The 223,193-nt window shown below is 64.1% G+C and carries 211 protein-coding genes, 2 tRNA genes and 2 pseudogenes (2 of these 215 running past the window's edge); 148 read left to right on the plus strand and 67 right to left on the minus strand.

What is annotated here, in order from left to right; all coding sequences use genetic code 11:
- Positions 1–1,361, minus strand: the 5' portion of a protein-coding gene (locus AC1MGT_RS12785; protein ID WP_499500462.1) for a TonB-dependent receptor plug domain-containing protein. 1,063 nt of this gene lie to the left of the window's left edge; 1,361 of the gene's 2,424 nt are visible here — the first part of the coding sequence; its start codon is at positions 1,359–1,361; the stop codon falls past the left edge of the window.
- Positions 1,362–1,780: 419 nt separating this feature from the next.
- Between AC1MGT_RS12785 and AC1MGT_RS12790 the strand changes: the two genes are divergently transcribed.
- Both AC1MGT_RS12790 and AC1MGT_RS12795 read left to right on the plus strand, forming a co-directional pair.
- Positions 1,781–1,978, plus strand: coding sequence for a hypothetical protein (locus AC1MGT_RS12790; protein WP_482896984.1), 198 nt, complete (start codon positions 1,781–1,783; stop codon positions 1,976–1,978).
- A 1-nt stretch (position 1,979) separates the two neighbouring features.
- Positions 1,980–2,480, plus strand: coding sequence for a hypothetical protein (locus AC1MGT_RS12795; RefSeq protein ID WP_499500463.1), 501 nt, complete (start codon positions 1,980–1,982; stop codon positions 2,478–2,480).
- Here AC1MGT_RS12795 and AC1MGT_RS12800 read toward each other — a convergent pair.
- Together AC1MGT_RS12800 and AC1MGT_RS12805 are read right to left on the minus strand one after the other, a co-directional pair.
- Positions 2,449–3,231 carry a spermine/spermidine synthase domain-containing protein gene (locus AC1MGT_RS12800; RefSeq protein WP_499500464.1) on the minus strand — a complete coding sequence of 261 codons (783 nt, stop codon included), beginning with the start codon at positions 3,229–3,231 and terminating at the stop codon, positions 2,449–2,451. The two genes, AC1MGT_RS12795 and AC1MGT_RS12800, sit on opposite strands and share 32 nt — an antisense overlap.
- Before the next feature lie 55 nt (positions 3,232–3,286).
- Positions 3,287–4,096: a TonB-dependent receptor plug domain-containing protein gene (locus AC1MGT_RS12805; RefSeq protein ID WP_499500465.1), complete on the minus strand. Its 810-nt coding sequence runs from the start codon at positions 4,094–4,096 to the stop codon at positions 3,287–3,289.
- Positions 4,097–4,387: 291 nt separating this feature from the next.
- Between AC1MGT_RS12805 and AC1MGT_RS12810 the strand changes: the two genes are divergently transcribed.
- The 12 genes from AC1MGT_RS12810 (at position 4,388) to AC1MGT_RS12865 (ending at position 15,798) form a co-directional block, all read left to right on the plus strand.
- Positions 4,388–5,257: a GGDEF domain-containing protein gene (locus AC1MGT_RS12810; protein ID WP_499500466.1), complete on the plus strand. Its 870-nt coding sequence runs from the start codon at positions 4,388–4,390 to the stop codon at positions 5,255–5,257.
- Complete coding sequence (locus AC1MGT_RS12815) at positions 5,254–6,288, plus strand: AraC family transcriptional regulator (protein ID WP_499500467.1); 1,035 nt, start codon at positions 5,254–5,256, stop codon at positions 6,286–6,288. The genes AC1MGT_RS12810 and AC1MGT_RS12815 overlap by 4 nt, the downstream gene beginning before the upstream one ends.
- A 62-nt stretch (positions 6,289–6,350) precedes the next feature.
- Positions 6,351–6,845, plus strand: coding sequence for a hypothetical protein (locus AC1MGT_RS12820; protein ID WP_499500468.1), 495 nt, complete (start codon positions 6,351–6,353; stop codon positions 6,843–6,845).
- Between the two features lie 31 nt (positions 6,846–6,876).
- Positions 6,877–7,851, plus strand: coding sequence for an alpha/beta hydrolase (locus tag AC1MGT_RS12825; protein ID WP_499500469.1), 975 nt, complete (start codon positions 6,877–6,879; stop codon positions 7,849–7,851).
- A 51-nt stretch (positions 7,852–7,902) separates the two neighbouring features.
- Positions 7,903–8,790, plus strand: coding sequence for a LysR family transcriptional regulator (locus tag AC1MGT_RS12830; RefSeq protein WP_499456431.1), 888 nt, complete (start codon positions 7,903–7,905; stop codon positions 8,788–8,790).
- A gap of 272 nt (positions 8,791–9,062) precedes the next feature.
- Positions 9,063–9,446 (plus strand): 30S ribosomal protein S12, encoded by a 384-nt coding sequence (gene rpsL / locus AC1MGT_RS12835; protein WP_005663517.1) that lies wholly within the window; start codon positions 9,063–9,065, stop codon positions 9,444–9,446.
- 134 nt (positions 9,447–9,580) lie between these two features.
- Positions 9,581–10,051 carry a 30S ribosomal protein S7 gene (rpsG, locus tag AC1MGT_RS12840; RefSeq protein WP_183554302.1) on the plus strand — a complete coding sequence of 157 codons (471 nt, stop codon included), beginning with the start codon at positions 9,581–9,583 and terminating at the stop codon, positions 10,049–10,051.
- 130 nt (positions 10,052–10,181) lie between these two features.
- Positions 10,182–12,287 (plus strand): elongation factor G, encoded by a 2,106-nt coding sequence (fusA, locus tag AC1MGT_RS12845; RefSeq protein ID WP_258837164.1) that lies wholly within the window; start codon positions 10,182–10,184, stop codon positions 12,285–12,287.
- 84 nt (positions 12,288–12,371) lie between these two features.
- The gene (gene tuf, locus AC1MGT_RS12850) at positions 12,372–13,565 is read left to right on the plus strand and encodes an elongation factor Tu (protein WP_183554297.1); all 1,194 of its coding nucleotides are present in this window, start codon (positions 12,372–12,374) and stop codon (positions 13,563–13,565) included.
- A gap of 189 nt (positions 13,566–13,754) precedes the next feature.
- On the plus strand, positions 13,755–14,069 hold the full coding sequence (rpsJ, locus tag AC1MGT_RS12855) for a 30S ribosomal protein S10 (protein WP_183554295.1): 315 nt from the start codon (positions 13,755–13,757) through the stop codon (positions 14,067–14,069).
- A 239-nt stretch (positions 14,070–14,308) separates the two neighbouring features.
- Positions 14,309–15,190 carry a hypothetical protein gene (locus tag AC1MGT_RS12860; protein ID WP_499500470.1) on the plus strand — a complete coding sequence of 294 codons (882 nt, stop codon included), beginning with the start codon at positions 14,309–14,311 and terminating at the stop codon, positions 15,188–15,190.
- The gene (locus tag AC1MGT_RS12865; protein ID WP_499500471.1) at positions 15,184–15,798 is read left to right on the plus strand and encodes a hypothetical protein; all 615 of its coding nucleotides are present in this window, start codon (positions 15,184–15,186) and stop codon (positions 15,796–15,798) included. The genes AC1MGT_RS12860 and AC1MGT_RS12865 overlap by 7 nt, the downstream gene beginning before the upstream one ends.
- Before the next feature lie 171 nt (positions 15,799–15,969).
- Here AC1MGT_RS12865 and AC1MGT_RS12870 read toward each other — a convergent pair whose 3' ends face one another.
- From AC1MGT_RS12870 to AC1MGT_RS12905, 8 genes are all read right to left on the minus strand, one after another.
- On the minus strand, positions 15,970–17,310 hold the full coding sequence (locus tag AC1MGT_RS12870; protein WP_499500472.1) for a TerD family protein: 1,341 nt from the start codon (positions 17,308–17,310) through the stop codon (positions 15,970–15,972).
- Positions 17,307–18,224 (minus strand): HpcH/HpaI aldolase/citrate lyase family protein, encoded by a 918-nt coding sequence (locus AC1MGT_RS12875; protein WP_499500473.1) that lies wholly within the window; start codon positions 18,222–18,224, stop codon positions 17,307–17,309. The genes AC1MGT_RS12870 and AC1MGT_RS12875 overlap by 4 nt, the downstream gene beginning before the upstream one ends.
- A complete protein-coding gene (locus AC1MGT_RS12880) occupies positions 18,217–19,308 on the minus strand; it encodes a cysteine protease StiP family protein (protein WP_499500474.1) in 1,092 nt (363 codons plus the stop codon). The genes AC1MGT_RS12875 and AC1MGT_RS12880 overlap by 8 nt, the downstream gene beginning before the upstream one ends.
- Positions 19,305–20,069, minus strand: coding sequence for an HAD family hydrolase (locus AC1MGT_RS12885; RefSeq protein WP_499500475.1), 765 nt, complete (start codon positions 20,067–20,069; stop codon positions 19,305–19,307). Before AC1MGT_RS12885 ends, AC1MGT_RS12880 begins: the two co-directional genes overlap by 4 nt.
- On the minus strand, positions 20,047–21,225 hold the full coding sequence (locus AC1MGT_RS12890; protein WP_499500476.1) for a phosphoribosyltransferase domain-containing protein: 1,179 nt from the start codon (positions 21,223–21,225) through the stop codon (positions 20,047–20,049). Before AC1MGT_RS12890 ends, AC1MGT_RS12885 begins: the two co-directional genes overlap by 23 nt.
- A complete protein-coding gene (locus tag AC1MGT_RS12895; protein ID WP_499500477.1) occupies positions 21,222–22,241 on the minus strand; it encodes an ATP-grasp domain-containing protein in 1,020 nt (339 codons plus the stop codon). Before AC1MGT_RS12895 ends, AC1MGT_RS12890 begins: the two co-directional genes overlap by 4 nt.
- A gap of 85 nt (positions 22,242–22,326) precedes the next feature.
- Positions 22,327–22,902, minus strand: a complete 576-nt coding sequence (locus AC1MGT_RS12900) for a TerD family protein (RefSeq protein ID WP_332530672.1) — start codon at positions 22,900–22,902, stop codon at positions 22,327–22,329.
- Between the two features lie 167 nt (positions 22,903–23,069).
- Positions 23,070–24,203, minus strand: a complete 1,134-nt coding sequence (locus tag AC1MGT_RS12905) for an epoxide hydrolase family protein (protein ID WP_499500478.1) — start codon at positions 24,201–24,203, stop codon at positions 23,070–23,072.
- Between the two features lie 158 nt (positions 24,204–24,361).
- Between AC1MGT_RS12905 and AC1MGT_RS12910 the strand changes: the two genes are divergently transcribed.
- Entirely contained in the window at positions 24,362–25,117 is a 756-nt protein-coding gene (locus tag AC1MGT_RS12910) for an SDR family NAD(P)-dependent oxidoreductase (RefSeq protein WP_499500479.1), read from the plus strand.
- A gap of 12 nt (positions 25,118–25,129) precedes the next feature.
- Here the strand turns inward: AC1MGT_RS12910 and AC1MGT_RS12915 are convergent, their stop codons facing one another.
- Genes AC1MGT_RS12915 through ggpS form a run of 3 tightly spaced genes read right to left on the minus strand, consistent with a single transcriptional unit; the run spans position 25,130 to position 29,484 of the window.
- On the minus strand, positions 25,130–26,020 hold the full coding sequence (locus AC1MGT_RS12915; protein ID WP_499500480.1) for an AraC family transcriptional regulator: 891 nt from the start codon (positions 26,018–26,020) through the stop codon (positions 25,130–25,132).
- A gap of 28 nt (positions 26,021–26,048) precedes the next feature.
- A complete protein-coding gene (locus AC1MGT_RS12920) occupies positions 26,049–27,164 on the minus strand; it encodes a mechanosensitive ion channel family protein (RefSeq protein WP_499500482.1) in 1,116 nt (371 codons plus the stop codon).
- Between the two features lies 1 nt (position 27,165).
- Positions 27,166–29,484, minus strand: coding sequence for a glucosylglycerol-phosphate synthase (ggpS, locus tag AC1MGT_RS12925; protein WP_499500484.1), 2,319 nt, complete (start codon positions 29,482–29,484; stop codon positions 27,166–27,168).
- A 398-nt stretch (positions 29,485–29,882) separates the two neighbouring features.
- On the opposite strand from ggpS, the gene AC1MGT_RS12930 reads away from it, so the two are divergent.
- The 30 genes and pseudogenes from AC1MGT_RS12930 (at position 29,883) to dsbD (ending at position 46,528) form a co-directional block, all read left to right on the plus strand.
- A tRNA-Val gene (locus AC1MGT_RS12930) sits at positions 29,883–29,959 on the plus strand.
- A 276-nt stretch (positions 29,960–30,235) separates the two neighbouring features.
- Positions 30,236–30,892, plus strand: coding sequence for a 50S ribosomal protein L3 (gene rplC / locus AC1MGT_RS12935; protein ID WP_183554268.1), 657 nt, complete (start codon positions 30,236–30,238; stop codon positions 30,890–30,892).
- Between the two features lie 3 nt (positions 30,893–30,895).
- Positions 30,896–31,516 (plus strand): 50S ribosomal protein L4, encoded by a 621-nt coding sequence (rplD, locus tag AC1MGT_RS12940; protein ID WP_183554266.1) that lies wholly within the window; start codon positions 30,896–30,898, stop codon positions 31,514–31,516.
- Positions 31,513–31,830, plus strand: coding sequence for a 50S ribosomal protein L23 (gene rplW, locus AC1MGT_RS12945; protein ID WP_183554264.1), 318 nt, complete (start codon positions 31,513–31,515; stop codon positions 31,828–31,830). Before rplD ends, rplW begins: the two co-directional genes overlap by 4 nt.
- Positions 31,830–32,657, plus strand: a complete 828-nt coding sequence (gene rplB / locus AC1MGT_RS12950) for a 50S ribosomal protein L2 (protein ID WP_183554262.1) — start codon at positions 31,830–31,832, stop codon at positions 32,655–32,657. The genes rplW and rplB overlap by 1 nt, the downstream gene beginning before the upstream one ends.
- Before the next feature lie 9 nt (positions 32,658–32,666).
- Positions 32,667–32,942 (plus strand): 30S ribosomal protein S19, encoded by a 276-nt coding sequence (gene rpsS, locus AC1MGT_RS12955; RefSeq protein WP_119811777.1) that lies wholly within the window; start codon positions 32,667–32,669, stop codon positions 32,940–32,942.
- The gene (gene rplV, locus AC1MGT_RS12960; protein ID WP_183555278.1) at positions 32,939–33,271 is read left to right on the plus strand and encodes a 50S ribosomal protein L22; all 333 of its coding nucleotides are present in this window, start codon (positions 32,939–32,941) and stop codon (positions 33,269–33,271) included. The genes rpsS and rplV overlap by 4 nt, the downstream gene beginning before the upstream one ends.
- A gap of 11 nt (positions 33,272–33,282) precedes the next feature.
- Complete coding sequence (gene rpsC / locus AC1MGT_RS12965) at positions 33,283–34,122, plus strand: 30S ribosomal protein S3 (RefSeq protein WP_332530667.1); 840 nt, start codon at positions 33,283–33,285, stop codon at positions 34,120–34,122.
- A 2-nt stretch (positions 34,123–34,124) separates the two neighbouring features.
- Positions 34,125–34,544, plus strand: coding sequence for a 50S ribosomal protein L16 (gene rplP, locus AC1MGT_RS12970; protein ID WP_145653055.1), 420 nt, complete (start codon positions 34,125–34,127; stop codon positions 34,542–34,544).
- Positions 34,545–34,556: 12 nt separating this feature from the next.
- Positions 34,557–34,748 carry a 50S ribosomal protein L29 gene (rpmC, locus tag AC1MGT_RS12975; protein WP_499500486.1) on the plus strand — a complete coding sequence of 64 codons (192 nt, stop codon included), beginning with the start codon at positions 34,557–34,559 and terminating at the stop codon, positions 34,746–34,748.
- Complete coding sequence (gene rpsQ, locus AC1MGT_RS12980) at positions 34,745–35,017, plus strand: 30S ribosomal protein S17 (RefSeq protein ID WP_183554240.1); 273 nt, start codon at positions 34,745–34,747, stop codon at positions 35,015–35,017. The genes rpmC and rpsQ overlap by 4 nt, the downstream gene beginning before the upstream one ends.
- A gap of 232 nt (positions 35,018–35,249) precedes the next feature.
- Positions 35,250–35,618, plus strand: coding sequence for a 50S ribosomal protein L14 (rplN, locus tag AC1MGT_RS12985; RefSeq protein ID WP_183554239.1), 369 nt, complete (start codon positions 35,250–35,252; stop codon positions 35,616–35,618).
- Positions 35,619–35,627: 9 nt separating this feature from the next.
- On the plus strand, positions 35,628–35,942 hold the full coding sequence (rplX, locus tag AC1MGT_RS12990; protein ID WP_171085179.1) for a 50S ribosomal protein L24: 315 nt from the start codon (positions 35,628–35,630) through the stop codon (positions 35,940–35,942).
- 6 nt (positions 35,943–35,948) lie between these two features.
- Positions 35,949–36,488 carry a 50S ribosomal protein L5 gene (rplE, locus tag AC1MGT_RS12995; protein ID WP_123069942.1) on the plus strand — a complete coding sequence of 180 codons (540 nt, stop codon included), beginning with the start codon at positions 35,949–35,951 and terminating at the stop codon, positions 36,486–36,488.
- Positions 36,489–36,493: 5 nt separating this feature from the next.
- Entirely contained in the window at positions 36,494–36,799 is a 306-nt protein-coding gene (gene rpsN, locus AC1MGT_RS13000) for a 30S ribosomal protein S14 (RefSeq protein ID WP_332530666.1), read from the plus strand.
- Between the two features lie 14 nt (positions 36,800–36,813).
- On the plus strand, positions 36,814–37,209 hold the full coding sequence (gene rpsH, locus AC1MGT_RS13005) for a 30S ribosomal protein S8 (RefSeq protein ID WP_183554237.1): 396 nt from the start codon (positions 36,814–36,816) through the stop codon (positions 37,207–37,209).
- A gap of 10 nt (positions 37,210–37,219) precedes the next feature.
- Entirely contained in the window at positions 37,220–37,753 is a 534-nt protein-coding gene (gene rplF / locus AC1MGT_RS13010) for a 50S ribosomal protein L6 (RefSeq protein WP_183554236.1), read from the plus strand.
- Positions 37,754–37,764: 11 nt separating this feature from the next.
- Positions 37,765–38,127, plus strand: coding sequence for a 50S ribosomal protein L18 (gene rplR / locus AC1MGT_RS13015; RefSeq protein WP_183554234.1), 363 nt, complete (start codon positions 37,765–37,767; stop codon positions 38,125–38,127).
- A 12-nt stretch (positions 38,128–38,139) separates the two neighbouring features.
- Positions 38,140–38,658, plus strand: coding sequence for a 30S ribosomal protein S5 (gene rpsE / locus AC1MGT_RS13020; protein ID WP_183554232.1), 519 nt, complete (start codon positions 38,140–38,142; stop codon positions 38,656–38,658).
- An 11-nt stretch (positions 38,659–38,669) separates the two neighbouring features.
- Positions 38,670–38,849: a 50S ribosomal protein L30 gene (rpmD, locus tag AC1MGT_RS13025; RefSeq protein ID WP_123069947.1), complete on the plus strand. Its 180-nt coding sequence runs from the start codon at positions 38,670–38,672 to the stop codon at positions 38,847–38,849.
- A 28-nt stretch (positions 38,850–38,877) separates the two neighbouring features.
- Positions 38,878–39,309 (plus strand): 50S ribosomal protein L15, encoded by a 432-nt coding sequence (gene rplO / locus AC1MGT_RS13030; RefSeq protein WP_183554230.1) that lies wholly within the window; start codon positions 38,878–38,880, stop codon positions 39,307–39,309.
- A gap of 28 nt (positions 39,310–39,337) precedes the next feature.
- Positions 39,338–40,672: a preprotein translocase subunit SecY gene (secY, locus tag AC1MGT_RS13035; protein ID WP_183554228.1), complete on the plus strand. Its 1,335-nt coding sequence runs from the start codon at positions 39,338–39,340 to the stop codon at positions 40,670–40,672.
- A 21-nt stretch (positions 40,673–40,693) separates the two neighbouring features.
- Positions 40,694–40,902 (plus strand): annotated as a pseudogene (locus AC1MGT_RS13040) (S1 domain-containing protein).
- Positions 40,903–40,941: 39 nt separating this feature from the next.
- Positions 40,942–41,055 carry a 50S ribosomal protein L36 gene (gene rpmJ / locus AC1MGT_RS13045; protein ID WP_005663407.1) on the plus strand — a complete coding sequence of 38 codons (114 nt, stop codon included), beginning with the start codon at positions 40,942–40,944 and terminating at the stop codon, positions 41,053–41,055.
- 16 nt (positions 41,056–41,071) lie between these two features.
- A complete protein-coding gene (rpsM, locus tag AC1MGT_RS13050; RefSeq protein ID WP_183554226.1) occupies positions 41,072–41,437 on the plus strand; it encodes a 30S ribosomal protein S13 in 366 nt (121 codons plus the stop codon).
- A 14-nt stretch (positions 41,438–41,451) separates the two neighbouring features.
- Positions 41,452–41,856: a 30S ribosomal protein S11 gene (gene rpsK, locus AC1MGT_RS13055; RefSeq protein WP_005663404.1), complete on the plus strand. Its 405-nt coding sequence runs from the start codon at positions 41,452–41,454 to the stop codon at positions 41,854–41,856.
- Between the two features lie 249 nt (positions 41,857–42,105).
- On the plus strand, positions 42,106–42,729 hold the full coding sequence (rpsD, locus tag AC1MGT_RS13060; RefSeq protein ID WP_183554224.1) for a 30S ribosomal protein S4: 624 nt from the start codon (positions 42,106–42,108) through the stop codon (positions 42,727–42,729).
- A 302-nt stretch (positions 42,730–43,031) separates the two neighbouring features.
- Positions 43,032–44,009, plus strand: a complete 978-nt coding sequence (locus tag AC1MGT_RS13065; RefSeq protein WP_159627930.1) for a DNA-directed RNA polymerase subunit alpha — start codon at positions 43,032–43,034, stop codon at positions 44,007–44,009.
- Between the two features lie 135 nt (positions 44,010–44,144).
- Positions 44,145–44,540 carry a 50S ribosomal protein L17 gene (rplQ, locus tag AC1MGT_RS13070; protein ID WP_183554222.1) on the plus strand — a complete coding sequence of 132 codons (396 nt, stop codon included), beginning with the start codon at positions 44,145–44,147 and terminating at the stop codon, positions 44,538–44,540.
- A 125-nt stretch (positions 44,541–44,665) separates the two neighbouring features.
- A complete protein-coding gene (dsbD, locus tag AC1MGT_RS13075) occupies positions 44,666–46,528 on the plus strand; it encodes a protein-disulfide reductase DsbD (RefSeq protein ID WP_499500488.1) in 1,863 nt (620 codons plus the stop codon).
- Positions 46,529–46,570: 42 nt separating this feature from the next.
- Here dsbD and AC1MGT_RS13080 read toward each other — a convergent pair whose 3' ends face one another.
- Complete coding sequence (locus AC1MGT_RS13080; RefSeq protein ID WP_499500490.1) at positions 46,571–47,104, minus strand: Spy/CpxP family protein refolding chaperone; 534 nt, start codon at positions 47,102–47,104, stop codon at positions 46,571–46,573.
- A gap of 196 nt (positions 47,105–47,300) precedes the next feature.
- Between AC1MGT_RS13080 and AC1MGT_RS13085 the strand changes: the two genes are divergently transcribed.
- The 5 genes from AC1MGT_RS13085 (at position 47,301) to AC1MGT_RS13105 (ending at position 54,858) form a co-directional block, all read left to right on the plus strand.
- Positions 47,301–48,029 carry a response regulator gene (locus AC1MGT_RS13085; protein WP_183554216.1) on the plus strand — a complete coding sequence of 243 codons (729 nt, stop codon included), beginning with the start codon at positions 47,301–47,303 and terminating at the stop codon, positions 48,027–48,029.
- A complete protein-coding gene (locus AC1MGT_RS13090) occupies positions 48,026–49,381 on the plus strand; it encodes an ATP-binding protein (protein ID WP_499500492.1) in 1,356 nt (451 codons plus the stop codon). The genes AC1MGT_RS13085 and AC1MGT_RS13090 overlap by 4 nt, the downstream gene beginning before the upstream one ends.
- Positions 49,382–49,517: 136 nt before the next feature.
- The gene (locus AC1MGT_RS13095) at positions 49,518–50,687 is read left to right on the plus strand and encodes an efflux RND transporter periplasmic adaptor subunit (protein ID WP_499500493.1); all 1,170 of its coding nucleotides are present in this window, start codon (positions 49,518–49,520) and stop codon (positions 50,685–50,687) included.
- Positions 50,684–53,791: an efflux RND transporter permease subunit gene (locus AC1MGT_RS13100; RefSeq protein ID WP_499500494.1), complete on the plus strand. Its 3,108-nt coding sequence runs from the start codon at positions 50,684–50,686 to the stop codon at positions 53,789–53,791. The genes AC1MGT_RS13095 and AC1MGT_RS13100 overlap by 4 nt, the downstream gene beginning before the upstream one ends.
- A gap of 140 nt (positions 53,792–53,931) precedes the next feature.
- On the plus strand, positions 53,932–54,858 hold the full coding sequence (locus tag AC1MGT_RS13105; protein WP_499500495.1) for a hypothetical protein: 927 nt from the start codon (positions 53,932–53,934) through the stop codon (positions 54,856–54,858).
- Positions 54,859–55,199: 341 nt separating this feature from the next.
- Here AC1MGT_RS13105 and hemB read toward each other — a convergent pair whose 3' ends face one another.
- Positions 55,200–56,207: a porphobilinogen synthase gene (gene hemB, locus AC1MGT_RS13110; protein ID WP_183554206.1), complete on the minus strand. Its 1,008-nt coding sequence runs from the start codon at positions 56,205–56,207 to the stop codon at positions 55,200–55,202.
- A gap of 19 nt (positions 56,208–56,226) precedes the next feature.
- Positions 56,227–56,976 (minus strand): ribosome biogenesis GTP-binding protein YihA/YsxC, encoded by a 750-nt coding sequence (yihA, locus tag AC1MGT_RS13115; RefSeq protein WP_499500496.1) that lies wholly within the window; start codon positions 56,974–56,976, stop codon positions 56,227–56,229.
- 152 nt (positions 56,977–57,128) lie between these two features.
- Here yihA and AC1MGT_RS13120 point away from each other — a divergent pair, with 152 nt between their 5' ends.
- The 5 genes from AC1MGT_RS13120 (at position 57,129) to msrQ (ending at position 62,908) form a co-directional block, all read left to right on the plus strand.
- The gene (locus tag AC1MGT_RS13120; protein ID WP_499500497.1) at positions 57,129–57,800 is read left to right on the plus strand and encodes a c-type cytochrome; all 672 of its coding nucleotides are present in this window, start codon (positions 57,129–57,131) and stop codon (positions 57,798–57,800) included.
- A gap of 111 nt (positions 57,801–57,911) precedes the next feature.
- Complete coding sequence (locus tag AC1MGT_RS13125) at positions 57,912–60,011, plus strand: cytochrome c biogenesis protein ResB (protein WP_499500498.1); 2,100 nt, start codon at positions 57,912–57,914, stop codon at positions 60,009–60,011.
- 23 nt (positions 60,012–60,034) lie between these two features.
- Positions 60,035–61,213 (plus strand): c-type cytochrome biogenesis protein CcsB, encoded by a 1,179-nt coding sequence (gene ccsB / locus AC1MGT_RS13130; RefSeq protein ID WP_332530653.1) that lies wholly within the window; start codon positions 60,035–60,037, stop codon positions 61,211–61,213.
- Between the two features lie 97 nt (positions 61,214–61,310).
- Positions 61,311–62,288, plus strand: coding sequence for a protein-methionine-sulfoxide reductase catalytic subunit MsrP (msrP, locus tag AC1MGT_RS13135; RefSeq protein WP_499500499.1), 978 nt, complete (start codon positions 61,311–61,313; stop codon positions 62,286–62,288).
- Positions 62,288–62,908 carry a protein-methionine-sulfoxide reductase heme-binding subunit MsrQ gene (gene msrQ / locus AC1MGT_RS13140; protein ID WP_499500500.1) on the plus strand — a complete coding sequence of 207 codons (621 nt, stop codon included), beginning with the start codon at positions 62,288–62,290 and terminating at the stop codon, positions 62,906–62,908. The genes msrP and msrQ overlap by 1 nt, the downstream gene beginning before the upstream one ends.
- Positions 62,909–63,069: 161 nt before the next feature.
- Here msrQ and lysA read toward each other — a convergent pair whose 3' ends face one another.
- Both lysA and lptM read right to left on the minus strand, forming a co-directional pair.
- The gene (gene lysA, locus AC1MGT_RS13145) at positions 63,070–64,347 is read right to left on the minus strand and encodes a diaminopimelate decarboxylase (protein ID WP_499500501.1); all 1,278 of its coding nucleotides are present in this window, start codon (positions 64,345–64,347) and stop codon (positions 63,070–63,072) included.
- A gap of 29 nt (positions 64,348–64,376) precedes the next feature.
- The gene (gene lptM / locus AC1MGT_RS13150) at positions 64,377–64,559 is read right to left on the minus strand and encodes an LPS translocon maturation chaperone LptM (protein ID WP_499500502.1); all 183 of its coding nucleotides are present in this window, start codon (positions 64,557–64,559) and stop codon (positions 64,377–64,379) included.
- A 40-nt stretch (positions 64,560–64,599) separates the two neighbouring features.
- On the opposite strand from lptM, the gene cyaY reads away from it, so the two are divergent.
- Positions 64,600–64,929 carry an iron donor protein CyaY gene (gene cyaY, locus AC1MGT_RS13155; protein WP_258837190.1) on the plus strand — a complete coding sequence of 110 codons (330 nt, stop codon included), beginning with the start codon at positions 64,600–64,602 and terminating at the stop codon, positions 64,927–64,929.
- Between the two features lie 63 nt (positions 64,930–64,992).
- Here cyaY and AC1MGT_RS13160 read toward each other — a convergent pair whose 3' ends face one another.
- The gene (locus AC1MGT_RS13160; RefSeq protein WP_499500503.1) at positions 64,993–67,326 is read right to left on the minus strand and encodes a penicillin-binding protein 1A; all 2,334 of its coding nucleotides are present in this window, start codon (positions 67,324–67,326) and stop codon (positions 64,993–64,995) included.
- A gap of 361 nt (positions 67,327–67,687) precedes the next feature.
- On the opposite strand from AC1MGT_RS13160, the gene AC1MGT_RS13165 reads away from it, so the two are divergent.
- From AC1MGT_RS13165 to AC1MGT_RS13200, 8 genes are all read left to right on the plus strand, one after another.
- Positions 67,688–68,710 carry a pilus assembly protein PilM gene (locus AC1MGT_RS13165; protein ID WP_499500504.1) on the plus strand — a complete coding sequence of 341 codons (1,023 nt, stop codon included), beginning with the start codon at positions 67,688–67,690 and terminating at the stop codon, positions 68,708–68,710.
- The gene (locus AC1MGT_RS13170) at positions 68,710–69,327 is read left to right on the plus strand and encodes a PilN domain-containing protein (protein WP_499500505.1); all 618 of its coding nucleotides are present in this window, start codon (positions 68,710–68,712) and stop codon (positions 69,325–69,327) included. The genes AC1MGT_RS13165 and AC1MGT_RS13170 overlap by 1 nt, the downstream gene beginning before the upstream one ends.
- Entirely contained in the window at positions 69,324–70,013 is a 690-nt protein-coding gene (locus tag AC1MGT_RS13175) for a type IV pilus inner membrane component PilO (RefSeq protein ID WP_499500506.1), read from the plus strand. Before AC1MGT_RS13170 ends, AC1MGT_RS13175 begins: the two co-directional genes overlap by 4 nt.
- 14 nt (positions 70,014–70,027) lie before the next feature.
- The gene (locus AC1MGT_RS13180; RefSeq protein ID WP_499500507.1) at positions 70,028–70,555 is read left to right on the plus strand and encodes a pilus assembly protein PilP; all 528 of its coding nucleotides are present in this window, start codon (positions 70,028–70,030) and stop codon (positions 70,553–70,555) included.
- Positions 70,552–72,768, plus strand: a complete 2,217-nt coding sequence (locus tag AC1MGT_RS13185; protein WP_499500508.1) for a type IV pilus secretin PilQ — start codon at positions 70,552–70,554, stop codon at positions 72,766–72,768. The genes AC1MGT_RS13180 and AC1MGT_RS13185 overlap by 4 nt, the downstream gene beginning before the upstream one ends.
- 42 nt (positions 72,769–72,810) lie before the next feature.
- Entirely contained in the window at positions 72,811–74,721 is a 1,911-nt protein-coding gene (locus tag AC1MGT_RS13190; protein WP_499500509.1) for an Ig-like domain-containing protein, read from the plus strand.
- A 106-nt stretch (positions 74,722–74,827) separates the two neighbouring features.
- Entirely contained in the window at positions 74,828–76,438 is a 1,611-nt protein-coding gene (gene aroKB, locus AC1MGT_RS13195; protein ID WP_499504286.1) for a bifunctional shikimate kinase/3-dehydroquinate synthase AroKB, read from the plus strand.
- On the plus strand, positions 76,435–77,583 hold the full coding sequence (locus AC1MGT_RS13200) for a deoxyguanosinetriphosphate triphosphohydrolase (RefSeq protein ID WP_499456466.1): 1,149 nt from the start codon (positions 76,435–76,437) through the stop codon (positions 77,581–77,583). Before aroKB ends, AC1MGT_RS13200 begins: the two co-directional genes overlap by 4 nt.
- Positions 77,584–77,675: 92 nt before the next feature.
- On the opposite strand, the gene mutY is transcribed toward AC1MGT_RS13200, so the two are convergent.
- From mutY to mutM, 3 genes are read right to left on the minus strand one after another with little or no spacing between them, the layout of a single operon-like run.
- Positions 77,676–78,791, minus strand: a complete 1,116-nt coding sequence (gene mutY / locus AC1MGT_RS13205; RefSeq protein WP_499500510.1) for an A/G-specific adenine glycosylase — start codon at positions 78,789–78,791, stop codon at positions 77,676–77,678.
- Positions 78,788–80,740, minus strand: coding sequence for a dynamin family protein (locus tag AC1MGT_RS13210; protein WP_499500511.1), 1,953 nt, complete (start codon positions 80,738–80,740; stop codon positions 78,788–78,790). Before AC1MGT_RS13210 ends, mutY begins: the two co-directional genes overlap by 4 nt.
- Before the next feature lie 21 nt (positions 80,741–80,761).
- Positions 80,762–81,595 (minus strand): bifunctional DNA-formamidopyrimidine glycosylase/DNA-(apurinic or apyrimidinic site) lyase, encoded by an 834-nt coding sequence (mutM, locus tag AC1MGT_RS13215; protein ID WP_499500512.1) that lies wholly within the window; start codon positions 81,593–81,595, stop codon positions 80,762–80,764.
- 60 nt (positions 81,596–81,655) lie between these two features.
- Here mutM and AC1MGT_RS13220 point away from each other — a divergent pair, with 60 nt between their 5' ends.
- From AC1MGT_RS13220 to pth, 7 genes are all read left to right on the plus strand, one after another.
- Positions 81,656–83,497, plus strand: coding sequence for a tetratricopeptide repeat protein (locus tag AC1MGT_RS13220; RefSeq protein ID WP_499500514.1), 1,842 nt, complete (start codon positions 81,656–81,658; stop codon positions 83,495–83,497).
- A 48-nt stretch (positions 83,498–83,545) separates the two neighbouring features.
- On the plus strand, positions 83,546–84,175 hold the full coding sequence (gene lolB, locus AC1MGT_RS13225) for a lipoprotein insertase outer membrane protein LolB (protein ID WP_499500515.1): 630 nt from the start codon (positions 83,546–83,548) through the stop codon (positions 84,173–84,175).
- An 11-nt stretch (positions 84,176–84,186) separates the two neighbouring features.
- Entirely contained in the window at positions 84,187–85,080 is an 894-nt protein-coding gene (gene ispE / locus AC1MGT_RS13230; RefSeq protein WP_499504287.1) for a 4-(cytidine 5'-diphospho)-2-C-methyl-D-erythritol kinase, read from the plus strand.
- An 83-nt stretch (positions 85,081–85,163) separates the two neighbouring features.
- Positions 85,164–85,240, plus strand: a tRNA-Gln gene (locus AC1MGT_RS13235).
- 145 nt (positions 85,241–85,385) lie between these two features.
- Positions 85,386–86,336 (plus strand): ribose-phosphate pyrophosphokinase, encoded by a 951-nt coding sequence (locus tag AC1MGT_RS13240; protein ID WP_183554159.1) that lies wholly within the window; start codon positions 85,386–85,388, stop codon positions 86,334–86,336.
- A gap of 257 nt (positions 86,337–86,593) precedes the next feature.
- Complete coding sequence (locus AC1MGT_RS13245; protein WP_499500517.1) at positions 86,594–87,187, plus strand: 50S ribosomal protein L25/general stress protein Ctc; 594 nt, start codon at positions 86,594–86,596, stop codon at positions 87,185–87,187.
- 125 nt (positions 87,188–87,312) lie between these two features.
- Positions 87,313–87,897: an aminoacyl-tRNA hydrolase gene (pth, locus tag AC1MGT_RS13250; RefSeq protein WP_258837205.1), complete on the plus strand. Its 585-nt coding sequence runs from the start codon at positions 87,313–87,315 to the stop codon at positions 87,895–87,897.
- Positions 87,898–87,935: 38 nt separating this feature from the next.
- Here the strand turns inward: pth and AC1MGT_RS13255 are convergent, their stop codons facing one another.
- Positions 87,936–89,684, minus strand: a complete 1,749-nt coding sequence (locus AC1MGT_RS13255) for a DUF3857 domain-containing transglutaminase family protein (protein ID WP_499500519.1) — start codon at positions 89,682–89,684, stop codon at positions 87,936–87,938.
- 106 nt (positions 89,685–89,790) lie between these two features.
- Here AC1MGT_RS13255 and AC1MGT_RS13260 point away from each other — a divergent pair, with 106 nt between their 5' ends.
- The 4 genes from AC1MGT_RS13260 (at position 89,791) to AC1MGT_RS13275 (ending at position 94,383) form a co-directional block, all read left to right on the plus strand.
- Positions 89,791–90,888, plus strand: a complete 1,098-nt coding sequence (locus AC1MGT_RS13260; protein WP_499500521.1) for a patatin-like phospholipase family protein — start codon at positions 89,791–89,793, stop codon at positions 90,886–90,888.
- 142 nt (positions 90,889–91,030) lie between these two features.
- Entirely contained in the window at positions 91,031–92,122 is a 1,092-nt protein-coding gene (gene ychF / locus AC1MGT_RS13265) for a redox-regulated ATPase YchF (protein WP_258837208.1), read from the plus strand.
- Between the two features lie 181 nt (positions 92,123–92,303).
- On the plus strand, positions 92,304–93,149 hold the full coding sequence (locus tag AC1MGT_RS13270) for an MOSC domain-containing protein (RefSeq protein WP_499500523.1): 846 nt from the start codon (positions 92,304–92,306) through the stop codon (positions 93,147–93,149).
- A 115-nt stretch (positions 93,150–93,264) separates the two neighbouring features.
- The gene (locus AC1MGT_RS13275; RefSeq protein ID WP_499500525.1) at positions 93,265–94,383 is read left to right on the plus strand and encodes a GGDEF domain-containing protein; all 1,119 of its coding nucleotides are present in this window, start codon (positions 93,265–93,267) and stop codon (positions 94,381–94,383) included.
- A gap of 3 nt (positions 94,384–94,386) precedes the next feature.
- On the opposite strand, the gene AC1MGT_RS13280 is transcribed toward AC1MGT_RS13275, so the two are convergent.
- Positions 94,387–96,366 (minus strand): monovalent cation:proton antiporter family protein, encoded by a 1,980-nt coding sequence (locus AC1MGT_RS13280; RefSeq protein ID WP_499500527.1) that lies wholly within the window; start codon positions 96,364–96,366, stop codon positions 94,387–94,389.
- Positions 96,367–96,475: 109 nt separating this feature from the next.
- Between AC1MGT_RS13280 and AC1MGT_RS13285 the strand changes: the two genes are divergently transcribed.
- The 9 genes from AC1MGT_RS13285 (at position 96,476) to AC1MGT_RS13325 (ending at position 104,251) form a co-directional block, all read left to right on the plus strand.
- Complete coding sequence (locus tag AC1MGT_RS13285) at positions 96,476–97,498, plus strand: KpsF/GutQ family sugar-phosphate isomerase (protein ID WP_499500529.1); 1,023 nt, start codon at positions 96,476–96,478, stop codon at positions 97,496–97,498.
- The gene (locus tag AC1MGT_RS13290; RefSeq protein WP_183554139.1) at positions 97,498–98,034 is read left to right on the plus strand and encodes a KdsC family phosphatase; all 537 of its coding nucleotides are present in this window, start codon (positions 97,498–97,500) and stop codon (positions 98,032–98,034) included. Before AC1MGT_RS13285 ends, AC1MGT_RS13290 begins: the two co-directional genes overlap by 1 nt.
- Before the next feature lie 5 nt (positions 98,035–98,039).
- Positions 98,040–98,645: an LPS export ABC transporter periplasmic protein LptC gene (gene lptC, locus AC1MGT_RS13295; RefSeq protein WP_183554137.1), complete on the plus strand. Its 606-nt coding sequence runs from the start codon at positions 98,040–98,042 to the stop codon at positions 98,643–98,645.
- Positions 98,646–98,690: 45 nt separating this feature from the next.
- Complete coding sequence (gene lptA, locus AC1MGT_RS13300; RefSeq protein WP_343026501.1) at positions 98,691–99,239, plus strand: lipopolysaccharide transport periplasmic protein LptA; 549 nt, start codon at positions 98,691–98,693, stop codon at positions 99,237–99,239.
- On the plus strand, positions 99,236–99,991 hold the full coding sequence (gene lptB, locus AC1MGT_RS13305) for an LPS export ABC transporter ATP-binding protein (RefSeq protein WP_183554134.1): 756 nt from the start codon (positions 99,236–99,238) through the stop codon (positions 99,989–99,991). The genes lptA and lptB overlap by 4 nt, the downstream gene beginning before the upstream one ends.
- A 14-nt stretch (positions 99,992–100,005) precedes the next feature.
- Positions 100,006–101,490, plus strand: a complete 1,485-nt coding sequence (locus AC1MGT_RS13310) for an RNA polymerase factor sigma-54 (RefSeq protein ID WP_499500532.1) — start codon at positions 100,006–100,008, stop codon at positions 101,488–101,490.
- A gap of 74 nt (positions 101,491–101,564) precedes the next feature.
- Entirely contained in the window at positions 101,565–101,921 is a 357-nt protein-coding gene (gene hpf, locus AC1MGT_RS13315; RefSeq protein WP_183554132.1) for a ribosome hibernation-promoting factor, HPF/YfiA family, read from the plus strand.
- A 98-nt stretch (positions 101,922–102,019) separates the two neighbouring features.
- A complete protein-coding gene (locus AC1MGT_RS13320) occupies positions 102,020–103,096 on the plus strand; it encodes an enoyl-CoA hydratase/isomerase family protein (protein WP_499500534.1) in 1,077 nt (358 codons plus the stop codon).
- Positions 103,097–103,180: 84 nt separating this feature from the next.
- Complete coding sequence (locus tag AC1MGT_RS13325) at positions 103,181–104,251, plus strand: DUF5694 domain-containing protein (RefSeq protein WP_499500535.1); 1,071 nt, start codon at positions 103,181–103,183, stop codon at positions 104,249–104,251.
- A gap of 48 nt (positions 104,252–104,299) precedes the next feature.
- Here the strand turns inward: AC1MGT_RS13325 and AC1MGT_RS13330 are convergent, their stop codons facing one another.
- The 8 genes from AC1MGT_RS13330 to ilvA all read right to left on the minus strand — a co-directional run bounded on the left by AC1MGT_RS13330 (position 104,300) and on the right by ilvA (position 110,140).
- The gene (locus tag AC1MGT_RS13330; RefSeq protein WP_499500537.1) at positions 104,300–104,683 is read right to left on the minus strand and encodes a VapC toxin family PIN domain ribonuclease; all 384 of its coding nucleotides are present in this window, start codon (positions 104,681–104,683) and stop codon (positions 104,300–104,302) included.
- Positions 104,680–104,883 carry a type II toxin-antitoxin system VapB family antitoxin gene (locus tag AC1MGT_RS13335; RefSeq protein WP_499504288.1) on the minus strand — a complete coding sequence of 68 codons (204 nt, stop codon included), beginning with the start codon at positions 104,881–104,883 and terminating at the stop codon, positions 104,680–104,682. The genes AC1MGT_RS13330 and AC1MGT_RS13335 overlap by 4 nt, the downstream gene beginning before the upstream one ends.
- A 69-nt stretch (positions 104,884–104,952) precedes the next feature.
- Entirely contained in the window at positions 104,953–105,831 is an 879-nt protein-coding gene (gene rapZ / locus AC1MGT_RS13340; protein ID WP_499500538.1) for an RNase adapter RapZ, read from the minus strand.
- Positions 105,832–105,890: 59 nt separating this feature from the next.
- The gene (gene hprK, locus AC1MGT_RS13345) at positions 105,891–106,826 is read right to left on the minus strand and encodes an HPr(Ser) kinase/phosphatase (RefSeq protein ID WP_183554122.1); all 936 of its coding nucleotides are present in this window, start codon (positions 106,824–106,826) and stop codon (positions 105,891–105,893) included.
- Positions 106,827–106,892: 66 nt separating this feature from the next.
- The gene (locus tag AC1MGT_RS13350) at positions 106,893–107,375 is read right to left on the minus strand and encodes a PTS sugar transporter subunit IIA (RefSeq protein WP_332530620.1); all 483 of its coding nucleotides are present in this window, start codon (positions 107,373–107,375) and stop codon (positions 106,893–106,895) included.
- A gap of 99 nt (positions 107,376–107,474) precedes the next feature.
- The gene (locus AC1MGT_RS13355) at positions 107,475–107,810 is read right to left on the minus strand and encodes a hypothetical protein (protein WP_499504362.1); all 336 of its coding nucleotides are present in this window, start codon (positions 107,808–107,810) and stop codon (positions 107,475–107,477) included.
- Complete coding sequence (gene queF, locus AC1MGT_RS13360) at positions 107,753–108,589, minus strand: NADPH-dependent 7-cyano-7-deazaguanine reductase QueF (RefSeq protein WP_499500540.1); 837 nt, start codon at positions 108,587–108,589, stop codon at positions 107,753–107,755. Before queF ends, AC1MGT_RS13355 begins: the two co-directional genes overlap by 58 nt.
- Before the next feature lie 12 nt (positions 108,590–108,601).
- Positions 108,602–110,140 (minus strand): threonine ammonia-lyase, biosynthetic, encoded by a 1,539-nt coding sequence (gene ilvA / locus AC1MGT_RS13365; RefSeq protein WP_499500542.1) that lies wholly within the window; start codon positions 110,138–110,140, stop codon positions 108,602–108,604.
- A gap of 183 nt (positions 110,141–110,323) precedes the next feature.
- On the opposite strand from ilvA, the gene AC1MGT_RS13370 reads away from it, so the two are divergent.
- The 6 genes from AC1MGT_RS13370 (at position 110,324) to AC1MGT_RS13395 (ending at position 116,877) form a co-directional block, all read left to right on the plus strand.
- The gene (locus AC1MGT_RS13370; protein WP_258837230.1) at positions 110,324–110,827 is read left to right on the plus strand and encodes a YqaA family protein; all 504 of its coding nucleotides are present in this window, start codon (positions 110,324–110,326) and stop codon (positions 110,825–110,827) included.
- Positions 110,828–110,843: 16 nt separating this feature from the next.
- Positions 110,844–111,152, plus strand: a complete 309-nt coding sequence (locus AC1MGT_RS13375) for a DUF1272 domain-containing protein (RefSeq protein WP_499500543.1) — start codon at positions 110,844–110,846, stop codon at positions 111,150–111,152.
- Positions 111,153–111,183: 31 nt separating this feature from the next.
- Positions 111,184–111,756, plus strand: coding sequence for a flavin reductase family protein (locus AC1MGT_RS13380; protein WP_499500545.1), 573 nt, complete (start codon positions 111,184–111,186; stop codon positions 111,754–111,756).
- 219 nt (positions 111,757–111,975) lie between these two features.
- Positions 111,976–115,989, plus strand: a complete 4,014-nt coding sequence (locus AC1MGT_RS13385) for a DUF3683 domain-containing protein (protein ID WP_499500547.1) — start codon at positions 111,976–111,978, stop codon at positions 115,987–115,989.
- Positions 115,986–116,417 (plus strand): HIT family protein, encoded by a 432-nt coding sequence (locus tag AC1MGT_RS13390; protein WP_499500548.1) that lies wholly within the window; start codon positions 115,986–115,988, stop codon positions 116,415–116,417. The genes AC1MGT_RS13385 and AC1MGT_RS13390 overlap by 4 nt, the downstream gene beginning before the upstream one ends.
- A gap of 13 nt (positions 116,418–116,430) precedes the next feature.
- Positions 116,431–116,877 carry a gamma-butyrobetaine hydroxylase family protein gene (locus AC1MGT_RS13395; protein ID WP_499500550.1) on the plus strand — a complete coding sequence of 149 codons (447 nt, stop codon included), beginning with the start codon at positions 116,431–116,433 and terminating at the stop codon, positions 116,875–116,877.
- A gap of 14 nt (positions 116,878–116,891) precedes the next feature.
- Here AC1MGT_RS13395 and AC1MGT_RS13400 read toward each other — a convergent pair whose 3' ends face one another.
- From AC1MGT_RS13400 to AC1MGT_RS13435, 8 genes are all read right to left on the minus strand, one after another.
- Positions 116,892–116,987: a PAAR domain-containing protein gene (locus AC1MGT_RS13400; RefSeq protein WP_499500551.1), complete on the minus strand. Its 96-nt coding sequence runs from the start codon at positions 116,985–116,987 to the stop codon at positions 116,892–116,894.
- A 538-nt stretch (positions 116,988–117,525) separates the two neighbouring features.
- Positions 117,526–117,732 carry a cold-shock protein gene (locus tag AC1MGT_RS13405; protein WP_183554103.1) on the minus strand — a complete coding sequence of 69 codons (207 nt, stop codon included), beginning with the start codon at positions 117,730–117,732 and terminating at the stop codon, positions 117,526–117,528.
- 193 nt (positions 117,733–117,925) lie between these two features.
- A complete protein-coding gene (locus AC1MGT_RS13410) occupies positions 117,926–119,332 on the minus strand; it encodes a hypothetical protein (RefSeq protein ID WP_499500553.1) in 1,407 nt (468 codons plus the stop codon).
- A 38-nt stretch (positions 119,333–119,370) separates the two neighbouring features.
- Positions 119,371–119,898, minus strand: coding sequence for a hypothetical protein (locus AC1MGT_RS13415; protein ID WP_499500555.1), 528 nt, complete (start codon positions 119,896–119,898; stop codon positions 119,371–119,373).
- 12 nt (positions 119,899–119,910) lie between these two features.
- Positions 119,911–120,573 (minus strand): C39 family peptidase, encoded by a 663-nt coding sequence (locus AC1MGT_RS13420; protein WP_499500557.1) that lies wholly within the window; start codon positions 120,571–120,573, stop codon positions 119,911–119,913.
- Between the two features lie 23 nt (positions 120,574–120,596).
- Positions 120,597–120,998 (minus strand): hypothetical protein, encoded by a 402-nt coding sequence (locus AC1MGT_RS13425; RefSeq protein ID WP_499500558.1) that lies wholly within the window; start codon positions 120,996–120,998, stop codon positions 120,597–120,599.
- Between the two features lie 100 nt (positions 120,999–121,098).
- Positions 121,099–123,396 carry a hypothetical protein gene (locus tag AC1MGT_RS13430; protein ID WP_499500560.1) on the minus strand — a complete coding sequence of 766 codons (2,298 nt, stop codon included), beginning with the start codon at positions 123,394–123,396 and terminating at the stop codon, positions 121,099–121,101.
- Positions 123,397–123,772: 376 nt separating this feature from the next.
- On the minus strand, positions 123,773–125,107 hold the full coding sequence (locus AC1MGT_RS13435; RefSeq protein WP_499500561.1) for a sigma-54 dependent transcriptional regulator: 1,335 nt from the start codon (positions 125,105–125,107) through the stop codon (positions 123,773–123,775).
- Positions 125,108–125,599: 492 nt separating this feature from the next.
- On the opposite strand from AC1MGT_RS13435, the gene ubiE reads away from it, so the two are divergent.
- The 12 genes from ubiE to AC1MGT_RS13495 all read left to right on the plus strand — a co-directional run bounded on the left by ubiE (position 125,600) and on the right by AC1MGT_RS13495 (position 136,549).
- On the plus strand, positions 125,600–126,334 hold the full coding sequence (ubiE, locus tag AC1MGT_RS13440; protein WP_499500562.1) for a bifunctional demethylmenaquinone methyltransferase/2-methoxy-6-polyprenyl-1,4-benzoquinol methylase UbiE: 735 nt from the start codon (positions 125,600–125,602) through the stop codon (positions 126,332–126,334).
- Positions 126,335–126,367: 33 nt separating this feature from the next.
- Entirely contained in the window at positions 126,368–127,360 is a 993-nt protein-coding gene (locus AC1MGT_RS13445) for a Tim44 domain-containing protein (protein ID WP_258837242.1), read from the plus strand.
- Positions 127,361–127,491: 131 nt separating this feature from the next.
- A complete protein-coding gene (locus tag AC1MGT_RS13450) occupies positions 127,492–128,181 on the plus strand; it encodes a ubiquinone biosynthesis accessory factor UbiJ (RefSeq protein ID WP_499500563.1) in 690 nt (229 codons plus the stop codon).
- Positions 128,178–129,734 carry a ubiquinone biosynthesis regulatory protein kinase UbiB gene (gene ubiB, locus AC1MGT_RS13455; RefSeq protein ID WP_499500565.1) on the plus strand — a complete coding sequence of 519 codons (1,557 nt, stop codon included), beginning with the start codon at positions 128,178–128,180 and terminating at the stop codon, positions 129,732–129,734. The genes AC1MGT_RS13450 and ubiB overlap by 4 nt, the downstream gene beginning before the upstream one ends.
- 333 nt (positions 129,735–130,067) lie before the next feature.
- Positions 130,068–130,427: an FmdB family zinc ribbon protein gene (locus tag AC1MGT_RS13460; RefSeq protein WP_499500566.1), complete on the plus strand. Its 360-nt coding sequence runs from the start codon at positions 130,068–130,070 to the stop codon at positions 130,425–130,427.
- A 47-nt stretch (positions 130,428–130,474) separates the two neighbouring features.
- Positions 130,475–131,101 (plus strand): DUF502 domain-containing protein, encoded by a 627-nt coding sequence (locus AC1MGT_RS13465; RefSeq protein WP_499500567.1) that lies wholly within the window; start codon positions 130,475–130,477, stop codon positions 131,099–131,101.
- A 67-nt stretch (positions 131,102–131,168) separates the two neighbouring features.
- Positions 131,169–132,971, plus strand: a complete 1,803-nt coding sequence (gene aspS, locus AC1MGT_RS13470; protein ID WP_258837246.1) for an aspartate--tRNA ligase — start codon at positions 131,169–131,171, stop codon at positions 132,969–132,971.
- Between the two features lie 47 nt (positions 132,972–133,018).
- Positions 133,019–133,489 (plus strand): dihydroneopterin triphosphate diphosphatase, encoded by a 471-nt coding sequence (gene nudB, locus AC1MGT_RS13475; protein WP_499500568.1) that lies wholly within the window; start codon positions 133,019–133,021, stop codon positions 133,487–133,489.
- Between the two features lie 338 nt (positions 133,490–133,827).
- Positions 133,828–134,037 carry a hypothetical protein gene (locus AC1MGT_RS13480; protein WP_499500569.1) on the plus strand — a complete coding sequence of 70 codons (210 nt, stop codon included), beginning with the start codon at positions 133,828–133,830 and terminating at the stop codon, positions 134,035–134,037.
- 133 nt (positions 134,038–134,170) lie between these two features.
- Positions 134,171–134,983, plus strand: coding sequence for an endonuclease/exonuclease/phosphatase family protein (locus tag AC1MGT_RS13485; RefSeq protein WP_332530599.1), 813 nt, complete (start codon positions 134,171–134,173; stop codon positions 134,981–134,983).
- Positions 134,984–134,987: 4 nt separating this feature from the next.
- The gene (gene clsB, locus AC1MGT_RS13490; protein ID WP_499500570.1) at positions 134,988–136,148 is read left to right on the plus strand and encodes a cardiolipin synthase ClsB; all 1,161 of its coding nucleotides are present in this window, start codon (positions 134,988–134,990) and stop codon (positions 136,146–136,148) included.
- A gap of 14 nt (positions 136,149–136,162) precedes the next feature.
- Entirely contained in the window at positions 136,163–136,549 is a 387-nt protein-coding gene (locus tag AC1MGT_RS13495; protein WP_183554073.1) for an RNA-binding S4 domain-containing protein, read from the plus strand.
- Positions 136,550–136,561: 12 nt separating this feature from the next.
- Here AC1MGT_RS13495 and AC1MGT_RS13500 read toward each other — a convergent pair whose 3' ends face one another.
- Entirely contained in the window at positions 136,562–136,972 is a 411-nt protein-coding gene (locus AC1MGT_RS13500; protein WP_499500571.1) for a hypothetical protein, read from the minus strand.
- 327 nt (positions 136,973–137,299) lie between these two features.
- On the opposite strand from AC1MGT_RS13500, the gene AC1MGT_RS13505 reads away from it, so the two are divergent.
- From AC1MGT_RS13505 to AC1MGT_RS13540, 8 genes and pseudogenes are all read left to right on the plus strand, one after another.
- Positions 137,300–137,917 carry a TetR/AcrR family transcriptional regulator gene (locus tag AC1MGT_RS13505; RefSeq protein WP_258837252.1) on the plus strand — a complete coding sequence of 206 codons (618 nt, stop codon included), beginning with the start codon at positions 137,300–137,302 and terminating at the stop codon, positions 137,915–137,917.
- A 48-nt stretch (positions 137,918–137,965) separates the two neighbouring features.
- The gene (locus AC1MGT_RS13510) at positions 137,966–139,756 is read left to right on the plus strand and encodes an acyl-CoA dehydrogenase C-terminal domain-containing protein (RefSeq protein ID WP_499500572.1); all 1,791 of its coding nucleotides are present in this window, start codon (positions 137,966–137,968) and stop codon (positions 139,754–139,756) included.
- 137 nt (positions 139,757–139,893) lie between these two features.
- A complete protein-coding gene (locus tag AC1MGT_RS13515; RefSeq protein ID WP_499500573.1) occupies positions 139,894–142,290 on the plus strand; it encodes a 3-hydroxyacyl-CoA dehydrogenase/enoyl-CoA hydratase family protein in 2,397 nt (798 codons plus the stop codon).
- 24 nt (positions 142,291–142,314) lie between these two features.
- The gene (locus AC1MGT_RS13520) at positions 142,315–143,511 is read left to right on the plus strand and encodes an acetyl-CoA C-acyltransferase (RefSeq protein ID WP_258837255.1); all 1,197 of its coding nucleotides are present in this window, start codon (positions 142,315–142,317) and stop codon (positions 143,509–143,511) included.
- Positions 143,512–143,633: 122 nt separating this feature from the next.
- On the plus strand, positions 143,634–144,407 hold the full coding sequence (locus tag AC1MGT_RS13525; RefSeq protein WP_499500574.1) for an enoyl-CoA hydratase: 774 nt from the start codon (positions 143,634–143,636) through the stop codon (positions 144,405–144,407).
- Positions 144,408–144,450: 43 nt separating this feature from the next.
- Positions 144,451–144,688: pseudogene (locus AC1MGT_RS13530) on the plus strand (IS3-like element ISKpn18 family transposase); the annotation flags it as partial.
- 389 nt (positions 144,689–145,077) lie between these two features.
- Positions 145,078–146,001, plus strand: coding sequence for a phytanoyl-CoA dioxygenase family protein (locus AC1MGT_RS13535; protein WP_499500575.1), 924 nt, complete (start codon positions 145,078–145,080; stop codon positions 145,999–146,001).
- 341 nt (positions 146,002–146,342) lie between these two features.
- The gene (locus tag AC1MGT_RS13540) at positions 146,343–146,825 is read left to right on the plus strand and encodes a hypothetical protein (RefSeq protein WP_499500576.1); all 483 of its coding nucleotides are present in this window, start codon (positions 146,343–146,345) and stop codon (positions 146,823–146,825) included.
- 33 nt (positions 146,826–146,858) lie between these two features.
- Here AC1MGT_RS13540 and AC1MGT_RS13545 read toward each other — a convergent pair whose 3' ends face one another.
- From AC1MGT_RS13545 to AC1MGT_RS13560, 4 genes are all read right to left on the minus strand, one after another.
- Complete coding sequence (locus AC1MGT_RS13545; RefSeq protein WP_499500577.1) at positions 146,859–147,305, minus strand: type 2 periplasmic-binding domain-containing protein; 447 nt, start codon at positions 147,303–147,305, stop codon at positions 146,859–146,861.
- A 2-nt stretch (positions 147,306–147,307) separates the two neighbouring features.
- Positions 147,308–148,561 (minus strand): hypothetical protein, encoded by a 1,254-nt coding sequence (locus AC1MGT_RS13550; protein ID WP_499500578.1) that lies wholly within the window; start codon positions 148,559–148,561, stop codon positions 147,308–147,310.
- Positions 148,562–148,582: 21 nt separating this feature from the next.
- Positions 148,583–150,022, minus strand: coding sequence for a methyl-accepting chemotaxis protein (locus tag AC1MGT_RS13555; protein WP_499500579.1), 1,440 nt, complete (start codon positions 150,020–150,022; stop codon positions 148,583–148,585).
- A 291-nt stretch (positions 150,023–150,313) separates the two neighbouring features.
- Positions 150,314–151,423: a PEP-CTERM sorting domain-containing protein gene (locus tag AC1MGT_RS13560; protein WP_499500580.1), complete on the minus strand. Its 1,110-nt coding sequence runs from the start codon at positions 151,421–151,423 to the stop codon at positions 150,314–150,316.
- A gap of 501 nt (positions 151,424–151,924) precedes the next feature.
- On the opposite strand from AC1MGT_RS13560, the gene AC1MGT_RS13565 reads away from it, so the two are divergent.
- The 8 genes from AC1MGT_RS13565 (at position 151,925) to AC1MGT_RS13600 (ending at position 165,278) form a co-directional block, all read left to right on the plus strand.
- Positions 151,925–153,280 (plus strand): sugar MFS transporter, encoded by a 1,356-nt coding sequence (locus AC1MGT_RS13565; protein ID WP_499500581.1) that lies wholly within the window; start codon positions 151,925–151,927, stop codon positions 153,278–153,280.
- 77 nt (positions 153,281–153,357) lie between these two features.
- Complete coding sequence (locus AC1MGT_RS13570) at positions 153,358–156,012, plus strand: TonB-dependent receptor (RefSeq protein ID WP_499500582.1); 2,655 nt, start codon at positions 153,358–153,360, stop codon at positions 156,010–156,012.
- Positions 156,013–156,085: 73 nt separating this feature from the next.
- Complete coding sequence (locus tag AC1MGT_RS13575; protein WP_499500583.1) at positions 156,086–157,795, plus strand: hypothetical protein; 1,710 nt, start codon at positions 156,086–156,088, stop codon at positions 157,793–157,795.
- A gap of 13 nt (positions 157,796–157,808) precedes the next feature.
- A complete protein-coding gene (locus AC1MGT_RS13580) occupies positions 157,809–159,053 on the plus strand; it encodes an ABC transporter substrate-binding protein (protein ID WP_499500584.1) in 1,245 nt (414 codons plus the stop codon).
- Positions 159,054–159,089: 36 nt separating this feature from the next.
- Positions 159,090–161,657 carry a family 20 glycosylhydrolase gene (locus AC1MGT_RS13585; protein WP_499500585.1) on the plus strand — a complete coding sequence of 856 codons (2,568 nt, stop codon included), beginning with the start codon at positions 159,090–159,092 and terminating at the stop codon, positions 161,655–161,657.
- A 70-nt stretch (positions 161,658–161,727) separates the two neighbouring features.
- Positions 161,728–163,116, plus strand: coding sequence for an ABC transporter substrate-binding protein (locus AC1MGT_RS13590; protein WP_499500586.1), 1,389 nt, complete (start codon positions 161,728–161,730; stop codon positions 163,114–163,116).
- On the plus strand, positions 163,088–163,795 hold the full coding sequence (locus tag AC1MGT_RS13595) for a response regulator (protein ID WP_499500587.1): 708 nt from the start codon (positions 163,088–163,090) through the stop codon (positions 163,793–163,795). Before AC1MGT_RS13590 ends, AC1MGT_RS13595 begins: the two co-directional genes overlap by 29 nt.
- Positions 163,758–165,278, plus strand: a complete 1,521-nt coding sequence (locus AC1MGT_RS13600) for an ATP-binding protein (RefSeq protein ID WP_499500588.1) — start codon at positions 163,758–163,760, stop codon at positions 165,276–165,278. The genes AC1MGT_RS13595 and AC1MGT_RS13600 overlap by 38 nt, the downstream gene beginning before the upstream one ends.
- A 39-nt stretch (positions 165,279–165,317) precedes the next feature.
- Here the strand turns inward: AC1MGT_RS13600 and AC1MGT_RS13605 are convergent, their stop codons facing one another.
- The 4 genes from AC1MGT_RS13605 to AC1MGT_RS13620 all read right to left on the minus strand — a co-directional run bounded on the left by AC1MGT_RS13605 (position 165,318) and on the right by AC1MGT_RS13620 (position 170,590).
- Entirely contained in the window at positions 165,318–166,601 is a 1,284-nt protein-coding gene (locus AC1MGT_RS13605; RefSeq protein WP_499500589.1) for a ComEC/Rec2 family competence protein, read from the minus strand.
- Complete coding sequence (locus AC1MGT_RS13610; RefSeq protein WP_499500590.1) at positions 166,601–168,955, minus strand: TonB-dependent receptor; 2,355 nt, start codon at positions 168,953–168,955, stop codon at positions 166,601–166,603. The genes AC1MGT_RS13605 and AC1MGT_RS13610 overlap by 1 nt, the downstream gene beginning before the upstream one ends.
- 113 nt (positions 168,956–169,068) lie before the next feature.
- Positions 169,069–170,010 carry a FecR family protein gene (locus AC1MGT_RS13615; RefSeq protein WP_499500591.1) on the minus strand — a complete coding sequence of 314 codons (942 nt, stop codon included), beginning with the start codon at positions 170,008–170,010 and terminating at the stop codon, positions 169,069–169,071.
- Between the two features lie 22 nt (positions 170,011–170,032).
- The gene (locus AC1MGT_RS13620; protein WP_499500592.1) at positions 170,033–170,590 is read right to left on the minus strand and encodes an RNA polymerase sigma factor; all 558 of its coding nucleotides are present in this window, start codon (positions 170,588–170,590) and stop codon (positions 170,033–170,035) included.
- 151 nt (positions 170,591–170,741) lie between these two features.
- Here AC1MGT_RS13620 and AC1MGT_RS13625 point away from each other — a divergent pair, with 151 nt between their 5' ends.
- The gene (locus tag AC1MGT_RS13625) at positions 170,742–171,773 is read left to right on the plus strand and encodes an alpha/beta hydrolase (protein WP_499500594.1); all 1,032 of its coding nucleotides are present in this window, start codon (positions 170,742–170,744) and stop codon (positions 171,771–171,773) included.
- Here the strand turns inward: AC1MGT_RS13625 and AC1MGT_RS13630 are convergent.
- A complete protein-coding gene (locus tag AC1MGT_RS13630) occupies positions 171,712–172,284 on the minus strand; it encodes a hypothetical protein (protein ID WP_499500595.1) in 573 nt (190 codons plus the stop codon). The two genes, AC1MGT_RS13625 and AC1MGT_RS13630, sit on opposite strands and share 62 nt — an antisense overlap.
- A gap of 81 nt (positions 172,285–172,365) precedes the next feature.
- On the minus strand, positions 172,366–172,938 hold the full coding sequence (locus AC1MGT_RS13635) for a GbsR/MarR family transcriptional regulator (protein ID WP_499500596.1): 573 nt from the start codon (positions 172,936–172,938) through the stop codon (positions 172,366–172,368).
- Positions 172,939–173,226: 288 nt separating this feature from the next.
- Here AC1MGT_RS13635 and cydD point away from each other — a divergent pair, with 288 nt between their 5' ends.
- The 7 genes from cydD to AC1MGT_RS13670 all read left to right on the plus strand — a co-directional run bounded on the left by cydD (position 173,227) and on the right by AC1MGT_RS13670 (position 180,525).
- Entirely contained in the window at positions 173,227–174,912 is a 1,686-nt protein-coding gene (cydD, locus tag AC1MGT_RS13640) for a thiol reductant ABC exporter subunit CydD (RefSeq protein ID WP_499500597.1), read from the plus strand.
- Positions 174,909–176,699, plus strand: coding sequence for an amino acid ABC transporter ATP-binding/permease protein (locus AC1MGT_RS13645; RefSeq protein WP_499500598.1), 1,791 nt, complete (start codon positions 174,909–174,911; stop codon positions 176,697–176,699). Before cydD ends, AC1MGT_RS13645 begins: the two co-directional genes overlap by 4 nt.
- 42 nt (positions 176,700–176,741) lie before the next feature.
- Positions 176,742–178,352: a cytochrome ubiquinol oxidase subunit I gene (locus tag AC1MGT_RS13650; protein WP_499500599.1), complete on the plus strand. Its 1,611-nt coding sequence runs from the start codon at positions 176,742–176,744 to the stop codon at positions 178,350–178,352.
- 6 nt (positions 178,353–178,358) lie between these two features.
- Positions 178,359–179,516, plus strand: a complete 1,158-nt coding sequence (gene cydB / locus AC1MGT_RS13655; RefSeq protein WP_499456531.1) for a cytochrome d ubiquinol oxidase subunit II — start codon at positions 178,359–178,361, stop codon at positions 179,514–179,516.
- Between the two features lie 58 nt (positions 179,517–179,574).
- Positions 179,575–179,682 (plus strand): cytochrome bd-I oxidase subunit CydX, encoded by a 108-nt coding sequence (cydX, locus tag AC1MGT_RS13660; RefSeq protein WP_183554018.1) that lies wholly within the window; start codon positions 179,575–179,577, stop codon positions 179,680–179,682.
- A gap of 138 nt (positions 179,683–179,820) precedes the next feature.
- On the plus strand, positions 179,821–180,141 hold the full coding sequence (locus tag AC1MGT_RS13665) for an ArsR/SmtB family transcription factor (RefSeq protein WP_183554016.1): 321 nt from the start codon (positions 179,821–179,823) through the stop codon (positions 180,139–180,141).
- Between the two features lie 45 nt (positions 180,142–180,186).
- Positions 180,187–180,525, plus strand: coding sequence for a DUF4326 domain-containing protein (locus AC1MGT_RS13670; protein ID WP_499500600.1), 339 nt, complete (start codon positions 180,187–180,189; stop codon positions 180,523–180,525).
- Between the two features lie 3 nt (positions 180,526–180,528).
- Here AC1MGT_RS13670 and AC1MGT_RS13675 read toward each other — a convergent pair whose 3' ends face one another.
- Together AC1MGT_RS13675 and AC1MGT_RS13680 are read right to left on the minus strand one after the other, a co-directional pair.
- Positions 180,529–181,158 (minus strand): head GIN domain-containing protein, encoded by a 630-nt coding sequence (locus tag AC1MGT_RS13675; RefSeq protein WP_499500602.1) that lies wholly within the window; start codon positions 181,156–181,158, stop codon positions 180,529–180,531.
- 110 nt (positions 181,159–181,268) lie between these two features.
- Positions 181,269–181,853 carry an O-methyltransferase gene (locus tag AC1MGT_RS13680; RefSeq protein ID WP_499500603.1) on the minus strand — a complete coding sequence of 195 codons (585 nt, stop codon included), beginning with the start codon at positions 181,851–181,853 and terminating at the stop codon, positions 181,269–181,271.
- 106 nt (positions 181,854–181,959) lie between these two features.
- Between AC1MGT_RS13680 and AC1MGT_RS13685 the strand changes: the two genes are divergently transcribed.
- The 3 genes from AC1MGT_RS13685 to AC1MGT_RS13695 all read left to right on the plus strand — a co-directional run bounded on the left by AC1MGT_RS13685 (position 181,960) and on the right by AC1MGT_RS13695 (position 185,195).
- Complete coding sequence (locus AC1MGT_RS13685; protein ID WP_499500604.1) at positions 181,960–182,430, plus strand: GyrI-like domain-containing protein; 471 nt, start codon at positions 181,960–181,962, stop codon at positions 182,428–182,430.
- Positions 182,431–182,701: 271 nt separating this feature from the next.
- Entirely contained in the window at positions 182,702–184,372 is a 1,671-nt protein-coding gene (locus AC1MGT_RS13690; protein ID WP_499500605.1) for an acid phosphatase, read from the plus strand.
- Positions 184,373–184,565: 193 nt separating this feature from the next.
- A complete protein-coding gene (locus AC1MGT_RS13695) occupies positions 184,566–185,195 on the plus strand; it encodes a DUF4142 domain-containing protein (RefSeq protein ID WP_499500606.1) in 630 nt (209 codons plus the stop codon).
- Here AC1MGT_RS13695 and AC1MGT_RS13700 read toward each other — a convergent pair.
- Positions 185,192–185,761 (minus strand): FMN-binding negative transcriptional regulator, encoded by a 570-nt coding sequence (locus AC1MGT_RS13700; protein ID WP_499500607.1) that lies wholly within the window; start codon positions 185,759–185,761, stop codon positions 185,192–185,194. The genes AC1MGT_RS13695 and AC1MGT_RS13700 overlap by 4 nt on opposite strands.
- A 102-nt stretch (positions 185,762–185,863) precedes the next feature.
- Here AC1MGT_RS13700 and pdxR point away from each other — a divergent pair, with 102 nt between their 5' ends.
- From pdxR to AC1MGT_RS13735, 7 genes are all read left to right on the plus strand, one after another.
- Positions 185,864–187,387 (plus strand): MocR-like pyridoxine biosynthesis transcription factor PdxR, encoded by a 1,524-nt coding sequence (gene pdxR / locus AC1MGT_RS13705; RefSeq protein ID WP_499500608.1) that lies wholly within the window; start codon positions 185,864–185,866, stop codon positions 187,385–187,387.
- Positions 187,388–187,415: 28 nt separating this feature from the next.
- Positions 187,416–187,679: an antitoxin Xre/MbcA/ParS toxin-binding domain-containing protein gene (locus AC1MGT_RS13710; protein ID WP_499500609.1), complete on the plus strand. Its 264-nt coding sequence runs from the start codon at positions 187,416–187,418 to the stop codon at positions 187,677–187,679.
- Positions 187,679–188,182, plus strand: coding sequence for a GNAT family N-acetyltransferase (locus AC1MGT_RS13715; RefSeq protein WP_499500610.1), 504 nt, complete (start codon positions 187,679–187,681; stop codon positions 188,180–188,182). Before AC1MGT_RS13710 ends, AC1MGT_RS13715 begins: the two co-directional genes overlap by 1 nt.
- 14 nt (positions 188,183–188,196) lie before the next feature.
- Positions 188,197–188,790: a DNA-3-methyladenine glycosylase I gene (locus AC1MGT_RS13720; RefSeq protein WP_499500611.1), complete on the plus strand. Its 594-nt coding sequence runs from the start codon at positions 188,197–188,199 to the stop codon at positions 188,788–188,790.
- A 1-nt stretch (position 188,791) separates the two neighbouring features.
- A complete protein-coding gene (gene mnmC1, locus AC1MGT_RS13725; protein ID WP_499500612.1) occupies positions 188,792–190,450 on the plus strand; it encodes an FAD-dependent 5-carboxymethylaminomethyl-2-thiouridine(34) oxidoreductase MnmC1 in 1,659 nt (552 codons plus the stop codon).
- 116 nt (positions 190,451–190,566) lie between these two features.
- The gene (locus AC1MGT_RS13730; RefSeq protein WP_499500613.1) at positions 190,567–191,268 is read left to right on the plus strand and encodes a sensor histidine kinase; all 702 of its coding nucleotides are present in this window, start codon (positions 190,567–190,569) and stop codon (positions 191,266–191,268) included.
- Positions 191,265–193,106, plus strand: a complete 1,842-nt coding sequence (locus tag AC1MGT_RS13735; RefSeq protein WP_499500615.1) for a tetratricopeptide repeat protein — start codon at positions 191,265–191,267, stop codon at positions 193,104–193,106. Before AC1MGT_RS13730 ends, AC1MGT_RS13735 begins: the two co-directional genes overlap by 4 nt.
- Here the strand turns inward: AC1MGT_RS13735 and AC1MGT_RS13740 are convergent.
- The 6 genes from AC1MGT_RS13740 to AC1MGT_RS13765 all read right to left on the minus strand — a co-directional run bounded on the left by AC1MGT_RS13740 (position 193,103) and on the right by AC1MGT_RS13765 (position 200,368).
- Positions 193,103–196,249, minus strand: coding sequence for a patatin-like phospholipase family protein (locus tag AC1MGT_RS13740; protein WP_499500617.1), 3,147 nt, complete (start codon positions 196,247–196,249; stop codon positions 193,103–193,105). The genes AC1MGT_RS13735 and AC1MGT_RS13740 overlap by 4 nt on opposite strands.
- Before the next feature lie 133 nt (positions 196,250–196,382).
- Complete coding sequence (locus tag AC1MGT_RS13745; RefSeq protein WP_499500619.1) at positions 196,383–197,042, minus strand: PhaM family polyhydroxyalkanoate granule multifunctional regulatory protein; 660 nt, start codon at positions 197,040–197,042, stop codon at positions 196,383–196,385.
- Between the two features lie 76 nt (positions 197,043–197,118).
- A complete protein-coding gene (locus AC1MGT_RS13750) occupies positions 197,119–198,117 on the minus strand; it encodes a Bug family tripartite tricarboxylate transporter substrate binding protein (protein WP_499500621.1) in 999 nt (332 codons plus the stop codon).
- A gap of 85 nt (positions 198,118–198,202) precedes the next feature.
- Complete coding sequence (locus AC1MGT_RS13755; protein ID WP_499500623.1) at positions 198,203–198,931, minus strand: SDR family NAD(P)-dependent oxidoreductase; 729 nt, start codon at positions 198,929–198,931, stop codon at positions 198,203–198,205.
- An 88-nt stretch (positions 198,932–199,019) separates the two neighbouring features.
- Positions 199,020–199,703 (minus strand): 3-oxoacid CoA-transferase subunit B, encoded by a 684-nt coding sequence (locus AC1MGT_RS13760; RefSeq protein WP_499500624.1) that lies wholly within the window; start codon positions 199,701–199,703, stop codon positions 199,020–199,022.
- Positions 199,691–200,368 carry a 3-oxoacid CoA-transferase subunit A gene (locus AC1MGT_RS13765; protein WP_499500626.1) on the minus strand — a complete coding sequence of 226 codons (678 nt, stop codon included), beginning with the start codon at positions 200,366–200,368 and terminating at the stop codon, positions 199,691–199,693. The genes AC1MGT_RS13760 and AC1MGT_RS13765 overlap by 13 nt, the downstream gene beginning before the upstream one ends.
- A gap of 173 nt (positions 200,369–200,541) precedes the next feature.
- Here AC1MGT_RS13765 and AC1MGT_RS13770 point away from each other — a divergent pair, with 173 nt between their 5' ends.
- The 6 genes from AC1MGT_RS13770 to AC1MGT_RS13795 all read left to right on the plus strand — a co-directional run bounded on the left by AC1MGT_RS13770 (position 200,542) and on the right by AC1MGT_RS13795 (position 208,374).
- Positions 200,542–201,339, plus strand: coding sequence for an IclR family transcriptional regulator domain-containing protein (locus AC1MGT_RS13770; protein ID WP_499500628.1), 798 nt, complete (start codon positions 200,542–200,544; stop codon positions 201,337–201,339).
- Positions 201,340–201,384: 45 nt separating this feature from the next.
- A complete protein-coding gene (locus AC1MGT_RS13775) occupies positions 201,385–202,518 on the plus strand; it encodes a DUF3108 domain-containing protein (protein ID WP_499500630.1) in 1,134 nt (377 codons plus the stop codon).
- Positions 202,519–202,525: 7 nt separating this feature from the next.
- Positions 202,526–203,272, plus strand: a complete 747-nt coding sequence (locus tag AC1MGT_RS13780; protein WP_332530552.1) for a DUF3108 domain-containing protein — start codon at positions 202,526–202,528, stop codon at positions 203,270–203,272.
- Between the two features lie 169 nt (positions 203,273–203,441).
- A complete protein-coding gene (locus tag AC1MGT_RS13785; RefSeq protein WP_332530551.1) occupies positions 203,442–204,821 on the plus strand; it encodes a hypothetical protein in 1,380 nt (459 codons plus the stop codon).
- Positions 204,818–205,543 carry a hypothetical protein gene (locus tag AC1MGT_RS13790; RefSeq protein ID WP_183553974.1) on the plus strand — a complete coding sequence of 242 codons (726 nt, stop codon included), beginning with the start codon at positions 204,818–204,820 and terminating at the stop codon, positions 205,541–205,543. Before AC1MGT_RS13785 ends, AC1MGT_RS13790 begins: the two co-directional genes overlap by 4 nt.
- 8 nt (positions 205,544–205,551) lie before the next feature.
- Positions 205,552–208,374, plus strand: coding sequence for an ATP-binding protein (locus tag AC1MGT_RS13795; protein WP_499500632.1), 2,823 nt, complete (start codon positions 205,552–205,554; stop codon positions 208,372–208,374).
- A 33-nt stretch (positions 208,375–208,407) separates the two neighbouring features.
- On the opposite strand, the gene AC1MGT_RS13800 is transcribed toward AC1MGT_RS13795, so the two are convergent.
- Positions 208,408–208,926, minus strand: coding sequence for a CcdC protein domain-containing protein (locus tag AC1MGT_RS13800; RefSeq protein WP_499500634.1), 519 nt, complete (start codon positions 208,924–208,926; stop codon positions 208,408–208,410).
- A 118-nt stretch (positions 208,927–209,044) separates the two neighbouring features.
- On the opposite strand from AC1MGT_RS13800, the gene AC1MGT_RS13805 reads away from it, so the two are divergent.
- Positions 209,045–209,230, plus strand: coding sequence for a hypothetical protein (locus AC1MGT_RS13805; protein ID WP_183553968.1), 186 nt, complete (start codon positions 209,045–209,047; stop codon positions 209,228–209,230).
- Positions 209,231–209,285: 55 nt separating this feature from the next.
- Entirely contained in the window at positions 209,286–209,987 is a 702-nt protein-coding gene (locus tag AC1MGT_RS13810) for a YjjG family noncanonical pyrimidine nucleotidase (protein WP_499500636.1), read from the plus strand.
- On the opposite strand, the gene AC1MGT_RS13815 is transcribed toward AC1MGT_RS13810, so the two are convergent.
- The gene (locus AC1MGT_RS13815) at positions 209,961–211,568 is read right to left on the minus strand and encodes a GGDEF domain-containing protein (RefSeq protein WP_499500638.1); all 1,608 of its coding nucleotides are present in this window, start codon (positions 211,566–211,568) and stop codon (positions 209,961–209,963) included. The genes AC1MGT_RS13810 and AC1MGT_RS13815 overlap by 27 nt on opposite strands.
- 299 nt (positions 211,569–211,867) lie before the next feature.
- On the opposite strand from AC1MGT_RS13815, the gene AC1MGT_RS13820 reads away from it, so the two are divergent.
- The gene (locus tag AC1MGT_RS13820) at positions 211,868–212,917 is read left to right on the plus strand and encodes an NAD(P)-dependent alcohol dehydrogenase (protein ID WP_499500640.1); all 1,050 of its coding nucleotides are present in this window, start codon (positions 211,868–211,870) and stop codon (positions 212,915–212,917) included.
- 89 nt (positions 212,918–213,006) lie between these two features.
- Positions 213,007–214,209 (plus strand): MFS transporter, encoded by a 1,203-nt coding sequence (locus AC1MGT_RS13825; protein WP_499500641.1) that lies wholly within the window; start codon positions 213,007–213,009, stop codon positions 214,207–214,209.
- Here AC1MGT_RS13825 and AC1MGT_RS13830 read toward each other — a convergent pair.
- Together AC1MGT_RS13830 and AC1MGT_RS13835 are read right to left on the minus strand one after the other, a co-directional pair.
- Positions 214,197–215,090, minus strand: a complete 894-nt coding sequence (locus AC1MGT_RS13830; protein ID WP_499500643.1) for a LysR family transcriptional regulator — start codon at positions 215,088–215,090, stop codon at positions 214,197–214,199. The two genes, AC1MGT_RS13825 and AC1MGT_RS13830, sit on opposite strands and share 13 nt — an antisense overlap.
- 6 nt (positions 215,091–215,096) lie before the next feature.
- A complete protein-coding gene (locus AC1MGT_RS13835) occupies positions 215,097–215,417 on the minus strand; it encodes a hypothetical protein (protein ID WP_183553958.1) in 321 nt (106 codons plus the stop codon).
- Here AC1MGT_RS13835 and AC1MGT_RS13840 point away from each other — a divergent pair.
- On the plus strand, positions 215,416–216,081 hold the full coding sequence (locus AC1MGT_RS13840) for a DUF6622 family protein (RefSeq protein WP_499500644.1): 666 nt from the start codon (positions 215,416–215,418) through the stop codon (positions 216,079–216,081). The two genes, AC1MGT_RS13835 and AC1MGT_RS13840, sit on opposite strands and share 2 nt — an antisense overlap.
- Positions 216,082–216,087: 6 nt before the next feature.
- Here the strand turns inward: AC1MGT_RS13840 and AC1MGT_RS13845 are convergent, their stop codons facing one another.
- The gene (locus AC1MGT_RS13845; RefSeq protein WP_499500646.1) at positions 216,088–220,539 is read right to left on the minus strand and encodes a translocation/assembly module TamB domain-containing protein; all 4,452 of its coding nucleotides are present in this window, start codon (positions 220,537–220,539) and stop codon (positions 216,088–216,090) included.
- Positions 220,539–222,416: an autotransporter assembly complex protein TamA gene (locus AC1MGT_RS13850; RefSeq protein ID WP_499500648.1), complete on the minus strand. Its 1,878-nt coding sequence runs from the start codon at positions 222,414–222,416 to the stop codon at positions 220,539–220,541. The genes AC1MGT_RS13845 and AC1MGT_RS13850 overlap by 1 nt, the downstream gene beginning before the upstream one ends.
- A gap of 173 nt (positions 222,417–222,589) precedes the next feature.
- Here AC1MGT_RS13850 and queC point away from each other — a divergent pair, with 173 nt between their 5' ends.
- A protein-coding gene (queC, locus tag AC1MGT_RS13855) for a 7-cyano-7-deazaguanine synthase QueC (RefSeq protein WP_499500650.1) crosses the window boundary here: on the plus strand, positions 222,590–223,193 show its 5' portion. 104 nt of this gene lie beyond the right edge of the window; only the first 604 of its 708 coding nucleotides appear in the window; it begins with the start codon at positions 222,590–222,592; its stop codon lies beyond the right edge, outside the window.

The following is a 223,193-nucleotide window of genomic DNA, read 5'->3' on the forward strand; positions in this document are numbered from 1 at the left end:
TGGCGGCCCTGGTCAACCGCCGTCGATGGCGTATAGCCCGGGAAGCCCTGGATGCCCGAGGCCGCGATGCCGCCGTTCTGGTCGCGGATGATGATCGCGGGGTTGTTGGTGCGGCCGTACTGGTACGAGACCGGGTCGCCCGCCTCGATCTCGTAATTGTCGCGACGCCATTCGAAGCCCGCGGCGACGAACAGTTCACCGCCCAGCAGATTGACCGGGCCCTTGAAGTCGAGGTTGAACGTGGTCTGCTCGAACTTGAGCGTGCCGGTGTCGGCTTCGCGCGGCGATTCGCCGTTCTCGTACCAGTAGCTGACGTTGATCGAGTTCCGTTCATGGAACTGGAGCTGGCTGCGGCCGTGGTTGACGCTCGCGTCCATCGTCCAGTCGTGGCTCAGGTCGTGGCGGTAGCCGACGGCGAGCGACGCATCCTGCACGGTGGTGACGATGTTTGGCAGGAAGCCTTCCGGGTACACCGCCGGCACGTTGCGCCCATCTTCTTTCGGGCGGAAGAAGCCGCCCGAATCGCCCTTGCGTTTCGACGCGCCGCCGAACGCATACAGCTCGCCGCCACCCATCGGCAGGGCGGAATTCATCCACAGGTAGTAATCCTTGGCGTTGCTGTCGCCCAGGCGCTGTGTGACGCGCGGCGGATTCACGCGCGCCGTGTCCAGGCCGGCGCGGTTGGTTTCGTCGCGCTTGCGCGCTTCGACCGACAGGTTCAGGTAGCCGCCGTCGCTGCCCAGCGCGAAGCCGCGGCTGGCGCTGGCCGAGTAGGTGTCGCCATCGCCTTCGTCGGTCGTGCCGGCGCTGGCACTGACGATGCCGTTGCCGACACCTTTCTTGAGGATGATGTTGATGACGCCCGCGATCGCGTCCGACCCGTACTGGGCGGCGGCGCCGTCGCGCAGCACTTCGATCGACTGGATCGCCGACAGCGGGATTGCGTTGATGTCGGTGCCGGCCGAGCCGCGGCCGATCGTTTGCTGCACATTGACCAGTGCCTGCTGGTGGCGGCGTTTGCCGTTGATCAGCACGAGCAGCTGGTCGGGGCCGAGGCCGCGCAGCGTGGCGGGGCGGATGATGTCGGTGCCGTCGCTGACAAAGGTCGACGTGAAGTTGAACGACGGGTCGAGGTCCTGCAGCACCTTGCCCAGTTCGAGCGTACCGGCCGACTGGATGTCTTTCGTGCTGATCAGGCCCACGGGCACGGCGGTATCGAGCGCCGTCTTGGCCTGGGTGCGCGAGCCGAGCACCACGACTTGCGACATATTGCTGTCGGCTTCCTGTGCGCTGGCTGGTGCGAGCGCCGCCAACAGGGCCGACGCCAGCAGGGCGCGTCGTGGCAGTGTTTGTTTCATCATCCTCTGTCCCCTTTTCATCGATTTTTATGTCGCCCTGTTACCAGAGCATTATTTAATCTTAGCAACGGGGTTGGGGTGACGACGATAAAGCATGTGAAATAAGTAAATACGAACGTGTCTCTACAGCAAATGCGTCGTACAAAAGAGACAGGTTTGCTCGTTAAACAATACTTTCATGAGTAGCGAGTAATGCTTTGAGTATTAAGCACTTTTCTAAAAGAAATAATGTTTGAAAAGTATTGTTTTATTGTTACGTTATTTAACAAGTTTTTCAAATGTGCGCGGGTCCCGACAAGCTACGATAGCCATTAACCATGCCAAACAGGCACGGCGGCAGGCGGTTCATTCCGCCGACTGGATTTCACCATGCCCGCGCGCCGTGCGGGCGAAATCCGCCGACCACCTCAGGCAGCCACACCATGATCCAGCGACGAACCGACGAGCGAACCGCGCTTGCCACCGAATATGCGTTATTCCTGGCCGAGACGCGTGGCGTCAACGCAGGGCTGGTGTACCTCGAAAGCTGCAACGTCTCACGAGAGATCCTGCTGCGCGCCATGCAGGATCCCGCCGCCCGGCGTGTCCGGGAACGGCGCCAACGGCAACGGAACGATTAGCATGAATATCACCCAGCTTTGCAAACGCTATGGCCTCGAGCATTACGGCAGTCTCGAAAGCGCCTGGGACGCCCACAGCGCCACCGGCATCGTCCTGATGCAGCTCTGGCACGCGCCCAACCAGAAGATCAACGACCACCCACTCCCGGGCGCGCAGTTGCGCGTGCGCTGTCTCGACGCGTCGGATATTCCGGTGCCGCTGGACGATGCGCGGGCAGCGCGCGGGCGCAGCATCGAAGCAGTGGAGGGCGGCGCGCGTGGCTATGCCGCGATGTCGATTCCACCGACGCAGTCGCGCGGCGCGGGCGCCTGGGCCAAGTATGCCAACCTGGAACGCGTGTTCCCCGTGCTGGCGCTCGAGCGCGAGTCATGCGGCACCGTGTTCGCGGTGCTGGGTGCACCGGTGCCGGCGTCCGAACTGGGCGTGGCGTCGCCCGAGTCGGGGCCTCGGGCGGGCACGGCGCGCCATGTCAGCCTTGATGGTCGCGCATCCATTCCTTGAGGCCGTTCACCCAGTTTTTGGCCGGCAGGTTCAGGCGCCGCTTGATCTCGCCGGCGCGCTCGTAGAGCACTGAAAAGTCCAGCTGCGGCGCGTCCCTGAACGCCACCACTACCACATTGGCATCGTGCACCTCCGGTAGCCAGACGACCGCGTCGAACACCTGCTCCATGTTCAGGAAATTCTTGTCGTAGTTGCTGAAGTCGCCGAACACATTGGCGGTCATGACGCCGCCCGGCGCCAGGCAATCCAGGCAGCCCTGGTAGAACGCTTCCGAATCGAGCACCGGGCCGCGCGCGTCCTGGTCGTACAAGTCCACCTGCAGCACGTCGGCCTTGCCGTGGTTGGCCGGATCGAGCACGAAATCCATCGCGTCCTGCTCGCGCACGTCCAGGCGCGCATCGTTTTCCGGCAGGCCGAACATGGCGCGGCAGATCGCGATCACGTTGGGATTGAGTTCGACGGCCGTCACGCGCGCATCGGGAAAGCGGGCATACGTGAACTTGGTCAGCGCGGCGCTGCCCAGGCCAAGCTGCACGATGTGGCGCGGCGTGCTCTGGAACAGCGTCCACATCATCATCATCTGCACGTATTCGAGCTCGATCGTGTCCGGCTTGGCCAGCCGCATCGCACCCTGTACCCACGAAGTGCCAAGGTGCAGGAAGCGCACGCCCTCGAATTCGTCGATGGTGGCGGGAGGATGGCCGGGCTGGGCGAAGCGCGGATCGATGACGGTGGGTGACTTGGCGGACATGGCACGAAGCGGTGGAGGGCAAAGCCGATGTTACCAGAGCCGCCGCTGCAGGCTCTCAGGTGGCCGCCAGCGCCGGCAGGAACAGTGTCACGGCCAGGCCGCCGCCGTCGCGATTGGCCAGCAGGATGAGATTGATGGCGCCGGCGCGGCGTTCGCGCGTGGGCAGGTAATCGCGCAGCTCGAAGCCGGCCAGGCGCTTGCCATTCCAGTCGCCGCCCGTTTCCACGTTGTCCGAACCGAACTTGCGCTTTTCGCCCGAGATGCCGGCGGCCACGCCCAGTTTGCCGTCCATGAAGCGCTGGGCCCACAGCAGGTTGGCGCTCGGGCTGTTCTGGCTCGTGTTGGTGTCGTGGCCGACCGCCGCGCCGACGTTCAGCAATTTGCCAGGCAGATCGAACGCGGACAAGGTCTTGACCTCGACGCTGCCGCCAAGCGAATTGGCATCCTGGTCCGGGGTGGCCGACTTGGTCACCTCGAGCGAGCGGATCATCCCGGCCGGCAGCACGTCCAGCGCCACCGCGCGGCGCGTCGCTTCCGGCGACGGCACCAGCGCGCCGTTGATGGTCACGCTGTTGTAGTCCGCATCCAGCCCGCGCACCACCACATAGCGGCCTTCGCCCTGGTCACGCTGGACCGACACGCCCGGCATGCGCGCCAGCGCTTCGGCCGCGTTCTTGTCCGGCAGGTGGCCGATATCATCGCTGCTGACGACGCTGACGATATTGTCGGCCTGCTCCTGGGCGGCGATGGCGCGCGCCAGGCTGGCGCGCTGGCCGGTGACGATCACGCTGGCCGGTTCGGCGGCGTGCACGCCGGCAGCAGCCAGCAGGCCTGCGGTAAGAGCGGGGAGGGCAAAGTGGCGCATGGGGGAGAATCCAATGGTTGGGATGCGGCGGATTCTGGTGCCTGAATGTGACCTATCGGTGACCACGATCGGTCGCTATCCGGTATCTGGCGCGGTGCACGGTGTGCCTGAGCCGAATTGACCCTGCCGGTTTTGACAACACCACCGGGTGGGCAGTGAGTCGGGATGCTCTGCGCGGTTTTATGTGAGCTGTTTTGACCCTGTGCCATGACGCCACAGTTTTGCCATCCTGTCATCCTGCGGTCATCTGGTTGCGCTATGTTCCGGCGATCTTCCCTGACCGCGCCGCCCATGTCTCCCCTGATTCGCCAAGCTCTGTTGATCGCCGGCCTGCTCGGCGCCGTTGTGTTTCTGTTTGCCGGTGTCGGTCCGGCCATCCCGTTCGCGGCATGGGATCTGGTGGACATCGCCAGCGAGGGCGGCACGGCCCTGCTGGCGGCGCTGTGGTGCGGATTGGTGCTGGCCAGCCGGCCGGACGGCGTCGTCACGCGGCTGCTTGCCGGCGGCCTGGCCTGCATCATGCTGGGGTCGTGGGCAGACTGCCTCGATGAAGTGTTCGATGTCGAGAAGTCCGCGCTGTGGGACAACGTGCTGGAGGCGCTGCTGCCGCTGGGGATGCTGGTCCTGACTGCCGGCATGGTGTATTGGCGGCGCGAGCAGGCCACGTTGTCGGACCACATGCGCAAGCGTGAACGGCTGTTTCGCAACCACCGGCCATTTGACCGCATCACCCAGCTGGCCGACGCAGCCTACCTGCGCGCGCAACTGCACATCGAGAGCAAACGGACGGACGGCGTCGGCTCGCTGGTGCTGTTCGATATCGACGCCTTCCACCGGATCAACCGCGAACATGGCCAGCCCGAGGGCGACCGCGCGCTGCAGGCCGTCGCCCACATGCTGCTGCTCAACCTGCGCAACGACGACCTGCTGTGCCGCTATGCGGGCGACCGCTTCGCCGTGCTGATGCCGGGCCTGGCCGAACCCGAGGCGCGCGCCGCGGCCGACCACCTGTGCCGCATGGTGTCGTCGATGCACCACCACGCACCGGGCGGCCGGGTGCACATCACGCTGCGCCATGGCTGCGCGCCGGCACGCGGCGCGCCCGATGCGCTGCTGGCTACCCTGTGCCGCCAGATGGATCGCCAGATGGACCCCGCATGATTGCCTGGCAGGCCGCCACGGCAGCCTCGCCCGCGGCGCGCCGGCACAGCGCGCTGGCGCTGGAATACGGCCGCTCGCGCGATGCGCGTGACGCGGACCTGCTGCGCGGATGCGATCCGGGCGCGGACAGCGCAACGACCCCTGGCCAGTACCTGCAGCAGCTGGCGAACACCCTGCGCCTGCTGGACAGCCCGGACACCAGCTTCATGCTGGGCCAGCAACTGCTGCCAGGGCACGACGGTGCGGCCAGCCATGCGCTGGCGCAGGCGCCCAACCTGCGCACGCTGCTGCAGACGCTGTGCCGTTTCCACGCAGGCCTGACGCCGCTGCTGCGCCCGCGCTTCGAGACCTGGGACGACGTGGCGCTGCTGTACTGGGTCGATGCGTATGGCGCGCCGAGCCTGCGGCCGGCGCTGGTCGAGATGCACATGACGGCCGTGGTGGCGCTGTGCCGCTGGCTGGGCGGCGAGCGCCTGCCGTGGCGCTTCTGCTTCAATCGCGGCGCGCCGCGCCACATCGAGCAGCATCACGTGCATCTTGGCACCGAACTGCGCTTCGGCTGCCAGCTCGACGCGATGCTGCTGCCATCCGGCTGGCTCGACCGTCCATGGCCGCGCGCCAGCGAGATGGCGGCGCGCCTGGCGCACCAGGCGGCCGAACTGGAACCCCGCGAGGCGCCCGGCCTGCTGGCGGCGCTCTACGATTACCTGCTGGCGCGCGTGCGCGACGCGCCCACGCTCGAGCGCACGGCGGGCGACTTCGGCGTCAGCCCGGCCACCTTCAAACGCCAGCTGCTGCGGCACCACACCCATTTCCAGGGGGAGCTCGACGGGGTGCGCACGCATGTGGCGCTGTGGCTGTTCCAGGCCGAGGGGGCCGACAATGACGCGGTGGCGCGCCACCTGGGGTTTCACGACGTGGCCAACTTCCGGCGTTCGTTCAAGCGCTGGACGGGCCTCACCCCGGGGCCGATCCGCGCTGCGCTGGCCGGGGAACTGGGCTGGTTCGCGGGGCGCCTGCAGCACGCCTGATTTCGCTGCACTGCCGCGAAAATGGTATCGTGCGCGGTCATTGTCGCCGCCGAAGAAGAGGAATGCGTCCCAGTCCCACCCTGCATATCGTTTGTCCCACCCAGAAACGGGGCTTCCCGGCGTTCATGTCGGTGGTCTTCGTCTGGGTCGTGGCGTCCGGCCTGGGCAATGGCTGGGAGCATGACGGGTCGTTCGGATTCATGCTGCTGACGGTCGGCGCGCTGGTCATCATGGTCCTGGCGGCGTGGGCGCTGTATCGCAATTTCGTGTTCCGGGATGCGCTCTACATCGCGCGCGACGGCACCTTGCCGTCGTCGGTGCCGCTGGCGCTCATGGTCCACGAGATACGCGCCGTGCGCCTGTTGCCCAAACATGAGGCATGGACGCCGGAGGGCAAATGGGATGCGCTGGGGTTTGGTCAGGGGCGCATCGAGATCGATACTGCCACCCATCGCTACCACTTCGGCATCGGCCTGGAAGAGCACGAGGCCGAGGCCGCGCTGCAGCGCATCATCGAATTTTGCCGTGAGCAGGGCATTGTTGCCGCCGCGGCCTGAAAGCGCAGTCCAACCACGCATGAAGGAAGCCATGTCTGCCAACTTTGCCGTTCGTCTTTGCAGCCTGCTGCTGTTCATCGGTGGTATCGCTTCACAGACCCATGCCGCCGAGACACCGATCAAGCTCGACACGCCCACTGGGCAGCTGGCCGGTACGCTCGAACTGCCGGCGGGCGCCGACAAGCCGCGCGTGGCCTTGCTGATTGCCGGTTCGGGTCCGACGGACCGTGACGGCAACAGCTCGATGATCCCGGGCCGCAACGACAGTCTCAAGCTGCTGGCCGCCGGGCTGGCCGAGGCCGGCATCGCGACGGTCCGCTACGACAAGCGCGGCATCGGTGGCAGCCATGCGGCCGGTTCTGCCGAATCGGCGCTGCGCTTCGAGATGTTCGTCGACGATGCGGCGGCCTGGATCGCCCGACTCAAGGCCGATCCACGCTTCGCGTCGGTGGCCGTGATCGGGCACAGCGAAGGCTCGCTGATCGGGATGCTGGCGGCGCGGCAGGCCGATGCGGCGGCGTTCGTGTCGATTGCCGGCATTGCCGATGGCGCGTCCACGCTGATGCGCAAGCAGCTCGAAGGCAAGCTGCCACCAGAGCTGGAGAAGGAAAGCGAGCGCATTCTGGTGTCGCTGGAAAGCGGCGTGGTCGTCGATCCGGTGCCGCCGGCGCTGGCGACGCTGTTCCGGCCGAGCGTGCAGCCGTATCTGATTTCATGGTTCAAGTATGTGCCGGCGCAGCGTATCGCGGAACTGACGATGCCGGTGCTGGTCGTGCAGGGCAACACCGATATCCAGGTGGACGTGGTGCAGGCCAACCGGCTGCACGGCGCCCGCCCGGGGGCGAAGCTGGAAATCATTCCGGGCATGAACCACGTGTTCAAGCACGTGCGCGCGGTGCCGGAACTGCAGGTGGCCAGCTACGGCGATCCGAGCCTGCCGGTGTCGCCGCTGCTGGTGAAGTCGATCGCCGACTTTTTGCAGCAGGGCGGCGCTATTGTCCCTTGATGGCTTGCCCGGCCACCTCGATACGCCCATCCATCCATTCTGCGCCTGCCCATGATCGAACGCATTCACCTGTCCATCATCCGCGAGGTTGATCGCCGCGGTTCACTGACCGCCGCTGCCGACGTGCTGTGCCTGACCCAGTCGGCGCTGAGCCACGCAGTCAAGAAGCTCGAAGTGGGGCTGGGCACGCCGGTGTGGACGCGCGAGGGCCGCTCGCTGCGCCTGACCCAGGCTGGCCACGCGCTGCTGGCGCTGGCCGAGCGGGTGCTCCCGCAGCTTGAACACGCTGAAGGCCAGATGCTTGCCTACGCGCGTGGCGAGCGCGGGTCGCTGCGCATCGGCATGGAGTGCCATCCGTGCTACCAGTGGCTGCTGAAAGTGGTCGAACCCTACCTGGCGGCGTGGCCCGAGGTGGATGTCGACGTCAAGCAGCGCTTCCAGTTTGGCGGTTTGAAGGCGCTGCTCGGCTACGAGATCGACTTGCTCGTCACGCCCGATCCGCTGTTCAAGCCCGGGCTGCGTTTCGTGCCGGTGTTCGACTTCGAGCAGGTGCTGGTGGTGCACAGCGGTCATCGGCTGGCCGGGCGCGCGCATGCTACGCCGCGCGACCTGTCCGATGAGGTCCTGATCACGTATCCGGTCGATATCGAGCGGCTCGACATCTACAACCAGTTCTTCGTGCCGGCCGGCTGCGCGCCGCGCGAGCGCAAGGCGATCGAGACCACCGACATCATGCTGCAGATGGTGGCCAGCGGCCGCGGCGTGGCGGCGCTGCCGCGCTGGCTGGTGGAAGAGTACGCGGGCCGCATGCCGGTGGCGCCCGTGCGGCTGGGGGAGGCGGGCGTGTTCAAGCAGATTTTCCTGGGCACGCGCGAGGTCGACGCCGGCACCACCTACCTGGATGCGTTTGTCGAGATTGCCCGCCATGCCGAGTTGTAGCAGTGATGCCACATCGACCACGGTCTGCGTCAAGACGGTGAACTACTGCCTGCTAAATCAGCAAACTGGTTGACCCATCATCACAATGCGTCTATACTCGCAGGTTCTCGATTTATTCTGCACATCGTATACGCATTCGCAGCCGCTCCATTTTACCGAGTGGCTTTCGTCGCCTGTCTTTGTCATTGTCATCGGGACTAGGTTTCAGTCCCCGGATCAGCACGTTGCAGGTTCGGGTCATTAATGAGTAGTACTTTGTTGGATTAGGAACGATGCCAACCATCAATCAACTGATTCGCAAACCGCGTGAAGCTGCGGTTGTGAAGAGCAAGTCGCCGGCACTGGAAAACTGCCCGCAAAAGCGCGGCGTGTGCACCCGTGTGTACACCACCACGCCTAAGAAGCCAAACTCGGCGCTGCGTAAAGTCGCCAAAGTGCGTCTGACCAACGGTTTCGAAGTCATTTCGTACATCGGCGGTGAAGGCCACAACCTGCAAGAACACAGTGTCGTGCTGCTGCGCGGCGGCCGTGTGAAAGACTTGCCGGGTGTGCGTTACCACATGGTTCGCGGTGCACTGGATACCCAGGGCGTCAAAGACCGTAAGCAAGCTCGCTCGAAGTACGGCGCGAAGCGTGCCAAGGCTGCGAAGAAGTAATTCTTCGGCGTGTCATGCACACGTCACATTAATTAGATAAGTTGAGCCGGCCGTAAGGCCGAGTAAGTGAAGGGTCAAGAGGGCCTTTCGCGAGTGTACAGCGTGCACTCAACTGAAGACATGAAGGAATCGAAATGCCACGTCGTCGTGAAGTACCCAAGCGCGAAATCCTGCCGGATCCAAAATTCGGTAACCAGGATGTCGCCAAATTCGTCAACGTTCTGATGCTGTCCGGCAAAAAGTCGGTTGCAGAAAACATCATCTACGGTGCATTCGAACACATTCAATCCAAGTCGGGCAAAGACCCGCTGGAAGTGTTCACGACCGCGATCAACAACGCCAAGCCGCTGGTGGAAGTCAAGTCCCGCCGTGTCGGTGGCGCCAACTACCAGGTGCCAGTGGAAGTTCGTCCGGTTCGTCGTATGGCGCTGTCCATGCGTTGGTTGCGCGAAGCCGCAAACAAGCGCAGCGAAAAATCCATGCCGCAACGTCTGGGTGGTGAACTGCTGGAAGCGGCTGAAGGCCGCGGCGGCGCGATGAAGCGTCGTGACGAAGTGCACCGTATGGCAGAAGCGAACAAGGCGTTCTCGCACTTCCGCTTCTAAGCAAAAGGGCGAAGGTAGGGGGATTATTTCCTTGTGCTAACGTCCCCGTAGTATCTGTTGTTCAGGCCGGGCTCATTTTGATCATCAAGATGATGCTCGGTTTTGTCCATTCAAAGATTTAGGAAAAATTATGGCACGCAAGACCCCCATCGAGCGCTACCGCAACATCGGTATTTCGGCTCACATCGATGCTGGTAAAACCACCACCACCGAGCGCGTCCTGTTCTACACGGGCGTCAACCACAAAATCGGCGAAGTGCACGATGGCGCAGCGACGATGGACTGGATGGAGCAAGAGCAAGAGCGCGGCATTACCATTACCTCGGCAGCGACGACCTGCTTCTGGAGCGGTATGGCCAACAACTTCGCCCCACACCACATCAACATCATCGACACCCCGGGCCACGTTGACTTCACCATTGAAGTCGAACGCTCGATGCGCGTGCTCGACGGCGCCTGCATGGTTTACTGCGCAGTCGGCGGCGTGCAGCCACAGTCGGAAACCGTGTGGCGTCAGGCTAACAAGTACAAAGTTCCACGTCTGGCCTTCGTCAACAAGATGGACCGTACCGGCGCGAACTTCTTCAAGGTCTACGAGCAGATGCGCGCTCGCCTGAAGGCTAACCCGATTCCGCTGCAGATCCCGATCGGCGCCGAAGAGAACTTCCTGGGCGTGGTCGATCTGGTCAAGATGAAGGCCGTGTACTGGGACGACGCGTCGCAGGGCATGAAGTTCGACTACCGCGACATTCCTGCAGAACTGCAGGACGAAGCCAACGAATGGCGTGAAAAGCTCGTCGAGACCGCTGCTGAAGCGACCGAAGAGCTGATGAACAAGTACCTGGAAGAAGGCGACCTCTCGGAAGAAGAGATCAAGGCCGCTCTGCGCCAGCGTACCATCGCGTCGGAAATCGTCCCGATGATGTGCGGTACCGCGTTCAAGAACAAGGGCGTGCAAGCCATGCTCGACGGCGTGATCGAATACCTGCCATCGCCAATCGACATCCCGCCAGTCACGGGTACCGATGAAGATGACCAGCCAGTCACCCGCAAGGCAGAAGACGACGAGAAGTTCTCGGCGCTGGCATTCAAGATCATGACCGACCCGTTCGTTGGTCAGCTGATCTTCTTCCGCGTCTACTCGGGCACGATCAAGTCGGGCGACACCGTCTACAATCCGATCAAGAACAAGAAAGAGCGTCTTGGTCGTATTCTGCAGATGCACGCTAACCAGCGCGAAGAAATCAAGGAAGTCCACGCCGGCGACATCGCCGCTGCGGTCGGCCTGAAAGATGCAACCACGGGCGAAACCCTGTGCGATCCATCGTCGATCATCACGCTGGAAAAGATGGTCTTCCCTGAGCCGGTGATTCAGCAGGCAGTCGAGCCAAAAACCAAGGCCGACCAGGAAAAAATGGGCCTGGCACTGAACCGCCTGGCACAAGAAGATCCGTCGTTCCGCGTGCGTACCGATGAAGAATCGGGCCAGACCATCATCGGTGGTATGGGCGAGCTGCACCTGGAAATTATCGTTGACCGCATGAAGCGCGAATTCAACGTGGAAGCAACCGTCGGCAAGCCACAGGTTGCCTACCGCGAAACGATCCGCAAGGCAGTCACCGACGTCGAAGGCAAGTTCGTCAAGCAGTCGGGCGGTCGTGGTCAGTACGGTCACGCAGTCCTGACGATCGAGCCACAAGAGCCGGGCAAAGGCTTCGAGTTCGTCGACGCGATCAAGGGCGGTGTCATTCCTCGCGAATACATCCCTGCAGTCGAAAAAGGTGTGCGCGAAACCTTGACCTCGGGCGTGCTGGCTGGTTACCCAGTCGTTGACGTCAAGGTCACCGTGACCTTCGGTTCGTACCACGATGTCGACTCGAACGAAAATGCATTCCGCATGGCCGGTTCGATGGCGTTCAAAGACGGCTGCCGCAAGGCCAGCCCGGTCATCCTCGAGCCGATGATGGCCGTGGAAGTCGAAACGCCGGAAGACTACGCCGGTTCGGTGATGGGCGATCTGTCGTCGCGTCGCGGTATGGTGCAGGGCATGGACGAAATTCCAGGCGGCGGCGGCAAGATCATCAAAGCCGAAGTGCCACTGTCGGAAATGTTTGGTTACTCGACCTCGCTGCGTTCGGCGACCCAGGGCCGTGCGACCTACACGATGGAATTCAAGCACTATTCGGAAGCGCCTAAGCACGTGATTGACGCCATCGTCACTGCCAAGTCGAAGTAATCAGCAATACAAGCAATTCAAGGGAGACGGGACGTCCTGTCTCCCTTTAAACAGAACATATCGTTTCTTTAAAGGAATCTGGAAATGGCAAAAGGTAAATTCGAACGGACCAAGCCGCACGTCAACGTCGGCACCATCGGTCACGTTGACCACGGCAAAACCACCCTGACGGCTGCTATCGCAACCGTCCTGTCGAAGAAATTCGGCGGTGAAGCCAAGGCCTACGATCAGATCGATGCGGCACCGGAAGAAAAAGCACGCGGCATCACCATCAACACCGCGCACGTTGAGTACGAGACCGAAAACCGTCACTACGCTCACGTTGACTGCCCAGGCCACGCCGACTACATCAAGAACATGATTACCGGTGCTGCGCAGATGGACGGCGCGATCCTGGTGTGCTCGGCCGCTGACGGCCCAATGCCACAGACCCGCGAGCACATCCTGCTGGCGCGTCAGGTTGGCGTTCCGTACATCATCGTGTTCCTGAACAAGTGCGACCTGGTCGACGACGCAGAACTGCTGGAACTGGTCGAAATGGAAGTTCGCGAGCTTCTGTCGAAGTACGAGTTCCCAGGCGACGACGTCCCAATCATCAAGGGTTCGGCACGTATGGCCCTCGAAGGCAAGCCGGGCGAAATGGGTGAAGAATGCATCACCCGTCTGGCCGAAGCACTGGACACCTACATCCCAACGCCAGAGCGCGCTGTTGATGGCGCGTTCCTGATGCCAGTGGAAGACGTGTTCTCGATCTCGGGTCGCGGTACCGTTGTGACCGGTCGTGTCGAGCGCGGCGTCGTCAAAGTCGGCGAAGAAATCGAAATCGTCGGCATCATCGACACCGTCAAGACCACTTGCACCGGCGTGGAAATGTTCCGCAAGCTGCTGGACCAGGGTCAAGCTGGCGACAACGTCGGCCTGCTGCTGCGCGGTACCAAGCGTGAAGATGTCCAGCGTGGTCAGGTCCTGGCAAAGCCAGGTTCGATCAAGCCGCACAACCACTTCACTGGCGAGATCTACGTTCTGTCGAAAGACGAAGGCGGCCGTCACACCCCGTTCTTCAACAACTATCGTCCACAGTTCTACTTCCGTACGACTGACGTGACCGGTTCGATCGAGCTGCCAGCAGACAAAGAAATGGTCATGCCAGGCGACAACGTGTCGATCACCGTCAAGCTGATCAACCCGATCGCGATGGAAGAAGGTCTGCGCTTCGCAATCCGTGAAGGCGGTCGTACCGTCGGCGCCGGCGTTGTTGCAAAAATCCTGCCTAACTAATCAGGGCAAGATCGTGAATCGGCTCTCTTTCGGGAGAGTCTGATTGACACAACGATGGGGACAGACTTTTCGGTCTGTCCCCATCTGTTTGGGTGGGAACGATGTTATACTCCCGCCTCTTGTGCAGTAACGAAGTATCTCGACCACATTGCCGGCACCAAGCCGGAACGTTCTTTTAAAGGAAATCGCATGTCCGCTAACCAGAAAATCCGTATTCGCCTGAAAGCATTCGACTACAAGCTGATCGACCAGTCGGCCCTGGAAATCGTCGAGACCGCGAAGCGCACCGGCGCCGTCGTCAAAGGCCCAGTCCCACTGCCAACCCGTATCCAGCGTTTCGACGTGCTGCGTTCGCCACACGTGAACAAGACCTCGCGCGACCAGTTCGAAATCCGTACGCACCAGCGTCTGATGGACATCGTGGACCCAACCGACAAGACCGTTGACGCACTGATGAAGCTCGACCTGCCAGCTGGCGTCGATGTCGAAATCAAACTGCAGTAATCGCATTTAAGTGTTGGCGGCATTGGCCGCCGATGCTGCAAGAAGCCAGGTTGACCGCATTGCGGGCAACCTGGCTTTTGTCATTTCTGGACCCAGCTATCATCATGCCGGGTGCATGAACTGCGCTCTGGCAGCCATCAAGCATTGTCGGCCCCGGCAGGGCGTGATGTAATCGACGGGTTTACTTGTTCAATTTCTCGTCCATGCGCCAGATGCACGTTGTTTCCCTTTTGCGCGCCATGACTTGGCGCGAACTCGCCGGCCTGGCGGTCGGTGCGCTGCTGCTTGCTGCCATCGCCAAGAGTCTCGCACCTGACGCGGTCAAGCCGTTGCTGCATCATGCCGGTCTTGCGCTGCCCTTGCTGCTGCTGATGGCAAAGGACATCGCGCATGCCCCGCAAGCGTGGCAACGGCTGCGCAGCGCCCATGCGGCGCGGGCGCCGTGGCATGCACACGTGACGGCGCTGCTGCCGCCTGAATTGCCGGGACTGTTCAAGCTCGATCGCCTGCTGTGGCTCGGTTGCCTGCGCCGCGTGCAGGGCAAGCCGCTACCTGTCACGCTGCCTGAGGGCATCGCACTGACTTACCTCGAACGCGGTGCCTATAACACGGCGCGCGCCGTGGTCTTCGTCGCGCTGCTGTTCGAGCTGCCCGTTCATGCGTTGCTGCTGCACCTGTTCATCAAGGATCCCGACGAGCTGCTGGTGATCCATGTGCTGGGCGCCCTCGCCGTGCTGTACACGCTGGCCTGGGTACTGGGCGACCGTTGGCATATCGGGGCAGGGCGCCATGTGATCACGTCAGAGGCACTGCACCTGCGCGTGGGCGTGCGGATCAAGGGCACGCTGCCGCTGGCGGCGATCGCGCGCATCGAACCGGTCGACCTGCTGCTGCCGACGTGGCGTCATCGGCACGGTGTGGCGCGTAGCGAGACGCTGGTCGTGACGCCTTTCGACAAACCGAACTGCGTGCTGGTGCTGCACCAGGATGCGCAGGTCGACATCCTGCTGCACCAAGTGACAACGCGGCTGCCGCAGTACGTGTTCCTGTATCTCGACCGCCCGGCATTGCTGGCGGCGCACGTCGACCGGATGCGTCCGACTGTCAGCATGTCATGCTGATGCAGGAGCAGGGCGCAAGGAGCCGCGCCGGATCCGTTGCGTTCATCGTGCTGGCGCACGTGCTGTTCGTGCTCGCATTGGTGCACTACGCCAGTCCCCGAACAGACAATGCCAGCACCCCGGTCGATTACATCGCATTTGCCTTCATCGTCGCGCCGGTGAAGCCGACGCCAGTGCCGCAGGTGCGCAGCGCGCCGCCACCACCAGTTTCTGTCCAGGTTGTGCGGCCACCCCGCATCGCCACACAGCGTGCGATGCCGGCGTCCCCTGAGCTGATGACGATCATCGCTGCGCCGGAGGAAACCCCAACGGCCACGCCAGCCGAGACGACGACTGCACCTGCATCGGCGCCAACCGGAAAACTGGACATGGAATCGCTGCGCGGCCTGGCCCGGCAGGTGGAAAAAGAGCGCGTGCCAACGGCACTGGAACGCCTGCGCACCGCGGAGCAACTGCGCGGTGCCGATGACAATAACCTGGCGCGCGCGATCAAGAGGGCGAAGAACCCGGACTGTCAGAAAAAGTATGCCGGCGGCACAGACGCCAACCTGCTGCTGTTGATCCCGCTGGCCATCGATACGATCACTGGCCCCGGCTGCACGTGGTAGCTGCCAAAAACAGCCGGGGTCAGGTCTGACATTCGGACACGATCTCTACCGTACCTTGACCGAGCGTCGGATTAAATGCTTGCTTGCTGGCGAAGTTGCCCTAGTAGCTTCCTAGAACTTTAACTAAAGCTGAGGCCGTGTCCGAATGTCAGACCTGACCCCGGCTTTGTCTTATTTGCTGCCGGTCTTCCAGCGCATGCCGAAGCCGAAGTGGCGGTCCATCAGTTCGTGGGCGCTGGTGGTGCCTTGTTGCTGGAAGTACTCGGCCAGTTTGGTGATCACGAGCTGGCCGCCGCGGTTTTCGATCAGCGCGATCGCGCACATGATCTGGCGGTCGCCGCCATCGAGCTTGACTTCCACCGGCGCCTGGCCTGGTGCGGTGATCGTCACCACGCCGTTGGTCACGCTCCAGTTGGCTGCACCCTCGTAGATGAACGAGAAGATCACGGCGCGCTTGATCTGGTCGAAGCGCTCGCCGTTGATGAACAGGTTCTCGCCATTCGCAGCGGCGCCCGTGCGGTCATCGGCGTCGAGCTTGATGAATGGATCGCGCTCGTAGTCGCCGAACGTGTTGCCCAGTGCTTGCACCAGGCCGCGGCGGCCATCCGTCAGCTCATACATGCAGCCCAGATCGAGGTCGATGCCGGTGCGGCCCTTGCGCGACGCTTGCGCCTTGTTGGCCATCTCGCCCGCCTTGTGCGCGAGGTCGCCGGCCATGCTGGTGAGGCGGTCGAGGAAGCCGCCGCCCCGGGCTGCTGCAGCCGGTGCCGGCGTGGAGGGCGCCGGTGGCGGCGCGATCGCGGCCTGGTTCCAGTTCAGGTTGACGTGGATGCGGCCATAGCCGCCGCCCGCGCGCTTGTCGAGCGAGACCTTGTCGCCACGCTTGTCGAGCGTGATCTTCGACAGCGAGACGCGTGGCGCGGCTGGCGTCGCAACGGGAGCAGGTGCCGGCGTGGACACCGGCGTCGGCGCTGGCGTTGCGGGCTTCGATGACGATCCCGCCTCGGCACCGCCAAAGTGCGCGAGCAGCGCCGACAAGCCGCCACTGAAACCCTGGCCGACTGCGCCGAAGCGCCACTGGCCGTCGCGGCGATACAGTTCCGCCACGATCACGGCTTTCTCTTCGCCGAAGTCGGCGCCCGACCACGGGAAGCGCAGCGCGCTGCCCAGCGTCAGCGAGCTGGCGCCCAGCGTGCGCATGCTGGCTGCGCCGTCGATCGCGGCGACGAACACCAGCTTGGCGATCGATGCCGGCAACTGGTCGAGGTTCACGGCGAAGCTGGCGCGGCCCGGCGACTGGTTCAGGCGCACCGCGCCTTCCGGGCTGGCCAGCTGGTTGTAGAAGACCATGTAGCGGTCGTCGGACAGCTTGTCGTTGGCATCCAGGCCGAAGCAGGAGACATCGACCGAGGCGCCGTTGGCGGCAATCTCGACGTCGACATTGAAGACGTGGCCGCTGCCCAGATCGGCCAGCTTGCCTTTCTGGCCGCGCGAATAGGTGGTCATGTTCATGAGGGTTCCCCTTCCAGGAATGGTTTGTGATCCAGTTCGGCGCCGTGGAAACCGAACAGGCGCGATTGCTCGACCGTGCGTTCGGCCCAGGCGCGGTGGGTGGCAACTTCGCACATGGCGTCGTTCATGCGAAACACGGCCGGTGCCGACTGGTCAAGAATCGCGCGCGCCACCGCCAGGTCTTGCGGCGACACCTTGAAGTGCTGTTCGATCGGCGCGATCTGGGTCGGATGGATGGCGGTCTTGCCGATCATGCCGTGCGCCAGGTCTTCGATGACTTCCTGGTCCAGCAGTTCGGGCAGGTCGAGATACTCGAACACGGGCGCGGTCAGCATGAAACCGTAGGGCCGGAACGTGGTGACCAGGCGCGAGATGACGGGGCCGAGCGGCGTGCGGTACAGCGTCATGCCGCGCGGCCGGCGCAGGCCCAGCAGCGCCAGCAAATCGTTGCCGCCGATGCGCAGCGCCAGGATGCGATGGCGCACGCCCGGCGCTTCGAGCACGGCGCGCAGGCCCTGCATCTCCTGGTCGTCAAAGGCTTCGGCCGTTTCCAGCGTCGGCATCAACACGTGCTCGGTGTGGCGCAGCAGCCGGTAGTAGTTGTCGAAGTTGTGGCGGGTGATCTTGGGCAGCACGAAGCCGGTGAGCTTGTCGGCGCCCGGCATGGCCAGCACGCGCTCCAGCACTTCGGTATTCCGTACTCGCACGAAGCGGTCGGCCGCCACATCCACGCGCATATTGGCCAGCACCACCGACAGGTTGAACAGCGAATAGCTCAGCTCCCGGTCGGCGATGGCGTCCTCCGTGCAGAAGATCAGTGACCGCGCGTGCGGAATCAGGTCACCATTGGCGATCTCCGCCAGGTCCTTGTGATTGGCCGGCACATACAACGACGCGCCCAGTGATTTAGCCATCGGATGCACTCCTGATCAGGGATACTGCGTGGTAGGGCAGGCTCGGGTCGATCTCGACCGGGACCTGTTTTTCTTCTGCCAGCGCGGCCAGGTGCGCCACATCCGGCGCATCTGTAGCGCGCAGTACCAGGAGGCGCGGCACGCGCCGCAGCAGCACGCGCGTGGCTTCGCCGATGCCCGGCTTGACGAAGTTGACGTCGGCCACGCCATAGCGCCCCATCGCGGCGCCGAGATAGGTCTGCGAGCGTGCGCGCGCCGCGTGTGCATCCACTGGCGGCGTCTCGACAGCATCCGCCGCCAGCGCCAGCGCGGTCAAATTATCGGCGAACGCCTGCGAGCGGTCGATGCCGGCAAAGTCCGCATAGAACACACAGCCATGGAAATCGTCCGCGCCCAGATCGTCGGGCATGACGGTGCGGCTGACCAGGCCCGATACCGTCGCGTTCAGGATGCTCGACGGGATCAGGTAATCGTCGCACGAGGCGGCGCAGGCGGCAGCGCCGGCCAGATCCGACAGCACGTACAGGCCCGTGTCGATCGCCATGCCGTGGCGCACGTTGAACGCGTCGACCGAGCCGGCCAGTTCGCGCGCGATGACGCCCTTGCCGGTCCAGCCGTCGACGAACACGAGCGATTCGGGCGCGTGGCCCTGGGCCAGGATGTGGCGCAGCGCGGCCGCGTCGATGCCGCGGTCGCGCACGATCGACACGCAGTAATGCACGGCGTCGCGCCCGAACCGCTCGCGCAGCAGGCGCGCCACGACCACGCCCACCGGCGTGCCGGCACGCGCCAGTGAGACGATCGTGACCTGCTGCGCACGGCGCGCCGCGATCAGGCCAGCCAGGCGCAGGCAGTCCTGCGCCATGCGCAGGTTGTTGGCGGCGCAGGCGGTGTCGAACAAGCGCATGTAGCGCGCGGATGGCGCCGATTCCGGCGACAGCATCTGGCTGTAGTGGCGCCGGCCGCTCTGGATCAGGGCTTCCTTCTCGGCGACATCGACAAAGTCCTGCTGCGGCAGGCGGCGCAGCAGAAAGTCGACCTCGCCGACGCGATAGCTGCCCGGGAAGGGGGCATGCGATATCACAGCGCCCCCACGGTGACGCCGGCCAGCTGCGTGCCGCGCGGGATGATCGCGTAGTCGCAGGCGGCCATGAAGCGCGCATCCGAGCGGCTGTCGCCCATGCCGAACGTGACGATCTCGCCGTGTTCGGCCTCCAGGCGCGCCGTGATGTGCGCCACCGCATGGGCCTTGTCCAGCGCCTTGGGCAGGATCGCCAGGTTGTTGCCGTTGCGGTGGACGACGTAGTCGCGGTTGCCGTCCGCGATCCACGGGCGCACTACCTGTTCTTCGAGCGGCGCCAGGCGCTCGCTCAGCTTGTCCGGGTCTTTCACGACCAGGAAGAACGGCGTGCCGATATCCTCGATCATGCGCGCGCGGCCGGCGTAACCGGTGCGCGCGCCATGGGCGTCGATGTGGGCCGCCAGCTCCAGCAGGCCGGGCAGGGCGGTGTGCATTGCCGTGCGCACGCCTTCCAGAAAGGGCCGGTCGACCGCGCCTCCCGGTTCGAGCACGACGCCGCCGTAGTTGATGACGGCGTAGCTGGCGAACGGCAGGTGCACGCGGCGCAGGCCGTCGAGGTCGCGCGCCGTGGTCGGGATCATCGTCATCCCGTCCTGCAGCAGCGCGAGAAACGAGCGCTGGGCCGGGGTGGTGTATGAACAGATGCTGCCATCCTTGTAGTACGCAGCAGGCTGCAGCGCATCGGGGGCATCCCGGTGCGTGCCGCACTTGCCGAAGGTCTGGAACAGCGTGTCGTCCAGGTCAGCGAACAGGAACTTCTTCAACGTGGTCCTCGGACTGGAAATGGAACAGGCGCGCGCGCAGGGTATCGGCCAGCGCGAACAGCGCGGGGCCAGGGGCGGTTTCAAAGCACAGCAGGACATGGTCGTACTGGCCGGGTGCGACGTTGTACAGGTAGTTGGCGATGCCTTCGCCGTAGTTGTCGGGGAAGGTCAAGGCGTGGCCCACTGCGCCCCAGGTCAGGATCGGCGAGCGGGTCGTTGACTGCACCACCACATCGACGCCGCGCGCTTGCAGGGCCGCGCCGAGCAGCGTGGACGCGTGCATGAATTCACCGGTGCCCAGCACCAGCACTCGGCTGCCGGGTGCAAACTCGCCGGCCAGGCGCGTGGCCAATGCGGTCGGCGCTTGCACGGCGTGGTCGATCCCCAGGCGGCCGAACGTGCTGCTGGCGCCGCGGTCGGCATCGTGCTCGAAGCGCTGGGCCGCGCCCTGGTCCGGTGGCAGCGGGCCTTGCGCAAACGTGAACTGGCCGTCGACCAGCGCGCCGATGGTGGCCGGCAGGCCGAAGCGCGCATCGAGCGCGCCGGGAGCTGCCGGGCCCATGAAATTGGTGATCGTCGACAGGTGCACGCGCTCGATGCCGGGGTTCAGGCGCTGGCAGGCGGCGGCCAGGTTGACGAAGGTGTTGCCGGTGCTGGCTTCATCGTCGACCATCACGACCGTGCGCGCCGCCATGAACAGCGCGTGCAGCGCCGGATCGGTGGGCTCGTGCAGGAACTGGCGCGGCGCATGGCTGTGCGCCTCGGCGAATTCGATCAGCGGTCCGTCGCCCACGCGGTAGCGCGTGGTGTACAAGAACAGCGCCTGCTGCGCCGGATGCGCGCGCAGCCAGGCTTCGAACACGCCCTGGCCCAGGCCAATGGCGGTTTCGGCCATCGCGATGAAGAGCACCGGGCCATCGACCGGCGGCACGGTGGCCGCGAGGCGCTCGTGCACGGCCAGCATCGCGCGGGGCGACGCCGGCCAGTGCTTGCCCAGTACCTTGCTCAAGAAGAGGAAACCACGCTTGGCGTTGGCGCGCGCGGCAAAGCCGAGCAGCTCGTCCACCTCGGCCGCGCCGCTGTCGATGCGCAGTTCGAGCATGCCGGTGGGCAGTTCGATGCGCTGCAGAGTGGAGGAAGGGGCAGCCATGGTCATGCCAGTTCCGTGGCCACGCTGACTTCGGCCACGCGCATGCCGTTGGCCACCGGTGGCACGGTGACGCTGTCGAAACCGTCGGCAAAGCAGCGCAGCGCGATGTACGGCAGGTTGGGACCGGCCAGGCACGCCATGGCGATCCCGCCCGACATGCGCGGGTTGATCTCCAGCAGGCGCGGGCGGCCGCCGCCTTCGCGGAACTGGGCGTTGAACACGCCGTTCAGGCGGTAGTCGGCGCACAGGCGCGTGGTGGCGTCCAGAATATCCTGGCGCATGTCGATCAGCTGGCCGCTGCCGGCCTGCGGCAGTTTGCGGCGCACGACGGCGGTCACCAGGCGGCCATTGTCGCCGACGCAGTCGACGCTGTATTCGGGGCCCTCGAGGAACTCCATCAGGAGCATGGTGCGAAATTCGCCCATCTCGGCCAGGCCGCGGCGCAGGTCGTCGTAGCCGACGTGATACTCGGCGCCGGCCAGCAGGAGCGCGGCGCTGCTGCGCGCTTCGTCGACGATGGCAAAGCCCAGGCCATAGATCGAATGCGACGGCTTGACGCACAGCTTGGCGTGGCGCGGACGCAGTTCGGCCCAGGCGGCGTCGAATTGGGCGATGTTTTCAAAGACGCGAAATTCGGCCACCGGCGCGTCGGGCAGGACGGTCTCGGCGTAGAAGTCGGCCTTGTCATGGATGCGTTTGAGTTCGGCCGGCGGCGCGGCTGACAGCACGCGCGTGCCGATCTCGGCAAAGCGCCCCAGTTCGGACGCCAGCAGCGTGGCTTCACGACCGGGCACGAAGATGTCGATATTTTGCTCGCGACAGAAGGCCAAACACCAGTCGATATACGCCTCGCCTTTCAGGCCGACCGGCTCGATATGGAATTCGTGGGCCAGGCGCGCGGCAGGCGCATGGCGGTTGGCGTTGCTGTGAACGATGGTGAAACGGCCATCGATATCGGCCTCGCGAATCAGCTTGATCGCAGCATTGACGGACGAAAAAGTCCTGTTGTACCAAACGCGCATGCGCTATTTCCTGAAGTTGTTGCAGACAGGGCCCGCATGTGGCGCGGGCCCGGGGGATTACATGGCGAACGGCGAGGCGAACGACTCAGACGTTGACGCCGAACGAGCGGGCCAGAGGACCCAGACCGCCCTTGAAGCCCTGGCCGACGGCGCGGAATTTCCATTCGCTGCCATGACGGTACAGTTCACCGAAGATCATTGCGGTTTCGGTCGAGCTGTCTTCGGACAGGTCGTAGCGCGCGATCTCGGTTTCGCCGGCGGCGTTCAGGCAGCGGATGTACGCCTTGCTGACCTGGCCGAAGCTCTGGCGGCGCGTCTCGGCATCGTGGATGGTGACGCAGAACGAGATCTTGTCGATGTCGGCCGGCACGCGGTTCAGCTCAACGGCGATCTTTTCGTCGTCGCCCTCGCCCTGGCCGGTGGTGTTGTCGCCTGCGTGGACCACAGAACCGTCGGTCGACTTCAGGTTGTTGTAGAAGATGAAGTCGGTATCGCCGCGCACTTTGGCGTCGGTCTTGAGCAGGAAAGCGCTGCCGTCCAGATCGAAAGCAGAACCGTCGGTCGAGCGGGGATCCCAGCCCAGGCCGATGATGACCTTGGTGAGGCCCGGTGCTTCCTTGCTCAGGTTGACGTTGCCGCCTTTTTGCAGACTGATTGCCATACGAACTCCTTGTTCCGTTGAGGGTTGACTGGCCGCCGGTACACTGGCGAACCTCGGGGATGGTGCCGCCAATATAGGCGGTAACCGATCAATTGTACATGGGGCCGCGGCGCGCGGATTTCAACCGTTTTTCATAGGAGGATGTACGTACTTGCGGCCCACAAAAGTCAGGCCCGCGTACGTAGTGGGCGAAAGAACGCGCGGATCTCTTCGGCCAGCATCGCGGGCTGTTCGAGCGCCGCGAAATGCCCGCCCGCCGGCATCGTGTTCCATTGCCGCACGTCGAAGCTGCGCGCGACCCAACTGCGCGGCGGCATCGGCAGCTCGAACGGGAACAGCGCCACGCCCAGCGGCGGCGCAACGCGCGCCGTCAGTGCCATGGGCCGGGCGCGGCCTTCGACATACATGCGAAAGGATGCGCCGATCGATTCCGTAAACCAGTACAGGCTGATATTGGCCAGCAGCGTGTCAAGGCCGATGGGGCCATCGCTCCATGCCTGGAATTTTTCGGCAATCCACGCGGCCAGGCCGGCCGGCGAATCGTGCAGGCCCACCGCCAGCGTGTGCGGCTTGGTGCCCTGCAGCCGCGCGTAGGCGCCTTCGCGATCCAGAAACTCGGCGGCGCGGCGCAGGAAATCCTGCTCGTCGTCCGTCAGCTGTTCGCCAGCGGCCAGCGGTGGCCGGAACGAGCCGGGGATGTAGTTCAGGTGCATGCCGATGACTTGCTCCGGGAAGCGCTGGCCCAGCCAGGCGCTCACGCCGGCGCCGATGTCGCCGCCCTGCGCGCCGAAGCGCGGGTAGCCCAGGCCCGTCATCAGTTCGGCCCACAGGCCCGCGGTTTCGAATGCGCCGATGCCCTTGTGCGTGGGTTGCGACGAATAGCCGAAGCCGGGCAGCGATGGCGCCACCACGTGGAAGCTGTCGCGCGGATCGGCGCCGTGCGCGCCCGGGTCGGCCAGCAGCGGGATGATCGCTTCCATCTCGAGGAACGAGCCGGGCCAGCCATGCGTGAGCACCAGCGGCATCGGATCGGGCCCGGCGCCGCGCTGGTGGACAAAGTGGATGGTGTGGTCCTGCACCCGTGCACGGTACTGCGGCAGGCGATTCAGCCGCGCTTCGACCGCGCGCCAGTCGAAGCCGTCGCGCCAGTGCGCCAGCAACTGCGCCAGGAAAGCGGGATCGATGCCTTCGCTCGATCCCTGGCCGGCGATGGCTGGCGCGAGGCGGGTACGCGCCAGGCGCGCCTGCAGGTCGGCCAGGTCGGCCTCAGGAACGGCGATATGAAACGGTGCGATGTGCATGGCGGCCGCGGGCTGGGAAGGTAGTGCCGATTGTAAGGTGCCATGGAGATGGCGCACGATTTGGAGGATCAGGCAAACACCTGCCAGCTTCCGGCAACGGCGCGGGCGGCGCGGATCACATACTGGTGGCTCTCTCCAACCTACAAGGAATCACCATCATGACCACGATCGCTCTCGTTACCGGCGCCAGCCGCGGCCTGGGACGCAACACCGCACTGCACATCGCCCGCCGCGGCGGCGACGTGATCATCACCTACCAGAGCCGCGAAGCCGAAGCCCAGAAAGTGGTCGACGAAATCCGCGCCTTGGGCCGCCAGGCGCTGGCGCTGCAGCTCGACGTGGGCGACGTTGCCAGCTTCCCCGGGTTTGCCGCCAGCCTGCGCGCGGCGCTGGCAGACACCTGGGGCCGCGAACAGTTCGACCACCTCGTCAACAATGCGGGCCACGGCGCCATGGCGCCCATCGCCGACACCACCGAGGCGCAATTCGACCGCCTGGTGGACGTCCACTTCAAGGGCGTGTTCTTCCTGACCCAGGCGCTGCTGCCGCTGCTGGCCGACGGTGGGCGCATCGTGAACCTGTCGTCCGGCCTGACCCGTTTCGCGCTCCCGGGCTTTGGTGCGTATGCGGCCGTCAAGGGCGCGGTCGAGATCCTGAGCCTCTATCTCGCCAAGGAACTGGGCGGGCGCGGCATCGCGGTCAATACCGTGGCGCCCGGCGCGATCGAGACGGATTTCCTCGGTGGCGCGGTGCGCGACACGCCGGACCTGAATGGGGTGTTTGCCGGCATGACGGCGCTGGGCCGGGTGGGGGTGCCGGACGATATCGGGCCGATGATTGCGAGCCTGCTGGGGCAGGACAATCGCTGGATCAACGGTCAGCGTATCGAAGTCTCGGGCGGGCAGGCGATTTGAGGAGCCTTGATCTCAGGCGGCGTGCAGGCGCTCGTGCGCGGCGCTCACGTCGCGCACCGGCGGCAGCCCGAACATGCGCCCGTACTCGCGCGTGAATTGCTGCACGCTCTCGTAGCCGACCGCATGGGCGGCCGTGCTGGCGTTGACGCCTTCGGCGAGCATCAGGCGGCGCGCCTCGATCAGGCGCAGCTGCTTCTGGAATTGCAGCGGCGTGAGCGAGGTCACCGCGCGAAAGTGCTGGTGGAATGAGGAAGGACTCATGCCTGCAAGGCCGGCCAGCTGCTCCACCGGGAGCCGGCGTGCATAGTCGGTGCGCAGCAGCGCGACGGCGCGCGCCACGCGGCGCACGTGACTGTCGGGCAGGCCAAGGCGCCGCACCGCCGCGCCGTGGCGACCGGCCAGCAGCCAGTAATGGAATTCACGCACCAGCGCGGCCTGCAGCACCGGCAGCGCGGCGGGCCGCTCGATCAACCCCATCAGGCGCAGGGCGGTGTCCGCCAGGTGCGCATCGGTCGGCGCGCTGCGTACCGGCGCGCCAGTGGTTTCTTCGATCGTCGCCATGTCGGTGGCCAGATCGGCAATCACGGCCGGATTCAGGTCGAGCACCAGCGAACAGTAGGGCGTCGCGCTACTGGCCTGCGTGATCTGGCTGACGGTGGGCACGTCGGCCATGATCAGGAGAGAATCGCCCGCATGGAACGTGAGCGTTTGCCCGCCCGTGCTGACCTCTTTGCTGCCTTGCAGGATCAGGCAGGCCAGCGGGCGGGCGATCTGGCTGGTCAAAGCGCTGCGCTCGTTCGCGCGGATCGCGACCAGGCCGGCGATCGGCGTGGGGGCGATGCCGTCGCGGTCGGCCTGAAGGGCGGCGTAGCGCAGGACGCGGGCGAGAAGTGGCGTGTGCATGCGCCAAGTGTAGCGTGAGGATGCCGCGTCAGGCAGCTTTCCCCAGCGATGCATCGGCGTCGTTGCCTGCCTGGGCGCTGTCGTGCGGCCGCGCTTCACGCGTGAGCTGCACGGTCTGCACCGGCAAGGCCAGCGCCACGTCCTGCGCCTGCAGCAGCGCCACGATGCGCAGATAGATCTCCTGCTGAATATCCATGTAGATCGTGTAGTCGGTGTTGTCGACGTAGTACACGACTTCGTAGTTGAAGCTCGGCGCGGCCAGGCCGCTCAGGTGGGCGCGGTCGAAGCGTACCTGCGGCTGGGCGCGCACGATCTCTTCCAGCAGTGTCGGCAGCGCGCGCAGGATCGGTTCCGGCGTGCGGTGCGACACGCCGAACCCGAACACGACGCGGCGTGACGCCATCCGGCGCAGGTTCTGGATACGGCTCTTGAGCAGGTCGTTATTCGAAAACACGATCTGCTCGCCCCCCAGGCTGCGCACGCGGGTGGTCTTCAGGCCGATCTTCTCGACCGTGCCGAGCATCTTGTCGACGATAATGAAGTCGCCCACGACGAACGGTTTGTCGAGCACGATCGAGAGCGACGCGAACAGGTCGCCCAGGATGCTCTGCACCGCCAGCGCGATGGCGATACCGCCGATACCCAGGCTGGCCACGAGCGTGGTGATGTTCACGCCCAGGTTGTCGAGCACCATCAGCGCGACAATGGCCCACAGCGCAACGCGTACCAAAAAGGTGATCGCGGCCGACGAGGTAACACGGTCCGGGTCTTCGCTGCTGCGCTGCGCGCGCGTGACGCGCAGCCAGGTGCGCAGGCCCGTATCGCCCCACAGCGCGACCTGGATCAAGAGCGCGGTGATCGCGAAGCGGCCGATGAACAGGTCCGCTTTCGCGGGCAGGGTCAGCAGGCTGGCGCCGACATACAGGCCGACGAAGCCCAGCACCACCAGCTTGGTCGAGCGCAGCGTGGCGGCGGCGATGTCGTGCAGCAGCGTGTGCGTGCCCGCTTCGGTCCGCGCGCCTCCTGCGCCCAGGCGCCGTGCGACGATCGACTTTAGGGCGTCCAGGCCGATGGTCACGGCCACCATGGCCGCCAGGGCAATCAGCCAGTCGGCGACCGGGTTGGCAAGGATGATGTAGTTCATGTCAGGCCGCGGCGCGTTCTTCGATCGGTTGTTCGTTGCCCGGCGCCGGCAGTGCTGCCAGCGCGGCCAGGAAGTCGTCGCCCCAGCGCGTCACGTCGTGACCGCGCACGATCGCCGCCATGCGCCCGGCGCGGTACGCCACCTCGTCGGCGCCCATCGTCAGCGCGTCGTACAGCGTCGCGCTCATGGCATTCGCGTCGTACGGGTTGACCAGCAGCGCGCCGTGCAGCTCGACGGCGGCGCCGGCGAACTCGGACAGCACCAGCGTGCCGGGCCGGCCCGTCGCATGGCGGGTGGCGACGTATTCCTTGGCCACCAGGTTCAGGCCATCGCGCAGCGGCGTGATCCAGGCGATGTCGCAGGCGGCGTAGTGGGCCACCACCTGCTCGAACGGCAAGCTGCGGTAGAAGTAGCGCACCGGCACCCAGTCCATCGTGGAGAAGCGCCCGTTGATGCGCCCGACGATGCGGTCCAGGTCTTCGCGCAGGCTGTCGTAGATGTCCATGCCGCTGGCGGCCGGCGTGATGATGTTCAGCAGCGTGACCTTGCCCAGCAATTCCGGGTGCTGTTCGAGCATGCGTTCATAGGCCTGCAGCTTTTCCAGCGAGCCTTTCACGTAGTCGAGGCGCTCGATCGAGACGATGCCGGTCTTGCCGTCCAGGTAGGCGTCGATCCCGGCGATCTGCTGCTGCACGGCGTCGGTTTGCACCAGCGCGTCGATCAGGTCCGTGTTGGTGCCGACCGGATGCGCGCCCAGCGCGACCTGGCGGCCATTCACCTCGAGCGCGGTCGTCATGTGATCGACCCCCAGCGCGCAGCCGAAGGTCAGGAAACGCGGCGCGCAGCCCACGCCGTCCACGACCTGCACCGGCGCGCAGGAACGGGCGGCGTCGACGAAGTTCTCGACATAGCGCGGGATGTGAAAGCCCACGTAGTCGCACTGCAGCAGGCTGCCGATGATGTCGCGCCGCCATGGCAGGATGTTGAAGACGTCGCTCGACGGGAATGCCGTGTGGTGGAAGAACGCGATCTTCAGGTCGGGGCGCAGCGGGCGCAGGAAGGCCGGCACCATCCACAGGTTGTAGTCGTGGATCCAGGTGGTGGCGCCGTACGCCGCTTCGCGCGCGGTCTGTTCGGCGAACAGGCGGTTGATCTCGAGGTAGCGTTCCCAGTGGTCCTGGCGGAACACGGCCTTGTCGGGGAACGAAAAGATGATTGGCCAGAACGCCTCTTTCGAGAACTTCTTGTAGAACTGGTCGATGTCGTCCGGCGTAAGTGCGATGCGGGCCGCTTTCAGGTGCGGATAGCGCGCCGCATCGACGGCGACATGCGGGACGAAGCCGGCCGGTGTGCGGCTGTTCTGCTGCGACCAGGCGACCCACGAACCCTTGCGGCCGCCGGCGAAAAAGCTCAGCAGCGTGGGCATGATGCCGTTCGGGCTTTTCGGGCGCCGCGCGTACGTCACGCCGTCCTCGACCACTTCGTCGTAGGGCAGGCGGTGATACACCATCACCAGTTCGGCGTCGCCGCAGACCGGGGCGGCGGGCGGGCTGTCGTCGCCATCGAAGCGCAGGCCATGGCGGCCAAGTGCTTCGAGGATGCCGCCGCAGCCGGCGGCGTCGGCCACCACCACGCGCGGCGACTTGCGCACGGCTTCGACCAGCGCCGGTTCGGCCGCGCCCACGACCACGCCGCGAAAGCCCGCCTCGAACATCGAGAGGTCATTCAGGGTGTCGCCCGCGACCAGGATATGGGCCGGGTCGAACCCGGCCACCTCGGCCAGGCGGCGTACAGCGGCGCCCTTGCCGACGCCGCGCGGCAGCACGTCCAGGTATTGCCCGGCCGAGAACAGCAGGTCGCAGCCGAGGGCGTCGACCGCGGCGCGCAGTTCCGGCGTGATCGCGGACTCGGTCGCGTAGAACGAGCAGCGCCGCTCCTGCGGCACGAGCTGGCGCACCAGTTGCGGGAAGCTGCTCAGCGCGCGCAGCACTTCATGGGTGCCGGGCCAGGTGGCGGCGATCTCGTGCGCGATGGGCTCGACCGGGCGCAGGTCGGCATCGACGATGGTCGCGCCGACGTCGGCGATGATGTAATGGGGACGCGGGACGGTGGGATCGCTCAGTAGCGGAATGACGGTTTCCAGGCCGCGGCCGGTGACGAAGACCAGCTTGGCGCCGGGCAGGGCGCCCGAGAACAGTTCGCGAATGCGGCGCCGCGCTTCGTGGGTGCCGGCCAGCAGCGTGCCGTCGAGGTCGGTCGCCAGGACGAGGCGGGAAGGGTCCAGCAGGCGGGGCCAGCGTTGCGTATCAATGACAGTCATATAAATCCTTGCAGCAATGCGTCCGCCAGCAGACCAGGTGTGGACTGACGGCGCAGGTCGGGGCACGCGGGGTCGCCGGGGAGGCGCGCGGGCCGGGGAAAGGCGGATGGCGCGAAGCGCGCTTTGTTATACGAAGAATTGCGCGTTCGACAGTGGCCGCCGGGCGGAGGAGAGCGGGCAGCGCCGGCATGGATGCCGGAAAATCACGTGTGCCAGGTGCGCACGACAAAGCCCGTCCTCGAAATACATTTGTACAATAACATTTTGTTGCACCTGGCACAACCGGCGATTTGCCTCGGCCGCGGGGTTGGGGTGGTGCCAATGTTCTGCCGAAAAGTTGAAACACCGAAAAAAGCTATTGCAAAAGTTCCAGCATGCCTCGTATAATTCGGCTCCCCGGGCGGTTAGTTCAGTTGGTTAGAATACTTGGTCGACATCCAAGGGGTCGCAGGTTCGAATCCTGCACCGCCCACCAGAAATTCAAGTCGCAGGCTCCCAGCAATGGTTGATGCCTGTAGAGACAAGGCGCACGATGCTGTGCCTGTCTGTGCCGTTCAGCTCGAACGGATTCTTCATTCTCCAGATACTGCGAAAAGCGCAACAGGACCGGTCTCGATGCCGATTTTTCCTGTTGCGCCGTTGCCGTTTGCGCGCTATACTAGCCGGCTTCGGTACGGGTGCGTCTTTTATTGCCCGTATTATTTAGTAGTTCAACTACCCCCGCCCAATCGTAGGTGGGAATGGAGAAAAAATGAGCTTGGGCCTTCTCGGTCGCAAGGTTGGCATGATGCGTATCTTCACGGACGAGGGTGATTCAATCCCTGTCACCGTGCTGGATGTGTCGAACAACCGTGTCGCACAAATCAAAACCCCTGAAACTGATGGCTACACCGCAGTTCAGGTCGTCTACGGTCAACGTCGTGCTTCGCGCGTGACGAAAGCCGCTGCCGGTCACTACGCCAAAGCTGGCGTCGAAGCCGGTACGATGCTGAAAGAATTCCGCATCGATTCCACCAAAGCCGCCGAACTCAAAGCCGGTGACACCATCGATGCTTCGCTGTTCGAAGTGGGCCAGAAAATCGACGTGCAAGGCACCTCGATCGGTAAAGGCTACGCCGGTACCATCAAGCGTCACAACTTCGCATCGGGCCGTGCTACCCACGGTAACTCGCGTTCGCACAATGTTCCTGGCTCGATCGGTATGGCCCAGGATCCAGGCCGCGTGTTCCCAGGCAAGCGCATGACCGGTCACATGGGCGACGTCACCGTCACCACCCAGAACCTGGAAGTGGCTCGCATCGACACCGAACGTCAGCTGCTGCTGATCAAAGGTGCCGTACCTGGCGCGAAGAACGGCCAAGTGGTCGTCAAGCCTGCTGTTAAAACCAAACTCAAGAAAGGAGCGTAAGCCATGGAACTGAAGCTCCTGAATGAGCAAGGTCAAGACGGCGCCAATGTTGCAGCCGCCGATGAAGTGTTCGGTCGTGAATACAACGAAGCCCTGATTCACCAAGTCGTCGTCGCCTACGCTGCTAACGCACGTGGCGGTAACCGCAAGCAGAAAGATCGTGAAGAAGTCCACCACACGACCAAGAAGCCATGGCGCCAAAAAGGTACCGGCCGCGCTCGTGCTGGTATGTCGTCGTCGCCACTGTGGCGCGGCGGTGGTCGTATCTTCCCGAACAGCCCAGAAGAAAACTTCACGCACAAAGTTAACAAGAAGATGTTCCGCGCAGGTATCTGCTCGATCTTCTCGCAACTGGCCCGCGAAGGCCGTCTGAGTGTCGTCGAGAACCTGTCGATCGAAGCACCAAAGACCAAGCTGCTGTCGCAGAAACTGCTGGGCATGGGTCTGGACTCGGTCCTGGTGATCACCGATACCATCGATGAAAACCTCGAGCTGGCATCGCGCAATCTGCCGCACGTTCTGGTCGTTGAGCCTAAGCACGCTGACCCGATGTCGCTGGTGTTCTACAAGAAAATCCTGGTCACGAAAGCTGCTCTGGCCAAGATCGAGGAGATGTACGCATGAGCGCCGCAATCAAATTTAGCGAAGAGCGCCTGATGAAGGTGCTGCTGGCTCCGATCATTTCCGAGAAGGCTACCTTCGTCGCGGAAAAGAACGAGCAGATCGTGTTCAAGGTCATGCCTGACGCGACCAAGCCAGAAATCAAGGCTGCTGTCGAACTGCTGTTCAAAGTCGAGGTCGAATCGGTCCAGACGTTGAACCGTGAAGGCAAGCAGAAGCGTTCGGGCCGTTTCAACGGTCGTCGCAACCACACCAAGCGTGCTTTCGTGTGCCTGAAGCCAGGCCAGGAAATCAATTTTGTCGAGGAGGCTAAATAATGGCACTCGTTAAGATGAAGCCAACCTCCCCAGGCCGTCGCGGCATGGTGAAAGTTGTGACTGAAGGCCTGTACAAAGGTCGTCCATTCGCAGCCCTGGTTGAAAAGAAATCGAAAACTGCCGGCCGTAACAACAACGGTCACATCACCACCCGTCACATGGGCGGCGGTCACAAGCAGCATTACCGTCTGGTCGACTTCAAGCGCCAGAAGGACGGCATCCCTGCCAAGGTCGAGCGTATCGAATACGACCCGAACCGTACCGCGCACATTGCACTGCTGTGCTACGCGGACGGTGAGCGTCAGTATGTCATCGCCACCAAGAACATGGCTGTCGGCGATAGCATCATGAATGGCTCGGAAGCGCCGATCAAGGCCGGTAACTGCCTGCCGATCCGCAACATCCCAGTCGGTACCATCATGAACTGCGTCGAAATGCTGCCAGGTAAGGGTGCCCAGATGGCCCGTACCGCCGGCGCCGGCGTCGTGCTGATGGCACGTGAAGGCACCTACGCTCAGGTCCGCCTGCGCTCGGGTGAAGTCCGTCGCGTGCACATCGAGTGCCGCGCTACCATTGGCGAAGTCGGCAATGCCGAACACAGCCTGCGCAAGATCGGTAAAGCTGGCGCGATGCGCTGGCGTGGTGTTCGTCCAACCGTTCGCGGTGTGGTCATGAACCCTGTCGATCACCCGCACGGTGGTGGTGAAGGTAAAACTGCAGCCGGTCGTCACCCAGTGTCCCCATGGGGCCAGCAGACCAAGGGTAAGAAGACGCGTTCGAACAAGCGTACTTCGTCGATGATCGTTTCGCGCCGCGGCAAGAAATAAGGATAAAAAATGACTCGTTCATTGAAAAAAGGGCCGTTTATTGACGCCCACCTGGTGAAAAAAGTCGAAGCCGCGCAAGCGAACAAAGACAAAAAGCCAGTCAAAACCTGGTCGCGCCGCTCGACGATCTCCCCAGACTTCATCGGTCTGACGATCGCTGTTCACAACGGCAAGCTGCACGTTCCTGTGTATGTGTCGGAGAACATGGTCGGCCACAAGCTCGGCGAGTTCGCGCTGACCCGTACGTTCAAGGGCCACGCCGCTGACAAGAAGGCGAAAAAATAATGGAAACTAAAGCTATCCTCAAAGGCGTGCGCCTGTCGGAACAAAAAGGCCGCCTGGTGGCCGATCTGATCCGCGGCAAGAAAGTTGACGCAGCACTCAACATTCTGCAATTCAGCCCAAAAAAGGGCGCGACGATCATCAAGAAGGTTCTCGAGTCGGCTATCGCCAACGCGGAACACAATGATGGCGCGGACATCGACGAACTGAAAATCGTTCAGATCTATGTCGAAAAGGGCCCGATCCTGAAGCGTTTCACGGCACGTGCAAAAGGCCGCGGCGATCGTATTTCTAAACAATCCTGTCACATTTACGTGACTGTCGGTAACTAAGGAGTCACAGAATGGGTCAGAAAATCCACCCTACCGGCTTCCGCCTGGCGGTCACCCGTAACTGGTCGTCGCGTTGGTATGCTGGTAACGGCAACTTCGCAGCCATGCTGCTGGAAGACCTGGAAGCACGCGCTTTCCTGAAAAAGAAGCTGAAGAACGCTTCGGTCGGTCGCATCGTCATCGAGCGTCCTGCCAAGAACGCGCGTTTCACCATTTACTCGTCGCGTCCTGGTGTCGTGATCGGTAAAAAAGGCGAAGACATCGAAGTGCTGAAGTCGTCGCTGGCGAAGATCATGGGCGTGCCAGTGCACGTCAATATCGAAGAGATCCGCAAGCCTGAGATCGATTCGCAGCTGATCGCCGATTCGATCTCGCAACAGCTCGAAAAGCGCATCATGTTCCGTCGTGCAATGAAGCGCGCGATGCAAAATGCAATGCGTCTGGGCGCTGTCGGCATCAAGATCATGTCGTCGGGTCGTCTGAACGGCATCGAAATCGCACGTACCGAATGGTACCGCGAAGGTCGCGTGCCACTTCACACCCTGCGCGCCGATATCGACTACGGCACCAGCGAAGCATCGACCACGTACGGCATCATCGGCGTCAAGGTCTGGGTCTACAAGGGCGACCGTTCGGTCACCGGCGAAGCACCAGTCATCGACACCCCGCCGGACGACAAGAAGCCACGCGGCCCACGTCGTGACGATGGCAAGCCATCGCGCGGCCCACGCCCAGCAGGCGGCGCACGTCCAGCCGCAGCGCCAGTTGTCCGCGCTCGTCCAGCTGTCAAGCTGGCGACCCCGGCTGCCGCTGCACCTGCTGCTGCCCCAGCTGAGAAAGCAGGAGAATAAGCATGCTGCAACCATCGCGCAGGAAGTATCGTAAAGAGCAGAAAGGCCGTAACACCGGCATTTCGCACACCCGCGGCACCGCGGTCTCGTTCGGTGAATTCGGTCTGAAGGCAGTTGCCCGCGGCCGTATCACTGCACGTCAGATCGAAGCGGCACGTCGTGCCATGACCCGTCACATCAAGCGTGGCGGTCGTATCTGGATCCGTATCTTCCCGGACAAGCCGATTTCGAACAAGCCAGCTGAAGTTCGTATGGGTAACGGTAAAGGTAACCCAGAATACTACGTCGCTGAAATCCAGCCAGGCAAAGTCCTGTATGAGATGGACGGCGTTGATGAAACCCTGGCGCGCGAAGCATTCCGCCTGGCCGCTGCCAAACTGCCACTGGCTACCACGTTCGTGGTTCGCCAGGTCGGTCAATAACAGGAGTTGTATATGAAAGCATCGGAACTCCGCGGCAAGGGCCAGGACGCGCTGCAGAAGGAGCTGAACGAGCTGCTCAAGGCCCAATTCGGTCTGCGCATGCAAGTCGCCACCCAGCAGCTCGGGAATACCTCGCAGCTCAAGAAAGTACGTCGCGATATCGCGCGTGTGAAGACTGTGATGAACACGAAGGAAGCCAAATGAACGACACCACTAAAACGGCGCTGAAGCGTACGCTGGTCGGTAAAGTCGTGTCCGACAAAATGGACAAGACGGTAACCGTACTGATCGAACGTCACGTCAAGCATCCGCTGTACGGCAAGATCATCGTGCGCTCGAACAAGTATCACGCGCACGACGAAGCGAACGAAGCGAAAATTGGCGACACCGTCGAGATCGCAGAAGGTCGCCCGATCTCGAAGACGAAAGCCTGGACGGTCACCCAGGTGCTGTTGGTAGCACCAGTCCTCTAAGCTTTAAAAATTGTCTTGCGTGGCCCGCTGGTATCTGAGATACTAGCGGGCTTCGTTCATGTGTTGCCGCAGTTTGTCCCCCTCGGCAAGTGCGGCCTGTAACGAAAGCGTTATTGGAAAGTCCAATCACCCAATCGTGATGCTCCAGCAGGGGCGTTACGGCGGGACCAAGACTGACCGCAGGCCCACAAATTGTGGGGTTTCTTCGGCTTAAGTTGGGAAAGAAAATACTATGATTCAAACCGAAAGCCGGCTCGAAGTAGCCGACAACACGGGTGCAAAGGAAGTTCTGTGCATCAAGGTGTTGGGCGGCTCGAAGCGCCGTTACGCGAGCATTGGCGACATCATCAAGGTCACCGTTAAAGTCGCAGCCCCACGTGGCCGCGTCAAAAAAGGTGAAATTTACAATGCCGTGGTTGTGCGCACCGCAAAAGGTGTGCGTCGCCCGGATGGTTCCCTGGTCAAGTTCGACGGCAATGCCGCTGTCCTGCTGAACGCCAAGCTGGAGCCAATCGGTACCCGTATCTTCGGACCAGTGACGCGCGAGCTGCGCACTGAAAAGTTCATGAAGATCGTGTCGCTGGCACCTGAAGTTCTGTAAGGATACGACATGGATAAGATTCGTAAAAACGACGAAGTCATCGTTCTGGCCGGGAAAGACAAGGGCAAGCGCGGTGTCGTTCAACAGCGTGTAGACGCTGAACACGTCATCGTCGAAGGCGTCAACGTCGCTAAAAAAGCGACCAAGCCTAACCCGATGACCGGTGTTACTGGTGGTATCGTCGACAAGACAATGCCGATTCACGTGTCGAATGTCGCGCTGTTCAACGCAGCGACCGGCAAGGCAGATCGCGTTGGCTTCAAAGACCAGGACGGCAAAAAAGTCCGCGTCTTCAAGTCGAGCGGCGAAGTAGTGAAGGGGTAAGAATAAATGGCCCGTCTCCAAGCAATTTACAAAGAAAAAGTCGTCGCCGAGCTGACCGAGAAATTCGGTTACAAGTCGGTGATGGAAGTGCCACGTCTGACCAAGATCACCCTGAACATGGGTCTGTCGGAAGCAGTCGCTGACAAGAAGATCATCGAGCACGCCACTGGCGACCTGACGAAGATCGCTGGCCAGAAGCCAGTGATCACCAAGGCACGCAAGGCAATCGCTGGTTTCAAGATCCGCGAAGGCTACCCGATCGGCACGATGGTGACCCTGCGCGGCGCCCGTATGTACGAATTCCTGGACCGTTTCATCACCGTGGCTCTGCCGCGCGTGCGTGACTTCCGCGGTGTCAATGGTAAATCGTTCGATGGTCGCGGCAACTACAACATCGGTGTCAAGGAACAGATCATCTTCCCAGAGATCGACTACGACAAGATCGATGCACTGCGTGGCATGAACATCTCGATCACCACGACTGCTAAGACCGACGAAGAAGCCAAAGCGCTGCTCGCCGCCTTCAAATTCCCGTTCAGGAACTAAGAGCAATGGCAAAACTTTCACTGATTAACCGCGAAAAGAAGCGTGCAGACCTGGTGGAGAAATTCGCCCCGAAGCGTGCCGCTCTTAAAGCGATCATCGACGACCAGTCGAAGACGGAAGAAGAACGCTACGAAGCGCGTCTGAAGCTGCAGGCTCTGCCGCGCAATTCGGCACCGACCCGTCAGCGTAACCGCTGCGCCATCACTGGCCGTCCACGTGGCACTTTCCGTAAATTCGGTCTGGCACGTACTAAACTCCGCGAATTCGCCATGAAGGGCGAAATTCCTGGTATGACCAAAGCAAGCTGGTAATAGGAGAATATGCAATGAGTATGAGCGATCCTATCGCCGATATGCTGACCCGCATTCGCAACGCACAAGTTGTTCAGAAAACCACGGTCGCAATGCCGTCGTCAAAAGTCAAGGTTGCTATTGCCAACGTCCTGAAGGACGAGGGTTACATTGAGGATTTCGCTGTCACCTCCGAAGGTGGTAAAGCGGAACTGAAAATCGGTTTGAAGTATTACACTGGCCGTCCGGTCATCGAGCGCCTTGAGCGTGTTTCCCGTCCTGGCCTGCGTATCTACAAAGGTAAAGACGAGATCCCAACCGTCATGAACGGCCTGGGCGTGGCAATCGTGTCGACCCCGCAAGGCGTCATGACTGATCGCAAAGCGCGCGCTACCGGTGTCGGTGGCGAAGTGATTTGCTACGTGGCTTAAGGAGTAGACGATGTCTCGAGTAGCTAAGATGCCTATCGCCGTCCCCGCCGGTGCCGAAGTCGCGATCAACGCGTCGTCGATCACCGTCAAGGGCCCGCTGGGCTCCCTGACCCAGGCCCTGAACGGCCTGGTCAAAGTGGAAAACAACAATGGCACGCTGACCTTCGACGTAGTCGATGATTCGCGTGAATCGAACGCCATGTCCGGCACCCTGCGTGCTCTGGTCAACAACATGGTAACCGGCGTGACCAAGGGCTTCGAGAAGAAGCTGAACCTGGTCGGCGTGGGCTACAAGGCAGCAGTGCAGGGCAACGCCCTGAACCTGTCGCTGGGCTTCTCGCACCCGGTGCTGCACGCAATGCCGGAAGGCGTTACTGCAGCAACTCCGACCCCGACCGAGATCCTGATCAAGGGTATCGATCGTCAAAAGGTCGGCCAGGTTGCCGCTGAAGTTCGCGCTTACCGCTCGCCTGAGCCTTACAAAGGCAAGGGTGTCCGTTATTCGGACGAAGTGGTGAAGCTTAAAGAAACCAAGAAGAAATAATCGGAGCTGACATGGACAAGAAAGAATCACGTCTGCGTCGTGGACGTCAGACCCGCATCAAGATCTCGCAGCTGGGCGTGAACCGTTTGTCGGTTCACCGCACCAACCTGCATATCTATGCGAACCTGATCAGCCCGGACGCAAAAGTACTGGTGTCGGCTTCGACTCTGGAAGCTGAAGTGCGCGCCGAGCTGGCAGGTCAGACTGGCGCCGGCGGCAACGCTGCAGCAGCCGCTCTGGTCGGCAAGCGCGTCGCAGAAAAAGCACTGAAAGCAGGAATCACCGAAGTCGCGTTCGATCGCTCCGGTTTCCGTTACCACGGTCGGGTGAAGGCGCTGGCGGAAGCCGCGCGTGAAGCCGGTCTGAAGTTCTAAGGAAGAATCGTCATGGCAAAAATGCAAGCGAAAATGGCAAGCGACAAGCCGGATGATGGCATGCGCGAGAAAATGATCGCGATCAACCGCGTGACCAAAGTGGTCAAGGGTGGTCGTATCATGGGTTTTGCAGCGCTGACCGTTGTCGGTGACGGCGATGGCCGCATCGGCATGGGCAAAGGCAAGTCGAAGGAAGTTCCAGTCGGCGTGCAAAAAGCGATGGAAGAAGCCCGCCGCAACCTGATCAAGGTGCCACTCAAGAACGGTACCCTGCATCACACCGTGTCCGGTCGTCACGGCGCCTCGCGCGTCATGATGATGCCAGCTAAGCCTGGTACCGGCGTGATCGCTGGTGGCGCAATGCGCGCTATCTTCGAAGTGATGGGCGTGACGGACGTGGTCGCTAAATCGACCGGCTCGTCGAATCCATACAACCTGGTGCGCGCAACTCTCGACGGTCTGTCGAAAATGAGCACTGCTTCCGACATCGCCGCCAAGCGTGGCAAGTCGGTCGAAGACATCCTGGGTTAAGGGGAAATCACATGGCTAACACCGTTAAAGTTCAGCTCGTCAAGGGCCTGATCGGTACCCGTCAGGATCACCGTGCCACCGTGCGCGGTCTGGGTCTGCGTCGCGTCAACTCGGTCTCCGAGTTGCAAGACACCCCGTCCGTGCGTGGCATGATCAACAAAGTATCGTACCTCGTGAAAGTGGTTTCGTAAGCCCTCGGGCTTGCGAACGGAGAAATCAATGGAACTCAATACCATTCAACCAGCTGACGGCGCCAAGCACTACAAGCGTCGCGTCGGCCGCGGTATCGGCTCCGGCATCGGCAAAACTGCCGGCCGTGGTCACAAGGGTCAAAAGTCGCGTTCGGGCGGCTTCCACAAAGTCGGCTTCGAAGGCGGTCAAATGCCTCTGCAGCGTCGTCTGCCAAAGCGTGGTTTCAAATCGCTGAACGCAACGTTCAAGGCTGAAGTGCGTCTGTCCGATCTGAACAACCTGGCCGTCGGCGAAGTCGACATCCTGGTGCTCAAAGCGGCTGGCGTTCTGTCGGTTCTGGCACGTGACGTGCGCGTCATCCTGTCCGGCGAGATCACCAAAGCGGTGAACCTCAAAGGCCTGAAAGTGAGCGCCGGCGCTAAAGCGGCAATCGAAGCAGCTGGCGGCTCGGTCGCGTAAAGCGATCGCTGCCTGATCGGAGCAAAAATTGGCGACTAATTCACAACTTGGTAAAAGCGCCGCTTCCGGATTCCCATGGGCCCGGCTGTGGTTTTTGCTTGGCGCGTTGGTCGTGTACCGCATCGGTGCTCATATTCCGGTCCCCGGGATTGACCCGGTGCAGCTCGCTGCGCTGTTCAAGCAGAACGAAGGCGGCATCCTGGGCATGTTCAACATGTTCTCGGGTGGCGCCTTGTCCCGCTTTACCGTGTTCGCGCTCGGCATCATGCCTTATATTTCGGCTTCGATCATCATGCAGCTCGCATCGATCGTTTCGCCGCAACTCGAGGCGTTGAAGAAAGAGGGCGAGTCCGGCCGTCGCAAGATTACCCAGTACACCCGTTACTTCACGGTTGCGCTGGCACTCTTCCAGGCGTTCGGTATCGCTGTCGCGCTCGAAGCGCAGCCTGGCCTGGTCATTGACCCTGGTCTCGGCTTCCGTTTCGTCACCATCGTGACCCTCTTGACCGGCACCATGTTCCTGATGTGGCTGGGCGAGCAAATTACCGAGCGTGGTCTTGGCAATGGCATTTCGATCATCATCTTTGCCGGCATCGCAGCAGGTTTGCCGTCGGCGCTGGGTGGCTTGTTCACCCTGGTGTCGAACGGTTCGATCGGCAGCTTCTCGGCCATCCTGATCGTTCTGCTGATCGCTGCGGTGACGTATGCGGTGGTGTTCGTGGAACGCGGACAGCGCAAGATTCTGGTTAATTACGCGAAACGCCAGGTCGGCAACAAGATCTATGGTGGCCAAACCAGCCACCTGCCCTTGAAGCTGAACATGGCAGGCGTGATCCCGCCGATCTTCGCGTCGTCGATCATTCTGTTCCCGGCGACGATTGTCGACTGGTTCACCCGTGGCAAGGATTCCAGCGGCCCGGTGATCGGGTTCCTGAAGGATCTGGCGGCGTCGATGGCGCCGGGCGAACCAATCCACGCGTTGCTGTATGCGGTGGCGATCGTGTTCTTCTGCTTCTTCTATACCGCGCTGGTATTTAACAGCAAGGAAACGGCGGACAACTTGAAGAAAAGTGGCGCGTTTGTACCGGGCATCCGTCCGGGTGATCAGACCGCTCGCTATATCGACAAGATCCTGATGCGCCTGACCCTGGCTGGTGCTGTCTACATCACCCTGGTGTGCCTGGTGCCGGAGTTCATGACCGCCCAGTGGAAGGTTCCCTTCTACTTCGGTGGCACGTCGCTCCTGATCATCGTTGTGGTGACGATGGACTTCATGGCACAAGTACAGAACTACGTCATGTCGCAGCAATATGATTCACTGCTGCGCAAGGCGAACTTCAAGGGTGGCGTCCCGACGCGATAAGTAGTCGGGTGCATGGCGCGAATGGCAGAAGACGATGTCATCCGAATGCAAGGGGAGGGTCGAAAGACTCTCCCAAACGCGACGTTCCGCGTGAAGCTGGAAAACGAAATGTGAGCCTGGGGTCGATCTCGGGTAGAATGCGTGTTCGCTTCTGCCCGCGTGACCCGGTAATGGTGAAGTTGACCCCGTTATCGAGGTCCCGGGCCCGCATCGTATTCGGCACCAAGTAAAAACACATCATCAAGTAAACGAACCGAAGAGAGTGCAAAATGAAAGTTAACGCTTCAGTCAAGCGGATCTGCCGCAACTGCAAGATCATCAAGCGCAAGGGCGTGGTCCGTGTGATCTGCGTCGAGCCGCGTCACAAGCAGCGTCAAGGTTAATTTCGAGGAATAACGAATGGCACGTATTGCAGGGGTTAACATCCCAAATCATCAGCACACTGTTATCGGCCTGACGGCGATCTACGGTGTTGGCCGTCCGCGTTCGCAGAAAATCTGCGACGCAACCGGTATCGCGACCACCAAAAAAGTCAAGGACCTGGACGATAACGAACTCGAGAAGCTGCGTGACGAAGTCGCGAAGTTTGTCGTGGAAGGCGATCTTCGCCGCGAACTGTCCATGAACATCAAGCGTCTGATGGACTTGGGCTGCTACCGCGGCATGCGTCACCGTAAGGGCCTGCCGGTCCGCGGTCAGCGTACCCGCACCAATGCGCGTACCCGTAAGGGCCCGCGTAAGGCAGCTCAATCGCTCAAGAAATAATCTAGGAACCGACTATGGCCAAGCAACAAAGCAGCGCGGCAGCAGCGCGCGTCCGCAAGAAAGTCAAGAAGAACGTTGCCGAGGGCATCGCCCACGTGCACGCGTCCTTCAACAACACGATCATCACGATCACCGATCGTCAGGGCAATGCTCTGTCGTGGGCAACTTCCGGCGGCGCCGGCTTCAAGGGTTCGCGCAAATCGACCCCGTTCGCAGCGCAGGTTGCTGCCGAAGCTGCTGGCAAGGTCGCTCAGGAATCGGGCGTGAAGAATCTGGAAGTGCGTATCAAGGGCCCAGGCCCAGGCCGTGAATCGGCTGTGCGCGCACTGAACAACCTCGGCATCAAGATCACCGAGATCCAGGACGTCACCCCAGTTCCACACAACGGTTGCCGTCCACCAAAGCGTCGCCGTATCTAAGTTGCAGGGGAGGGCGGCTTGCCGCCAGCCCATGTACTTGGTAATCGATGCTCGGGGCGCATAGCCCCGTTGTGTTTTCAAGAAAAGCCGGTGCAGTTGCCCGTAAATGGGATATACTGCCCGGCTCTTGTCGCCTGCTGCTCTAGCGGTGGGTGATGCAAGCCACGTCCGGCCTGACTTTCCAGAGCTGGACTAGCGCCTGGGTGCTTCTGCACTCTGGGGCGTGATCAATTATTAAAGGAATCTAACGTGGCACGTTATATCGGACCAAAAGCAAAACTGTCGCGCCGTGAAGGCACTGACCTGTTCCTCAAGAGCGCACGTCGCTCGCTCGACTCGAAGTGCAAACTGGACATCAAGCCAGGTCAGCACGGTGTCAAGTCGGGTGCCCGCACCTCGGACTACGGCAACCAACTGCGCGAAAAGCAAAAAGTCAAGCGCATGTACGGCATCCTGGAACGCCAGTTCCGCCGCTACTTCGCAGAAGCTTCGCGTCGCAAGGGTAACACCGGCGAAACGCTGCTGAAGCTGCTGGAAGCGCGTCTGGACAACGTGACGTACCGCATGGGTTTCGGTTCGACCCGCGCTGAAGCACGTCAGCTGGTCAGCCACAAAGCCTTCACCGTCAACGGCCAGGTCGTGAACATTGCTTCGTACCAGGTCAAGACCGGCGACGTCGTCGCTGTGCGCGAAAAAGCCAAGAAGCAAGTACGTATCGCTGAAGCCCTGTCGCTGGCTGAGCAAATCGGTTTCCCAAGCTGGGTGTCGGTCGATGCCAAGAAGCTGGAAGGCACCTTCCGTTCGTTCCCAGAGCGTAACGAAATCGCTGCTGACGTCAACGAAGCGCTGATCGTCGAACTGTACTCGCGTTAATCGACCGCGTCAGAGCCGACTTTGTCGGCTCCCAGCGGTCGTCCCCGCGCAGGCGGGGATCCAAGTTTTGCATTCGAAGTCGCAAACTTGGGTTCCCGCCTACGCGGGAACGACGGAGTGGTTGTGCAAGCGCAGCGATCCCGGATCGGCACTTGCAAAGAACAGCGAATTCTCTGGAATCAAAGTTTCCTCTTCACCGTCGTAACCCAATTCGTTTTACCGCCTGCTCCGGCAGGCGTTTTCCATCAAGCCATCAGCCTTATCGGTGTAACGAGCCGAGGGTATTGAAAAGGACTACGTTCATGCAAAATAGTTTGTTGAAGCCACGTATCATCGACGTCGAAGCACTGGGCGCCGGCCACGCGAAAGTCGTGATGGAGCCGTTCGAGCGTGGCTATGGCCACACCCTCGGCAACGCACTGCGTCGCGTGCTGCTGTCGTCGATGGTTGGCTACGCGCCGACCGAAGTGACGATCGCTGGTGTCGTGCATGAATACTCGTCGCTCGATGGCGTTCAGGAAGACGTCGTCGACCTGCTGCTGAACCTGAAGGGCGTGGTCTTCAAAGTCCACAACCGTGACTCGGTCAACCTGACCCTGAAAAAAGAAGGCGAAGGCGCCGTCCTGGCATCGGACATCGACCTGCCGCACGACGTCGAGCTGGTCAACCCGGATCACGTGATCGCTCACCTGACCGCCGGTGGCAAGCTGGACATGCAGATCAAGGTCGAAAAAGGCCGTGGCTATGTGCCAGGTAACGTCCGTCGCCTGTCGGAAGACACCAACAAGACCATCGGCCGCATCATCCTGGACGCTTCGTTCTCGCCAGTGCGCCGCGTGTCGTACGCTGTTGAATCGGCCCGTGTCGAACAGCGTACCGACCTGGACAAGCTGATCATCAACATCGAAACGAACGGCGTCATCACGCCAGAAGAAGCGATCCGCCAGTCGGCCCGCGTTCTGGTTGATCAGCTGAACGTGTTCGCTGCCCTGGAAGGCACCGAAGCCGCTGCGGAAGCGCCATCGCGCGCACCGCTGGTCGATCCGATCCTGCTGCGTCCAGTCGACGACCTGGAACTGACCGTCCGTTCGGCCAACTGCCTGAAAGCAGAAAACATCTACTACATCGGCGACCTGATCCAGCGTTCGGAAAACGAACTGCTCAAGACGCCAAACCTGGGCCGCAAGTCGCTCAACGAAATCAAGGAAGTCCTTGCTTCGCGTGGCTTGACCCTGGGCATGAAGCTCGAGAACTGGCCACCTGCCGGTCTGGAAAAGTAATCCACGTTTTTTGTCGTACCCCGCCCGGACGCGTTGTCCAGGCGGATTTAACCCGAACCGGTCCGCGGACGTGCCTTGTAATCAAGGCACGAACGATCGAAGAACTGGCATTGAAAACACCCGAAAGGAATTACCATGCGTCACCGTCACGGCCTTCGTAAGCTGAATCGTACCTCGTCCCACCGTCTGGCAATGCTGCGCAACATGACTGTTTCGCTGCTGCGTCATGAAGCCATCAAGACCACCGTCCCAAAAGCCAAGGAACTGCGTCGCGTCATCGAACCGATCCTGACCCTGGGCAAGACCGACACCCTGGCAAACAAGCGCCTGGCCTTCGCTCGCCTGCGCGACCGCGAAATGGTCCTGAAGCTGTTCGCTGAGCTGGGTCCACGCTACGCAAACCGCAACGGCGGCTACCTGCGTATCCTGAAGATGGGTTTCCGTGTTGGCGACAATGCACCAATGGCTTACGTTGAACTGCTGGATCGTCCAGAAGTGACTTCGGAAGAAGAAGCACCGACCGCCGAGTAATCGACTGTCGTTGAAAAGACCAGGCTTCGGCCTGGTTTTTTTTCGCCTGTCGATCGAGCCTCCTCTGCGCGCCCTGGACAGCCGGTGTACCATGCCCGTGCCTTATTACAACTGACTTGACCTCCATGCCCCGATTCCCTGCACGGCACTGGCTTGCTGCCTGCCTGACGCTGTTTGCCTTCTTCACGCTGTTCGTCGCCGCGCCAGGCCGCGCCGCCGAGGAATTTCTCGATCCTGCCATCGCCTTCAAGTTCGAAGCACGCATGGCCGATCCGCAGTCGGCCGAGGTCACGTACACGATCGCGCCGAAGTACTACATGTACCGCGAACGCTTCGCCTTCAAGTCGAGCAACCCTGCCGTCAAGCTGGGTGCGCCGGCCATTCCGCCGGGCACCGTGAAGTACGACCAGACGTTCGAGAAGGACGTGGAAACCTACAAGGGAACACTGACGATCCGCATCCCGGTCGAGGGTGACGGTGCCTTCACATTGACGGCCACGGGCCAGGGCTGCGCCGACGCCGGCCTGTGCTACCCGCCGCAGGATCACACCGCCAGCCTGAGCGCAGGGAAGGGCGGCGACGCCGCACCAGCGCTGCCAATCGGCGCCGCAGCCCCGCAGGGCGGCATGTCGACACCGCTGTCGTCCACGCCAATGGCAGAGAGCGCGCCAGCAGCACCTGCTGCGCCGGCAATGCCCGCCACCCCGGTAGCACCACCTGCACAATCCGACCTCTCCAGCATCGCCGGCATCCTCGGCGGCGGCAGCCTGCTTGCCATCGTCCCCGCGTTCATCCTGCTGGGTCTTGGCCTCGCGTTCACGCCATGCGTGCTGCCGATGGTGCCGATCCTGTCGTCGATCATCGTGGGCGAAGGCAAGAACGTCAGCCGTGCGCGCGGCTTCCTGCTGTCGGTGACGTACTCGCTGGGCATGGCCATCGTCTACACATTGCTGGGCGTGGCAGCGGGCCTGGCCGGCGAGGGCCTGGCCGCAGCGCTGCAGAATCCGTGGGTACTCGGCACCTTCGCGCTGCTCATCGTGGCGATGTCGCTGTCGATGTTCGGTTTCTATCAGTTACAACTTCCAGGCGCATTGCAGACCAGTCTGAGCAATGTGTCGAACCGCCAGCAGTCCGGCAAGCTGGCCGGCGTGTTTGCAATGGGCGCCATTTCGGCGCTGATCGTCGGCCCCTGTGTGGCCGCGCCACTGGCCGGCGCGCTGGTCTACATCAGCCAGACGCGCGACGTGTTCCTGGGCGGCGCGGCGCTGTTCTCGATGGCGGTGGGCATGAGTATTCCGCTGCTGCTGGTGGGCGTGTCGGCCGGCTCGCTGCTGCCGCGCGTGGGTGCATGGATGGAGTCGGTCAAGCGTCTGTTCGGCGTCCTGATGCTGGCGATGGCGATCTGGCTCGTTTCGCCCGTGATTCCGCCGGTCGCGCAGATGCTGCTGTGGGCCGCGCTGCTGCTGGGCTACGGCTTTTATCTGCTGCGTCACACGCGCCACTGGGCGTCGATGGCCTTTGGCGCCGCGTTCGCGCTGATGGGCGGTATGCAACTGGTCGGCGTGGCCAGCGGCGGGCGCGATGCGTTCGCACCCCTGGCGCACCTGAGCGGTACGCCGCAGCATCACGGGCTGGTGTTCACCCGCATCAAGACGGTGGATCAGCTCGACGCGGCCCTGGCCGCCAATGCCGGCAAGACCGTCATGCTCGACTTCTATGCGGACTGGTGCGTGTCGTGCAAGGAGATGGAAAAGTTCACGTTCGTCGATCCGAAGGTGCAGGCCAAGCTGGCCAATACTGCGCTGCTGCAGGTTGATGTGACCGCCAACGATGCGGCCGACAAGGCGATGCTCAAGCGCTTTGGCCTGTTCGGACCGCCGGGCATCATCCTGTTTGATGCGCAGGGCAAGGAGATTGCCGATAGCCGGGTGATCGGCTATCAGAATGCAGAGAAGTTTTCGACGTCGCTGGAACGTCTGGGCAAATGAACGCCGGCGGCGCGGGCCGCCGGCGTTGAATGACGCAATGGATTATGCGTTGGCGCGATGATGTTGCTGATGACGCCCGCCCTTGCGGTGCTGGGCCTGCGCATCGAACGTCTTGCGCTGCTCGGGCGTGAGCACCGCGTAGAAGCTGTTCAGGGCCGTGAGGCGCGATTCCATCTTCGCGGTGCGCGCTTTCTGCATCGCGATCTGCTTTTCCATGCGTTGCGGCGCGCTCAGGCTGGCCCATGCCGCGCGGTCGCCGCGCTCGGCGCGCTCACCATGTTTGACTGGCGCGCGGCTGGCCACGAATGCATCCCAGGCCGGCTTTTGTTGTGCCGTCAGGTTCAGCGACGCCTGCAGCTTGGCCTGATGCTCAGCGCGCTTCTGCGCCATCCTGGCGTGACGCTCGCCTGCCTTAGCTTGCCATTCGGCCTTCTTGGCCAGGCGTTGTTCAGCCGTCAGCGTCGATGCCTGGCGGCCCTCGGCCGGGGCTGCACTCTGGGCCTGGGCACCGACGGTGGCGCCGAACAGGCCGGCAGCGGTGAAAGCGATCACGAGGTGTTTGCGAAGGGTGTTCATGGTAGGTCCTTTGTGTGAGAGTCTGGTGAAGTGCATCCGAAACGCTCGCTGCACAGGACCCATCCTGGGTCAAAACTGTAACCACGGGATTTCCCCTGCCGGGCACTTTGTATCCATATGTTTCGCGCCTGTCGGCATATACACAGCGATACAAATACTTCCGCCGGTCTTGTCATAAATTCGGATAATTGCGGTTATGGATAATCCCTCTACGATTCTGATCGTCGACGACGACCGCGACATCCGCACGCTGCTGGCCGACTACCTCGAGTCCAACAGCTACCGGACGCTCGGCGCCGCCGACGGCACCGCGATGTGGAAGACGCTCGACGAAACGCGTCCCGACCTCATCGTGCTCGACCTGAACATGCCCGGCGACGATGGCCTGACGCTGTGCCGCAAGCTGCGCGCCACCTCGAGCCTGCCTGTCATCATGCTCACCGCCCGCAACGAACCCCTTGACCGCATCCTGGGCCTGGAAATGGGCGCCGACGATTACCTGCCGAAACCGTTCGAGCCGCGCGAGCTGCTGGCGCGCATCCGCAGCGTGCTGCGCCGCTCGCACGCGATGCCATCGAACACGCCATCCGAGAACGTGCAGCAGATGCGCTTCTCGGGCTGGACGCTCGACCTGACCGCGCGCCACCTGCTCAACCCGGACGGCATCGTCATCATGCTCTCGGGCGCCGAATTCCGCCTGCTGCGCGTGTTCCTCGAACACCCGAACCGCGTGCTCAATCGCGACCAGCTGCTCAATCTCACGCAGGGCCGCGACGCCGACCCGTTCGACCGCTCGATCGACATCCAGATCAGCCGCCTGCGCCAGAAGCTCGGCGAAGACGCGCGCATGCCGCAGATTATCAAAACCGTGCGCAACGGCGGCTACGTGCTGGCCGGCCAGGTCACCGTGGAGCCGGCGGCGTGAAAGCCTTCTTCGGGTCGATGACCGGGCGCGTGTTCCTCACGCTGCTGCTGGGCATTCTGACCTCGGCCGCGCTGACGCAACTGGCGGCCGACTACCAGCGCCTGCGCGACTTCGAAAACCAGCGCGATGCGCATGTGCTCGAACGCGCCGAGCAACTGATCATGGCCACCGAGATCGTCCCGGCGTCGGCCCGCTCGATCTACCTCGATGTCGCCAATCGCCCGGGCCTGCAGCTCCAGGTCGGCGACATGCCGCCGGAAGCGGCGCCCCTGACGCCGTTTGCCGCGTCGCTGGCCAAGCGTCTGGGCAAGGGCTATCTGGTGGCCTCACGCGCCACGCGCCCGACTGCCTGTGGCGTCGTGCAAACGCAGCCCGTGATGTACGGCTTGCTGAGCATGAAGTGGGAAGGCGCCTGCGAGTCGATCGACGTGCGGCTGCGCGATGGCGCCGAACTGCAACTGTCGGTGCTGCCACCGCGGCTGGTCGGCGAGGATGTCGACACGAGCATCCTCCTCGGGATGTTCCTGGTCAGCATCGCGGTGCTGGCCTATTTCGTGGCACGCATGACCGCGCGCCCGTTCAAGCAGCTTGCGCAAGCCGCGCAAGACCTCGGCCAGGACATCAACCGCCCGCCGCTCGACCTGGTCGGCGCGATCGAGATCCGCCAGGCCAGCGCTGCCTTCAATGCGATGCAGGCACGCATCCGCCAGTACATCTTCCAGCGCACGCAGATGCTCGCTGCAATCACGCACGACCTGCAAACGCCGCTCACGCGCATGCGCCTGCGACTCGAGAAGGTGGGGGACACCGAACTGCAGGACCGCCTGATCGGCGACCTGTCGGCGATGCAGGAAATGGTGCGCGAAGGCCTGGTGCTGGCGCGCAGCATGGACACGACCGAGACGATGCAGATGCTCGATCTCGATTCGCTGCTCGAAGCCGTGTGCGCCGATGCGACCGATGCCGGCCAGACCGTGACGCTGGCCGGCAAGGCCTCGATCGCGGTGCTGGGCCGGCCGATCGACATGCGCCGCTGCCTGGTCAACCTGATCGACAACGCGGTCAAGTACGGGCGCGATGCGCGCGTCTGCGTCGACCGCGCCAACGGCACCGCGCGCATCCGCATCCGCGACAGCGGGCCGGGCATTCCGCGTAGCGAGCTGGTGCGTGTGTTCGACCCGTTCTACCGCGTGGAAACATCGCGCTCGCGCGAGTCGGGTGGCACCGGTCTGGGCCTGACGATCGCACGCAATATCACGGAGCAGCACGGCGGCAGCATCAGCCTGGCCAACCACTCGGAAGGCGGACTGGAAGTGACGCTGATGCTGCCCACGTATTACCCGAACAAATAGTAAAAAAAACCAACAAGCAAAATAAAGCCGTAACGACAGTGTGGGACAATGCGCGCGCGCAATGGCCACATCAACAAGCAGGATCACCAAGCAGCATCACTGACAGAGCCGTCGGCACTGGCGGCAAGGGACAAGCATGAACAAGAAGAATGTCGGCGTTATCGCCGTCGTGGCGGCGCTGGTCGTCGGCGGCGGCTGGTACTTCAATCAGGGCCATGAGGCCAAGGCGGAGGCGCCGGGCGCCAAAGGTCAGGGCGGCGGCCAGCCACCTGTGACCGTCAATGTGGTCAAGCCGGAGCGGCGCGACGTCGGCGTCGAGCTGTTTGCCAACGGCACCGTCACGCCGCTGCGCACCGTGAACCTGCATCCGCAGACCGTCGCCACCATCCGCAAGGTCCATATCCGCGAAGGCCAGTTCGTCAAGGAAGGCGAATTGATGTTCTCGCTCGACGACCGCGCCGACCAGGCCAATGTCGCGCGCGCCGAAGCGCAGGTGGCGCGCGACCGCGCCACGCTGGCCGACCTCGACCGCCAGTACAAGCGCAGCCAGGAGCTGGTGTCGCAGAACTTCCTGGCCCAGAGCGCGCTCGACTCCTTGCTCAGCCAGGTGCAAGCCCAGCGCGCGCTGGTGCAATCCAACCAGGCAGCGATGCGCGCCACTCAAGTCAGCGCCAGCTACACGTCGATCCGCGCGCCGATGTCGGGCCGGGTCGGCGCCATCGACATCCATCCGGGCGCGCTGGTGCAGATGACGACGTTGCTGACCTCGATCACGCAGCTCGACCCCATCAATGTCTCGTTCACGCTGCCGGAATCTGCTGTCGGCGCGCTGCTCGGCGCCCAGAAAGCGGGCAATGTCGATGTGCTCGTCAACAGCGGCGCTGACGCCAAGCCGGTCGCTGGCCGCCTGAGCTTCATCGACAATGCCGTCGATGCGCAGGCCGGCACCATTCGCGTGAAGGGCGAATTCAGCAACCGTGACACGAACCTGTGGCCTGGCCAGTACGTCACCGCGCGCGTGGTCGTGCAGACGCTCAAGGACGCCATCGTGATCCCGCAAACGGCCATCATCACGGCCACCAGCGGCACGTTCGTGTACGTGCTGGGCGACGGCAATGCCGCGCGCCAGGTGCCGGTCAAGCGCGTCTATGCGTTTGGCGACCATGCGGTCGTGACGGGCCTGAGCGGCGCCGAGCAAGTGATCACCGAAGGCAAGCAGAACCTGCGTCCGGGCGCCAGCGTGCGTCTCGCGCAAGCCGCCAAGCCAGCCGTGGCGCCGCAACCGAAGCAGGGTGAGCAGGCATGAACCTGTCCGAACTGTGTATCCGCCGGCCGGTGATGGTGGTGCTGCTGTCGATCAGCCTGGTGCTGGTCGGCATCCTGTCGTACATGAAGATTCCGGTCGCGGCGCTGCCGAGCTACAACACCCCGGTCATCAATGTCTCGGCCAACCTGCCCGGCGCCAGCCCGGAGACGATGGCTTCGTCGGTCGCGCTGCCGCTCGAGAAACAGTTCTCGACCATTGCCGGCATCAAGCTGATCACCTCGAACAGCACCCAGGGCGACACCAATATCACGCTCGAATTCGACACCGAGATCGATGTCGACAAGGCGGCAGTCGATGTGCAGGCCGCCCTGCTGGTCGCGCAGCGCCGGCTGCCGCTCGAGATGACGGAACTGCCGGCCTACCGCAAGGTCAACCCGGCCGACGCCCCGATTCTGTTCATGCATCTGACGTCGCCGTCGATGGATTTGTCAGACCTGAACGATTACGCCGAAAACCTGATCTCACCGGCAATCTCGACCGTACAAGGCGTCTCGCAAGTGTCGATCAACGGCGGCAAGCGTTTCGCGGTGCGGGTACGCGCCAAGTCCGACCTGATGAACGCGCGCAATATTTCGATGGACGAGCTGGCGGCAGCGCTGCGCGCAGCGAACTCGAACACCCCGCTGGGCATTCTTGATGGTCCGACCCAGGCGCTGACGATCCAGGGCGGCGGCCAGCTCATGAAAGCGGCCGACTTCGCCAGCCTGATCATCGCCACGCGCGATGGGCTCCCGGTGCGCCTGAGAGACATTGCCGACGTCCAGGACAGCTACCAGTCGGTCAAGGCAATGGGCAGCCTGAACGGCCAGCGCTCGATTTCGCTGATGGTGCAACGCCAGCCCAACGCCAACACTGTCGAAGTGGTCGACGCCGTGCGCGCGCTGATCCCGCGTTTCGAGGGGCAATTGCCGGCCTCGATCAAGATCGAGCTGGTCAGCGACCGCTCGTTATCGATCCGTGAAGCCATCCACGACGTCAACCTGACCCTGCTGGGCACCGTGATGCTCGTGATCCTGGTGATCTTCTTGTTCCTGCACCGCGCGGCCGCCACCTTCATTCCGGCGGTGACAGTGCCGATTTCACTCCTCGGTGCGCTTTCGCTGCTGTACTGGTTCGGCTATAGCCTCGACAATATTTCGCTGCTGGGCATCACGCTGGCAGTCGGCCTGGTGGTCGACGATGCGATCGTGGTGCTGGAAAACATCGTGCGCCACATGGAGATGGGCAAGAAGCCGATGCAAGCGTCGCTCGTCGGCGCGCGCGAGATGGGCTTTACCATCATCTCGATCTCGATTTCGCTGGTGGCCGTGTTCATTCCGATCTTCTTCATGCCGGGCGTGATTGGTCTGCTGTTCCGCGAATTTGCCGTCATCGTCGGCCTGGCCGTGATGGTCTCGGCCGTCGTGTCGCTCACGCTGGTGCCGATGATGTGCTCGCGCTTGCTCAAGAATGGCGGCCACGTCGACCCGAAGGACATGTCGTGGATCGGTCGCCGCTTCGAAGCCATGTTCACCAATGTGCGCAACGGCTACGGCCGTACGCTCGACATGGCGCTGCGCTACCGCTTCCTGGTCCTGATGCTGGCGCTGGGCACATTTGTACTGACCGCGGTGCTGTACATGACCATGCCGAAAGGCTTTTTCCCGGAAGAAGATATCGGCCAGATCCGCGTCAACGTCGAAACGTCGGAAGATACCTCGTCCGCCGCGCTGGCTGAGCTTCAGAGCAAGGTGGTCGACATCGTTCGCGCCAATCCGTATGTGCAGGATACGACCTCGTTCACCGGGGGCGGCAACACCGGCCGCATGTTCCTGGTGCTCAAACCGCGCAGCGAACGGCCACGGATTGATCTGGTGATCGACGAACTGCGCAAGGCCACGCGCGCCGTGCCGGGCGTGCAGGTGTTCATGTCGCCCTTGCAAAACCTGCAACTGGGCGGGCGCCAGAGCAAGGCGCGCTATCAATACACGCTGCAAAGCGTCTCGGGCGGCGAGATCGGCAGCTGGGCCGAGCGCTTCCTGGAAGGCATGCGCCAGGATGCGCGCTTCCGCGACGTCAACAGCGATTCGCAGAACAAGGCCCTGCAGGCAACCATCGACATCAATCGCGACAAGGCCGCGCTGCTGGGTCTGGAGATGGACGATATCCGCACCGTGATGTATGCCTCGTTCGGCGAACGCCAGGTCTCGACCATCTATTCCACCGCCGCCAGCTATTACGTGATCCTGGAAGCGGCGGCGAGCGACCGTTATTACGATGAAGCGCTCTCGCGCGTGTCGGTGCGCAGCAAGTCGGGCGATCTGGTGAAACTGTCGAGCGTGGCCACGGTGCGCCGCACGGTCGGTCCGCTACAAGTGAATCACCAGGGGCAATTGCAGGCGATCACGCTGTCGTTCAACCTGGCGCCGGGCGTGCCGCTGGGCGATGCCACCGCCGCCATTGAGCAGATGAGCACGCAGATGAAGCTGCCGGCCTCGGTGATTGCCACCTATGGCGGTGACGCGGCCGTGTTCCAGGACACGCAGTCGAGCCAGCTGATCCTGATCCTGACGGCGATCGGCGTCATCTACGTGTTGCTGGGCGTCTTGTACGAAAGCTATATCCACCCGCTGACCATCCTGGCCGGCCTGCCGTCGGCCGCGGTAGGCGCGCTGCTGACGCTGTGGATCTTCGACAAGGACCTGACGCTGATCGCGATGATCGGCATCCTGATGCTGATCGGTATCGTCAAGAAGAACGCCATCATGATGATCGACTTCGCGCTCGATGCGCAGCGCACCCTCGGCATGAGCCCGCAGGAGGCGATCCGCGAAGCGTGCATCCTGCGCTTCCGGCCGATCCTGATGACGACGCTGGCCGCGCTGATGGGCGCGCTGCCGATCGCGCTCGGTATCGGCGCCGGCGCCGAGCTGCGCCAGCCGCTGGGTCTGGCGGTGTGCGGCGGCTTGATCTTCTCGCAAGTCATCACGCTGTACATCACGCCGGTCATCTACCTGTACCTGGACCGTTTCAGCGGCACTGGGCCGATGACGGACGAACAGCTTGCGAAGGCCGACGATGTCGCGGTTGCCCAGCATGCTTAATCCTGGAAACATTTGGTAACAACCATCAACGCCAGCAGCGGTGCAGTCCGCTCGCTGGCGTGATGCGTTGGTACTGTAAAACGGTTAGACTGCCCCCTCTGCTGTTTTTTTAGACGTCGCTTCCAGGATACCGATCTACCTTGCGTGACCATCCCCACTCCTACGATCAGGACAGCGAAGTTTGCTCCCACTGCGGGCAGCCACTGGTACGCCCGGGGCCGCATTACGAGCGCGAGGGCTCCAAGCGCGGCGGCCTGATCGGCACGATCGTGCTGCACTTGCTGCTGCTCGCGATCTTCATCTTCAAGCCGCCTGAAAAAGAGCAAAAGACAGCGCGCCCGGCATCCGACCGCGAAACCGACGTCTTCTTTGTCCAGCCGCTGCAGCAGCCGACCAAGGCGCAGCGCGAGCAAAAGCCCAAGCCGGCCCCGAAGCCAACGCCCCGGCAAGAAACGCCGCGGCCGACGCCGCCGGAGCGCGTCATCGTCAAGCGCCTGCCCGACACGATCACGATTCCCGACGAAAAGCCGGTTGAGCGCAGGCCGCCGCCACCACAGCCACCGCAGCCAAAGACCGAAGTCCCACCGGACATGGACATGGCCGCCTACGTCAAAGCGCAGCGCGAGCGCCGCGGCGCGCCGACCGGCAGCGAAGTGGAAACGCCGGAAAGCGACGCCGTCCGCGGCAACCGCAATGCGCTGGCGAACATCGCCGCGATCAACGGCCGGGGCCGCGACGACAGCAACGAATCGGGCGGCATCTTCTCGGTGTCGAACAAGACGTTCAACACGATGGACCTGAAATTCCGCGGCTGGAACCCGAGCTTCAAGCGGCGCTGGCTGACAGCGGTAACGGTGGAGCAGGGCAGCGCACGTGACATCGAAACGGCCGTCATCAAGAAGATGATCGAGCTGATCCGCAAGGAAAAGAACGGCGACTTCGAGTGGGATTCGCACCGCCTGGGCCGCGTGGTCAAGCTCAGCGCCCGGCCGGCGGACGAAGCGCGCCTGACCGAGTTCCTGTACAAAGAAATGTTCCCGGAGTACCGCCCGCCACCGGGAGGCTGATGAATGTGGAAAAAAAGCCGGGGTCAAAAAAGCCGGGGTCAGGTCTGACATTCGGACACGATCTCGACAGTCGGGCAGTCGGAACCATCTGGCACCCTGCTATGCCACTAGGCGGGACAGCATTAAAAAAAAGCCGGGGTCAGGTCTGACATTCGGACACGACCTCGACAGTCAGGCAGTGGGAACTGGCTGGCCCCGCGCCATGCCAATGCTGGGCAATACACCGTCAGATGTAGCCAAGGCTGAGCTCGTGTCCGAATGTCAGACCTGCCCCCAGCTTTGCCAGCTTTGTCGTAAAAAAACCGTGCCTTGGCACGGTTTTTTGTTGGGTGTGCGGGTGTTTAACCTGCCTTCAATTTCCGGGCAATATCCAGCGCGAAGTACGTCAGCACTCCATCGGCGCCAGCGCGCTTGAACGCCATCATCGATTCCATCATGACCTTGTCATGGTCCAGCCAGCCGTTGAGCGCGGCTGCCTTGAGCATCGCGTACTCGCCGCTGACCTGGTAGGCAAACGTCGGCACCCTGAACTCATCTTTTACGCGGCGCACGATGTCCAGGTAGGGCATGCCTGGTTTCACCATCACCATGTCGGCGCCTTCGGCCAGGTCCAGCGCCACTTCCCGCAGTGCTTCGTCGCTGTTGGCCGGGTCCATCTGGTAGGTGTTCTTGTCGGCCTTGCCGAGATTGGCCGACGAGCCGACCGCATCGCGGAACGGCCCGTAGAACGCGGACGCATACTTGGCCGAGTACGCCATGATGCGCGTATGAATATGGCCCTGCGCCTCGAACGCGGTGCGGATCGCGCCGATGCGCCCGTCCATCATGTCCGACGGTGCGACGATGTCCACGCCGGCGTCGGCGTGGGTGAGCGCTTGCTTGACCAGCATCTCGATCGTCTTTTCATTGACGATATAGCCGTTCTCGTCCGGCAGGCCGTCCTGGCCGTGGGTCGTGTACGGGTCGAGCGCGATGTCGGTGATGATGCCCAGCTCGGGGAAGTTGCGCTTGAGTTCGCGGACCACGCGCGGCACCAGCCCGTCCGGATTCGTTGCTTCGACGCCGTCATAGGTCTTCACCGACTGGTCGACCAGCGGGAACAGCGCCAGCGCGGGAATCCCGAGCGCGACGCATTCTTCGGCCACTTTCAGAAGCAGGTCGAGCGAGACGCGGGCCACGCCCGGCATCGAGCCGACTTCCTGGCGTACGTTCTGGCCTTCCAGAACGAACACGGGATAGATCAGGTCGGACGCGGTAATCGTGTTCTCGCGCATCATGGCGCGGGAGAACGGGTCGCGGCGCATGCGGCGCGGCCGGGCCGCCGGATAGGCGGAAGTGATGATGCTCATCGAGTGGCTCCTTGCAGGATCAGGCGGAGGTTTGATCGTCGTCCGCCGACGGCGCGCCAGATTCGTCGTGCTCTTCTTCTTCCTCACCCTCGTAATCGCCGGCAACGCCATCCAGCCCGGCCAGCGCCAGAATCTTGGCATCGGCTTCTTCGATGCCGATGCGCTTGAGCGCCGAGAACAGCTGCACCGTGAACGGGAAGCCCACGCCATCTTCATCGACGTAGCTTTCGAGCACGCCGCGCGCTTCGCGCAGGGCATTGGTCGACTCGTTGCGGTTGAGCTTATCGGCCTTGGTCAGGATGCAGTGGATCGGCTTGCCGGTAGGGGCGAACCATTCGAGCATCTGGACGTCCAGGTCGGTGAACGGACGGCGCGAATCCATGATCAGGATGAGCGCAGCGAGCTGGTCGCGGCGCTGGACATAGTCGCCCAGCAGCTTTTGCCAGTGCAGCTTGGCCGTGCCCGACACTTCGGCATAGCCGTAGCCAGGCAAGTCGACCAGCAGCGCTTCGATTTCATCGACCCGGACCGCATCCTTGCGGTGCTGGCCCACGTGGGCGCCGCCGATCGAGAAGTAATTGATGTGCTGGGTACGACCCGGTGTCTTCGACGCGAACGCCAGACCCTTCTGGTTCGTGAGGATATTGATGGCTGTGGATTTGCCGGCGTTGGAGCGCCCGGCGAAGGCGATTTCCGGCACATTGGTGTCGGGGAGGTCGCGCAACTGATTCACGGTCGTAAAGAACCGGGCTTGCCATAATCTGGACATGGGGGGGAAGAGGGTAAGAGGACTACGAAATGGCGTTTGAGAAACAAAGCTATTGTACAATAAGGGGTTGATTGCTGCCTGCCAGCCCCATGGCCCAAGCAATCAGGGCGCTGCACTGAACCTTCAATTATTGACTTTTTCAAGGTGCTAGTATGAACCGCTTGTCGTCCCCCCTGCTCAAAACACTGTTGGTCACACTAACTGTTTTCGGGGGACTCCCGGCGGCAACAGCAGCGGCGCCCGCTGCAGCGCCTGCAGTCAAGGCCGATCCGGCCCGGGGCGGCGCGCTGTACGATGCGGGCGACCCCGCGCGCGGCCTGCCGGCCTGCGTCTCGTGCCACGGTGCGGCGGGCAATTCATCCATTGTTGCCAACCCCAAGCTGTCGGGTCAGTTTGCCAGCTACACGCACAAGCAACTGGTCGATTTCACGACCCCGAACCGCCAGCAGCCGATCATGACGACCTACGCCAAGATGCTCACCGACGCCGAGAAGAAAGACCTCGCGGCGTGGCTGGCGGCGCAGGTGCACAAGCCGGGCGCGGCCAAGAACAAGGACACCGTTGAACTGGGTCGCAAGATCTATCGCGGCGGCATCGCTGAACGGGGCGTGGCGGCCTGTGCCAGCTGTCATGGCGCCAACGCCAGCGGCATCCCCGCCCAATATCCGCGCCTTGCAGGCCAGCATCAGGATTACACTACCGCCCAGCTCGAAGCATTCAAGAGCGGCACCCGCGCCAACAGCCCGCAAATGACCACGCTCTCGCAGCGCATGTCGACGGCTGAAATGCGCGCGGTGGCCGACTATATCGCCGGCTTGCGCTAAGAGACTCCACGATCTCGCATAAGCAGAATTGAACGCAGGAAGGGCGGCAGCAACGGGCTGACCCCCTTCCTGCAAGCGGCTACCCGCCGCGCAGGAAGAAAGTTGTAAAGCATGAGCACCACCGGAATTGAACTGAACACCCGCCGCCGTGGTCTGGCCGAGGCGGTCGAACTGATCTCCTCGATGCGGTTTGCGATCAGTCTTCTCACCATCATCTCCATCTCGTCGATTATCGGCACCGTGCTCAAGCAGGCTGAGCCAATGTCGAATTACGTCAACCAGTTCGGCCCGTTCTGGTTCGAAATTTTCAACAAGTTCGGTCTGTACAGCGTGTATTCCAGCTGGTGGTTCCTCGTGATCCTGGTGGTGCTGGTCATGTCCACCGGGCTGTGCCTGATCCGCAACGCGCCGAAAATGATGCGCGACATGCGCAGCTGGCGCGAAAACGTGCGCTTCGATTCGCTGCGCAACTTCCACCACAAGCTCGAATGGCAGGCGCCGCTGGCCAAAAGCGCGCTGGCCGAGCAGAGTGCACTGCGCCTGCGCCACGCCGGCTATGCCACGAAAATCGTCGAGAAGGATGGCGGCACGCTGGTCACGGCCAAGAAGGGCGCGGGCAACAAGTTCGGCTACATCTTCGCGCATTCGTCGATCATCGTGATCCTGGTGGGCGGCACGCTCGACTCGGACCTGCCGGTGCGCATCCAGCAGTGGCTGTTCAACAAAACGCCATTCACCGGCAGCGGCGTGATCGCCGACATTCCGGCCCAGCACCGCCTGGGCACGGGCAACCCGACCTTCCGTGGCAATACCGCCATTGCCGAAGGGCAGGCCAGCCGCACCGCGATCCTGAACCAGCCGACGGGCGTCCTGGTGCAGGAGTTGCCGTTCTCGCTGCAGCTCAAGAAATTCCATATCGAGTTTTATTCGACCGGCATGCCGAAACTGTTTGCCAGCGACGTGGTCGTGCGCGACCTGGAAACCGGCCACACGTTCGAATCGACCATCAAGGTCAATCATCCGCTGATCTACAAGGGCATTGCCGTCTACCAGTCGAGCTTTGACGATGGCGGCAGCAAACTGCGGCTGACGGGATACCCGATGAACGGCGCCGCCAGCGCCAGTTTCCCGATCGAAGGCGAAGTCAACGGCGCCACCGAACTGAAAATCGGCGGCGAGACCTATGCGGTCGAGTGGTCGGGCTTCCGTCCGTTCAACGTCGAAAACATTAGCCAGGGCAATGACGTGCGCGCGGTGAGCAAGGGCAAAACGTTCAACGAACAGTTCGCCGCCACGCTGGGCAAGGCCTCGGGTTCGGCTGCCAATCCGGACGCCACGAAAGACCTCAAGAACGTCGGCCCCAGCGTGCAATACAAGCTGCGCGACGCCAGCGGCCAGGCGCGCGAATTCATGAACTACATGCAGCCAATGACGCTCGATGGGTCGCAAGTCTATCTGGCCGGCGTGCGCGCGAACCCGTCGGAGAGCTTCAGCTTCCTGCGCATTCCCGTCGATGAACGCTACGGCGTGGGCGACTGGATGCGCCTGCGCGCGGCGCTGGCCGATCCCGAGGCGCGCGCCGTGGCGGCGCGCCGCTATGCCGCGCGGGCGCTGGGCGGCAACCAAGGCAGCGCGCTGGCTGGCCAGTTGCAGGAGTCGGCAGCGCGCACGCTCGGCATCTTTGCCGGCGGCGACGGTCGCGGCGGCTTCGTTGGCGTGGCCCAGTTCCTGGAAAAGATTCCGCAGGCCGAGCAGGAGAAAGCAGCCGGCATTTTCATGAAAATGCTTAACGGCACCCTATGGGAGCTGTGGCAAGTGGCGCGCGAAAAACACGGCGACGCCGCGGCCGCGCCAACGGACGCCAATGGCCGCTTCCTGCAACTGGCCACCAATGCGTTGTCGGACAGTTATCTGTACGGCGCGCCGGTGTATCTGCAGCTTGACGATTTCACCGAAGTGAAGGCTTCGGTACTGCAATTGACGCGCTCGCCGGGCAAGAACGTGGTCTACTTCGGCTGTGTCCTGCTTGTCTTGGGCGTGTTCGCGATGTTCTACATCCGCGAACGGCGTGTCTGGATCTGGGTGCGCGACGTGCCCGGTAATCCTGGGGCTGGCGCCGAGGCGCTGATGGCCATGAGCACGCAGCGCAAGACGCTCGATTTCGAGCGCGAGTACGAAGACTTGTCAGTAAAGCTGCCACAACCGGCGTAAGCTGCGCGGGCTTGGAGAAAACAATGGAACTGTCACAACCAAAGACTGGCGCCCCGGCGCGCTCGACCGACCAATATCAGGAAGCGCCCGGCTATTTCCGCCGCCTGGGTGCGCTCGACTGGCTGTACGCGCTTGCCCTGTGCGCTGCAGCACTGTTCGCGCTGAACCGGTACGGCCATTTCATGGACATCTATGAAGAGGTGATCCTGGTGTGCACGGCGCCCGTGTTTGCCGTGCTGGGCTGGTACTGGAAACCGATGCGCTGGCTGCTGCCGCTGGTCGCCGTGCTGTCGCTGGGCGCCATCGCGCTGTACGACGGCAACCTTGCCGCTGCCGAGCAAAAATTCTTCCTGAAGTACATGCTGTCGAGCCAGTCGGCCATCCTGTGGATGAGCGCGCTGTTCGTGTTCTCGACCGTGTTCTACTGGGTTGGCCTGGTAAGCCGCGGCAAGTTCGGCGGCGGCGTGGGCGCTGCGCTGTGCTGGGCCGCAGTCGTGATCGGCGCGGTCGGCATGATGGTGCGCTGGTACGAGTCGTACCTGATCGGCCCGGACGTCGGCCACATCCCGGTGTCGAACCTGTACGAAGTGTTCATCCTGTTTGCCATCATCACCGCGCTGTTCCACCTGTATTACGAAGAACACTACGCCACGCGCCAGCTGGGCCCGTTCGTGATGCTGATCATCGGCGCCGCCGTCGGCTTCCTGCTGTGGTACACGGTCTCGCGCGACGCTGCCCAGATCCAGCCGCTCGTGCCGGCGCTGCAGAGCTGGTGGATGAAAATCCACGTGCCGGCCAACTTCATTGGCTACGGCACGTTTGCGCTGGCCGCGATGGTCGCGTCGGCCTACCTGCTCAAGTCGCACGGCATGCTGGTTGATCGCCTGCCTTCGCTTGAGGTGCTCGACGACGTGATGTACAAGTCGATCTCGGTCGGTTTTGCGTTCTTCACCGTCGCCACCATCCTCGGCGCGCTGTGGGCCGCTGAAGCGTGGGGCGGCTACTGGTCGTGGGATCCGAAAGAGACGTGGGCGCTGATCGTGTGGCTGAATTACGCGGCGTGGCTGCACATGCGCTTGATGACGGGCCTGCGCGGCCGTGTCGCGGCCTGGTGGGCGGTGGTTGGCTTGCTGGTAACCACGTTTGCCTTCCTGGGCGTGAACATGTTCCTGTCGGGTCTGCACTCGTACGGCGAGCTGTAAAGACGGAACGGGCGCTGACCCGATAGTGTTGGCCGCCTAACGCAAGCTTAAGGGAACTTCGTGTAATGTGAAGCTTCCCAAGCTCGCGAGGCCAGCCATGCTCTTCAAACGCAATCCCAACGGACTCGATCTTCCGTACCCTTCCGAAATCACGCCGCAAGAAATTTATACCGGCCGGCGTGAATTCATCACCCGCATGGCCGCCACGGCCGCTGTCGGCAGCGGCGTCTGGGAGATGGCCAACCGCGAAGCCTTTGCCCAGACCGCCGGCCAGAAGCTCGCGGCGCGCGCCAATGTGGCGCTGTCGACCGACGAAAAGCAGACCCCGTTCAAGGACGCTGCCGGCTACAACAACTTCTACGAGTTTGGCCTCGACAAGGGCGACCCGGCCGAGAACGCGCACACGCTGCGCACCCGGCCCTGGACCGTCCGCATCGAGGGCGAGGTCAAGAAGCCCCTGACGCTCGACATCGACAGCCTGCTGAAACTCGCGCCGCTCGAGGAGCGCGTGTACCGCCTGCGCTGCGTCGAAGGCTGGTCGATGGTCATTCCGTGGGTCGGCTATTCGCTGTCGAACCTGCTCAAGCAGGTCGAACCGACCGGCAACGCCAAGTTCGTCGAATTCACGACGCTGGCCGACCCCAAGCAGATGCCGGGCCTGCGTAGTGGTGTGCTCGACTGGCCGTACGTCGAGGGCTTGCGCATCGACGAAGCCATGCACCCGCTGACGATGCTCACGATGGGCATGTACGGCCAGGTGTTGCCGAACCAGAACGGCGCGCCGGTGCGCCTCGTCGTGCCATGGAAATACGGTTTCAAGTCGGCCAAGTCGTTGGTGCGCATTCGCCTGCTCTCACGCCAGCCGAAGACCGCCTGGAACGACATGGCGCCGCGCGAATACGGCTTCTTCTCGAACGTGAATCCGAACGTCGACCACCCGCGCTGGTCGCAGGCCAGCGAGCGCCGCATTGGTGAATCGGGTCTGTTTGCACCGAAACGCAAGACCCTGATGTTCAATGGCTACGACCAGGTGTCGTCGCTGTATACCGGCCTGGATCTGAAGCGTTATTTCTGATGGCAGGGTTGAATACCAAAGAGGTCGGGTGGGTCAAGGCGCTGGTGTTCGTGCTGGCGCTGGTCCCCTTCGCGCGCCTGGTCTGGGGCACCGCCAGCGGCAGCTTTTCGGATCCGCTGGCGGCGATCACCAAGGGCAGCGGCGAATGGGCGCTGTACTTCCTGTGCATCACGCTGGCGGTGACGCCGCTGCGGCGCCTGACGGGCTGGAATTGGCTCGTCAAGCTGCGCCGCATGATCGGCCTGTTCATGTTTTTCTACGCATTCGTGCACTTCACGGCATTCCTGTGGTTCGACCACTTCTTCGACGTGCCGGCCATGCTGGCCGACGTCATCAAGCGGCCGTTCATCCTGGTGGGCTTCATTGCCTTCGTGCTGCTCATTCCGCTGGCGGCAACCTCGACCAACGCGATGATCAAGCGCCTGGGCGGCAAGCGCTGGCAATGGCTGCACCGCCTGATCTACGTGATTGCGCCGCTGTCGATCCTGCATTTCTGGTGGATGAAAGAGGGCAAGAACGATTTTGTCAGACCAATCATCTTCGGATCGATCATTGCGCTGTTGCTCGGGTTGCGGGTGTTCTGGCACTTCAGGCGCAAGCAACAACCCGTGCGCGCCTGAACACCGGGGTCAGGTCTGACATTCGGACACGACCTCGACAGTCTTTTGGTCGGAACTAGCTGGCACCGTGCGATGCTACTGCTGGCAGGAAAGATTGGAACTGGCTAAAGCTGAGGTCGTGTCCGAATGTCAGACCTGACCCCGGCTTTGCCGGCTTTGTTTTACTTGATGAGCGTTTCGAGCGCGAAGGTCTCGGTCGGTGTCTCGCGGCGGCGTACCAGGTGGATGGTGTCGCCGTCGACGATTACTTCGGCTGCGCGGCCGCGCGTGTTGTAGTTCGACGCCATCGTCATGCCGTAGGCGCCGGCCGTCATCATGGCCAGCAGGTCGCCTGGTTCCAGCGCCAGCTCGCGCTCGCGCGCCAGCCAGTCGCCCGATTCGCAGATTGGTCCCACGACATCCCACATCAGCGCGGCGCTCTCGCGCTGCGTCACTGCCTGCAGGCCCATCCAGGCCCCGTACAGCGTCGGACGCATCATGTCGTTCATGGCGGCGTCGACGATGCAGAAGTTCTTCTCGGCGCCAGGTTTGAGGTATTCCACGCGTGTGAGCAGCACGCCAGCTTCGGCGACGATCGAGCGGCCCGGCTCGAATATCACCTTGAGCGGCTGGCCGTCGTACTTTGCCGCGCGCCAGGCATCGATGCGCGCGAACAGGCGGCCCAGGTAGTCGCCCACCGGCACTGGCGGCGCGTCGCCGGCCACCCCGTAGTCGACGCCGATGCCGCCGCCGATGTCCAGGTGGTGCAGGTGGATGCCTTCGGCGTGCAGCGTGTCAATCAGGTCGATCAGCTTGTCGAGTGCCTCGAGCAGCGGCGCGTCGTCCAGCAGCTGCGAGCCGATATGGCAGTCGATGCCGACCACGTCCAGGTGCGCCAGCGCGGCGGCCGCGCGGTAGGTGTCGAGTGCCTCGTCGAAGGCGACGCCGAATTTATTGGCCTTCAGGCCGGTGGCGATGTACGGGTGGGTCTTGGCGTCCACGTTCGGGTTCACGCGCAGCGAGACCGGTGCGCGCATGCCGAGTTTGCCGGCCACGGCGTTCAGGCGGTGCAGTTCGGGGATCGATTCCACGTTGAAGCACAGGATGCCTTTTTCCAGTGCCAGCGTCATCTCGGCCTCGGTCTTGCCCACGCCCGAGAAAATGGTCTTGCCAGGATCGCCGCCGGCAGCGATCACGCGCAGCAGTTCGCCGCCCGAGACGATGTCGAAGCCCGCGCCCTGGCGCGCCAGCAGGTCGAGCACGGCGAGGTTCGAGTTGGCCTTCATCGCATAGCAGACCAGCGCGTCGCGGCCGGCGCAGGCATCCTGGTAGGCGTTGAAGTTCTCGAGCAGCGTGGCCTTGGAATACACATAGGTCGGCGTGCCGAATTCGTCGGCGATGGCGGACAGGGAAGCGCCTTCGGCGTGCAGCACGCCGTCCTGGTACAAGAAATGGGGCATAAGGTAAAAGCGAAGGTGGAAGCGGACGGTTAGCGGTACGGCGCCGGGGTGGACGCATTGTTCGACGGGACGGGCTGGGCTGGCTGGTCGACAACGACCGGCGCGGGCCTGGCGGGTGGGTTGGGCATGTACAGCGGGCCGGTCTGGCCGCAGCCGGCGAGGGCCGAGACGATCAGCGCAGCGCCGAAAGGAAGCGCGAGGGAGGACTTCACGATTAGAATCAGGGTTTGATTAGCAGATTTGGAGTGTAGCATGACCGAAACCGAATTTTTGGACCTGGCCGACCTGACCCTGAAACGGATCGAAACGGCCTTCGATCGCCTGAACGACGAAGACATCGTCGACGTCGAGTGCAAGCGCAGCGGCAACGTGCTCGAAATCGAGTTCATCGACAACGGCACCAAGATCATCATCAACAGCCAGGCGCCGCTGCAAGAGATGTGGCTGGCCGCACGCTCGGGTGGCTACCACTACAAGCGCGTGGGCGACGAATGGCGCAACACGCGCGACGACAGCGAGTTCTTCGCGGCGCTCGGGCGCTATGCGAGCGAGCAGGGCGGGGCACCAGTCAACTTGGTGTAACGCGATCTCGCACTAAAAACAAAGGCGGCCATTGGCCGCCTTTGTCGTTTCATGCACGGGTGATCAGAACAACTCGTTCCGCACCGCGTCGCGTTCCTGCTGTTGCTGCGCCGGCGGCGGCTGGCCGACGTCGAGCGCTTCGACGCCGCTGCCCGGCGGCGTCTCGGCGTAGTAGTACTCGGACCCGTACTGCACCAGGCCGGCCGGCACTTCGCGTTCGACCATCGGCTGGTCCTTCAGCGCCTTTTGCATGTAGCCGATCCAGATCGGCAGGGCCAGGCCGCCACCGGTCTCGCGCGCGCCCAGGTTGCGCGGCTTGTCGTAGCCCATCCAGGCAATGCCCACCAGCTTTGGCTGGTAGCCGGCGAACCACGCGTCGATCGAGTCGTTGGTGGTACCGGTCTTGCCGGCCAGGTCGGTGCGCTTCAGGGCCATCGCCTTGTTCGCGGTGCCGTGGCGGACCACGTCCTTGAGCATGCTGTCCATCAGGAAGGCGTTGCGCGCATCGATCACGCGGTTCGCTTCATCGCCCGCGCGTGCCGGCCGCGCTTCGGACAGCACCTTGCCGTCGCTGTCGGTGACCTTCGAGATCAGGTACGGGCTGACGCGATAGCCGCCGTTGGCGAACACCGCGTAGGCGCCGGCCATCTGCAGCGGATTGGTTGCGCCAGCGCCCAGTGCCAGCGTCAGGTAGGCCGGATTGCGTTCGGGCTCGAAGCCGAAGCGGGCCGCGTACTCTTGGCCATAGCGCGCGCCGATCTTGTTCAGGATGCGGATCGAGATCATGTTCTTCGACTGCTGCAGACCACGCCGCATCGTCATCGGGCCGTCGTACTTGCTGTCGTAGTTCTTCGGTTCCCACGCCTGGCCGCCCGTCTGACCGGCATCGAAACTGATCGGCGCATCGTTGATGATGGTGGCTGGCGACAGCCCGCGCTCGAGCGAGGCCGAATAGATGAACGGCTTGAACGACGAACCGGGCTGGCGCCACGCTTGCGTCACGTGGTTGAACTTGTTGCGGTTGAAGTCGAAGCCGCCCACCAGCGCGCGGATTGCACCGTCTTCGGTATTGGCCGCCACAAAGGCCGATTCCACTTCGGGCATCTGCGTGATCAGCCACTTCGATTCGTCATCCTGCATCACGCGGATCACGGCGCCGCGGCGCACGCGCCGGTTCGGCGCCGCTTTGTCCGACAGCCAGGCTTTGGCAAACGCCAGACCCGAGCCCGACAGCGTGATCGTCTCGCCCGAGGCGATCGCTGCCTGTACCTGCGTGCTCGACGCCTGCAGCACGACGGCCGCGATGATGTTGTCGCTATCCGGATGCTCGGCCAGCTCGGCTTCGATCGCTTCGTCGGCCGCCGCTTTACCCGATGGCAGGTCGATGAACGATTCCGGGCCACGATAGGCGCGGCGGCGTTCATAGTCCATCACACCGCGGCGCAGCGCCAGGTAGGCCGCGTCCTGGTCGGCCTTGGTAATGGTGGTAAATACGTTCAGGCCGCGCGTGTAGGTGTCTTCCTTGAACTGTTCATAGACCAGCTGGCGCGCCATTTCAGCCACGTATTCGGCGTGCACGCCGAAGGCGGCGCTGTCGGTCTTGATCTTGAGTGGCTCGACCTTGGCCTGGGCGAACTGGGCGTCGCTGATATAGCCCAGCTGGTGCATGCGCACCAGGATGTACTGCTGGCGCGTCTTGGCGCGGGTCGGATTGACCACGGGGTTATAGGCCGACGGCGCTTTCGGCAGGCCGGCCAGCATGGCCGCTTCGGCCACGGTGATGTCGCGCAGGTCCTTGCCGAAATAGATCTGGGCCGCCGACTGGAAGCCGAAGGCACGCTGGCCCAGGTAGATCTGGTTCATGTACAGCTCGAGAATCTGATCCTTGGACAGGTTCTTCTCGATCTTCCAGGCCAGCATCGCTTCATACGCCTTGCGCTTGAAGGTCTGTTCCGACGACAGGAAGAAGTTGCGCGCTACCTGCTGGGTGATGGTCGATGCGCCCTGGCGCGCGCCGCCGGTAGCGTTGCGGAAGGCCGCGCGCATGATGCCCAGGTAATCGATGCCGCTGTGCTCATAGAAGCGGTCGTCTTCGATCGACAGCACGGCCTTCTTCATGACATCGGGGATGTCCTTGAAATGAACCAGCGTACGGCGCTCTTCGCCGAATTCGCCGATCAGGACGTTATCGGCCGTGAAGATCCGCAGTGGCATCTTGGGCCGGTAATCGGTGATCGTGTCCAGCGCCGGCAGGTTCGGGTACGCCATGGCCAGAGCGAACACGAGCACGAGTACGCCAATCGCACCCAGGCCGAACAGGCTGGCGAATGCGATGAGGATCAGGCGCTTGGGGCTGAACTTCGAGGAGGAAGAAGGTGCTGCCTGTTTCTCTTTCATGCTGACTTTCGCTTTGTTGATCCGCCTCATTATAAGACAGCAGTTTGGCACCCGATACTGGCCCGAGCTTAATCGAACCACAGAGCAATATTTAGCTGGCAACGAATCGGCAAAGTGTGGTGCGCATGCCCCGCATTCTGATGTTCCCGAGTAGAAATATCTTGTCCCGCATCATCCTTTATTGCTACGATCCGAGACGGTGCTTTCACGTAAGTATCGGATTTTTATAAGAAAATAACAGGTGTTTGGTTAACGACAACGACCCTTGCAAGGGCGTCTACAGCCAGATTCTGCCCCAATCGGTGTCAAGGAGTGTTTGGTGATCAATCTGGGTTCCTTGTTTGGAAAGTCGAGTCCGCCAATGATCGGGCTCGATATCAGCACGTCCGGCGTTCGCCTGGTCGAGCTGGCCGACGCCGGCAAGGGACTCGTGCGTCTCGAGCGCTACGCGACCGAATCGCTGCCGCGCGGCGCCGTGGTCGATGGCAATATCGAAAACATGGACCAGGTGGCCGACGCCGTGCGCCGGGTCTGGAAAAAGAGCGGCACGCGTGCCAAGCACGTCGCGCTGGGCATGCCGCCGGCCGCCGTGATCACCAAGAAAATCATCCTGCCGGCCGGTTTGTCGGAAGACCAGCTCGAAGTGCAGGTCGAGTCCGAAGCCAGCCAGTACATCCCGTTCGCCCTCGATGAAGTCAGCCTCGACTTCGACGTGATCGGCCCGGCGCCCAATTCAGCGGACGACATGGAAGTGATGCTGGCCGCTGCCCGCCGCGAAAAAGTCGAGGACCGCATCGCCATCGCCGAAGGCGCGGGCCTGCTCGCGACCGTGATGGACATCGAATCGTACGCCGCGCGCAGTGCGCTGGAAAACGCTGCCGGCCTGATGCGCGACCAGATCGTGGCGTTGTTTCAGATCGGCGCCCAGGCCACCCACGTGTCGGTGCTGTTCAACGGCGAAGCGGTCTACGAGCGCGAGCAGCCGTTCGGCGGCAACACGCTCACGCAGGACATCGTGCGCGCCTATGGCATGGCGTTCGAGGAAGCCGAAACGCGCAAGAAGGCGGGCGACCTGCCGGAAAACTACCGCGCCGACCTGCTCACGCCATTCCTCGAGAACGCAGCGCTGGAAGTCACGCGCGCGATCCAGTTCTTCTACACCTCGACGCCGTACACGCGCATCGACCGTATTTACCTGGCCGGCGGCTGCGCGCTGCTGCCGGGCATCATGGAGATCGTGGCCGGCCGCACCCGCATTGCCACCAGCCTGGCGTCGCCGTTCGACAATATGGCGTTCGGCCCCGGCGTGCGTGAACACCAGCTGCGTCAGGAAGCGCCGGCCTACCTGGTCGCCTGCGGCCTGGCGTTGCGGAGGTTCGGCTGATGATCCGCATTAACCTGTTGCCTCACCGCGAGGCAAAACGCAAGCAGAAGCAATCGGCGTTCGTGGCACTGATGGCACTTGGCGGCCTGGTCGGCGCCGGCATCGTGCTGCTGGTGGGCGGCTACAACGCCAGCCAGATTTCGGTCCAGAACGAGCGCAACGGGGTGCTCAAGCAGGCCAGCGCCGATCTCGACAAGAAAATCGGCGAGATCACGACGCTGAAGGAAGAAATCGCCGCGCTGCAAGCACGCCAGCAGGCGGTCGAAGACTTGCAGGGCGACCGCAACCAGCCGGTCTACCTGCTCGACGAACTGGTGCGCCAGACGCCCGACGGCGTGCACCTCAAGACCGTCAAGCAGGATGGCCAGCGCGTGATCCTGACCGGCGCCGCCCAGTCGCAGGAGCGCGTCGCCGAATTGCTGCGCAACCTGTCGAGCCAGTCGGCATGGCTGGAAAAGCCCGACCTGACCGAAGTGCGCGCCGCGACCATCACCCAGAGCAAGAGCGCGCGCAAGGTGGTTGAATTCACGCTGGCCGTGTCGATCAAGCGCGCCCGCAACAGCGACGCACTTGAAGACGGTGCCACAGCCAAACCTGGCGCGCCGGGGAAATCATGAACATCGATATCAAGGCGCTGTTCGCCCAGTTCGCGGCGCAATTCGAAGACCTTCAAGGCCGTCAGCCTGGCCAGTGGCCGCTGGCGCCGCGCCTGTTGTGCGCGGCGGGCGTGGTGGCGCTGGTGGTCGGCCTGGGCTACTACTTCTACTGGAGCGACCAGTTCGCCGAGCAGGAAACGCTCGCGCAGGAAGAAGTGCGGCTGCGCGGCGAGTACGAAACCAAGATGGCACAAGCGATCAACCTCGAAGCGCTCAAGGCGCAGAAGGCGCAGGTCGACCAGTACGTGGTGCGCCTGGAGAAGCAGTTGCCGAGCAAGTCGGAAATGGCCGCGCTGCTGTCGGACATCAACCAGGCCGGCGTGGGCCGCGGCCTGCAGTTCGAGCTGTTCAAGCCGGGCCAGGAAGTGGTGCGCGACTACTACGCTGAGCTGCCGATCAGCATCAAGGTGAGCGGGCAATACCACGACATGGGCGCGTTTGCCGCCGACATGGCGAACCTGCCGCGCATCGTCACGCTCAACAACCTGTCGCTGGCGAGCGTCAAGGAAGGCAACCTCGAGATGGAGGCGATCGCCAAGACCTTCCGCTATCTCGACCAGGAAGAACTGATCGCCCAGCGCGCCGCGCGCGCGGCCGAGAAGAAAGCCGCCAAAGGCAAAGGCAAGGGTAAAGGCAAAGGCAAGTGATGATACGAGCTCACGTGATTGCGCTGCTCGCCACGGCAGCCTTGCTGGCCGGGTGCGGCGATGGCGGCGTCGGCGAAACCCGCGCCTGGATGAAACAGGTCGAGGGCCGCACCGTCTCGAAGGTCAAGCCGCTGCCGGAACCGAAGACGTTCCAGCCGCATGGCTACGTGCCGGGCGAAGCGCTCGACCCGTTCGATCAGACCAAGCTGCTGGGTGAACTGGCGCGCATGGCGCAGTCCAGCCCCAACGCCAACCAGCCCGACCTGAACCGCCCGAAAGAGCCGCTCGAGAACTTCCCGCTCGACACGATGCGGATGGTCGGCACGATGAAAAAAGGCGGCGTGAGCTACGCGCTGGTGCAGATCGACCGGGCGCTGTACCGCGTCCGGCCCGGCCAGCGGATGGGACAGAACTATGGCCGCGTCACCCGCGTGAGTGACGAGGCGATCGAAATCAGGGAATCGGTGCAGGACGCCACCGGCGATTGGGTGGAACGACTAGCCAACATCGAGCTGCAGCACAACCAGGAGAGCAGTAAATGACCCCCAACGTCCAGATTCGCTTCGCCATGCCGGCCTGGCTGGCGCGCGCTGCCACCGCACTCGTGCTGTTGACGTGCGCCGGCGCCGCGCTGGCCCAGGGCAATGCGATCGAATCGATCACGGCCAACCAGCAAGGCAGCAATGTGGTCATCAACGTGACCATGCGCGATGTGCCGAGCCGCGCGCCGATCGGTTTTGCGATCACCAACCCGGCGCGCATCGCGCTCGACTTCGGCGCGACCGCGAACGCCACCGGCAAGAACATGCAAGAGCTGAACCTGGGCGACGTGCGCAGCCTGAACCTGGTGCAGGCCGGCGAGCGCACCCGCATGGTCGTCAACCTGGCGCGCGCGCTGAACTACGCCACCGCCATCGACGGCAAGTCGATCATCGTGACCGTCGAAGGCACGGGCGGCGTGGCGCGCGCGGTCAACGCCAGCGGCCTGCCGGTCGCCGCCAGCGCTGCACCAGTTGCTGCGGCGCCCGCAGCGCGGCCGCAACTGCGCGATCTCGATTTCAAGCGCGGCGCCAACGGCGCTGGCCGCGTCGTGGTCGACCTGCCGAACAACCAGGTCGCCGTCGACGTGCGCCAGACCGGCACCGGCGTGACGGTCGACTTCATCGGCGCGCGCCTGCCTGAATCGCTGCGCCGCCGCCTGGACGTGACCGACTTCGGCACGCCCGTCACCCGCGTGGCCACCAGCGCCCAGGGCGACAACGTACGCATGACGATCGAGGCGCAGGGCGCCTGGGAACAGTCGGTGTTCCAGAGCGACTCGCAGCTGGTAGTCGAAGTGCGCCCGGTCGTGGAAGACCCGAACCGCAACAGCCCCGGCTCGAGCAACAACCCGCAGGGCTACCGCGGCGAAAAACTCTCGTTCGATTTCCAGAACGTCGAAGTGCGTGCCGCGCTGCAGGCCGTGGCCGACATCTCGGGCCTGAACATCATCGCCAGCGATTCGGTGGCGGGCTTCCTGACGCTGCGCCTGAAGGACGTGCCATGGGACCAGGCGCTGGACGTGATCCTGACCGCCAAGGGCCTGGACATGCGCAAGAACGGCACCGTGCTGTGGATCGCGCCGAAGGAAGAACTGCTGACCAAGGAAAAGCTCGAACTCGAGCAACGCGCCCAGATTGCCGAACTCGAGCCGCTGCGCTCCGAGATCTTCCAGCTCAATTACCAGAAAGCCGAATCGTTCCGCAACGTGTTTGGCCTGGACCAGGGCGGCGTGGGCACCGGTGCTGGCACTGCCGGCGATGCGGGCCGCAACCGTGTGCTGTCCCGGCGCGGCAGCGCGATCATCGATCCGCGCACCAATCAGCTGTTCGTGACCGATATCGCAGCGAAGATCGAAGACATCCGCAAGCTGATCCAGAAAACCGACGTCGCCTCGAAGCAGGTCCTGATCGAAGCGCGCCTGGTGGAAGCCAATGACGGCTTCTCGCGCAACCTCGGCGCCAAGCTGGGCTTTGCCGATATGCGCACGATGCGCGGCGGCGACTCGGGCTGGCAGGTCAATGGCAATGAACGCATCGCCATCGGCGGCAACCTGGTCGGCGTGGGCCAGACCACCGGCCAGGTGGCCAACAGCGCCGACAGCTTCAACAACACGACGATGGTCAACCTGCCGGCGGCCGGCATCGGCGGCATTCCGGCTTCGTCGCTGGCGTTCTCGCTGTTCTCGTCGGCGGCCAACCGCTTCCTGAACCTGGAACTGTCGGCGCTGGAAGCGGACGGCAAGGGCAAGATCATCTCGAGCCCGCGCGTGGTCACCGAAGACAAGCAGGTCGCACTGATCGAGCAGGGCGTCGAGCTGCCTTACGAAAACAGCACCAGCAGCGGCGCCACCGCGATCGAATTCAAGAAGGCCAATCTGCGCCTGGAAGTCACGCCGCAGATCACGCCGGACGGCAACGTGGTGCTGGAAGTGGACGTGAGCAAGGATTCGAAGGGCGAAGACACCCGCGCGGGCTTTGCCATCAATACCCAGCACGTCAAGACCAAGGTGATGGTCGAAAACGGCGGCACCGTGGTACTGGGCGGGATTTACCAGCAGACCGAGCGCACCAACGAGAGCAAGGTGCCGTTCTTGGGCGACGTGCCGCTGCTGGGTTACCTGTTCAAGACCACCGCACGCGAAAGCAGCAAGACCGAACTGCTGGTCTTCATTACCCCGAAGATCGTGAACGACAACGTGGCGGGCGCACGCTGATTCTTGTTTCATCAACGACCGATATAACAACAACGAACTGAAATGACAAACCAGAAAATCACCTATGGCAGCCTGGCGCTGCTCCTGGCTGCAACCCTTAGTGCATGCGGCGGCGGCGGCGGCAGCCCGGGCACTGTTGGCGGCGGCGCCGCGCCAACCACACCGACCACACCGACCACCCCAGCCAGCCCGACCGTTGGTGTCAGCCTCGTCAATGCCAGTGGTCAGGCCAGCAATGCCTTGAGCGGCGCCACGCCATTGACGGTGCGCGCTGTGGTGCGCGATGCGGCCAACCAGCCGGTACCGAATGCGCTTGTGACGTTCACTACCGATGCCGACCTGGCCGTATTTGCGCCGGGCGCGGGCACTGCACTGGCCGATGCGAGCGGCACGGCCAGTATCACGCTGCGCAGCGCCAGCCTGGCTGCCGGTGGCGCCGGCCGCGTGACTGCGAGCGCGAGCGTGGCCGGTGTTACCGTAACGGGTGATGCCGCGTATTCGGTCAACGCCACTTCGCTGGCTTTCAGCGCCCTGACCCTGGCCCCGACCAGCATCGATGCCTATGGTTCGACGGTGATCTCGGTCGATCTGCTGGCCAATGGCGTCAAGTACACCAGCCAGCAGGTCAATGTCCGCTTCAGCTCGGCATGCGTCACATCCGGCAAGGCGACCCTCGCGGCGACCGTCGCCACCAACAATGGTACTGCCCAGACCGTCTACCGCGACCAGGGTTGCGGCAATAACGACATCATTACTGCGACCGCCGACGGTGTCGCCACGGCGGCCTCTGCAGCACTGGCCATCGCGCCGCCGAGCGCTGCTTCGGTCCAGTTCGTTGAAGCGCTGCCGACCGACAAATCGATCGTGATCCGTGGCCAGGGCGGCATCAATCGCACCGAGACCGCCACGCTGCGCTTCCGCGTGTTCGACGTGTTCGATCGCCCGCTGGCCGGTCGTCGCGTCGATTTCAGCATCGTGCCAAGCGGCGCCGTGGCGCTGAACAAGGCCACCGACAGCACCGACCAGAATGGCGAAGTGATCACCACGGTCAATTCGCTGGACGTGCCGACCACCTTCCGCGTCCAGGCCGTGCTGCCAGGCACTGCGAACGCCAGCCGCCCGGATATTTCGACGACGTCCGATTCGATCGTCGTGACCACAGGCCTGCCAGTGCAGCGCGCCTTCTCGCTCAGCGTCAGCCAGGGCAATGTGGACGGCTGGTCGTATGACAGCGGTCCGACTACCCCGGCCGCCACTGTCAATGTGCTGTTGGCCGATAACTTCGGCAATCCTGTCGCGGATGGCACGCCGATCGTGTTCCAGACCAACCTCGGCGCCATCGGGTCGTCGAGCAAAGGCGGCTGCAATACGGTCAATGGCGGCTGCTCGGTTGCTTTCCGCACCCAGAATCCCCGCGTCGCCGCGCCCGGCACGCCGGTCACGCCGTGCAATTTTGGAACTGGTTCGACCGCCGACACCACGCGGGCTGGTGTTGCCACGATCTGCGCCAGCACGACCGACGGTCTGAACACCCAGTTCGCCAAGACCACGATCACGTTCAGCGATGAATCGGTGGCTGCTGTGTATGTCAACGGCGCCGCCAGCCCCAGCACCGTGTTCCCGATCAGCCTTGGCAATGCCAGCGCAAACGAATCGAAGGTGTTCTCGGTCCAGCTGGTTGATCTGAATGGCAACGCGCTGCCTGCTGGCACCACCATCGCAGTCAGTGGTGCAGTCAACGCGAGCAGCGTCGAAGTGGCGCCGGAAACCGTGCCGAGCATCTTTGCTGCGCCTGGCAACGGTCCACAGGGATCGAATCACCGCATCACGGTGGCCGCCACCGGTGCCAAGCCGTGCACCGCCGCCAGTGTGGCCAACTTCAGCGTGCGTGCAACCACACCGCGCGGTGCAGTCACCTCGATCCCGTTCACACTCAACTTCACCTGCCCGTAAAATTGGCGGAATGAGAGGCGGCCAGTCTATACTGGCCGTCTTTTTCATCTCAACGGGTCTGGTTGTGCCACATCCCAAGAACAACAATATCTTCCTTGTTGGCCTGATGGGGGCAGGGAAGACCACGATCGGTCGATTGCTTGCTCGCAAGCTCAATCGCCGCTTCGTCGACGCCGATCATGAGATCGAAGCGCGCACCGGTGCGACCATCCCGTGGATCTTCGAGATCGAGGGCGAAGCCTGCTTTCGCCGGCGCGAAGCCGATGTGATCCGCGACCTGTCGGCGCAGCAGGGCCTGGTGCTGGCCACCGGCGGTGGCGCCGTGCTCAATCCGGCCAGTCGCGCCTTGCTGGCCGAGCGCGGCACCGTGATCTATCTGCGCGCGTCGATCGGCAGCATCCTGCAGCGCACCGCGCACGACAAGAATCGCCCGCTGCTGCAGACCGCCGACCCGCGCGGCAAACTCGAGCAACTCTGGACTGAACGCGATCCGCTGTACCGCGAGATCGCCGACCTCGTCATCGACACCGGCAGGCCTAACGTACAATCGATGGTTCAAACCATATTGGACCAGCTGGCCGCGCAGGAAAACGCCCGCGCGCGCAAGCATGCAAGGACAGCAATGAACGAACAGGCACACATCACTCTCAACGTCGAACTTGGCGAGCGCAGCTATCCGATCGAGATCGGCGCCGGCTTGCTGGACGACGCCGCGCTGCTGGCGCGCCACATCGGCGGCCACAAGGTTGCGATCGTCACCAATACCACGGTTGCCCCGCTGTGCCTCGACAAGGTCGCGGGCCACCTGCGCGCGGCGGGCCGGGACGTGCTCGAAATTATTTTGCCGGACGGCGAAGAGCACAAGAACTGGCAGTCGCTGAACCTCGTCTACGACGCGCTGCTGCAGAACAAATGCGACCGCAAGACCACGCTGGTGGCGCTGGGCGGCGGCGTGATCGGCGACCTGACCGGCTTTGCCGCATCGAGCTACATGCGCGGCGTGCCGTTCGTGCAGATCCCGACCACGCTTTTGGCGCAGGTTGATTCATCGGTGGGCGGCAAGACCGGCATCAATCACCCGCTGGGCAAGAACATGATCGGCGCGTTCTACCAGCCGCGCGCCGTGATTGCCGACACCGCCACGCTCGACACGCTGCCGGCGCGCGAGCTGTCGGCCGGCCTGGCCGAAGTGATCAAGCATGGCGCGATCCTCGACGCCGATTTCTTCGACTGGATCGAAGCGAACATCGAGCCACTGATCGCGCGCGATCGCCAGGCCATCGGCTACGCGATCGCCCGCTCGTGCGAAATCAAATCCGACGTCGTGCGCAAGGACGAGCGCGAAGGCGGGCTGCGTGCTGTGCTCAACTTCGGCCATACCTTCGGTCACGCGATCGAGAATGGCCTCGGCTACGGCGCCTGGCTGCACGGCGAAGCCGTCGGCTGCGGCATGGTGATGGCGGCCGACATGTCGGCGCGCCTGGGCCTGATCGAGCCGGCCGCCGTGGAGCGCGTGCGCGCGCTGGTGCGCGCCGCCGGCCTGCCGGCCGTGGCGCCAGATCTTGGAGAAGCGCGCTGGATCGAGCTGATGGAAGTCGACAAGAAGAACGAGGGCGGCGAAATCCGCTTCATTCTGCTCAAACCGCTGGGCAGCCCGTCGATCACGACCGCGCCGCTGGACGTGCTGCGCTCGACGCTCGCGGCCTGCAGCGCATGAGTAGCCTGATGCGCGACTTCGACGCGGGCCTGGCCCCGTATGCGGCGCATTCGGCTCAGTCGCGCGGGCGCACGCATGCCGAGCCGGGGCCCGGCTCGCGCAGCGAGTACCAGCGCGACCGCGACCGCATCATCCACTCGACCGCGTTTCGGCGCCTCGAATACAAGACGCAGGTCTTCATCAACCACGAAGGCGACCTGTTTCGCACGCGCCTGACGCACAGCATCGAAGTGGCCCAGATCGGCCGCACGCTGGCGCGCAGCCTGCGCCTGAACGAAGACCTGGTCGAAGCCACGGCGCTGGCGCACGATCTTGGCCACACGCCGTTCGGCCACGTGGGCCAGGATGTGCTCAACGAATGCATGAAGGACTTCGGCGGCTTCGAGCACAACCTGCAAAGCCTGCGCGTGGTCGATCATCTCGAAGAACACTACGGCGCCTTCGATGGCCTGAACCTGACATTCGAGACGCGCGAAGGCATCCTCAAGCACTGCTCGTTGAACAATGCGCGCCAGTTGGGTGACCTGGGCCAGCGCTTCATCGAGCGCAGCCAGCCCAGTCTGGAAGCGCAGCTGACCAACCTGGCCGACGAGATCGCGTACAACAACCACGATATCGACGACGGCCTGCGTTCAGGCCTGATTACGATGGCGCAGATGGAAGAAGTCGAGCTGTTCGCGCGCCTGCATCGCGAAGTCGAGGCGCGCTACCCGGGCTTGCCCGGCCGGCGCGCGCTGTACGAGACGATCCGCCTGATGATCACCGCGATGACGGCCGACCTGGTTGAAACGTCGGCGCGCCTGATCGCCGAGGCGGCGCCAGCGACCATTGACGACGTGCGCGCCGCGCCGCCGCTGATCCGCTTCTCGGACGCGATGCGCGCCGAGACCGTGGCGCTGAAACGCTTTTTGTACGCGAACCTGTACCGCCATTTCCAGGTCAACCGCATGCGCGTGAAAGCCAGCCGCATCGTGCGCGAACTGTTCGAAGCGTTTTTGGCCGATCCCGTGCTGCTGCCGGGCGACTACCAGGTGCAAGGCGATCCGCACAAGCAGGCGCGCAAGATTGCCGATTACATTGCGGGCATGACCGATCGCTATGCGATTCGTGAGCATCGCCGTATCTTTTCGCTTGATCACTTCTAAGGCTGCGCGTTCAACTCGGCTTCGCATCTTACAGAGCGAAGTCGGTTTGAACGCGTGGGCGGCATAGCCGCCCACCCTACGGCCAACGGTTTTTACTGGCTGAACAGGTTCGGTTGCGACAAATCCAGCAACAACTTCTTGACCGGCGCTGGCAACGGCGCATCACCAATCGCATCGAGCTTCCACCACACGTGCCCGGCGCCATGCTCACCACGCGCGGCCAGCGCAACTGCGAACGGCGCGATGTGCAGCTTGTAGTGCGTGAACCCGTGCATCAACGGCGTGAGCGCGCGCACTTCGTCAATCGTGCCGAACGCACTGCTGGCGGCTGCAATGTCCGCCGTGCAGACAGGATCGGCGTCGCCGTCCATCGCCACATGGCCGCCCACTTCCGGCAGCGACAAGAGGCCGCCCCAGATGCCCGTTTGCGGGCGCTGTTCGAGCAGCACTTCGCCGCGGTCGATCAGCACCAGCATCGCGGTGCGTTTTTCGGGCGTCGTTTTCTTGGGTTTGCGCACCGGAAGTTCAGCCGTGCGGCCGGTGGCGAAGGCCACGCAGCGCACCTGCAGCGGGCAGCGGCCGCAGTCGGGGCGCGAGCGCGTGCACAGCGTGGCGCCCAGGTCCATCAGGCCCTGCGTGTACGACTCGATGCCGCCATCTTCCGGCAGCAGCGCTTCGGCGCGGCGCCACAGCGCATCCTCGACCGGCTTGATGCCAGGGTAGGCGTCGATCCCGAACACGCGCGCGAAGACGCGCTTGACGTTGCCGTCCATGATCGCGGCGCGCACGCCGCCCGAGAAGGCGGCGATGGCAGCGGCAGTGGAGCGGCCGATGCCGGGCAGGTCGGCCAGCAGCGCCGGATCGCTCGGGAACACGCCGTCGTAGTCTGCCACGACGCGCTTGGCGCAGGCGTGCAGGTTGCGTGCGCGGGTGTAGTAACCCAGGCCGCTCCAGTGGGCCATCACGTCTTCCGCCGGGGCCTCTGCCAGCGCGTGCACGGTCGGGAAGCGTTCCAGGAAGCGGGCGTAGTATCCCAGCACCGCGGCGACCTGCGTCTGCTGCAGCATGATTTCGGAGAGCCACACGCGGTAGGCGTCGGTGGTGTTTTGCCATGGCAGGGTGTGGCGGCCATGGCTGCGCTGCCAGTCGATCACGGCCCGGGAAAAGGTCGGATCGGCCAGCTGGTCAAACTCGGTCAGTCGCTTCATGCAGTCGTGTAGTGGGCGTCGGCGCTGGTGGCCGCCGTGGAGTTGGGTAGGGTGTCGGACAAGGTCGCGGTCACGCCGGCGGCCAGCGAACCAAGACGCGTGCGCGTAACATCGAGTTCGGCCTGGCCGCTCTCGAAGGCACCGATTTTCTGTTCCAGGCTGTCGCTCGCTTCGTGGATGCGTTTTACCGTTGCCTGGCGCTGGCGCAGGTTGTCGCGGTGCTGGCGGATCTGCGCTTCGAGCGGTGCATTGGCCACTTTCAGCCACGCTTCGATATCGGCGTTCGCAGCGCGGTACACGCGGCGCACGCGCGAAGCGATCGAATCGAAGAAGCGCTCGAGCAGCGTGGCGCGGCTGTTCATCCACAAGGTGGCGGTGCCGAACTGGCGCGAAAAGAGTTCTTCGATGGCGTCGATTTCGTCGCGGTGGCGCGCCAGCGACAGGGTCGGCGGCAGGCCCAGGCTCATGCCATGCTCGGCGGCGAACTTGCGGTGCATCGCGTCCATCATCGACGTGATTTCCGTGAGCTTCGCATCGGCCTCGGCCAGGCCGGTGCGGGCGCCGTCGAAGTAGTTGCGCACCGGTGCGCGCATGCCGGTGGCAAAGCGCACTGCGCTCATCGCCACGCGGACGGTCTCGGTCCGGTCCTGCAGCACGTCCATGCCCAGCAGCGTGTACAGCTCGGTCGACAGGCGCGTGAAGACGGCGCGCGTGCCCTGCAGCTTGAACAGGCCGGCATCGAATTCCTTCTTCTCGGCCTCGACCCGGCGCACCATGTGCGCGATCACGCCCTGGTTCTTGCCGCGCAGGCTGCGCAGTTCCTGCAACTGCTCGACCAGCTCGCGCAGGCGGGTGGCCACCAGCATCTGCTGGCTGGCCACCAGCGCTTCGAGATCGGCGTGCAGCTGGCGCTCGACGATCGCGCGCCGCGCCGGAATCAGTTCGTGGAACAGCGCCGCTTCGAGCGCGCCCAGGCGGCTGCGCTCGAACAGGGCCATGTCGCCGCCGATGCGGCCGACCAGCGCCTTGTGCGCCGACACCGGATACACCTGGCTGACCGAGAGGCTCAACTGGCGCGCCACGTCGTGCTGCTGGCGCGCGATGTCGGCGTCCACCGCCTCTGGTGACTTGAGCTCGTCCCACATGGCGTCGATCTTGTTGAGCACGGCCAGGCGCCCCGACCCGGCGCCGATGTGCGTGCGCCAGACTTCGATGTCGCTCTTGGTCACGCCCGTCTCCGCGGCCAGTACGAACAGCACCGCGTGTGCGTTCGGGATCAGGTTCAGCGTCAGTTCGGGCTCGGTGCCGATGGCGTTCAGGCCCGGCGTATCGAGGATCACCAGGCCCTGTTTGAGCAGCGGGTGCGGCAGGTTGATGATCGCGTGGCGCCAGCGCGGGATCTCGATCGTGCCATCCGGGTCGAGGCTGGCCGCGAGGTCGGGATCGTCGGCGTCGTACAGGCCGTAGCGCTGCGCTTCGACGGTCGAAACGCGCCGCGTCTGGCTGACCTGGCGCAGTGTCTCGTGCATGGCCGCCGGCGAGTCAAGATCGAGCGGAAACACGGTCCAGGCGGCAGGATCGTCGCGGTAGTCGCCGGTGGACAGGTGGCCGGCGCGGGTGTCGATCGGCAGCAGGCGCAGGCAGGGTGGCAGGCTTGCATCCCACAGCAGTTCGGTCGGGCACATCGTGGTGCGGCCGGCGCTGGACGGCAGGATGCGCTGGCCGTAGTCGGCGAAGAACAGTGCGTTGATCAGCTCGGTTTTACCGCGCGAGAATTCGGCCACGAAGGCGACCGACAGCCGGTCGTCACGCAGGCGCCCCAGCGCGCGCGCCAGCAGCTGCTCGCCGGCCGCATCGATCAGCCCGGCGTCGCGCAGTGCGCTGCCGTAGCCGGTGAGGGAGGCGGCGACCCGGGCGCGCCAGGCGCCGTACTGTTGTAAATCCTGCATCGTGTTTGCTCGTAGGGATGACTAGCGCTGGCACTGGGCGCAGTAGAACGTCGAACGTTGCCCTTGCTTGATCTGGCGTACCGGCAGCGCGCATTGGCGGCAGGGCACGCCAGCACGATCATAGACGAAATATGTCTGCTGGAAATATCCAGACTGGCCATTTACAGCAATAAAGTCACGCAGCGTGCTGCCGCCCTGGACGATCGCTTCAGCCAGGATGACGCGGATCGCTTCGGCCAGCCGGTCGTAGCGTGCGCGGCTGATGCGCGAGGCCGCCGTCTTCGGGTTGATGCCGGCCCGGAACAGGCTTTCGCACGCGTAGATATTGCCCACGCCAACAACGATGTCGCCGGCCAGCAGCACCTGCTTGATCGGGGCGCTGCGGCGGCGGGTTTCGCGAAACAGCAAGGCGCCGTCGAAGCCATCGGCCAGCGGCTCCACGCCCAGGCCGCGCAGCAGCACATACTCGGCCAGCGGCCCGTCTTCGTTGGCGTGCCACAGCACGGCGCCGAAGCGGCGCGGGTCATTCAGCCGTAGCACCTGCTGACCCTCGGGGCCGTTCACGACCAGATCGAAGTGATCGTGTGTGCGCGGCTCGATACCCGGGGGCAGCACGCGCAGGTGACCCGACATGCCAAGGTGAATGATCAGGGTGCCATGCTCAAAATTGATCAAAAGATATTTGCCGCGACGGCCGATATGCAGGATGCGGCGGCCTTCCAGCAACGCGGACAGGCCGGGCGGGAAGGGCCAGCGCAACCCTTCGCGGCGGCAAATGACGTGCTCGACGATGCGGCCTTCGAGATGGGGCGCGACGCCGCGCCGGGTAACTTCGACTTCTGGGAGTTCAGGCATGCCTAAGGGGATTCGTGTAGAGTCAGTTGACGGCGCAGCGCATGCGCGGCAGGTCTGCGCATGAGCGTAGAATCAAACTCACTTTGGACTTCTGGACTTGCTTTGAAAAACGCTTTCGCCATTGTAACCCTCTCCGGTCTGTTGACGGCATGTGCTGCCGCGCCGCAACAGCAATCCGTCGCTGCCGATGTCCAGGCCTCGTCCACGCCCGCCGCCGGGCCCTTGCTCGATGACGAAGCGCAGGCCGCCAAACAAAAAGCCGAGGAAGAAGCCCGCCTGCCGAAGGTCGAAATGACCCCGGTCATGCTTGACCAGTTACTTAAGGCCGAATTTGCGTTTCGCAATGGCGACTGGCAAGGCCCGTACCTCACGGTGCTGAGCCTGGCCCAGCAGACGCGCGATCCGCGTCTGGCCCGGCGCGCTGCCGAGATGGCGGTCGCCGCCAAGCAGGCCGATGACACGCTCGCCGCGGTGCGCCTGTGGTACCGGCTCGATCCCGAATCCGATGAAGCGACCCAGTATTTCGTCGGCATGGTGGTCACGTCCGAAAAGATCGCCGAGCTCGAGCCCGTGTTCGAAGAGCGCCTGCGTGAAGCGCCGGCTGCCCGGCGCGGCATCCTGATGTTCCAGGTCCAGCAGTTGCTGGGCCGGGCCAAGGACAAGGACGCCGCGCTGGCCATGCTCGAGCGCCTGATCGAGCCGTACGACAAGATGATGGAAGCGCGCATCGTGCGCGCCCAGATCGCGCTGGTGCGCGGCGACAAGGCACTGGCGCGCACTTACGCGCAGTCGGCGCTGGCCGCCAAGCCCGACGCCGAGATCGCGCTGCTGATGCTGGCGCAGGTCACCGACGACGAGGCGCAGGTGGTGGCCATGATGGAGAAATTCCTCAAGAGCTATCCGAAGGCAAACGACGTGCGCGCCGCCTATGCCCGCGTGCTGGTCAACCGCAAGGATTATCCGGCAGCGCGGCGCGAGTTCGAGTCGCTGCTCAAGGTGCAGCCCGACAATGCGGCGGCGCTGTATGCGCTGGGCATCCTGGCCACGCAGACGGACGATGCCGCTGGCGCCGAAACCTATTTCACGCGCTTCGTGGAAGTGCTCGGCCGCAATCCGAACGACGAACGCGACCCGTCGCGCGCGCTCCTGATCCTGTCGCAGCTGGCCGAAGAACGGGGCGACCTGGCTGGCGCGCTGCTGTGGCTGAACAAAGTGCCAGAGAACACCGACGAGCAAACGCGCTTCAACGCACAATTGCGCCGCGCGCATCTGACGAGCAAGGGCGGCGACCTGACTGCTGCGCGTGCCCTGCTGGCCGAGGTCAAGCCGACCGAGCCGGCGCGCCAGGCCCAGTTGATGGCGGCCGATGCGCAACTGCTGCGTCAGGCGAACCAGCTGCCGGAAGCGTATGCGGTGATGGAAGCAGCGGCCCAGCGCTTCCCGAAAAATCCGGATTTGCTGTATGACTTCGCGCTGCTGGCCGAAAAAATGGGCAAGGTCGATGTGATGGAGGCGCAACTGCGCGAAGTGATGGCGCAGGCGCCCGATAATCACCACGCCTACAATGCGCTCGGCTACTCGCTGGCCGAACGCAATGTGCGCCTGCAGGAGGCCTACGGGCTCATCGCGAAAGCGCTCGAGATGGCGCCGGACGACCCCTTCATCATGGACAGCATGGGCTGGATTCACTACCGCATGGGCAACTTGAACGAAGCCGAAAAGTTCCTGCGCCGCGCGTATGGCATGCGCAAGGATGCTGAAATCGGTATTCACCTGGGTGAAGTGCTGTGGCAAAAAGGCGATAAGTCCGCTGCCCAGGCACTCTGGCGCGACGCCCGCGCCAAGGACCCGCAGAACGAGGCCCTGCGCGAGACGCTGGCCCGCCTTGGTCTGTCCTTGTGAAATAATCCACTTCCGTTCAATTGATTTGCTGCGATTTTTTGCTGCCCCATGATGCTGCTTACCCGACGCCTTGCCATTTTCGCCCTTGCCGCCACGGTTTTGACCGGTTGCGCGACAAGCACCGCCAACCTGTCCACCGCCACGGTCGGCGCCTATCGCGAAACCATTGATCTGGCCGGGCGCCTGTCGGTGAACTATCAAAAGGATGGCCGGCCCGAATCGATCAGCGGCAGTTTCAACTGGGAGCAGCGTCCGGGCACGATCGACGTTACCTTGATGTCGCCATTGGGTCAGACGGTTGCTGCGATCAATGTCACGCCAGGCTCGGCCACGCTCACGCAGGCCGGCCAGGCGCCGCGCACGGCGGCCGACATCGATAGCCTGACCCAGCAGACGCTTGGCTGGCCGCTGCCCGTGTCGGGCTTGCGCGACTGGCTGCAGGGTTATGCGGTCGATGCACAGGGGCAGCGTTTCCGTGCTTCGCCGGCCAGCAACAGCGTGACGACGAAGGATGGCTGGCGCCTGCGCTTTATCGACTGGCAAGCGGCCGGGACTGGTGATGCTGCGGCCGGTGATGCCGCGGCTGCGCCGGTGCCGCGCCTGATCCAGGCCGAGCGCGCCGCGTCGGGCGATATCCAGGATCTGGCGATCCGCATCGTTGTCAACCCGGCGGCTTGACCCCCATGCGCATGCGTTCCCTGCACGATTGCCCGGCCCCGGCCAAGCTCAATCTGTTTTTGCACGTGATCGGCCGGCGCGCCGATGGCTACCACCTGCTGCAAAGCGTGTTCCAGTTGATCGACCGCGCTGACCGCCTGCATTTCGACTTGCGCGACGACGAGCGCATCGTGCGCACGACCGACGTGCCCGGCGTGCCACACGACCAGGACCTGATCGTGCGCGCGCTGCGCTTGCTGCAGGCAGAATATGCGCGCCGCCATGGACGCCTGCCGCCTGGTATCGATGTGGCGGTCGACAAGATCCTGCCGATGGGTGGCGGGCTGGGTGGCGGCTCGTCCGATGCCGCCACGGCGCTGATGGCCGCGAACCACCTGTGGCAGGCGGGCCTCACGCGCGAAGAATTGATGGCGCTGGGCTTGCCGCTGGGGGCCGATATCCCGTTCTTTTTGTTTGGCGAGACGGCGTTTGCGGAAGGGGTGGGGGAGGCCTTGCAGGCCGTAGAAGGCCCCGATTGCTGGTATGTCGTGCTCGAGCCCGGCGTTGCGGTGCCAACACCTGCCATTTTTTCTGCGGCAGATTTGACAAGAGACGCAAAGCCGGTCAGAATAGCGGACTTTTCCAGCCACACCAATTCAGGCAGCATAGTGGGGTTTGGTAAAAATGATTTGCAGAACGTGGCGATGCGCCTGTTCCCGCCGGTAGCCGAAGCGGTTGAATGGTTGAGCAGCCACGGTGATGCCAGGATGACTGGCTCAGGGGCATGCGTGTTTTGCGCAGTCTCCAGCGAAGACGCTGCCGACCAGGTGTTGGCGCAGGTGCCGCAGAAGTATGCGGCATGGAAAGCGAAGTCGTTGAAGACACACCCGCTGAAAAAATCGCTCTTGCAAATCAGTGAGTTGTAGAATAAAATTTTGCCTGTCGCGACGCTGAGCAGCACAGAAAGATGTGCAGCACAATGTGAAGCGGCAAGCACTACAGGTCGTGTAGGGGAATCGCCAAGTTGGTTAAGGCACCGGATTTTGATTCCGGCATTCCAAGGTTCGAATCCTTGTTCCCCTGCCAAAGTTTTCTTGTTCTGTCGATGCCGATGCGTCCAGCAAGAGAATCGCGATGCGGTGCCAAGCGCCACATCAGCATGTTAATCAGCCGGTATAGCCGGCTGATTGTTTTTCTACTGTATTAACGCTTCTTACCTTTTGGGACTCCCATGGCTTACGAAAACCTGATGGTTTTTACCGGCAATGCCAATCCGGCGCTAGCAGAAGGGGTCGCAAAAAGCCTCGGTATTCCACTCGGCAAGGCTGTCGTCTCGAAGTTTTCTGACGGCGAAGTCATGGTCGAAATCAATGAGAACGTGCGCGGCAAGGATGTCTTCGTCCTGCAATCGACCTGCGCACCGACCAACGACAGCCTGATGGAAATCATCCTGATGGTCGACGCTCTCAAGCGCGCCTCGGCTGGCCGTATCACTGCAGCGATTCCTTACTTCGGTTATGCCCGTCAAGATCGTCGCCCGCGTTCGGCGCGCGTTGCGATCTCGGCCAAGGTCGTGGCGAACATGCTGGAAAAAGCCGGCGTCGAGCGCGTCCTGATCATGGACCTGCACGCTGACCAGATCCAGGGTTTCTTCGATATCCCGGTTGACAATATCTACGCGTCGCCAATCCTGCTGAGCGATCTGCAGAAGCGCAACTACGACGACCTGCTGGTCGTCTCGCCGGACGTCGGTGGTGTGGTGCGCGCCCGCGCCCTGGCCAAGCGCCTGGGCTGCGACCTGGCGATCATCGACAAGCGTCGCCCGAAGGCGAACGTGTCCGAAGTGATGAACATCATCGGTGAAGTCGAAGGCCGCAACTGCGTGATCATGGATGACATGGTCGACACCGCAGGCACGCTGTGCAAGGCTGCCGAAGTGCTCAAGGAGCGCGGCGCCAAGAAGGTGGTTGCTTACTGTACGCACCCGGTGCTGTCCGGCCCGGCGATCGAACGCATCGCGAACTCGCCGCTGGACGAACTGGTCGTCACCGACACCATCCCGCTCAGCGCCGCCGGCGCCGCTTGCGGCAAGATCCGCCAGCTGACCTGCGCACCGCTGCTGGCCGAGACGTTCAAGCGGATCGTCAAGGGCGACTCGGTCATTTCGCTGTTCGTCGACTAAGCTTCATCGACGTTGTATTCCACGGCGCGCCTGGCTGATTAGCCGGCGCGCCGTTGGTGTAAGTAACACTTGGATCCCCGCCTGGGCGGGGACGAGATGTCCGGTGAGGCCGGAGATGTCGATTTCTGTATCTTTTGAGCGCGTAACAATGCGCTCTTTCCTGACTGCCCCTGGTCGCGGGGGTGGTCGCCACTTGGCTACCGGGCTGTTGATCGTTTTCTTCGGCATTCGGGCCTGTTTTATTTTTGGAGTATCACATGAAAGTAGTCGCATTCAACCGCACTCTGCAGGGGACCGGAGCGAGCCGCCGCCTGCGTAAAGCTGGTCAAACGCCAGGCATCATCTACGGTGGCGCAGGTACGCCTGAGCTGATCGCCCTGGACGGCAACGCCCTGTGGCACGCGCTGAAAAAAGAAGCGTTCCACGGTTCGGTTCTGGACCTGGAAATCGACGGCAAGACCCAGCAAGTCCTGCTGCGTGACTTCCAGATGCACGCGTTCAAGCAACTGGTCCTGCACGCTGACTTCCAGCGCGTCGATTCGTCGAAGCCAGTGCACACCAAAGTCGCTTTCCACTTCGTCAACGCCGAGAACTCGCCAGCCGTCAAGCTGAACAGCGCTGTCATCTCGCACGTCCTGAACGAGCTGGAAGTGTCGTGCCTGCCAGGCCAACTGCCAGACTTCATCGAAGTCGACCTGGCAAACCTGGAAGCTGGTAACTCGATCCACACCGACGACCTGGTCCTGCCAGAAGGCGTCACCGCACTGACCCATGGCCAGAACCTGACCATCGTCACCGCAACCATCCCACGCGGCGCAGTCACCGCTGAAGAGACCCCAGCTGCCGAGTAATCGCAGCTGACGCGTCGCTCCGGCGACGCATCGCACAGAAACCCGCCGCGGCTTGCCCGGCGGGTTTTTATTTTTTGATTTGCACGTTTCGGCGATAATCGCCTTTTCTCGACAGAATCTCACGCATGTCCATTCGACTGATCGTTGGCCTCGGCAATCCCGGCCCCGAGTACGAACAAACCCGCCACAACGCCGGCTTCTGGCTCGTGGATAATCTGGCCAATGGCTTGCCCGGCTGCCGTCTGCAGCGCGAATCGCGTTTCAATGCCCTGGTCGCCAAGACGTCCATTGCCGGCAACGATGTCTGGCTGCTCGAGCCGCAGACGTATATGAATCGTTCCGGCCAGTCGGTAGGCGGCCTGGCGCGTTTCTATAAAATCAATCCGGATGAAGTGCTGGTCGTGCACGACGAACTCGACCTGCCACCGGGCGTTGCCAAGCTCAAGAAGGGCGGTTCGTCCGGTGGCCACAACGGCCTGAAGGACATCACGGCTGCGCTGGGCACCCAGGATTACTGGCGCCTGCGCCTGGGCATCGGCCACCCGCGCACGATGAATCTGCAGCAAGTGGTGGCCGACTTTGTCCTGCACCGCCCGCGCCGCGAAGAGCAGAGCCTGATCGAAGAATCGATCGACAAGAGCCTGCACATCATTCCACTGGTCTGCGAAGGCAAGTTCGACACGGCCACGATGCGTTTGCACACCGCCTGACAGTCTGCTGCACGGCCAGCTTCAGCCGCGCTGACGTTTCAGCCGCGCTTGAACACGACCTGCGAACGCAGGTCGCGCAGCATGCGCTCGAGTGCGGGCCACATGCGCCGGTAGTCGTCGGGCGTGCAGGTTGCCGCCGTGTGGCGGAACTTGAGCTGGCGCTGCACCGTCACCAGCGCGCCGCGCTGAGCATAGCGCGAGCGGTAGGCAAAGTTGGCGTCGTCCACGTGCGTCGCGCGGGGAAGGGCCAGCACGCGCGAGCGCGTCGGCAGATGAAAGCGCACTTCGTCCTCGGCATCGATCGCCGGGCACACGAAGTCCTGGTGTCGCTCGGGTTCCTGCGTGAACGCGAACACGGCATCACCCAGGCTACCTTTCAGATCGTAGGTCGTGGCCAGCCGCGCCGAGCCCGGTGGTTGCGTGAAACCGTTGCTGGCGCCGCGCGACGATATTGCGGCATCGCCGCCCGGGACGTTTCGGTACGGTTCTGCCAGAGCGCCGCTGCCGGTGCGCGTGACCGTAAAGCGGCTGCTGCCATCGGACTGGATGGTGAACTGCGTGAGCGTCTGGCTATGAGCCTGCTGGAAGACGGGGAGCATCGCGAACTCGCCCGAGCGCGTCAGCACTGCCGGTTTGCCGAGCAAAGCCGCCGGCAAGAAGCCGCCGGCCACACTGTCGGCGGTCGAATCGAGATACAGCTGCAGCGACGGCACGTAGACGATCGCGTGATTGAGCACGCCCAGCGTCGGCACGGCCGGCAACTGATAGGCGTTGCCGTTGTTGACGAGGGCAACGGTGCTGTCGATGCCGGCGCTGGCCAGCAGGGCGACGAGCAGCGTTGCGTGGTCCTTGGCGTCGCCGTAGCGATTGGCCAGCACGCTTGCCGCCGCGTGCGGCACCACGCCGCCGGGGCTGAAGTGCATACCCACATAGCGCACGTTGCGGCGTACCCAGTCGGATAACGCGATCGCACGCGCACGGGGCTCGGCCAGATCACCGGTCACGCGCACTGCGAGCGCCGCCACCGCGTCGTCGGGCACCGCGCGTGCGCCCGAGCGATCCTGGTAGGCGCGGGCAAGGGCGGCGTAATCGGCGAAGGTGGAGACGGCGAGCCGCTTGCCGTAGTCAAGTTCGCTGACCGAGCCGGCCTCGATCCGGGCATTGTGGCCATCGAGATAGCGCCAGGCGTAGCGGCGCTTGCCGGCGGCGGGCGCGGGCAGGTCGGCGGGGGTGGTCGGGACGAACCCGGCAGCGTCGGCGTGCAGCAGCATCGTGGCCGGCATGTCATAAATCAGCCGAAAGTTGCGCTGGCGCTGGGGGCGGGCACTGGACAAGTCTTCAAAGTGGCCAGTAAACAACGGCGTATGGCGCCGCACGACATAGCACACCGCTACCCGGTCGCCCACGTCGACATCGGGAAACACGACAATCTTCAGGCGCGTGTTCTTGAGCCTCGGATCGTCGATCGGGGCGGCTAGTTGCTGGTCGCGGATCTGATGCGGCTGCACGGCGAGCCGGCGCCCGTCGGCCTTTTCGGTATGCGCCTCGACGGCGATGATGTCCTCAAGCGCCTGGTTGTAGTCGATCTCGTACCGGGCGTAGTCGTGCAGCGCATCGCGCTGGGTGATGGTCCTGGTTTGTTCGACCGTGAGCAGGTAAGTGCCACTGGGTTCAACCACAAAGTGCCGTACGTGGCGCTCGACGCCCGTATCACGCGCGCATGCTGGCTGCAGGCCAAGTAATGGCCACAGAAGCAGACACAGCATGACGACAAAGCGCAGCATCATGGCAATCTCCAGATACACGACCGATCCATGGTACGGGGCGCCGTCCGTGCAGGATTGATGTCGCGCAAGCGGCTGCTGCTGGCCGGACTTCTGCGATAATTTCACGATGAGAGCGCTTACCTTCCAGGCCGGCCCCCTTGCCATGGCCCAGATCGCCGCGCATGGCTTGCGCGCGCAGGACATCGCCATCGTGCCGGCTGCGGCGGGTGGCCCCAAGGGCCTGATCTTCGCCGCGCTCGATGCGTGGCTGTTCGGCGAGTGGTTGCCGACGGCGCCGCGCGAACGGACCCTGATCGGCGCCTCCATCGGCGCCTGGCGCATGGCGGCTGCGTGCCAGAAGGATCCGGCGAAGGCGTTTGCCCGCCTGGCCGAACTCTACACAGGTCAGCGCTACACGCGCCTGAAACCCAGTGTGCAAGAAATCGACGATGTCGTGCAAGCCCTGCTGGCCGAACTGGTGAGCGGGCACGAAGACGACATCATCGGACATCCCCATCACCGCCTGCACATCCTCGCCGACCGTGGCCTGCGTTCGCTCGCCGCGCCGGTCGGCCGCCACGCCGAACTGCGCGGCTTCGCCTCGGCTGCGCTGCACAATGCCGGCTCGCGGGCCTGGCTGGGGCGCCTGATGGAGAGGGTGGTCATCCATGATGCACGCAGCCAGGCACCATGGCTGCGCGAGCCGTTCGACCGGTTCACGACGCATTTTTCGGCACTGACGCGCGCGAATCTGGCCTCTGGCCTGCTGGCCTCGGGCACGCTGCCGTTGATCATGAAGGCGGTGACGGACATCGCCGAGGCGCCTCCCGGCAGCTACTGGGATGGCGGCATCATCGACTACCACCTGGCCTTGCCATATGCGCGCGCGGCCGGCGCGGACAAGAGCGAACTGGTGCTGTACCCCCATTTCACCGATCACATCGTACCGGGCTGGCTCGACAAGAGCATGCCGTGGCGGCGCGCAGCGCGCGGCCCCAACCGCAGCTGGCTGGAGAATGTGCTGCTGGTGACGCCTTCCGCAGAATTCCTGCGTTCGCTACCGCGCGGCAAATTGCCGGACCGGACCGACTTCACGTCGTTCGGCCTCGACCACGACGAGCGCATCCGGGTGTGGCGCCGCGCGATCGGGGAGGGCGAGCGCCTGCGCGACGAGCTGGCCGAATTCGCGCTACGGCCCGACCTGGCGCGCATCCAGCCAATCTAGCTTGTCATTGGGACAATCGCGAGCGTTGCAGCAGGGGAGCGGTGCGCCTTTTTTTTCAGCAGAAAAGCCGGTCCGGGTTACAATGCAGGGTTTAGGGCGGTTCATTGATCGCTCGCTTTTTACCGAATCTGAAAGATTTCTCATGACCCTCAAATGCGGCATCGTCGGCCTGCCAAACGTCGGCAAGTCCACCCTGTTCAACGCGCTGACCAAGGCCGGCATCCCGGCTGAAAATTATCCGTTCTGCACCATCGAACCGAACGTCGGCGTTGTCGAAGTGCCGGATCCACGCATGGATGCACTGTCGGCCATCGTCAAGCCTGAGCGCATGGTCAACGCCATCGTCGAATTCGTCGACATCGCCGGCCTGGTCGCCGGTGCGTCGAAGGGCGAGGGCCTGGGCAACCAGTTCCTGTCGCACATCCGCGAAACCGACGCCATCATCAACGTCGTGCGCTGCTTCCAGGACGATAACGTGATCCACGTGGCCGGCAAGGTCAGCCCGCTGGACGACATCGAAGTCATCCAGACCGAGCTGGCGCTGGCCGACATGACCGCCGTCGAAAAAGCGATCCACCGCGAAGGCAAGAAAGCGCGCTCGGGCGACAAGGACGCCGCCAAGCTGGTTGCCATCTGCGAACGCCTGATGCCGCACCTTGACCAGGGCAATCCAGTGCGCACCATGGGTCTGGACGCCGACGAAATGGAAATGATCAAGACGCTGCACCTGATCACGGCCAAGCCAGCGATGTTCGTGGCCAACGTGTCCGACACGGGCTTCACCAACAACCCGCTGCTGGACCTGCTGACCGCGTATGCCAAGGAGCAGAACGCCCCGATCGTCGCCATCAGCGCCGCGATCGAGTCTGAAATCGCCGAGATGGACGATGCCGACAAGGCCGATTTCCTGTCCGACCTGGGCATGGAAGAACCAGGCCTGGACCGCCTGATCCGCGCCGCCTACAAGCTGCTCGGCCTGCAGACGTACTTCACCGCCGGTGTGAAGGAAGTGCGCGCCTGGACCATCCACGTGGGCGATACCGCGCCACAGGCGGCCGGCGTGATCCACACCGACTTTGAACGCGGCTTCATCCGCGCGCAAACGATTGCGTATGACGACTTCCTGGCGTACAAGGGCGAGGCCGGGGCGAAAGAAGCGGGCAAGATGCGCGCTGAAGGCAAGGAATATGTGGTCAAGGATGGCGATGTGTTGAACTTCTTGTTCAACGTCTGATCCGCGCCCGGGATACCCGGCGCGCTACCAAAGTAGGGTGGACGGCTATGCCGTCCACGCGTTCAAACCAATCTCGCGCCGTGGTATGGCGAAAGCGGGTTGAACGCGTGGGCGGGAAACCCGCCCACCCTACGACATTGGCCCTGCTGGGCCTTTTTTTACGCCGCCCGAGATTGAGCACATGGCCACCCTCACCGAACTCGTTATCTACCCGATCAAATCCTGCGCCGGCCTGTCCGTCCCTGAAGCCCGTCTTGCCCTCGACGGCCTCTCGGCCAACGGCGTGCACGACCGCGAATGGATGCTCGTCACGCCTGACGGCCTGTTCCTGACCCAGCGCGAAGTGCCGCGCATGGCCACGGTCACGCCGCGCATCGAAGCCACAGCGCTGATCGTCAACGCCCCCGGCATGCCGCCCCTGCACCTGGCACTGGTGCACGACGCCGCCGCACCCACTGTCGAGGTGCTGCTCTGGGAAGACCGCATCCCCGCTGCAGATTGCGGCGATGCGGCCGCCAGCTGGTTCACCACCGCCCTCAAAGCCCCATGCCGCCTGGTGCGCTTTCGCCCCGACGTCCACCGCCCGACCAGCACGAAATGGACGAAAGGCGTCCCGGCCGCCACGCGCTTTTCGGACGGCTACCCGATCCTGCTGATCGGCCAGGCGTCGCTCGACGACATCAACGCGAAACTCGTGCAGGCCGGTCGCGAGAAACTTCCCATGAACCGCTTCCGCCCGAACGTCGTCGTTGATGGCATCGCCGCGTTCGAGGAAGATTTCGTCGCGGCCTTCCACAGCGACGGAATGACGCTGCGCCCCGTCAAGCCCTGCGCGCGCTGCCCGATCCCGGCGGTTGACCAGGCCACCGGCATTCCCGGCCCCGATCCGCTCGACATCCTGCAAGCCTGGCGCGCCAACCCGCGCATGGACGGCGCCGTCACGGTGGGCATGAACGTGATCGTGCAGGACGGCATCGGCCAGACGCTGCGCGTCGGCCAGCCACTGAACGCCGAACTGGCTTTCTAGATAGACCACGCCACTGTCGCAAAATCGCCTAACCGCCTGCGTGATCAGGCGGTTTTTCGTATCCAAGCCCGGAAGGATGGCGTAATGTTACGGTTATTGCTGAAAGGAATTCTTCATGCACGAGCCGAGCGTGTCGTCGCGGGAACTGATGGCGGAAAACGAGACCTTGCGCGCACGCATGGCGTATCTGCTCGAACAGGCCGAGCGCAATCACGCGATCATGTGCCGCCATCAGGCGTTCGACTTGCAGATCGTCGGTGCCAGCAGTTTTCCGGACCTGGTCGGCACGATCTTCAGCACGCTGCCGGTGATTTCGGACCTCGATATCGTCACGCTGTCGCTGATCGATCAGAACGCCGACATCTACACGGTCATGCACCGCCTGGGTGTCGATTTCGAAACGCTGCCCAACCTGATCTTCTGCGAGCATGCGGTCGAACTTGGCTTTGACATGGCGCCGGAATCTCCGCTGCGACCCATCCTGGGCGCCTATGCGCCGGGCCAGCACCGTGCCATGTTCCCACAGCCGCCGGCCAACCTGCGCAGCGTGGCGCTGGTGCCTTTGATGCGCAACAAGCGCCTGATCGGCAGCCTGAACCTGGGCAGCGCCGACGCAAGCCGGTTCACGCCGGCGCTGGGCACCGATTTCGTCGAGCATATGGGCTCGATCATCGCGATCTGCCTCGAGAACGTGATCAGCAACGAGATGCTCAAGTACATCGGCCTCACCGATTCGCTCACCGGCGCCTACAACCGGCGCTACATGGACCGGCGCCTGGCCGAAGAAATCGCGCGCGCGCGGCGCCAGGGCTACCGCCTGTCCTGCATGTACATCGACATCGACCACTTCAAGCGCGTCAACGATACGGTCGGCCACCAGGGCGGCGACGACGTGCTGCGCGAGGTGTGCACCCGCATCAAGGCCGAACTGCGGATGTCCGATACGCTGTGCCGCTTCGGCGGCGAGGAATTTGTCGTGGTGCTGATCAACGCCGACCTGGAAAACGCCAGCATCGTCGCCAACCGCATCCGTACTAGCGTGGCCGGCTTGCCGGTGGACCTGAGCACGGGCGAGCAGGTGAGCGTGACGGTGTCGATCGGCGTGGCGGCGCTGACCGATTTCGAACGCGATCACGCCATCGAAGGCGTGGCGCAGGAGCTGATCGCGTCGGCCGACGCGGCGCTGTACCAGGCCAAGGCCGCGGGCCGCAACCAGGTCGTCACGGCTGCCTGATGGCTACAGCAGCCGCTCCTCGGCGCGGCTGACCGCTTCGCTATCGCCGCGCAATACCACGACGTCGCCCGCCGCCAGCAGCACGGTCGGGCCGGGTGCGATATTCTGGCCGCCGCGCCGCAAGGCGGTTACTTCCACCGCCACGTCCTGCAGCTGCAACGCGTCCAGCGACAGGCCGATTGCCCCGGCCTGCGCGTGCAGGCGCACCGAATGCAGCTTCACCTGGCCATGTTCGAGGTCTGCGCCGCTGTCGTCCGCACCATGGAAGTAGCCGCGCAGCGTCGCGTAGCGGCCCTTGCGCGCCGCCTGCACGCGGTGCACCACGCGGCGCAGCGGCACGCCGAGCGTCACCAGCGCGTGCGAGGCGAGCATCAGGCTGCTCTCGAGCGCTTCGGGCACCACCTCGGTCGCGCCGGCTGCCTTGAGCACGTCCATGTCGCCGTCGTCGTGGCTGCGCACGATCACGGGCAGGGCGGGCGCCAGCTCGTGCACCAGATGCAGCACCTTCAGTGCCTGGCGCGTGTCGGCGAACGTGATCACCAGCGCGCTGGCGCGGTGTACGCCGGCTGCGATCAGGCTTTCGCGGCGCGCCGCATCGCCGTACGAGACCGACGCGCCGGCCGCCTGCGCCTTCTGCACCCGCTCTGGATCCAGGTCGAGTGCGTACCACGGCAAGGCTTCTTCTTTCAGCAGCGTGGCCAGGCTCTGGCCGCTGCGCCCGAAGCCGGCGATGATCACGTGCTTCTGGGTGGTCATGGTGCGCGTGGCCAGTTGGGTCAGTTGCAGCGACTGCATCATCCACTCGTTGGCCGCGACCTTCATCACGATCCGGTCCATGTAGCCGATGATGAAGGGCGCCAGCAGCATCGACAGCACCATCGAGGCCAGCACCAGCTGCATCACGAACGGGTCGATCAGCTTCGAGCCGGATGCATGGCTGAGCAGCACGAAGCTGAACTCACCGGCCTGCGCCAGCGCGAGACCCGTGCGCAGCGCGGTGCCCAGCGGCGCGCCGAAGGCGCGCGCCATCAGCACGATCAGGCCGGCCTTGAGCAGCACCACGAGCGCCAGCAGCAGCGTGACCTGCCACCAGTACTGGCTCACCAGGCGCAGGTCGAGCAGCATGCCGATCGTGATGAAGAACAGGCCAAGCAGCACGTCGCGAAACGGCTTGATGTCTTCTTCCACCTGGTGCTTGTAGGGCGTCTCGGAGATCAGCATGCCGGCGACAAAAGCGCCGAGCGCCAGCGACAGGCCGGCCTGCTCGGTGATCCAGGCCGAACCCAGTGTGACGAGCAGCAGGTTGAGCATGAACAGCTCTTGCGAGCGGCGCTTGGCCACGATCGTGAACCACCGCCCCATCAGCTTCTGGCCAAAGAACAGCAGCAGCGCCAGCACCAGGCCCGCCTTCAATGCGGCCAGGCCCAGCGTGATGGCCATGTCTTCGGGATCGCGCGCCAGCGCCGGGATCATGATCAACAGCGGCACCACCGCCAGGTCCTGGAACAGCAGGATGCCGATGATGCGCCGCCCATGTTCGCTCTCGAGCTCCAGGCGCTCGGTGAGCAGCTTGACGACGATCGCCGTGGACGACATGGCCAGCGCGCCGCCCAGCGCGAATGCGGCCTGCCAGGCCAGCGTCAGGTGGGGCATCAGGTAGGCCGCCAGCAGGCCGATGCCCATGGCCGCGGCCACCGTCGTCACCACCTGGCCGAGTCCCAGCCCGAACACGATGCGCCGCATCGAGCGCAGTTGCCCGAGCGAGAATTCGAGCCCGATCGAGAACATCAAGAAGACGATGCCGAATTCGCCCAGCGCATGGGTGGTGGGGCTGTCTTCGGCCAGGGCCAGGGCGTGGGGGCCGATCAGGACACCGACAGCCAGGTAGCCGAGCATCGGCGGCAGTTGCAGGGTGCGAAAGGCCACCACGCCGAGGACGGCGCAGCCAAGCAGCAACAGTGTGAGTTCGAGACCAGAATGCATGGGGTGAAGCGGGCGGTGGTTGTGGTGGCGATGCGCCGCGAGGCGTGCTTGTCATCGAATGTTACGACTGGCAAGTTTTTTGCTTTCGCAATTCGTTTATACTTCTGGAATGAGTGTAACTGATGACCAAATAATGCTGAAAAGTTTTGACGAAACCCTGGCGCAGCGCGTGCTGGAACTGGGTCGCCAGACGCTTGCCATCGAGGCCGACGCCATCGTGGCGCTGCACGCGCGCCTGGGCGACGACAGCAGCTTCGTCGACGCCGCGCAGTTGATTTATGCCGGCACCGGCCGCGTGGTCGTCTCGGGCATGGGCAAGTCGGGCCACATCGGCCGCAAGATCGCCGCCACGCTGTCGTCCACCGGTACGCCGGCGTTCTTCATGCATCCGGGCGAAGCGGCGCACGGCGACCTGGGCATGGTCACCGCGAATGACATCCTGATCGCCATTTCCAATTCGGGCGAATCGTCCGAACTGCTCGACATCCTGCCGGCTGTGAAGCGCCTGGGCGCGCGCGTGATCGCCATGACCGGCAAGCCGGCCTCGCGCCTGGCCAAGCTGGCCGATGTCCACCTGAACATCGCAGTGGCCAAAGAAGCCTGCACGCTCAACCTGGCGCCGACCACCAGCACCACCGTCACGCTGGCCATGGGCGACGCGCTGGCCGTGGCGCTGCTCGACGTACGGGGTTTTCGCGAGCAGGATTTCGCGCTGTCGCATCCGGGCGGCGCGCTGGGCCGGCGCCTGCTCACGCACGTGCGCGACGTGATGCGCACCGGTGACGCCATCCCGTCGGTGGGCCTGGATGTCCCGCTGGTCAAGGCGCTGCTCGAGATCAGCCAGAAGGGCATGGGCATGACCGCCGTGGTCGACGCGGATGGCCGCCCGCTGGGCGTGTTCACCGACGGCGACTTGCGCCGCGTGATCGAGCGCATGCACGATTTTTCGAACGTGCTGATTCGCGACGTCATGCACGCCAATCCGCGCAGCGTGCGCCCCGAGCAACTGGCGGTCGATGCGGTCGCCGTGATGGAAGAATTCCGCATCAACCAGATGCTCGTGATCGATGAGTCGGGCCAGTTGGTCGGCGCACTGCACATCCACGACCTGACCCGCGCAAAGGTGATTTGATGAACACTCCTGTATTGGCCCACATCGAGCGCGCCGCGCGCATCAAGGTCATGATCTTCGACGTCGACGGTGTGCTCACCGACGGCAGCCTGACCTACGGCCCCGATGGCGAAGTCACCAAGACCTTCAATGTGCTCGACGGCCTGGGCATCCAGATGCTGAATAAATCCGGCGTGCAGACCGCGATCATCAGTGCGCGTCTGTCGCCGATCGTCGTCCGGCGCGCCGCCGACCTGGGCATATCGCATGTCTACCAGGGCAACCACGACAAGCGCATCGGCTTTGCCAATCTGCTCGAGGCCACCGGCTTTACCGCCGACCAATGCGGCTACATCGGCGACGACGTGATCGACCTGCCGCTGTTCGCGCGCGTCGGCTTTGCCGTTGCCGTACCGTCCGGCCACCCGGACGTGCAGCACCGCGCGCATTACGTAACCAAGAACGGTGGCGGGCGCGGCGCGGTGCGCGAGATCTGCGACCTCGTCATGCGCGCACAGGGCACCTACGACCAGGCGCTCGCGCCGTATTTCGCCTGACCGCCATGGCCACGATCGCCTCCAACAAACGCACCGCGCATCGCTGGAATCTGCTGGCGATGATCGTGATCGGCGTGTTCTTCGCCTTCGGCAGCTTCTGGCTGCTGCAGCTGATGCAGGCGACCGACATCGATGCGCAGCTGGGCGGCCCGCCCGACGAGCCGGATTACATCGTCGAGAATTTCTCGTTCGTCCGCATGACGCCCAACGGCCAGCCGAGCTACGTGGTGTCGGGCAAGCGCCTGGCCCATATCCCGCTGGGCGATGTGTCGAACGTCGAACAGCCGCTGATGCGCGGCGTCGAGCCGGGCCGTCCTCCGATGACGGTGGTGGCCAAGAACGCGCGCATCTTCCACGAAGAACACCGCGTCGAACTGTTCGGCGACGTCGATCTGCAGCGCCCGAAGACGCCCGCCAGCGAAGCACTGCGCGTGCGCACGCAGGCCATGACCGTGTTGCCCGACGAAGAAATCGTCAAGACCGACCAGCCGATCGACATGGAGCTTGGCGCGTCCAGCCTCAAGGCCACCGGCATGATGGCCAACAACGCGACCATGCAGATGCAATTGTCCGGCCGCGGCCGTATCGTCTATCCGCCACGCCAGCGCTGAAGGCCATCAGCCATGCGCGCGTGCTAACCCAGGACCAGCACCATCATGAAAAAACTCTTTGCTGCCGCTTTCTTTTCACTCCTTTCCTTGACCGCCATGGCCGAAAAGGCCGACTCGCTCAAGCAGGCGGCGCTCGAATACGATAACGGCGACCTCGATGGCGTCGCGGGCGTACGCACCTTCACCGGCAACGTGATCCTGACCCGCGGCACGCTGCTGGTCAAGGCCGAACGCGCCGTCGTCAGGGAGACACCCGAAGGCTATATGAGCGTGACGCTCACCGCTGCCAACGGCAAGCCCGCCACGTTCCGTCAGAAGCGTGACGGCGGCCCGAACCTGTGGGTCGAAGGCCAGGCCGAACGCATCGAATACGATGAGCGTTCGGAGCTGGTGCGCCTGTACTCGAACGCCGTCGTCAAGGAACTCGAAAACGACCGGATGACCAACCAGATGACCGGTCCGTTCATCTCGTACGACAACCGCAAGGAAGTCGTCGCCGTGCGCAATGACGTCAGCGGCGAGAGCAAGGTTGGCGGCGGGCGCGGCACGCTGATCCTGGCGCCCAAGCGTGCGCCGGCCGGAGGCACGCAATGACGGAACTGAACGATCGCAGCACGCTGGTCGTCAAGGGCCTGCAGAAAAGCTATGGCAAGCGCCTGGTCGTGCGCGATGTGTCGCTCGATGTCGAATGCGGCGAAGTGGTGGGTTTGCTGGGCCCGAACGGCGCCGGCAAGACCACCTCGTTCTACATGATCGTCGGCCTGGTGCCGTCGGACGCCGGCTCGATCAGCATCAACGGCACCGACATCACCAGCCTGCCGATCCACCGCCGCGCAGTGCTCGGCCTGTCGTACCTGCCGCAGGAAGCGTCGGTGTTTCGCAAGCTGACGGTGGAAGAAAACATCCGCGCCGTGCTCGAACTGCAGAAGGTCAACGGCAAATCGCTCACCAAAACCGAGATCAGCGACCGCCTCGATACCTTGCTGGCCGACCTGCAGATCGAGAAGCTGCGCGAGAACCCGGCGCTGTCGTTGTCGGGCGGTGAGCGGCGCCGCGTGGAGATCGCGCGCGCACTGGCCACCAACCCGCGCTTCGTGCTGCTCGATGAACCGTTTGCCGGCGTCGATCCGATCGCCGTGATCGAGATCCAGCGCATCGTGCGCTTCCTCAAGGAGCGCAAGATCGGCGTCCTGATCACCGACCACAATGTCCGCGAGACGCTCGGCATCTGCGACCGCGCCTACATCATCAATCAGGGCGCGGTGCTTGCATCCGGCCGCCCCGACGATATCATCGCCGACGAATCGGTACGGCGCGTGTACCTCGGTGAACATTTCCGCATGTAAGCCATACTCAATTGATGAAACAGTCCCTTCAGCTCCGCACTTCGCAGCACCTGGCGCTCACGCCACAGCTGCAGCAATCCATCCGGTTGCTGCAGCTGTCGACGCTCGAACTGCATCAGGAGATCGAGCAGATATTGGGCGATAACCCGCTGCTCGAAAGGCTCGATGACCCGCTCGATCATTCGGTGCGCTTGCTGGCCGATGGGGCCATCAACAATGCGCCGGCACCGGGCGAGGCGCCGCCGGCGCCAGGCCAGCAGGCCGAGGGTGAAGGCAGCGCGCCGGCCGAGGGCGAGGGCGCTGAAGGCGGCGCGGTCGATGGCGAGCGGCCCGACAACGACTGGAGCGAAGGCAGTGGCGCGTCGTCCGGCAGCGCCAGCAGCGACGACGAAGACGGCCGCCCGCAGCTGGAGGCATGCGCCATCACGCTGCGCGAACACCTGATGGAACAGGTGCGCGAAACGCTGCTGTCAACGCGCGACCGCGCGCTGGCCGAACTGGTGATCGACGCGCTCGACGACAACGGCTACCTGGAAGAACCGCTCGACGACATCCACGCACGCCTGCCCGAAGAACTCGAGGTCGACCTCGACGAACTGCGCTGCGCGCTGGCGATGGTGCAGAGCATGGACCCGGTGGGCGTTGGCGCGCGCAGTGCGGCCGAATGCCTGGCGCTGCAGATCCGGCGCATGCCGGGCGTGCCGATGGTCACGCGCCGCATGGCCCTGAAGATCGTCGAAGGCTACCTGACCTGGTTCGCGCAGCGCGAATACAGCAAGCTGAAAAAAGCGCTCGATTGCGACGACGAAGACCTGCGCGAAGTGCAGGCCGTGGTCCGCCAGTGCAATCCGCATCCGGGCGCCGCGTTTGCGTCGAACGTGTCAGATTACGTGGTGCCGGACGTGATCGTGCGGCGCGCCAAGAACGGCTGGGCAGTCACGCTGAACCAGGACGTGATGCCGCGCCTGCGCGTCAACAGCCTGTACGCGACCATGCTCAAGCAGGGCCGCAGCGAGAGCCAGATGGGCGCGCAGATGCAAGAGGCGAAGTGGCTCATCAAGAATATGCGCCAGCGTTTCGACACGATCCTGCGTGTGGCCGAGGCGATTGTCGAGCGCCAGCGCAACTTTTTCAGCCATGGCGCGGTTGCCATGCGGCCCCTTGTTTTGCGTGAGATAGCTGATACACTAGGTCTGCACGAGAGCACGATCTCTCGTGTCACAACCCAGAAATACATGCTGACCCCGCACGGCATGTTCGAGTTGAAGTATTTCTTCGGTAGCCACGTTGCCACCGAAGCGGGCGGCGAAGCATCCTCAACGGCAATCCGTGCGCTCATCGCACAATTGACAGGAGCAGAAGACCCTAAGAATCCATTATCCGACAGCAAGATCGCGGAAATGCTCGGGGAACAAGGCATGGTCATTGCTCGCAGGACGGTCGCAAAATACCGTGAAGCGCTCAAGATCCCCCCCGTCAGTCTCCGCAAAGCCTTGTAACAACGCCGCTCATACAGTCTGTGCCTTCAGCTCCTGTGTGGTGCAAGCGACGTGACATCTTCAAAGGAGTGTGTATGAACCTCACCATCAGTGGTCACCATCTCGAAGTAACCCCTGCCATCCGTGAATACGTTCAGAATAAGCTGGAACGCATTATTCGCCATTTCGATCAAGTCATAGATACCCACGTCTTCCTGGCCGTCGATAACCTCACTGAAAAAGAAAAAAGGCAAAAAGCTGAAATCAATGTCCAGGTGTCGGGCAAGACCCTGCACGTGGCGAGCGTCGCGCAAGACCTGTATGCCGCGATCGACATGTTGATGGATAAACTGGATCGACAAATCCTGAAGCACAAGCAGATGCTCAAAGACCATAACCGCACAGCGATCAAACGCCTGGACGTCGACGAAGCAGACGTCGCTGCCGCCTGATCGAGCGCAGGTCACCACCGCCAGGGGCGTCTTTTCGGGACGCCCTTTTTGCATCCCGTTGCCGGTAAAATACGTGTTTCCTTTCGATGGATCACGCCATGTCCGAACACGTCCTGACCCGCATTGCCAACCGCACCGGCATCATCACCCTCGACCGGCCGAAGGCGCTCAATTCGCTGTCGCTGGACATGGTGCGCGCGCTGACCGCGATCCTTCTTGACTGGCAGTGTGACGCTGCCGTCGATGCCGTGGTGATCGCCAGCAGCAGCGAGAAAGCACTGTGCGCGGGCGGCGATATCCGCTTCTTCCACGAGGTCGGCAATGCCTCGCCACAAGGCGGCAGCGCACTGCTCGAGGATTTCTTCACCGAAGAATACGCGCTGAACCACCTGATCCATTTTTACCCGAAACCGTATATTGCGCTGATGGACGGCGTGGTCATGGGCGGCGGCATGGGCATCGCGCAGGGCGGGCCCGATTGCGGCCTGCGCATCGTCACCGAGCGCACGAAGATGGCAATGCCCGAGGTGAATATCGGCCTGTTCCCCGATGTCGGCGGCAGCCACTTTCTGTCGCACGCGCCGGGGCAGTTGGGGATGTTTCTGGGCTTGACCGGCCTGGCGATCGGCGCCGCCGACGCGCTGTACGTGGGCCTGGCCGACGTGTTCGTGCCGGGCGCCGACCTGGCGGCGTTGCACGCGCTGATCGAAGCGACGCCGGGCGCGGATCTGCCGGCGGCGATCCGCATGTTCGCCGTCCAGCATGCCGGCGAGAGCGAACTGCAGGCCAATCGCGCGCGCATCGATGCGCACTTTGGCGCGGACTCGGTGGCGGCGATCATGGCGTCGCTCGAGGGTGACGACACGCCGTTCGCGCAGAAGGCGTTGAATGCGATGCGTCAGCGCTCACCGTTGATGATGTGCGTGACGCGCGAGCTGCTGCTGCGCGGTGCATCGCTCGATGTCGCCGACTGCCTGCGCCTGGAGCGCTCGCTCGTGCGCCGCAACTTCGAGCATGGCGAGGTGCTCGAAGGCGTGCGCGCGCTCGTCATCGACAAGGACAATGCGCCGCAATGGAATCCGCCATCGCTCGACCTCGTGACCGATGCGATGGTGGCGCGCTTCTTTGTGCCGGTGTGGCCGGCGCATGCGCACCCGCTGCGGCATCTTGCGTAAGCATCTCCATGCATATCCGTTTGCGCGTGACTTTTCGTGCAGGCGGTGCAAACATCGTGGCTTCATGAACTGATGAGGACCCCGATGCGCATCACCGCCTTGCTGTTGTCGATGACGTTGTGCGGCAGCGCCGCCGCCCAGGCCTGGCAGCCTGACTTCAATGCGAGCGCATTCAAGGGGCCAGCGTCCGGCCCAGCCAACGAGGTGCTGGTATTAGGCTCGCCCCATTTGTCGCAATTGCCGAAGACCTTCCAGGCCGCCAGCCTGACGCTGTTGAACGAGCGCCTGGCCGCATGGAAGCCGCAGGCGATTGCGATCGAAGCGGTATCCGGGCCGCAGTGCGACCTCATGCGACGCTACCCGGCACGCTACAAGGATTCGATCGGTGCCTACTGCCGGGATACCGCACCGGCGCGGCTGGCCACGGGACTGGATGTCCCGGCGGCGACCGAGGCCGCTGAGGCTTTGCTGGCCGCCTGGCCCGCCGCGCCCACGCCCGCGCAGCGCCGGCGCCTTGCAGCACTGTTCTTTGCTGGCGGCGAGGATGCATCGGCGCTGGTCCAGTGGCTGCGCCTGCCCGAGGCCGAGCGCCGTGCTGGCGACGGCCTGGACGCTGCACTGGTCGGCGTACTCGTGAAGCTGGAAACCAAACGCGACGAAAGCCTGATGATCGGTGCGCGCCTGGCGGCCCGGCTCGGGCACGAGCGCCTGTACGCGATGGACGACCATACCGCTGACAGCGCGTCTGAAGACCAGAAGGCGCTTGGCGATGCGCTGATGACCGCGTGGGACAACCCAGCCCTCAAGCAGCGCATGGCAGTGGACAAGGCGCAGGAGGGCGGGCTGGCGAGTGCTGAAGGCGTGCTGGCAATGTACCGCGCCAGAAATGCGCCTGGCCAGGCGGCCCTGATTTACCACGGCGACTTCGGTGCGGCGCTTAATGAGCCGTCAGCGCAGCGCTTCGGCCGCCACTACGTGGGCTACTGGGAAACGCGCAACCTGCGCATGGCGGCCAATATCCGGGACGCGTTGGGATTGAGGCCGGGCCAGCGCATGCTGGTCATCGTCGGCGTGTCGCACAAGGGATATCTCGAATCGTATCTGCACCAGATGCATGATGTGCGGATCGTGGATGCGGCGCCGGTGCTGAGGTGACACAGGGCGACTTCGACTTCGTCAGTGTTGATGTATGGTCAGTGCAGTTTAATGTAATGCGGGCGTATAGACGACGGTGAAGCGCGTAGCCAGCTGTGCCAGCCGCTTGTCCCGCGTCCATAACTGTGAACCGGGTGTCAGCAAAGTGGAGGTCAGCAGTGCGAGATCGACCAGCCCGCATCCAAGCCCATACAGCTTTTCCCGCTCGACGAGTTCCCTGACTTCGGTCAGGCTGGCCTGTCGTGCTTGCCGCAGCAACGCGATATCGGCCAAAGTCCGTAAGCGCGGGGCAGGCGGCGTACCGCATGCCAGTTCCGCGACCACCATAGGGTAAGACAGCGCCAAGTCAAGGGATAGCAGATCCACCAGTGTTTCATTATGACGCTGGAAGTGATCGACCCACACTGACGTATCGACCAGAACAGCGTTCATCGCATCACATCAAGATGCCTGCGCGGGATCTCCGGCATATCAGGCGCCGCACCGCCCAGGGCCGCGAGGCGCTTGGCTGCCTGCACCCGAACAAAGGTCTTGACCGCTTCCCGGAATAGATCTGCTTTGTCCATCCCGGGGTCTGCCATCTCTAGCGCCTTGGCATACAGCTCATCGTCAATCGTCACTGTCGTTCGCATGATGTTCCCCGCATCAGAGATGCAATCATTCTGCGTCAATCGGCGATCTGCTGCAAGCGGCGGCAGGGCCTACGCCGCCGGATGCTTCGGCTGCTCGCGATGCCTGACAATCACGCGCTCGGTCGCGCCGAAGTGCGCGCCCAGGTGTTCGGCCATGTACACCGAACGATGCTGTCCGCCCGTGCAGCCGATCGCCACCGTCAGGTAGCTGCGATTGTCGGTTTTAAACGATGGCAGCCACTTGGCGACGAAGCCCTGGATGTCGGACAGCATCTCGACCGCGCTCGGTTGCGCGTCGAGGAAGGCGATCACGGGTGCATCCTTGCCGGTGAGCGGGCGCAGGGCCAGATCGTAGTAGGGATTCGGGATCGCGCGCACGTCGAACACGAAGTCGGCGTCGAGCGGCACGCCGACCTTGAAGGCGAACGACTCGAAGAACAGCGTCAGCGGCGCATGGTCGATCTCGGCGAGTTCCTTGATCCAGCCGCGCAGTTTGTTGGACGAGAGCTCGGACGTGTCGATCACGTGGCCCAGGTTCTCGATTGACGACAGGCGCTCGCGTTCTTCGGCGATGCACTCAATCAGGGTGCGGCGCGATGCCGGGTTTTCGCCTGGACGCAGTTCGTGCGACAGCGGATGGCTGCGGCGCGTCTCGGAAAAACGCGCCACGAGCGAATGGGTGCTCGCTGTCAGGAATATGACCTTGACCGAGTGGCCGTCCTCGCGCAGGCGCCGCACGCTCACGGGCAGTTCGGCCAGCGATTCGGCGCTGCGCGCATCGACTGCGACGGCGATCTTGCCGCCACCGCTTTCGCTGACGGTATTGACGAGGGCCGTCAGCAGGGCCGGCGGCAGGTTGTCGACGCAGTAGTAACCGGCGTCTTCCAGGACATTCAGGGCCACGGATTTACCCGAGCCGGAAATTCCGGTGATGAGGACGATGTGCATAGGGGCGATGATACCGCAAGCGCCGGTCAGCCGTACACCCGCGGGCCGCGGGCACCGGGTCAGTCGGCGCTCATGGCCTGGCGCTGGCGCTCCATGAATTCCTGCAGCGTGTCGATCCCGCGCAGTTGCAGGATTGTGTTGCGCACGGCGGCTTCCAGCAGCACGGCGATGTTGCGGCCGGCTGCCACCGGGATGACGACCTTGCGGATCGGCAGGCCCAGCACGTCTTCGGTCGGGAAATGGAAGGGCAGGCGCTCGACTTCTTCATCGAGCGCGCCGCGCTTGACCAGGTGGACGATGAGTTTCAGGCGCATCTTGCGGCGCACCGCCGTCTCGCCGAAGATCGCCTTGATGTCCAGCAGGCCCAGGCCACGCACCTCAAGCAGGTTTTGCAGCAGCGGCGGGCAGCGGCCTTCGATCATGTTCGGCGCGATGCGCGAGAATTCCACCGCATCGTCTGCCACCAGGCCGTGCGAACGCGAAATCAGTTCCAGGCCCAGTTCGCTTTTGCCCAGGCCGGATTCGCCGGTGATCAACACGCCCACGCCCAGCACGTCCATGAACACGCCATGCATGATCACGCGCTGGGCCAGTTTCTTGGACAGGTACACGCGCAGGAAGTCGATTACCTGCGCTGCCGGCAGCGGCGTGGAAAACAGCGGGATGTTCTGCTCGTCGCAGATCGCGAGGATGTCGGGCGGCGTTTCGAGACCCTGCGCGATGATCAGCGCCGGCGGGCCGCCGCCGATCAGTTCGCCAATCACGTGGGTGCGCGAATTGGCTTTCAGGCGGTGGTAGTAATTGAGTTCCTGGTGCCCGAAAACCTGGATGCGGCCCGGGTGGATCAGGTTCAGGTGGCCGACCTGGTCGGCGGCCGACGCGGCGTCGCCGGCGATTTGGCGTTCGCCGCCGGGAAAGCCCGCAAACCAGCCGAGCTGCAGGCTGTCGCGGTTATCGTCATACAGCCGTTGAATGGTCAGCGGGGACTGCAGCATGGGCATCGTCTTCGTCACAAAAAAAGGCGCGCGACATGATTGCCGCGCGTTGCAGTGACGTGAAGTTTAACCCAGAGCTTGCAGGCTGGGTTGCCAGTTGATAATGCGCTCGTGGACGGCTTTCGGATCGGGGTCAGTCGCCAACGCAGTGCGGATGGCTTCGTCCGAGAACAGCTCGGCGATTTCGGACAGGATCTCGAGGTGCTGCTGCGTGACGTGGTCCGGGATCAGCAGGAAGAACAGCAGGCTCACCGGCTGACCATCGGGCGACTCGAACGGAATCGGTTCCTTCAGGCGCACGAACGCGGCCAGGGGTGCCTTCAGGCTCTTGCTGCCCTTGATGCGGCCATGGGGGACGGCCACGCCGTGGCCGAGGCCGGTAGAGCCGAGACGCTCACGTGCGAACAGGTTGTCGGACACAATCGAACGGGCAATACCGCAATTGTTCTCGAAGATCAGGCCGGCTTGCTCGAAGGCGCGCTTTTTGCTCGACACTTCAATGTCGAGTTGGACGTTTTCGAGAGAAAGGATTTTGCTTAAATTGGTCATAACGTGGGGTGCGTGGCACAAGTGCGCAGCACAAGTGGCGTGCTTGCGAGCACGGATTATAGGCCTGTTTTATGGCCGGGACACTCGAAATCGCGAGCGTCAGGCCAGTTGGCGGGACGGTCGCACGATACCCGTCGAAACAGGGCAGCAGCGGCGTTGATTCAGGTTAACGCCACCACGCAATTTTTTTAACAAATCGCAGAACGCAGCCGGTAAATACACGCTTGCGCTGAGATTGGCCGATTTTTGCACGAGTTCTGCTGAAAAAACAAGCAGTTTCAGTAGTGCATCATGCCGGGCGTGATGCCAGGCCCGGCGCACGGCTGTCGCCAAAAACGTACAGGCGTGCGAGTCGCATCCTGTCAGAAATGCGATATTTACTGGCGCGCGCCACGCAGATTGGGCGGTTTTCCGGTGGAGAAATTGGCGCGCCATGGGTTGATATCCAGGCCGCCGCGCCGGGTGTAGCGGGCATACACGGCCAGTTTGGTCGGCTTGCACTGGCGCAGCACGTCCATGAAGATACGCTCGACACACTGTTCATGAAACTCGTTGTGTTCGCGAAAGCCGATCAGGTACTTCAGCAAGCCTTCCTGGTCGATCTGCGGGCCGACATAGCGGATCTGCACCGTGCCCCAGTCCGGCTGGCCGGTGACCAGGCAGTTCGACTTGAGCAGGTGCGACACCAGCGTTTCTTCGACTTGCCCGTTCTCGTGGTCCGCGCTGAGCAGTTCCGGGGACGGTGAATAGCCGTCGATCTCGACATCCAGGCGATCCAGCAGCACGCCGTCGAGTTCGCCCATCTTGATCGCGCCGAACGCTTCCGGGCTGGTCAGCGTGACGTGGACCGGCGCACCGAAGCCGTCCGACAGATCATCGCGTAGCAGGGCCAGCAGGGCGTCCGGACCGGCCAGGCGGGTCTGGTTGAACGAGTTCAGGTACAGCTTGAACGATTTCGATTCGACGATGTTCGGCGAATCGGCCGGGACCGTGATCGTCGCAATCGCCACCTGCGGCTTGCCGCGCATGTTCAGCCACGACAGTTCGTACGCATTCCAGATGTCGACACCGAAGAACGGCATGGTGCCGGCATCCGCAAACAGGCCGAGCTCATCGCGCTTTTGCTGGCGCGCGATCGGGAACAGCAGCTCGGGCGCGTACTGGCTCTGGTAGGCGGAGGATTTGCCGAGGGGCGATTGATCAGGTGTATTCATGGAGATGGGGCGTCAGGCGCCCAAGAACAATTTATAGACGGGATTGCTGCTTTCGTCCCAGTAACGGTAACCGAGCGACGCCAGGAATTGCCGGAACTCGGCCATTTCGGTCGGCGGCACTTGCAGCCCCACGAGAATGCGGCCCACATCGCCACCCTGGTTGCGGTAGTGAAACAGCGAGATATTCCAGTTCGGCGCCATGCTGTCCAGGAAGCGCATCAGCGCGCCCGGCCGTTCAGGGAACTCGAAACGATACAGCAATTCATCGTGGGCCAGCGAACTTTTGCCGCCCACCAAGTGGCGGATATGCAGCTTGGCCAGCTCGTCGCCGGTTAGGTCGAGCGTCTTGTAGCCATGCTCTTCGAACGTACGCGCCAGCAGCCCGGACTCGCTGCGGCTGCCCACCTGCACGCCAACGAACACATGCGCTTCGCTGGCATCGCTGATGCGGTAATTGAATTCGGTCACGTTGCGTGGCCCGACCAGTCCGCAGAAGCGGCGGAAGCTCCCGCGCTGCTCGGGCACGGTCACGGCAAACACCGCTTCGCGCGATTCGCCCAGCTCAGCGCGCTCGGCAACGAAGCGCAGGCGATCGAAGTTCATGTTGGCGCCGCAGGCCACGGCCACCAGCGTTTCACCCTTGACCGGCTCGCGGTCCATCTGCGAGCGTTCGATATACGCCTTGGCGCCGGCGATGGCCAGCGCGCCGGCCGGCTCGAGAATGCTGCGCGTGTCCTGGAACACGTCCTGGATCGCGGCGCAGATCGCGTCGGTGTCGACCAGGATGATCTCGTCGACCACCATCTGGGCGACGCGGAAGGTTTCTTCGCCCACCAGGCGCACCGCGGTGCCGTCGGAAAACAGGCCGACATCGTTCAGCGTCACGCGGTGGCCGGCCTTCAGGCTGCGCGCCATCGCGTCCGAATCGAGCGTTTGCACGCCAATGATCTTGATGTCAGGGCGAATTTCCTTGACGTAGGCGCCAATGCCCGCGATCAGGCCGCCACCGCCGATGGCAACGAAGATCGCGTGGATCGGGCCGGAATGCTGGCGCAGGATTTCCATGCCGATCGTGCCCTGGCCGGCGATCACGTCCGGATCGTCGAACGGGTGGACGAAGGTCATGCGCTGTTCTTTTTCCAGCAGCAGGGCGTGGTTGTAGGCGTCGGTGTACGAGTCGCCGTGCAGCACGATCTCGACGCTGGCGCCGCCGCGCGCCTTGACAGCATCGATCTTGACGCCTGGCGTGGTCGTGGGCATCACGATCAGCGCGCGGCAGCCGAGGCGGCAGGCCGACAGGGCCACGCCCTGGGCATGGTTGCCGGCCGAGGCGCAGATCACGCCGCGGGCGCGCTGCTCGGGCGTCAGGTTGGCCATCTTGTTGTAGGCGCCGCGCAGCTTGAAGCTGAACACGCTCTGCATGTCCTCGCGCTTGAAATAGATGCGGTTGCCCATGCGCGCGGACAGCGTGGGGGCCAGATCGAGGGGCGTTTGTTCGGCAACGTCATAGACGCGCGCGGTCAGGATTTTTTTGAGATAGTCGGTAGTCATGGTCGAAACACAAGGGTCAGGCCAATGCGGCTGGCGGGACGGACGACGCAAACTGTTCCGCTAGGGTGGGTGACCGTGGCGCGCAGTACGATCCGGCGCGCTGGGTGACAGGCGATCGTATCGTGTCGTGACGAAAGTTCTGGACCATTATAATGGACGCCTATTTCCCTCGCCTAAGCTCGCATGATCGAAACCGCTGTTCAATGGCTGCTTGACCTTGTTGCGGCGCCGACTGTCGGGCTGACCTCCGTCTTCATCATCAGTTTTATTTCCGCCACGCTGCTGCCGCTCGGTTCAGAGCCGGCCGTGTTTGCGGTGATCAAGGCCAATCCCGCGCTGTTCTGGCCGGCGATCCTGGTCGCCACCATTGGCAATACGCTGGGCGGCGCGGTCGATTATTTCCTTGGCTACCGCGCCAAGGTGGCGTTTGCGAAAGAGCGCCAGAGCCGCTGGTTCGGCTGGCTCAAGCGCTACGGTGCCAAAACGATGCTGCTGTCGTGGCTGCCAGGCGTGGGCGATCCGCTGTGTACGCTGGCCGGCTGGCTGCACCTGCCGTTCTGGCCGAGCCTGATGTATATGGCGATCGGCAAGTTCGCGCGCTACCTGACCATGACGCTGGCGCTGCTGTACGTGCCGGACAGTTTCTGGAAGTCGCTCGGCGACATGCTGACGCGCATTACCGGATAGACCGAAGGAGTTTGCCATGCTTGAACTGCGTCCCACCTGCGAACACTGCAACGTCGCGCTGCCACCGGCATCGGAACAGGCGCGCATCTGCTCGTACGAATGCACGTTTTGCGCCAGCTGCGTCGATACCATTTTGCTGGACGTGTGCCCGAACTGCGGCGGCGGCTTCGTGCCGCGGCCGATCCGGCCCGCGCAGGATCGCAAGGATGGCAATTACCTGGCCAACGACCCGGCCGGCACGACCGTGAAGCACCGTCCCATCGATCCGGCCGCGCACGCCGCCTTCGCCGCGACGCTCACGGATATCCCGCCGGCGCAGCGCTGACTGCCTGCGCAATCAATTTAAGGACTCCGGCATGACCGACCGCGTTCCCGTACCTCTGGCCAAAGCCTATCGCCTGATGAACCATGGCCCGACGGTCCTGGTGTCCAGTCGCCACGGCGACGCCGTCAATGTGATGGCGGCCGCCTGGTCGATGCCGCTCGACTTCGATCCGCCCAAGGTGGCGGTGGTGATCGACAAGAACACACTCACCCGCAGCATGATCGAGGCATCCGGCGAATTCGCGCTGAACGTGCCGTCGCGCGAGCTGGCGCGCCTGACCCTGCAGGTGGGTTCGACGTCGGGCCGAGAGGTGGACAAGTTCGCGGCTTTCAATGCCGGCGCCTGGACCGGCGAACAGGTCGGTGCGCCGCTGCTCCACGGCTGCCTGGCCTGGCTCGAGTGCCGCGTACTCCCCGAACCGCATATCCAGGACACGTATGACCTGTTCCTGGGCGAAGTCGTGGCGGCCTGGGCCGATCCGGCGGTGTTTGCCGACGGGCACTGGAATATGGCAGCGGGTGGCAAGAAGAGCATCCATTATGTGGCTGGTGGGCATTTCTTCGAAACCGGCGAGGCCTTCGAGGTGCCGGACATGACGCGATAGCGGTGCAAACCAGGCCGGACGACATATGTCATTCCCGGCGTCGTGCTTGATAAATACCGTGCGCCCGCGCCCGTGGGTGAATAATGTTTGCATATCCGACACAGTATGAATATTTTGTTGCGTCGGGCGCAACGGCGGACGGGGCTGCCCCAAGCGTGGTGCAACGCAATACGATAGAATGAACGTCCTTCGGGCCTGTCCGACTGTCGACGAGTATTCATGAACGCCCCCGCACACATCCATACCCTGCTAGCCGATAACGCCCCCGCGCGCCTGCGCGAGATTCCGTACAACTACACCTCGTTCTCGGACCGCGAAATCGTGATCCGGCTGCTCGGTGAGTCGTCGTGGGAGTTGCTTGACAGCTTGCGCGGCGCCCGCCAGACCGGCCGCTCGGCGCGCATGCTATACGAGGTGCTGGGCGACATCTGGGTCGTGCGGCGCAATCCGTACCTGCAGGACGACATGCTGGACAACCCGAAGCGCCGGGCCAACCTGATCGAGGCGCTGCACCACCGCCTGGCCGAAGTCGACAAGCGCCGCACGACAGTCGACGCGCAGGATGACGGCGACCCGGCCGTGGCCGCAACGCGCAGCCGCGCCGTCGAGCAGTTGCTGGCCAGCGCGCGCCGCGCGGTCGACGACTTCGGTCGCGAATTCTCCGAAACGTACGACCTGCGCAAGCGCGCCCTGAAGGTGCTGGGCGCGTACACCGACAAGCGCAATATCCGTTTCGACGGCATGCACCGCATCTCGCACGTGACCGACGCCACCGACTGGCGTGTCGAGTATCCGTTCCTGGTGCTGGTGCCGGACACCGAAGACGAGATGGCTGGCCTGGTCAAGGGCTGCATCGAGCTCGGGCTGACGATCATCCCGCGCGGCGGCGGCACCGGCTACACGGGCGGTGCGATTCCGCTCACGCCCATGTCGGCCGTGATCAACACCGAAAAACTGATCGGCATCGGCGAAGTCGAAATGACCGCCATGCCGGGCCTGGACCGCGAATACGCGACCATCCATACCTATGCGGGCGTGGTCACGCAGCGCGTGTCGCAGGCGGCCGAGAAGGCCGGCTTCGTGTTCGCGGTCGATCCGACGTCGGCGCACGCATCGTGCGTGGGCGGCAATATCGCGATGAACGCGGGCGGCAAGAAGGCCGTGTTGTGGGGCACTGCGCTCGACAACCTGGCCTCGTGGCGCATGGTCGACCCCAACGGCGACTGGCTCGATGTCACGCGCATTGCGCACAACCTGGGCAAGATCCACGATGCGCCGCAGGCTGAATTTTTGCTGGAATGGACGCACCCGTCGGTCAAGGGCGCACCGAAAGGCGCGCCGTTCCGCACCGAGACGCTGACCATCGACGGCAAGCGGTTCCGCAAGGAAGGCCTGGGCAAGGACGTTACCGACAAATTCCTTTCCGGCCTGCCGGGCATCCAGAAAGAGGGCACCGATGGCCTGATCACGTCGGGCCGCTGGATCCTGCACAAGATGCCGAAGTTCACGCGCACCGTGGCCCTCGAATTCTTTGGCCAGGCGCGCGATGCGATTCCGTCGATCGTCGAGATCACGAATTACCTCAACGGCTTGCCGAAGAACGGCGACCCCGCCTTTTCCACGCTGCGCCTGGCGGGCCTGGAGCACCTGGACGAGCGCTACCTGCGCGCGGTCGGTTATGCTACCAAATCGAAGCGCGGCGTGCTGCCGAAGATGGCGCTGTTCGGCGACATCGTCGGCGACGACGAAAACGCGGTGGCGCTGGCTGCCTCCGAAGTCGTGCGTATCGCGAACACCCGCGTGGGCGAAGGCTTTGTCGCCGTCAGCCCCGAAGCGCGCAAGAAGTTCTGGCTCGACCGCGCCCGCACGGCGGCCATCGCGCGCCACACCAACGCCTTCAAGATCAATGAAGACGTGGTCATTCCGCTGCCGCGCATGGGCGAATACACCGACGGCATCGAGCGCATCAACGTCGAGCTGTCAATCAAGAACAAGCTGCAGCTGGCCGACGGTCTGCGCAACTACCTGGCGAGCGACCATCTGCCGCTGGCCAAGAGCGACGATGCCAGCAGCGGCGAAGGCGTCGAGCGCGACGAAATCATGGGCGACCGCCCGCTGCAGGCACGCGCGCTGGTCGACCTGGTGACCAAGCGCTGGAGCTTCATCCTGGCCAATCTGGATGCGCCGCTGGTCGACGTGCGAGAGCAGCTCGAATCGCTTGGGCTCGATCATTTGTCGGCCGCCTTCGATGCGCGCCTGGCGATCCAGCCCGATGCACGCCTGTTCGACCTGGTGCAGGACCACACGGTGCGCATCTCCTGGAAGCAGGAGCTACGTTCCCCGCTGCGCCAGATCTTCAACGGCAGCGCCTACACCTGCATCCTCGACGAGAGCACGGCGATCCACAAGCGCATCCTGCGTTCGCGCGTGTTTGTCGCACTGCACATGCACGCCGGCGACGGCAACGTCCACACCAACCTGCCGGTGAACTCGGACGACTACGACATGCTGCAGGATGCGCACAAGGCGGTCGAGCGCATCATGAAGCTGGCGCGTTCGCTCGACGGCGTGATCTCGGGCGAACACGGGATCGGCATCACCAAGCTCGAATTCCTGAAGGACGAAGAAATCCAGGAATTCCGCGACTATAAAATCCGCGTCGATCCGGAAGGGCGCTTCAACAAGGGCAAGCTGCTCAATCTTGAGGGTGCCCACGCCGACCTGCGCAACGCTTACACGCCGTCGTTCGGCCTGATGGGCCACGAGTCGCTGATCATGCAGCAAAGCGATATCGGCGAGATCGCCCACAGCATCAAGGACTGCCTGCGCTGCGGCAAGTGCAAGCCCGTCTGCACGACCCACGTGCCGCAGGCGAACCTTCTGTATTCGCCGCGCGACAAGATCCTGGCCACGTCGGCGCTGATCGAAGCGTTCCTGTACGAAGAGCAGACCCGCCGCGGTGTCTCGATCCGGCACTGGGAAGAATTCGAGGACGTCTCGGACCACTGCACCGTGTGCCACAAGTGCGTCACACCATGCCCGGTGAATATCGACTTCGGCGATGTGTCGATGAACATGCGTAACCTGCTGCGCAAGATGGACAAGCGCAGCTTCAAGCCGGCCAACCGCGCGGCGATGTTCTTCCTGAATGCCACCGATCCGACCACCATCAATGCGACGCGCAAGGTGATGGTCGACTTCGGCTTCAAGGCGCAGCGCTTCGGCAACCGCATGCTCAAGGGCTTTGCCAAGCCGCAGCTGGCGGCGCCCGCGCCGACGACCGGCAAGGCGCCCGTGCGCGAGCAGGTCATCCACTTCATCAACAAGAAGATGCCAGGGAACCTGCCGAAGAAAACGGCGCGCGCCTTGCTCGATATCGAAGACGACAAGATCGTCCCGATCATCCGCAATCCCAAGAAGACCAATGCCGACACCGAGGCCGTGTTCTACTTCCCGGGCTGCGGGTCCGAGCGCCTGTTCTCGCAGGTGGGCCTGGCCACGCAGGCGATGCTGTGGGAAGTGGGCGTGCAGACCGTGCTGCCGCCGGGCTACCTGTGCTGCGGTTATCCGCAGCGCGGCGCCGGCCAGTTCGACAAGGCCGAGAAGATGGTAACGGACAACCGCGTGCTGTTCCACCGGATGGCCAACACGCTCAACTACCTCGACATCAAGACGGTGCTGGTCTCGTGCGGCACCTGCTATGACCAGCTCGCGACGTACCAGTTCGAGAAGATCTTCCCGGGCTGCCGCATCATGGACATCCATGAATACCTGCTCGAAAAAGGCGTCAAGCTCGAAGGCGTGAACGGCACCCGCTACATGTACCACGAGCCGTGCCACACGCCGATGAAGCTGCAGGATTCGATCAAGACGGTCAACGCGCTGGTGTCGACGGTGGACAACGTGAAGATCGAGAAGAACGACCGCTGCTGCGGCGAGTCGGGCACGTTTGCCGTCTCGCGGCCGGACATCGCGACCCAGGTCCGTTCGCGCAAGGAAGGCGAGATGGTCAAGGGCGCCGACAAGCTGCGCGAAGATGGCTTCAAGGGCGACGTCAAGATTCTCACCAGCTGCCCGTCGTGCCTGCAGGGCTTGAGCCGCTACAACGACGATTCGGGCACCACGGCCGACTACATCGTCGTCGAAATCGCCAAGCATCTGCTGGGCGAGAACTGGCTGCCCGAGTACGTCGCACGCGCCAATGCGGGCGGCATCGAGCGGGTGCTGGTATGACGGCGCTGCGCGAACCGGGTTGCGAGCTGTGCGACCTGTCGCTGCCGGTCGTCTGGACCGGCGAGAAGTTCAGCGTCATCGTCGTCGACGACGCCAATTATCCCGGCTTTTGCCGCGTGATCTGGCACGACCATGTGCGCGAGATGAGCGACCTGTCGGCGGATGACCGCTTCTTGATCAACGACGCCGTGTTCCAGGTAGAGACGGCGGTGCGCGAGGTGATGCAGCCATTGAAGGTCAATGTGGCCAGCCTCGGCAACGTGGTGCCGCACCTGCACTGGCACATCATCCCGCGCTACGCCGACGATGCGCACTTCCCGGCGCCTGTATGGGCGCAGGCGGTGCGTGCGACGGAACCTGCTATCCTCGCGGCGCGTCGTGCGCTGCACGACCAATTGGGCGCTGCCATCGCGCGCCGTTTTTCCTGATAAAGAGAGTGTCATGCCACATCCAACCGAATTGACTGTCCACCAGAAATCGCGCGTGCTCGACGTCGCCTACGACGACGGCAGCGCTTTTTCGCTCCCGTTTGAATATCTGCGCGTGTATTCGCCATCGGCCGAAGTGAAGGGCCACGGCCCGGGCCAGGAAGTGCTGCAACTTGGCAAACGCGAAGTCGGCATCGCCGACGTCGAGCAGGTCGGCAACTACGCAATCAAGCCGACCTTCTCGGATGGCCACGATACCGGCATCTTCAGCTGGGATTATCTGTATGAGCTGGGCCGCAGCCAGGAATCGCTGTGGAAGCAGTACGTGGCGCGCCTGCAGGCGGCTGGCTACGACGAACAGAGCGGCCGCGCGCCGGTGACGCAGTTCGCGGAAGTGGCGGCGGCAAAGTCGGGCGGCGGCGGCGGCGGCTGCGGCTCGGGTAGCTGCGGCTGCAAGTGATATAACGCATGGCGTCAGTCGCGGCCGCTGTCGGTGGCCGTCGACATCAGGCGGGCGCCGCAGCTGGTGGCATGTCCGTCAAAAGCCACCGGGACGCCGTTGATCGTCAAGGCAGGGAACAGCCGGGGTCAGGTCTGACATTCAGACACGACCTCAGCCTTAACCAGGTCCAATAGCAGCCGGAACAGCCGGGGTCAGGTCTGACATTCAGACACGACCTCAGCCTTAACCAGGTCCAATAGTTTCCTGCACAGCATTAGCGTGGCCCGGTCCCAGCCGGTTCCAACTGCCCGACTGTCGAGATCGTGTCCGAATGTCAGACCTGACCCCCACTTTTTCGACTGTCGAGATCGTGTCCGAATGTCAGACCTGACCCCCACTTTTTCGGTTCCAACTGCCCGACTGTCGAGATCGTGTCCGAATGTCAGACCTGACCCCCACTTTTTCGACTGTCGAGATCGTGTCCGAATGTCAGACCTGACCCCCACTTTCAGCCGGTTCCAACTGCCCGACTGTCGAGATCGTGTCCGAATGTCAGACCTGACCCCCGCTTTTTGACCCCCGCCTTTCGGTCGCTACAAAGACAAAGAGCACATCCGAAGATGTGCTCTTTTGCGTTGCTTGCCCGCCGTAGCGGGCCAGCGGACCTTAAGCTTGCGGCTGGATGTTCGAAGCCTGCTTGCCTTTAGGACCGGTGGTGACGTCGAACGTCACGCGCTGGTTTTCTTGCAGCGACTTGAAGCCGTTGGCGTTGATCGCCGAGAAGTGCGCGAACAGATCTTCGCCGCCGCCGTCAGGCGTGATGAAACCGAAACCTTTTGCGTCATTGAACCACTTAACAATGCCAGTCGCCATTTTTATTCCCTCAAAAATTAATTTTACGTTGATGCCCTGTTTGCGTACCTAGGACAAAAACCAGGGTGACGCCTTACATTGCGAATCTGATTATAGGGCAAACTCTTAAAACGGAAGCAAGATTTTTCAATCGTCTCCGTATTTACCACAAGTCATCCCCCCTGCATGACCGATTTCAGCAATAAATTTCTGGTTAGAAAGTCATTGGCAAACGTAGCGTCAGCGTCACATCCGGCGTGTCACGCGTGACGCCGGCACCGACGGCGATGTTGAGTGAACGTTTCGGGCTCAGGCGATAGGAGTACCCCAGCAGCAGGGTGCCCAGCTGTGTACGCACCGAGCCGATCGAGGTCGCGCCGTTCTGACGCATGCGTCCAATCGTGCTGTGGTCGTAGCCCAGGCTCAGCGACGCCTTGTCGTTGAGCGCCAGGCCCATCCCGAAGTTAAAGCCCAGCACGGCGCCCGGTTGCAGCGAGCCAAGCGGTTCGCGTTCGCCATTGCGCACAAGGCGCGTCACGTCGTCGCGCTTGAAGTTGTGCACGTAGCTCAGGTTGCCGAAGAAGACGGCCGGATCGGATGGATACAACCACGTCAGCGTGGCTTGCAGCGAGTGGAAGCCCGAGCCGGTGGGCAGGTCCAGCGGCAGGCCGGTGCCGGTGACGTTCTCGCCGATGCAGCGGCGGTCGCAATCGGTGACCACTTCGAACGGATCGCGGCCGGTACGGCTCTTGTAGCGCAGGCCGGCAATGTAATAGCCCTTGTCGGCGCCGCCGTTATTGAGCTGGTAGCGGCCGGCGACTTCGACGTCGCCCATGCCCTTGCCGGTTGTATCGAACACGCGCTCGACTGCCGTACCGGTGAAGATTTCCCGGCTGACGGTGGCGTCGGAGCGGTACACATACGGCACCTTGACCTCGACTTCCATCCGGTTGCTGATGCCGGTGCGGCCGGTGATCGCAGTGGTGAAGGTGTTGCGTTTGATTTCACGCACGTCCACCAGGCCAATCAGCAGCGCGGGAATCACCGTGTAGCCGACCAGCGCCACGCGGTTGCTCGACGAGTAGCCGTATTGCATCGATGGCTCGAGCACATAGGTGCCAGGCGCCGTAAGCACGCCCGGCTGGTCGCCGATCGGTGCGACTTCCGGCGGCCGGTTCGGTTGCTGGCGGCTGGTGTTTTGCGCCTGCGCTGGCGCGGCGGGCTGGGCGGGTGCCGGGGCGGGTACGCCGGGCTGGTCAGGGCGCTGCTGGGGTGGCAGCGGCGCCGGTACACCCGTTACCGCGGGCGGCAACACGGGCGGCTCGGCCACCGGCGCCTGGCCGCTCATCGAGCCGCCAGTACCACGCTGCTGCGACAGCAACATGCCATCGGCCGGCGTCCCCATGCGCTGCAATTGCTCGCGCTGCGCCTGCACTTCCAGCAGCAGACGATTGACCAGCGCGCGTTGCTGCGCCAGTTCGTCCTTCAACTGCGACAGTTCGCTATGGGATGGCTGTGCGCCATTGTTCGACAGGGGGACACCTTGTTGAGCGAGTGCAGGCGGCGCCAGAAGGGCCGCCGCCAGGCCCGCAGCGCCGAGCCGCGCGACGTGTGGATACATCCAGATTCTCCAGAGTTATTGTTGGTGGTGTTGAACATTCATAGACCGCCCGGCGAACGTATGACGGCGTCACGGATCGTCGACTGGAAATTGATGTCCTTGATCAGCGACATGCTGTTGACGGTCGACGAAATGGTGGTCGCCGTGCGGATATCCTGGCCGCTGAGCGTGTTCTGGACCAGCGTCGCACCGTTGGGCAGGTTGAGGTCGGCAGCGGCATAGTTATTGCCGCCGATCTGGATCATCCGCGCCGCGCCCAGCGCGTCCTGGGTCAGGCGCGCCTGCTCGGCCGTCATGGCCGCCAGATCGGGGATCGCGATATTCGTGCGGGCCATGATTTCGCCGTTGACCGACACGACGCGCTCGATACCGAGTGACAGCGCCAGGCCGCCGGCCACTTCGAAGCCGCCACGGGCGGCGTCCAGCGTGGCGGCAGCGACCGGCTTGCCAAGCACCGGTATGACCGGCTCGGTGGCCTGGGCGAACGGCAGGGCGCCCATAAACAGGCTCAGCAGGCTCAGCAGGCCCAGCAGGGCAGTGTGCAAAGGGAAGGTTGGAAAGCGCATGGTGTGTCCCTGTTAAAAATCGCCCGGCCCGAACTTGGGCAGGGTCGCGCTGAGCTGGTCCTGATGCATGCCGGTGCCCAGCGGCGCACGCGGCGCGCCGCGCCAGTCTTCCGGTGTATTGAACGCAACCTGATCCTTGTGGCTGTGGATCACGAACAGGATCTTGTTGCGCCAGATTTCCTGGAACCGATCCATGCTCACGACGCGGTTGCCGGTGGACGGGTCGCCAATCAGGATGCGGCCGTCTTCGGCGCCCTTGATGACCACGAAATGGTTGAAGCCGCGGTCGGTGATCAGGACGATGGCCGGCAGTTTTTCGGCGATCAGTTTTTCAATGGGCAGCTTGAAGCCGTCGGCGCGAAAGCCGCGCGTGGCGAGAAAACGCTGCATGTCGAGCAGCGAAAAACCTTCTTTGTGAATCTTGGTCTTGTCGCCGCTGGCGTACATCTGCTGGAACACGTCCTGTTCGGGCGTGGGCGTCTGGTAGTGGTGCGACAGCAAGGTGGCCAGCGCGGCGGCGCCGCAGCTGTAGTCATATTGCTGGCGCAGCGTGCGCTGGAATTTAAGGTCCTTGAGACTGGTCACCGGCACGTTGACGCGCCCGACTCCGGCCAGGTCAAGTGCCTTCGCACTGTGCGGCGCAAGCAGGGCGCCGCACAGTGCGATGAGCAACATCAAGTGAGAACCCGGTGTCATGCTCATTGCAGTTGCAGGTTGATGACGGTCGCGTTCTGGATCAGGACGTTCGCGCCGGAATTCTGGATCACGACTGGCAAGCCCGATGAATTGGCGAACGAACCGCCGCTGATCACGTTCATGCCGGTGGTCACGTTGGTGGCCGTGTTGCTGCCGACCGTGCCGCCCAGCGTCGCTTCGGTGGTGATGATGTCGGTCCCACCGCGCAGGTCGCCCAGGACAGCGGCGTCGGTAGTCTTGCCCCAACCGCTCGCGAGATCGTCGCCAGGGGCCGGCGCCACGTTCACTGTCGACAAAAAGCTCACCACCACCGGCAACCTGGCCGGTTCGGTAACCTGGGCTGCCGCTGGCAGAGCAGCGCCTGCCGTCAGCAAGAGAAATCCAATCTGGTGTAGTTGTTTCATGATGCCTCGCTCGAAAGGACCGCCATGCGGGCAAAGCGCCGCATGGCGGGAGTGCAGGGCGTGCAGCGTGACTGCTGCGTGTCCTGCACCCATTGCCTGATTACTGGCCTGCGCCGCCGACGTTCATGTTCGACTGCACGTTGACGCTTTGCTGGATCAGCGAGGAGAAGCCGTTGTTCTGGCTGATGATCGAGATGCCGGCTGCCGACTGGGCGATGTTGTTCATCGAGTTCGACATGTCGAACGAGCCCGAGCTGACGTTGTTGGTGCCGCCATTGCCGCCCATGCCGGCGCCGCCGAAGCCGCCGGTACCTGCACCAGCCGTCATTTCGCCGCCCGAACCGCCTGCGCCGGACGTGGTTGCACCACCAGCGCCGCCGCTGCCGCCAGCGCCCGAGTTTGCGTCACCCGAGGTGGCCGAGCCGCCCGTGGCCGAACCGCCCGTGGCCGCGCCGCCCGCACCGCTGGCGCCGGTCGAGGCGGTCGCTTCTGCGCCCGAACCGCCCATGCCGCCTGCGCCCGCCGTGCCGCCCTGGCCCGCGCCACCAGCGCCACCGGTGCCGGTCGCACCGTTGCCGCCCATGCCAGCCGTGCCTGCTGCGCCCGAGCCGCCGGCGCCTGCCGTGCCGGTGGCGCCTGCGCCGCCCGTGCCGGCCAGTGCCGCGCCGGCGCCGCCGGTGCCGCCGGTCGAAGCGCCACCTGCTGCGCCGCTACCCGAGGTATTGGACGATGCGGCGCCCGAGCCGCCCGCGCCACCGGCTGAACCGGCACCGCCCGCACCCGCCATCGAGTCGCCTGCGCCATTGGTGCTGGCGCCGCTGGTCGGGCTGCCGGCCGTGCTGGTGCCACCGGTATTGGTCGATGCGCCGCTGGCGCCGCCGGCTGCTGCCGGATCGCTGCCCGGCGTGCCGCCGGCACCCGTTGTTGCCATGGCGTCGCCGATGCTGGCGCCGCCGCCGCTCGCGCCGTTCGAGGCCGTCAGGCTCGAACCGGCCGAGGTGCCGCCCATGCCGCCTGCGCCGCCCGAACCGCCTGCACCGCCTGCGCCGCCCCATGCCGAGCCGGTATTGCCACCCGCGCCGCCTGCGCCACCCGTGGCAGCGCCGGTGCCACCGCCATTGCCGCCAGCCAGCGAGCCGGTCGAGCCGCCGGCGCCGCCGGTGGCTGCGCCGCCTTCTGCGCCCGAGCCGCCATTGGCCCCGCCGCCCATTGCACCCGCGCCGCCCGTGCCCGTGCCGCCTGCAGCGCCGTTGCCGCCGGCAGCGTAGCCACCCATGGCGCCGGACGCACCTGCGCCGCCTGTGGCGCCTGCAGCGCCCGTCGATCCGCCGGCGCCGCCGGCAGCGTTACCGACGCTCGATGAGCCCGTCGAGGCCGTACCAGCAGCAGCGTAGCCACCTGCGCCACCTGATGCGCCTGCCGCGCCCGAGGCTGCGCCGCCGGCTGCACCGGTGCCGTTGGCCCCACCGCCATAGCCCACGCCGCCTGCAGCGCCCGAACCGGATGCCCCGTTGGCACCGCCCGTGTTCTGTGCAGTGTTGCCGATGTTGCTGATGGTGTTGCCGCTGACATTGCCGGTCAGGGCGCTGGTCGAGGTTGCCGACGAGGTGTTGAACGAGTTCGCCACCGACGAGCTGGCGCTGCCGCCGTTGTTGGCTGCTGCGGCGCCGGCCACGCCGGCACTGGCGTCACCCGAGCTGTTGTTCTGGCCCGAGCTGTCCTGGCTGCTGTCGCTGTTGCTGGTAGTCGTGGAGGTGGTGGTTGTCGTGTCGTTGCTGTCGATCTGCATGTTGCGCGTGTCGGACTGGTTGCTGGTCTGGCTGTTGCTGTTGTTCGTTGTGTTGTTCGTGACGCGGTTGTCCGAGTTGTCCACCTGGTTATTGGCAGTGCTCGTGTTGGTGGTGGTGTTGGTGTTCGTGTTCGTATTGGTGCGCTGGCTGTTGTCGGTCTGCGTGTTGGTGTTGGTGGCCGTGTTGGTATTCGTGTTCGTGCTGTTACTGGTGGCCGTATTGTTGCTGTCGTTCTGGCTGTTGTTGGTGTTCGTGCTGGTGTTCGTATTGGTATTGGTATTGGTGTTGGTTGCCGTGTTGTTGCTGTCGGCCTGGCTGTTGTTGGTATTGGTCGCGACGTTGTTGCTGTCGGTCTGGCTGTTGTTGGTGTTGGTGTTGGTCGCAACGTTGTTGCTGTTCGCCTGGCTGTTGTCGGTATTGGTGGTGTTGGTCGTCGCAGTGTTATTGCTGTTGCTGGAGTCCGTCAGCGTGCTGCTGTCCGTGTTGGTCGTATTGGTGATCGCCGACGTTTGGGTATTGCCGCCACGGACGTCGTTCACGGTGTTCTCTTGGGCGTGGGCCATGCTGAAAGCCAGGGCGATCGCGGTTGCCAGGATAGTGCGCTTCATTATTGCTCCCCTAATATCACGGTTTAAGTATCCCGAGGTCTCGTGACGCCCGGTCCACTTCGGTATTAGCAGGTCTTGTGCCAGCACAGGCTGCTTGAGCAAGCCATTGATTTTGTAGGACTAATTTGATGAGCTCGCAAGCCCGATTGCAGAACGATGAAGCACATCAATAGCTGAATCGACAAGTGTCTCGATCATGTGACACTGTTGCAGAATTGATCAAGAAACTGTATCAATTTGCAACCGCCAGGCCCGGTTTACAGAGTGAACGGGACACATCAACGTGCTGCCTTTTGGCAAGCACGTTGCATAAAAACCCTGTGAATTCAAGGAGAAACGCGGTAGGACGGGGCCGACGCGGGGCAAAGCGTGCGGCCTACACCGAAATCTCGTGCTTGGCCATCAGGCGATACAGCGTCATGCGCGATACACCCAGTTCGCGCGCTGCCCGGCTGATGTTGTTGCCGCTGCGGGCCAGGCTTTCGCCAATGGCCACGCGTTCGGCGCTCAGGCGCGATGTGCCTAGCCCAACGCCGTTCGGGCAGATGGGCCCGACACCTGGCAAATCGAGGTCTTCCGGCATCACGAGGCGATGCTCGGCCAGGACCATGGCGCGGCGCACGCGGTTGATCAGCTCGCGGACATTGCCAGGCCAGTCGTAGCGCGTCATGGCCTGCAAGGCTTCGCGGCTCACGCCCTTGAGCTGCGGGCTGCGTTCGCTGGCGAACTTGTTGAAGATGAGATCGGTCAGCAGCGGCAAGTCTTCCTTGCGCTCACGCAGCGCCGGAACGCGGATCGGGAACACGCTGAGGCGGTAATACAAGTCTTCGCGGAAGCGGCCTTCGGCCACGGCCTGGGGCAGGTCGACGTGGGTGGCGGTGATCACGCGTGCATCGACCGCGATGGTGCGCGTGCCGCCGACCCGGTAGATCACGCGCTCTTGCAGGAAGCGCAGCAAGCTTGCCTGCAGGTCCAGTGGCAGGTCGCCGATCTCGTCGAGGAAAATGCTGCCGCCCGATGCCGCTTCGAGCAGGCCCTGCTTGTCGCGCATGGCGCCGGTGAAGGCGCCCCGTTCGTGGCCGAACAGTTCCGAGTGGATCAGCGCCGGCGCCATGGCTGCGCAATTGATGGCGATGAACGGGCCGGTGGCACGCGGCGAATGCAGGTGAATTTCCTGTGCAGCCAACTCCTTGCCGCTGCCGCTTTCACCGCAGATCAGGACCGGCGCATCGACGGCGGCGATCTTGTCGATGTGCGAGCGCAGGCGGGCGATTGCGGCCGACGTGCCATCGATATGGCTTACGCGCAGTGCGCCCTCGTGCGGCGCCGGCCGCGCGGCCATGCTCGCCATGCCGTGGGCGTGGCCCAGCGAGTGCTGTAGCCGCAGCGTGTCGACGGGCAGCGTATGAAAGTCGACCAGATGCGCCGCGATCAGTTCGCGCAGGGCCGGTTGGACGAGGCGGTGCGCTTCGAAGAGGCCAACCCAGCGCATATGGTGGTGCTGATGCAGGAAACGTTCGAGCTCGGCATCGTCTGCGCCGTCGCTGCTGTCGAGCAGCAGTCCCACGCCGTAGTGTTGCTGGGACAAGACCTTGCGCGCTGCGGTCAGATGCTCGACCACGCAGACATCCCAGCCGGGCAGGGCGCCATGGCAGGCGCGGGCGTGCGCACTGCCTTCACGCGTAATGCAGATAAGACGTTTTACAGGCACCGGTATCCTCATAAGACTGGTTGGCACCCGCTACGCAGTCATGCGTCCCGGCACACCACGGGGACCATGCAACGTCGATGGGCGCAACGACCGGCGCTTGCCGGCTGAAACATCGTGTCAATTAAACCAAAATTGTGGCGAGCATGGCGCACAACTGTTGATAAAAATCTAATGAGAAATGCAATATTGAATCAAACGTTTAATTTTTCGCATAACTATTTGAAAATAGAGTTTGTTTGTTGCTAATGATCTTAGTCTCGCTGAGCGGCTTGGAAAAGAGGCACGTGCGATGATTCTGGCCTAATTGCACGCTATCGGGCAGATGCGTTGTGGGTAACCAACAAGCGTAAAAAGTTGAATCCAACCGGACATAAGGCGCGTAATCGGCCTTGCGAGCGTCCCTGCGGAACCCATTGGTGACAGCCAGCTCAGCAGCGCGGCCCTCCTGCCGGGTCCTTGTATAATGTGGCAACCCCCAACCTGCATGCCACTATGACAAACACCACCCACTTCGGCTACAAGACCGTCGCCGAGGACCAGAAGGTCCAGGAAGTCGCCAAGGTCTTCCACTCGGTCGCCGCGAAGTACGATGTCATGAACGATCTGATGTCGGCCGGCCTGCACCGCGCCTGGAAAATGTTCACGATCGCGCAGGCGGGCGTGCGGCCCGGCTTCAAGGTGCTCGATATCGCCGGCGGCACGGGCGACCTGGCCAAGGCTTTCGCAAAGCAGGCCGGCAAGACGGGCGAAGTCTGGCTCACCGATATCAACGAATCGATGCTGCGCGTTGGCCGTGACCGTCTCTTGAATAAAGGGCTTGTCACCCCAACCATGTTGTGTAACGCCGAAAAATTGCCGTTCCCGGACAATTACTTCGACCGGGTCAGCGTTGCCTTCGGCCTGCGCAACATGACGCACAAGGATCAGGCGCTGGCTGAAATGCGCCGCGTGCTCAAGCCGGGCGGCAAATTGCTGGTGCTCGAATTCTCGAAAGTGATCGCGCCACTGCAAAAGCCGTATGACGTGTATTCGTTCTCGGTGTTGCCGTGGCTGGGCCAGCGGATTGCCGGCGATGCCGAAAGCTATCGCTACCTGGCCGAATCGATCCGCATGCACCCTGATCAGGACACCCTGAAGGGCATGTTGGAAGATGCAGGACTGGAGCGGGTCCAGTATTTCAACCTGACGGCGGGTGTGGCCGCTCTGCACACCGGTATCAAGCTGTAGTTTTAACCGTAGTTCCAATAAAGGACGGAGACAATGAAAAAATTCCTGGTCACGACGCTCCTCGCAGTCACCGCATTCTCGATGGTGGCCGAGGCCTACGCACGCCCGATGGGTGGCAAGCGCTCCGTCGGCCGCCAGTCGCAGGCCGTGCGCCAGATGCCAGCCCCGGCGCCGGCGCCTGCGCAGAACATGCAGCGCCAGACCCCGAACCAGGCCGCGCCAGCTGCTGCCGGCGCTGGTGCCGCGGGCGCGGCGGCTGCTGCCAAGAAGCCAAGCATGATGCGCAACATCCTCGGCGGCGCGCTGCTGGGCCTTGGGCTGGGCATGCTGCTGTCGCACCTGGGCATTGGCGGCGCGATGGCCAGCATCATCGCGGGCATCCTGATGTTCGCGCTGTTCGGTCTCGTCATCATGTTCCTGGTGCGCATGTTCCGCCGCAAGGACACGCCGGCCAATCCATCCGCAGCTGGTTTCAGCGGTGGCTTCAAGCCGCAGGCGGCTGGTGGCGTCGGCACGCCTGAAATCGGTTCGGGTCTGCGTCCGCAGCCCACCGCATTCCAGGGCGGCGTCGCACTGGAAAAGGACCGTGGCGGTCTGAATGCAGCGAATTTCGGTAATGCCGCTACCCCGGCAGCGCACCAGCAATGGGGCGTGCCGGCCGACTTCGACAGCGAGAGCTTCCTGCGTCACGCAAAGTCGTCGTTCATCCGCATGCAGGCAGCCTGGGATCGTGGTGACACGAACGATCTGCGCGAATTCACGTCGCCTGAAGTCTTCGCTGAACTCAAGCTGCAGATCCAGGAACGCGGCGCCGTCGCTGACTTCACTGACGTCGTCAATGTCGATGCGCAGTTGCTGGGCATCGAGCAGACGGCCACCGATTACCTGGCGAGCGTGCAGTTCAACGCCATGATCCGCAGCGCGAAAGACGCATTGCCAGAGCCGTTCGTCGAGGTCTGGAACATGTCCAAGCCGCTGTCGGGTGCGGGTGGCTGGGTGCTGGCCGGCATTCAGCAGCCGAACTAAGTACGCCGCAGGCGAACCGGAATTATTTTGTTTGCCGATTCCATAACACCGGGTGCATGCCCGGCGAACTGGTAAGATCAAAACCGCCCGAATCACTCCGGGCGGTTTTGTTTTTTGAGGGTAGTCCCGCCATGTTTCCGAATCTTCCATCCCTGTCGACCTTGTCACCCCAGCATGCGCTGACCGTGCCTGCAGTTGCCGCGATCAATCACCTGCTGGCCCAGGAAGCCTGGGCCCGGGCCGCGCTCGCGCGCCATGTCGGCAAGCAGGCATGCATCGATGCCGGCGTGGCCCAGCTGCGCGTGCTGGTGGCGCCTGACGGCCTGTTCGAGGCCAGCCAGGACGCCGGGCCGGCCAACGTCACCATCCGCATCAAGCCGGCCGACCTGCCGCTGATCGCGCAAGACCGCACGCGCGCGCTGTCGTATGTGAAGATCGAAGGCGATGCCGAATTCGCCAACGTGATTTCGCAACTGGCCAACGGCCTGCGCTGGGATGCCGAGTACGACCTCGAGCGCGTGGTCGGGCCGGTGGCCGCCTACCGTCTGCATCAGGGCGCCCGTCGCACGGTGGGCGGCCTGGGCGAAGCAGGGCGCCGTCTGGCCGAGAACCTCGCTGAATTCCTGGCCGATGAGCGGCCGGTGCTGGTGCGGCCGGTCCAGCGCGACGTCTTTGCCGCCGATGTCGTGCGTCTGCGCGACGACGTCGAGCGCAGTGCCAAACGCATCGCGCGGCTCGAGCAGGCGCTGGCCCAGCGCAGCACTGCCAAACCTTCTTCCACCTTTGCTGTAAGCGCAGACCAGAATCCGGATCGTCGATGATATTGAAATTCCTGCGCCTGTTGCGCATTCTCACCGTCTTCACCAAGTACGGCCTGGACGAAATCGCCGTCACCAGCATCAACGCTCCGCGCACCGCGCGCCTGATGAACACGTTCTTCTTCTGGCGCACGATCACGTCGCCGCGCGCCGTGCGCCTGCGCCAGGCGCTCGAAGAACTGGGCCCGATCTTCGTGAAATTCGGCCAGGTGCTGTCGACCCGGCGCGACCTGGTGCCGCCCGATATCGCCGATGAACTGGCCATGCTGCAGGACCGGGTGCCGCCGTTCGGCTCCGACCTGGCGGTGGCGCAGATCACGCGCTCGCTCGGCACCCACCCTGACCAGCTGTTTGCCCACTTCGAGCGCGAGCCGATCGCCTCGGCGTCGATTGCCCAGGTGCACTTCGCCACGCTCAAGAACGGCAAGGAAGTCGCCGTCAAGGTGCTGCGCCCGGGCATGAAGAAGCTGATCGACGAGGACATGGCGCTGATGCGCATGGCTGCGAACCTGATCGAAAAGGTCTGGAGCGAAGCGCGGCGCCTGAAGCCGCGCGAAGTCGTCGCCGAATTCGACAAATACCTGCACGACGAGCTCGACCTGATGCGCGAGGCCGCCAACGCCAGCCAGCTGCGCCGCAACTTCGCCGATTCAACGCTGCTGATGGTGCCTGAGATGTACTGGGACTATTGCTCGAGCAGCGTGATCGTCATGGAGCGCATGCACGGCTTGCCGGTGTCGCAGATCGATCGCCTGGTCGCCGCCGGCGTCGACCTCAAAAAGCTGTCACGCGATGGCGTGGAGATTTTCTTCACGCAGGTGTTCCGTGACGGTTTCTTCCACGCCGACATGCACCCCGGGAATATCCTGGTCTCGACCGCGCCCGAAACGCTGGGCCGCTACATCGCGCTCGACTTCGGCATCGTCGGCACGCTGACCGACTTCGACAAGGATTACCTGTCGCAGAACTTCCTGGCGTTCTTCCAGCGTGACTACAAGCGCGTGGCCGAAGCCCACATCGAATCTGGCTGGGCGCCACCGAGCACGCGCGTCGACGAACTCGAATCGGCTGTGCGTGCCTGCTGCGAGCCGATCTTCGACCGCCCCTTGAAAGATATTTCCTTCGGCCAGATCCTGCTGCGCCTGTTCCAGACCTCGCGCCGCTTCAATGTCGAAGTGCAGCCACAACTGGTGCTGCTGCAAAAGACGCTGCTCAATATCGAAGGCCTGGGCCGCCAGCTCGACCCCGACCTGGACTTGTGGAAGACGGCCAAGCCGTATCTCGAGCGCTGGATGGCCGAGCAGGTGGGCTGGCAAGGCCTGGTCGAGCGCCTGAAGGCCGAAGCGCCGCGCTACGCCCAGATCTTCCCGCAACTGCCGCGCCTCGTGCACCAGGCGCTGGAGCGCGAGTCGAAAGGGCACCATCCGCACATCGCCAACAGCGAGATGATGGCGATGCTGGTCGTGGAGCAGCGCCGCACCAATCGCATGCTGACGTTTCTGACCTTGCTCGCAACGGGCGCCTGCACCGCGCTGGCTGCGCTGTACTTCCTCTGACGCGCGCCCAAGAAAAAAGCCCGCATGAGCGGGCTTGATAAGCTGTGTTCTTTTATGGGCTGCGCTGATACGGACATCTCGCAGCCTTCTGTTTCTTGTGTTCTCGCAGTGGCAGAGCTTTCCTGCGACCAACATTCGGTAAAGAAGCCGTATTAAATCACCGATGCTGAGCACGAGCAAACAGTTCGCCTGCTGACGTGGTGAAAAACAACACGATGCTGCTGCCATTTGCCGAATGCGGCGCTGTCTTGTGCCCGGGCCGCCGCAATGCCGTAAATGCTGCGGCAAAAGCTTTATAATTCAGGGTTTTGAAGATTTTTGCGGAGCACCAGAATGCCGATTTATGCCTATCGCTGCGAAGAATGCGGTTTTTCCAAAGATGTACTGCAAAAGATATCGGATCCGGTCCTGACCGTCTGCCCGTCCTGCGCCAAGCCATCGTTCAAGAAGCAGGTGACTGCGGCCGGTTTCCAGCTCAAGGGCTCGGGCTGGTACGTGACCGATTTCCGTGGCGGCACGCCGCCTGCCACCGGTACGGCTGCGGGCACGGGCGGCGCTGACACGGGCGCAGCGGCCGCGCCGGCCGCCGCAGCCGCACCGGCCACGCCAGCGCCTGCTGCGCCTGCTACGGGCAGCAGCAATGGTGGCAACAGCGGTGGCAACAGCGGTGGCGGCGACAAGAGCAGCACCTGAGCCCGGCGCGTCCCTGCGCCGCGCCAACAAGAATAACGGGATATCCGATGCGTAAATATTTCATCACCGGCCTGCTGGTGCTGGTGCCCCTGGCGATTACGGCCTGGGTCCTGAGCCTGATCATCAGCACGCTCGACCAGTCGCTGATGTTCGTGCCGGCCGCCTGGCAGCCGCGCCAGTTCATCGGCATGGACGTGCCGGGCATCGGTGCGGTGCTGACGCTGGCCATCGTGTTCGTCACGGGCCTGCTGACCAACAACCTGGTGGGCAAGTACATCGTGCGCGTGGGCGAGCGCCTGCTCAAGCGTGTGCCGGTGGTCAGCTCGCTGTACGGCAGCGTCAAGCAGGTGTCCGACACGTTGTTCTCATCGTCCGGCAATGCCTTCCGCCAGGCGGTGCTGATCCCGTATCCGCACGCCGACTCGTATACGATCGCGTTTCTGACCGGCGTGCCGGGCGGCGACGTGACCAACCACCTGGTGGGCGACTTCGTGAGCGTGTACGTGCCCACGACGCCAAACCCCACCTCGGGCTTTTTCCTGATGATGGAACGCAGCCGCGTGAAAGAACTCGACATGACCGTCGACGCGGCGCTCAAGTACATCGTCTCGATGGGCGTGGTCGCACCGAGCCACGTGCCGCCCGGCGCCGCCAATCCTGCGGCAGTCAAATAACGCATCACAGAATCTGGGCCGCCCGCGATGGCGGCGCCGACAAATCAATCAACCTGGAACGAAAACTATGTCCACCATGCGTACCAATTACTGCGGCCTCGTCACCGAGGAACTGCTGGGCCAAACCGTCAGCCTGTGCGGCTGGGTGCATCGCCGCCGCGACCACGGCGGGGTGATCTTCATCGACCTGCGCGACCGCGAAGGCCTGGTGCAGGTGGTCTGCCATCCGGACAACGCCGCCGTCTTCAAGGCAGCCGAGCACGTGCGTAATGAGTATTGCCTGCGCATCGTCGGCACCGTGACCAACCGTCTGGCCGGTACCGTCAACGCCAACCTGGCCTCGGGCAAGATCGAAGTGACCGCAACCGAAGTCGAAGTGCTCAACGCGTCGGTGCCGGTGCCGTTCCAGCTGGACGACGACAACCTGTCGGAAACCACCCGCCTGACCCACCGCGTGCTCGACCTGCGCCGCGGCCAGATGCAGCACAACCTGAAGCTGCGCTACAAGGTCTCGATGGAAGTGCGCAAGTACCTCGACAACCTGGGCTTCATCGACATCGAAACCCCGATGCTGACCAAGTCGACCCCGGAAGGCGCGCGCGACTACCTGGTGCCATCGCGTGTCAACGCGGGCAACTTCTTCGCGCTGCCGCAGTCGCCGCAGCTGTTCAAGCAGCTGCTGATGGTCGCCAACTTCGACCGCTACTACCAGATCACCAAGTGCTTCCGCGACGAAGATCTGCGCGCCGATCGCCAGCCTGAATTCACCCAGATCGACTGCGAAACCTCGTTCCTGACCGAACAAGAAATCCGCGACATGTTCGAAGAAATGATGCGCGTCGTGTTCAAGAACACGACCGGCATCGAACTGCCGAACCCGTTCCCGGTGATGGACTTCGCCACCGCGATGGCGATGTACGGTTCGGACAAGCCGGACATGCGCGTCAAGCTCGCATTCACCGAACTGACCGAGCTGATGAAGACGGTCGAGTTCAAGGTGTTCAACAGCGCCGCCAACCTGCCAAATGGCCGTGTGGTCGGCATGCGCGTGCCGCAGGGCGGCTCGATGCCACGCTCGGAAATCGACGCCTACACCCAGTTCGTCGCGATCTACGGCGCCCGTGGCCTGGCGTACATCAAGGTCAACGAGAAAGCCAAGGGCCGTGACGGCCTGCAGTCGCCGATCGTCAAGAACCTGTCCGACGAAGTGCTGGCGCAGGTGCTGGAACTGACGGGCGCCGAAGACGGCGACCTGATCTTCTTCGGCGCCGACAAGGCCAAGGTCGTCAACGACGCCCTGGGCGCGCTGCGCGTGAAGATCGGCCACTCGGAATTCGGCAAGAAGGCCGGCCTGTTCGACGACGTCTGGTCGCCGCTGTGGGTCATCGACTTCCCGATGTTCGAGTACGACGAAGACGGCGATCGCTGGACCGCAACCCATCACCCGTTCACGGCCCCGAAAGACGGCCACGAAGACATGCTCGAGACCAATCCGGGCGCCTGCATCGCCAAGGCCTACGATATGGTCCTGAACGGCTGGGAACTGGGCGGCGGTTCGATCCGTATCCACCGTGAAGAAGTCCAGAGCAAGGTGTTCCGCGCGCTGAAGATCGACGCCGAAGAAGCGCAGCTCAAGTTTGGCTTCCTGCTGGATGCGCTGCAATACGGCGCGCCACCGCACGGTGGCCTGGCCTTCGGCCTGGATCGCCTGATCACGCTGATGACGGGCTCCGAGTCGATCCGCGACGTGATCGCGTTCCCGAAAACGCAGCGCGCGCAGTGCTTGCTGACCAATGCACCGTCCGAAGTCGACGAGAAGCAATTGAAAGAGCTGCACATCCGCCTGCGTAACGAGCCAAAGGTCGCGTAATGGCGGGCGGGGGAGGCGGCCTGGCTGCCAACCCCGCTCTTCCTGTCATGGAAGCCTACAAGATCCCTGAATCGGTGCTGGTCGTCATCCACACGTCCGATCTGGACGTGCTGGTGATCGAACGCGCCGGTCAGCCGGGGTTCTGGCAATCGGTCACCGGCTCGCTCGACCGGCTTGACGAGCCGCTGCTGGAGACGGCCGCGCGCGAACTGTTCGAAGAGACCGGCATCCGGGCCGATGGCGAACAGATCGTCCTGTGTGACTGGCAGTTAGCCAATATCTACGAAATCTATCCTCTCTGGCGCCACCGCTACGCCCCCGGCGTGACGCAGAACACCGAGCACGTGTTTTCTGTCTGCGTGCCGCGCGACATCCCCATCATCCTCAGTCCACGCGAGCACATTGCCCACGCCTGGCTGCCTTACCTGGAAGCGGCTGATCGATGCTTTTCGGCTTCGAATGCCGAAGCCATCCTGCAACTGCCACGCCAGCTCGCCTCTGATCCTCAAAGCAAATAAAATTTCTTAAAAGAAGCATATTTGCAGTAAATCATCATTGAATATCGCTCATACGAAGCAATAAAATGACGTTTTACAGCAAAAGTACGTAAGTGCTTTTTTTAATTTGGCTCTGTTCGCTGGCGCTCACATACGCACGAAAAAGTAGGAGTTCTCCTATGAAGATACATTTCGAGACACTTGGTGACACGTTTCGCGAGTGAATTAAATATGGTGGCCAACGGACGGGCACCATATATTCCACGGTTGACAGTCAGAAATCAGTAGTCTAAGGTCAATAGTTCACCCAGTGTGAATTTTTGATGTGCAACTTTTAAGTGGATGATTCTGAGAGAAAAATGGATAACTTCAAACTGAATAGCGACAAGAAAGTAAAAGCAATCACACTCGGCGACGATTGCATCTATATCGACCTGATGGATGGCTTGCGTCTGTGTGGCCCGATGGCGCCCCGCGCGCAAAAGGATGAGGCGGCTGCACACCGCCCGCGCCGCATGATTGTGTCGGGCCACGAAGCGGTGTACGACCAGGGGCACGCGATCGCCTGAATGTAGTTTGTTACTGTTGGTTTCTAAAAAGAGTGCGAGAGCTGGCAACCTGCCGAACGCGCCAGCGCTTTAATAAGCGCACGATTGGGTCCGTTTCACGAGAACGGCAGTCCGATCCGGGTAGAATGTTCCCATGAAAATTCGTGTGGCTACCTACAACATTCACAAGGGCGTTTCCTCGCTGCGCAGCACGCCCCGCGTGATCGCACTGAAGAAAGCGATCGCTGAATTCGACGCCAATGTCGTCTTCCTGCAAGAAGTCCAGGGCCGGCACGACCGGCACCAGGCACGCTTCGGCAAGGAAGACCGTGGCCATCGGCACTGGCCTGAAACAGCCCAGTACGATTATTTCGCCTCCGACCTGCACCACACGGCGTATGGCATGAACGCGGTCTACGACCACGGTCACCATGGCAATGCGCTGCTCAGTACCTACCCCATCGAAAACTCGCACAACCACGATGTCTCGGACCACGCCTACGAGCAGCGCGGCATCCTGCACTGCGTGCTGGGTACGCCCGAGTGTCCGGTGCACTGCTATGTCGTGCACCTGGGCCTGTTTGAAGGCGGGCGCGGGCGCCAGACGCAGTCGCTGATCGACGCCGTCAATTCGTCGGCGCCGAACGGCGAGCCGGTCATCATCGCGGGCGACTTCAACGACTGGCGCAACACCCTGAGTGACAAGCTGCGCGCCGGCCTGGGCGTGTGCGAAGTCTTCGACGAGCTGGGTCCGCGTTCGCCGATGGGCGACATGGTGCGCAGCTGGGCCGGGCGCAAGCCGCGCCTGGCGCCGGCGCGCACGTTCCCGGCGATGCTGCCATGGTTCCGTCTCGACCGCATCTACGTGCGCGGCTTCAAGGTCAACTCGGCGCAAGTGATGCACGGGGCCCTGTGGGCCAAGCTGTCCGACCACGCACCGATCGTGGCGGAACTCGAGCTGGCCTGAGGCCATGCGCAGCGTTACCTTCGTCGACGATAACGACATCACGCTGTTGGAGAGCGGCGTTGCGTTTTTCCCGGCGCTGATTGCCGCGCTTGACGCTGCCCGGCACGAAGTCCTGTTCGAAACCTATATTTTTTCCGAAGATGACACGGGCGACGCCGTGCGCGATGCGCTCGCGCGCGCCGCCAAACGCGGCGTGAAGGTGCGGGTGCTGGTCGACTGGTTCGGCACCGGCCACCGCGTCACCTCCCGGCTGGGCCAGGTGCTGACCCAGGCCGGCGCCCAGTACCGGGTGTTCAATCCGCTGTGCAAGCGCGGCATCGCCCGCTCGCACCGCAAGATCACCGTGATCGACCGCGCGGTCGCGTTTGTCGGCGGCATCAACGTCAACGACGACTGGCTGTGCGACCACGCCGATGGCCGTCGCCTGCCAGCGCCGCGCTGGGATTTCACGGTGCGGGTGCGCGGCCCGCTCGTCGCGCAAATCCATCACGAAGCGCAAGGCCAGTGGACCCGCACGGGCCGCCTGCGGCTGCGCAAGCGCCTCGAACTGTTCCGCGAAATGCGCAAGCAGCCGCCGCCATCGTGCGCCAGTCCGGCGCGCGCCGCCTTCGTCGTGCGCGACAACCTGCGCAACCGCACCACGATCCAGCGCGCCTATCTGCAGGCGCTGGGCCACGCGCGCCACAGCGTGCTACTGGCCACGCCGTATTTTGCGCCGGGCCGCAAGTTTCGCCAGGCGCTCGCGCATGCGGCGCAGCGCGGCGTCGCCGTCACGCTCTTGATCGGGGTAGGGGAGTTCGCGATCCAGGACGCGGTGGCGCAATCGTTCTATCCGAAACTGCTGGCCGATGGCATCCGCGTGGTCGAGTACCACAGGACGCAACTGCATGCGAAGGTGGCGGTGGCGGACGACCACTGGGCCACGGTCGGCTCGAGCAACTGCGACGGCCTGTCGATGTTCGTGAACCAGGAAGCCAATATCGTCGTGGACGATCCGGTCTTCGCCGCCTCGATGCGCGCGCACATCGAACGGGGTATCGCGGACGGGGTCGAAGTCTGTCCGCAGGAATTTGCCGACATCGGCTGGCTGCGCCGCGCCGTCAACGGCTGCGCGTATGTCGGCTACAAACTGGTGATGCGCGTGTGCGCCATCGGGTACGCATGATCAAGGGTGACACTATGGATAAAGATAAAGAAAACGTCCGGCTGGACAAATGGCTGTGGGCAGCACGCTTTTTCAAGACACGTTCGCTGGCCCAGGATGCGGTCGAGCGGGGCCGCGTGCGGATCGACGGCGAACCGGTCAAGCCGGCGCGCACCGTCAAGATCAACGACAAGATGCTGATCGATAACGGCTCGGATCGCTGGGAAATCATCGTCGCGGCGATTTCTGGCGCGCGCGGCGGTGCCCCGGTGGCGCGCACGCTGTATTTCGAAACCGACGAAAGCATCGCCAAGCGCGAACTCGATAAGGTCGCGCGGCGCCTGTATCCGGAACCAAGCCTGGAAATCAAGGGGCGGCCAACCAAGCGCGATCGCCGTGCCATGGAGCAGGCAGGCGAATAAGCGTGGTGGGCGTTATTGCATGACCAGCAAGGCGACGACCAGCGCGACGACCACCAGCACGATGGCGAAGACCCGGATACTCTTGCCCGATCTTGCCCGTACCTGCTGCGCCGGTGGCGCACTTTCCAGCGCCCGGTTCGACGCGACGACATCGACGGCCTTGTCGACGACGACCTGCGCCGTGTCCCGGTCGAGTCCGCGCCGGACCAGGTCGGCAATTGCGTCGTCTGCCGTCGCACCGCTGTCCAGCCGCGCACTGGCGTGGCCGATCAGCACCAGGAAATGCTGCATCGAATCCGCGCCTGCTGTCGCTGCCTGAGCGGGTTCGGTCCCACCTTCCTGCAGCGAGAAGGCGCGAATCGCCAGCTGCAGCGCGCTGTCGTCGGGTTCGACGACCTGTTGATTCTGATCGGTGCTGCTCATGCTGTGGACCTTTCGTCTGCGCGCTGAATGTTGCTGGATTATTAATGGTAACAGTCAAGCTGCAAACGGGTGCGACGTGCTCGTAAATCACGCACCGGACACCCCGAAAATGCTGTACCTTTAACAGATGAAACAACTGTTTTCTGCCGCTCGCCTGCAAGCCGGGCCGTCAGCAAAAGGCGCTTTCTCCGGGTGTCGCGGGTTGTTTTTCATCAATAGAACCGCACCTCTAAGTTCCCGTTTGACATTCCAGGCCCGATAGATAATAGTACGAGCGTTCGGATTTTTTCGAGACCAGGGGAAGCTATCAGTACTTCAGCAAAATTCATGCGCAAGGGCGAGCAGACGCGGGCGGCAATTCTCGACGTCGCGCTCGAGCTCGCCAGCCGCAACGGCCTCGAAGGCTTGACGATCGGCCTGCTGGCCGACCGGATGAGCATGAGCAAGTCCGGCGTGTTCGCGCACTTCGGTTCGCGCGAAGACCTGCAGCTCGAGGTGGTCAAGCTGTACCACCACCGTTTCGAGCAAGAGGTCTTTTACCCGAGCATCAAGGAAACCCGCGGCCTGCCGCGCCTGGTGGCGATGTACACGCGCTGGGTCAAGCGGGTGTCGGTCGAAATCGCGTCCGGGTGCATCTATATCAGTGGCGCCGTCGAATACGACGACCGCGAAGGCCCGATCCGCGAAGAGCTGGTGTCGATGGTCCGCGCGTGGCAGGGCGCCTTGCTGCGCAGCGTGGAGCAGGCGATGGAACTGAAGCATCTGCACACCGGTTTCGATGCCGAACAGCTGGTGTTTGAAATGCACGGCCTGATCCTGGCGCTGCACCACGATGCGCGTTTCCTGCGCAATCCGGGCGCCGTCGAACGGGCCCGCGCGGGCTTTGAACGCCTGATCGAGAATTACCGCAATTCCCAACAATCGCAAGACCACCAGGCGGCATAAGGCCGCCTGTCACGTCCAACAATCGTCACACCTCTTCAGGAGAAAACCATGGGTCAGTACGTCGCGCCAATCCGGGATATGCAGTTCGTTCTGCACGAGTTCCTCAATGTCACCGAAGAATTCAAGAATCTGCCGAAATACCAGGAAATCGATACCGACATCATCAACCAGGTACTCGAAGAAGGTGCAAAATTCACCCAGGAAGTGCTGTTCCCGCTGAACCACTCGGGCGACCGCGAAGGCTGCACCTTCAATGCTGCCGACAAGAGCGTGACCACGCCGAAGGGCTTCAAGCAGGCGTATAAACAGTATGTCGAAGGCGGTTGGGCTGCGCTGGCATGCGATCCGGAATACGGCGGCCAGGGCTTGCCGATCACGCTGAACAACTCGTTCTACGAGATGCTCAATTCGTCGAACCAGGCCTGGTCGATGTACCCGGGCCTGTCGCACGGCGCCTACGAGTGCCTGCTCGAGCACGGCACCGACGACCAGAAACGCCTGTATCTTCCAAAGCTCGTCTCGGGTGAATGGACCGGCACCATGTGCCTGACCGAAGCGCACTGCGGCACCGACCTGGGCCTCCTGCGTTCGAAAGCCGAACCGCAAGGCGACGGCACCTACCTGATCACCGGCTCGAAGATCTTCATCTCGGCCGGCGAACACGATATCTCGGACAACATCGTCCACCTGGTGCTGGCGCGCCTGCCGGATGCACCGGAAGGCTCGAAAGGCATCTCGCTGTTCCTGGTGCCGAAGTTCATGCCGAACGAAGACGGCTCGATCGGCGAGCGCAATGGCATCGCATGCGGCGCCATCGAAGAAAAGATGGGCATCCACGGCAACTCGACCTGCCAGATGAACCTGGACAACGCGCGCGCCACGCTGATCGGCCAGCCGCACAAGGGCCTGCAGGCGATGTTCGTGTTCATGAACGCGGCCCGCCTGGGCGTGGGCATGCAGTCGCTCGGCCTGACCGAAGTGGCGTACCAGAACGCACTGGCCTATGCAAAAGACCGCATCCAGATGCGCAGCCTGTCGGGCGTGAAAGCACCGGACAAGCCAGCCGATCCGATCATCGTGCACCCGGACGTGCGCCGCATGCTGCTGACCGCAAAAGCCTTCGCCGAAGGCGGCCGCGCGTTCTCGTCGTACGTCGCGCTGCAGATCGACCGCGAACTGAACCACACCGACGAAGACGTGCGCAAGGAAGCGGCTGACGAAGTCGCGCTGCTGACACCAATCATCAAGGCCTTCATCACCGACAACGGCTGGATCGCGACCTCCGAAGCGATGCAGGTCTACGGCGGCCACGGCTATATCGCCGAATGGGGCATGGAGCAGTATGTGCGCGACGCGCGCATCAACATGATCTACGAAGGCACCAACACCATCCAGTCGCTGGACCTCCTGGGCCGCAAGATCCTGATGGACAACGGCGCCAAGCTGCGCAAGTTCGGCGAGAAGATCAAGAACTTCGTCGAAGACAATGGCCTGGACGAGAACATGTCCGAATTTGTCACGCCACTGGGCGAGCTGGGCGACAAGGTCACCAAGCTGACGATGGAAATCGGCATGAAGGCGTTCCAGAATCCGGACGAAGTGGGCGCCGCCGCCGTGCCTTACCTGCGCGTGGCCGGTCACCTGGTCTACAGCTACCTGTTCGCGCAGCAAGCCAAGATCGCACTGGCCAAGCTCGATTCGGGCGACCGCTTCTATGAATCGAAGCTGGCGACGATCCGCTTCTACTTCGCACGTCTGTATCCGGAAACCGCGATGCTGATCCGCCAGGCACGTTCGGGCGCCGCGAACCTGACGGCGCTGGACGCCGACCTGTTCTAACACTACGTCACGCTGATAGACCATCGCCGTCGTTCCCGCGTAGGCGGGAACCCAAGTTTAGCGCAGCGGTAACGCCGGTAAACTGAGGTTCCCGCCTTCACGGGAACGACGTGCCAACCAAGGATTAAGGAATATACATGTCCAATTTCATCGTCAAGAAAGTCGCCGTGCTGGGCGCCGGCGTGATGGGCGCGCAAATCGCCGCCCACTGCGTGAACGCCAAGGTGCCAGTCGTGCTGTTCGACCTGCCTGCCAAGGAAGGCCCGAAGAACGGCATCGTCCTGCGCGCCATCGAGAACCTGAAAAAGCTCTCGCCAGCCCCGCTGGGCAACAAGGATGATGCGGCCCTGATCGAAGTGGCCAACTACGAGGACAACCTCGACGTGCTGGCCGGCTGCGACCTGATTATCGAAGCCATCGCCGAGCGCATGGACTGGAAACACGACCTGTACGCCAAGGTCGCGCCGCACATCGCGCCGAACGCGATCTTCGCGTCGAACACGTCGGGCCTGTCGATCAACAAGCTGGCCGAAGGCTTCGACGCCGAACTGAAGGCCCGTTTCTGCGGCGTGCACTTCTTCAACCCGCCGCGCTACATGCACCTGGTCGAACTGATCCCGACCACGGACACCCGTCCTGACATCCTGGACCAGCTCGAAACGTTCCTGACCTCGACGCTGGGCAAGGGCGTCGTGCGCGCGAAAGACACCCCGAACTTCATCGCCAACCGCGTCGGCATCTTCGGCATGCTGGCCACGATTGTCGAAGCCGAGAAATTCGGCCTGTCGGTGGACGTGGTCGACGACCTGACCGGCGCCAAGCTGGGTCGCGCCAAGTCGGGCACCTTCCGCACCGCGGACGTGGTCGGCCTGGACACGATGGGCCATGTGATCAAGACGATGCAGGACAACCTGAAGGACGACCCGTTCTTCAGCGTCTACAAGACGCCGGACATCCTGGCCAAGCTGATCGAAAAAGGTGCGCTGGGCCAGAAATCCGGCGCCGGCTTCTACAAGAAGGTCGGCAAGGAGATCCAGCGCCTGGACTTCGCCACGGGTGAGTACGTCACCGGCGGCGCCAAGGCCGCCGACATCGTTGGCCGCATCCTGAAAGAGAAAGACCCGGTCAAGAAGTTCAAGGCCATGCGCGAGTCGACCAACCCGCAGGCGCAGTTCCTGTGGGCGATCTTCCGCGACGCGTTCCACTACATCGCGTTCCACCTCGAATCGATCGCCGACAACGCGCGCGACATCGACTTCGCGATGCGCTGGGGCTTCGGCTGGAGCGTCGGCCCGTTCGAAACGTGGCAGGGCGCCGGCTGGACGCAGATTGCGCAGTGGGTCAAGGAAGACATCGACGCCGGCAAGGCACTGTCCACCGCACCGCTGCCAGCCTGGGTGTTCGAGGGTTCGGTCGCCGAGAAGGGCGTGCACACCCCTGAAGGTTCGTACTCGGTTGCCAAGAGCGGCTATGTACCCCTGTCGGATCTGCCGGTGTACCAACGCCAGCAGTTCCGCGCACCGGTCGTGGGCCTGGGCGGCGCCGATCCAAAGACCGCCGGCACCACCGTGTTCGAAGACGAATCCGTGCGCCTGTGGCACTCGGACGACGAAGTCCTGGTCGTCTCGCTCAAGACCAAGATGCACGTCATCGGCGATGGCGTCATCAAGGGCCTGCAGCGCGCGCTGAAAGAAGCCGAAACCGGCTTCAAGGGCATCGTGATCTGGAACACCGACGCAGCCGAAGGCGGCGCGTTCTCGGCCGGCGCCGACCTGCAATCGGCCCTGCCAGCCTTCATGGCCGGCGGCGCGAAGGCGATGGAGCCGATCGTGCGCGAGCTGCAGGACACCTTCATGGCGCTCAAGTACTCGAACGTGCCGGTCGTCGCCGCAGTGGCGGGCTTGGCGCTGGGCGGCGGCTGCGAACTGGCGCTGCATGCCAGCAAGCGTGTCGCGTCGATCGAGTCGTACATCGGCCTGGTCGAAGTCGGCGTGGGCCTGGTGCCTGCCGGCGGCGGCCTGAAGGAAGCAGCGCTGCGCGCGGCAACCGAAGCCAAGGGCAACGACATCCTGCAATTCCTGAAGAACGGTTTCATGAACGCGGCCACCGCGCAAGTGTCGAAGTCGGCGCTGGAAGCCAAGGCCATGGGTTACCTGAAAGAAGACGACGTGATTGTCTTCAACGCCTACGAACTGCTGCACGTGGCGAAAACCACGGCGCGCGCCATGGCCGATGCTGGCTACCGCGCACCGGCGCGCCGCACGTTCCCGGTCACCGGCCGTTATGGCTGGGGCACGATCCGCGGCCAGATGGTCAATATGCGCGACGGCGGCTTCATCTCGGCCTATGACTACCAGCTGGGCGACACCATCGCCGAGATCGTCACTGGCGGCGACATCGACCAGGGCAGTGTGGTCAGCGAGCAGTGGATCCTCGACCTGGAACGCAAGGCCTTCGTGGCGCTGCTGAACAATCCGAAAACGCAGGAACGCATCATGGGCATGATGCAGACCGGCAAGCCAGTGCGCAACTAAGCGTCGACAGAACAGGACACTGACATGAGCAAACAACTTCAAGACGCATACATCGTCGCAGCGACCCGCACCCCGATCGGCAAGGCGCCGCGCGGCATGTTCAACAAGACCCGCCCGGACGACCTGCTGGTGCACGCGATCCGCGGCGCCATGGCGGCCGTGCCGAACCTGGACCCGGCGTTGATCATCGATGCGATCATCGGCTGCTCGTTCCCGGAAGCCGAGCAGGGCTTCAACATCGCCCGTAACTCGGTCGTGCTGGCTGGCCTGCCGAACACCGTGGGCGGCGTGACGGTCAACCGTTACTGCGCGTCGGGCATCACCGCGCTGGCGATGGCCGCTGACCGCATCCGCGTGGGCGAAGCCGACGTGATGATCGCCGGCGGCGTCGAATCGATGTCGATGGTGCCGATGATGGGCCACCACCCGTCGATCAATATGGACACGTTCAAGGACGAGAACGTGGGCCTGGCCTACGGCATGGGCCTGACGGCCGAGAACGTCGCCAACCAGTGGAAGATCTCGCGCGAAGACCAGGACGCATTCGGCCTGGAATCGCACCGCCGCGCCATCGCTGCGCAGCAGGCCGGCCACTTCAAGGACGAGATCACGCCGGTTGACGTCATCACCCGCACGCCGAACCTGGCCACCGGCCAGATCGACGTCAAGACCCGCACGGTCGATACCGACGAAGGCCCACGCGCCGACGCCAGCATGGAAAGCATGGGCAAACTCAAGCCCGTGTTCGCTGCCAAGGGTTCGGTCACCGCCGCCACGTCGTCGCAGATGTCGGATGGCGCCGGCGCCCTGATCGTCGTCAGCGAAAAAATCCTGCGCGAGCACAACCTGACGCCGCTGGCCAAGTTCTCGTCGTTCGCCGTGCGCGGCGTGCCGCCGGAAATCATGGGCATCGGTCCGAAGTTCGCGATTCCTGCAGCGCTGGCCGCTGCCGGCATCACGCAGGACCAGCTGGACTGGATCGAGCTGAACGAAGCCTTCGCCGCGCAGGCGCTGGCCGTGATCCGCGATCTGGGCCTGGACACCAGCAAGGTCAACCCACTGGGCGGCGCGATCGCCCTGGGTCACCCGCTGGGCGCAACCGGTGCGATCCGCGCCGCGACCGTCGTGCACGCGCTGCGTCGCAATAACCTGAAGTACGGCATGGTGACGATGTGCGTCGGTGCCGGCATGGGCGCTGCGGGCATTATCGAACGCGTCTAAGCAAGCCAGTACGATCTCCGCGTGGGCGGGAGATCCGCTCACCCTACAATCGACTATGTAGGGTGGGCGGGTCTCCCGCCCACGCGTCCAACCAGCCCAAGAATAAACGGGAGACAACCACCATGAGCATCCTCACCACGACCGCCGACGGCATCCTCACGATCACCTTCAACCGCCTCGAACGCAAGAACGCGATCACCGGCGCGATGTACCAAACGATGGCCGACGCCTTGCGCGCCGCCGAGCAGGACACGGCGGTCCGCGCCATCCTGATCACCGGCCAGCCCGAAATTTTCACCGCCGGTAACGACCTCGACGATTTCCTCAACAACACGGGCGAAGGTGCGATGACGCCGGAGCGTCCGGTATTCCAGTTCATGCTGGCGCTGGAAGGGTGCACCAAACCGGTGGTCGCGGCCGTGGCCGGCGCCGCTGTCGGCATCGGCACCACGCTGCTGATGCATTGCGATCTGGTCTACGCGGCCGACAACGCCAAATTCTCGATGCCGTTCTCGCAGCTGGGTCTGTGCCCTGAATTTGCCTCGTCGCTGCTGGTCGCGCAGTCGGCCGGCTATACGCGCGCTGCTGAAAAGCTGATGCTGGGCGAGCCGTTCCTGGCCCAGGAAGCGCTGGAGATGGGGATCGTCGCGCGCGTGCTGCCGGCAGCGGAACTGCTCGCATTCGCACAGGCGCAGGCGGCGAAACTGGTCAAGCTGCCCCCAGCCTCGATCCGCACCACCAAGGCGCTGATGCGCCGCGCGCGCACCGCGCACGTCAGGGACACCATCGCGGCTGAAAATGAACAGTTCAGCGCGATGCTGGGCGGCGCCGAAGCGAAGGAAGCCTTCACGGCGTTCTTCGAGAAGCGCAAGCCGGATTTCAGCAAGTTCGACTGACTGGCGAACTGGCGGCTGCAGAGCCGTTGAGTGACATATCAAGTGTAGTGCTCTCTCGCTCATGGCGATACAGGCACGCCGTCCAGCGGCCGGACTGGTCGTTCCATTCCGATCGCGGCGGTCAGTATGAGCAACCAGTACACGGCCATGCTGACCAAGTATGGCTTCGTTTACAGCATGAGCCGCAACGGTACTGCTGGGATAACGCCGTTGCTGAACGCTTCTCCCTGAATCTAAAGATGAAGCGTGTTTGGCAATGCAATTACGTGAACAAGTCGAAACCTTGTCTCCTTCGATACGACCCGATGGACCATAACGTAATCGGTACCTCCGGATTCGAGAATTTCTGTGCTTCTATCGCAATCGTCGATTTACTGGACTGAGCAATACGAAGCCGAGAGTGAAATGCCCATCTTCATGCATAGGGCATATCTGTAATTCTTGCAAAAAAAACGTGGTTTGATGTAAATCAATTTTGAAGAAGTCTATGCTAATAGAATACAAGCTGTGACTCAGTAGGCAATAATTGATCTATGATCTATGATCTATGATCTATGATCTATGATCTATGATCTATGATCTATGGGTTTGGTTTCTGCTATGTTAGATTTAATGAAATTTTAAAACGAAAAGCTTTCTTATCTCGATGCCGTTAGACCGCATATGAGCGATGCAACTAGTTATTGTTGGCTCAGCTAAGTTAAGGGCTATTATTGTGCAACGTTACATCACTTTTGCATCTGCATCCAAAACCGAACGCATCCGGCTAGGATTTTATTATTGTCAACGGCTGATTACCAGTCTTAGAGTTCGACGCTTTTCTCATCGCATCTTGCTCTTGTTTTTACGACGCTGCTTTCCGCATTTCACGCTTGCTAGTCCAAGGCCAAGCACCACGCTAAAAGATTTTCAAAGCCTTGGTTATATCAAATTAGCTCCCATTATTTCCAAGACGCAATGTCAAGAGATTCTCTCATATCTTTTAACTCGCCCTCTACTCGACACCAAAGGTTCTGGAAAAAATTTTCGTTTAGATGATGTCCCTGAAAATTGCCAAATTGGCGATTACCCACTGTCTACCGTTGTCAACTGTCCCAACGTGATGGAACTTGCTAATCATCCAGACATTCTGACATTGGCTTTCGAGTATCTCGGATTCATGCCAGTCATAACGGGGATGAGTCTTCGGTGGACTTTTCCTCATTCAAATAAACCCGATAAAGTACAAAGATTCCATCGTGATTGCGAAATGGGCAGCATCAAGCTGATGGTGTATCTTACGGATGTGGACGCTGAATGTGGGCCTCACACCTTTGCAACCGGTACCCATCTCGACAGAATGTCCGTACGTCTCCATCCTCTTTCAGACAATCAGGTCGGTGGCGAGCATAAGGCAATCCTCGGCAGCGCCGGAACGACCTTTTTCATTGATACACGTGGTTTGCACAAAGGTAGCATTCCAACAGTCAATCCTAGGCTAATGCTCGGCGTGCAATATAGCCTGTTGCCATGCCCATTGTTTAAGTATGAGCCAGTACCCTATACCGGTTCATCGAAACTACAAAAATACGTGAATCGATTGATGATAGCCTGATATCAGGTGAGGCTTGGATAGGATAGGGTGATGCCGTCTCCTGAATTTACGTAGGGTGCCCTGTAACGCTCCATGATGGCTTCGCTTCTTCAGTCAGTGGTTCTTATCGCCATTGCTGCTCCGTCTGAAGCCAGTCTGGAAGTGCAGGTTCGTGGACACGAGCGCCACCAAGCATGTCCTGCCTGTTGCGCGAGCACCTTGCCAGGCAGTTCAATCAAGCAGCGCCGATCTGGCATGCGCCTCGGATATCATCTACATCCGAAATGGCATCGGCTGACTGTACTTGGCTGTCGTGCTCGACCTTTCTTGCGCAGACCCGTGGCCCAAGCGTGGCGCCAAGTATGCTCGCCATTCCGGTCTGCGATGATGTGAATCACGCAGAAGCCAGGATTGACGTGGTCAATTACATCGCTGGCTTCCAGGAGTGCGAACGCCTGCGTTCTGTGCTGGGCAATCTGCCTCGAGCGGCTATGAACGCACATGGCGGGAAATCTCATTTCTCGATTCGCCGGTATCATGCATGGGACCGGGACCGCCAACGATGGCGGTTTTGCATGGAGCGCGCGCTCGACACGACAAAGGGTGATATGAGAACTACAGAAAGTACTGCAGCCGCCGAGTTGGCGTTTGAACTTGGCAAGGTAACGCGCAGAGCAATCGATGGCAGTTATGGCAAGGCCGATCCGGTCGAATTGTCGCGGGTGGCCAATGCGCTGCTCGAAGCAGGCCAGGAAAAAATCCTGAATGATGTGCTGCTGGTGTTTGTCGCCGGCTTCGAAGAGGGAGACCCGCCGGAACGGCGTGCCGATCCCGAAAATCGCTGAAGACAGCTGACCGTGCGCCGGCAGCAACGCCCGTCAGCGCACGATCAGCACCGCGCGCACGCTGGGATCCAGTGCCGTGCGCTCGACATAGCCGATCATCCCCGGGTTCTCGGCGATCATCCTGCGCATGGCGGCATTGCCATCGACCTCGGCCGGCGGCTGACCGCGGCCAGTAAAGATCAGTCTGGCCCAGTGCGCTTTCACCAGCGCCGGGGTGCGGTGCGTGACCTTGCTGTAGAACTCGTCACGTAGCGGCGAACCCAGGTCCTGGTCGATGGGTACCACTTCGCTGCCATTCGGGAAGCGGTTGGTCTGGAACAGGAAGATCTCGGCGACCTGATCGGCACTGAGCATACTGATGTTGCTGCGGGCGGAGACGATCACGGCCAGTTCTGCCGCCGGGGCAGCGCTGGGTGCCAGCGCAAGGGCGGGGCCCAGGCACAGGGCCAGCAACAGTGTGGGAAGCGAACGGTTCATCATGGTCAGAAAACGACGTCCATGCCAAGGCTGATGACGTTGAACGCCTGGCCGGAACGGAACCCCGGCTGGACGTTGATCAGGGTGCCGATCGAGCCGCCGCGCGGCTTGACGCGGTCGAACTGCCCCTTGAGTGCAATGTTCGGCGCGACGTCCCAGCGCACGCCGACGCTGGCCGTGTCCTGCACGCCAATCTGGCGCAGCTGGTCATTCAATGCATTGTTCAACAAGCCTGCCACCGCCGCGGCTTCGGGCGGCAAGTCGTCCAGCGGCAGCCCGGCTGTCTGCGTGGCGAGGTTGGCGACCAGGCGCGCATAGGTGACGTAGGGCGCCACATTGCCGAAGCGCCGGCCGGCCGACAGATACGAGGCGGTCTGGTCGCCCAGGAGCGAGCTGGTGTTGATGCGCCCGCTCTCGCCGGTGATGAACCAGTTGCCCGGATCGTAGTTGAAGCCGGCGCTGAACACGCGCACATGGCGCTTGGCGATATCGTAGCGGTCTGCCAGCGCCTCGCCCGGTGGGCCGAAGGCGCGCAGGCCGTCGAACAACGCTTCCGCACCCGGCACCACCAACAGCGCCTGGGCCGCCGTGAAGCGCACGGTCAATGCGCCGGCCGTCGCGCTCTCGGTGAGGCCGACGATGTTGCGGGCCTTGCCGGTGAGGTCCTTGTTCAGGCGCGCGGCCGCATGGCCGAGCGAGAGCGTGGTCTCGTGCTTGACCTGCCCGGTATGCCAGCGGTACGAGGCGTCGACGCCGTCGCTGTAGGAAATCGGTATCAGGCTGTACAGTTCGACGGGGGCGCGCATCCAGGGCAGGGCGTAGCCCACCTTGCGATAGTCGGCGGCCAGGAACAGCGGCAGCGCAATGCGCCCGGCGCGCAGCGACAGCTCCGGCGTTGCCTGGAACTTCACGTTGGCCCAGGTGAGGTACGTCTTGTACGAATTCTCGATGCTTTTTTCCTGCGTCGCCTGGACCACGGCCGACCAGCGCTTGTCGAACCGGACATCGAGCTGCGCACCGGCGCGGCTATCGACGTCGAACGCCCACGCTTTGGAGTAGCCCGCCTGGCCAGGCGAGTTGGGATTGACCGTGTAGTCGGCCTGGTCCTGCGTGGCATGAACGGCGGCGACGGTGCCGAACCCGGTCACCTTCCACGTTGCCTGCGCGCGCGCATTGCCCTGCGGCCAGGCCAATAGGCAGAGCAGCAGAGCGACGGGGGCGACGCCACGCGCCGCCGGGGGAGTCAATATGAATGGCATGACGTCATCATTGTACTGAGCTCAGGATAGTCCCATCTGCGCCGTGCCTGGCGTGTCGAGCCGGAAGATGCGCACGATCTGCGCCAGGCCATGGGCCCGCTGCTGCAGCGAATCGGCCGCGGCCGCGGTCTTGCTGACCATCTGCGTATTGTGCTGCAACGACCTGTCCATGGCGCCGATGGCGTCGGCCACCGCCTCCACACGCACGGCCTGATCGTCGCCAGCCGCGCTGATCCGGCCGACCATGCCAGTCACGTCGGTCACGCTTTGCACGATGTTGTCCATCGTGCGCCCGGCTTCCTGGGCCAGCGCGCTGCCGGCGCTGACCTGGCGCACCGATTCCTCGATCAGGCCCTTGATTTCGCGGGCGGCGGCGCCCGAACGCTGGGCCAGTTGGCGCACTTCGGCGGCCACGACGGCAAAACCGCGTCCCTGTTCGCCGGCACGGGCGGCTTCCACCGCAGCGTTGAGGGCCAGGATATTGGTCTGGAACGCGATGCCGTCGATGACGGCGGTGATCTCGGCAATCTGGCGCGACGACGTGTCGATCAGGCCCATGCGCTCGACGACCGCACTGACCTGGCGCCCGCCGACGACGGCAATCCCCGACGCCTGTGTCGCCAGCGCATTGGCTTGCCGGGCGTGCTCGGCATTGGCGCGGATGATGTCGCCCAGTTCGTCGATGGAGGCGGCGGCGCGGCCGAAGGCCTCGGTCTGGTCCCGCGAGTGTTCGAACAGCAGCGCGCTGCCTTCGGCAATGTCGCTGGCCGCGCCGCGCGTGGTCTCGACCGTATCGCGCACCTGGCCAATCGCCGTCTGCAGCGTGTGCAGCACGTCGCGCAGGGCGCGGCCGCTGCTGCTGGTAACCGGCGCCAGCGAGCGCAGGTCGATGATCCCGTGCTGGGCCTGCAGCATCGAGACGCTGGCGCGCAGTTCGGCCGAGCGCAGCGCTTCGCGTTGCAGTACCAGCGCGATGTAGCACAGCACCATCGTTTCGACGATGACGTAGCCGGCGTGGATGAAGACGATCGCCAGCCCTGGCCGGGTCAGGCAAATGACGCCATAGCCGAGCTCTTGCAGGTAGTTGAAGCTGAAGTGGTGCACGGCGGTCAGACCCGCCGCGAACAGGATCACGCGCCAGTCGCGGTAGCACAGCAGGATCGCCAGCGAGACGAAGATCCCGAAGTGCAGTTCTTCCCGGCCGTTACCTTGATGAATGTGCAGCGCACACATGGCCATCAGTGCGCCGGCATTGACCAGCCGACTCGTGAGCGTGCCGCTGGCCAGGAACGTGACGCCACTTGCGATCACGACGATCGGCAGACCGACCAGCAGCGACCATGTCATGGTGTCGTGCATGCCGGTCAATGCCAGCGAAAAGCCCAGCATCGCCCACAGCACGATGATCAGCAAACGGTCGGCATGGCGGTAGACAGGCAGCAAGTTGGGTTGGGTCGGCATCAAGGTCTCGTAAAGTGAATTTTTTCACTATTTAACCTTAAAAATATAGACGGGTGGAAACGATTGGAGCTGTTCAATATCTTCTGATCATGAAATGCATGCTGATTCTGCGCACTCTGTCCAAGCTGACACCGCCAAGGTCAGTAAATATGATGTTTGAAGTGAGAAAGTGTGATTATTCCTCTAAGGAAATTTCGTAGAAACCGTAGTATGGAAGCGTGCTTTCAGCAGATCGTGCGAATCAGCCAGAAATTATGACAATTCGTACAGACACGACAGCGGGTGTTGCAATCATGTGCTGCCACTCCCGGACGACGATGAGGACGACCGTGACGGTACCTGGGCAGGCGCCGTCACGGTCAGTAGTCGAAGGATGTCGACGCGCGAACGCGCGATATCAGGCGAGTGCGCCGTGGCGTGCCTTGGCATTGTTACAGCGGCGGCGTACGGCGACCAGCAAGCCGCCGACGGTTGCAAACATGGCCAGCATGCCAGGCTCCGCATTTCTTCTGCCTCCAGCTGCGCCGCGGCAAAGCCTTGCAGGGCCAGCGCAGTCGCCACATTGATGCCAAGGTCGCGGGCGACGTAATCGTCGGCGCCCAGCGAGCGTGGATCGAGTCCGGTGACGTTGCCGAAGATGGTCAGCGCTTCCAGGTAGTAGCCGTAGTTGCTGCCATGGTAGGAGTCTGGCGCCCACAGGTTGATCTGGCCGGCGCCGATGCCGTCGTACGGGTTGGCGTCGGCCAGGCCGCCTGCGATGGCCTGGCTCCAGGCCTGGCCCACGGGGATCACGCCACTGATGATGTTTGACGCCGAATCGGCGGCATCGTAGCCGGCGCGCACGTCCTGCGCCATTGCGCAGATCGATTTCCCAAACCACGGGCTGTTGGCGTTCTGGTATGTCAGGTCGGCGCGCGACCAGGTCGACGTCAGGCGCACGTCGACATCCGGATTCTGCTCGCGAAACGCATTGGCCAGCAGGCCGGAATAGCGGATCAGCGTTTCCGGGTTGCCTGGCCTGGCGCCGTCGAGCGTGCTGTAGCTTTGCAGCAGCACCATGTCGAACGGCTTCACGATCGTGCTGAAGCGGTTCTTATAGTGAAAATCCAGGCCCGAACCGGGCTCTGTTTCCAGGCTCACCTGATAATCCAGGCCGGCCTGCATCGTCATGGCCTTGAACAGCGCCGGTACGCCACCGATCCCCCGACCGTTCAGGTCGGTCACGGTATCGGGACGGTAGTTCTGCACGATGGGCGGCTTGGCGCCGGCCGGATCGCCATAGGTAAAGCTGTTGCCAACGAAGAGGATCGTCGTTGCGGATGCGGGCAGGGCCAGGCCGCCCAGTGCGACTGCGGCGAAGAGTGCCGTGCCGGAATGGCGCAGGCTGCAAGGAATGGTCATCAAAGTCTCCAGTGTATTTTTAGTTGGCGCGCAAAGACTGCAGTGTTCCGACTGTCTAGCAAGTCGTATGCCGACAACGGATATTACTGAATAATCAGTCAGTTATAGATTCCTGCTGCATACGACGTGGTCACGGTGTAAAGCAGGCGGACACCGCACATCGCTGTCGATAAAACCGCCTTCATGTGGTGCTGACGTCACACTCCTGTAATTTCTCGCGTCGTTTTGTAAAGTTTTGCAAGCAAGGCCCACGCATTTCCCGTGCCTGGCAGCGTTACCGCGCCCCGTTTGTAAAGAAGTGTGAGCAACAGCGGCCGCTGATTACCCAACAAACCAATGAAATCATAAGGTTATGTGTTTCTTGGCGGTAGGTGGTCGCCCGCTGGCACCGCTGCTAGCATGAATCATCGATAACACGAGGACATTCATGCAACAGTTCAAAACGCTCCCGCACCGCTTGTCGTGCGCACTGTTGGCCGCCATCGACGCAGGTAGCGCAGCATGGCTGTGACCCTCGCCAGCGCGCCGGTTGCCGGCAATTCCAGGCGCGACGTTGTCCTCGGCATGGCGTTCGTCGGCCTGCTGTTCTTTATCCTCGGGTTCGTCACCTGGCTCAATGGCTCGCTGGTTCCCTTCTTGAAGATCGTCTGCGGCCTGAACAATTTCCAGGCCCTGTGGGTGACCTTCGCTTTCTACATCGCCTACACGGCCATGGCCCTGCCATCGGCTGCGGTGCTGGTACGCACCGGCTACAAGAAAGGCATGACAATCGGTCTGGGCATCATGTGCGTGGGCGCGCTGCTGTTCATCCCGGCCGCGCAAAGTGCGCGCTACGAACTGTTCCTGGTGGCGCTGTTCACGCTCGCCAGCGGCATGACGCTGATGCAGACCGCGATCAATCCCTACATCGTCTGCCTTGGCCCGCGCGAGAGCGCCGCCATGCGCATCAGCATCATGGGCCTCTTCAACAAGGGCGCCGGGGTCGTGGTGCCGCTCGTGTTCTCCACGCTGATGCTGGCCGACATCGACAGCTTCTCGCACACGGCGCTCGAAGCGCTCGACCCGGTTGCTCGCAGCGCTGCGCGGGCCGGCCTGTCCGAGCGGCTGGTGCTGCCATACATCTGCATGGCTGCGGTGCTGTTCGTGATCATGGTCTTCATCCATTTTTCGAACCTGCGCGATATCGAGCCCGAGGCCGACACGCCCGAGGCTGGTGTCGAGCGCACCGGCGTGCTGCAGTTCCCGCAACTGGTGCTGGGCGCGATGGCGCTGTTTGCCTACGTTGGCGTGGAAGTCATCGCCGGCGACACCATCGGCCTGTATGGGCATGAACTGAACGTGGCCAACTTCGGCGTACTGACGTCTTACACGATGATGTGCATGGTGCTCGGTTACCTGATCGGCGTGGTCGCGATTCCGCGCTACCTGTCGCAGCAGCGCGCCTTGATGCTGTCGGCCGTTGCGGGCCTGCTGCTCACGATCGGCGTGGCCACCGGTTCGCCCACCGACAGCGGCGTCTCGCAAGCCCTGATCGGCTGGGCCGGCGTGCCGACCGTGCCCGACACGGTCATGTACCTGGCGCTGCTGGGCCTGGCCAACGCCATGGTATGGCCGGCCATCTGGCCGCTGGCGCTGCAGGGCCTGGGCCGCTACACGGCAAGCGGCTCGGCGCTGCTGGTCATGGCGATCTCCGGCGGCGCGGTATTGCCGCTGCTGTACGGCCACCTGGCCGATCTGAATACCTCGCGCGGCGCTTACTGGATGCTGTTGCCGTGCTACGGCCTGATCCTCTGGTACGCAGCCTACGGCCACAAGATCCGCCGCTGGCGCAGTCCGGGCGCATCCGCCCGACCTTGATTTCCACCCCACCAGGACTTGTCCGCACGGCGCTGCTGCGCGGTCCATCGTTTTTCATTTCATACCAGGAGCACCGGATGTCTCTACTGAAACCACATACAACGCTGATCAGTGCGGCTGTCGCCAGCGCCTGCATCGCCATGCCGGCCCTGGCGCAGGACACAGCTGCGCCAGCGGCGCCGCGCATCGGCAGTGGCGAAGCGATCGCCGAAGTGAAGGTCACGGCAACGCGCCATTCGACCTCGCTCTTGCGCACCCCGGTGTCGGTGACCGCCGTCGGCCAGGAAGAACTGACCCGCAAGGGCATCACCGACGTGCGCGGCCTGAGTGGCGAAGTGCCCAATCTGCAACTGGGCAGTGCGACCGATGGCAGCTCGGGCGTGAAGATTTCGGTGCGCGGCGTGAGCAGCAACGACTTTACCGAGATCGGCAATCCGGCAGTCAGCCTGAACGTCGACGGCATCTACACGCCGCGCCCGCAATCGGCGCTGGCGCTGCTGTTCGACCTGGAGCAGGTCGAAGTGCTGCGCGGCCCGCAGGGCACGCTGTTTGGCCGCAATGCGACGGGCGGCAGCATCAACATCATCCCGAACAAGCCGCAATTCAATTCGACCGAAGGCAATGCCGGCCTGACGCTCGGCCGCTACAACCTGCGCCAGGTGACGGCCGTGCAGAACATCCCGGTCAGCGACAACTTCGCGATGCGCGCCACGATGATGGTCATCAAGCGCGACAGCTACCTGAACCAGGAGCAGGATTTCTACGCGGCGAACTTCCCGGAGTTCGGCGTGACGCCGGCGCGCGATGCGGCCGGCAACGTCATTCCCGATGTCGACCAGCGCTACAACCGCAAGGTCGGCGCCAGCGATGCCTATGGCAACAAGGACGAATGGGCGGCGCGCCTGCAGGGCCGCTGGAAGATCCGCAACGATCTCGAATGGCTCGGCGCCTACGAGCGCTACACCAACAAGGGCGCCGGCGACATCGCGCTCAAGGATTGCACGATGGCGGCCGGCACGGCCCACGCCTGCCCGGGCGGGCAGTGGGACGTCAAGATCAACCGGCCGGGTGAACTCGACTGGAACATCGACACCTTCCGCAACCGCCTGACCTGGAGCGTGAACGACCACACGACCGTCGAATACAACGTGTCGTACTCGGAGCAGAACCGCCGCCAGATCCGCGACGGCGACTCGGGCTACCAGCCACTGGCCGAAGACATCAACATCTACGGCGGCTTCGTCAACGATTCGGCCGGCTTTACCAATTCGTCCAAGTTCAAGACCACGGTCCAGGAACTGCAGCTGCGCGGCGAGCAGGGCAATCTGCGCTACGTCACGGGCCTGTTCTGGATGCACGAAAAGAACGCGATCGAGTTCGGTGAAGACTCGATCTCGGCAATGGTCAACGCACCGGGCGCGCCGTACTACGCGCTGTACGACCAGACCGACCGCCAGGCTGAATCGATGGCCGCCTTCGGCCAGGTCGACTGGACCTTCGCACCCAAATGGAACCTGACGGTCGGCGGGCGCATGACGCGCGACGAGCGCGAAGACAAGAACGGCAAGTTCTACGATTCGGGCACCACGGGCGATCCGTACTCGTACTTCCAGGGCCAGTACACGCCGATCCCGGGCCGCTTCTTCAACAGCAGCGACCTCAAACCCGGCATGGGTTCGTACTACGGCGTGGCCGGCATGGCCGGCATCACGCCCGACATCAGCAGCAACCGCGATTCGTGGAACAAGTTCACCTGGCGCCTGGGCCTGAGCTACCAGGTCACGCCGGACGACTTCGTGTTCGGTTCGCTCTCGACCGGCTACAAGGCCGGCGGCTTCAGCGACAAGCAGAACATCTGCGCGCGCGGCCTGGGCGGCAACTGCGCCGACCGCGAGCCGGGCCCGCACTACACCTTCCTGCCATGGAAGCCTGAAACGCTGACCAATTTCGAGGTCGGTTACAAGGGCCGCATGCTGGACAACCGCCTGTCGTTCTCGGCCACCGCCTTCCACAGCCGTTACAAGGACATGCAGATGACGGGCGCGGTCGAGATGGGCAAGATCATCCCGGCGATCCCGTGCACCGCGGCCAATCCATCGTGCGATTCGGCGGTGTTGTACGGCACCACGAATGCGGCCGAAGCGAAGATCTCGGGCCTCGAACTGGAAGGCAAATACCGTCCATGGGCGGGCGCCGAAGTCAATTTCCAGTACTCGCACCTGCGCGCCAAGGTGGTGTCGTATCCGGATTACACGCAGACCTGGCGTGACGTGCCGTGCGGCCCGTTCCGCGCCACCTACGGCGTGGAGCCGTGCGTGCGCTACACGGGGCCGAACCAGGCGCTGGTCGGGCGCTTCCCGGCGAACGTGGTGGGTAATGATTTGCCGAACGCGCCGCGCAATTCCGCCCGGATCGAAGTCTCGCAGCGCTTCGTGCTGGCTGGCGACTACGAACTCACGCCGCGCCTGTCCGCGCGCTGGCAGGACAAGATGTACTTCAGCATCCAGAACCTGGACAACCCCAAGGTCGGCAACCAGCAGAACGCCTACGCAACCTATGATGCGTCGCTGCGCTTGACCGCACCGAGCGGCAACTGGCGCGCCGAGGTGTACGTGAACAACCTGAACGACGTGCTTGCCAAGAACAATGCGCGCATCGTCGACCCGGGGTATGTCATTGGCCAGTACAACGAGCCACGCATGTTCGGTGTGCGCGTGGGCGTGGACTGGTAAAGCGGTGATCATCCGGTCGCCACCCGGCGACCGGACAGCAACTTGTCAGCAGAGTGTCCTTCAGGAGAATGCGATGCGTGGTGCGAACAATGGTCTGGGTGCGAAAGCGACGGCGGTAGCGACGGCGCTGGTGCTGGCCGGTTGTGGCGGTAATGCCGCCGATGGCGGCGTGCAGGCGGGTATGTCGCGGCAGTTGTCGGCGGCGCCTGTCGCCGTGGCCGCCGCGTCACCGTGGCCGGTCTGGTCGGGGTGGGATTTTCCGTACAATGAACCGCCGCTCGCCAGCGTGCCAGCCGTGGCGTTCGGCGTCTCGCAACTGACGCAGTCGGCCACGCAGACCGTGTTCCGCGGCGCGCATGCGCTGCCGGCAGGCAGCGTCCAGAACTATCGGCTGGGCGTGTTCATTCACCACGACGTCTTCTATTACCAGGCCGATGCGAGCGCCGTCATCAGTGCCGACGGCACGTTCACGCTGACGCTGCCACGTTCGGTGGGCAGCGCCGACCGCGCCGTGCTGGTGCTGCATCCAGCATCCTACAATCCGCTCTCGGGCCCCAACTGCAATGCGACCGGCGGCTTTTGCAGCGGCCAGATCACGGGCACCACCAAGCTGTCGCTGCCAATCGATCCGGCGGCGCTCACGGCCTATACCGCCGCTTATTTCCCGGCGCCGGCAACGTCCGCCAACGCGCAGATCGCCGCACTGCAGCGCATGATGAATACGCCGCAGGTCACGGGCGGGCCGTATGGCGCGGGGCGCCTGATCCGCAGCTTCCACGACATGGACTCGGCCTTCCTGTATGACCAGGCGCTGGCCGTGATCGCCTTCAGCCTGGCCGGCGAGCAGGCCAGTGCCGAGCAGATCATCAACGCGCTGGCCAGGTCGCAGACAGCGTCCGGGGCCTGGGTGTTTGCCTATCTGGCCGATGGCGCCGACGCCAATCCCGGCGTGGACATGCGCATCGCCGGCGCCAACGCCTGGCTCGGCATGGCGCTCAACGCCTACCAGAAAGCCTTTGGCAGCACGAAGTACCTGGCCATGTCGACCCGCCTGCACGACTACCTGCGCGCAGAAACCGTGGCCGTGACGATCAATGGTGTGGGCCGCCGCGGCCTGCGCTTCGCGCCAACCAACTACGTGGCGGGGCGCACCGGCATCTTCGCGCTGGAGCACCAGCTCGATGCCTACGCCAGCCTGCACCAGTACCACGCGCTCAATGGCGGCAGCCAGTACCTGACCGCCGCCACGCAACTGCGGCAGACGGCGGAAAGCCTGTGGAACGGCACGCGCTTTTTGGGTGGCTACGACGCCAATACCGGCACCCTCAATACCGGCGAGCGCTATCTCGACACGTATTCGTGGTCGGTGCTGGCGCTGGGGAACACGGGCAGCGCCGGGCAGAACTTCGCCGCCGCGCTGCCGGGGATGTGCGACTATTTCAATGTCGCCGGGCAGCTCGATTACCCGTCGCGCAAGGTGAGCGGCATCGTCGGCTTCTACGACGTCATCTACGACAACGTGCCGTCAAGCGCGCCGTTCGTCTGGAGCGAGGGCAGCCTGGGCGCGATCATGGCGATGCGCCAGGGCGCGCCCACCTTGCAGTGCGCGGGCAACGGGGCCAGCCAGATGCTCGAGTCGCTCAACTACATGGTCGACAAGCTGGGCAGCATGCCTTACGCAACGCGCAATACCAATGCGGACTTCACCAGTTCGGGCAGCGTGGCAGGCACCGCCTGGCTGTACTACGCGAACCGGAACAAGAATCCGTACGCGCACTACTGAGAAGGGCAGGCCGATGCACTTTGCCGGATGGATGCTGTGCGTACTGTTGACCCTTGTGGCGCCGCTCGCGCACGCCGGCACGCTCGTGATCGAGAGCTGGCGCGTGGACGACAAGGCGCTGTGGGAAAAGGTGCTGATCCCGGCGTTCCAGCGCAGCCATCCCGGCATCGACGTCAAGTTCGCACCGACCGCGCCCACCGACTACGATGGCCGCCTCGCGGCGCGCCTGGCCGACGGCAGCGCCGGTGACCTGGTTGCGTGCAGGCCGTTCGACGCGTCTTTGAGCCTGTACGCGCAGGGGCATCTGGAGCGCCTGGATGGCAAGCCCGGCATGCAGTATTTCGAGCCGGGCGCGATGGTGGCCTGGCAGACGGCCGGCGCCAAGGAAGCCTTCTGCATGCCGGTGGCGTCGGTGATCCACGGCTTCATGTACAACAAGGCGATCTTCCGCAAGTACGACCTGCAGGCGCCGCGCACGGTGGATGAATTCTTTCGCGTGCTCGATGTGCTGAAGAAGAACGGCGTCGCGCCGCTGGCGCTCGGCATGGCCGACGGCTGGGAAGCGAGCCAGCTGGTATTTACCAATATCGGGCCGAATTTCTGGCGCGGCGAAGCTGGCCAGAAGGCGCTGGCCGACGGGCGCGCGCGCCTGACCGATCCGCCGTTCGTCGAGGCGCTGCGCTTCGGTGCCCGCATGGGCGCCTATCTGCCCGCCAGCGCCGCGACGCAAACTTATGGCCAGAGCCAGGCGATGTTTGCCACGGGCCGCGCCGCAATCTATCCCGCCGGTTCCTGGGATATCGCGCGTTTCAGCAGCGCGCCCGGCCTGGAGCTGGGCGTGTTTGCCGCGCCGGTCAAAAAACGGGGCGACGCCTGCTTCATCTCGGACCACATGGACCTGGGGCTGGGCGTGAACCGCGCATCGAAGAACAAGCAGGACGCTTTCAAGTTTCTGGCCTGGGTCGGCTCGCAGGAATTTGCCGACATCTACAGTAACCGGCTGACCGGCTTTTTCACGCTGTCGAATCACCTGATTGCGATGCGCGATCCGGTGGCCAAGCAGATGGTCGAGTGGCGCAACAGCTGCGCCTCGACCGTGCGCCTGAATGCGCAAGTGCTGCACCGCGGACAACCCAGCATGGAAAGCGTGCTATGGCGTGTCAATGCCGACGTGCTGAAAGGGACGCTGGCGCCCGAACCTGCGGCCGCCAGGCTGCAACGCGATTTCGACCGGTGGTACAAGCCCCCGCAACCCTGAACGACGAAACTAATTTTGGCTGGATTGGAGACACTCTTGGATACCACACACCTGGTTCGACGCTGCGCCCTGGCATCGCTGCTTCTGGCTGCGCCGCTGGCCGGCATGGCCGCCGCACCGCCCACGCCGCTGGCAGCATCCGCTGCGGCCAGCATGGAAGGCGTCGCCAGCGGCGCCCGGCTGCAGATGCGCTGGGAACTGCTGCGCAACGAGTACACGCCGCAGATGCCGCAGGGCCGCGCCAAGGCGCGCATGACCCTGACCAACAACGACAGCCAGCGCCTGCCTGCCAAGGGCTGGACGCTGTACTTCAACAGCATGGATGGTGTCGTGCCGGGTGCGGTGACGGGCAATCTGCGCATGGAGCAGGTTGCCGGCAATCTGTACCGCCTGCGCCCGCAAGCAAACTTTGCGGGCCTGGCGCCGGGGCAGTCGCTCGACATCGATTATTACCACCCGCAGGTGATCATCAAGATGGCGCGCGCGCCCATTGGGCCGTACCTGGTGTACGACGCGCAGCCCGAGGTCGGCGTGGCGATCAGCGATTTCGCGCTGCTGCCGGTGACGCGCCCCGAGCAGCTGGACAAGGGCGATACCGGCGCCCGGCCCGTGGTCACCGCTGCCGATACGTATCGCAGCAACCAGCGTGCCGACTTGTTGCCGGCGAGCGCCGTGCCCCTTGTGCTGCCAACGCCCCTGCAACTGACGCAGGGCAGTGGCAAGTTGCGCCTGACGGGCAAGCCGGTGGTGAGCGCATCAGCGGCACTGGCAGGCGAAGCCGACCTGGCGCGCTCGCTGTTCCCGGCATCGCTGCAGGGCAGCGGCCCGGCGCTGCGCCTGAGCGTGGGCAAGGTCGAAGGACAGACCTCGCCCGAAGCGTACAGCCTTGCAGTGCGGGCCGGCGGCATCACCATCGTCGGCAACAGCCCGGCCGGCGTGGCGTATGGCTTGCAGACCCTGCGCGACCTGCTGCCGTTGCCCGGCGCCGCCGACCAGTCGGTGCCCGAGGTGACGATCGTCGATGCGCCGCGCTTTGCCTATCGCGGCTTCATGCTCGACGTATCGCGCAACTTTCACACCAAGGAAACCGTGTTCAAGTGGCTCGACCTGATGGCGCGCTACAAGATGAACAAGTTCCACTTCCACCTGACCGAGGACGAAGGCTGGCGCCTCGAGATCGCCGGCCTGCCCGAACTGACGTCGATCGGCGCCGTGCGCGGGCACAGCGCCAGGCCGGGCGTGCGCCTGCAGCCGGCCTACGGCTCCGGGCCCGACCCGCGCGATGCCAGCGGCAGCGGGTACTACACACGCGCCGACTATATCGAGATCCTGCGCTACGCGGCAGCGCGTCACATCGAAGTGATCCCCGAGCTCGAAATGCCGGGCCACGCGCGCGCCGCCGTGCAGGCGATGGAAGCGCGCTACCACCGCCTGAAGGCAGCCGGCGACAAGGACGCGGCCAAGTACCTGCTCAATGATTTCGCCGATCGCTCGGTCTACAAGTCGCCGCAGCTGTACAACGATCACGTGCTCAATCCGGGCCTGGAGTCGAGCTTCACGTTCGTCCAGCACGTCGTCGACGAAGTGGTGAAGCTGCACCGCGAAGCGGGCGCGCCGCTGCACACGATCCACATGGGCGGCGACGAACTGCCCAACGGCGCCTGGGAACAATCCCCGGCCAGCCGCGCCATGATGTCGCGCGAACACCGCGAATCCACAGCCGACCTGTGGGATTATTTCTATGAGCGGGTCGATGGCATGCTGCGCAAGCATGGCCTCTACACGTCGGGCTGGGAAGAGCTGGCGGCGCGCAAGACCACGCTGCATGGCAGGAACAAGCTGATCCCGAATCCGCGCTTCACGCAAAAAGGGTTCCTGGCCTGGGTCTGGAACAATACCGAAGGCGCCGAAGACCTGGCCTATCGGCTGGCCAATGCCGGCTACGACATCGTGCTGGCGCCCGTGACCAAGATGTACATGGACATGGCCTACAACGCCAACCCGGAAGAACCGGGTGTGAACTGGGGCGACTACATTGAACTTGACACCCCCTATGACTTCATCCCGTTCGACTACCTGAAGAACGCGACCGAGGCTGCGCGTGTGGGCAAGGATGGCCTGACCGATTACGGCAAGCGCCGCGTGCGTGGCCTGGAAGCGACCTTGTTTACCGAAACGGTGCGCGACCCGGCCCGCATCGATTACCTGGTCATGCCACGCCTGCTGGCGGTGGCCGAACGGGCCTGGGCGCCGGATCCGGCCTGGGCCACCGAGCCTGATGCCACGAAGGCGGCGGCGCTGCACCGCACGGCCTGGTCGGGCTTCGTCAATGCACTGGGCCAGCGCGTGCTGCCGCGCCTCGACCTGGATCGCACCGGCGTGGCGTATCGCATTGCGCCACCGGGCCTGCTGCTCGATGGTGACAAGGTCCTGGTCAACCACGTGTTGCCGGGGATCGCGCTGCGCTATACCGTTGACGGCAGCACGCCGACCGCCAGCAGCCGGCCGGTGACCGGGCCGATCACCGAGCGTGGGCTGATCCAGGTCGCGGCCTTCGACCGCAATGGCAGGCCGGGACTGGTGGCGCGCATCGACCGGCGCTGACGGCTTGGCCGAAATGCCTGCTGGGTAACGAGGCACGGGGCTATAATCAGCGTTTTCTGCGGGATACCGGGTGAGAGCGTCGATCGGAAAAGTGGCGGGGCGTTGGTTCGATTGGCGACGCCTGCGCATTGCTGCCGTACTGGCCGCCTGCGCCTTGCACGGCGCCGGGCAGGCGGCCGCGCCCATGCTGGCGATCGTGCCACCGGCGCCCGCGACATCGTCTGCGGCGCCATCGTCCGGCCTGCAGGTGCTGCACTGGTGGACCTCGGCCAGCGAACGCCGCGCGGCCGACCTGCTGGCGCAGCGCCTCGGCAAGGAGGGCGTGCAGTGGGAAGACGCCGCGATTCCCGGCGGCGCCGGCATTGGCGCGGGCAAGGTCCTCAAGGGCAGGGTGCTGGCCGGCGACGCGCCCGAAGTCACGCAGATCATCGGCGTGTCGGTCGCCGAATGGGCCGAGATGGGCCTGCTGCTCGAACTGGACAACGTGGCCGTTGCCGACAACTGGCGCGGCGTGCTGTTCCCCACGGTCCAGAACCTGATCCAGTACCGCAAGCACACGATGGCCGCGCCGCTCGGCATCCACCGCGTCAATACGCTGTTCTACAACCGCGCGCTGTTTGCCCGGCTCAAGCTGGCGCCACCCACCACCTGGACCGAATTCGACGCCGTCGCCGCGCGCCTGCTGGCTGCGGGCGTGCAACCGCTGGCGCAAAGCAGCGAAGCCTGGCAGGTGGCGGCGCTGTTCGAGAACCTGGTGCTGGCCGAAAGCGGGCCGGCCTTCTATCGCGCGCTGTTCGTGCGCCGCAGTCCGGCCGCCGCCTTCGACGCGCGCACCGCGCATGCGCTGCAGCGCCTGCGCACGATCAAGGGCTGGGCCGGCGGCCAGCTGGCCGAGCGGCCCTGGACCGAGGTCGTGCGCCGCTTCGCCGCCGGCCAGGCCGGCATGATGATCATGGGCGACTGGGCCAAGCCCGAACTGGCCGAACACCGGATGGTGCTGGACCAGGACTACGGCTGCGTCGGCGCACCGGGCACCGGCGCGTATCACCTGTACAGTGTCGATACGCTGTCGATGTTCGCCGGCGACTACCGGCACCGCGAGGCCCAGGAAAAGATGGCGCGCCTGCTGCTGTCGCCGTCGATCCAGGCCGACTTCAATCTGCTCAAGGGCGCGGTGCCGGTGCGGCGCGATGCGGAGCCGGCGCGCATGGACAGTTGTGCGCGGGCGTCGTGGACGACCTTCGCCGGCGGCGAGGCCGTGCAGGCGCCCAGCCTCGTGCACCGCATGGCGACCGACGAAGCCAGCCGCGACGCCATCATCGCCGAGGTGCATCGCTATCTGCTCGACGACGCCGTGCCGGTGGCGGTGGCGCAGCGCCGCCTCGCCGCCTTGTTCCGACTATTCAATCTAACCAGCCAGGGGACGCCGGGTGCGCAAGATACTGATCGTAGACGATGACAAAAAAACCTGCGTGCTGCTCAAGACGTATCTGGAGAAAAACCAGTACGACGTGATCCTGTCGCACAACGGCGAGAGCTTCCTGACCGAATTCCATGCGCACCTCGAGACGCTGTCGATGGTGATCCTGGACGTGATGCTGCCCGATACCGACGGCTTCGCGCTGTGCAAGCAGGTGCGCCAGCGCTCGAACGTGCCGATCATCATGCTCACGGCCAGCTCGGACGAAACCGACCGCATCGTCGGCCTCGAGCTGGGCGCTGATGACTACATCGCCAAGCCCTACAGTCCGCGCGAGCTGCTGGCGCGCATCAAGGCGATCCTGCGCCGCGCCGCGCCCGAGACGCCGTCGGTGCGCTACCACCGGTTTGTCGGCTTCACGCTCGACCTGATGGAACGCACCGTGACGGACAGCGCCGGCAATCCGGTGGCGCTCACGGGGCTCGACTTTCAGCTGCTCAAATACTTCACCGAACACCCCGGCAAGATCCTTGACCGCGGCCTGCTGTGCGAAGAAACGCGCGGGCGCGACGCCGGCCCGCTGGACCGCTCGCTCGACGTGCAGATCAGCCGCCTGCGCCTGCGGCTGAACGACGACGGCAAGCAGCCGGCGCTGATCAAGACCGTGCGCGGGGCCGGCTATGTGTTCTCGGCCGACGTCAGCGTGTCCAGTGTCTAGCCGCAGCAGCAACCCGTTCGGGCACAGGTTTCACCAGCTGTTGCAGCGCTGGTTGCCGGCGTCGCTGCTTGGCCGCCTGACGCTCGTGATGGTGGCCGGCGTGCTGGTGACGCAGCTGGCGGCCAGCGCAATCTGGGCCAGCCAGCTGCGCGCCAAATCGCAGGTCGAGGCGCAGTCGTCGGCCCAGTACGTGGCGCACAGCGCGGCCGGCGCGATCCGCTTCTTTCGCAGCCTGCCGCCGGCCTATCGCCTGCTGATCATCCAGCAGTTGCGTGAAATGGGCGGCACGCGCTTTTTCGTCAACCTCAATCATGCCTATGTGCCGATCGAGCAGATCGCGCCGCACCCGCTTGCGCAAAGCGTGATTGCCACGGTCGACGCCACGCTCAGGAGCGACCTGCCGCATTCGCCGGGCTTCCGGCTCGCGTTTGCCCGGCCTGACCGGTTGGTGGTGGCCGAACACGATGTGCGTCTGGAGGACCTGCCCAATGCCTGGGTCCAGCACGTGCTGCTTCTCAAGCCCGACCCGGCCCCGATCCTCGTGATCCAGACCGAGATCGAGCCCGGTAACTGGCTGTACATGGCGGCCCTGATGCCGAACCCGTATTTCCTCGACAGCAGCGATCCGTTCGCGTGGGATCGCCTGATGCCGCAGATCCTGTCGCTGGCCGTGGTGCTGCTGCTTTGTCTGCTCGTCGTGCGCTCGATCACGCGGCCGCTGGCCGCGTTGTCCGATGCCGCGTCGGCGCTGGGCCAGGGCCATGATGACGAGGCGCGTCCGCTGCCCGAAACCGGCAGCCGCGAATTCATCAACACCGCGCGCGCCTTCAGCGCGATGCGCGAGCGCATCGGGCGCTATATCGACGATCGCGAGCGCCTGTTCATCTCGATTTCGCACGACCTGCGCACGCCGATCACGCGGCTCAAGCTGCGCGCCGAACTGCTGGACGACGAAGCGCTGCGCGACGAATTCGAGGAAGACCTCGATGAACTCGACATGATGGTCAAGGGCGCGCTGCAATGCGTGAAGGACAGCGACATTCACGAAAATCCGACCGAGATCAAGCTCGATACAATGCTGGGCCGCATGGTGCGCAGCGCCGAACTGGCGGGGCACGTGGTGGCCTGGCAGCCGTCCGGCGTGACGGTGCGCGGCAAACCGCTGGCGCTCAAGCGCGCGCTTGGCAACCTGCTCGACAACGCGCTGTTCTACGGCGCGCGTGCCGAGATCAGCGTGTGCCAGGAGCCTGGCTGGGTGCTGATCTGCCTGCGCGACCACGGGCCCGGCGTGCCCGATGAAGCGTTTGCCAGCCTGTTCGACCCGTATGTGCGGCTGGCCCATGGGCGCGAGCAGAATGACGGGGGCATGGGACTGGGCCTGGGTATCGCGCGCGGCGTGATCGAAGCGCATGGCGGCCGGCTGGTGCTGTCGAACCATCCCGAGGGCGGCCTGAATGCGGTGGTGCGCTTGCCGGCGGTTTGAGCCTCGCGCGCCTGATCGGGCAATGGGGTGTGCCGCACCTCATGCGGCAAACTGCTCCGTGACCATTCTGACGCGGTCATGTTCATCGGCATTGCCGGTGACGGCCACGTAGAAACGATCGCCGCCCGGCGGCACCCGCACCACCACGTGGCCGTCGTGGCTGAGCAGCTTGCGCGTCAGGCGGCCGTTGGCGAGCAGGTTTTCGCGCATCACCGTGGTGGCAAATACGGCGCGCGGTCCTGGATACAGCCGCTCGCTGAACATGCGTTCGAGTTGCAGCATGTCCGGATGCGCGATGTGCCAGGACGGGATGATCCAGGCGCGTGGACGCAAGGTGCGTACGACCTGCGCGCTCAGACCGTCGAACATGCCATGATGGTCGGCGGTCGCTACGGACACCGGGCCGGCGGCGCGCGCGGCCGGCCCGAGTACATCGTGCCAGGGCAGGGCGCCATCCTGGGTGTAGCTGGTCAGGTCGCCGGCGGTAAAGTAGCTGAAACGCCCGCTCGCGATGCGCACCGCGGCCGAACACTGGTTTTCGTTCGGCCAGTCGGCGCGCGCGAGCGACGACAGCGGCGGGAACAGCGTGCGTGTGGCGCTGTCCTGGCCGGTCCAGACCTCGCCGTTGGCTGCGATATTGCGCACCTCGAAACCGGTAGCAGCCGACCGGTGTCCGCGCGCCGCGATCTGGGCGGCACTGCCGACCACAAAGGCCTCGACGCGCTGCCCTGCCTTGCGTCGCGCGGCGATCCAGGCGCGGTAGTTGTTTGCGAAGGGGGCATCGACGCGCAGCGGAACATCGTAGTCCGGGAACCCGCGGTCAATGACGGCATAAATCGGAATCTGCTCGGCGACATCGGTCACGCCGCCCAGGCGCCAGGCGCCAGCCGCTGCCAGCGGCGAGGCGGCATCGACATCGCCCGTATGGTCCGGGTGCAGGTGGGTGGCCAGCAGGTAGTCCAGGCCCGCCAGTCCGGCGCGTCCGAGATGGCGGCGCAGGTAACGCGCGATCCATTCGCCCGGCCGGCGGCTGCCGTCGGGCCGGGGCGCCACCGAAACATCCAGGCCATTGAGCGAGGCGCCGGCATCGATCAGAAGGCTGGTACCGTCGGGGAACATGACGAAGGTCGCGTTGCCGCGGCCGGTCGCGATGTGGTGAATATCGAGCCAGCCGGGCTGCCAGGCGGCGAGCGGTGCGCCTTCACGCTCGGGCGCAGGCATCGGCGCCACCAATGCGCGCAGCGGCGCTGCGCCGGCTGATGCTGCGGCCAGCGGCAGCAGCGCGCCAAGCAGTCGGCGACGCCTGTCGTTCGGCGCCGTCATCAGAAGCGTCCCGTCAGGCTCAGGCCGAAGGTACGTGGCTCGCCCACGTAGCGCGCACGCACGACCTGGGTCGAACGGGTCAGGAGGTAGGTGGTGTCATTGGCATTCTTGACCCAGGCCAGCAGGCGCCAGGTGCCATCGGGCGATTCGACGCCGGCGGAAAGATTGGCCAGGCCGAAGGCGGGCAATTGCAGGTTGGGGTCGTTGGCCGCGCCCGTGTTGTAGCTGTCTTTCCAGGCATAGCTGGCCGCGCCGACCAGGTAGCCAAACGAGACCGGGTAGCGCAGGTCGGCGGCGATGCCGGCCTGGCGCCGCGGTGAATTCGACATCGGGTTGCCGCTGTTGTTGACGGTGCCGACGACGAAACGGTCATAGCGCCCGTCCAGGTAGGCAAAGTTGGCCGACAGGTCGAGCCAGCTCGCGGGCTTGACCGCCAGTTCGATCTCGCTGCCGTCGACCGTCGCCTTGCCGGCATTGAAGATGGTGAGGATGCCGGTCTGGGTATTGTTGACCAGCTCCTGCTTGTCGCGGTACTTCATGTGAAACACCGAGGCGTTCAGGCGTACCCGGTTGTGCAGCCACTGCGACTTCAGACCCAGCTCGTAGTTGTCGACCGTCTCGGGATCGAACGGCATGCGAAACGCCGTGGCGCTCGAGGCATCGGCGTTGTAGCCGCCGCTGGTGAAGCCGCGGGTGGCGCTCATGTATGTCATCAGGCCGGCCGCCGGCCGCCAGGTCAGCACCGCGCGCGGCGTGACTTCGTTCCAGGTATTGCGCAGAGCGCTCACGCTGAAGTTGCTGGCGGGGCGCAGCAGGTCGCTGCGCACCAGGCTCGCGCTCTTGCGGTCGCGCGTGTAGCGGGCGCCAACGGTCAGGTCGACCACCGGGGCCAGGTGCACAATACCGTCGGCAAACACGCCGGCGCTGCGGCTGTCGACCTGTTGCTCAGCCAGGGTGGCGCTGGCCAGTGCGCCGGTACGGGCCGCCAGTGCGCGCACGCCGAGACGGCGCGCACCATCTTCGTCTGAAAAGTACAGGCCGGTGACGACGTTACCATGCGCCCATTTTGGACTGGCATAGCGCAATTCTTGCGAGAAGGTGGTGACCTCGTCCTCGTCGCGGGTGACGCTCTGGCTGCCGCTCGTCAGGAAGGTGTAGCTGGCGCCGACACCCGCGTAATCTTCGCTTGATGCCGACCGGCGCCAGGCGCTGATCGAGGTCAGTTCGCCCGCTGCGAGGCGCCATGCCAGCCTGGCCGATATGCCCTTGATGGTGCGCTGGTAGCCCTGGTCGACGCCCAGTTCGGACGTGCGGACATCGCCATCGGCGCCCAGCGTATCGGACGAGAGTGTGCGGCCGCCGTTGCTGTCGTCGCCATAGTCGGCACTGAAGGTCGCTTCCACGCCTGGCGCCAGGCGTACCAGGGCCTGGGCGCGGATATTCTGGCTGTCGATGTCGTCCTGCTCGCGGCCCGTCAGGCGATCGCGTCCCGTCCCGTCGCGCTGGCGGCTCGACGCAGAAATCTTGATGGCCGCCCCGTCGCCCAGTGGCAGGTTGACCAGGCCCTTGGCCTGGCGTTCGCCATGATTGCCGGCGATGATCTCGCCTTCGAGCGCGATACGGTCGGTGTCCGGGCGCCGGGTGTTGATGACGATGGCGCCGCCGGTCACGTTGCGGCCGAACAGCGTGCCTTGCGGGCCTTTCAGGACGGCGATCGATTCCAGGTCGAACAGCTCGAAGCTGGCGGCGCTGTTACGCGGGATGAACACGTCGTCGACGAACACGCCGACCGGCTTGTTCACGCCGATCTGCGAGAACGTGTTGCTCACGCCACGAATCGCGATCGTGGGATTGGCCTGGCTGAAGGCGGAGACAAGCAGGCCAGGGGTCAGGCGTGCGACATCCTGCAGGTTCTGCACCCGGTGCGTCTCCAGGGTACGCGCAGACAGGGCAGTCATGGCGATCGGCACGTCCTGGGCTGACTGTGAGCGCTTTTGCGCAGTCACGGTGACCGTGTTCAGTTCCGTGCCCTGGTCGCGGTTGCCGGAGGTGGACGGACCGGCCGCTTCGCGAAAGATCATCACGGCGCCGCCGTCGCGCCGCACCGCCAGGCCTGTGCCCGCCAGCAGCGCATCGAGCGCGCGGCCCGGATCGAGCTGGCCCCGCACGCCATCGCTCTGGCGGCCCTGCACGTCTTCGGCGCGGTACAGGAGCTGTACGCCGGTCTGCCGCGCATACTGGTCGAGTGCCGGCTGGAGCGCGCCCGCAGGAATGTCGAGCGTCAGGGTCTGCGCCTGGAGCGTGCCGCAGAAAGTCAGGGCGCACAGGGCGCCGATCAGGGTTGGATTCGCCATCGGTTTTTTCCTTGCGTGAGGGACGCCACGCGGTGATGCGCGGCGGGCAGCATGAGTTGCTTCCCTATAAGACGGGTGGGCTGGAAAAATCCGGTATGCGAACCAGAAATAATTCAGCGCGAGATGATGATCTGGCTGGTGCCGCGCTTTGCCTGCAGCCCGAAGCCCTGCTCGAGCAGGCGCACGAAGCCGTCGATATTCGAAGGCGCGAAGCTGCCGCCGATACGCAGTGACGCCGCTTCGGGATCGGTGATGACCAGCTTGCGGTCGTTATAGCGGTTGAATTCGGCGATGGCCTCGCCCAGCGTGATCTGGTCGAACACGATCCGGCCTTCACGCCACGCCAGGCGCTGCTCGGTCTGGACCTGGCTGTGCTCAGCCCGGGCGATGTGGCCGGCCGCGCTGCGCGCTTCCTGGTTGGGGGTCAGTACCACCGATGCGTCGCGTTCATCCACTTGCACCCGGCCCTGTTCGACCAGCACGCGCGTGCGCTCGCCATCGCGCCGTACTGTAAAGCGGGTGCCCAGCACGGTCACCCGGCTGGTGCCCGCTTCAACGACGAAGGGGCGCGACGGATCATGGGCGATGTTGAAATACGCTTCGCCGCTGTCGAGCCACACGTGGCGACCGCCATCGGGAGCGGTGCGCAGGCGGGTGGCGGTATTGAGCATCAGGCGCGAGCCGTCGGCCAGCGCGATGGTGCGGTTCTCGCCGGTGCCGGTGGCATAGCGCTGGCCCTGCTGCCAGCCGACATCGGGTGCCAGGAAGGCGCCCAGGCCACAGGCCAGCAGCAGTCCTGCCGCCATGCGCCAGCGCGAGAAACGCGCCAGCGGACGGCGTGGCGCGGGGCGTTCGATGGCCTGGCCGGCCATGACATCTGCGCGCTGCCATGCTGCGCGCAGGCGCAGGTATGCCACCCGGTGGCGCACGTCGTCGCGCAGCCAGGCATCGCGTTCGGCCTGCAGCTCTGCGTGCCACCCATCGCCGTCTTCGCGGGCCAGCCACTGCGCTGCATCGGCCTCGATCGCCTCCGCGTTGTGATTTGCTTCGTTCATCGCACGTCGTTTGCTGTAATGGTTACTTGCCTTGCTTGCGCACCTTGCGCTCGCGCCGGACGATGTCGGCGCCGATACCGCGCGCGAACAGGGCATCGGCGATGGCGCGCATGCCTTTCATGATCTGTTTTTCCACCGTGTCCTCTGTGATCCCCATTTCAGCGGCGACTTCGCGCTGCGACATCCCCTCGACCTTGCGCAGCACCACCACTTCGCGGCAGCGCGCAGGCAAGGCGTCGAGCACTTCCACCAGTGCGGACAACTCGGCCCGGCCGCTGGCATGTCGCTCGGGCGTCAGTTCGTACACCGACAGGTCGTCAAGTTCGGCAAACGCCTCGATCGACACGACCTGGCGCCGGCGTGCGCGGTCAATCAGCAGATTACGCGCGATGGTCATCACGAACGGCGTTACCCGCTCCGGCAGGCCGCTGCGCGCCGCTTCGTAGGCGCGTGCGTAGACTTCCTGGCGCAGGTCGGGCCATTCGTCGCTGTCACGCCAGTTCAGGCGCAGGTAGCGCATGAGGATGCCTTCCAGCGGCAGTACCTCATGGATGAACCAGTCGTCCAGATCATTGCACATGTCTTATGTCGGTAGACGAAGGGCGAGAGAAATTCCGGTATCGGAACACGCAAAATCGTGGCTGAGGGTAGCATGTCAATATGACCCGCAAGTGACTTTCGGTATCTGATATCCGGTGCGCATAGCGGCTCACCATTAATAAAAGGCCTGCATGCCAATGAGGTTGGACGACCAGACACTGAACGAAGCAAAACGCTTCAATGCGCGGCTTGCGCGCGCGCCGCGCTTCGGATCGCGCCACCGCTTCATGCCGCCGCTGGTGCAGGGCCTGCTGCGCTTGTCCCAGTTCGGCGCCGACCGCAAGCTGCGCCGCGCCGGGCTGCAGGTCGAGACGTGCATGGTAGGGCTGGAGGGAGTGCAGGTGCAGGTTCGTATCATCCGCCCGCGCGGGCCGGTGGCCGGCATCGTGCTCGATATCCACGGCGGCGGCTGGGTGGTCGGCAATGCGCGCATGAACGATGTGTTCAATGCGGCCTTCGCCAGCCGCTGCGGCCTGGCCGTGGTGTCGGTCGATTACCGGCTGGCGCCGCGCGCATCGGTGCACGCGCAGATGGAAGAATGCCTGGCTGCGGCGCGCTGGCTGTTGCAGGACGGGTTGCCAGAATATGCCGGCTTGCCGGTGATCGTGGTCGGAGAATCGGCGGGCGCGCACCTGGCTGCGGCCACGCTGCAAGGGCTGCGGGCCTGGCCGGCGCTGTTGGCGCGCATCGCCGGGGCCGTCTTGTACTACGGCGTCTACGATATGGCCGGCACCGACAGCGTGCGCAGGGCAGGGCCCGAAACGCTGGTGCTCGACGGGCCGCGCATGCTGGCCGGACTGCGCGGGCTCACGCCCGACCTGGACGACGCCGGACGGCGCCAGCCGCCGCTGTCACCGCTGTTCGGCGAACTGGCCGGCATGCCGCCAGCGTTGATGATCGTTGGCAGTGGCGATCCGCTGCTTGACGACACGCTGCGAATGGCGCAGCGCTGGCAGCAGGTGGCCGACGTTGAACTGAACGTGGCGCCCGAAGCGCCACATGGTTTCATTCATTTTCCGACCGCGATGGCTAGGGTGACGCTGGCGCATGCGCAGGCCTGGGTGCGGCAACGCATCGCAGCGATGTCGCAGCAGGATGCGTTCAGCGCATCTGCGTCACATGCGCCTCGCGCAGCGGGTGCCAGCCCAGGCGCGCCGCGATGATGCGCCGGTACGCGGTGTCGATATGGGCCGGCGTGCGGCGGATGTAATCCTCGGCGGCGTCGCGCTGCGCGCCACTACAGCTGTCCAGCCATGCCACGGCTTCATCGACCGTCGGAACGCGCCCGCTCACGCCATTGAATTTGGGCGGGATCGCGGTCCAGATGGCCGCGTCGATGCCCTTGGCGCGCAGCCAGGCGGCCACGCGCGGATTGTCTTCTGCGCCGTTCTGCGCCGGCACGCTGCCGATCCATTCGGGGAACGCGGCCCTGATCTTTTCGCGCGCGCACAGCATGGCGCGGGCGGTGTCCAGGTCATCGGTGGCGACGTAGGCCCAGTAGGTGGGCATGAGGCGTGCGCTGTCGCACAGCACGAGTGCCAGTTCGGGACTGTCGTCGCTCTGGCGGGCAAATTCGATGGGCATGGCGGGGCCGCCCGGATGCCATCCGGAGGCGAGCTTCAAGCCCTGGGGTTTCCAGAGCAGCGAGCCCCAGGCGATACAAGCGATATTCATGGACGGGACTGGTAAGGGGAAAAGGAAAAGCCCAGTCTAGCCGGTCAGCCGAAAGAGGCGAGCACGGGTATGCTGACCGCCTTATTCTTCCGGCGTTTGCTTCGGCGCCTTGCCGTCTTTCGCAGCGAACAGGCGGTCCTTGGCCGAGAGCAGCTTCTGGACTTTTGAACCCATCTTCATCAATTGCGCCATCGACTCGGGCGACAGGCGCTGCAGGTCGTCGAACCAGTTGTTGGCCAGGTCGACCAGCTCGTGCATCTCGCGCATGCGCTCCTGCGCGAACTTGTCTTCGGGGTGGTTGGCGTTGGCCATCAGCGACTCGCGCAGTACCGACAGCGTCGGCGCGACTTCGCGCCGGCGCCGCTCGGCAGCGACCACGCGGAAGATTTCCCACACATCGCCCAGCGACGTGAAGTATTCGCGGCGGTCGCCCGGAATGCGCGACAGGCGCACCAGGCCCCACGACTGCAGTTCTTTCAGGCCGATGCTCACGTTCGAGCGCGAAATACCGAGTTTTTCGCCGATGTCGTCGGCATGCAGCTGTTCTTCAGAAACGAAGAGCAGGGCATAGATTTGCCCCACCGTGCGGTTGATGCCCCAGCGGCTGCCCATCTCGCCGAAGTGACTGACAAACGTTTGGACAAGTGGCGTCATGGTTGCGAACTTTTCGATGCTTGTGAAAGGTGAATTATCCCACGTCACCCGGACACGTACCACGCATGCACGTGTTTGCTGCCATTGTTGTTAATACGTTCGTAATTCCCGACTAACCTGGTCACCCATTACAGACAAACCAGAAGTTTCAGCGCATAATCCATCCACCTTCCGAAAATTCTGAAGTTCTAGAAAATACAAAAAGTTTATTCCGGGGCACGTCCGATGCTGATGGCCATGGCCCCCGTACGTCTGCCGTTTTGTTGCAACAACGTTTGGAGAGCCACCATGCACCGCAGCCAACCCCGCCGCCCGGCACTGCTTACAGGCATTGGCCCTGCGCGTGGCGCCACGCTGGCGATGAGCGGTGCGGCGCTGCTGTGGATTCCGCAGGCGGCGCTGCTGGCGCATGCAGTGGGGCGCCTGGCCCAGGGCGCCGGACTGGCCGACATGCTGCTGCCGGCGCTGGCGTTTCTGGCCCTTGGCGTCTTGCGCGCCAGCAGCGAAGCGTGGGGTGCACGCCGCTTGTTCGCCGTGTCGCGCAGCCAGCTCACCGCCTTGCGTCAGGCAGCCGTGCAAGCCCTGGCCGCGCGCTCGCCACTGGACCGTGCGCGCCTGCCATCCGGCCAGGCCGCCAGCATCGTCGCTGAGCAAGCCGAAGCGGTGCTGCCATGGCTGCTGCGCTACGGGCCGGCGCGCATGCGAGTCCTGCTGGTGCCACCCGTCATTGCGCTCGTGGTTTGTCACTTTTCGTGGCTTGCCGCGCTGATCCTGGTGCTGGCCGCGCCCTTGATTCCGCTGTTCATGGCCGTTATCGGCTGGCGCGCCAAGGCTGCCAGCGAAGCGCAACTGCAGCTGGTCGGCGGCATGAGCGGCTTTTTGCTCGACCGGCTGCGCGGCCTGTCGACGCTGCGCGCACTGGGCGCTGTCGATGCTACCGCCCGCCGGGTACGGGCTTCCAGCGAAGCAGTCCGTGCCAGCACCATGCGCGTGCTGCGCATCGCCTTCTTGTCGTCGACCGCGCTCGAACTGTTTTCGGCGCTGGGCGTGGCGCTGGTGGCGGTGTACGTGGGTTTCCACTTGCTCGGCGAAATCGGACCGGGCAGCTGGGGCAGCCGGTTGACGCTGGCCGAAGGCCTGTTCGTGTTGCTGCTGGCGCCGGCGTTTTTCGAACCGCTGCGCGAACTGGCTGCGGTGTGGCACGACAAGGCCGCCGGCGAAGCAGCGCTCGAGGCACTGGACAAGCTGCAGGCGGCCGGCTTGCCGTTGCCGGGCGCGCTGCAAGGGCCGGGCGAAGCGCTGCGCATTGGCCGCGCGCCATCGGTCGATATCGAGGGCCTGCGCTTTGCGCACCCGGGCGAAACGCCGCTGTTCGATAACCAGGATGTGTATGTGCGCGTTGGCGAGCACGTGGCGCTCGTCGGTCCCAGCGGCAGCGGCAAGACCACGCTGCTGTCGATCATCGCGGGCCTCGTCCCATTTGACAGCGGCACCGTGCGCATCGGCGGCGTGCCGCTGGACGCCGGGTCGGCTGCCGGCCTGCGCGCGCGCATGGCCTGGATCGGCCAGAAGCCGCACGTGTTTGCCGGCTCGGTGCGCGCCAATGTGGCGCTCGAGCGTGAGGGCGTGACGGTCGACGCGGTCAGCCGCGCCGTGGCGCGCGCGGGCCTCGGTCAGATCGAGCATGCGACGCCGGGCGAGAGCCTGGGCGAGGGCGGCCTTGGCCTGTCGGGCGGCGAGCTGGTGCGCCTTGCGCTGGCCCGCGCGATGTGCGCGCCGCACGCCGGACTGCTGCTGGTCGACGAACCCACTGCCCACCTCGACCGCGACACGGCCGCCGGCGTCATCGACGCGCTGCTGCAGCTGGCGCAGGGCCGCACCATGATTGTTGCCACCCACGATCTGGCACTGGCCGCGCGCCTGGGCCGCGTCGTGCGCCTTGGCGAACCATTGATTCAACGGAGCGCAGCATGAAACGTGACAAAGAAACAAAGCGCGACAACGAAACAAAACGCAATAACGACGTGCAGCCGGTGCTGTCCCTGTTCATCCGCACGGGTGGGCGGCGCCTGGCCCTGGGTGCGCTTCTGTCGACGCTGGTGGTGCTGGCCGGGATGGCGCTGCTGGGCACCTCGGGCTGGTTCATCACATCGGCGGCCCTGGCCGGCATGGCCGGCAGCGCCGTCATGTTCAATGTGTTCGTGCCGAGCGCGGCGATCCGCCTGCTGGCCCTGGGCCGCACCTTTGGCCGTTATGCCGAGCGCACGGTAACGCACGACGCCACGTTTGGCGTACTGGCCGCGCTGCGCGAGCGGTTGTTTCGTGGCTGGGCCACGCCGGATGCCGCACGCGCGCTGCTGCGTCGACCGTCGCGCCTGCTGTTTCGCCTGACGGGCGACATCGATGCCCTCGAATCGGTCTATCTGCGCCTGATCGTGCCGGCTGTCGCCGCCTGCGGCGCAGCGCTGCTGGCCGGCCTGGTGCTGGCGAACCTCGACTGGCGCCTTGGCCTGGCGATGTTCTGCTGGCTGCTGGCGGTCGGCTGGGGCGTGACCTTGCTCGTGGCGCGCCTGGCGCGGCCGGTGGCGCTGCGCCGTGTCCGCGCACTGGAACGGCTGCGCGCCCAGGCGATCGACCTGGTCGCCGGCCAGACCGACCTGGCGCTGGCCGGCCGCCTGCCGGCGCAGTGCGCGCAGCTGGCGCGCCTCGACATGACCCTGGCGCGCCATGACGCCGCGCTGCACCGGCTGGACACCGGCGCTGGCTGGCTGTACGCGGTTGGTGGCCATGTCACCGTCGCCGCCGTCCTGCTGGCAGTAGGGGCGCTGGCGCAGCAAGTGGCATCGCATCCGGCGCAGCAGCAGGTGCAACACATACAGACGCAGGTGCAGCAGCTGGGCGCACCCGCCGCAGCGCTGGCACTGCTGATCGCGCTGGCCGCGCTGGAACCGTTTGCCGCGCTGCGGCGCGGCGCGATCGAGGCTGGCCGCAGCTGGCTGGCCATGCGCCGCGTGGCGCCGCGCCTGCGCCAGCAGGATGACGCCGCCGTACCGGCGCCGCCCGACACTGGTACCGGCACCGGTACCGGCATGGCGTTGCTGCTGTACGGCGCCACCGTGTTCCATCCCGGCCGCACCGGCGCGGCCCTGCATGCGGTCGATCTGCACATTGCCGTTGGCGAGCGGGTTGCGGTTGTGGGCAGCAGCGGTGTCGGCAAATCGACGCTGCTGGCGCTGGCGGCCGGCGAACTGGCCGCCCAGGCGGGGCAGGTATGGGCGCGGCCTGCAACCTGGCTGACCCAGCGCACCGAGCTGTTTTGCGACAGCCTGCGCGACAACCTGCGCCTGGCCGATCCCGCCGCCACCGATGCGCAATTGTGGGCCGCGCTGCATGCCGCCGGCCTGGAGCAGGACGTGCGCGGCTTCGCACAGGGTCTTGACACCTTGCTGGGCGAGGGCGGTCTTGGCCTGTCGGGCGGCCAGTCGCGCCGCCTGGCGCTGGCGAGATTGCTGTTGCGCCGGGCCGACTTCTGGCTGCTGGACGAGCCGACCGAGGCGCTGGACGGCGCTACCGCGGCCGATGTACTGGCGCGCCTGGCACGGCACGCCAGCGGCCGCACGCTGCTGGTGGCCACACATCTGCGGCGCGAAGCCGCGCAGGCCGACCGGCTGCTCGTGATGAAAGACGGGCGGATCGATGCCGACCTGCGGCGTGGCACCCAGGCATTCGATGCGGCACTGGACGCGCTGCGCCAACACTAAGAATAACCAACCACCGACGTATTTAAGAAGAAAGGATTCACCATGGATCTCGACGTTGTCGGGCTCTCCCGACTGCAGTTTGCCTTGACGGCGCTGTACCACTTTCTGTTTGTGCCCCTGACGCTGGGGTTGTCGATGCTCATCGCCATCATGGAAACCGTGTATGTGATGACCGGGCGTCCCGTCTGGCGCCAGATGACCAAGTTCTGGGGCGTGCTGTTCGGGATTAACTTTGCCATTGGCGTCTCGACGGGCCTCGTGATGGAATTCCAGTTCGGCATGAACTGGAGCTACTACAGCCACTACGTGGGCGACGTGTTCGGCGCGCCGCTGGCAATCGAAGGCCTGATGGCGTTCTTCCTCGAGGCGACGTTTGTTGGCCTGTTCTTCTTCGGGTGGGATCGCCTGTCGAAGGTGCAGCACCTGGCCGTGACCTGGCTGATGGCCCTCGGCACCAATTTCTCGGCGCTGTGGATCCTGATTGCCAATGGCTGGATGCAGAACCCGATCGGCGCCACGCTCAACCCGCAGACGATGCGCATGGAAGTGACAGACTTTGGCATGGTGCTGGCCAATCCGGTGGCCCAGGCCAAGTTCGTGCACACCGTGTCGGCCGGCTATGTGATCGCCGCGCTGTTCGTGCTCGGCATTGCGGCCTGGTACCTGCTCAAGGGCCGCCATGTCGAGCTGGCCAAGCGGTCGATGACGGTGGCCGCGTCGTTCGGCCTGGCGGCCTCGCTGTCGGTCGTGGTGCTGGGTGACGAAAGCGGTTACCTGGCGACCGAGCACCAGCACATGAAGCTCGCTGCCATCGAAGGCATGTGGGAGACGCAGCCTGCGCCGGCCGCCTTTACCGCCTTCGGCTTTCCCGACCAGAACGCGCGCGAGACGCACTATGCGGTCCACATTCCGTGGGTGATGGGCCTGATCGGTACGCGTTCGCTGTCGAACGAGATTCCGGGCATCAGTGACCTGGTCAAGCTGGCCGAGGTGCGGGTGCGCCAGGGCATCGTGGCCTATGGCGCACTCGAAGAAATTCGTGCGCTCGGTGGCCGTGCACCGGTGCCGCCAGCCCTGCAGGCGCGCTTTGAAGAGCACAGCGCGGTGCTGGGTTACGCGCTGCTGCTCAAGCGCTATGTGGACGATCCGCGCCAGGCCAGCGAAGCGCAGATCAGGCAGGCCGCCCTGGATACCGTGCCGCAGGTCGCGCCGCTGTTCTGGTCGTTCCGCATCATGGTGGGCCTGGGCATCTTCTTCATCGTGCTCACGGCGGTGTTTTTCTGGCTGTCGGCGCGCCGTCGCCTGGACGCTTATCCGTGGCTGCTGAAGGTGGCCGTGTGGTCGATCCCGCTGCCATGGATCGCCGCCGAAGCCGGCTGGGTCGTCGCCGAACTGGGGCGCCAGCCATGGGCCATCGAGGGCGTGCTGCCCACCGCCGTCGCAGTCTCGAACCTTGGCATCCAGACCGTGCTGACGACCCTGATCGGTTTTGTCGTGCTGTATTCGATCTTGATCGTCGTGGAAATGAAACTGATGTTCAAGGCCATTCGCAAGGGGCCGGAAGACGAACTTGCCCACGCGCCGGGCACCCACAGCCCACTGATCGGCACCACGCCGGCAATGCGCACTGCGCCCATGATTACTGCGGAGTAACACACCATGATTCTTCATACGCTTCTCGACTACGACACGCTGCGCATCATCTGGTGGCTGCTGCTGGGCATCCTGCTGGTGGGCTTTGCCGTCACCGACGGGTTTGACCTGGGCACCGGTACCTTGCTGCCATTTGTCGCCAACACCGACCTGGAACGCCGGGTCGTCATCAACGCCGTCGGCCCCGTGTGGGAAGGCAATCAGGTCTGGCTCGTGCTGGGCGGTGGCGCGATCTTCGCGGCCTGGCCGCAGCTGTATGCGGTCTCGTTCTCGGGTTTTTACCTGGCGATGGCGGCCGTGCTGCTGGCGCTGATCCTGCGGCCGGTCGCCTTTAAATACCGCAGCAAGCGTGACAGCATCGCCTGGCGCGCGACCTGGGACTGGGCCCTGTTCGTCGGCGGCTTTGTGCCGGCGCTGATCTTCGGCGTCGCGATGGGCAACGTGCTGCAGGGCGTGCCGTTCCGTCTCGCGCCCGATCAGCAGATCTTCTACGAGGGCGGCTTCTTTGCGCTGCTTAATCCGTTTGCCGTGCTGTGCGGCCTGGTGTCGGTGGCCATGCTCATCATGCACGGTGCGGCCTGGCTGGTGCTCAAGACCGATGGCCTGGTGGCCAGCCGTGCGCGTGCCTGGGGCATCCGCGCCGCGGTTGCCACCGTGGTGCTGTACGCCGTGGCCGGCGTGCTGCTGTGGGGCTTTGTCGATGGCTACCGCATCACGAGCGCGGTGGTAACGACCGGCCCTTCCAATCCGCTGTTCAAGACCGTCGAGGCGGGCGTGGCAGGCAGCTGGTTTGCCAATTACGCTGCGCATCCATGGACCCAGCTGGCGCCGGCCGCCGGCATCGTCGGTGCGCTGCTGACCCTGATGGCCCTGGTGCGGCGCCGGGAAGGCGTGGCCATGCTCACGTCGAGCCTGTCGATCGCCGGCATCGTGCTCAGTGTGGGCGCATCGATGTTCCCGTTCATTTTGCCATCGTCGATCCAGCCACAGGCCAGCCTGACGGTGTGGGATGCGTCGTCGAGCCACCTGACGCTGTTCATCATGCTCGTTGCGACCTGCATCTTCCTGCCCCTGATCCTGGCCTACACGAGCTGGGTCTACAAGGTCTTGTGGGGCAAGGTTGTGCCGGACGACATCAGCGGCGGCAAGAGCCACGCGTATTAAGTGAACAAATAACCGCACGAAAAACGTAACAAACAACGCAACCAGAAAGGACTTCATCATGTGGTATTTCGCCTGGCTACTCGGCCTGCCGCTCGCGGCTGCCTTCGCCGTCCTCAATGCAATGTGGTACGAGCTGATGGACGACGCACAGCGCCAGCAGGCGTGACGACGGGCGTGCCGGCGTGGCTGATTTGCGCCGGCACGCGCCCATGTCATCACCCTGTCAAAGTCATTCGACAGTATTCGAACGGTGGCCCGGCGGTGTAAGCGTCCGGGACCCTTGAATCGAACCTTGAATGACCGCATGCAAACCAATCTCGCCATCGTTGCACTCTCCGCGCTTGCCCAGGAATCCCGTTTCGCCGCGTTTCGGCTGCTGGTGCAGGCCGGCCCCCAGGGCCAGTCCGCAAGCCATATTGCAGCAACCCTCGATATGCCGGCATCGTCCCTGTCATTCCATCTCAAGGAACTCACGCACGCGGGGCTGGTCGCGCCGCGCCAGCAGGGCCGTTTCATCTTTTATCGCGCGCGCGTGGAGACCTTGCAGGGCTTGATGGAGTTCCTGTCCGCCACCTGCGGCAACGCAGGTGCACAGTCGATGCAGGAGCGCCTGGCGACGGTATGATCGTCGATGCCGGAATTGCCGGTGCTGCCATCGACGAGGAACACCATGACGTCAACCACCACGCCGCAACGGGTGCAACTGAGCCGCAAGAAAGGTTGGCGCATGCCGCCCAACACGATTTCCGTGGCGCGACCTGGCAAGTGGGGGAATCCATTTTCAGTGCTGCCCGAGCTGGCGCCCGGCACACCGGCGGGGCGCTATATCGCGATGCCGACGGTCGAAGAAGCAGTGGCGGCATATCGCCTGTGGCTGCAGATCGATCCGACCGGGCAGCAGGTGGCGCAACAGGCACATGCGTCGCTGCGCGGCCATGACCTGGCATGCTGGTGCCGGCCGGGCACACCGTGTCATGCGCAGGTGCTGATCGATCTCGTCAATGCATGATGGTCATTTGGCGGCAGTGACGTTGCCGATGCCCGAAACCGACTTGCTCACCGATGCCGGTCTGCCGTAATACGTGAGGTTGCCCAGGCCCTGAACGCTGGCATTGAGCTTGTTGGTGGCATGCACGCTCACGTCACCGATACCGCGGAAGGTCACATCGGCATCCTGCGCGATCAGGGCTTTGGCGTCGACTTCGCCCACGCCCTCGGCATTCAGGCGCAACTGGCCGACCTTGCCGTTCATTTGCAGGCTGCCGGCACCCCTGTAGTTCACGTCGAAGCGCTCGGTGCGCACATTATTCAGGATCATCAGGCCGGCGCCTTCGCCGCGGAAGCTGGTGAGCTCGGGCATGGTCACGACCACCCGTTCGCCATCGTCGATATTGACGTTCTTGCTGTTCCTGTCCGCGAACGACAGGCGCAGTTCGCCATTCACGACCTCGGTCTTCACACGATCGATGAATTTCTGGTTGCCCTCGACCCGCAGCGAGTACGCCTTGCCCACCTCGACCACCAGGCTCACCGGGCCCTGTGAATCGATGGTCTTGAACGGCGTCACGCTGCGCACCTGTTCGGCGGCCTGGATCGAGAGGGATGCGAGCGACAGAAGGGCGACGATGACGGCACGTTTCATGATGTTCTCCAGTGAGTTGATGGAGCCCATTCTAGGCACGGCATCCATCCGCAGCCCCGCCCTTGCGATGGATTGCAAGAAACGGGGGCTGAACTGCACAGACGCTGTATTCAGTGTTTCGTGGCGAGAAATTGGCCTTTGCCGACCCCGACCAGACTGGTGCTCCAGCCCGGCGCGCAGCGCAGCGCCTGCATGAACGGCGCCAGCTCCTGTGCGTGCGAGGTGGCGTTATCCACCACGATCAGCCCGCCCGGTCGCAGTACGCGTTCGATCTGCGGCAGCCATGCCAGGTAGGCGGTGCGCTCCGAATCCAGAAAGACGAGGTCGAACGCCGCATCGGCGCCGCCGGCCAGCACGTCGCCTGCGTTGCCTTCGACCTGATGCACCCGGTCCTGCAGCCCGACGCGCATGAAATTGGCGCGCGCCATCGCGACCTTGGTGGGCGAGAGTTCGACCGTCGTGACGAGACCATCGTGCGCCGCGGCCGCATCGGCCAGCCACAGCGTCGAGTACCCGTTGGATGTGCCAATCTCGAGAATGCGGCGTGCGCCCATCGCCCGCACGATAACGGCCAGGAACTCGCCGGTATCGTGGGTGATATTGAGCAGGCGGATGGCACGGTCATCGTGGGCCGCATCGTGACTGGCGCCGAAGGTTTCCAGTTCTTTCAGCAGGGCTTTAAGTGAAGTGGTCAACGGTTGTCTCCATTTTGTCCGGGAATCGAGGCGCACGATTGCGACGTTGCTAATATTGCCGAAGCGATAAGCCTATAATCTTTTCGTCTCTTTAGAAGTCCACATCATGCACATCTCGACCATCACACTACCTGAAATGAAGCTCGCCGGGCTACCCGCAGTTGTGCCAGTTTCAGGACCGGAAAAGGATTTCCCCGAGATATGGAAAGCATTCCTCGCCCGTGAAGCCGAGCTGGGCGAGCACAATGGTGTCCGCTATGGCGTGACGCTGCGGCGGGACGATGGTGAGCAGGTCGAATGCGTGGCCGTCGAGGTCGCCGATATCGACCAGCTCCCGCCCGGCATGATCGGCATCCAGGTGCCAGCGCGCCGCTACGCGCTGATGACGCACCGTGGCCCGATGGTGCATGCGCAAGCCTCGCGCGTGACCGGTACGGCGGCGATGGAGCAACTGGGCATGGAAGCCGATGAAGAGGGGATTCGCCTCGAACGGTACGACCGCCGCTACACGCCGACCGTCGACGATGGCGCACGGCCGGACAATGCCTACGACATCCTGGTGCCGTTGTACGGTTGAACTGAAATAAAGGACACGGCCCGCGTCGGGGCCGTGTCGTGGGGTGCATCTCTATAAATTGGTGCCGGTATATTTCCCGACCGCCGGCGCCGGTAGGGCAGCTCGCGCTGCCGCGTTCCCTTCCCAAGGAGCACTTGCATTGTGCTGCTTAAATGTGACAACCGTTTGACGATCCGGACGAATTCGTTTTCTCTTGCTTGTTTCCCTTTGTAAAGCTCACGGATAATGCCTGCTTTGCGGTCGCCACGACCGCCAGCGACAGGAGCAATACGTGCACGAGCAAGATTCGGGACCGGACGCGTCCACCCAGCCAGGCAATCCCGCGCGCAGGCGCATCTTCCAGGCCGCTGCGGCCGCTGGCGTGGTGGCCGGCGCCGGCACGCTGCCCGGCGTGGCAAGCGCAGCGCCCACCGCGGCGAAGGCGCCAGCCAGGAGTTCTCTCGACGCAAAACTGCGAGCCCACGTCAAGAACGTGGTCGTGATCTACCTGGAAAATCGCAGCTTCAACAACCTGTTTGCCGATTTTCCCGGCCTGGCCGAGCCTCTGGCGAGTGTGCCTGCGGCGCGCCTGCAGCAGCGCGACCGCGATGGTTCGGTCCTGCCGACCCTGCCCAAAATCTGGGGCGGCATGGTGCCGGGCCGCCAGAATATCGGCGGCAAGGATTACCTGATCGACGAGAAGCAACTGACCAGACTGCCGAACGCGCCGTTCAAGCTGACTGACGGCGACGGCAAGCCACTGCCGGAAGCGATCGTCACGCGCGACCTGGTGCACCAGTTTTATCACAACCAGATGCAGATCAATGGCGGGCGCAACGACGGCTTTGCCGCCTGGTCCGATGCTGGCGGCATGGTGATGGGCTATTATGGCGAAACATCAAAGAACCTCGGCCTGTGGCAGATCGCGCGCGAATTCACGCTGTGCGACAACTTCTTCATGGCAGCATTTGGCGGCTCGTACCTGAACCACCAGTTCCTGATCAGCGGGCGCGTGCCGGAATACTTCCATGCTGCGCAAACGGCGGCCAAGTCGAAGATTGCCGTGCTGGCCGATGGCCCGCAGGGCGTGCGCCTGGCGCTGCAACCCGATTCGCCGGCCTCGGCACTGGGCGGTCCGCCCAAGGTCGTGCGTAACGGCGCGATGACGCCGGACGGTTACGCCGTCAATACGATGGCGCCGCCATACCAGCCGAGCTGGGTCCGCCCGGCCGTCGATGGCAACCCGCTGCACGCCGACCCGCAAGACGCCAGCGTGTTGCCGCCGCAAACCTACGACACGATCGGCGACCTGTTGTCCCGGCGCGGTGTCAGCTGGGCCTGGTATGGCGGCGGCCAGCAAGCGGCGCTCGATGGCCGCGGCGCCGGCCAGAAGCCCAACTTCCAGTACCACCACCAGCCATTCAATTACTTCAGGCAGTTCGCCCCTGGAACCAAGGCGCGCGCCGACCACTTGCGCGACGGTGGCCTGGGCGACAGCCCGATTTCGAACCGTTTCATTGCCGACGTGATTGCCGGCAAACTGCCGGCGGTCGCGTTCTACAAGCCGCAAGGCAACCTGAACCTGCACGCCGGGTACTCGGACATCGAATCGGGCGACGCCCATGTCGCCAACGTCATCGAGCACCTGAAAAAATCACCGCAGTGGAAAGACATGGTGGTGGTGATTACGTTCGACGAGAACGGCGGCTGGTGGGACCATGTGGCCCCGCCCAAGGGCGACCGCTGGGGCCCGGGCTCGCGCATTCCGGCGATCGTGGTGTCGCCGCACGCCAAGCGGGGCGCGGTTGACCACAACTTCTATGACACGACCTCGGTGCTGCGCTTCATCACGCGCCTGCACGGTCTGCCGCTGCTGGAAGGCCTGGCTGTGCGTAACGCCGCGTTCGAAGGGCGTGGGGCCCGTCCGCCGGGCGATCTGACGGCAACATTGCAATTCCGGTGATACAAAGCCAGCCATCGAGGCTGGCTTTTTTGATTGAAAGTTTCCTATTGGCTATCGAGCGCTGGTAACAATGACACAGGTATACAGTTTGCCCACTCGATGTTGTTTTGTTGATAACCGTCAGGACGACGGTTTCGACAAGCAGTGTTGAATCGACCAAACATACACAATGTCAAGAACCAGGAGATACACCATGCAGAAAACTCAACTCATCAAGCGCTTGTTGGCCGTGTCAGTCGCAGCAGCCATGTTCGGTTCGGTTGGCGCGCAGGCGCAAACCGCCTCCACCCAGATGGGCGCCAGCGCAACCGCCGCCACCGCGAGCGGCACGGCCAAGCTGACCGCTGCCGATCGCAAGGCCATCATGGACATGGCGATGTCGAACATGGCCGAAGTCGAGATGGGCAAAATGGCGCAAAGCAAGAGCCAGAATGCCGATGTGAAAGCGTTCGGTCAGAAAATGGTCGACGACCATGGCAAAGCGCTGACCGAAGTGCAGACCCTGGCACAATCGAAGGGCGTGACCCTGCCGACCGAGCTCGACGCCAAGCACAAGGCGCTGGCCGCCAAGCTGGAAAAGGCAAACGGCGACGCGTTCGACAAGGCCTACACGAAGCAGGGCGGCGTGGCAGCGCACAAGGACACGCTGGCCAAGCTGCAAAAAGCCTCGAAAGCGGCCAAGGATGCTGACGTCAAGGGTCAGGTCGACAAGATGATCCCGGTCGTGCAAGAGCACCTGAAGCACGCCGAGCAAGTTGCTAGCGGCAAAATGGGCAGCACCGGCAGCTCGGGCGCCGCAGGCCATACCGGCGCCAGCCACTAAGATCCGGCATTGACCGGGCCGGCGCCAGGGGTGGTTCGCACCCTTGGCGCCGGCTCGGTTTTCCATTTCCCTTCAATCCGTTCGATCACGATTTCGATGCCGACGATGGCGTTCAGCATCCCCTCGATGTAATCGTTCGGTGCGTCGCCCACCGTCCATGGTTCAGCTTGCATGTGTTCCATGCGGTCGGTCAGGCGCGTCACCTGTGCCAGCAGCCAGGCCGGCTCGTCGATCGTGCGCAGCCGCCCGTGCACATGCACCACGTTATAGGTCCACGTGGGCACGACGCGGCCACCCGTTTCCTCTTTTTCCACGCGGTCCGGCGTGGCATACCCCGATGGACCGCGAAACACGACCAGCACTTGCTGCCCGTCGCGCTGCCAGAGGGGATTGCGGCGCGCGACATGCGTGCGCAAAATACCATCGCTCGCGTAGACATCAAATGGCAGGTGATCGGCATCCGGTACGCCGTCGCTGTGCGTCACCAGCATGCCTAGTGGATGGGCGGCGATCAGGTCATGCAGGCTGGTGCTGTCAGGCTGGGCAAAACGGGCAGGGCAATACATGCAATGTGTCTCCAGAGTAGACCCGTATCCTCGGCTACAAATTGGCTTTCCAAAATAGCCAATTACAGTAAAGATGGGCGTACCAATAGGATTCTGCCCACCATGCATGCCCACGACCTGATTGCCGCTAAGCCGCTTGAACGCAGCGGTGAGATCCCCCTGTTTCGCCAACTGTACGTACGGCTCAAAGACGCCATCCTGCAGGGCACACTTGCCCCCGGCGCACGCCTGCCGGCCACACGCACTCTGTGCGTCGCGCTGGGGGTATCGCGCCAGACCGTGCTGGCGGCCTACGATCAGCTCACTGCCGAGGGCTATCTGCGTGGCGGCGTGGGTCACGGCACGTTTGTCGACGAGGCCTTGCCGCTTGCGCGCAGGCCGCCACGGACCGATGGCCTGCTGCGGGCATTGCCGGCACGCGGCGTGGCCATGGCCACCGCCATGGGCCGGGCGCCGTTGCGCGATGGTCCGCCGCGCGCGTTCCGCCCCAGCATGCCGGGCCTGGATTTGTTTCCGTTCGACCTGTGGCGCAAGCTCGAAGCGCGCCAGTTACGGCGCGCGCATCGTTCCGGTCCCTATCTCGGCTATGGCGCCGCCAACGGCTACGCCCCGCTGCGCGAACTGCTGTGCGCTTACCTGCGCGCTTCGCGCGGCGTCGTATGCGAACCGGAGCAGATCGTGATCACGTCCGGTTCGCAGCAGGCCTTGTATCTGCTGTCGCAACTGCTGCTCGCGCCTGGCGACGGTGTCTGGCTCGAGTCGCCCGGCTACCAGGGCGCCAGCGCGCCGATGCAAGTGGCCGGAGCGCGCCTGTGCACCGTGCCGGTGACCGACGAAGGGATGGATGTGGCGTATGGCGCGCTGCATTATCCGGACGCGCGCATGGTGTTCGCTACCCCGTCGCACCAGCTGCCGCTGGGCGTGACGATGAGCCTCGCGCGCCGGCTCGAACTGCTGCGCTGGGCCACGGCCAACCGCGCCTGGGTGATCGAGGACGATTACGACAGCGAGTACCGCTACACCGGCCCGCCGCTGGCGTCGCTGCAAAGCCTCGACCGCGCCGGTTGCGTGATCTATGTGGGCACGTTCTCGAAGGTGCTGTTTCCGGCGCTGCGGCTCGGCTACGTCGTCGCGCCGCCGGCGCTGGCCGAACCGCTCGCGCGCGCAAAAGCGCTGATCGACCGCCAGGGTGCGATCCTGCCGCAGGCGGTGCTGGCCGACTTCATCGGGGAAGGCCACTTCATGCGCCACATCCGGCGCACGCGCGACGCGTATGCGGAACGACGCGCAGCGCTGATGGCGGCGCTGAGCGACTGTCTGGGCGAACGCTTGCGCTGTGGCCCGGCCGATGCGGGGCTGGACTTGTGCACGCACTTCCTGCCCGACGAGCGTGGCCGTATTCCGCTGGAAGACCGGGTGGCGCAGGCGGCGTTTGACGCCGGCATCGAACTGCGTCCGCTAGGGTATTTTGCGAATCCCGCCGCCACGCCGGCCTGCGCGGTGGCGCCGGGACTGCTGCTGGGCTTTTCGGCGGTGCCGCCGGCGGATATCCGGCGCGGCGTGGCGGCGCTGGCGAAGGTGATCGAAGCGCACTGGCCGGCCAGCGCGCGCCGCGGCAAGGTATGATGCCGTCAACGCTACCGAGACCCACATCATGACCGATCCCGAACGTCTTTCTCCCAACAACATCAGCGCTTTGCAGGCACGCTTCCAGGACCATTCGCGCAAGGCCCAGACCCATTACGCGGTCATGCACGAGGTGCGCCAGGTGCTCGGCAGCATCGACGCCGCCGACGCATGGATGACCACGCCCCAGCCGGAGCTTGGCGACAGCACGCCTGCGCAGCTGGTCGCTGCCGGCCGCATCGATGACGTGCTGGCCCGCCTGCGCACGATGCCGCTACGCGGCGCCAGGTAATGGCGAACGCATTTTCCAGCCGGTCAGTGGCGTTATGCCCGGTCACGAAAGATAACTTCGAGACCGTGGCCGAGCTCGAGCTGCATCCGCATCAGCGTGCGTTCCTGGCCTCCAATTCGTATTCGATCGCGCAGGCCAGCTTTCATTCGAACTACCACACGCGTGCCATCTGCATCGATCGTGACGTCATTGGTTTCATGATGTTCGTGGCATTGGATGGCGACGATGAACATGGCGAATACAGCATCTGGCGTTTCATGATCGATCAGCGTCATCAGGGCCAGGGACATGGTCGCGCTGCGCTGACCATATTGCTGGACGAGATCCGACGCGATGCTGCAGCCACCAGGGTCTGGATCAGCTATATCCCCGGCAACGCGGTGGCATCGCGTTTTTACGCCAGCTTTGGCTTCGTCGAAACGGACATCGACGACGAGGGTGAGATGGTCGCGCTGCTCGATCTGACGGTCAAGCACCACCCAGCGGTCGTTACGCAAGCCTGATCTATACTCGTGCCATGTCGACCGCCAATACCGCCAATACCGCCAATACCATCACCCGCTGCTCCTGGGCCAATATGGCCAACCCGCGCTACATCGCCTACCACGACAACGAGTGGGGCGTGCCGTGCCACGATGAAACCACGCTGTTCGAGATGCTCAATCTCGAAGGCGCGCAGGCCGGCCTGTCGTGGGAAACCATCCTGAACAAGCGCGACACGTATCGCGCCGCCTTCGATGGCTGGGATGCGCACAGGATCGCGGCCTACGGCGACGACAAGAAGGCCGAGCTGCTGGCCAATCCAGGCATCGTGCGCAATCGCCTCAAGGTAGCGGCGACGATCACCAATGCGCGCGCCTACCTGGCCATGCGCGAGCAGGGCCTGACGCTCGACGCGTACCTGTGGGGCTTTGTCGATGGCGCGCCGATCGTCAATGACTGGCCGGATGGCGCCCGCCCGGCGCGCACCGAACTGTCCGACCGCCTGTCGAAAGATCTGGGCAAGCGCGGCTTCAAGTTCGTCGGTTCGACCATCGTGTATGCCTACATGCAGGGCATCGGCATGGTGGACGACCATGATCGCGACTGCATCTGTCGCACACGGCGCTGACATGCCGATGCAGGACCACTGGCGTGGCCGCACGCGCTACACCGTGTTCGACAGCGACCATGGCGATGGCGCGCGCGTTGCCGCCCTGATCGCGGCCTGGCACGCCGACCCGCAGCGTCCGCAGCACCTGCACATCGTGGCACTGGCGCCCGATCTGCAGCCGGGCTTTCACCGCATCCCGCAAGCAGAAACTGGCATCACGCTGGACTTGCTGGCGGCGCCGCTCGAGAGCGCACTGGCCGAACTCAATGCGCACCTGGATTGCATCCGGCTGCACGGCCCCGCCGGCAGCGCCTTTGCCCGACCGCTGGCGCGCCTGACGACACTCGGCGCGCGCCTTGCCGCATCCGGCCTGGATGACGCGCAGAGACAAGCGCTGACGGCGCAAGGCTTCGTGTTCGAGAACAATGACAACGCGGTCTTCTCCAGCCGCAAACCACGCCTGCCCGTCACGCCGGAACCTGTCCGCCACGCGCTGGTGCTGGGGGCGGGGCTCGCCGGCTGCGCGCTGGCGGCGCGCCTGTGCGCGCGCGGCTGGCAAGTCACGCTGATCGAGCGACATCCCGAGGTGGCGCTGGAAGCGTCGGGCAACCTGGCCGGCATCTTCATGCCGCTGCTCTCGCGCGACGACAACGTCCCGACACGCCTGACACGCGCCGCCTACCTGTACGCGCTGCGCCTGTGGGAGCAGCTGGGCGGCGTCGGCCAGGCCTTCGACGGCGCCGCCTGCGGCGTGCTGCAACTGGCGCGCGATGCCGATCACGCAGCGGTCTCGCGCGCCATCGCGAACGATGGCAGCGTCCCGCCTGATTTCGCGCGCTGGCTCGAATCCCCGGAGGCCGAAGCATTGCTTGGCTTGCCGGCGCCGGACGGCGGCTGGCTGTTCCCGCAAGGCGGCTGGGCGCGTCCGGCCAGTGTCTGCGAAGCTTTGCTGGCGTCGTGCGGCGCGCGCCTGACGCGGTGCTTCGGCGCCGGTGACGTGATGCTGGAGCGAGAAGGCGGCACCTGGCTGGCGCGCGCGCCCGATGGCGCCGTACTGGCCATGGCCCCGACGGCGGCCCTGGCCAGCGGCGCCGGCGCACGCCGCATGGCGCTGACCGCCGATCTGCCGCTGCAGGCCCTGCGCGGCCAGGTCACGCATCTGCCGCCGGGTGCGGCGCCGCAGTTGCCGCTGGTGCTGTGCCGCGAAGCTTATCTGACGCCGTCCGCGCAGGACGTGCTGTGTGCCGGCGCGACGTACGATCTCGATGCCGATCCCGCGCTGCGTGCCAGCAGCCAGCTGGAAAACGTGACGCGCCTGCGCGCGCTGGTGTCCGATCCGCTTGCGGCTGACGACGCGCCACTGGCGGGCCGCGTGGGCTTTCGCTGCGTGGCGCCGGACCGCCTGCCGCTCGTGGGCCGCCTGCCTGATATCGCCGCCGCCGGCAGCACCGAGCGCCTGCGCGACGTGCCGCGCCATCCGGGGCTGTACGGCCTCCTGGGCTATGCCTCGCGTGGTCTGATCTGGGCGCCGCTGGCGGCCGAGCTGTTGGCAGCGCAGCTGGAAGGCGAGCCGCTGCCGCTGGAGATGACGCTGGTCGATGCGCTCGATCCGGCCCGCTTCGTGCTGCGCGCTCGCCGCGGCGCCCGGCAGCCGGCCAGTACCGGGGGCGACCTGTAGCTGTTGCGTTGTCGCAAATGTGCGCTCATCCGGGGCAATCGCGTCCAGACTGTGCCGGTCGAGCCGGTATAATTTACCGGTAGCAACTATTAACCGCAGAAGGAGGCTGGTCCGCGATGGAAGATGCACCACATTCGCCCGAGCTGTTCCTGTTTCTCGCGGTGACTGCCCACGACATGAAGAACTCGATCAGCGTGCTGTCCGGCACGCTCGAGCGGCTGCTCGACGGCGCCACGCCCGAGACCGAGAAAGCGTATGGCCAGATGGGGCAGATGCTGTACCAGACGCGCCGCCTGAACGACAATCTGATGCAACTCCTCGCGCTCTACAAGCAGGTCGGCAAGCCCGGCTACCCGTTCGATGCGCAGCCGCTCGAAGTCGGGCAAGTCGTCGAGCAGGTCGTGGCGCTCTCGCGCGTGCTGCTCGAGTCGCGCGGCATCCGGCTCGAACTCGATGTCGACCCTGACCTGATTGCCCACGTCGACGAAGACCTGATCGTCGGCGTCGTCTCGCATGCGGTCAATAACGCGCTGCACTACACGCGCGACCGTATCCTGCTGGCTGCGCGCGAAGTCGATGGCCAGTTCGAGATTCGCGTCGAAGACAATGGCGCCGGCTTTCCGCCAGGCCTGCTGGCGGCCGGTGCGCCCGGGAGCGGCGACATCGGCGTCAACTTCGCCACCAACAGCGCGGGCCTGGGCCTGTATTTTTCGAGCGAGGTGGCGCGCATGCACCACCATCGCGGGCGCCATGGCGCCGTGCGGCTCGAGAACGGCGGTCGGCTGGGCGGCGGCTGCTTCATCCTGACGCTGCCATGATCACGCCTGCCGCTGCCATCGCATCCATCGTGCCCAAGCCCACGCCCACAGCTGCGCCTGCAGATGTCCCCACGCCTGCGCTGCCCAAGGTCCTCGAGCAGATCGACTGGGCTGGCAAGCACTACCTGATCGTCGACGACTTTGCCGGGATCCGCCAGCTGCTGCGCGAAAGCCTGCGCAGCCTGGGTGCACGCAATATCGACCAGGCCTCGAGCGGCGGCGAAGCCATGAGTCTCCTGACCAAGACGCGCTACGACGTCGTGCTGTGCGATTACAACCTGGGCGAGGGCAAGAACGGCCAGCAGGTGCTGGAAGAAGCGCGCATCCGCCAGTTGCTGCTGCCGTCGAGCGTGTTCGTCATGGTCTCGGCCGAAAAGAGCGTCGAATCAGTAATGGGCGCGGCCGAGCACCAGCCGGACGCCTACCTGGTCAAGCCGATCACCGAAGGCGTGCTGCTGTCGCGCCTGAACCGCGTGTGGCGCCGCAAGCAGATTTTTCGCCTGATCGACCAGGCCTTCATGGAAAAGGATTACCTGCGCGCCGCGACCCTGTGCGACGAGCAGATCGCCGCCAACCGCGTACACGTGATCGAGCTGCTGCGCATGAAGGCGCGCATGCTCGAGCGCAGCGGCCAGCCGGCGCTGGCGCGCGCCGTGTACGAGCAGGTGCTGGGCCAGCGCGAATACCACTGGGCCCGCGCGGGCCTGGGCAAGATCCGCCTGGCCGATGGCGACTTCGAGCAGGCGCGCCAGATGTTCCAGACCGTGATCGCCGAGAACCGCCACTACATCGACGCCTACGACCAGCTGGCGCAGGCCTATCAGGGCCTGGGCCGGCACGACGAAGCCGCTGCGATCCTGGAACGCGCGGCCAAGCTCTCGCCCAACTCGGTGCCGCGCCAGCGCAACCTGGGCCAGGCGGCGCTCAAGCTGGGCAATGTCGCGCTGGCCGAAAAGGCATTTCGCAAGTGCCTCGTGATCGGTGAGTACTCGATCCGCAAGACGCCCGATGCCTACCTTGGCCTGGCGCGCGTGTGCGGTCTGAAAAACAATACCAAGGATGCACTGCAACTGCTGCAACTGGCCCAGCGCGACTTCGGCGGCGACCACGACGACATGGCGCTGCGCGCCAAGATCACCGAAGGCCTGATCCACCACGAGAGCGGTGACTACCGCAACGCGCGCCGCACCGGCGACGAGCTCGAGACGATGCTGGGTGCGGACCCCAAGCGCCCCGGCACGGCGATCTGCATCGAGATGGCGATCCTGCTGTTTGCGGTGGGCGTCAAGGACACGCCGGGCGAGGTGCTGGCCCACGTGGTGCGCAACAACCACGACAACAACCTGCTGCAGGACGAGGTCCAGGCCATCTTCGACAAGGCGCGCCTGAGCGAAGAGGGCGCCGCCATCATCCGCGCTGCGCGCAAGGAAGCGGTGGACCTGATGAACCAGGGCGTCGTGCTGTGGAAGAGCGGGAAGCTGCCCGACGCCGTCAAGTGGATGCGCATGGCGCGCGAACGGGTGCCGGACAATGTGCGGGTGCTGTTCAACGCCGTGCAGATTTCGATCTCGCACATGCAGCAGGAAGGCTATGACGAGGAACTCGACACCGAGGCGCGCATGGTGCTCGAACATGTCGACAAGCTGCAGCCGGGGCAGCAGCGCTTCGCGCAGCTGATGGAACAGTTGCGTGGTTTGCAGCCGCAAGCCGATCCGGCGGCGCCGTCTTCGCCGGTGGATGATGCCGACCAGAAGGAAGCCGCGACTGACATGCCAGCCGAATCGGCGCCGGCAGTCACGCCAGTGAGCAAGCCGACACACAGCAACCGCTTCTCTTAGCGCGCCGGCCCGTGCTTGCGCAGTAATTCCGCGCACAGCTTTTCAAGATTACAGCCACCATCGGCCAGCGCCGCCGCCTGCACCGCGTCAGCCAGGGCGCCCGTCAGCACGTGTTCGCCCAGTGCGCGGTAACTCTCGAAGCGTGCTTCATCGAACCAGCCGTCGGCCAGGCTCTCGTGCGGGTAGTCGGGATGCAGCTTGCGGTAATTGAGCAGGTCGGCGTTTTCCGTGCCGACGAGGGCGGGCTTGACGTACAGGATCACGCCGTCGTCGGCAGCGCGGTCGGCCTGGCTGTAGCGGATGCTGCCGGCGGCGCAGCTGGCGCTGCACATGCCGCTGGCCGGCGCGATGGCAAGGCGTGATACATCCAGGTCGATCCGCACGTGCAGTTCGGTGGCGCAGCGCCGGATCGCGTTGCCCAGGTCTTCGAAGGCGTGTTCGCGGTCGCTGCCGACGTCCACTGCGATCACCAGGCGGCAGCGGCGCCGTACCAGTTCATAGATGCCCAGGTTGTCGAAGTGGCCGCCATCGCTCAGGTGCACGTAGCCGGCGTCGGCATCCAGTTGGCCGAACAGCTCGGCCAGGAGGCTGAACAGGCCGATGGGCGGCGATGAGCTGGTCCAGGTCGGGCGCGCCGGGTTCGGACACCAGCGACCCAGGCGCACATTGAACATCGTCATCAAGAAATTCAGCGGCGCCGACCAGTGCGCGCCCATGTGCGGACTGGCCGCGGCGCCCGACAGCGCCACCGCCATCCCCAGCCGCACGCCGGCGTCATCATCCAGGCCGACGCCCGCGTGCGCGGCGTAGGCGGCGGTGGGACGATAGCAACCGGTACCGCCAGGCCCCGCTTGCTCATAGCCGCACCAGCGCGGCGTGAACGCGAACGCCGCGGTGCGCCGCGTCTGCCATGCCAGTTCTTCGCCATCCACCAGGTTCAGCGCGGTGTTGACGATCGGGTACGGACGCGCGTTTTTGAGCTCGGCGAGCAGCATGTCGTCGCCCGGATCGAAGCCGGTGAACGGGTGCGGCCGGCGCGCACGGTTGGCGGCGCCGAACCAGGCACGCACGACGCGATTCCGGTACAGCATGTACAACGAAAACTTGTTGATGTCGACGCGCCAGCCGAGCACCAGCGCGGCCCCGAGAAAGCAGGCAAAGGCCACCAGCAGCGTGCTGCCCCGGGTCGCCAGCGTGGCGTCGGCGTGTGCCTGGAATACGCAGGCGAGCATAGCGTGCGGGCAGTCCAGGCGCGGGCGCGCCACCGTCAGCTGCACCAGGCTGCCGAGCAGCGCGAAGATCCCGACCGTAAACACATACGGCGCCAGGCGCGCCACCAGTTCGAGCTTCGGGTCGCGCGCGGCGCGCGCGCCGGTGGCGCTACCGCTGCCGGCCTTCAGGCCGAAGGCAGTCATTGTCAGCCAGCCGACCAGCGTGCCGAGGTTCGACCACGGCGCGTAGGTGAGCCAGGCCCAGTGCAGCAGCGGCGCAAAGAAGAAGCACACGCCGTGGAAGGCCAGCCAGCCGAGCGCAAAGATCGCAGTCCATGCGCCCTGGCGGCTCCACCATTCACGGCTCGCGTCGCTGTACTGGCGGCCGACCAGGCCGATCATCAGGTTCATCGTGACGGCAAACAGCGCCATCATCGCTGGCATGCCGAAGGTGGCCAGCGCGATCGCGTTGTTCACCAGCGGATGCGCACCTGGCGCTGGCAGCAGCGCCAGGGCGCACAGCAGCAGCACGGTGCCCAGCGTGAGCGCGCCCATTGCGCAGGCAAAGTGCGACAGGCCTTCGCCCAGCTCCGCGCGGGTCAGGTCGCGCAGTGGCGGGTCGGCGCGCAGGCGCGTGTACATGACCAGCCAGAGCGCAAGCAGCAGCACCAGCGCGACAAAGCCGCACAGCCACCACGACAGCTGCGCGCCGCCGTCCGGCAGCCACGCCAGCATTGCCGGTGCGAAGGTGCGCGTGGCGTCGAGCACGATCAGCAACACCGCCAGGGCGCTGGCGCCGCAGACGGTGTAGCCCGCGCCCCGATAGGAACTGGCGCGGTCGTGCGCCAGGTACCAGCCGCAGGCCCAGACAATGAAGTAGACCACGCCCGGCGCCAGCAGCCACTGCGGCCGCTCGGCCAGTTGCGGCGGCAGCAGTGTCGCCGGCGTCGCACCACCGTGGCGCCATACGGCGAGACTGCCGAGAAAGCCCGCCAGCAGCAGCGGCAGGTTGATGCACCACAGGACCGCGCCCTGCGACAGCGGAAAGCGGCGCCGGCCGCGCGAACTTGCCGGCTTGCTGGAAATCGACAACGCGATGCAGAACACGGCAAACAAGAACAGCAGCACGCCCGCGATCCAGGCGACGTCGCCCAGGCGCGTCCATGGTCCGCCAGGTCCCACGACCCGGTGCACGCCCCAGACGGCAAAGCGCGGCAGCAGCAGCAGGGCGCACAGCCAGGCTACCAGCATCGTCAGGTTCAGGCCCGTGTTGCGCACATAGATGCCGAGCAGCGTCCAGGTGTCGGCGCTGAACATGCCGCCCTGCGGCGACAGGTAATTGCTGTACTGGCGCAGGAAGCGCAGCTCGGGCGCCTCCCCCCTGCCAGCGGGCGGCGCGAGGAGGGCTTCGACTTCGTGGATGTCGTTGCCATGCGCGTGCAGGCAGCGCGCCAGCCAGCCGCCGACAAATCCGCCGCCGGACACGGTGGACAGGTAATCGATCCGGCCCAGCAAGCGGCAGCGCGCCAGTGCCTGCAAAGCCCCTAGCCCGAACGTGGCGCTGCGTACGCCGCCGCCGGACAGGGCCAGGCCGGTGAGCATGCCGCCGTGGGCGCGGGCGCGCAGGCGTGCGCGGTCGGGCGGCACGCCGGCGTCGAGCGCTTCGCTGCTGGCGGGGCGCAGCAGATCGAGTTCGTCGCGCAGCACTTCGCCGAACAGCAGGCCGGCGTCGAGGTCCAGGCAGCGCAGGGTGTCGGCATCGATGGCATTGGACGGCGCCAGGCGGTGCCGGCGGCGCAGCAGCGCGAATGCGTCGTGCAGTTCGCTGATCGTGCCGGGGTTGGGGGGCGGCTGGCAGCCGGCAGCGGCCAGCTTGCGGCGCAGGTCGTCGACCTGCGAAGGTGTCAGGTGGGACAGGTCACTGGGTAGCATGGGGCGCTCCGGCTGAACTGAGCGGCCGGGAAGGGCGGCCGCCCGATCAGTTCAGCACGGTTCATGCGCATGCGCTACCAGCACCGTCAATGGGACGCCTCAAGGCATCCCTGCAACGCCCCGGCTGCTGGCGTCAGGTCTTGTCGGTCTTGCTGCGGCCGTTGCGCCGGGCACGTGCGGCGGGTTCCTCCGATGGCGCATCAGGCGCAGCAGGGGCCGCGTCGGCTGCATGGGCGTCATCGGCAGCCGCCGCGCCTTCGGCCGGTATGGTACTGGCCACGGCGTGACGGAACTGATCCTGCAACAGGTTCCACCACGCCACGGCGGCCGGCATGGCGGCGCCCGCAGCATCGGGTGCGGCCTGCGCGGCATCGGGCGCTGGTGGCGGTGGCGGTGGCGGCGTTGGTGTTGGGGTTGGTGGCGTCGGGGCCGGCGCCGTAGCCGCCTGCGCCATCTGGGCAAAGAACTGCGCGAACGGCGCAACTGTCGACTCGCTGACCTTTGTCTGGCCCATCGCCTGGGCCATGCTATCGCCCATCGCCTTGAGCGTGGCCAGCGTGCCGCGCTGGATTTCCAGGGCCTGGATCGTACCGTGCAGCATGTTCTGGTTGAGGGTGAGCCAGGCCTCGACCGCCTTCAGGTCGGCGATCTTCTTGTCGAGGTCTTCCACCGACATGCCCGCGCCGGGCAGCGGCGGCATGCCCGGCATGGTGCCGGGGATCTGCATGCCACCCCACAGGTTCTTGACGAATTCGAGGGTGTCGGTCATTCCTGGCATGGGCGGTTTGAGCATGTGGCGTCTCCTGTGGTGGTGCGGCTAGCGTAGCAGATAACGCCGGGGCGGACCACGCCCCGCGCACCACGGCAGCTTACTGCGCTGTCGCGCCGGACTGCTTGACGATCTTGCCCCACTTGACCGTCTCGCTGGCGATGAAGGCCGCGAACTGCGCCGGCGTCTCGCCGGCTGGTTCGGCGCCTTGCTCCAGCAGCTTGTTCTTGACGTCCGGGTCGGCCAGCGCCTTGAGGATCGCTGCGTTCAGCTTGGCCACGACAGGGGCCGGCGTTTCGGCCGGCGCCAGCAGGCCGAACCACGATGTGGCTTCGTAGCCAGGCACACCGGCTTCGGCGACCGTCGGCACGTCGGGCAGTGCCGGCGAGCGCTGCGCCGTAGTGACGGCCAGGGGGCGCAGTTTGCCGGCTTTGACGTGGCTGATCGCCGACGGCATATTGTCAAACATGATCGCGATGTGGTTGCCCAGCAGGTCATTGACGGCCGGCGCGCTGCCCTTGTAGGCCACGTGCTGGATGTCGACCCCGGCCATCTGCTTGAACAATTCGCCGGACAGGTGAATCGACGTGCCGCTGCCCGACGAGCCGAACGTGACCTTGCCGGGATTGGCCTTGGTATACGCCATCAGCTCCTTGACCGTCTTGAACGGCTGCGCCGGATTGGCCACCAGCAGGTTCGGCACCAGCGCCACGCGCGTGAGCGGTGCGAAATCCTTGATCGGATCGAACGCCAGTTTCGGGTACAGGCTCTGGTTGATGGCGTGGGTGCCGACCGTGCCCATGAGGATCGTGTAGCCGTCGGGCGCGGCGCGCGCCACGAGCTGCGTGCCGATATTGCCGCCTGCGCCCGCGCGGTTGTCGATGATGACCGGCTGGCCAAGATCCTTGCTGATGAATTGGCCCAGCACGCGTGCCAGGATGTCGGTCGTGCCGCCGGCCGAGAACGGGACAATGATCGTGATGGCCTTGGTGGGGAAAGCTTGGGCCTGCGCCGTCAGCGGCGTCAGGGCCAGCAGGCCGAGGGCCGACGCAGCGGCGAGGGTGAGGGTACGGCGGTTCGACAAAAAGGTGCGTGACATGATGTGTCTCCAATAAGGACAACGGATGCGGCGAAATGGACCGGGCACGCGCGCGGACGGCAGCCAGGCCTTGTTGCAGATCGAATCAGACCGGGGCCACGCCCAGCGTGGTGCCGCCACACACATACAGCACCTGGCCAGTGACGAAACCATTATCGGGCGACAGGAAAAAGGCGGCGGCGCGCGCCACATCGGCTGGCGTGCCGAGGCGGCCCACCACGATGCTGTCGATGATGCGCCGGGTCTGCGGCGCGCCTTCGGGATTGCTGTTGTGGAAAAGTTCGGTCGCGATCGGCCCCGGCGCCACGGCATTGACGGTGATGCCGTCGCCGCCCAGTTCGAGCGCCAGCGTGCGCGTCAGGCCGATCAGGCCGGCCTTGGTGGCGGCGTACACGATGCGCTCGGCCTTGCCCAGCGCCGCGCGCGAGGCGATGTTGACGATGCGGCCGTGTCCCGACGTGCGCAGCGCCGGCAGGAAGGCCTGGACCAGAAGGATGGCGGCTTTCAGATGCAGGTCCACGACATGGTCGAGATCCTCCATCGTGGCCGTGTCGATGGTGCCGGGGCGGGTGGCGCCCGCATTATTGACCAGCGCCGTCACGTTGTAGGCGGCCGCGATCTGTTGCGCGATCACGCGGGTCTCGTTCTGGCGCGTCAGGTCGGCCTGGAACGACACGAGCCGGTCATGCCGCCAGTCGGGCTGGCGGTAGTCGAGATTGACCACCGTGCGGCCTTGCTCGATCAGCGTCTCGCAGATGGCCCTGCCAATGCCGGCGCTGCCGCCGGTGACCAGGGTCACGTCTTGTCGATGCATATTGTCTCCTTGTATTTTTATAGGAAAGCGCTGGCGTCGGGCGCCGGCTGCTTGACAAACCAGGGTAGGGCGGGCTTCTCCTTCGTGGTCAGACGCGTTGGGTAATGAGCGGGAGGTCGTCAGCGTGCGCCTGCGTCGCATCCGTCAAGGCCAGCCCGGTGATGTGTTCGAGTTCGGCAAACGACAGGCCGTCGACGATGTCCCGCACCACCAGGCCAGCGGGCGTCACATCGAGCACGGCCAGGTCGGTGTAGATGCGGCTCACGCACGTCAGGCCCGTGAGCGGATAAGTGCAGCGCTCGACGATCTTGCTGGCGCCGTCGCGCGTCTGGTGCTCCATCATGACGAACACGCGCTTGGCGCCGATGGCCAGGTCCATCGCGCCGCCCACGGCGGGAATCGCATCCGGCGCGCCGGTATGCCAGTTGGCCAGGTCGCCCTGCACGGACACCTGGAACGCACCGAGCACGCAGATGTCGAGGTGCCCGCCGCGCATCATCGCGAACGAGTCGGCGTGGTGGAAGTAGCTGCCGCCGGCCAGCAGCGTCACCGGCTGTTTGCCGGCGTTGATCAGGTCTTCGTCTTCGTCGCCGGGGGCGGGCGGCGGGCCCATGCCGAGCAGGCCGTTCTCGCTGTGCAGAAAAATCTCGCGGTCCGGGGGCAGGTGCGCGCCGACCAGCGTCGGCAGGCCGATCCCCAGGTTCACGTAAGCGCCTTCGGGAATGTCGCGCGCGACACGCGCGGCGATCTGGTCGCGGCTCAAGCGTTGCATGCGGCGTCTCCCTGTACGACACGCTGGACGAAGATGCCCGGTGTGACGATGGCTTCCGGATCGAGTTCGCCCAGTTCGACCACGCGGGTGACCTGGGCGATCGTGCAGCGCGCCGCCATCGCCATGATCGGGCCGAAGTTGCGCGCGGTCTTGCGGTACACCAGATTGCCCCAGCGGTCGCCGTGGAGGGCCTTGATCAGTGCGAAGTCAGCGTGGATCGGCGACTCAAGCACATAGTGGCGGCCGTCGATGAGGCGCGTTTCCTTGCCGGCCGCCAGATCGGTGCCGTAGCCGGTGGGCGAAAAAAAGCCGCCGATGCCGGCGCCGGCGGCGCGGATGCGCTCGGCCAGATTGCCTTGCGGCGTGAGTTCGAGCTCGATCTCGCCGGCCCGGTACAGCGCGTCGAACACGTGCGAATCGGCCTGGCGCGGGAACGAGCAGATGATCTTGCGCACGCGGCGCGCCTTGAGCAGCGCCGCCAGGCCGGTGTCGCCGTTGCCGGCATTGTTGTTGACGATGACGAGGTCGCGCGCCCCTTGTGCGATCAGCGCGTCGATCAGGGCGGCCGGCATGCCGGCAGTGCCGAAGCCACCGATCAGGATGGTCGCGCCATCGGGGATGTCGGCCACCGCCGCGGCCACCGACGGGGAAATCTTGTCGATCATGGTGCAGGTCCTTTCCAGCGCAACGCGCGTTGACACTGTTCGATAATCGCCCTAATGTCTGATCACTGAACAGATGAATCGAGTGTAGAAGTGTGCCGGCCCGGGGCGCAAGCCGGCACGATGGAATGTGTTCGATTGCCGAACAGTTTATTGCGTCATTTCCAAGGAGCACCATGAACACGCCACACGAGCCTGAACTGCCAGCGGACACTATCGCCAGCGACCCGAATTTCATGCTGTCGCTGGCGCGCGGACTGGCGGTGCTGCAGGCGTTCAGCGATCAGCGCCGCAGCCTGACGATTGCCCAGATCAGCCACCGCACGGCGATTCCGCGCGCATCGGTGCGGCGCTGCCTGCACACGCTGATTGCGCTGGGTTATGCCAGCGCGGACGGCAACCAGTTCTCGCTCAAGCCCAAGGTGCTGTCGCTCGGCTACTCGTACCTGTCGTCGACGCCGCTCACGGTCTCGGCCCATCCCTACCTGAACCAGGTCAGCCGCAGCCTGAACGAATCGTGCTCGCTCGGCGTGCTGCAGGACGACGAAGTGCTGTACGTGGGGCGCTCGGCCGCCTCGCGCATCATGTCGGTGTCGCTGACCACCGGCAGCCGCCTGCCGGCGTACTGCACGGCGCTGGGCCGCATGCTGCTGGCGCACCTGCCGGCGCCAGAGCTGGACGACTATCTGGCGCGCGTGCCGCTCAAGGCCATGACCGAGCGCACGGTGGTCAATCCCGAGCGGCTCAGGGCCATCCTGGCGGACGTGCGCACCGCCGGCTACGTGCTGGTCGAAGAAGAGCTGGAGGTCGGCCTGCGCTCGATCTCGGTCCCCGTACGCGGCGCCTCGGGCAATGTGCTGGCGGCGCTGAACATCGGGGCGCACGCGGCGCGGGTGTCGCGGCGCAAGATGGAAGAAGAGTTTTTGCCAGTACTGCGCGCGAGCGCGCAAGAGCTGTCGATCCTGTTGCCCTGATCCCGGCACGCGTGTCCATCCCGGCGCGCGCGCTACACTAGCGTCATGCCATCCGCACCGATTCTTCTTCCCCGTCGCCGCCGGCTGCTGCCCGTGGTGCTGGTCGTGCTGCTGCACTGGATCGTCCTGACCGAGCTGCAGCACGTCAGCCCGGTCCTGCCGCCGGCGGCCACGCTAGGTGCCGCGCCCGTGACGCTGGTGGCCCAACTGCTGCCCGCTGCTGCGCCAGAGCCTGCGCCTGAACCGGTGCCAGTGCCGGAGGCCAGTCTGCCGCCATTGCCCCGGATGCCGCCGGTGCCGGTGGAGATTGCGGTGCCCGACCGGCCAGGGGACATTACGCCGGTGACCGATACGGTGCCTTCCGGGGATGGTGCTGGCGCAGCGCCGGCCGCGCCGGTGCCCGAGCCGATACCGGCGGCGCCGGCCCCACAGGCGCCACCAGCATCCGCGCCGGCAGCGGCGGCGTCGCCACCGCCGCCACCCGCAGCACCGGAAGCGCGCCGCTACGTCATCGACATGCCACCACCCGCGAAGATCACGCTCGACGTCGCGCGCACGGATGCCGATGGCACCACATGGTCGGGCGAGGCGCTGCTGGCCTGGCAATCGAATGCGGACAGTTATCGCATCCAGGTCGAAGCGGGCATTCGCGTTGTGTTCGCGCGGGTCAATCTGGTGGTGTTGAAGAGCGAGGGCGCGGTAGCTGCAACGGGTTTTGCGCCGATCACGATGACCGAGAAGCGACGCGGCCGCGCCATGACTGCCACCCATTTCGACTGGGGCAAGGGCCTGATCACGTTCTCGGCATCCGAGGCGATGTACGGGCTGCCGCCCGGCGCCCAGGACAAGGCCAGCATCCCGCTGCAACTGGCGGCGATCGCGCGCGGCGACCCGAAGCAGCTCACGGGCGCCATTGACATCTTCGTTGGTGAAGATCGCGATGCGGCAATCTACCGCTTCACGGTGGTAGGGCAGGAACAGATCGATACCAAACTTGGCACACTGCAAACCTGGCACCTGACGCGTCCGCCGCAGCCGGGCTCGTACAAGTCGCAGCTGGACATCTGGCTGGCCCCCGCACATGGCTGGTATCCGGTGCGGATTCGCAATACCGAGCGCAACGGAGCAGTAACCACGCAAACAGTGAATAATATCGTCTTGGACCATTCAGGATCTTGATATGCCTATGAACAATATTCGACACATCGGTGCAGCCCTGGCGCTGACCTTCGCACTGGGTGGCGCGTCCGCCCAGCCCGCCCATCAGGCCGTCAAGCGCGCGTTTGAATTGCCGCCATCGGCCGATCTGGCGTACGACCTGGCCGCGCGCCAGAAGGGCCTGGCCCTGAAGGGTGACGCCACCGTCAACTGGCGCGCCGGCGACGGCAAGTACGACGTGCGCTTCGAGTCGCGCGTGGCGATCCTGGGCACGTTGCTCGACAACCGCAGCCAGGGCGTGATTGATGCCTACGGCCTGGCGCCGACCGAGTTTTCCGAAAAGCGCATGCGCAAGGACCCCACCTCGATTACCTTCGACCGGGCCGCAAAGACGATGCGGTTCTCGGAAGGCGAGAAGACCTATCCGCTCAAGGGCGGGGAGCAGGACCGCGTGTCGGTTACCTGGCAACTGGCCGCCGTGGCGCGCGCTGCCGGCGACAAGTTCAAGCCGGGCACCGAGTGGCCGTTCTTCGTGGCAGGGCGCAGCAGCGCCGAGACCTGGACCTTCAAGGTCGTGCGGAGCGAAAAAGTCAAAACGGGCCTGGGCGAAGTCGACGCGATTCTGGTCACCCGCGCCGCCCTGAAAGGCAGCCGCGACCAGAGCGTGGACGTCTGGCTGGCGCCGGCGCACGAATACTATCCGGTCAAGATCCGCTTCACCGAAGGCGACAAGGAAACCATCGAGCAGACGCTCAAGAGCGTGACCAAGTCGTAAGTCTGACATGCGCCGCAGCGGTGTTGCAGAGGCTGCCCTGGCAGGCAGCCATTCCGGAATTGCCCAGTCTTAACTGTTATACTGACGCCCCCGCGAAGCTGGCCGGGTCTGTGGTAACAAATGCAATGCAGACCCGTCTCGGCCGCGCACGAGACTGGTTATTAACAAAATGATCGACCCCCAAGCCGGCGCGGCGCACGCTGCCGACGCCTCGACGACAGCGCAGGAACTTGATCCGCTGCAGGTACACTTCCAGGATGGCATTGCTCCGGACGAAATCGAGCAAGTCTTCCACCTCAAGCGTGCCCAGCCAATGCTGTCGGCCTTCACGGCCCTGTTCCACGGCACGCAGGACGGCGTGCTGGTGCGTCTGCTCGTCCTGCGCGAACTGGCTGGCGATGCGTCCACATCGGCCTTCTCGCGCGCCGACATCAACCAGAAGCTGGCCTATCTCGTCCCCGAAAGCCTGGAAACGGTGCTCAACCGCCTGCGCGGCCACGGCCTGCTGGCCTGGGACGCCCCGGCGGCCGTCTACCGCATCACGCCGCTGGCGCGCAACGTCTTGTCTGCGCTGGAAACCCTGCTGGCGCTGGGCAAGCCGGAAGGTGACGAAGCCGAGATGGGCTTCCTGCTGTCGCAAGTGGCCGGCGCCCAGGCCGTGGGCGGCGTCACGGTCGACCAGCTGAAACACTTGCTGGGCCGCCTGGTCGAACTGACCGAGGAATTTCGCGATGCGATCGCGTCCGGCTCCGAGTTTCGCCTGCGCACGTCGCAGGCAAAGTGGCATATGGCCTGCGACTGGGTCGAGAAGGGTTCGGTCATCCTGCGCGCCATCACGTCCGATGAACGGGCCGATGCCGCCACGCACCGCGCGGCGCAGGCGATCGGCCGCGCGCAAAGTGCACTGCTGAACATGCAGGGCATGTTCTCGCGCGCGCTGAACCAGATCGAACGCCAGCGCGTGCACCTGGGCCAGTCGGGCCTGTCGACCACCGACGTCAAGCGCTGGCTGCTGGCGCACGACGACCTGGCGAGCCTGGCCGCCGGCGCGATCGACCGCCCGGTCACCCCGCTGTTCGGCACCCCGGCCGAGATGATCGACGTGGCCGAGACCGAACTGCTGGCCGAACGCATCATCTCGACCGGCCCGAAAGGCCTACCGAGCGGCCAGGATGCGCCGCTGACGGTCAACGACAATCCGGCCATGCAGCTCGAGCTGAATGACTGGATCAACAAGCTGGCCGATTTTGCCAACCTGGGCAACTTCCCCGAATTTTCGAGTGTCGGCCCGCGCCGGGTGCAGCTGCACGAATCGCTGCTGCCGGCCACGTTCGCGCTGGCCTCGTACCGCGCCTCGCTGCTGCCGCTCCTGGGCGATGCGTCCGAAGCGAGCCTGCAGGGCGCAACCGCCGAACTGGCGCGCCTGCCGCTCACGTTCGTCTCGCTTGACGAGATGGTCCAGCTGAACGACCCGGAAGTGGCGGCCATGTCGGTCGCGACCCTTTCACTGAATGCCGATTCCACTCCTGATGGACAGCCTGCCCCATGAATGACGATGCACAAATCCTGATCGCGCGCCTGCTGACGCACCAGACCCTGCGCCGCGACGACAAGATGGTCAAGCGCGCGCTGTCGGACGACCAGTTCCGCGCCGAAGTCGACAAGCGCCTGCTCGAATCGGGCCTGAAGCTGCTCGACAACGTGTATGCCGACCACGTCACCGTGGCCCTGCACCGCAACGTCGAGCCGAAGATCTTCGGGGCCAAGGACATCTGGCAGAACAATAACTTCGGCCTGACGCGCGATGGCGTGGCCTTGCTCGTCGTGCTGTGGGCGCAGATCATCCTGCCCAAGCGCGAGCGCCAGGAAACCCACACGACGATCGACGACGACCAGAACGACATGTTCGAGAAGGAGTTGTCGATCCCGCGCGCCGAAGACACGTCGATCGGCATTTCGTACACGGCGCTGCTGTCGGACTTCGGCGACAAGCTGGGCAAGAAGACGCGCATGGACATGAACCTGGGCGTGCTGTCGAAGCTGGGCTTCATCGAGCGCCGTGGCGACGTGATCCTGGAAGGCCCGCTGCTCGACCTGATGATGGACACCGACGTGCTCAAGGAACGCATCATCAATGGCGCGCTGTCCGAAGTGTTCAAGCGCGCCCCGCTGGCAGCTGCCCCGCGCCGCGTGGCCCCGGTCGATGCCGACGCCGCCAACGATGCCCTGGCGCCCGACGGCGCCCTTGATGTCCCTGACACTCCGAATTGAGATAGCCGATGTTCCACATTAAATCACTCGAACTGGTCCACTGGGATTACTGGCAGCGGATCAAGAACATCCCGCTCGACGCCAAGATCATCACGATCGCCGGCCAGAACGGCTCGGGCAAGACCACGCTGCTCGATGCGATGCGCACGCTGTTCGGGCTCGATTGCTCGATGGGCCGCACGTACAAACACTATGCGCGCCACTCGGGCCAGCAAAGCGCCTGGCTGCGCGCCGTCGTCGACAACAAGCCGGTAGGCCGCCAGTTGTCGAACCGGCCGTTTCGTCATTCGGGCTTTTTCGCCGACGATGAAGTCACGCTCTTTTGCCAGGTGCAAAAGAACGGCGGCGACTGGAAGCGCCAGTACCTGATGCGTCCCGGGAACGTCGAGATCGAGGAAGTGACCGAAGCGACCGACTGGCTGGGCGTGGAAAACTACCGCAAGCGCCTGGCGTCGGCCGGCCTGTCGCCGGCCATGTCGAAAGTGCTGGCGCTCGAGCAGGGCGAAACCGACAAGCTGTGCGAATACGCGCCGCGCCAGTTGCTCGACCTGGTGTTCCAGGTGTTTGGCGACAAGGAAGTGCTGGACGCCTACGACGAAGCCAAGCGCCACCAGCGCGATACCGAGACCGAGCTGAAACGCTTTGAGGCCGAACTGGAAGCCTCGCGCACGAACCTTGAAGGCTTGCGCCTGCGCGTGGCCAACCACCATCAGTGGTCCGACCTGCACGCAGAAAAGCGCGAGCTGCACGAAGAAGTGCTGCCGGCGCTGCAGTACCACGAAGCGCGCGAGAAAGCGCTCCTGGTTTCGCGCACGCTGCGTGAAGCGAAAAAGCCCCTGGTGCAGGCCGACGGCCAGCTGGCCGAGAAACGCAGCCAGCTGGCCAGCCAGCAGCGCGCGCTGACCGAAGCGCAAAAGCAGGAAACGCAGCTCGAGCAGGAGGGCGGCGAACTGGCCCGCCGCCTGACGGAAGTGAACACGCGCCTGAAACCGCTGGAAAGCCTGCTGGAACAGCGCGACCGCCTGCAAAAGCTGTCGGCCGATGCCGGCGCCGACATTGCCGAAGTGGGCAAGCAGCTGGGTGAAAAAGAAGCCGAGCTGGCGCGCCAGAAGAGCGCGCGCGAAGCCGTGTCGACCAAGATCGCGGGCGAGCTGGCGACGATCTCCCAGTTGCAGGGCAAGAGCGCGATGCCCGAGCCCGAAGCACAGCGCCTGATGCGCCGCGCACTGCGCGACGAAGGCATCGCGCACGCCATGCTGTCGGACATCGTCGAAGTGACGGACCCGAAATGGCAGGGTGCGGTCGAAGGTGTGCTCGGTGGTTACGCCTCGGTCGTGCTGCTTGAAAAAGCCTCGGATGCCGCCAACGCCTACCGCCTGGCCGAGAAGGAGCGCTATCGCCACTTCATCGTGCCCGATTGCGTGACGGCGCCAGTCGTCAAGGACGACAGCTTACTGTCGGTGGTGAGTTTCTCTGGCAAGGCGCCGGGCTGGCTGATCGACCAGCTGGAACGCATCGTGCGCGTCGATTCGGTCGACGACGGCTTCAAGAGCCGCTCGGACGAATGGATCACGCCGGACGCGTACCACCGCGAACGCCGCGGTGGCCGCTCGCTGTTCGTCGAAGCATCGCGTTATCGCTTTGGCGCAGCCGGCAAGACGCAGCGCCTGGAAGCGATCCAGAAATCGCTGCCGGCGCTGGAACAGAAGGAAGATGCGCTGACGCTGGCGATCTCGAAGCTGGCCGCCGAAGTGGGCGGCCTGAAGGCGCGCATCGCTGGCGTCGACGCAGCCAAGGAACTGTCGGCGCGCCAGGAAGAATTCGAGGAAGCAGCGCGTGCACTGGCGCCGCTCAAAGCCGAGCGGATGGAAGTGGGCGCGCGCCTGGGCGAGCTGCAAACGCTGAGCAAGAACGCGACCGTCGCGCGCACCCGCGCCGACACCGTGTGGCAGAACGCGCGCATGGCGCTGTCGGAAGCCGAGGCAGGCATGCGCCTGAACCATCGCCGCCAGATCGACCAGCGCACCGAGCACGCCAAAGCACTGCTGGAATTGCGCCGCAGCTGGCGCGCAGTGCCGGGCGCCTGGAAGAATCCGAACTGGCGCGGCGACCTGGTGGCCAAGCACCAGAATGCGCACCAGGTCAATCTGCGCCTGGGCTCCCTTGAGGGTTCGCTGGCGCGCGACGACTGGGAACTCGATCCGACGGTGGTCGACCAGTACGCGCGCCTGCACGACCAGCTCGAAAGCCGCCAGACTGAGACCGAGGAGCGCCGCTACCAGAACAACCGCGCGATCGAAGCGACCGGCAATGCACGCGGCGCCTACATCGAGCGCCTGCGCTACACGATCAAGACCTACACCAAGAACATCCGCGAATTGGGTGGCCTGGCCGGGATCGACGTGCAGGCGGATCCGGTGCGGCTCGAGAACGACGATGTGCAGTTGTCGCAGGCTGGCCTGCACGTGCGCTTCAAGTTCGACGGCAAGGACCAGATCGGGATGAACGACGGCGAAGCGTCGGGCGGCCAGCAGGTCATGAAGTCGCTGGTGCTGCTGATTGGCCTGCTCAAGTCCGAGGAAGGCTCGGGTGGCTTCGTGTTCATCGATGAACCGTTTGCCCACCTGGATATCCGCAACATCCAGCTGGTCGGCGAGTTTTTGAAGAACACCGACGCCCAGTACCTGATGACGACCCCGCTGACGCACAACACGGACGTCTACGACCCGTCGGAACTGACGCTCATCACGAGCAAGAAGAAGAAGGACCAGCAGTGGGCGCAGCCGATTTTCGTGCTGCAGCGCCGGAAGGAAGACGCGAAGGCGGCTTGATGCAAAAAAGGGATCCGATGCGGATCCCTTTTTTTATGCCTGCAAGCTCTCGCGCTTGGCCCGCCGCCGCCAGCGCAGCAGCCCGACCGAATAGCAGGCGAAGTAGCCACTGGTGAGACCCACGCACAGCATGGTCAGCGGGCTGTCGCTCAGCTGCGGCGTGGGCAAGCCCTTGCCCTGGTTGGCGTAGATCTCGACGCCGATGTACAGGATGCGCGCCACCAGGATCATTGCCATCACCAGGCCCAGGCGGGCGTTCGGCGTGAAGAAGTAACCCTCGGGCGTGTCCTCGAAGCGCGACAGCTTCAGGCCCCATACGCCGTAGCCGATGCCGCCGGCGGCGCCCACCAGCAGCGCCGCCAGGTTGTACGGGCTGGCGAATAGCTGCGCCGCCGGCACCAGGATCATCGCGCCAAACACCAGGATGCCCGTGTAATGGCGCTGGTAGATCGAGCGCTGGCGCAGCATCTGCTTCTTGATGCGCGCGTAGATGCGCCAGACCAGCAGCGGGGTCAGGACGAGCAGGGCCAGGGTGGTGATCGAAAGTTCCATGGGGACGGTCAGCAGGCGGTGTTCGGAAAGACCGCATTGTAGCCCACTGCCGGCGCGCGCCGCGCCGCAGGAGCGCATGCTAAGGTGACCCAATCAGCCAATTGAGGAGGACCGCATCATGCAAGCAGGCCATACCGCGCAATCAGCGCCGCCGTTTTCCATCCACGCCCATCGCGCGCCCGATCCGGCGCCCGTCGACGATCCGATGCCCGATCCGTTCGAGGCGCCGCATCCGCATCCGCACCACCAGCCGGGCCATCTGCCGCACGATGACGAGCCGGTGCCCGATCCAAACCCCAGCTGACGCAGGTTGGCGGCCGGTGCTACCATGGAGCATTGCCGCTTTACTGTTGGACGCAATGAAACACCGACTCTTCCTGTTTGACCTCGACGACACCCTGCTCGATTTTCGGGCTTCCGAACAAGCTTCCTTTCAGCGCACGATGGCGCACCTCGATCTGCGTGACGGCCTCGACACCCTGTTCGCGCAGTACCAGATGACCAATGTCGCGCTGTGGCGCCTCTTTGAACAGGGCGCCGTGTCGAAGGACTTCCTGCGCATCGAACGCTTTCGCAAGACCTTCGCCGACAACGGGATCGACCTCGATCCGCACGTTGCCAGCGATGTGTACAGCGAATCCCTTGCCGATACCGTCGTGCTGGTCGATGGCGCCGTGCAGCTGTGCGAGACGCTGGCCGGGATCGGCGAAGTGGGCATCATCACCAACGGCGCGCATGCGATCCAGCACCGGCGCATCGCCAGTTCGGGCCTGGCCCCGTCGCTGTCGTTCGTCGCCACGTCCGAAGCCTGCGGCTTTGCCAAGCCGGACAGCCGCTTCTTCGAATACACCAGCAAGATGGCGCGCACCTTCACCAAGCCCGATACGGTGATCGTGGGCGACCGCCTGGACGCCGACATCCTCGGCGCGAACCGCTTCGGCATCGACAGCATCTGGTTCAATCCGGGCCGCCTGGCCAACGAATCGCTCGCGATTCCTACCTGCGAAGTCGACAGCCTGCACGACATCGACGCCTCATTGCGCCGCCTGGCCCTCGCCTGAACCGGCGTCAGCGCCGGTGGCGCTGAAGGCCGCGCCGGATACCCGGTTGCGGCCCGCAGCCTTGGCCTGGTAGAGCTGCGTGTCCGCGCGCACGACCAGGTCGGCGGTGCTCAAGGACTCCTTGCCGCCAGGCTCGAAGGAGGCCACGCCGAGACTGGCCGTGATGGTTTCGAAGGGCGATTGCATATGCGCGATACGCAGGCCGAGAATGTCCTGGCGCATGCGTTCGGCAACGGCCAGTGCGCCATGCAGATCGGTCGCCGGCAGGATGATGGCGAATTCTTCGCCGCCGTAGCGGGCGGGCAGGTCACCGGTGCGATTCAGGCTGGCGGCCAGCACGCCGCCCACGCCCTGCAGGCAGGCATCACCGGCCGGATGGCCGTAATGGTCGTTGTACTTCTTGAAGTAGTCGATGTCGAGCAGGATCAGCGCCAGCGGCGCATTGCTGCGCTGCGCGCGGCGCCATTCATGGTCGAGCATGTCATCGAAGCGGCGCCGGTTGGCCAGTTGCGTGAGTTTGTCGGTGTGCGCCAGTTCGTGCAGCCCCAGGTTATCGCGCTGCAGGTCTTCGGAATAGGCGCGCAAGGTCTGGTCGAGCCGGTCGCGGATCGCGATCTGCCGCACCAGTTTGCGCCCGAACAGCGTGAACAGGGCCGCGGTCAGCAGTGTGACGGCGCCGATCAGGAAACTCGAACGCTTCCAGTCGCCCAGCAGCTCCTCCTTGGTCTGGCCGACGGCGATCACGAATGGAAAGCGGTCGATCCGGCGATAGCTGTAGAGCCGTTCGATCTTGTCAACCGTGGCGGTCAGGAACTCGGCGCCGGCCGACTTGTTGCGGATCGCCTGGAACACCACCCCATGCGACAGGTTGGTGCCGATGATCTTCTCGTCGAACGGGCGCCGGTAGACTACCGTGCCGTCGTCCAGCCCCAGCAGCACCGTGCCGGTGCGGCCAATATCGAGGTCGTCGTAGATCTGTTCGAAGAAGTTGACCTTCAGCGTGACCAGCACGACACCGGCAAAGCTGCCGTCGGCATGGTCTATGCGGCGCGACACCGGCAATACCCAGATGCCGCTCGAGCGGCTGCGCACCGGATGCGCTATGTGGATGTCGCGGCCCGGATGCTCGCGGTGGTATTGAAAATACGCGCGGTCGGCGTTGTTGGCCATGACCGGCTGGTCCAGCGACGTGGCCAGCCAGGCGCCATCTTCGCCATACACGAAGATGCCATGCAGCTCGGGTGACGTGTGGTTCAGGTCGGCCAGGTGCGCCTGCAACCGCGCCAGCGCCGCAGGGCTCGTGCCATCGTGTTCGACCCGCTCGGCGACGTTGGCCAGCGCCATGCTCGTGGTCTTCATGGCCGATTCGACCTGGGCCCCGACCATGCGCGCGACATTGCTGGTCGCGACCGTGGTCTGCGCGATCTGCGCCTGGCGTGTCGTCTCGATGAACCACGCGGCAAAGGCCACCAGCAGGATGCAGGCCAGTACCGTCGCGGCGACCACGAAGCGCACCACGGGCCTGCGCTTGCTGGACAAGCGCAGGAAATCGAGGGCCGGATTGTCGTTGGATGGTGTCAATGCGTGTCAGCTCCTTGAAATGCGACCGGGGTTGCACGTCGCTCCTGCATGATGCGACGTTCTCCCCGACGTATTGTGCCACCGGCGTCGATGCTATGGCGCAAGCCGCCCGTGTCTGGCAGGCCGGTGTATTCATGAGGGAGCGTCATATCCCCCATGAGCGAATCGGCCTTACTCTCGCGCGCCAGCAAGGCTATAGTGATCGCTGGTAGATTCACCCAGTGCCGCCGCGCCACTGCGCGACCCTGCGGCCATCCCGCTAGTTCAAGTAAACAAGCAAGACCACCACAAGGATTCCCATGACTGTCAAAGCCTATGGCGCCCACGCGCCAGACCAAGCCCTCGAATCGATGGACATCACGCGCCGCGCACCTGGCGCGCACGACGTGCAGATCGCGATCAACTTCTGCGGCGTTTGTCACTCCGACCTGCACACCGTGCGCGGCGAATGGGCCGGCTCGCAGTTTCCCTGCGTGCCAGGCCACGAGATCGTCGGCCGCGTGTCGGCGATCGGCGCGCACGTCACGAAGCACAAGGTTGGTGACCTGGTCGGTGTCGGCTGCATGGTCGACTCGTGCAAGGCGTGCGCCGATTGCGGCGAAGGCCTCGAAAACTATTGCGACAATATGGTCGGCACCTATAACGGGCCAACCCCGGATGCACCGGGCCATACGCTGGGCGGCTACTCCGAGCAGATTGTCGTGCACGAGCGCTTCGTGCTGCGCGTGACGCACCCGCAAGAGCAACTGGCCGCCGTGGCGCCGCTGCTGTGCGCCGGCATCACCGTCTGGTCGCCGCTGCGCCACTGGAACGCGGGTCCGGGCAAGAAGGTCGGCATCGTCGGCATCGGTGGCCTGGGCCACATGGGCATCAAGCTGGCCCACGCGATGGGCGCGCATGTCGTGGCGTTCACGACGTCGGCATCCAAGCGCGAGGATGCGCTGGCGCTGGGCGCCGATGAAGTCGTGATCTCGAAGGATGCCGACGCCATGGCGGCGCAGGCCAAGACCCTCGACCTGATCATCAACACGGTGGCCGCGCCGCACGACCTGGACGCGTTCCTGCAGATCCTCAAGCGCGATGGCACCATGGTGCTGGTTGGCGCGCCGGATTCGCCGCACCCATCGCCACAGGTGTTCAGCCTGATCATGAAGCGCCGCGCGATCGCTGGCTCGATGATCGGCGGGATCCCTGAAACCCAGGAGATGCTCGATTTCTGCGCCGAACACGGCATCGTGTCGGACATCGAGATGATCCGCGCCGACGAGATCAACGGCGCCTACGAGCGCATGCTCAAGGGTGACGTCAAGTACCGCTTCGTGATCGACAGCGCCACGCTGGCTGCGTAAGTTTTCTTCGGCCCCATCGCGGGCCGCATCTCCGCTCCTCCTGCGCCCTGGTGCAGGAGGAGCGTTTGTTTTCCACTCCTGCATAACCAATGAATCCAACCATTTCCGTCGCTTGCGACAGCAAGCCGGCCGGGCCCGCGGCATGGGGCGCCGTGCTGGCGATGTCGCTTGCCGCCTTTGCCCTCGTCGCATCCGAATTCATGCCGGTCAGCCTGCTCACGCCACTGGCGGCCGACCTGCGCATCACCGAAGGCCAAGCCGGGCAATCAATTGCCATTTCAGGTGCGTTCGCGCTGCTGACCAGTCTGTGCCTGACGTCGGTCGTGGGGCGGCTCGACCGCAAGACGCTGCTGCTGGCGCTGACCGGCCTGATGATCGCCTCGGGCACCGTGGCCGCATTTGCGCCGAACTATCCGCTGTTTATGGTCGGCCGCGCGCTGATCGGCGTGGCCATCGGCGGCTTCTGGTCAATGTCGGCTGCCACCGCGATGCGCCTGGTGCCCACGGCCGACGTGCCGCGCGCGCTGGCCATCCTCAATGGCGGCAATGCGCTGGCCACGGTGATTGCCGCGCCGGCGGGCAGTTATCTGGGCGGTGTAATCGGCTGGCGTGGCGCCTTCTTTTGCCTGGTGCCGGTGGCGACGCTGGCCCTGGCCTGGCTCTGGTTCAGCCTTCCGGCGCTGCGTCCGGAACACCGGCAGGCGCCGGCCAGCATGTTCACATTGTTGAAGCGCCCCGCGGTCTGTCTGGGCATGGCGGCGGCGAGCCTGTTCTTCATGGGGCAGTTTGCGCTGTTCACCTATTTGCGGCCGTTCCTGGAAACCGTCACCCGCGTCGATGTATCGACGCTGTCGATGATGCTGCTGGTGCTGGGTGTGGCCGGGTTCATCGGCACGACGCTGATCGGGTCCGTGCTCAAGGAACGCATGTACCCGGTTCTGATCGCGATCCCGCTCGTCATGGCGGCAATCGCGGCGGCGCTGCTCGTCGTCGGCCAGTCAGTGGCAGCAACGACGGTGCTGCTGGCCATCTGGGGGCTGGTGGCGACGGCGGCGCCGGTGGGCTGGTGGACCTGGCTGGCGCGCACGTTGCCGCGCGATGCCGAAGCCGGCGGCGGCCTGATGGTGGCGGTGGTACAACTGGCGATCATGCTCGGCGCCACCGGCGGCGGCCTGCTGTTCGACGCCAGCGGCCATGGCGCCACCTTCGGGTTTAGCGCCGCCGTGCTGGTGGCGGCCAGCTTGCTGGCGTTACTGGCGGCGCGCGCGGGCCGCGTCGATCAACCAGGGTAGCGCAGCGCGTCGATCACGAGACCCAGTGCGCGCGACGAATGGCGCCGGCTCGGGTAGTAGGCGTGCAGGCCGGGAAAGCTGGGGCACCAGTCTTCCATCACGCTGACCAGGCGCCCGGCCTCTACATGCGGCGCGACCAGGCTCTCGGGCAGAAAGGTCACGCCCACGCCATCGAGCGCCGCAGCGAGCATGTGATGAACGTTGGTAAACACTGCCTGGCCACGCACGCGCGCCTCGACCGGCTGGCCGTCATGCAGCAATTCCCACGCATACAGCCCGCCGCTGCTGGCCAGCCGCAGATTGATGCAGTTGTGCGTCATGAGATCCTGCAGCGACGCCGGCGCCGGCTGGCGCGCGAAGTAGGCGGGCGCGCCCACGATCCGCATCGGCACGTCGGCCGTCAGGCGCACGGCAATCATGTCCTTCTCCACTTGGTCGCCATGGCGCACGCCAATGTCGAAGCGCTCGGCCGCGATGTCCACCAGGCGGTAGTCCGAGCTGATTTCGATGTGCAGCTCGGGATACTGCGGCAGCAGTGGGGCGATGCGTGGCCACAGCACCGTGTCGATCACATGATCAATCGCCGTGATGCGCACGGTGCCGGCGGGCTTGTCGCCCAGGTCGGTGATGGCGGTGATCTCGGCATCGATTTCTTCCAGGCGCGGGCCCACGTTCTGCAACAGGCGCTCGCCCGCTTCGGTGGGCGAAACGCTGCGTGTCGTGCGCGTGAGCAGGCGCACGCCCAGGCGCTCTTCGAGCCCGCGCACGATGTGGCTGAGGGCCGATTGGCTCATGCCCAGCTTGGCGGCGGCGCGCGTGAAGCTGCGCTCGCGCGCAACGGCGATGAAGACGAGGATGTCGTTGATGTTGTCGCGGGCCATGCGGGCTCAAGCCTGATCGGCCTCGCCGCCGCTGCGGGTGCTGCGCAGCCAGTCGCTGCCCTTGCCAGCCAGCGCCGTATCGATGACGCCCTGCGGCAGGCTGTAGACGGTGGCCCAGGTGGCGCGCCCGTCGATATCGTTGGACGGGAAGCTGGTGGTCTCGATCGGCCAGTGGTACTTGCGTTTCAGCGCGCGCACGATCGCGGCCAGCGTCACGCGTCCGCGCAGCGGCTCGCTGCCGGCCTGGTCGGCGTTCGACAACAGGACAGCGAGCACTGCGCCGCGTGCGGTGCGTGGGCCGGGGAAGATGGGATGTTTGCTTGCCATGGCCAGATTCTACCCGGCCAGCGCAAAGTTCGCGCCGCGCGGCAGGCGGTTCGCGCCAGCCCGGCGCCGCTTCGTCGCACCGGATGCCGCGACGCCTGGCGTGTCCGCACAATGCATGCACCTTCTACCTGCCACGGAGCTTGCCATGCTGATGCTGATCCAGATCCTGACCCACACGCCCCTGTATGTCTGGGCCATCCTCGCGTTCCTGCTCTGGCGCGGCGTCGCCGAGATGCGCGATCGCGAACTGACGCTGCGCCGGATGCTGATCCTGCCGCTGGTGATGCTGGGATTGTCGCTGAACGATATGGCGCTCAAGTTCGACATGGGAATGGTGCTGGTGGCCGCCTGGGGCACCGGCTGCGCGGCGGCGATGCTGCTGGCCTGGCGGTTCGGCCGCACGCGCATCGCAGCCGGTACGGCGCCGGACTCCGTGCTGGTGCGTGGCAGCGTGATGCCATTGATGCTGATGCTGGCGATCTTTCTGACCAAGTACATCACGTCGGTCGTGCTGGTGATCCAGCCGCAGCTGGCGCAGCAGCTGGCGGTGGCCGCGACGATCTGTCTGGTGTTCGGTGTGTTCAACGGGGTGCTGCTTGGCCGCCTGGCACGCATGGCGGGTGCCGTGGGACAGCAGCGGACAGGGTTGTCCGCTGCTGTCTAGACCAGCTTAGTCGAACGCCCACGAATAGAGGATATCGAGCGCGCTGTTGGTCCCGGTCTGGAACTGCAGCGAGATACGCGGCGTGAGCTTGTAGCGCAGGCGTACCAGGCTCGATGCGGTGCTGGTGCCTTGCTCGAAGCTCAGGTAAGCGCGCTGCGAGATGCGCTTGCCGACCGTGACCACGGTGCTTTCCAGTCCCGAACCGCTGCCGCCGTTAGCGCCCTGTTTCAGGCCCAGTTCATCCACGCCCAGCGAGTTGGCGATCTTCGACTGAATGCCACCGGTGCCGCCGCTGCCACCCAGCAGGGCGCTGGCAGCTGCTGTCAGCACGCCTTTCTGGTCGCCGCTGGCTGCTTCCATGCCCTGGCCCAGCACGAGCCACGACAGCTTGTCGCTGTCGGACACGTTCGGCGTCGACACCAGCCGCGCCGTCGGCGATTGCGCCGTGCCGCGCACCTGCACGCCCGCTTCGACGTTGGTCTCGGACAGCTGCTCGCCCTCGGGGCGCTTGCGCACCGCGAGGATGTCGAGTGACGGGTTGTCGTACGGGCCGCTGAAGGTCATCACGGCGCGTTCGATCGACAGGTTCTGGCCATACGCAGCGTAGGTGCCGTTCAGCGCGCGGATGGTGCCGTTGATGCGTGGCTGGCCGCTGCCCGTCATGCGCACGCGGGCAGTGCCGGCCAGGTAGGCGTCGATGCCCATCGCGCGGATGTGGAAGTCGTCGCCCAGGTCGGCTGCGAGATCCACGGTCAGCGGTACTTCCTTCTCGCTGGTTTTTGGTGTTGGCTTGGTGGTGGCGCGGCCCAGCACGATGACGTCGTCCGAGATCGTCGGCGTGCCTTGCGGCGCGAATTCGATCAGGGCGCGGTCAGCGCGGAATTTGCCTTCCAGTGCAAAGCGGCTGGCGTCGCGCACGAGCGACGCCTGGCCGCTCAGGATCACGGTGCGATCCGGGCGCGACAGGGCCTCAAGCTTGTCCATGTTGAGGCGAATGTCCATCGTCGGCGCGCCGTCGGCAAAGCGTACGTAACCGCTGGCGGCGGCGCCGCCCTGACGGCCCTGGAACGACAGCTTCTCGATGCGCAGCTGGTCGCCGCCAAGCAGCGCGCGCAGTTCGCCATTGCGCAGGTTCACGCCCTGTTCGGCCCAGCGCACGCCCAGCTTGTCGCCATCGAGATTGCCGTTCAGGCTCGGCTTGCCGATGGTGCCGCCACCCGTCATCGCCACGCGCAGCGCGCCGTCGAGTTCGAGGCCCGGCTGGCCGGCCAGCGCTGCGAGCCAGGCGATTGACGGGATGTTGGCGTTGGCCGTCATGCGCAGCGGGCTGGCGCTCTCCAGTCGGCCGTTGATCATCTGCGCATTGGCGTCGATCTTGGCCACGCCGGTGCGGGCGCCGTCCAGGTCCAGGTTCACGCGCAGGCTGCTGCCCACCACTTCGGCGCGCGCCTCCAGCTGGCGCAGGCCAAGCGGCACGGGCGTGTCGCCACCGACGATGGCGTCGCCCTTTTCGCGGAACACGCGCACATTGCCGGCCAGCGAAGGCGCGGCGCCCTCGGCTCGCGGCGCGCGCATGTCGACCGACCAGGCAGCGCCCAGCGTCAGGTCGCCGCGCGCATTGTCGGCCAGCGCTGGCGAGAACTGCGCCAGGTAGGTCAGCGGGACATTGTCGGCGTGGCCGCGGCTGGCCCAGCGCGGGCCGTCCTTGGTCAACGCGTCGACCGTGATGCTGCCGTTCGGCAGGGCGATCACGGCGCCATTGAAGGCGATGCGCTCGGGGCTGGCCAGGCCGGCGAGACCGCCGCCCGGCGCGCCGCTGACCGTCAATGGCACCGGCTTTTGCAGGTTCATCGCATAGCGGCCACGGTTTTGCAGCGCGGCCAGCGTGCCGCTCCAGGTGTCCTTCGAGAAGGCGCCACGCAGTTCGGCATTGGCATCGAACGCATCGCCCAGCGCCGACAGGCGCAGCGTGTGCGCGCCGCGGGTGCCGTCGGTTTTCAGGCGCACGGACGCCACGCGGGTGTCGCCGTTGACGTAGTCGAGCACCTCGACATCGGTCACCAGTGGGTCGCTTGCGCCGCGGCCAGAACCGAGGTTGGCGCTGGCTTTCAGCGAGCGCACCGTGTGCGTGCCCATGGCGCGCAGGTTCTGGCCCGCGATGGTCGCCGTGAGCGAAGGCGTGTCGGCGGTGCCGGACAGGACACCCGAGCCACGCAGCACGCCGCCGTACTCGGGACCGAACGCGGCCAGTTGCGGCGCATCGATGCGCCAGTTGAGCGCATCGCGCGCGGCACCAAAACTGCCGGTAGCGGCGATGACGTTCGGACCCACGTGCAGGTCGACGTTGGCGTCGGACACGTGGCGGCGGTCGGCCGCCAGGCGCGCATGGCCCCAGAACGGCGAATTGGCCAGCGTCGAGTCGACCACCTTGAGGTCGAGCGCGCCGCGCCAGTCGGCGCCCGCGCGGCCGCTGCCGGTAAAGGTCGAATTGATCTTGCCGGCGAGCGGTGAACCGAAGGCGGCCGGGTTGAAGCGTTCGGTCGCGCCGGTGGCCTTGACCTCGACCACACGTGCATCCTCGGGGCCGCCCAGCCAGGCTTCGCCCTGGGCGCGCACGACGCCGCTGTTGTTCTTGCGCTGGGCATCGACCCAGCCCAGGTTGCGCGCGTTGACGTCGAACGTCGTGCGCGGCGCCGCCATGGTGCCGGTGACGACACCGTTGGCAACGACCGCGCCATACAGGTCGGCGCGCACGGCGGCGAGCTGGCGGCCGTCCAGGCGCCATTGCAGGCGGTCGCCGGCGCCGCCGAACGCGCCTTTCAGGTCGACCGTGTTCTGGCCCAGCGCCAGGTTGGCATCGATGCCGGCAAAGCGCTTGGCGTCGGCCGTCAGTTTGCCCTTGCCGCTGAGCGGCTGGTTCATCAGGCGGCTCTGGCGCACGGCGAAGTCGGCGTCGACCTTCCACGCGGGCGTCAAAACGCCGGCGGCATTGACCGTGGCGTTGATGTCGGCCGCGGGCAGGTCGCCGAATTCGGACGGGTCGAAGCGGCTGGCGTTGGCCGTGGCCTTGAAGGCCTGGTCGCCTTCGAGATTCATGGTGCCGCTGGCGGTGACGCTGCCGCGCCCCGCGCGCAGCGTCGCTTCACGCAGCGTGGCCACATTGTTTTCCAGCGTGGCCAGCGCGCTCAAGCGCAGGCCGGCGTCGATCAGGTTCGCCTCTAACGTCTGGCGCGTCGCTTCGTTGGTGACCGCGATATCGCCCTTGATCGCCGTTGGCTTCATGGCCGAATGCACTTCGCGCAGGTTGAAGCGGTCGGTGTGCAGCGCGAAGCGCGCGGTACCGATGCCTTCTTCGTCCTTGGCGCGCTGCACGCCGCCTGTGCCGGTGAATGTGCCGGCCGCGCCGAAGTCGAGCAGCACGTTCGAGATGTCCAGCGCAGAAAGATTCCCACCTAATTGGCCGCGCGCCGCGCGCAGTGGCAGGCGTTGCTGATCGATCGTGCCTTCCGGCCCGGTATTGGTGATGTCGACGCTGCCGCTGATATTGCGTTGTTCGTCCAGCTTGCCGACGACCGCGAAGGTCAGGTCGGCGGTCGGCAGGGCAGGGTTGAAGAAGCCCGGATCGACGTTGCGGCCATTGATGCGCAGCGCGCGCAGCGGGATCTCGGCGTACGGCGCGAGCGTGAAATGGGCGTCGCCGATGGCGCGCCCGGCAGTGCCGGTGGCGTCGATCTGCGTGGCGTTCTGGATGTCGCCGCCAACCTTGATCTGCAACTGCGCGGCGCGTGCGCCGGCGCTGGCCTGCGATTGCGTCAGGCTGCCGGTGGCGTCGATCTTGAAGGGACGGGCGGCGCCGACGGTGGCATTGGCGGCGACCTGGCCCCACGGCGTGGCCGCCGTGGCGTTCTGCACGATCCAGCTGCGCTTGTCGCCCTTGGCGCGCGCGCGGATATTGTCGATGCGCGTTTCGGCGCCGCCGATATTCACCATCGTCATATTGGCCAGGCGAGCGTCGTCGACCTCGATGCGGAATGGCGGCGCCAGACTGGCCGGGAGCACGGACGGCTCGTCGGTTTCCTTCAGCGTCTGCATGCGCACGCTGGCGGCCCACAGCTGGTCGATCAGAATGCCGCCCGACAGCACCTGGCCCGGCGACCAGTCGATATCGATCTTGTTGGCGGTGATGACCTGCTCGTCGGTGCGCCAGATCAGGCGGTCGATGTGCATCTTGCCGTACAAGGTACCGCTCACGCCCGTGACCGTGAGCTTGCCGCCGGTGGCGCTGGCAACGCGCTGGGCGATCATCTGCAGGGTGGTTTCGCGGCCCAGGTACCACAATGTGCCGCCAACGATGACGCCGGTGGCGACAAGGCCGATTGCGACGCGGCGCGGCCAGCGGCGTTGGTTGGTCTGGGCTTGGTCGGGCGTCGGCGCCGGGGTGTTTTCAGGTGTATCCATCAGAACGTGAATCCGAGTGAGAAGTGCAGGCGCGCCTTGCGCACCGCGTGGCCGTAGGCCAGGTCGACATTGATCGGACCGACCGGGCTGCGCCAGCGCGCGCCCACGCCGTAGCCCGACTTGGGATTGAGGTCGCCGAACTTGTCGGCGGCATTGCCGACGTCATAGAACACGGCCACGCCCCAGGGCGGCTTGAACCAGTACTGGTATTCGGCGCTGGCCGTGGCCAAGTAGCGCCCGCCCACGGTCGCGCCGTTTTCCTGCACGCCCAGCTCTTGATAGCCGTAACCGCGCACCGACTGGTCGCCGCCAGCGCGGAACAGGAAGGTACCCGGCACGCCGAGCTTTTCTTTTGACGCCACCGCGCCCGTTTCGCCGCGCAGGATCAGCGAGCCCGCCGTGCCCACCGGCTTGTAGTAGATGCCGCGCAGGTACAGGCGCAGGAATTTTTCATCGGTCAGCAGCGGCAGCACGGCGCCGCCGAACTGCGCATTGACCACATAGCCGTTGGTCGGCAGGATCAGGCTGTCGAGCTTGCGCTTCGTGATGCTGTAGGTGAGCGGCAAGCTCTTGGCGCGGGTGGGTTCCAGGCCCTGCACTTCGCGCTCTTCGATCAGCGCTTCGAACGTCACGCTTTGTTCCAGCAGGGGCGTACCCCAGGCGCGGCGTGCAGCGATGTTGGCCAGCGTTGTCAGTTCGCCGCGCAGGTCTTCGCGTTCGACGCCGGCGCTGACGCTGTCGTTGTAACCCTTGGCCGTGGTTGGCCAGAAGAATTCGCCCTTGGCCGTCTGGCGCTTCTGTTCGTAGATCAGGTCGCTCTTGAAGCGCTTGCCGAACACGTTCAGGTCGTCATAGCTCAGCTGTGCGCGGCCGCCCGTGTCGGTCGAAAAGCCCACGCCGACTTCGACGTTCTTCTGTTTGTTCTCCGTGACATTCACCACCACCGGCAGCGTGGTCGGGCCGGTCGCCGGTTCCGGCGTGGCCGGATTGGCGTCGCTGTCGGCGTCTTCCTTGATGTCGGCGATTTCGGCGTTGAGCACGGCGCGCATGTCGGCGCTCACTTCGACGCTGGCGAAGTAGCCGGTCTCCTGCAAGCGCGCTTGCAGCGCCTGCAGCGCCGCTTCACTGTACTGGTCGCCCGGATTGATTTTGTTGAGGTTGGTGATGACCTCGGCCGGGTAACGCTTCAGGCCGCGGATGCGCAACTGGCCGAAGCGCATCTCGGGGCCCGAATCGATCACCACGCGCAGCAGCGCGCGGCGCGAATCCGGATCGACCGTCGCGCTGGTTTCGACCAGGCGCGCGCGCGGGAAGCGGCTTTGCGCGATATCGCGCACCAGACCTTTCTTGGCGCCTTCCCAGTCGGACTGGCGGAACTGGCTGCCCACCGGCAGCGTCCAGCGGTTGCGCAGGGAGCCGGCATCGAACGGTGCGCCGCCTTCTTCAAAGGCAGCAAAGCCCTGCAGCACCAGGTCGACGTCGCCCACCAGCACAGGCTGGCCCGGATCGACGATCACGCGCGCAACCGGACGTGCACCGCTGGTATCCAGACCTACCGAGACTTTCGGTGAGTAATAACCTTCGGTGGCGATCAGGCTGGTCGCTTGCGCCGGCGCTTCTTTCACGAGGCGCTGCAACTGGTCGATGTCGACGCGCGAATTACCGCGCCAGCGCATCAGGTCGAGGTTCTCTTCAAGCAACTCCTCCAGCGCGCCCGGCGCGTCGATGCGCACCGTGTAATCGACGCCGGTCGTAGCTTGCGCATGGACGGCGGTGGCAAACACGAATGCGCCGACACCCAGCAGGGAGCGTTGCAGCAGCGGAGGAAGTGTGCGCTGGCGGGGACCCTTGCGCGGGTGGGGATTCGATCGTGACAACGTGACGCTCCATTGGGTGACTCGTTCGCATCTTAACTGATTGGCAAAGTAGATGGCGGACGTGAAATGTTGCGCGCGCGCGTCTGGACAAACACGGCTTTATCGGCCACGGTGCCCGCGATCTGTGCCAGAATTGACGGTTGACCCCCTGCCTTTTACCTTCTTTTACCACCATGACCATCCTCTCTACCGATACCGCGCTCGTCCTGTTCAGTGGCGGCCAGGACTCCACCACTTGCCTGGCCTGGGCGCTGCAGCGCTATGCGCGGGTCGAGACGATCGGCTTCGATTATGGCCAGCGCCATGCGATCGAGCTGGCCGTGCGCCCCGGTGTGCTGGCCAAGCTGCGCGCGCTCAATCCCGACTGGGACACGCGCCTGGGCGACGATCACATGATCGACCTGTCCCTGATTTCCAAAATCTCCGACACGGCCTTGACCAGCAATGTCGCGATCGAGATGCAGGAAAACGGTTTGCCGAACACCTTCGTGCCGGGCCGTAATCTGATGTTTATGACGGTGGCGGCCACGGTGGCGTACCGGCGCGGCCTGAATGTGCTGGTGGGCGGGATGTGCGAGACGGATTTCTCGGGCTATCCGGATTGTCGCGACGATACGATGAAGGCGCTGCAGGTGGCGCTGAACCTGGGCATGGCCACACGGCTCAAGGTCGAGACGCCGCTGATGTGGATCGACAAGGCCCAGACCTGGGAACTGGCGGAGCAGGAGGGTGGCGAAGCGCTGGTGGATCTGATCCGCTTCGATACGCACACCTGTT

Source organism: Telluria sp. BA11, assembly GCF_056680305.1.

What these genes read in the sequence shown, in the direction of transcription:
- AC1MGT_RS12790 (WP_482896984.1), top strand. Translation starts at nt 1,781, where the DNA reads ATGATCCAGCGACGAACCGACGAGCGAACCGCGCTTGCCACCGAATAT.
- AC1MGT_RS12795 (WP_499500463.1), top strand. Translation starts at nt 1,980, where the DNA reads ATGAATATCACCCAGCTTTGCAAACGCTATGGCCTCGAGCATTACGGC.
- AC1MGT_RS12800 (WP_499500464.1), bottom strand. Translation starts at nt 3,231, where the DNA reads ATGTCCGCCAAGTCACCCACCGTCATCGATCCGCGCTTCGCCCAGCCC.
- AC1MGT_RS12805 (WP_499500465.1), bottom strand. Translation starts at nt 4,096, where the DNA reads ATGCGCCACTTTGCCCTCCCCGCTCTTACCGCAGGCCTGCTGGCTGCT.
- AC1MGT_RS12810 (WP_499500466.1), top strand. Translation starts at nt 4,388, where the DNA reads ATGTCTCCCCTGATTCGCCAAGCTCTGTTGATCGCCGGCCTGCTCGGC.
- AC1MGT_RS12815 (WP_499500467.1), top strand. Translation starts at nt 5,254, where the DNA reads ATGATTGCCTGGCAGGCCGCCACGGCAGCCTCGCCCGCGGCGCGCCGG.
- AC1MGT_RS12820 (WP_499500468.1), top strand. Translation starts at nt 6,351, where the DNA reads ATGCGTCCCAGTCCCACCCTGCATATCGTTTGTCCCACCCAGAAACGG.
- AC1MGT_RS12825 (WP_499500469.1), top strand. Translation starts at nt 6,877, where the DNA reads ATGTCTGCCAACTTTGCCGTTCGTCTTTGCAGCCTGCTGCTGTTCATC.
- AC1MGT_RS12830 (WP_499456431.1), top strand. Translation starts at nt 7,903, where the DNA reads ATGATCGAACGCATTCACCTGTCCATCATCCGCGAGGTTGATCGCCGC.
- rpsL (WP_005663517.1), top strand. Translation starts at nt 9,063, where the DNA reads ATGCCAACCATCAATCAACTGATTCGCAAACCGCGTGAAGCTGCGGTT.
- rpsG (WP_183554302.1), top strand. Translation starts at nt 9,581, where the DNA reads ATGCCACGTCGTCGTGAAGTACCCAAGCGCGAAATCCTGCCGGATCCA.
- fusA (WP_258837164.1), top strand. Translation starts at nt 10,182, where the DNA reads ATGGCACGCAAGACCCCCATCGAGCGCTACCGCAACATCGGTATTTCG.
- tuf (WP_183554297.1), top strand. Translation starts at nt 12,372, where the DNA reads ATGGCAAAAGGTAAATTCGAACGGACCAAGCCGCACGTCAACGTCGGC.
- rpsJ (WP_183554295.1), top strand. Translation starts at nt 13,755, where the DNA reads ATGTCCGCTAACCAGAAAATCCGTATTCGCCTGAAAGCATTCGACTAC.
- AC1MGT_RS12860 (WP_499500470.1), top strand. Translation starts at nt 14,309, where the DNA reads ATGACTTGGCGCGAACTCGCCGGCCTGGCGGTCGGTGCGCTGCTGCTT.
- AC1MGT_RS12865 (WP_499500471.1), top strand. Translation starts at nt 15,184, where the DNA reads ATGCTGATGCAGGAGCAGGGCGCAAGGAGCCGCGCCGGATCCGTTGCG.
- AC1MGT_RS12870 (WP_499500472.1), bottom strand. Translation starts at nt 17,310, where the DNA reads ATGAACATGACCACCTATTCGCGCGGCCAGAAAGGCAAGCTGGCCGAT.
- AC1MGT_RS12875 (WP_499500473.1), bottom strand. Translation starts at nt 18,224, where the DNA reads ATGGCTAAATCACTGGGCGCGTCGTTGTATGTGCCGGCCAATCACAAG.
- AC1MGT_RS12890 (WP_499500476.1), bottom strand. Translation starts at nt 21,225, where the DNA reads ATGACCATGGCTGCCCCTTCCTCCACTCTGCAGCGCATCGAACTGCCC.
- AC1MGT_RS12895 (WP_499500477.1), bottom strand. Translation starts at nt 22,241, where the DNA reads ATGCGCGTTTGGTACAACAGGACTTTTTCGTCCGTCAATGCTGCGATC.
- AC1MGT_RS12900 (WP_332530672.1), bottom strand. Translation starts at nt 22,902, where the DNA reads ATGGCAATCAGTCTGCAAAAAGGCGGCAACGTCAACCTGAGCAAGGAA.
- AC1MGT_RS12905 (WP_499500478.1), bottom strand. Translation starts at nt 24,203, where the DNA reads ATGCACATCGCACCGTTTCATATCGCCGTTCCTGAGGCCGACCTGGCC.
- AC1MGT_RS12910 (WP_499500479.1), top strand. Translation starts at nt 24,362, where the DNA reads ATGACCACGATCGCTCTCGTTACCGGCGCCAGCCGCGGCCTGGGACGC.
- AC1MGT_RS12915 (WP_499500480.1), bottom strand. Translation starts at nt 26,020, where the DNA reads ATGCACACGCCACTTCTCGCCCGCGTCCTGCGCTACGCCGCCCTTCAG.
- AC1MGT_RS12920 (WP_499500482.1), bottom strand. Translation starts at nt 27,164, where the DNA reads ATGAACTACATCATCCTTGCCAACCCGGTCGCCGACTGGCTGATTGCC.
- ggpS (WP_499500484.1), bottom strand. Translation starts at nt 29,484, where the DNA reads ATGACTGTCATTGATACGCAACGCTGGCCCCGCCTGCTGGACCCTTCC.
- rplC (WP_183554268.1), top strand. Translation starts at nt 30,236, where the DNA reads ATGAGCTTGGGCCTTCTCGGTCGCAAGGTTGGCATGATGCGTATCTTC.
- rplD (WP_183554266.1), top strand. Translation starts at nt 30,896, where the DNA reads ATGGAACTGAAGCTCCTGAATGAGCAAGGTCAAGACGGCGCCAATGTT.
- rplW (WP_183554264.1), top strand. Translation starts at nt 31,513, where the DNA reads ATGAGCGCCGCAATCAAATTTAGCGAAGAGCGCCTGATGAAGGTGCTG.
- rplB (WP_183554262.1), top strand. Translation starts at nt 31,830, where the DNA reads ATGGCACTCGTTAAGATGAAGCCAACCTCCCCAGGCCGTCGCGGCATG.
- rpsS (WP_119811777.1), top strand. Translation starts at nt 32,667, where the DNA reads ATGACTCGTTCATTGAAAAAAGGGCCGTTTATTGACGCCCACCTGGTG.
- rpsC (WP_332530667.1), top strand. Translation starts at nt 33,283, where the DNA reads ATGGGTCAGAAAATCCACCCTACCGGCTTCCGCCTGGCGGTCACCCGT.
- rplP (WP_145653055.1), top strand. Translation starts at nt 34,125, where the DNA reads ATGCTGCAACCATCGCGCAGGAAGTATCGTAAAGAGCAGAAAGGCCGT.
- rpmC (WP_499500486.1), top strand. Translation starts at nt 34,557, where the DNA reads ATGAAAGCATCGGAACTCCGCGGCAAGGGCCAGGACGCGCTGCAGAAG.
- rpsQ (WP_183554240.1), top strand. Translation starts at nt 34,745, where the DNA reads ATGAACGACACCACTAAAACGGCGCTGAAGCGTACGCTGGTCGGTAAA.
- rplN (WP_183554239.1), top strand. Translation starts at nt 35,250, where the DNA reads ATGATTCAAACCGAAAGCCGGCTCGAAGTAGCCGACAACACGGGTGCA.
- rplX (WP_171085179.1), top strand. Translation starts at nt 35,628, where the DNA reads ATGGATAAGATTCGTAAAAACGACGAAGTCATCGTTCTGGCCGGGAAA.
- rplE (WP_123069942.1), top strand. Translation starts at nt 35,949, where the DNA reads ATGGCCCGTCTCCAAGCAATTTACAAAGAAAAAGTCGTCGCCGAGCTG.
- rpsN (WP_332530666.1), top strand. Translation starts at nt 36,494, where the DNA reads ATGGCAAAACTTTCACTGATTAACCGCGAAAAGAAGCGTGCAGACCTG.
- rpsH (WP_183554237.1), top strand. Translation starts at nt 36,814, where the DNA reads ATGAGTATGAGCGATCCTATCGCCGATATGCTGACCCGCATTCGCAAC.
- rplF (WP_183554236.1), top strand. Translation starts at nt 37,220, where the DNA reads ATGTCTCGAGTAGCTAAGATGCCTATCGCCGTCCCCGCCGGTGCCGAA.
- rplR (WP_183554234.1), top strand. Translation starts at nt 37,765, where the DNA reads ATGGACAAGAAAGAATCACGTCTGCGTCGTGGACGTCAGACCCGCATC.
- rpsE (WP_183554232.1), top strand. Translation starts at nt 38,140, where the DNA reads ATGGCAAAAATGCAAGCGAAAATGGCAAGCGACAAGCCGGATGATGGC.
- rpmD (WP_123069947.1), top strand. Translation starts at nt 38,670, where the DNA reads ATGGCTAACACCGTTAAAGTTCAGCTCGTCAAGGGCCTGATCGGTACC.
- rplO (WP_183554230.1), top strand. Translation starts at nt 38,878, where the DNA reads ATGGAACTCAATACCATTCAACCAGCTGACGGCGCCAAGCACTACAAG.
- rpmJ (WP_005663407.1), top strand. Translation starts at nt 40,942, where the DNA reads ATGAAAGTTAACGCTTCAGTCAAGCGGATCTGCCGCAACTGCAAGATC.
- rpsM (WP_183554226.1), top strand. Translation starts at nt 41,072, where the DNA reads ATGGCACGTATTGCAGGGGTTAACATCCCAAATCATCAGCACACTGTT.
- rpsK (WP_005663404.1), top strand. Translation starts at nt 41,452, where the DNA reads ATGGCCAAGCAACAAAGCAGCGCGGCAGCAGCGCGCGTCCGCAAGAAA.
- AC1MGT_RS13065 (WP_159627930.1), top strand. Translation starts at nt 43,032, where the DNA reads ATGCAAAATAGTTTGTTGAAGCCACGTATCATCGACGTCGAAGCACTG.
- rplQ (WP_183554222.1), top strand. Translation starts at nt 44,145, where the DNA reads ATGCGTCACCGTCACGGCCTTCGTAAGCTGAATCGTACCTCGTCCCAC.
- dsbD (WP_499500488.1), top strand. Translation starts at nt 44,666, where the DNA reads ATGCCCCGATTCCCTGCACGGCACTGGCTTGCTGCCTGCCTGACGCTG.
- AC1MGT_RS13080 (WP_499500490.1), bottom strand. Translation starts at nt 47,104, where the DNA reads ATGAACACCCTTCGCAAACACCTCGTGATCGCTTTCACCGCTGCCGGC.
- AC1MGT_RS13085 (WP_183554216.1), top strand. Translation starts at nt 47,301, where the DNA reads ATGGATAATCCCTCTACGATTCTGATCGTCGACGACGACCGCGACATC.
- AC1MGT_RS13095 (WP_499500493.1), top strand. Translation starts at nt 49,518, where the DNA reads ATGAACAAGAAGAATGTCGGCGTTATCGCCGTCGTGGCGGCGCTGGTC.
- AC1MGT_RS13100 (WP_499500494.1), top strand. Translation starts at nt 50,684, where the DNA reads ATGAACCTGTCCGAACTGTGTATCCGCCGGCCGGTGATGGTGGTGCTG.
- hemB (WP_183554206.1), bottom strand. Translation starts at nt 56,207, where the DNA reads ATGAGCATCATCACTTCCGCCTATCCGGCGGCCCGGCCGCGCCGCATG.
- yihA (WP_499500496.1), bottom strand. Translation starts at nt 56,976, where the DNA reads ATGTCCAGATTATGGCAAGCCCGGTTCTTTACGACCGTGAATCAGTTG.
- AC1MGT_RS13120 (WP_499500497.1), top strand. Translation starts at nt 57,129, where the DNA reads ATGAACCGCTTGTCGTCCCCCCTGCTCAAAACACTGTTGGTCACACTA.
- AC1MGT_RS13125 (WP_499500498.1), top strand. Translation starts at nt 57,912, where the DNA reads ATGAGCACCACCGGAATTGAACTGAACACCCGCCGCCGTGGTCTGGCC.
- ccsB (WP_332530653.1), top strand. Translation starts at nt 60,035, where the DNA reads ATGGAACTGTCACAACCAAAGACTGGCGCCCCGGCGCGCTCGACCGAC.
- msrP (WP_499500499.1), top strand. Translation starts at nt 61,311, where the DNA reads ATGCTCTTCAAACGCAATCCCAACGGACTCGATCTTCCGTACCCTTCC.
- msrQ (WP_499500500.1), top strand. Translation starts at nt 62,288, where the DNA reads ATGGCAGGGTTGAATACCAAAGAGGTCGGGTGGGTCAAGGCGCTGGTG.
- lysA (WP_499500501.1), bottom strand. Translation starts at nt 64,347, where the DNA reads ATGCCCCATTTCTTGTACCAGGACGGCGTGCTGCACGCCGAAGGCGCT.
- cyaY (WP_258837190.1), top strand. Translation starts at nt 64,600, where the DNA reads ATGACCGAAACCGAATTTTTGGACCTGGCCGACCTGACCCTGAAACGG.
- AC1MGT_RS13160 (WP_499500503.1), bottom strand. Translation starts at nt 67,326, where the DNA reads ATGAAAGAGAAACAGGCAGCACCTTCTTCCTCCTCGAAGTTCAGCCCC.
- AC1MGT_RS13165 (WP_499500504.1), top strand. Translation starts at nt 67,688, where the DNA reads ATGATCGGGCTCGATATCAGCACGTCCGGCGTTCGCCTGGTCGAGCTG.
- AC1MGT_RS13170 (WP_499500505.1), top strand. Translation starts at nt 68,710, where the DNA reads ATGATCCGCATTAACCTGTTGCCTCACCGCGAGGCAAAACGCAAGCAG.
- AC1MGT_RS13175 (WP_499500506.1), top strand. Translation starts at nt 69,324, where the DNA reads ATGAACATCGATATCAAGGCGCTGTTCGCCCAGTTCGCGGCGCAATTC.
- AC1MGT_RS13185 (WP_499500508.1), top strand. Translation starts at nt 70,552, where the DNA reads ATGACCCCCAACGTCCAGATTCGCTTCGCCATGCCGGCCTGGCTGGCG.
- AC1MGT_RS13190 (WP_499500509.1), top strand. Translation starts at nt 72,811, where the DNA reads ATGACAAACCAGAAAATCACCTATGGCAGCCTGGCGCTGCTCCTGGCT.
- aroKB (WP_499504286.1), top strand. Translation starts at nt 74,828, where the DNA reads ATGGGGGCAGGGAAGACCACGATCGGTCGATTGCTTGCTCGCAAGCTC.
- AC1MGT_RS13200 (WP_499456466.1), top strand. Translation starts at nt 76,435, where the DNA reads ATGAGTAGCCTGATGCGCGACTTCGACGCGGGCCTGGCCCCGTATGCG.
- mutY (WP_499500510.1), bottom strand. Translation starts at nt 78,791, where the DNA reads ATGAAGCGACTGACCGAGTTTGACCAGCTGGCCGATCCGACCTTTTCC.
- AC1MGT_RS13210 (WP_499500511.1), bottom strand. Translation starts at nt 80,740, where the DNA reads ATGCAGGATTTACAACAGTACGGCGCCTGGCGCGCCCGGGTCGCCGCC.
- mutM (WP_499500512.1), bottom strand. Translation starts at nt 81,595, where the DNA reads ATGCCTGAACTCCCAGAAGTCGAAGTTACCCGGCGCGGCGTCGCGCCC.
- AC1MGT_RS13220 (WP_499500514.1), top strand. Translation starts at nt 81,656, where the DNA reads ATGAGCGTAGAATCAAACTCACTTTGGACTTCTGGACTTGCTTTGAAA.
- lolB (WP_499500515.1), top strand. Translation starts at nt 83,546, where the DNA reads ATGATGCTGCTTACCCGACGCCTTGCCATTTTCGCCCTTGCCGCCACG.
- ispE (WP_499504287.1), top strand. Translation starts at nt 84,187, where the DNA reads ATGCGTTCCCTGCACGATTGCCCGGCCCCGGCCAAGCTCAATCTGTTT.
- AC1MGT_RS13240 (WP_183554159.1), top strand. Translation starts at nt 85,386, where the DNA reads ATGGCTTACGAAAACCTGATGGTTTTTACCGGCAATGCCAATCCGGCG.
- AC1MGT_RS13245 (WP_499500517.1), top strand. Translation starts at nt 86,594, where the DNA reads ATGAAAGTAGTCGCATTCAACCGCACTCTGCAGGGGACCGGAGCGAGC.
- pth (WP_258837205.1), top strand. Translation starts at nt 87,313, where the DNA reads ATGTCCATTCGACTGATCGTTGGCCTCGGCAATCCCGGCCCCGAGTAC.
- AC1MGT_RS13255 (WP_499500519.1), bottom strand. Translation starts at nt 89,684, where the DNA reads ATGATGCTGCGCTTTGTCGTCATGCTGTGTCTGCTTCTGTGGCCATTA.
- AC1MGT_RS13260 (WP_499500521.1), top strand. Translation starts at nt 89,791, where the DNA reads ATGAGAGCGCTTACCTTCCAGGCCGGCCCCCTTGCCATGGCCCAGATC.
- ychF (WP_258837208.1), top strand. Translation starts at nt 91,031, where the DNA reads ATGACCCTCAAATGCGGCATCGTCGGCCTGCCAAACGTCGGCAAGTCC.
- AC1MGT_RS13270 (WP_499500523.1), top strand. Translation starts at nt 92,304, where the DNA reads ATGGCCACCCTCACCGAACTCGTTATCTACCCGATCAAATCCTGCGCC.
- AC1MGT_RS13275 (WP_499500525.1), top strand. Translation starts at nt 93,265, where the DNA reads ATGCACGAGCCGAGCGTGTCGTCGCGGGAACTGATGGCGGAAAACGAG.
- AC1MGT_RS13280 (WP_499500527.1), bottom strand. Translation starts at nt 96,366, where the DNA reads ATGCATTCTGGTCTCGAACTCACACTGTTGCTGCTTGGCTGCGCCGTC.
- AC1MGT_RS13285 (WP_499500529.1), top strand. Translation starts at nt 96,476, where the DNA reads ATGAGTGTAACTGATGACCAAATAATGCTGAAAAGTTTTGACGAAACC.
- AC1MGT_RS13290 (WP_183554139.1), top strand. Translation starts at nt 97,498, where the DNA reads ATGAACACTCCTGTATTGGCCCACATCGAGCGCGCCGCGCGCATCAAG.
- lptC (WP_183554137.1), top strand. Translation starts at nt 98,040, where the DNA reads ATGGCCACGATCGCCTCCAACAAACGCACCGCGCATCGCTGGAATCTG.
- lptA (WP_343026501.1), top strand. Translation starts at nt 98,691, where the DNA reads ATGAAAAAACTCTTTGCTGCCGCTTTCTTTTCACTCCTTTCCTTGACC.
- lptB (WP_183554134.1), top strand. Translation starts at nt 99,236, where the DNA reads ATGACGGAACTGAACGATCGCAGCACGCTGGTCGTCAAGGGCCTGCAG.
- AC1MGT_RS13310 (WP_499500532.1), top strand. Translation starts at nt 100,006, where the DNA reads ATGAAACAGTCCCTTCAGCTCCGCACTTCGCAGCACCTGGCGCTCACG.
- hpf (WP_183554132.1), top strand. Translation starts at nt 101,565, where the DNA reads ATGAACCTCACCATCAGTGGTCACCATCTCGAAGTAACCCCTGCCATC.
- AC1MGT_RS13320 (WP_499500534.1), top strand. Translation starts at nt 102,020, where the DNA reads ATGTCCGAACACGTCCTGACCCGCATTGCCAACCGCACCGGCATCATC.
- AC1MGT_RS13325 (WP_499500535.1), top strand. Translation starts at nt 103,181, where the DNA reads ATGCGCATCACCGCCTTGCTGTTGTCGATGACGTTGTGCGGCAGCGCC.
- AC1MGT_RS13330 (WP_499500537.1), bottom strand. Translation starts at nt 104,683, where the DNA reads ATGAACGCTGTTCTGGTCGATACGTCAGTGTGGGTCGATCACTTCCAG.
- AC1MGT_RS13335 (WP_499504288.1), bottom strand. Translation starts at nt 104,883, where the DNA reads ATGCGAACGACAGTGACGATTGACGATGAGCTGTATGCCAAGGCGCTA.
- rapZ (WP_499500538.1), bottom strand. Translation starts at nt 105,831, where the DNA reads ATGCACATCGTCCTCATCACCGGAATTTCCGGCTCGGGTAAATCCGTG.
- hprK (WP_183554122.1), bottom strand. Translation starts at nt 106,826, where the DNA reads ATGCTGCAGTCCCCGCTGACCATTCAACGGCTGTATGACGATAACCGC.
- AC1MGT_RS13350 (WP_332530620.1), bottom strand. Translation starts at nt 107,375, where the DNA reads ATGACCAATTTAAGCAAAATCCTTTCTCTCGAAAACGTCCAACTCGAC.
- AC1MGT_RS13355 (WP_499504362.1), bottom strand. Translation starts at nt 107,810, where the DNA reads ATGGCGCGCCAATTTCTCCACCGGAAAACCGCCCAATCTGCGTGGCGC.
- queF (WP_499500540.1), bottom strand. Translation starts at nt 108,589, where the DNA reads ATGAATACACCTGATCAATCGCCCCTCGGCAAATCCTCCGCCTACCAG.
- ilvA (WP_499500542.1), bottom strand. Translation starts at nt 110,140, where the DNA reads ATGACTACCGACTATCTCAAAAAAATCCTGACCGCGCGCGTCTATGAC.
- AC1MGT_RS13370 (WP_258837230.1), top strand. Translation starts at nt 110,324, where the DNA reads ATGATCGAAACCGCTGTTCAATGGCTGCTTGACCTTGTTGCGGCGCCG.
- AC1MGT_RS13375 (WP_499500543.1), top strand. Translation starts at nt 110,844, where the DNA reads ATGCTTGAACTGCGTCCCACCTGCGAACACTGCAACGTCGCGCTGCCA.
- AC1MGT_RS13380 (WP_499500545.1), top strand. Translation starts at nt 111,184, where the DNA reads ATGACCGACCGCGTTCCCGTACCTCTGGCCAAAGCCTATCGCCTGATG.
- AC1MGT_RS13385 (WP_499500547.1), top strand. Translation starts at nt 111,976, where the DNA reads ATGAACGCCCCCGCACACATCCATACCCTGCTAGCCGATAACGCCCCC.
- AC1MGT_RS13390 (WP_499500548.1), top strand. Translation starts at nt 115,986, where the DNA reads ATGACGGCGCTGCGCGAACCGGGTTGCGAGCTGTGCGACCTGTCGCTG.
- AC1MGT_RS13395 (WP_499500550.1), top strand. Translation starts at nt 116,431, where the DNA reads ATGCCACATCCAACCGAATTGACTGTCCACCAGAAATCGCGCGTGCTC.
- AC1MGT_RS13405 (WP_183554103.1), bottom strand. Translation starts at nt 117,732, where the DNA reads ATGGCGACTGGCATTGTTAAGTGGTTCAATGACGCAAAAGGTTTCGGT.
- AC1MGT_RS13410 (WP_499500553.1), bottom strand. Translation starts at nt 119,332, where the DNA reads ATGTATCCACACGTCGCGCGGCTCGGCGCTGCGGGCCTGGCGGCGGCC.
- AC1MGT_RS13415 (WP_499500555.1), bottom strand. Translation starts at nt 119,898, where the DNA reads ATGCGCTTTCCAACCTTCCCTTTGCACACTGCCCTGCTGGGCCTGCTG.
- AC1MGT_RS13420 (WP_499500557.1), bottom strand. Translation starts at nt 120,573, where the DNA reads ATGTTGCTCATCGCACTGTGCGGCGCCCTGCTTGCGCCGCACAGTGCG.
- AC1MGT_RS13425 (WP_499500558.1), bottom strand. Translation starts at nt 120,998, where the DNA reads ATGAAACAACTACACCAGATTGGATTTCTCTTGCTGACGGCAGGCGCT.
- AC1MGT_RS13430 (WP_499500560.1), bottom strand. Translation starts at nt 123,396, where the DNA reads ATGAAGCGCACTATCCTGGCAACCGCGATCGCCCTGGCTTTCAGCATG.
- ubiE (WP_499500562.1), top strand. Translation starts at nt 125,600, where the DNA reads ATGACAAACACCACCCACTTCGGCTACAAGACCGTCGCCGAGGACCAG.
- AC1MGT_RS13445 (WP_258837242.1), top strand. Translation starts at nt 126,368, where the DNA reads ATGAAAAAATTCCTGGTCACGACGCTCCTCGCAGTCACCGCATTCTCG.
- AC1MGT_RS13450 (WP_499500563.1), top strand. Translation starts at nt 127,492, where the DNA reads ATGTTTCCGAATCTTCCATCCCTGTCGACCTTGTCACCCCAGCATGCG.
- ubiB (WP_499500565.1), top strand. Translation starts at nt 128,178, where the DNA reads ATGATATTGAAATTCCTGCGCCTGTTGCGCATTCTCACCGTCTTCACC.
- AC1MGT_RS13460 (WP_499500566.1), top strand. Translation starts at nt 130,068, where the DNA reads ATGCCGATTTATGCCTATCGCTGCGAAGAATGCGGTTTTTCCAAAGAT.
- AC1MGT_RS13465 (WP_499500567.1), top strand. Translation starts at nt 130,475, where the DNA reads ATGCGTAAATATTTCATCACCGGCCTGCTGGTGCTGGTGCCCCTGGCG.
- aspS (WP_258837246.1), top strand. Translation starts at nt 131,169, where the DNA reads ATGTCCACCATGCGTACCAATTACTGCGGCCTCGTCACCGAGGAACTG.
- nudB (WP_499500568.1), top strand. Translation starts at nt 133,019, where the DNA reads ATGGAAGCCTACAAGATCCCTGAATCGGTGCTGGTCGTCATCCACACG.
- AC1MGT_RS13480 (WP_499500569.1), top strand. Translation starts at nt 133,828, where the DNA reads ATGGATAACTTCAAACTGAATAGCGACAAGAAAGTAAAAGCAATCACA.
- AC1MGT_RS13485 (WP_332530599.1), top strand. Translation starts at nt 134,171, where the DNA reads ATGAAAATTCGTGTGGCTACCTACAACATTCACAAGGGCGTTTCCTCG.
- clsB (WP_499500570.1), top strand. Translation starts at nt 134,988, where the DNA reads ATGCGCAGCGTTACCTTCGTCGACGATAACGACATCACGCTGTTGGAG.
- AC1MGT_RS13495 (WP_183554073.1), top strand. Translation starts at nt 136,163, where the DNA reads ATGGATAAAGATAAAGAAAACGTCCGGCTGGACAAATGGCTGTGGGCA.
- AC1MGT_RS13500 (WP_499500571.1), bottom strand. Translation starts at nt 136,972, where the DNA reads ATGAGCAGCACCGATCAGAATCAACAGGTCGTCGAACCCGACGACAGC.
- AC1MGT_RS13505 (WP_258837252.1), top strand. Translation starts at nt 137,300, where the DNA reads ATGCGCAAGGGCGAGCAGACGCGGGCGGCAATTCTCGACGTCGCGCTC.
- AC1MGT_RS13510 (WP_499500572.1), top strand. Translation starts at nt 137,966, where the DNA reads ATGGGTCAGTACGTCGCGCCAATCCGGGATATGCAGTTCGTTCTGCAC.
- AC1MGT_RS13515 (WP_499500573.1), top strand. Translation starts at nt 139,894, where the DNA reads ATGTCCAATTTCATCGTCAAGAAAGTCGCCGTGCTGGGCGCCGGCGTG.
- AC1MGT_RS13520 (WP_258837255.1), top strand. Translation starts at nt 142,315, where the DNA reads ATGAGCAAACAACTTCAAGACGCATACATCGTCGCAGCGACCCGCACC.
- AC1MGT_RS13525 (WP_499500574.1), top strand. Translation starts at nt 143,634, where the DNA reads ATGAGCATCCTCACCACGACCGCCGACGGCATCCTCACGATCACCTTC.
- AC1MGT_RS13535 (WP_499500575.1), top strand. Translation starts at nt 145,078, where the DNA reads ATGCAACTAGTTATTGTTGGCTCAGCTAAGTTAAGGGCTATTATTGTG.
- AC1MGT_RS13540 (WP_499500576.1), top strand. Translation starts at nt 146,343, where the DNA reads ATGCTCGCCATTCCGGTCTGCGATGATGTGAATCACGCAGAAGCCAGG.
- AC1MGT_RS13545 (WP_499500577.1), bottom strand. Translation starts at nt 147,305, where the DNA reads ATGATGAACCGTTCGCTTCCCACACTGTTGCTGGCCCTGTGCCTGGGC.
- AC1MGT_RS13550 (WP_499500578.1), bottom strand. Translation starts at nt 148,561, where the DNA reads ATGCCATTCATATTGACTCCCCCGGCGGCGCGTGGCGTCGCCCCCGTC.
- AC1MGT_RS13555 (WP_499500579.1), bottom strand. Translation starts at nt 150,022, where the DNA reads ATGCCGACCCAACCCAACTTGCTGCCTGTCTACCGCCATGCCGACCGT.
- AC1MGT_RS13560 (WP_499500580.1), bottom strand. Translation starts at nt 151,423, where the DNA reads ATGACCATTCCTTGCAGCCTGCGCCATTCCGGCACGGCACTCTTCGCC.
- AC1MGT_RS13565 (WP_499500581.1), top strand. Translation starts at nt 151,925, where the DNA reads ATGGCTGTGACCCTCGCCAGCGCGCCGGTTGCCGGCAATTCCAGGCGC.
- AC1MGT_RS13570 (WP_499500582.1), top strand. Translation starts at nt 153,358, where the DNA reads ATGTCTCTACTGAAACCACATACAACGCTGATCAGTGCGGCTGTCGCC.
- AC1MGT_RS13575 (WP_499500583.1), top strand. Translation starts at nt 156,086, where the DNA reads ATGCGTGGTGCGAACAATGGTCTGGGTGCGAAAGCGACGGCGGTAGCG.
- AC1MGT_RS13580 (WP_499500584.1), top strand. Translation starts at nt 157,809, where the DNA reads ATGCACTTTGCCGGATGGATGCTGTGCGTACTGTTGACCCTTGTGGCG.
- AC1MGT_RS13600 (WP_499500588.1), top strand. Translation starts at nt 163,758, where the DNA reads ATGTGTTCTCGGCCGACGTCAGCGTGTCCAGTGTCTAGCCGCAGCAGC.
- AC1MGT_RS13605 (WP_499500589.1), bottom strand. Translation starts at nt 166,601, where the DNA reads ATGACGGCGCCGAACGACAGGCGTCGCCGACTGCTTGGCGCGCTGCTG.
- AC1MGT_RS13610 (WP_499500590.1), bottom strand. Translation starts at nt 168,955, where the DNA reads ATGGCGAATCCAACCCTGATCGGCGCCCTGTGCGCCCTGACTTTCTGC.
- AC1MGT_RS13615 (WP_499500591.1), bottom strand. Translation starts at nt 170,010, where the DNA reads ATGAACGAAGCAAATCACAACGCGGAGGCGATCGAGGCCGATGCAGCG.
- AC1MGT_RS13620 (WP_499500592.1), bottom strand. Translation starts at nt 170,590, where the DNA reads ATGTGCAATGATCTGGACGACTGGTTCATCCATGAGGTACTGCCGCTG.
- AC1MGT_RS13625 (WP_499500594.1), top strand. Translation starts at nt 170,742, where the DNA reads ATGCCAATGAGGTTGGACGACCAGACACTGAACGAAGCAAAACGCTTC.
- AC1MGT_RS13630 (WP_499500595.1), bottom strand. Translation starts at nt 172,284, where the DNA reads ATGAATATCGCTTGTATCGCCTGGGGCTCGCTGCTCTGGAAACCCCAG.
- AC1MGT_RS13635 (WP_499500596.1), bottom strand. Translation starts at nt 172,938, where the DNA reads ATGACGCCACTTGTCCAAACGTTTGTCAGTCACTTCGGCGAGATGGGC.
- cydD (WP_499500597.1), top strand. Translation starts at nt 173,227, where the DNA reads ATGCACCGCAGCCAACCCCGCCGCCCGGCACTGCTTACAGGCATTGGC.
- AC1MGT_RS13645 (WP_499500598.1), top strand. Translation starts at nt 174,909, where the DNA reads ATGAAACGTGACAAAGAAACAAAGCGCGACAACGAAACAAAACGCAAT.
- AC1MGT_RS13650 (WP_499500599.1), top strand. Translation starts at nt 176,742, where the DNA reads ATGGATCTCGACGTTGTCGGGCTCTCCCGACTGCAGTTTGCCTTGACG.
- cydB (WP_499456531.1), top strand. Translation starts at nt 178,359, where the DNA reads ATGATTCTTCATACGCTTCTCGACTACGACACGCTGCGCATCATCTGG.
- cydX (WP_183554018.1), top strand. Translation starts at nt 179,575, where the DNA reads ATGTGGTATTTCGCCTGGCTACTCGGCCTGCCGCTCGCGGCTGCCTTC.
- AC1MGT_RS13665 (WP_183554016.1), top strand. Translation starts at nt 179,821, where the DNA reads ATGCAAACCAATCTCGCCATCGTTGCACTCTCCGCGCTTGCCCAGGAA.
- AC1MGT_RS13670 (WP_499500600.1), top strand. Translation starts at nt 180,187, where the DNA reads ATGACGTCAACCACCACGCCGCAACGGGTGCAACTGAGCCGCAAGAAA.
- AC1MGT_RS13675 (WP_499500602.1), bottom strand. Translation starts at nt 181,158, where the DNA reads ATGAAACGTGCCGTCATCGTCGCCCTTCTGTCGCTCGCATCCCTCTCG.
- AC1MGT_RS13685 (WP_499500604.1), top strand. Translation starts at nt 181,960, where the DNA reads ATGCACATCTCGACCATCACACTACCTGAAATGAAGCTCGCCGGGCTA.
- AC1MGT_RS13695 (WP_499500606.1), top strand. Translation starts at nt 184,566, where the DNA reads ATGCAGAAAACTCAACTCATCAAGCGCTTGTTGGCCGTGTCAGTCGCA.
- AC1MGT_RS13700 (WP_499500607.1), bottom strand. Translation starts at nt 185,761, where the DNA reads ATGTATTGCCCTGCCCGTTTTGCCCAGCCTGACAGCACCAGCCTGCAT.
- pdxR (WP_499500608.1), top strand. Translation starts at nt 185,864, where the DNA reads ATGCATGCCCACGACCTGATTGCCGCTAAGCCGCTTGAACGCAGCGGT.
- AC1MGT_RS13710 (WP_499500609.1), top strand. Translation starts at nt 187,416, where the DNA reads ATGACCGATCCCGAACGTCTTTCTCCCAACAACATCAGCGCTTTGCAG.
- AC1MGT_RS13715 (WP_499500610.1), top strand. Translation starts at nt 187,679, where the DNA reads ATGGCGAACGCATTTTCCAGCCGGTCAGTGGCGTTATGCCCGGTCACG.
- AC1MGT_RS13720 (WP_499500611.1), top strand. Translation starts at nt 188,197, where the DNA reads ATGTCGACCGCCAATACCGCCAATACCGCCAATACCATCACCCGCTGC.
- mnmC1 (WP_499500612.1), top strand. Translation starts at nt 188,792, where the DNA reads ATGCCGATGCAGGACCACTGGCGTGGCCGCACGCGCTACACCGTGTTC.
- AC1MGT_RS13730 (WP_499500613.1), top strand. Translation starts at nt 190,567, where the DNA reads ATGGAAGATGCACCACATTCGCCCGAGCTGTTCCTGTTTCTCGCGGTG.
- AC1MGT_RS13735 (WP_499500615.1), top strand. Translation starts at nt 191,265, where the DNA reads ATGATCACGCCTGCCGCTGCCATCGCATCCATCGTGCCCAAGCCCACG.
- AC1MGT_RS13740 (WP_499500617.1), bottom strand. Translation starts at nt 196,249, where the DNA reads ATGCTACCCAGTGACCTGTCCCACCTGACACCTTCGCAGGTCGACGAC.
- AC1MGT_RS13745 (WP_499500619.1), bottom strand. Translation starts at nt 197,042, where the DNA reads ATGCTCAAACCGCCCATGCCAGGAATGACCGACACCCTCGAATTCGTC.
- AC1MGT_RS13750 (WP_499500621.1), bottom strand. Translation starts at nt 198,117, where the DNA reads ATGTCACGCACCTTTTTGTCGAACCGCCGTACCCTCACCCTCGCCGCT.
- AC1MGT_RS13755 (WP_499500623.1), bottom strand. Translation starts at nt 198,931, where the DNA reads ATGCATCGACAAGACGTGACCCTGGTCACCGGCGGCAGCGCCGGCATT.
- AC1MGT_RS13760 (WP_499500624.1), bottom strand. Translation starts at nt 199,703, where the DNA reads ATGCAACGCTTGAGCCGCGACCAGATCGCCGCGCGTGTCGCGCGCGAC.
- AC1MGT_RS13765 (WP_499500626.1), bottom strand. Translation starts at nt 200,368, where the DNA reads ATGATCGACAAGATTTCCCCGTCGGTGGCCGCGGCGGTGGCCGACATC.
- AC1MGT_RS13770 (WP_499500628.1), top strand. Translation starts at nt 200,542, where the DNA reads ATGAACACGCCACACGAGCCTGAACTGCCAGCGGACACTATCGCCAGC.
- AC1MGT_RS13775 (WP_499500630.1), top strand. Translation starts at nt 201,385, where the DNA reads ATGCCATCCGCACCGATTCTTCTTCCCCGTCGCCGCCGGCTGCTGCCC.
- AC1MGT_RS13780 (WP_332530552.1), top strand. Translation starts at nt 202,526, where the DNA reads ATGAACAATATTCGACACATCGGTGCAGCCCTGGCGCTGACCTTCGCA.
- AC1MGT_RS13785 (WP_332530551.1), top strand. Translation starts at nt 203,442, where the DNA reads ATGATCGACCCCCAAGCCGGCGCGGCGCACGCTGCCGACGCCTCGACG.
- AC1MGT_RS13790 (WP_183553974.1), top strand. Translation starts at nt 204,818, where the DNA reads ATGAATGACGATGCACAAATCCTGATCGCGCGCCTGCTGACGCACCAG.
- AC1MGT_RS13795 (WP_499500632.1), top strand. Translation starts at nt 205,552, where the DNA reads ATGTTCCACATTAAATCACTCGAACTGGTCCACTGGGATTACTGGCAG.
- AC1MGT_RS13800 (WP_499500634.1), bottom strand. Translation starts at nt 208,926, where the DNA reads ATGGAACTTTCGATCACCACCCTGGCCCTGCTCGTCCTGACCCCGCTG.
- AC1MGT_RS13805 (WP_183553968.1), top strand. Translation starts at nt 209,045, where the DNA reads ATGCAAGCAGGCCATACCGCGCAATCAGCGCCGCCGTTTTCCATCCAC.
- AC1MGT_RS13810 (WP_499500636.1), top strand. Translation starts at nt 209,286, where the DNA reads ATGAAACACCGACTCTTCCTGTTTGACCTCGACGACACCCTGCTCGAT.
- AC1MGT_RS13820 (WP_499500640.1), top strand. Translation starts at nt 211,868, where the DNA reads ATGACTGTCAAAGCCTATGGCGCCCACGCGCCAGACCAAGCCCTCGAA.
- AC1MGT_RS13825 (WP_499500641.1), top strand. Translation starts at nt 213,007, where the DNA reads ATGAATCCAACCATTTCCGTCGCTTGCGACAGCAAGCCGGCCGGGCCC.
- AC1MGT_RS13830 (WP_499500643.1), bottom strand. Translation starts at nt 215,090, where the DNA reads ATGGCCCGCGACAACATCAACGACATCCTCGTCTTCATCGCCGTTGCG.
- AC1MGT_RS13840 (WP_499500644.1), top strand. Translation starts at nt 215,416, where the DNA reads ATGGCCAGATTCTACCCGGCCAGCGCAAAGTTCGCGCCGCGCGGCAGG.
- AC1MGT_RS13835 (WP_183553958.1), bottom strand. Translation starts at nt 215,417, where the DNA reads ATGGCAAGCAAACATCCCATCTTCCCCGGCCCACGCACCGCACGCGGC.
- AC1MGT_RS13845 (WP_499500646.1), bottom strand. Translation starts at nt 220,539, where the DNA reads ATGGATACACCTGAAAACACCCCGGCGCCGACGCCCGACCAAGCCCAG.